This is a genomic window from Sphingopyxis sp. OAS728, from assembly GCF_014873485.1.
GTDB lineage: Bacteria > Pseudomonadota > Alphaproteobacteria > Sphingomonadales > Sphingomonadaceae > Sphingopyxis.
Genome location: NZ_JADBDT010000001.1, coordinates 452,305 through 681,833 on the forward strand (window position 1 = coordinate 452,305; position 229,529 = coordinate 681,833).

Sequence of the window (229,529 nt, forward strand, 5' to 3'; positions counted from 1 at the left end):
AGCGGCTGCTGGATCATGTTGAAGAAGGTGAAGGTTGCGCCCTCGCGATCGCGGAAAACGTACGTGTAAGTTCCAGTTCGCGTGAGCGAAGAGCCGTCGGTCTCAGTTGACGGTGTACAGGGCCCGCTAGTGTAGCACGTAAAAAGGCGGTCGAGCCCGCCTAAGTGGACCCTAAGGTGCCTTTCGTTCGGATCGCCGATATCCCACCGCGTATAGGTCTGGTCATCAATATAGATGTTGAGAGAGGTCGTGAGCCGCCGACCATTAAAGGTCGTTCGCAAGTTAAGATGACCTGCGCCCGGCGCATTGAAGCTCAATGGAGAAGCGGTGAGATAGCCACCGCCCGTCATGTCAACGCCATTTACATCCGTTTCTGCCCGAAGCACTGGCTGGTTGGCAGGCTTAAAGTCCTGTGCATAGGCAGGCGTACCGATTAGCCCCAAGAGAGCTGTCAACTTCACCAAAGTGCTGCGGAGAAGCCGAGCACGAGAAGCGAGTATACCTTGAACGGGTTCGGACTTTTCCAAAGCGCGTTCGCATCCTGTTTCAATCTTCGCCACCGCAGACCTCCCCTCACTGAAACATCAGATGTAACGCAAAGCTTAAGGAGGAAGATTAGGCGAGTTGGTCGTTTTCACCCGAGCGCGATTATCGGCTTTGTCGTGCTCATATTCGGTCGTGACATTGTTGTTTACCGTCCCAGAGCGTACGACTTTTACTAGTCGTCCCTTGGCGTCATAGGTGTAAGTGATGGTCTCCGTCGCCAATGCGCTCGACCAAAGACACATCGAGGCGCAAACGGCCAGAATGCTTCGCATTGCGTCATCCTCCCAACCGGCATTTCTGTCACCGGTTACCGCGAGGTTGGACTTTGTGACAGAAGAGTCAATCGCGACTGTCCGCTTTCTCCGCGCTAGTCGCCTAGAATTATGTCCAAATTGGATATGTCTGAGTTCTGTGCCGTACCGGCGCAGGTCCTATATAGCGATTTTCAGTGAGTTATAATGTCGGTGTGTTCGGGAACCCGAGGCCACCGGCATTATGACACGGCTGGCATCGGGTTTCGGGCCCTCATTGACGATGTCTGGAATGGCGGTCAGCGAATATCGTTTTCGGCATCGCGTCGTCGACTCTTCTACCTGTAGTCACAAAGATGACTTCGTCGGGAAGCGCGCAAGGATGAATTCAAGCTCTCCACCTCGCTCCTCGCTCACCTCTGCCACCGCGCAGAACGCCGCGACATGGAGATGCAAAGGCACCGTCGTTGTGACCTGATTGGAGCCCGTCGCTCCAAGCTGGGAATATTTATGCCCTATCCGATTAGGAAGGCCTCAATGGAGCCGCTTTTGAGCCGCCAGATCAGAGCGGGCAGCGCCATATAATTATAAGCCCAATTCGTATTGACAGGACATTGAACATGATCAATCCATAGAATGGTCTTGTATTGGATTCTAACCTTATCATGTGAGGCTTAAGAATGCGAGGAAGCGGGCGAAAACTTCTAGCTGGCTTGGTATCGTTGACCGTCGCGTCAAACGCAATCGCAGCCGAAGTCATCACATGCACATACGACGCCCAAGGCCGGCTGGTGAAAGTCGTGCGCGCAGGTACGGTGAATAACAATGTCACCGTCGACTATGAGCACGACAAGGCCGACAACCGCACGCGGGTGAAGACGATTAACTCGCCGAACCCTCCGCCCTGAAATTGCGCCTTACGCTCCAATAAATTTTGAAGCTACGTTTTCAGGGGGATCATATGCGGCGGAGAATAGTCAGCCGGGTTAGGCGTAGTGCTCGCACAATGCTTCGTTTGACGCTCATCGGCTCGACGATGATGAGTTCCATGGCTTGGGCCCAGAGCGCACCAAGCGCGTCCGCGCCAAAAAGAACGTTTGAAGACGGAAGCGAGGTGGACCTATTCCGCGGCACATACATGACCACCTTGGGAACCTTGTCGATAGGATCCGGAGAAAACAGCCTCACCTACGAGCGATTTTCTAGCTACGGCGGCTGGATTGAATCCACCAAAGGCGCGCTCATCAAATTCGGAAACGGTTCGTTCCGTGTCGACCTGGGAGGAAGAATAGAAGATTTTTCTGCATTGTTGGTGCCCAGCGAGCAGAGGGGCTCAACGCTCACATTCAACAGCTCCGCCGGGACATACACCTATACCCAAGCGGATGGCACCCAGTCGATCTTCAGCAAATCTGCAGGCGGTCGATTCCCGTCAAGCGAGGCCATGCTGACGAAGATGACGCGTCCCAATGGCGAAATATTGACGCTAAACTATGAAACCAGACTGATTTGCACGCAATTTGGCGCCTCATCCTGTGCAGTATATGAAAATGCCGTCAGGCTGGCATCCGTGACCAATAATAGCGGCTTTCGGGTTGTATTTTCATATCAATCGAATTCGGCGGGCGATGTGACGATGGTCCCCGCCTTTTTGAATGTCGTCAAGGCGACTGCATTTAATCTGGCAAATGAAAGTTGCGAGTATAACTGCAGCTTTTCTCAGAATTGGCCCTCTCTTTCATTCTCTACAGCTACTGATAATCCCAATGCAAAACTCGTGACGGATGTCTTGGGAAGAATTTCTCGATATACCTATGTCAACCAGAACCTGGTTGGGGTTCGTAAGCCATCAAGTGTATCGGATGATGTGGTCATCGGATATAATGGATCAGGCCGCGTAGGATCCGTAACAAGGGAAGGTGTTACGACAAACTACACTTATGCTGACGCCGGAAATATCCGAACCACTACCGTCACGGATGCTGCATCCGCACAATGGGTTTACACGTTTGACATAGCGCGTGAGTCCCTTCTGAGCGGCACCGACCCCTTGGGTCGGACGACAAGCTACAGTTACGATGCGTCTTCGCGCCTTGTGCGAATGACGTTTCCAGAAGGCAACTATATCGAATATGCGTATGACGCACGAGGCAACCAAACCCAAATGTCGCGGGTGGCGAAACCCGGTTCTGGAACAGTCACTTCGGTTGCCACGGCTGGCTTTGCTGGAAGTTGTTCCAATCCCATTATCTGCAACAAGCCCGAGTGGCGCAGGGACGAAAAAGGCAATCAAACCGATTTCACCTATGATGGGTCTCACGGGGGCCTGTTAACGATTACTCAGCCTGCCCAGCCGAACGGCGTTCGTCCACAAACAAGGTTCGGCTATTCCGGCCTTCAGGCCTACTATAAGAATGCCAGCGGCGTAGTCGTGGCATCAGGGCAACCAATCCAGAAGCTTACGACAATCGCGACTTGTCAGACAGTGGCGATGTGCGCGGGAACCTCTGACGAGGTAAAGACCACCTTTGCTTATGGCGTCGGGGGTACGGCCAACAATCTCAACAGAACACAGGCAACAACGAGTTCCGGCGACGGAGTGCTCGCTGCGACTACCGAAGCCGGATACGATGCGGTAGGCAATGTTTCGTCGGTTGATGGCCCCCTGCCAGGCGCAGCCGATGTGACGCGCTATCGTTACGATGCGGCGCGGCAGATTACCGGTATGACGGGTCCGGACCCCGATGGTGGAGGACCGCGCACGCATCGGGCGGAACGGATCACATATAACCTCCAGGGGCAGGTGAACAAGGTCGAGCAAGGCACGGTAAACAGCCAATCGGATGGCGACTGGGCGGCATTTTCGCCCGCCGAAACCGTGACCACCGCCTATGATATCAATGCGCGCAAGGTGAGCGATATATTGTCGTCAGGCGGCACCAACTATGCCGCAACCCAATATAGCTATGATGCATTGGGCCGGCTGGAGTGTACGGCACAACGGATGAATCCGACAAGCTACGCGAGCTTGCCAGCCTCGGCGTGCACTTTGGGCACTCCGGGCAGTTTTGGCCCCGACCGGATCACCAAGAATAGCTATGATGCTGCGGGGCAAGTAACGAAGGTGCAAATCGCGGTCGGGACGCCAGAACAGGCAGACGAGATGACAACCGGCTACACCGGCAACGGCAAGGCGGACTATGTGATCGATGCCGAGAATAATCGCACGGAATATAGCTATGACGGCCACGACCGCCTGACCAAGACCGAATATCCTTCGACAGCCAAGGGTACAAATGCGGCAAATGCCGCAGATTATGAGCAGCTCGGCTATGACGCAAATGGCAATGTAACAAGCCGCCGGCTTCGCGATGGCCAGACAATCGCTTATTCCTATGACAATCTCAACCGCCTGACATATTATGACCAGCCGGTGGCGGGCGCCTATTGGGACCTGGCATATGAATATGACCTGCTGGGTCGGCTCCGGAAGGCGACGGGCAATGGCTGGGCTGTCAACGCCTTTACCTATGACGCACTCGGACGGCTGACGGTAGAGCAGAATTATAACGCCACCACCTATCATGCTTATGACGCGGCGGGACGCCAGACCCGGCTGACTTGGCACGATGGTTTCTATGTCGATTATGATTATGACGCGACCGGCAATGTTACCGCGATCCGCGAAAATGGCGCTATCTCGGGCGTCGGCGTCCTCGCCAGCTATGGCTATGACAATCTAGGCCGCCGCACGAGCGTCACACGTGGCAACGGGACGGTGACAAGTTATGGTTTCGATGGCATCTCGCGTCTTGGGTCGCTCACACAGGATTTGACAGGCACCGCGCAGGATCTGACGTTAGGTTTCGGCTATAACCCGGCTAGCCAGATCATCAGCAATACACGCTCCAACGATGTCTATGCTTGGGGTGGGCATTATAATGTCGACCGGCCCTATACCTCGAATGGTCTCAACCAGCTGACCGCCGCGGGAGTCAATCTTCTTGGATATGACGCGCGCGGCAACCTCACCAGCTCGGGCAGCAATGGCTACGGCTATACCGTCGAGAACCGCCTGACGACGGGTCCAAACGGCCTTGTCATGAATTACGAGCCGACGGGCAACCGGCTGCTAGGAACATATAACGGAAGCTCGGGGGCCGACACGCGTTTTGCTTGGTCGGGTGATCAATTGATCACGGAAATCGTTGCGCCTTCGGGGCAAGTGGCGCGTCGCTACGTCCCCGGACCCGGCATCGATGAGCCGCTTGTCTGGTACGAAGGATCGGGAACGAGCGACCGGCGCTGGCTGCATGCCGACGAGCGCGGCAGCATTGTGGGCATTACCAACAGTGCAGGCGCGACAACCAGCATCAATTCATATGACGAATATGGGATACCCGCGACGGGCAATGTCGGGCGGTTTGGCTATACTGGACAGGCTTGGATTCCTGAGCTTGGGATGTGGTACTACAAGGCGCGCATCTACTCGCCGACCCTCGGACGATTCATGCAGACCGATCCGATCGGGTACAGCGATGGGATGAATTGGTACAATTATGTCAAAAGCGATCCGGTGAACTTTTCCGATCCGACAGGGCTTGATCGCGAGAATTGCTCCCTTACCAGCGTAAACTGCGGTGGAATCGGCTTCGTGAGCGACCGAATTCTCGCGGACATCGTCGTCAATGGGCACTGCGGATTTCTCTGCAGGATGGTGATGACCAATTTTAGCGCTCTCTTGCGCCGGGGAGAGGGCGATCCGGCGGCAGCTCCGATAGTTGGGAGCGGGCAGCCCCCGGCCAAACCGAAAAAAATTGAATGTAGCGATCTCAAGGGTCGGATGGACCAAGGCACCTTGGGCAAGCGCGTGGATGAGATCATAGAGAAGACCAAAGCGACGGGCTTGGAACATGGTGTGTATGGAGGATTTGATGGTAACGGTCGCCTCTGGATGACTGTAGTCTATCCTGGCACAGTGGACTCCATGGGGACTGGCGCATGGATTCTCGGCAGTGATGCTCTCCGGAAGAAAGGCGTTACCGCCTCGTTTTTGATCCATTCTCACCCAAGCGGCAATCTTTGGCTGAGCCCGGGTGACAGGAGTCAACTTTCGGGAAAAGGCCTGACGGTCGTTGCCGTGGACGCAAAAAGGGGATCGGTATGCCAAGCACCAAGACAATGAATAAATCATTCAAGATATTTCTGGGCATCTCATTGGCGACTTTTTTAGTTTTCTTGGGTCTTCATTTTTTTAAAGATGATGATGTGGTTGCCGTTGCAAGCTGCGGCGAGAGATTTCATTTTGATGAATTTGAAGATTCAAGCTTGATAGACAAAGGCACAAAAAATATCTCTGATAAATTTTTGTCTGAAATTTTAGATTTAAATAAAATAAGAAAATCTCAAGAATATTGCGCGACTTCGATAGTAAATAGAAATAATTGTGTTCAGTATTTTCAACCAAAAGCAGCCGCAGGAGGGGATGCTCGAGTTTGTGTCAATTCGAAAGCAAAGACACTTGTTTCAGTCGAGTTTGGAGAATGAATACTCCCGTCAGCGAGGCGCGCCAGGACGGCCGAGGCCATTTGGCTTGATTTGCTTGGCCATGGAGACGTCATCCTGCGTGGCGCGGTATGGTTCTCCCCAGAATATTAGGCATTGGCACACCTCCGTCAGCGGCACGGCCGAACGGATGGGATCAGGCAAACGCACTCCCGTTGCGCTCGAAGTTTTCAAATGACGACTTCCAACGAATTATAACAAAGGTGTGCCCGTGAACTCTGGGCTACCGACATTGCATCTCGAAGGGGTCACAGAGAGGGCGACCATTCGCGAAGTCAAATTTGCGCACTCTTCTGCTTTATACCTGATTACCGTACGTAGGCCAGCCTACCAAGCGATGACGCCGACGCCATCCGCTACGAACATCATCGTCAACACTAGGCCATAGTCACCGGCAGCCCTGCTTCTCGTAACTTGTTAAGGTAGGGGTGAGTTGCTGGATCCGGTAACTTTGACATTTTGCCGATTGTCAGCCTTGTCATAGGCGTATTCGGTGATCACGCCATTGTTGACGCCGCCACTCCGCTGGACCTTCACCAGCCGGCCTTTTGCGTCATAGGAATATTGGATTGTCTCGCCGCCACCCGAGTTCGGTACCTCAGACATTGAAACGTCATATCCGCCGCCACCCGCATTGTCGCTGTAGCAACAATCGTTGATCATGGCGTAAAGCGCGCCTGTCGATCCCGCGGTAAATATATAGTCATCGCCGATCATGAAAAAATCGGCGTATACTTGAGGCGAACTCGTGAAAGCCCCGATCAGGGAGCCATAAAGTTTTTGCGGTCCGCCAACGCCATAGGCGGTCGTACCACTGGCTGGGTCATAATCCAGGCCGTTCGGATAAAATGCTGAATAGGGGGCCTGGAACGGTCTTGTCGGCCTACCGTTCGCGGTGAACGGCAGCCCTTGGCCGTTCCAACCGACGCCTATATCGGCAACGCCAGACGCCATGACGCGGTAGGTTTTGCCTGCAACCACATTACCGATAAAGACGGGCAGGGTCGCGGCGGTACTCACCGTCGCCGCCTGGACTTCGACCATCGAGACTTCAAAGCTCCCGGCATTATCCCAGAAGCAGCAATCATTGATGCTTGCGTAGAGCGCGCCCGATGAGTTCGCCGTGAAGACATGATAGTTGCCCATCATAAAATAGTCGGAATGGCTCTGCGGCGATGCGCTGAACGTCCCGAGAAGAGCGCCGTAAAGCTTTTGAGGACCGCCGATGCCATAGGCGGTAGGCCCGCTGCTCGGGTCGTTATCCAAGCCGTTCGGATAAAAGGGTGCGTAGGGGGCCGGAAACGCATAGGTCGGCTTCCCGTTTGCAGAGAAAGGCAGACCCTGGCCGTTCCATCCAGCGAACAAATCCGCAACGCCGGACGCTGTCACGCGATAGGTTTTCCCCGCGACGGTGTTGCCAATAAGCGTCGGCTGCGAAGCGCTTGCACTTACCGTCACCGCATTTGCGGGAATACAGAAAAGAGCTGCGACCAAGTAAAGCGCAGCTAGAAATTGACGATATTCTTTCAGAAACATGGCGCCCCCCCCCCCTTCGGCCCAGACTAACTACAGCTCGGCATAATGCCGCCGATCACTTCGGAATTTCCCGGACAGCAATCCCGGACACTTTTCGCCCGCTCGCGTCGCGTGTGAGCTGCAGAACGACGTCGACGGTCATGCGCACGTAAGCGAGAATATCCTCGCGCTGGAGCGTAGAGCCGCCTTCGAGAACAAGGAGCGCGAGCTGCTCGAACGCGCGCTCGACGCTGTCGGCGTGGATTGTCGTCATCGAGCCCGGATGCCCGGTATTGACGGCCCGCAAAAACGCAAATGCTTCGGGCCCGCGAAGTTCGCCGAGAATGATCCGGTCGGGCCGCATTCGCAGAGATGCCGAGACGAGATCGTTAGCCGTCACATGCGCCTCGCCAAGAGCGCTTCGCGCCGCGATCAACCCGATTGCATTGTCATGTTTCAACCGAATCTCCGGCGTATCCTCGATGAAGATCAGCCGTTCGTCGGGCGGAATCTCGCGAATTAACGCATTGAGGAAAGTCGTCTTGCCCGACGACGTGCCTCCCGAGATCAGAATGTTGAGACGGCCGCGCACGGCCTCACGGAGCGCGTTTCCCATATCGCCGGCCTCGGCCAGATCGCGGACACGATCGATCACCGTCGATTGTGCATTCCCAGCAGTCCGAACCTCTCGAAACGCATCGGACGACACATAATCGTCGAGCGTCAAATCGGCCGAGACATGCTTGCGGATGGCGATCGCCATCTCGCCGCGCGTCGCAGGCGGCTGCGCGATCTGGATACGCGAGCCGTCAGGCAAGCTCGCCGAGAGCAGAGGATGCTCGCGGCTTATTCCCTGGTGATTGAGTGCCGCCACCTGCCTTGCGAGCCGGGCAAGCAGCGGGGCATCGAGCGCCGGTACGTCGTGCCGCTCGATCTTGCCACCAAGCGTCTCGAGCCAAAGTTCGCCGGGCCTGTTGATATAGATGTCGGTGACGTCAGCGCGCTCCAGCGCGAAGGCAAGCGGCGCGAGGTAGCTTGAGAGATAGACTCGATCGGCGACAGCAGCGGCAGTCATCGCGGCGCCTCGACCCCCGTGAAGTCGAGGTCGCGCGCAACGAACACGCTGACGCTCGTTCCCTGCCGGACGCTCAGCGTTGGCGGAATCTGGGTGGCCGGCGCCGTCGCGGCGGTGCCCGGGAACGCCCCCGGCAGCGCGACGACGACCGAATCCCCGACCGACCGCGCGGCAAGGTTGCCGCCGATCAGCATCGCCGTCTGCAGGATCGATCCGGCGAAGCGCTCGAAGAAATGGCTATTGACCCGGGCTCGGACACCGCCGACCCCCACCGGGTCCGTCGCGGGCGATCCGATTGAAATCGTCACGCCGTCGGGGCGGATCAGCCGCGTCCAAGTGACAAAAGCACGCTTCTGCCCCGGGCTGGTATCCGAAGCATATTCGCCGATCAGACGGCTGCCGCGCGGGATCAGGACGCGGGTGCCGTCGAAGCCGCGAACATCGCGCTGTACCAGCGCGCGAGCGAAACCTGCCCCCGTCGAATCGAGTGCAGTCTCGAGAACGGCCGGGATCAATGTGCCCTGCGGGACGGTGGTCGCGCGATTGGACATCGCGCCTGCTCGGCTGCGAGCCGCCGTGCTCGTCTGTATCTGCGCGGCACCGCCCTCGGCAGTGGGCGCCGCGCGTTCGCCCGTCGGCGCCGCCTGCGAGCTGTCGATCACAAGGATCGCGCCGCCGCTGGCACGTGGCGGCGCAGCAGGCGCCGGCGGCGGACCATAGGATTGCGGAGGGAATGGAACCGACGGCGACTGTGTCGGCTCCGGGACGGCTTGCGGCCGCGACGGCGGCGTCAGCTGCACCGCGATCGCTGGTGCTACGGGCATCGGGACCGCAGCCGTGCGCGGCACAGGCGGGATATAAAGCGTCGGCAGCGCCTGTGAAGCACCGACCAGATCGGCACGCGCGGGTCGGACGGCCGGTGCCGACAAGGCGCGGCGGCGGGCGTCGAGAATCGTAAAGAGCAGGATGCCGGCCAGAACCGCCCCGATGATAATCGCGGTGCTTGAGAGTCCGGCGCGCGGACGCGCAACCCGAGGCATGGCGCCGCGTTCTGTCGGTTCGCCAGGAGAAGCGTCTGGGGCTGGCGTGCTCATGGGTTGCCGCCTTCCTTTGCATCACCCTGCGGCAAATAGCGTTTGGCGCGCGCTGTCTTGCGGTCGATGCGGAACAGCAGTTGATCCTGGACGCTGTCGATCACGTAAAGATGCCCACGCATATTGCCGTTGGCGAGCCGTTCACGCCCGAGATCGTCGACGATGAAGACTGCGGGAAGCGCGACGTCCTGCGGCCAGTCGATATAGGTCCTGACGCCGTCGTCGTGCATGCGAACCGGCCACATCGAACGCGTGCCGCTGAGACGATATTGACCAACCGCGGCTGTTTCGGTCGCCCCGGCGAACATATTGCCGTCGGGCTCGGCGGGATAACGGAACCGGACCTCATAGGGCGGCGCGCCGTTCGCCGGCACCAGATCGAACGCATAGAAGCGCGCGCTGGTTATGACGGTCATATTGGTGCTGACGCCGTCCTGCGTCGGCCGCACGAAGAGCAGGTTACCGCTCTGGCTCGCGACTGCCTGCCATGCGCTGCTGTCGCCGAGCGCGACATTCTCGATCCGCTCGTCGGGGGCGAGCGCGATCAGGACCTGGTATCCGGGCGCGCCTTCTATCTGGACCACCTGGTCGCGCCGGTAATCGATCATCTGCATCCGGGCGTCGCCGTAGCCCGGTTGCGGACGGATTTGCGCGCTCGCATTCGCGCCGAAGAGCGCTATCGAAACAGCAAGGGCGAACCGCGGCGTCATGGCCGGCTCGGAACCGCCGGAACGGCGCCCTGTACAGGCAATCCTGCCGCGCCCGATGAAGCGTTCGCCGATGCCGCCGCCGCACCGGGCTCAACCACGGTCAACGCCTCTGCGCTCTTGCGGTAGGAGCTCACTTTAAATCCGAGCGGATTGATCATCCGGTCAGCAACGCTCATCGGCTCACCGCTATAGCCGTAGCGGACGATCGCAACCCAAGGCTGCGCGGGATGCGCCTGACCGCCAGCATCGCGCCGTTGCGTATCGAAACGCACCATCGCCGTATCGTCGTTCATAGGCGTTACGCTCTTCACCTGCACGTCGACGAGCGAAGAGCGCGGCAGGCGCATGAGCGGGCTGTCGGGGTTCGAGACCTGGACCTCGGCAATATAGCTCTCGCGCGCCGCGCCAGCCGACCAGAGGCCGACCTTGCGATATTCGCCCTGCACCGTATCGATATCGAAGCCTTCACGGGCGATCACATATTGGACGAGAAAGGATTGGGTGAGCGCGCGATCGCGCGAGATCGTCTCGGCTTCGAGCGGTTTCAGTTGCTGCACGAACCCCGTCTGGCGGTCGACCAGCAGCGTATAGGGCTCAACCGTCTTCAGCGGCGTCAGGAAAAGGAGCGCCAGCGCCTCGCAGATCGCGATCGCCGAGGCGCCGCCAGCAACCCACCAAGCCGTGCGGCGCGATGCGCGGAGCGCATCGCCGCGATCCTTCGCCCAGCTATCGGCTTCGGCATAATAAGCGTCGAGCGCTTCGGACTTCTTCATAGTCGCTTGTCCCTGGCAATCGCGCGTGAGGAGATACGGTTACGGGTCCGGCGGCTCGATCGATCCCTTTCGGGGAGCCGGTCCAATCGATCGCCTCGCTCCTGTCCGGCAAGGCTGCGCGCGATATGGACCGCGCGTGAGCCACCGGCGCCTTCGGCGGCGAGCGTCTCGCGGCGCTGGTTGATCGCGATGGCATCGGCGACCGCGGCCGCGCGCGAGCGGCTTTCGATCGGGGGATGTGCCGCTGCCGTCGTCTGCGCGGGCGAGGCGCGCTGCGTAGTTTCTGCGGCCCAGCCGTTCTGCATTGCAGGCAGCCACGCCGGAATGCGGAGGCTCATCGCCACGCGCGCCGTCACCCATATGACCGCAGCCAGAGCGATCGCGAAGATGATGGCGGCAGCGAAGAGCTGCGCCGGTGCACCGACGATGTCGAGATCACCCGCGCGCCTTGCCAGCAAACTCGCCAGCCACGGCTCGATAAAGGCGAGCTCGATACCGAGCGTGATGGCGATCGCGAGACTGCCAAGCGCTGTCCCGATCAGCGCCTTCAGCCAGCCCTCGAACAGCCCGCGCGTTCCATCGAACAGCAGGAAGGCGGCAAACAAGGGCGCAAGCGACAACAGCAGCGCCGCCGCGATCCGCACCACGGCGAAAGATGCCACGGTCGAAACGAGGAAGATGACGCGCGCGAAGCCGAGCGCGAAGCTGTCGAAACCAAGAAATGGCGGTGGCGGCACCGAGGGCATGAGCGGACGCCCGTCGGGACCGAGCGCGACCGGGCCGACGCCTTCGATCGCAAGGACTTTGAGCGCCTGGTCGACGCCGTCGATCCGCCCGACCAGCCCGCCTCCGTTTCCCGGAAGGTTCGCGGCGCCGCCGATCGTCGCGGCGAGTTCGGCGGGCGCACGGAGGATGATGTCGTAGACCAATATCTGGTAGGCGGGCCAGCTCGTCGCGAGCACGAGAACGAGGCCAATCTTGACGAAGGTGAGCACACCTTCGCGAATTGTCGGCGTATGCCCAAGCAGCATCCGGTAACCGAGAAACGCGATCAGCAAGGTGACCATCCCGGTCAGAAGGATCGACGCCGTCGATCCGGGTGCGGCGAGCGCGCGATAGCCCTCGGACCCGATCAGCTGCGCCTGGCAGTCGAGAAAATAGAGTAAGCTCGGCGCGAAGCTTTCGGGGCTTGGAATGGCGTCGCAAACAGCCATCAGGCACGCTCCATCAGCGCGTCGTACCAAGCCTCGGGCGCATCGCCATGTTCGGCGCGGAGTTCGTCGAGGAGGCGCACCGTACGCTCGCGCCCGGACAAGATCGTCAGTAGCTCGCGTTCGCCCGAAAGATTGAGGCGCACGACGACGCTTTCGTTGCCATGCTTGATCAGGAAGCAATGCGCGCTGTCGGGAAGCGAGCGCACCAGTTCATATTCGTGCGGCGTGAGTCCGAAGCCATTCACATAATCTTCGGCGCGCGCCTTGGGGTTCGCCATGAAGATCTGCGTCGCGGCCTGCTCGATGATCGCGCTCGCGATCCGGCTTTCGAGCGCATCCTGTGCGCTCTGCGTCGCAAAGCCAACGATGCCGTTCCTTTTGCGGATCGTCTTCTCCCAATCCTTGATCCGGCGAACAAAGACGTCGTCGTCGAGCGCCTTCCAGCCTTCGTCGACGACGATGATCGCCGGGCTGCCGTCGAGCCGCTCCTCAACCCGGTGGAAGAGATACATCATCGCCGGCGTGCGCACCGCGGAATCGTCGAGGATCTGCGTCATGTCGAACCCGACCGAGCGAACGGCGAGGTCGGTGGCATCCTCTTCATTGTCGAACAGCCAGGCACGCTCGCCGTCGCCCCACCATGGACGCAAGCGCGACCAGAGATCGTCGGCATGCGGTCGGTGGCCACCGCGGAAGAGTTCGACGATATGGCGGAGGCGCCGGTGATGCGGCGGCTGCGCATAATTGGCGTCGACCGCGTCCTTGATCTGCGCAAGCTCCTCGACGTCCGCCGTGCCCGCAAGCAGCGCGATCCAGTCGATCAGGAACTGCCGGTTGGCGGCATTGTCCTCGAGCCGGAGCGGGTTGAGCCCCGATGGCGTGCCCGGCCGCAGCACATCGTAGCGCCCGCCGATCGCACGAACGAACAGCTCGGCGCCGCGGTCCTTGTCGAAGAAGACGATCCGCGGATCATATTTGCGCGCCTGCCCGAGCAGGAAATTGAGCGCGACCGTCTTGCCCGACCCCGACGGTCCGATGATCGTGAAGTTGCCGAGATCGCCTTGATGGAAATTGAAGAAATAGGGTCCCGCCGCGGTGGTCTCGAGCAAGGTGACCGCATCGCCCCAATGATTGCCGTGCGGCTGGCCGAGCGCGAAATTGTGGCCGCTCGCGAGGCCTGCGAAATTGCCCGTCGAAACGAGGCCGCGCCGCGCAATATATTTGAAGTTGCCGGGAAACTGTGCCCAGAAAGCGGGTTCGAGCGCGATTTCCTCACGCACCGCGATGATGCCGAGATCGGCCAGCGCTGCCTGCGCCTCGGCGACGCCGGCGTCGACCTCATCGGGCGAACTCCCACGGATCGCAATCGTCATATGATGTTCGCCGAACCCCGAGCGGCCCGCCGCCACCTCATCCTTGGCGTTTGACAGTTCGGAGCGCAGGCTCAGCGCCTCGTCCTCAGCTGAGCGCATCCGCCGCAGCGTCAAGTTCATGCGGCCGAGTGCGGCCTGACGCTCGATGAAGCCGAAGGACTGCGAAACGGTGAGCTCGAACGGCAGACGCAGCAACTCGTCGAACATGCCGGGGCTCGTCTGGCCCGGATAGTCCTTGATCGAGACGATGCCGAGATAGCTGCGCTCCGCATGTCCGGCAGGCGCAAGCTCGATCGCCTCCTGCCCGAAGCTGACGCGGCGGTCGGGGAGATAGGCGCCGATATCCTGCGTAGGCAGCAAGATCGGGCGGTTTTCGCCGTTGTAGAGGGTGGAGAGGAATTCGAGTGGCTCGGAACACGGTCCAGCTTCGCCCTCGTAAACCGAAAGCAGCCTCGGCTCATAGCTGCCAAGCGCCGCCATCAGGGTTTCGCGCGCGGCGTCGAGCTGGCGTAAATCCTGTGCCGCGGTCTCGACGGGCGAGCTGGTGCGGCTCAATTTTTCGCGCAAGCTATCGAGCAGGCCGACGCGCCCTTGAAGAGGACGCCGGATCAGCGTCAGGTAGAGATCGTTGACGAAGAGCTGGCGCCGGTCGAGCCGACCTTGCCAGGCGGCATCGAGTTTCGCCGAGAACGGATCGTCGAATTTGGCATCGAGCCCGACGTCGACGCGGCGGCGAACGATATGATGATAGAGGGCGAAGCGCGACGAGCCGATTGACTGCAGCATCGCGTCGCGAAGCCGCTTGCGATAGTTGATCTCGTCGGTGTCGGCTGTCTCGAACAGCAGCCCGCGCAGCGCGATGATCTGCATCAGCAAGCCGTCGCGCGTCGCGATCGTGTGCGCGTCGACATGGTGGCTGTAGGGCAGATGCCGACCGGCCGGCGCTTCCTTGGCCACGACTTTCGCAGAGGAAGCTAGGGCCGGTAGGAGTTGCATTGCCAGATCGAATAATTGCGGATGCGGGGGCAACGCCCGACCTTGGTCAGCCAAAGGTCGAAGAAGCGCGGTTCGCGGAGGCACAGCAGCACACCAGCCAGATGAACGACAAGCGCGATGACGAGCGCCCAGATCGACTTGAAGATCAAAAAGAGCTCGGTGGCGATCACCGCATTGGCGACGAAATAGCTATAAGTGACGCCTGCGAACATCTGCGGCCGCGTCAGCGCGACGAACATCACATCGCGCTCGACCCTGTTCATGTCTCAGCGCCCGAGGCTGGCGGTGGACTGGATACCCGCGACAATGCTCGCGGCACCGAACAGGATGAAGCAGCCGAGGATAACGGTCGCTCCGTAACGCCAGTTTATCCGCCCGGTCAGCATCATAAAGCCGACCGTGGCGACCGCAATCACAGCGACGACGGTAGCAACAGTGCCGAGGAGGGTGCCTTGGAGCCATTGAACCGCCGAGACGAACACGCCTGAGCCTTCAGGGTCGACAAGTTCTTGAGCTTGGGCAGTTGCGGCATGGAACAATCCAGCGAGCGAAGCAGTCCAACCCGCGATTTTAGTTTTTAGCTTCACTAAACCCCCTTGCGCCATTTGGAATCATTGGCGGCGATGCGCGAGGTGGGATAGCCCGCGCGGTATAAAACTGCCAAGCCGAAACTGAGTAATTGTCACCAGATTGGAAGCGTGTTCGGGTTCAGCCAACATGTTTTAATCTCGTCGAAAATGTGCAAGTGGATTTCAGATGTATTTGCCGACCTTGTCACTCGCTGATCCGCCAGTCGATAGCCCAATCGAGGATGCAATTCACTGGATACAGAGCGTGGCATTGGGTTCAACCGCGACCATGATCGCCGTGATTGCCGTTGCGGCGATCGGGCTGTTGATGCTGTCAGGGCGGCTCGAATTGCGGCGCGGCATCGTCGTGGTGATCGGGTGCTTCGTCCTGTTTGGGGCGTCAGGCATCGTCGCAGTGTTAACAGGTTCAGCGAGCTCTGTCCGCGACCGTCCCGTGGTAACTTCTAATTCCCAACGGCCACCTACGGTTATTCCACTTCCGGGATCGTCGACTTCTAACTACGACCCATATGCGGGGGCCTCTGTTCCAAGTCAGCATTAAGAAACGGAATTTTCGGAACGCTCTGCTCGATAAAACCAAATTAATCACTTCGGCTAATCCTCGCCGGCAATTCATCGTTTCAAATATCATATTTTCCTTATCCAAGTTTTGATCCTTGTTTATTTCACCCTACAGCTACCTTATCACAAGCTCAGCCGGAATACTTGAGATCATCTCAAGAAACCCGTAATCAAGATACAATTCCGCTTCACTCAAGGGCTTCAAGTAAAATATAATTACCCCGCCACTAGAAAAGAATCCACCTATACGTTTCAATGAAGAGAAACTTTCGAACGGCGTTCGATCAAAATTGGAAATTCCCAGATCGATTGTACCGATTTCAAATCTGCAATAAGTTCGGTCTTTTGGGGTCCTCCCGTTTGGCGCATCTCCTCGAGACCACGATATTTTAGGTACAAGATTGACTGCTTCCCGGATCACCTGAACCGGCAAAAAGTTGTGCCAGACGGCGCAGGAAACTAGGACAGGTACGTTCAATAGTCGTCTCCCCATCCACGATTGCGAGCCCCTTTTTTATCTCTGCCGCCCTTCGATCCGAGTTCGATTCCATAATCCCCTATATTGCCATCATTTATTGCCTCTCCGGTTAGTGGATCGGTCGTGTAAATATCACCATTCGGAGCTATCCCCACCCAATCATTGGGCTTCGCGCCGATACCATCCTTTATCTCGTGGACGCCATCCTTATCGATACCTACACTGTCGACTGGTCGGGTCCCGCGAGGGGCATCCGTCGGACGCGTGCCACGACGCCGATCCTCCGGCCGCGGTGCATCGCTTGAGTCATGAAGAACGGGTTCAGGAGGAACCATAAGGTCGCTAGGCGACCGCACGCGACGTCCATTACGAATTCGGTCAGCCTGATCGCCCGATATCGTAGCGGACGCCCAAATCAAGGCTAGGCCCGCGGCGGCGAGGCCGCATTCCAATGGCCTGGCAGCACAGACGCGACCGGCTGCGACGGCCGCCCCTCGCTCGCCTTTCGGATCCGTTCTATTAATCGGGTCATTCCCCACGTAGGCGTATAAATTCACCTGATCGTCATATCCGATGGGATCGGTCTGCATGAACCGGCCGAGCGTCGGCGAATATATCCGGGACTTGTAATAATACATGCCGATCTCGGGCAGCCAAGCCTGCCCAGTGTACTGGAAACGCCCAATGTTCCCAGGCTTGGGGATGCCATATTCGTCGTAGCTGTTGACCGCGAACGGATTACCGGCGGCGTCCGTGATCGCGATGACGCTGCCCTGATGGTCGGTATGCAGCCAGCGCTGGCCACCTGAAGGGCTGCTGCTTTCGTACCATATAACTGGATCGTCGACATTCTTGCCATGCATATAGCGGCGCAACATAGCGCCGCTGCCATCATATTCGGCAACGAGTTCATCGCCATCATGGAGGAACCGCGTGGTCGTGCTCCCGACCGTCTCGTAAAGGCGACCGAGCGGATCATACCGCAGCGTCGCATTCTTCGCTCCGCTCACACTGACCAACCGGTTCTCGGCGTCATAGACATAGGTCGTCGACCCGTCTGATGTCAGGTTACCGTTCGCATCATAGGTGAACGAAGCCGGTCCTGCGGCGGTATATTGATTGAGCCCATTCGCGGTATAATTGCGGTCGACATTGAAATGAGCGGTCCACGCATAGACGTCATTGTCGCGTATTTGCTGGGCCATCTGCGACGCCGGCGTATAGCCATAGCTGAACGCCACATCCTGTGCGGTCCCGCCAAGATTGTGCGACAGCGCACTCAGCCGGCCGACTGCATCATAACCGAAGCTTGTCACTGGTCCGAACCGGCCCGTCTGCAAGGACCGAAGTCCGCGACTATTATACGCATAGTCGACCATGTTCGTGCTCCAGGCCACACCGCCTTGGAAAAGCGTCACCATCCGATCGAGACCGTCATAAGTATAGGAGGTCACCGCCGCATCATAACCGCCGCCAGCGCCGCCTGCGTCCGGCCAAGCCATATCGGTCCGATTGCCGTTACGGTCGAACCAGGAAGCGATCGAGCGCGACACGCCGTCCATTAGCGTGTTGGTATGAGCCAGCCTCCCGAAGCCGTCATAGGTGAAGGTTAGTCCCTCGCCGGTCGGGCTATCGAACCGGGCGTAGGTTTGGAGGCCCTGCAGGTCATATCCATAATAAACGTCACGCGTGTGCGTGGTCGCCAGGCCGGCTCGCTCGGGGACGACCTTGACCGTGTTACGGTTCAGCGCGTCATATTGATAGGCGATCGTCGAGCCGTCACGCTTCCGTAGTGAGGTACGGTTGCCGTTAGCGTCATAGCCATATTCTTCGTAGTCGGTGACCGAGACGACGCCGGGGGTAGTCGGCGAGGGGAAGTTCCACCGTGTCTGGCGATCGAATGCGTCATATGTCATTGACGCTTTGTACCCGCGCGCGTCGGTCAGGCTCATGCGCTTGCCGTTCGGACTATAAGTGTAGGTCGCATAGTCTTCCTGCAGCACCGTCCCATACGCCTTCTGCACCTTCAGAAGCTGGCCCGCCGCGTCATAGCTGTTGCGGACGATGCGGTCGGGGCCGAAGCTTCCTTCGGTGCCGAGCGTGCAGGCGCTGGCAGGCAGGCTACCGTAGACAGCAGGGTTCATCCGTTGCGCCGTGCATTCCAACCGGCCCAGAACGTCATAGCTATACTGAACAACCGAGACCGGAAGATTGTCGGAGCCCTTCGATACCTCCTTCAACTTCCGGTTGAATGCATCGTAACTAATTTCCACAGACGAGAGCACCGAAAAGCCCGTTGGACCCGATGGCCAGCTAGCCGGAGCTACCAATTCGGATAGCCAGCTTCCAAGCTCACCCGTTTCCGTTTTCGTGAGACGGCCTGCTCCATCGTAAGTCAGGCGGGTCGCCGCATACGCCAGCGGACCCGCCCCATCCGGATCGGGTGCGATTGTACCGGTCACCTTTCCGCTTGCGTCATAGCGAGTGGCGCTCGTGTAGGGTGATGGCGACGTCTGTGCCTGCGCGGCGACGCTGAGAGCCGCAGTGGCGAACGCGATCAGGCTGCGGCCCAGCTTAGGAAGATTCATGACACTTTCCTCCTTTACGGGCAGGTTGCGAGATTCGCAGCGGGCTGCGTCTCACTGATTTTACGACCCAAGGAATCATAGCTGTAACAAGTGCGCAGCGTGACGCCGCCTGCCGTCACTGCGACCCCGCGCAGCAAAAGATTATCTGCGGTACCGTCAGCACCATATTCATATGCGGTAGTTGCCTGCTGCGCCCCGCTATCACACACAGGCGTACTGCTTCCTGCCGTTGTCTGGCAGATCGTCTCCGTTGCGGGCATCCAGATGGGAGTTGCTTCGGGAACCAGTGCGCCGCTGGCATTTTTCACATAGGCATATTTCTGGACGTAGCTCCGTACGGTCAAAGGCCGCGAACTTCCCGCGTCCGGGGCGGGCTCCATCTTCGTCAGCAAGCCGCCGTGCGCGGGATCATATGTATAATTGGTGGTCGCGCCGCGCGCATCGGTTTCGGAGGCCGGCTTGTTGCAAGTCCGCGGGTTCTCGCAGTGGGTCGGATAAACCGCGGAATAGATCGTGACTGGCGAAAGCCCGGAGCCGAACTTCGGGCTGCGCTCGGCGACCGTGATGTTATTGCGGTTATCCCGGCCCAGATTTATGCCGCCCTGCTCCGGGTCGGTATATCCATAGACCCGATAGTCTCCCGGATGCGCCGAAACATGTGACCACCAGTTGCGAAGATTCTCGTCCGTGTATGTTGTCATCTGGCCGAAAAGCGTGTGGCCAGATACCTCTTTCACACCTCCAAGCGGATTCGTTGAAGTTGCCCCCATAAATGGCACATATCCACTATCGTCGATGTTCACCGAGTAGGTATAATTATAGGTCCCATTCGCATCGGTGATCGAACTTACATAACTAGTCTCTCCGTCGTTGGCCCCTGCTGCCGTATACGTGACCGATGAGCTAGGAATCGCCGTTTGGCGAACTACCACGGCTCCGCTCGAAATGACAATTTCCACTCCATCGGAGTAGCCTGGTTCGGTAATCTTGATTGATTTAAAAGCATCATTATAGGTAATATTTGCGGAAGGAAGCGCAGATACGGACGCACATTCTTGCTTAATGAGCTCGTTGCAAAAAATTTGAGATTTATTATAAGCTGTTATCTTTGTAGGTGAATTCCAGTTTACCGACCCCGCCATCGACGTCGGCGTTGCGTTGGTCCGATAGAGGAATTGAATCCCGTAGCCGCGCGACGAGACCGCAAACCTCAGTCTGTCGATCCCGGCCGACAAACCGCCTCCAACGGGGACATTCACGATATCTCTATGGAAAGTCCACCGCTCGCCGTTCGCAAGCTCGATTTCATTGAACACTTCCGGCTGGTCTCCCATTGGACTCAACAAGCCGGTTGAGGAAACTACTCTATTTCCCGAAGCGTCGTATATTGAACTGGCCCCCGAAGGGGGCGTGAATCTGAAAACGTTGGCTGGCCCAATACTCTTGCTATACCTAGATCCGTTCGGATTGATGTAATCATAGCCCCCGGTTCGAAAATATCCTGATCCATCAGCAATGGTGGCGCCCGTCAGAATGCCAAACTCATTGATATATGACGATTTACCGCGCGGATTTGGCTGCAGCGCTCCGTTACTATTCCCAGCAGGTATAGCAAGTTCATAGCTCGATTTTAGAGCGGTTGCGCCTTCGCCAAAAGAAACGAGAGGAATGGAGATGCGGGCTTGGCCGTTCACCAAATCCACTCCCTTTTCATCAACGGTCTTAACAGGAGGATCGAATTGGCGGCCGGAATCCTGCGCGCAAGCTAACGAAGAAAAGAGTGTCGCGGCAATAAACGACGCGCCAATCAGCTTCGCGTCTCCACACAAATTCCTAGCACCCATATCTTTGCCCCCCTCTGGCTGGCGCCAGTGCAGTTACTTACGCTGCAGCCTCGCGATGCTAACAAGCATAAGGCCGTTCGGTCATATCCACATTCTAGGGCGGCGGCGCGTTGGGCGAGCCCGTCACTTTGACGTTTTGTCGATTATCGGCCTTGTCGTGCGTGTACTCCGTCTTGACGCCATTGTTCACGGTGCCCGTCCGTTCGACTGTCACGAGTCTCCCCTTTGCATCGTAGGTGTAGGTGACGGTTTCCGCGGCAAATGACGGCGATGCGCTGATGAGCATCGAACTCAGCGCGAGCAAATTTACCCGTTTTATTGACAACGGCCCCTCCGAATCGCTTTCACAGGAGCAATTTACCCCTCGACCCCAAAAGGCTATGTGCCAGATATATTGTAGGAAAGCCTTTTCTTACGGCCATATCTCCTATTTCGTTGCCATATTGGATGCAATTTCCGCCTCCTTGGCTCACGCTATTTCGAATTTTATTCGCGCGTTCGGTCCCGAGTGCACAGGGTGCCGGCTGTGCGAGCCCGTTAGGCGCGCCGGTCGCACACAGCGATGGCGTCATGGTTGCCTTTCCGCATCCCCGCGGCAATGGCCGTCGAGCGCCACGAACCGAATCGCCGTTGCGCATCAAACGGCTGCAGCTTTCCAGGACACACGCTCGCTAGCACACCTGCCGTCAGGCGCTCGGGTGTGTGCCAGCTCATCCGAAACCTCGCAGGATCAACTGCCGCCTCGCTACCGGATTGTGGACATCGAGTCAAAAGCGGCAGCAGGCCGCTGTGGGTTCAAATTGCCACTTCAAGCGAGTTATAACAAAGGCGTGCTCGGGAAAGCGGGAACCCAGTAGCGACGGCCGAATGGGTTCCCGCTTTTGCGGAAATGACGAAGGGGTTGTTTTCATGAAGTTCCTCATCGCGGCTTTTGCTCTGCTTGCCGTTCTCAGCACCCCCGCCACCGCCCAAACCGACGACGCTTACGCTCCGGCGCGTGCGATTGTCGCCGACATCGGCAAGATCGTCACGCCGAACGGGGTGCAGGAAACGTTCGAGGTCACGCTCGGCGGCGCGCGACAGGTTGTGAACGTACGCGGCTCCGACCGCGGCAATCCGATCCTGATCTTCGTCCATGGCGGTCCGGGCGCGGTCGAAATGCCCTTTGCCTGGGCGTTCCAGCGGCCATGGGAAGATGTCTTCACCGTCGTCCAGTACGACCAGCGCGGCGCGGGTCGCAGCTATCCGCTCAACGATCCTGTGACGCTTGCGCCGACGATGACGGTCGAGCGCTACCGCGACGATGCCATCGAACTGATCGAATTGCTCGGGAAGCGCTACGCCAAGCGCAAGGTTGTGCTGATGGGGCACAGCTGGGGATCGATCGTCGGCCTGTCGGTCGCGGCGAAGCGGCCCGACCTCCTCTACGCCTATGTCGGTGTCGGTCAGGGCATCGATTTTCGCGAAGGCGAAAAGGCCGGCATGGCGTGGACGCGCGCCAAGGCGCTCGCGTCGGGCAACGCAGAGGCCGTCGCCGCGATCGACGCGCTCGCCCCTTATCCGTCGGGCGATTTCACCATCGCCAAGGCCGATGGTTGGCGCAAATATGCGATCCCCTATGGCTCGCTCATCTACAACAAGCCCGACCTCAAATATTATTTTCAGACGCCGCGCCTGTCACCGGAGTACACCGAGACCGACCGGCAGGCATGGGGCAAGGGCAGCGAATTTTCGGTGACGACGCTCTGGCCGCGCCTCGCCAACGTCAGCTTCACGAAGGTGAAGAAGATGGACGTGCCGCTCGTCTTCCTGCTCGGACGGCATGATTATACTGTCCCATCGCCTGTGGCGGCCCAGTGGTTCGGACAGGTTGAAGCACCCTCAAAGAAGCTCGTCTGGCTCGAACATTCGGCGCATATGCCGATGGTCGAGGAGCCGGGGCATTTCTTTGCCGCGCTGCTCACCGACGTGCTGCCGCTCACGAAAGACACAAAATGACCGCCTATCTCGCGCCGATCGGCCTGCTGTTCGTCTCGAACATCTTCATGACCTTTGCTTGGTACGGGCAGCTCGGCGCCGTGTCGCGTCCGGTCTGGCTCGCGGTGCTGATCGCCTGGGGAATCGCCTTTTTCGAATATTGCCTCGTCATCCCCGCGAACCGCATCGGCTATGGCGTTTATAGCGCCGCCGAACTGAAGACCTTGCAAGAAGTCATAACCCTGATCATATTCGCCGGGTTCGCGGTCTTCTGGCTCGGTGAGAAGCTGACCCTGAACCATCTCGTCGGCTTCGGTCTGATTGCGGCGGGGGCGTTCTTCATTTTCAAGGGACCGATTGCGGTCTGACAGGATTTTACAGCGACATGGAAACCCGTGCCGGCGATCCCGGAGCCTTTGCCCGCTTCGACCTTAGCCGCGTCCCCTCACCCGCCTTCGTTGTCGATACTGCGAAGGTGCGCGCCAATCTGGCGGTGCTCCGCCATATCGGCGATGCATCAGGCGCCCGCGTGCTCGCGGCGCTCAAGGCCTTTTCGATGTGGTCACTTGGTCCCACCGTGACCAGCTATCTCGACGGCGTCTGCGCCTCGGGTCTCTATGAAGCCCGGCTCGGCCGCGGCGAATATGGCGGCGAAGTTGCGACCTATTGCGCCGGCTATAAGGAAGCCGACCTGCCCGAGATCGCGGCGCTGTCCGATCATCTGATCTTCAACTCGCCCGGCCAGATCACGCGCTTCCGTCCGCTGCTCGACGAATTGCGCGCGAAGGGCGAGACGTTCGACATTGGCCTGCGTATCAACCCGATGCACAGCGAGGGCGAGGTTCCGAAATACGACCCCGCGGCGCCGTGTAGCCGCCTCGGTTTCCCGATCAGCCAGTTGCTGCCCGAACATATGGAGGGCGTCGACGGCGTCCATATGCACAGCCTGTGCGAACAGGATTTTCCGCCGCTCCAGCGGACATGGGAAGCGGTTCAGCCGATGCTGCGGCCCTTCTTCAACCAGCTCAAATGGATCAATTTCGGCGGCGGGCATCATGTCACACGCGCCGATTATCAGGTCGACGATCTGATCGCCTTCCTGAAGCAGGTGCGGGCATCGACCGATTGCGATGTGATGATCGAGCCCGGCGAAGCGATCGCGCTCGACGCCGGAATCCTCGTCGGCGAGGTGCTCGACCTGTTCGACAATGGCATGCCGATCGGCATCACCGACATTTCGGCGACATGCCACATGCCCGACGTGATCGAGGCGCCGTACCGGCCCGCGATGCTCGGCGAAGGCAGCGAGGGCATGCCGACACGCCTCGGCGGTCCGTCATGCCTCGCGGGCGACGTGATCGGCGATTACCGCCTGCCCGGCGGCGCACGCATCGGCCAGCGCTTCGCTTTCCTCGACCAAGCGCATTATTCGATGGTGAAGACGAACACCTTCAACGGCGTTCCGCTGCCGTCGATCTGGCTGTGGGACAGCGAGAGCGACGAATTGAAGCTGATCCGCGAATTCGGTTATGAGGATTTCAAGACACGTCTGGGGTGATCGCGCGTCAGAAGTGCGAGCCGTTGAAGATCAATGCAACGGCTCGTCCGCGCGCGTCGGTCGCGGCGAGTGCATTCCAGACGTCTTCGCACTCGAACCCGCACGCGATCGTCCGGTTCTCGTAACGCGCTATGATCTTGTAACGGCCTGCGGTGGCCTCGCGGCAAGCATTGGCCGTTCGAGCCTTGGCGAAGGCCGCATTGCGCGTGGCCTCATTGCCCTTGGTCGGGATCGCGCGGACGGCTGCCCGCGCCCCATCGGCCGTTGAGCAGAGATAGAGCTTGCCCATCGTTGCCGGATCATGATTCAGCACGCCATCGGGCACAAATTCGGCAAGCCAGCGTTCGAAATCGGTACGCGGATGCTTGGCGTTCCCTGTCTCGTCGACGATCCCGACAACCTCGGCGCCACTTGCGTTTGCCCCGCGATAGACAAGGTAAGTCTCGCTTCCCGGTGCAAGCGCCAGCGTCCGCCGCGCGACCACCTCCTTGATCGTGATCGTCGATTTCGCGTCGGGGCTGTTTTGCGTGCACCCGGTCGCGGCCAGCCCCTTGAAGAACAGGCCGGTGTCGATCGTGTGATTTCGCGGCGCCGGCTGCACGCCATAATAGGTTCCGAGCATCGTGCGCGCGGCCGCTTCGGTTGGACAGATGACGGTCGAAAAATCGCTCGGGATGTCGGTTTTCGCAGGCAGCGGCTCGCCGCCTCCCTGTACCGCCATCATCATCACGAGTGCTGCCAAGCTCATCCGACGCTCCCTTTTCGGTTCGAAGACAGGAGCTTATCGCTCGAAAGCGGACAAGGTCAACCGGCGGAAGGGCCCGTCTCCGCCAGCGCTTGGTGGATATGGCTCACCACCACCGATCCCTCGCCGACCGACGAGGCAACGCGCTTCACCGATCCCTTGCGCACGTCGCCGACGGCATAGATGCGCGGCCAGCTCGTTTCGAGGCGGCTTGGCATGCGGTCGAGCGACCAGCCAGCTTTCACAAGTTCGAGCGGTGCGATGTCGGCGCCGGTCTTAACAAAACCACGCTCGTCGCAGACCATTTCCTTGGGCAGCCAGCGCGTATTCGGGCTCGCGCCAAGGAAGAGGAACAGGAATTTGCAGTCGCAATGATCCTCTGCGCCGGTCTCGCGGCAACGATAGGTCACGCCGGCCAGATGGTCCTCGCCGTGCAGCGCGATGACGTCGGTCGAAGGAATAATCTCGATATTCGGATGCTCTTCGAGCCGCTTGACCAGATATTCGGACATGGTGTCGCGCAGGCTCGACCGGCGGAAGATGACATAGACCTTCTTCGCGACGCTCGCGAGATAGATTGCGCCCTGCCCCGCCGAATTGCCCGCGCCGACGACGCTGACCTCGGCATCGCTGCAGAGCTGCGCTTCCATCGGCGTTGCGCCATAATAGATGCCGCGGCCTTCGTAGGTTTCGAGGCCATCGATCGGGAGGCTCTGATATTTGGCGCCGCTCGCGATCACCACAGCGCGGCTGCGCAATTTGCGGCCATCGGCGAGGTGCAGGCAATAGGCGTCGTCGCCATCGCGGTTGATCGATGCCGCGCTGACCGGCGATACCAGTCGCGCCCCGAATTTCTGTGCCTGCACCGTCGCGCGGCGCGCCAGTTCGTTGCCCGAAATCCCGGTGGGGAAGCCCAGATAATTTTCGATCTTCGACGAAGTCCCTGCCTGGCCACCGGGTGCCAGCGAGTCGAGGGCTATGACCGACAAGCCCTCCGACGCGGCATAGACCGCCGCCGCCAGCCCGCCGGGACCGCTGCCGACGACGATGACGTCGGCGGTGGCGCCGTCAGGAAGCAGGTCGAGCCCGAGCCCCACCGCAAGCTGCTCCGGCGTGGGCTGGATCAGCACATCGGCTGCGCCCAGGATGGCAACCGGCAGTTGATCCTCGGTCAGCCCGCGCTCGGCCAGCAGATGTCCCGCGACGGGGCCGTCGGCAGGGTCGAACCAGCGATGCGCGACGCCATGCTTCATGAGGAGGTCGCGCAAGGCATAGACGCTGCGGTCCATCGCCGCGCCGATCACGATCGTCACCGCAAAGCCGCGATGCTTGCTGAACTCGCGCCGCGCCGACAGCACGCGGATGAAGATGTCCGAATAATAGCTGTTGCCCGCGATCAGGCGCTGGAAGTCCGCGTGCGCGATGCGCAGGATATCGCCGTCGGCGCCCATCTCGACGCGTGACAGATGACGCTGCCCCGTCAGCACCGACAGGTCGCCAGCGAACTGCCCATGCTCCATCCAGCCGACGCGCTTGCGCCCCTCATCGGTCGAGGCAAAAATGTCGGTGTGGCCCGACAGGGTCACGATGCAATCGGGCGCCATCGCGCCTTCCTCGACCAGCAGATCGCCGGCCTTGTGCGACTCGATGGTGCCGAAGGCTGCCAGTTCCTGAAGCTCTGCGTCGGAAAAATTGTGATTTACGTCGGCGCGAGACACCATGGCGGGGAGGTCCTTTTCGGGTTTGGCGATGTTTCATTCCTAGCGCGGCGGCACGGCTTTGTCTCGCATTTGCGCGGTTTGGCGCACATGGGGCCCGGTTCGCCCCCAGTGTTACCTTCGCGTTACAAAATTGCGCCAAAGGGTCTTTACAGGGGGGACCCCCCTGCATATATCGCCCTCCGCTGCCCCAGGGGGACTTCCAATAACCGCAAGGCAGCCTTTGTGTTTAACGTTATTTTTGGGGGTCCCTTGAGTTGCACCAGCATCATAGCGCCCACGGGCTGATTCAGGCACTTTCGCCGATCGAACCTGTTACGCTTGTCCGCCCGCACGCCGCGCGGCGCGCAGCGCGTTTCTTCATCGAGCGATTTCCCGGCACGACCATGTATGCGGTCAAGGCGAATCCGTCGCCCGACCTGCTGCGCGTGCTGTGGGATTCGGGTGTTACGCATTATGACGTCGCCTCGATCGCCGAGGTGCGTCTGGTTGCGCGCACGCTTCCCGAAGCGACGCTCTGTTTCATGCATCCGGTCAAGGCCGAGGAAGCGATTTCCGAAGCCTATTGGAAGCATGGTGTGCGCACCTTCTCGCTCGACACGCTCGACGAACTCGAAAAGATCGTCCGCGCGACCGAAGGCGCACAGGATCTGAACCTGCTCGTACGCCTGCGCGTTTCGTCCGATCATTCGAAGCTCAGCCTTGCCGCCAAGTTCGGCGCCGAAGCCGACGAAGTCGTCGAACTGCTGATGGCGACGCGCCAGGCCGCCGACGCGCTCGGCATCTGCTTCCACGTGGGCAGCCAGGCGATGACCCCGCATGCTTATGCACAGGCGATGGAACGCGTCCGCGCCGCGATCGTCGCGGCGTCGGTCACGGTCGACATCATCGACGTAGGCGGCGGTTTTCCCTCGTCCTATCCCGGCATGGAACCCCCGCCGCTCGACGCCTATTTCGAGACGATCCATCGCAGCTTCGAAAGCCTGCCGATCAGCTATTCGGCCGAACTGTGGTGCGAGCCGGGCCGCGCACTGTCGGCGGAATATAGCTCGCTGATCGTGCGCGTCGAAAAGCGCCGCGGCGATGAGCTGTATATCAACGACGGTGCCTATGGCGCGTTGTTCGACGCCGCGCATGTCGGCTGGCGCTTCCCCGTCACGCTGCAGCGCGACGCCGAGAGCGACGCCGAGATGGTGCCGTTCAGCTTTTACGGCCCGACCTGCGACGACCTCGACCATATGGCAGGCCCCTTCTACCTGCCCGCGGACATCAAGGCCGGCGACTTCATCGAGATCGGGATGCTCGGCGCTTATGGCTGTGCGATGCGGACCAAGTTCAACGGCTTCGGCGCCGACGAGACCCATGTCGTCAGCGACGAGCCGATGGTCAGCCTCTACACCGGCGAAGTCGAACAGGAACGCCGCAGCGCAACGGTGACCAAGCTGTTCTGACGAACCGCATTTGCGAAAAATGAGAGGGCCGGCGCAGCGATGCGACCGGCCCTTTCTCTTTTGGGCGGGGCCGCTAGATTGCGCGGCCCATGCAGCCCTTCCATCATCTCCTTGCTAACAATCTGGTCGCCAACATCACCAATTTCACGGTGTGGTTCGCGCTGACCTTCTGGACCTTCCTCGAAACGCAGTCGGTCTTCGCGACGGGGATGATCGCGGGCATCTATCTGGTGCTGACGGCGATGCTCGGCATCTGGTTCGGCAGCCTCGTCGACCATCACCGCAAGCGGAACATGATGATGCTGTCGAGCATCGCTTCGCTGATCCTCTATGCGGCGGCGCTCGGCGGCTATCTGCTCGATCCGGATATCCGCAACGCCGACGTAGGCAGCGTGACGCTCTGGCTCTTCATTCTCGTGTCGATGCTGGCGGTGATTGCCGGCAACATTCGCATGATCGCGCTGCCGACGCTGGTGACCCTGCTGGTGCCCGAGGACCGGCGCGACAAGGCGAACGGCCTCGTCGGAATGGTCAGCGGGATCGGCTTCCTCACCACCTCGGCGATCAGCGGTTTCCTCGTCGCATGGGGCGGAATGGTCGCGACGCTGGGGTTCGCTATTGCCCTGTCGCTGATTGCCGCGATCGACCTGCTCTTCGTGCATATCGATGAACCGCGCGGGACCGAGGAGCATGCGGAGCCGCGCCGTATCGACCTTGCCGGGACCTTCCGCATCGTTCTCGGCATTCCGGGCCTGTTCGCGCTGATCCTCTTTTCCGCCTTCAACAATTTGCTCGGCGGTGTCTTTATGGCGCTGATGGACGCTTACGGCCTGTCGTTGATGAAGGTCGAGGCATGGGGGCTGTTGTGGGCGGTGACATCGAGCGCCTTCATCCTCAGCGGCGCACTTATCGCGCGCACGGGGCTCGGCGCGAACCCGGTGCGGACCCTGCTTATCGTCAACCTCGTCACCTGGGCGGTCGCGGCGGTATTCACCGTCCAGTCGTCGATCATCCTGCTGACGATCGGCTGCTTCATCTGGATGTTCTTCGGCCCCTATGCGGAAGCCGCCGAGCAGACGACCTTGCAAAAAGTCGTGCCGTTCGAGCGGCAGGGCCGCGTTTTCGGCTTTGCCCAGTCGGTCGAGCTCGCTGCCTCACCGCTCACCGCCTTCCTGATCGCGCCGTTGACGCAGTTCATCTTCGTCCCGTTCATGACCGACGGCGCGGGGGCGCAGGCGATCGGCGACTGGTACGGACGCGGACCCGAGCGCGGGATCGCCGTCGTCTTCACAATCGCGGGCCTGCTTGGCGTGGCCCTCACGATCATCGCCCTGCGCTCGCGATCCTATCGGAAGATTTCGGCCGCCTATGCCGCCGGGAATGACGGCGCCGAGGCGGCGTCGGCTGCCGCGTAACGAAAATCGCCGAAGCCTCTTCCGTTTTACTTTGCAATCATTCTATCCTGCCCCGCAAAGCAGAGAGAGGATGTGCGCCTATGTTGTCAGGGATCCGGATCGTCGACCTCACCACGGTCATCTTCGGCCCCTATGCGACGCAGATGCTCGCCGATCTCGGCGCCGAAGTCATCAAGGTCGAAACGCCGGGGACGGGCGACATCTCGCGCTATCTGGGCAGCGGCGTCCCCGATCCGACGATGGGATCGATCCACCTGACCGTGAACCGGGGAAAGCGCTCGATCGCGCTCGACCTCAAGAAACCCGACGACGCGGCCGTGCTCCGCGACCTGATCGCGACTGCCGACGTCTTCTTCCACAACGTCCGCGGCAAGGCGATCGCGCGCCTTGGCTTCGATTATGCGGGCTGCAAGGCGCTCAAGCCCGACATCATCTATGTCCACGGCACGGGTTTCGGACAGGACGGCCCCTATGCCGATCTCCAGGCCTATGACGACGTCATTCAGGCCGCGACGGGCACCACGAGCCTGCTTCCGCGCGTCGATGGCGATCCGCGCCCGCGCTATTTCCCTTCGCTGATCGCCGACAAGATCGCTGGGCAATTCGGTGCGCAGGCCATCCTCGCCGCGCTCGTCCACAAGTTCCGGACCGGCGAAGGGCAGCAGGTCGAGGTGCCGATGTTCGAATGCTTCGCTTCGTTCATGCTCGTCGAGCATCTGCGCGACGCGACGCTCGACCCGCCGATCGGGCCTGCGGGCTATCCGCGCCAGCTCGACCCGACGCGCCAGCCCTTCCCGACCAGCGACGGCTATCTCGCGATTGTCCCCTACACGCCCGAATCGACCGCACGATTGATGATCCTGCTCGGCAGCGCCGGGCTCACCGAAACGCCCGAGTTCGAAGCTGCCAAGGCCAAGGGCCAGCACATGCCGATCGTTTATTCGGAAATCGCACGGAAGACCCCGGCGAAAACCACCGCGGAGTGGCTCGAATTGTTCGCCGCGAACGACATTCCCGCGATGGCGGTCCGCGATCTGCAGGATATCAAGGATGACCCGCATTTCGTCGCGACCGAATTTTTCCGCCGCCGCGAGCATCCCGATATCGGCGGGTTCCACGAAATGCAGCCCCCGGTAAAATATGGCGCGATGCCGGGTCGTGATCTTGGCTTCGCCCCGCGCGTCGACGGCGACGGCGTGGCGATCCGGGCCGAGCTGGCGCGTTGAACTTCGCCGGTTGCATTGTCAGCGCTGCCGCGTAGCATCGCGGTCAACGAACGAGGGGGAGTGTATGCCTGAAAATCTGCTCGCGCCCGGCGCGGTGCTCGCGCTGTGGACGCTGATCATGCTGACCTGGGCGGGTGTGACGCGCTTCCAGGCTTTTTCAAAGGTCGGCATCGATCTGAAGGCCGCGCCGCCTGGCGGACGCGGCGTCGACCTGGAAGGCGTGCTGCCGCCGCTCACCAACTGGAAATCGCATAATTACACGCATCTGTGCGAGCAACCGACGCTCTTCTACGCGGTCATCATCTTCCTGCATCTGTCGGGTGGCAGCACCGACCTCACGCGCGGGCTTGCCTGGGCTTATGTCGTGCTGCGCATCGTCCACAGCTTCTGGCAGTCGACGGTGAACCGCGTGCCGGTGCGTTTCGTCATTTTTTCGGTCGCGACGCTGTGCCTTTTCGCGCTGTCGTTGCTAGCCGTGATCGCCACATTGGGTTGAGGGGGAGAGAGATATGGATACGAACGCAATATTGGGACCCGTCGCGACGCTCGCGCTCTGGTCGATGGTGATGTGGCTGTGGATGTACGCGACGCGCATCCCGGCGATGAGCCGCGCCAAGATCGACGCCGCGAAGATGGTCGGCGGCACGGGCAAGAGCCTCGACGAGGTGCTGCCGCCCGAGGTGCAGTGGAAGGCGCACAACTATAATCACCTGATGGAGCAGCCGACGGTCTTTTATGCGGTCGCGCTCGCGCTAGCCGTCGGCGGCATGGGCGGCGGGCTCAATGCGCAGCTTGCCTGGGCCTATGTCGGCCTGCGCATCCTGCACAGCCTGATCCAGGCGACGGTCAATCGCGTGATGTGGCGCTTCGGCATCTTCGCGCTCGCCAGCCTCGCGCTGATTGCGTTGTGCGTGCACGCCTTCATCGGCTTCGTGCTGCACTGATCTTTTAGCGCGAGAAACGTGCGGCCAGTTCCACATGGGTTGACCAGCGGAACTGGCCCACGGGCTGCACCCAGTCGAGCGTATAGCCACCCTCGACGAGCATCTTGGCGTCGCGCGCAAAGCTCGCGGGATTGCAGCTGACATAAGCGATGACCGGTGTCGTCGATGCCGCCAATTCCTTGACCTGCTCCTCCGCGCCAGCGCGCGGCGGATCGAGGATGACCGCACCGAAACGATTGAGCTCGGTAGGCACCAGCGGGCGACGGAACAGGTCGCGGTGCTCGGTCGCCACCAATGCCCGTGCCCGGTTTGCGGCGCCCATCAGCGCGGCGATCGCATCGCGCGCGCCTTCAGCGGCATAAACTTTACGCCCCGCCTGCACCGACAGCGCGAAGGTGCCGACGCCCGCGAACAGATCGGCGACCGCCGGAGCGTCACCGATCGCGCCGCGCACCGCATCGACCAGCGCGGCCTGCCCCGTCGCCGTCGGTTGCAGGAAAGCAAAGGGCGGCACTTCGACCAATATGTCGCCAAAACGCATTGTCGGCGGCTCGGGCTGCCAGAGGATTTCGAGGCCGTCGCCTTGATCGATCGCAAAGCGCGCGAGTTTGTGCGCGCCGGCAAAATCCTGCAGCGCCATCGCGGCGTCGAGCCCCTCGGCCTTCACGCCTTCCAATATCAGCTCGACGCCCTGGTCGAGCATCTGCATCTTGACCTTCACCGGTCGCCGCTGCTGCGCGATCATCGTCAGCAATTCGCGTACCGGAGCGACCAGCGCGAGGAGTTCGGGCATCAACAGCGGGCACATCCGCATGTCGACGATCTGGTTGCTCTGCGCCGCATTGAAGCCGATCGCGACCTGCTTGCCCGTGCGGAGCGCGGTCAGCACGGCGCGGCGGCGGCTTTCGGCGGGCGACAACACCGCGGGCAGAACGTCGCCGAACGCAACCTCCTGTCCCTGCAAGCCGCCGACAACGCGGTCGCGCACGAAATCGGCAAGGGCGGGTTCGGCAACATGCTGCAACTGGCAGCCACCGCATTTGCCGAAATGACGGCACGGCGGCTGGGTGCGGTTCGGGCCCGGGATGATGATCCCGTCGTCGCGGACGCGGTCGCCCGGCACGCCGCCCGCCACATGGCGACCGTCGGCCGTCACGCCATCGCCGCGCGCGGCAATGCGCTCGATCAGCGCAGCTTCACTCATTTTCAGTCCCTAACAAGATCGTCGGCCACAAGGCCGGGGCCGATAGCCGCTGCGCGCGCAATATGCCAGCCCACAGCGGCGATGGCCGCATCGAACGGATCGCCCCCGCGCGCAAGCATCGCACCGCATGCACCCGCAAGCACATCGCCGCTTCCCGCAGTCGCCAGCCATGGGCTTCCGGGCCAAGCGGCGGCAACGCGGCCGTCGGGCGCGGCAATGATCGTGTCGGCGCCCTTATAGATGACGACCGCGCGCGTCCGCGCGGCGGCAGCTTTCGCACGGTCGATCTTGCTGCCGTATAGCTGCGGGAACGCACGTGCGAACTCCCCTTCGTGCGGGGTAAGGATCGCCTTCCGCGGCGTTTCCGAGAGGCGCGGCAGCGCGGCGGCGATGGCGGCTGCATCGAGGACGAGCGGCTTGCCCGAATCGAGCGCGGCTTCGACGTCGAACAGCAGCTCGTCGCCTGCCGGAAATCCCGGTCCGATCACGACAGCGCCGACGCGCGGATCGTCCAGTCGCTCGCCGAATTTCTCGTCGCTTTCGGTGATGATCGCCGAAAAGGGCGCGCGCTCGGCACCGTCGAGGACGACATAACCCGCCCCCGCACGGAGCGCCGCCGCGGCAGTCAGTCCGGCGGCACCGCGCATCGGCCCGGCAAAAACCAGCACCATCCCGCGGGTGAACTTATGTGCCGCCGCATCAGGTGTGGGGTTCTGCGGCGCGGGCAAGCTGCGCATCGCCTTGCTCGCCGATATACCAATGGGCGCAAGCAGGACGCGCCCGCAGCCGGGCGCCGTCGGCAACAGGACGTGCGCGGGCTTGAGCGCCCCCAACGCCAGCGTTACATCGGCGGCGAGCGGCGGCGTCCAATCTTCGGCGCCATCACTCTCCACCCCGCTGGGCAGGTCCACCGCCAAGATCCGTCGGTCGGCGAAATGCCGGAGGATCGTAGCGAGCCCGTCCGGGACCGGCCGCGACAATCCGACGCCGAATAGGGCGTCGACGATCAAGGGTGCCGGTGCAAGGCGGCCGTTGAGCAGCTCGACCGGCCCGCTCCACTTGGCGCGCGCGGCTTTCGCCAGATCGGTTGTCGGCTCGGCGAGCGCGGCGACGCGCACCGATGCGCCGCGCTCGGCGAGTAAGCGCGCTGCGACATAACCATCGCCGCCATTATTGCCTGGGCCGCAGAGGATCAGGATGGGCGCGCCCGCGGCCATGCGCCAGGCGGTATCGGCGACTGCTGCGCCCGCCAGCTCCATCAGTTCGGACAGCGACGTTCCCTGGATCGCACACGCGGCCTCGGCTTCGCGCATCGCCTTGGTGGTCAGGATCGGGGCGTCGGCGGGGACGGACATAGCCGTTTCCCTAGCATGATTTCGTTTACTTCGCGCCGCCCGTATTGGCGGGCAGGCGGTAACGGTCGTTGCCGATCGCGACCTCGATGACATTGTCGCCGACGATGCGCACTTTAGCCGGTTCGGCGCCGTCAGCCGACACGACGCCGCGCCCGTCGGTGGTAATCTGCAGACGGCGGTAACCGACGTTGCTGCGCCCGACAACGAGGATCGCCCCGTCGGCGCCGCTCATTTCCTCGACGGTACAGGTGCGGTCAAACAGCTTCGAGCCTTCGAGCGCGCATTCGATACGGCCGTCTTCGGCGGCTTTGCGCGACCCGCGCGCTTCGGCTTCGGCGAGCTCGCCATTGTCGGGTGCGCGGTTGCAGCCCGTAAGCGCAACGAGCGCCAGCAATACCCCCCCGAAATATTTCATCCCTTGCCCTTCAGTTGCGACAGGTCGCGCACCGCGCCGCGCGCGGCACTGGTCGTCATCGCGGCATAGGCCTGAAGTGCTACCGAAACCTTGCGCGGGCGCGGCTTCGCGGGTTGCCAGGCGGCATCGCCCTTGGCTTCCATCGCGGCGCGGCGTTCGGCGAGGACGCTGTCGGCGACCAGCAGGTTGATCGTGCGCTTCGGGATGTCGATTTCGATCAGGTCGCCATTCTCGACCAGTCCGATTGCGCCACCTTCGGCGGCTTCGGGTGAGGCATGGCCGATCGACAGCCCCGACGTGCCGCCCGAAAAGCGGCCGTCGGTGACGAGCGCGCACGCGGCGCCGAGCCCTTTGGACTTGAGATAGCTCGTGGGATACAGCATTTCCTGCATCCCCGGCCCGCCCTTCGGTCCTTCGTAACGGATGACGACGACGTCGCCGGCCTCGACCTGCCCGGTCAATATGGCGGCTACCGACGCATCCTGGCTTTCATAAACCTTGGCAGGGCCGGTGAATTTCAGGATGCTTTCATCGACACCCGCGGTCTTCACGATGCAGCCCTCGAGCGCGATATTGCCCGAGAGCACCGCGAGCCCGCCATCCTTGCTGAACGCATGGTCGGCCGAGCGGATCACGCCCGCCTCGCGATCGAGGTCGAGATCGTCCCAGCGCCGATCCTGGCTGAACGCCGTCTGCGTCGGCACGCCGCCCGGCGCCGCCATGAAGAATTTTTGTACCTCGGGATCGTTGGTCCGCGAAATGTCCCATTTGTTGAGCGCATCGCCCAGCGTCGCGCTGTGCACCGTCGGCAGGTGCGCGTGGATCAGCCCCGCGCGTTCCAACTGGCCGAGGATCGCCATGATCCCGCCCGCGCGGTGGACATCCTCCATATGCACGTCACTCTTCGCCGGCGCGACCTTCGACAGGCACGGCACGCGGCGCGAGAGCCGGTCGATGTCGTCCATCGTGAAATCGACCCCGGCCTCGAAGGCGGCGGCGAGCAGATGCAGTACGGTGTTGGTCGATCCGCCCATCGCGATGTCGAGGCTCATGGCATTTTCGAATGCCTCGAAGGTCGCGATATTGCGCGGCAACACGCTGACGTCGTCTTCCTCATAATGACGGCGGCACATTTCGACGACGAGCCGTCCGGCATTGAGGAACAGCGCCTTGCGGTCGGCGTGCGTCGCCAGCGTAGAGCCATTGCCCGGCAGCGAGAGCCCGAGCGCTTCGGTCAGGCAGTTCATAGAATTGGCTGTGAACATGCCCGAGCACGACCCGCACGTCGGGCACGCCGAGCGCTCGATCGCCGTGACCTCCTCGTCGCTATATTTTTCGTCGGCAGCGGCGACCATCGCGTCGACCAGATCGAGCGCGACCTCCTTGCCCTTCAGCACGACCTTGCCGGCCTCCATCGGCCCGCCCGACACGAAAACGACCGGGATATTGATCCGCAGCGCCGCCATCAGCATGCCCGGCGTGATCTTGTCGCAGTTCGAAATGCACACCATCGCGTCGGCGCAATGCGCGTTGACCATATATTCGACGCTATCGGCGATCAGGTCGCGGCTCGGCAGTGAATAGAGCATGCCGTCATGCCCCATCGCGATCCCGTCATCGACCGCAATCGTGTTGAATTCCTTGGCGACGCCGCCCGACGCCTCGATCTCGCGCGCGACCATCTGACCCAAGTCTTTCAGATGGACGTGCCCGGGTACGAACTGGGTGAAGCTGTTGACCACCGCGATGATCGGTTTGCCGAAATCGCTGTCCTTCATCCCCGTCGCACGCCACAGGCCGCGCGCGCCCGCCATGTTGCGGCCGTGGGTGGTGGTGCGTGAACGATAAGAAGGCATTTTATAACGTCCTGATAATTTTATTTCAAGATTAAGCGAAGAGACGCGCCTCTACACGCCTATTTGGTCAGATTCAATGCAACTTTGCTGCACATGCGAGAAAGCCGTTCGGCAAAGAGCGCCTGCCCCGCCGCGTCTCCGACCAGATCCTGCCGCATCTCGATCCCGACATAGGGAATACCGTTCGCCTCGGCATGACGGTTCATCGTCGCGTTGAGCAGCTTGCCCGAATAGGGCTGCTGGTCGCCGACGGTCATATTCTCGGCCTTCAAAGCGGCGATTGCCGCCGCCGCGAGCCGGTCGTCCTCATTGTAGAGCACCCCGACGTGCCATGGCCGCGCCTGATCGGGATGCGCCGCGAGCGACGGCGTAAAGCTGTGCAGCGACAGGATCATCGCCGGACGGTGCGCCGCGATCGTGTCCGCAATATGCGCATGATAGGGCCGGAAAAACCGCGCCAGCCGAGCCTCGCGGGCATGATCGTCGAGCGCATTGCCCGGAACCGCATGTCCGTCGCTGGCAATTGGCAGCACGCCGGGAGCATCCTCATCGCGGTTGCAGTCGACGACGAGCCGCGACACGCCGCCGAGGATCGCGGCGTCGACCGCGCCGCTTTCGACCAGCAATTTCGACACCCCGGCGACACCAATGTCGATCGCGATATGGTTGGCCAGCAGCGCCGTGTCGATGCCGAGGTCGATGTCATCGGGCACAAACGCCGAGGCGTGATCGGCGATCAACAGGATGCCGCCGGCGCGCGCTTCGCCGAGTTGCCGCCACGCTTCGCTCACCGCAATGCTCCCGTCATCGTCCACCAACCCGGATGCCGCGCTGCCAATTGCGCCGCCGCCGCATCGCGCTCGGCCGCCGCATCGAACAGCGCAAAACAGGTCGCACCCGACCCCGACATACGCGCGAGCCAAGGGCGCAGTCCCCCGAGCTCGAGCAAGATGTCGGCAATCGCCGGGCACTGCGCGATCGCCGGGCGCTGCAGATCGTTGCGTGCGCTGAAAAGTTGGGCGCGAAAATCTGCGCCCGTGAACAGCGGTCCGCGGTCGATCCCGTCCCACGCCGCGAAAACCGGCCCAGTCGCGACGGGGTGACGCGGATTTACCAGCAGCACGGGCGTCCCGGCCAGATGCAGTTCGGGCACCGGGCTCAACTCTTCCCCAACCCCGACACCAAGACAGGTCGTGCTCGTCACACAGGCTGCGACATCGGCTCCAAGCGGGCTGACGAGCCGCGCCAGCGTCGCATCACCCAGTTCGGGCAGGAAGTGCGTCCGGATCAGCCGCGCCATCGCGGCGGCGTCGGCCGACCCGCCGCCGATCCCTGCCGCCACCGGCAGCCGCTTGGACAACGTCACCGCAAGCAGGGGCACGCGGTCGGCGCCATAGCGGCCGCGAAGGAGCGCGAGCACCTGCATCACCAGATTGTCGTCGCCGGCGCTGAGGTTTTCGCCAAACTCGCCGTCGATCGTCAGGCTGTCGGCCTCGGCGAACTCGGCCGCGATCGCGTCGCCGCCATCGACGAAGGCGAACAAAGTCTCGATCTCGTGATAGCCGTCAGCCCGACGACCCCGGACGTGCAGCGCGAGGTTGATCTTGGCCCAGCCGGTCTCGCGAAACGCCGTCACGGTGCGGTGTTGGCAGGCGTCAGCCCGTCGCGCAGCTTCGCCTCCAGCCGCGTCGCCATTTCGGCCTCGGCGAACAGTGCCGCGGCGCGCCAGTTATATCGCGCCTGGAACCTGCGCCCTGCCTGCCAATAGGCATCGCCCAAATGCTCGACGATCACGGCATTCCCGGGTTCGCCGAGCTGCGCCTTTTCGAGCAGCTTCACGGCGTCGTCGGTCCGCCCCGTCAGGAAATAGGCCCAGCCGAGCGAGTCGGCGATACTCGCATTCTGTGGTTCCTTCGCCCACGCCGTCTCGATGCGAGCCAGGGACTGCTTCACATCCTTGCGCCGCTCGAGCGCCGAATAGCCGGCGAAATTGAGCACCGAGGCATCGTTGGGCCGCAGCGCGACGGCCTTTTCCATGAGCGGCTGCGCCGCATCCCACTCGTCCGCCTGCAACAGCAGTTCGGCGCGCGCGATCAGCAAGGTTCCTCGAAGCGCCTGATCGCCTTCGCCGTCGCCCAGCGCCGCTTCGAGCCGTTCATAGGCGCGCCCGGTCGCCTTCGGGTCGTTGGATCGCCGCATGATGTCGGCAAGCCGCACGAGCAGGCTGCGCGCATCGCTACGCGCCGCTGCGGACTCGGCGAGATTCGCCGCGCCGGCAAGATCACCGGCATCGGCCATCAGTTCTGCTCGACGCATCACCAGCACCGGCGGCAATTCCGTGCGGCCCGTATCGAGCAGGCTCATTGCTTCGGCCTGTTGCCCGTTGCGGTCGAGCGCCTCGACCAGCGTCGCGCGGACCGCCCAATCCTGGTCGCTGAGCCAATGCGCCGCGCGCGCGAACAGCAAGGGGACTTTCGAACTGCCGCCCGGGGTTCGCGCCAGCCCGTCGGCAAGCAGCCCAAGCCACAGCGCTGTTCCCGCGCGCGGAGTAGAAACCGGCTGCTCGGGCAGCAATAGCATCGGATCTTCGCGCTGCCCCGAAGCGAGCGCGATCCGTCCGCGTAGCCGTTCCGCCGCATCGCGCTGGCCTGCTCTTTCGAGTGTCGCCGCCGCGCGCAGCCCGACGAGCTGGCTCGTACGGTCGGTGAGCGTGATGCCGTCGGTCAGCGCCGTCGCCTCCGCCGGGCGCAGCGTCGCGAGTTGCACGAGCGCCACCTGAAGCGACAGCGACGGTTCGGGGCGCGTGCGGTTGTTGGCCGCAAGCAGATGGCGCTCGGGCAATTTTTCGCGCGCGCCGACATCGATCCACGCATTGACCGTGGGCAGGATGAGCCGCCCGATCGTGTCGGCTCCAGCCTTGTCATTGCGCCCCGCCATATAGTCGCGCGCAGCCTTCCAGTCCGATCGCCGCATGGCGTCGACCATCAAGACGAGTTGGGCATCGAAACGGCGGTCACCGCCGGCCCACAGCCTCAGCGCGGCCGCTCGTGCGGCATCGAGGTCGCCGGCCTCGATCGCTTGTTCGAGCATCCGCCCGCGCAGGCCCGGCAAGTCGGGCGCGACGCTCGACACGGCGGTGAGCGCCGACAGCGCCGCGGCGGGTTCGCCGCCCTCCTCTGCCAGCCGCGCGCGCACCAGCGCGTTCAATGCGGCGCCATTGTCGTCGACAGCATGCGCCGGAACCGCCGCCGCGATTGCGGCGCCGATCAGGAAGAAGCGCGCGGGCTTACATGTTCGGGTAATTGGGGCCTCCGCCGCCTTCGGGGGTGACCCAGTTGATATTCTGGGTCGGGTCCTTGATATCGCACGTCTTGCAGTGAACGCAATTCTGCGCGTTGATCACGAATTTGGGATCGCCTTCGGCTTCGCCCACGATCTCGTAGACGCCTGCCGGGCAATAACGCTGCGCGGGCTCATCATAGAGCGGCAGGTTGTACGCGACCGGGATCGATGGATCCTTGAGCTGCAGGTGGACCGGCTGGTCTTCCTCATGGTTGGTGTTCGAAATGAACACCGAGGAGAGGCGGTCAAAGGTCAGCACGCCGTCGGGTTTGGGATAGTCGGGTTTCGGCATGATGTCGGCCCGGTACAGGCTTTCATTGTCCGGATGATGCTTCATCGTGAAGGGGACTTTGATTTTCAGCGTTTCGAGCCACATCGTGATCCCCGAAAGGATCGTGCCGGTAAAGTCGCCATATTTCTCGACGAGCGGCAGCACGTTGCGGACGACGCTGAGCTCCTTCTTCACCCAGCTTTCGTCATAGGCGGCCTGATAGGCGTCGAGCGTGTCGCTGCTGCGCCCCGCGGTCACCGCGGCGAACGCGGCTTCGGCCGCCATCATACCCGACTTCATCGCGGTATGGCTGCCCTTGATGCGCGGAACGTTGAGGAAACCCGCGGTGTCGCCGATCAGCGCGCCGCCCGGAAAAGCGAGCTTCGGCACCGATTGCAGCCCGCCGTCGCTGATCGCGCGCGCGCCATAGGACACGCGCTTGCCACCCTTCAGGATCTTCGCGATCTCGGGATGCGTCTTCCACTTCTGCATCTCCTGGAAGGGGGAGATGTGCGGATTGCGATAGTTGAGCCAGGTGACAAAGCCCAAGGCGACCTGCCCGTTCGCCTGGTGATAAAGGAAACCGCCGCCGTTGGCGTATTGATCGAGCGGCCAGCCCTGCGTGTGGATCACGCGCCCCGCGGCATGGTTCTCGGGCTTGATGTCCCACAATTCCTTGACGCCAAGGCCGTAAACCTGCGGCTCGCAATCGGCATCGAGGCCGAACTGCGGCTTGATCATCTTGGTCAGATGCCCACGCACGCCCTCGGCGAAGAAGGTATATTTCGCATGGAGTTCGAGCCCGGGGGCGTAGTCGCCCTTGTGGCTGCCGTCGCGCGCGACGCCCATGTCTCCCGTCGCGACGCCTTTGACCGAGCCATCCTCATTGTAGAGGATCTCGGCGGCGGGGAAGCCGGGGAAGATTTCGACGCCCAGCCCTTCGGCCTGTTCGGCGAGCCAGCGGCACAGATTGCCGAGGCTGCCGGTGTACGTCCCGACATTGTGCATGAAGGGCGGCGTCATGATGTGCGGCAGGCCGAACTTCTTGGTCTTGGTCAGCACCCAATGCTGGTTGTCGTTGACCGGCACTTCGGCGAGCGGGCAGCCCTGCGTGCGCCATTCGGGCAGCAGTTCGTCGAGGCCCTTGGGATCGATGACGGCGCCCGACAGGATATGCGCGCCGACTTCGGATCCCTTTTCGAGGATGCACACCGACAATTCGCTGCCCGCGTCGTTCGCCAGTTGTTTGAGGCGGATCGCCGCCGAAAGCCCCGCCGGCCCTGCGCCAACGATGACCACGTCATAGGGCATCGATTCCCGTTCGCTCACCGCAAATACCTTTCTGCCGTCCCTGCGCGGACATTCATCGTGCCCTGCGCTCATTCTGTCACGAATTGCGATGCCCGCCAATTGACGCGTCCGTCAACTGCCTGTTTTAAACAAAATCATGGGTGGGCCAAACACAGCCTTGCTGGCGGAAAGCATTAGCGACTGGTGGTCGCTGGCGGGCCTCGACGCGCTCGTCGGTGAGCAACCGGCGGGTTGGCTCGTCTTGCCGCCGGCGAATGACGCTGCGGCAGCCAAGCCGAAAGCCAGGCCGGCGCTCGCCGCCGAACCCGAACTCGCGCCCCTCCCCGCCGTGCTCCAGCGGCAGGAAGCGCCCCAAGCCGCCGAGGCCAAGGGCCCGGTGGTTTTCCCCGATGACTGGACCGAATTTCAGCAATGGTTGGCCGAAGGCACCGATGTACCCGGCAGTCAATGGGATGCACGCCGCATCCTTCCCGTCGGCGAGGCGGGTGCGCCGCTGATGCTGCTCACCGCATGGCCCGAGATCGACGACCAGCGCGACGGCACGCTGTTTTCCGGTGAAACGGGTAAATTGCTCGACGCAATGCTGCAGGCGATCGGCAGGACGCGCGGCGACTGCTATGTCGCCAGCCTCGCCGTGACGCGCCCCGCGGGCGGCCGCTGCGACGGCGCCGAGGCGGCCGAACTCGACCGCTTGCTCTGGCACCATCTGCGGCTCGCGAAACCGGGCCGGCTGCTCCTGATCGGCGGCGACATCGTTCGCATGGCAGCAAGCATCGCCCTGCCCGATGCGCGCGGAAAGTTACTGAATATTAACCAAGATGGCGGCAAGCTGGAGGCTGTGGCTGTCGCGCATCCCGCGATGCTGCTGGCCCGGCCCGCTCAAAAGGCGGCTGCGTGGGATAGCCTGAAACTGCTCAACTGGGGACGTTGACAGATGCAGAATATGACCAAGACTTTCATTTCATGCGCCGTTCTGGCCGCAGCTCTTGCCGCATCGCCTGCTCTGGCGGCCGATGCCGGCGACCGCAACCTGGTATCGGTGCCGCAGACCGTACCCGATATCCTGACGTCGAAACAGAAGCAGCTCTACACGCAGGTGCTGACGGCGATCCGCGGCCAGCGCTGGTCGGAAGCCAAATCCTTGCTCGACAGCTCGGACAATGGTCCGCTCACCGATTTCCTGCGCGCCGAACTGCTGACCGCACCGAACAGCCCGCGTGCCGAAGTCGCCGACATCATGCCGATCCTCTCGCGCTCGCCCTTCTTGCCGCAGGCCGAACAGCTTGGCCGGCTCGCGACGAAGCGCGGTGCGACCGATCTCCCTGCACTTCCTCTTCAGGCACGCCTCGCTTGGGCCGGCAGCGCGCCGCGCCGTTTGGGCGCCGACGCTGTGAGCGGCGATCCCGCCGCCGCAGCGCTCGCCCGCACGATCCCCGAACGGATCAAGAATGACGACCCCGCCGGTGCCGAAGCCTTGCTCAACGCCGCCGGCGACCAGCTGAGCCCCGAAGCACGTAGCGAATGGCGACAAAAGGTCGCCTGGTCCTATTATATCGAGAATGACGACGCGAATGCGCTCCGCCTCGCGAACGACTGCACCAGCGGACAGGGCGCGTGGGCGACGCAAGGCGCGTGGGTCAAGGGGCTCGCCGCATGGCGCACCCGTGACTATCGCACCGCGCTCACGGCCTTCGACCGCGTCGCAAAGGAAGCGCCCGACAGCGAACAGCGTGCCGCGGCCTATTACTGGTCGGCGCGTGCCGCGATCGCCGCGGGCGAGCCAGAATCGGTGCAGCAGCGCCTCCGCGCCGCCGCCGCGAACGAGGAGACCTTCTACGGCCTGCTCGCCGCCGAAACGCTCGGCGTCGAACCGAACCGCCAGCGCGAGAATGTCCGCGCCGACCGTAGCGCGTGGCGCGCGCTCGAAGACCTGCCCAACGTCCGCGCCGCGATGGCGCTCGCTGAAATCGGCGAGGACAAATATGCGGACGCGGCGCTCCGGCATCAGGCGCGGATCGGCGATATGCGCCAGCATGAACAATTGCTCGCGATCGCGGGCGTGTTGAACCTGCCCGAAACGCAGCTTTACCTCGCGCACAACACGCCGCAGGGCCGCAAGCCGTCCGCACAAGCACGCTATCCGCAGCCCAAATGGGAACCCAATGGCGGGTGGAAGGTCGATCCGGCGCTCGTCTTTGCCCATACGCTTCAGGAATCACGCTTCCAGCGCAGCGTCGTCAGCCCCGCGGGCGCGTTCGGCCTAATGCAGGTCCGCCCGGGCACTGCGCGCGACATTGCGCGCTGGCGCGGCGACAGCGGGACGGGCGACCTCCGTATCCCCGCGGTCAACATGGATATGGGGCAGAGCTATCTGCAATATCTGAGCAAGGATCCGTCGACCGGCGGCCAACTGCCCAAAGTCATCGCGGCCTATAACGCCGGCCCCGCGCCGATCGCGCGCTGGCAGACTGAAATCCGCGATAATGGCGATCCGCTGCTCTATATGGAATCGATCCCCTATTGGGAAACGCGCGGTTATGTCGGGATCGTGCTGCGCAATTACTGGATGTACGAAGCGCAGCAGGGCAAGCCGTCGGTCAGCCGCGCCGCGCTGGCGCAGGGTAAATGGCCGCGCTTCCCCGACGGCAAGGACCGCACGCGCCTGAGCTACGTCGGCGATCTGTCGAATGCCGATTGACGAAAACCTCGTCTTCAAACCCGTCCGCATCGCGGTCCTGACGATTTCGGACAGCCGCAGCGCGGCTGAGGATCGTTCGGGCGACAAGCTCGAGGAGTTGCTTACCGGCGCAGGCCATATCCTTGCCGCGCGCGCGATCATCAAGGACGAGACCGCGCTGATCGTCTCGCGCCTCCACAACTGGATCGACGATTCCGAGGTCGACGTCGTGATCACCACCGGCGGCACCGGCCTCACGGGCCGCGACGTGACGCCCGAGGCGCTGCACCGGCTCGACGGCAAGGACATCCCCGGCTTCGGCGAGTTGTTCCGCTGGCTGAGCTATCAGACGATCGGCACCTCGACGATCCAGTCGCGCGCTTGCGCTGTCGTAGTGCGCGGGACCTATATCTTCGCGCTGCCCGGTTCGACGGGCGCGGTGACCGACGCGTGGGAGGGCATTTTGTCGACCCAACTCGACAGCCGCCACAAGCCCTGCAACTTCGTCGAGCTGATGCCGCGCCTGACTGAATAGCCGATTTGTTCTTTATTTGTTCCGCATGGAGAGCTACGCTCTCCCGGTGGAATCGTCCAAACCCCTCCCCCCTGTCGCGGGCCGCGGCGCGCCCACAAATTTGCGCCCCACCCGCACCGGATCGGCCGAACGCGTCGCCGATGGCGACTGGCTCGACGCGGCAGAAGCGATTGACGGAGGCGCGCCGAAGCTGCGCACGACGGTGACGGTCGAGCATCCGAAAACGATCATTTCGCGCAACAAGTCGCCAGACATCAGCTTCGACCGCTCGATCAACCCCTATCGCGGCTGCGAGCACGGCTGCATCTATTGTTTCGCGCGTCCAACGCACGCCTTTCACGATCTGTCGCCCGGGCTCGATTTCGAAAGCAGATTGTTCGCCAAACCCGACGCTGCGCAGTTGCTGCGTACCGAACTCGCCAAGCGCGGGTATGTGGCGGCGCCTCTCGCGATCGGGACCAACACCGACGGCTATCAGCCGATCGAACGCGAATGGGGGATCACCCGTGCGATCGTAGAAGTCCTTGCCGAAACGCGCCACCCGCTGATCATCACCACCAAGTCCGACCGTGTGCTCCGCGATATCGATCTGCTCGCCGATATGGCGCGCGACAATCTGGTCGGTGTCGCAGTGTCGGTGACGTCGCTCGACCCCAAGATCGCGCGCACCCTCGAACCGCGCGCGCCGCATCCGCGCCGCCGCCTCGCTGCGATCCGCAAGCTGATCGAAGCCGGCGTGCCGACGCAGGTCAATATTTCGCCGATCATCCCCGCAATCACCGATCACGAGATCGAAGCGATCATGGCCGCCGCCGCCGAAGCGGGCGCGATCCGAGCGTCGTATATCCTGATGCGCCTTCCATATGAGGTCGCTCCGCTCTTCCGCGCCTGGCTCGCCGCGCACTACCCCGACCGCGCCGACAAGGTCATGCACATGGTGCAGGACATCCGCGGCGGCCGCGACAATGACCCGAATTTCTTCACACGCATGAAGGGGCACGGCGTATGGGCGCAGCTCATTCGCACGCGCGTCAAACGCGCCGCACGCGAACATGGCATGGACAAAAGCTTCCCGCCGCTCCGCAGCGACCTGTTTCGTCCGCCCGAACGCGACGGGCAGATGGAGCTGTTCTAGGCTGCGTCGAGCGACCGCAGCCTGTAATCCTTGTAATCGTCACGGATCTGGCGCTTCAAAATCTTGCCCGTCGCGGTGTGCGGCAGTTCGTCGACGAAGACGATCTCGTCGGGCAACCACCATTTGGCGACCTTGTCCTGCAGATATTCGACGATCGCCGCCTCGCTCGTCTCGGCGCCCGGCTTTCTGACGATCAGCAGGATCGGCCGCTCGTCCCATTTCGGGTGATAGACGCCGACGGCGGCCGCTTCCTGTACGCCGGGCGCGCCGACCGCAGCATTTTCCAGCTCGATCGAACTGATCCATTCGCCGCCAGACTTGATGACGTCCTTCGCGCGGTCGGTGATCTGCATGACGCCGTCGGGATGGATGACCGAGACGTCGCCGGTATCGAACCAGCCCTCGCCATCGGTCGTATCCTTGTCGGCCTTGAAATAGCGCTGGATGATCCACGGTCCGCGGCATTGCAGCCGTCCGCTCGTCACGCCGTCGCGCGGCAGCTCATTCTCCTCGTCGTCGACGATGCGCAATTCGACCCCGAATGGCGGACAGCCCTGGCGGCAGACGACATCGACGCGTTCGTCAAAACCCATCTCGTCCCAGTTCCACGGCCGTTTGCCCATGGTGCCGATCGGCGAGGTTTCGGTCATCCCCCACGCGTGCGCGACTTCGACGCCGGCCTTCATGAAACGCTCGATCATCGCGCGCGGCGCGGCCGATCCGCCAATGATGACGCGTTGCAGCCTGCCATAATCGATGCCCGTCGCATCCATATGGCCGAACATTGCCAGCCATACGGTCGGAACGCCCGCGCTATGCGTCACGCCCTCGTCGTGCATCAGGTCGCATAGAACCTGCGCGTCGTTGGTTGCCGAAAAGACCAGCTTGGCGCCGACGGTCGCAGCCGCAAAGGGAATGCCCCAGCTGTTGGCATGGAACATGGGCACGATCGGCAGGATGACGCTGCGGTTCGACATGTCGAACACGTCGGGCTGGATCTCGGTGATCGCATGGATGACGTTCGAGCGATGTTCGTAAAGGACGCCCTTCGGGTTGCCCGTCGTCCCGCTCGTATAGCAAAGCCCGACCGGGTCGCGCTCGTCGAGTTCGACCCATTCGAAACTTCCATCCTCGGCGTCGATCAGGTCGCGGTACGAGAGATAGCCTTCGCGCGCCGGCGCATCGAACAGGATGAAATGCTCAACCGTCGGCAATTGCGGGCGCAGCCGCTCGACGATCGGCAGGAACATCGCATCGAACAACAGCACGCGATCGTCGGCATGGTTGATGATGTAGATGAGCTGCTCGTCGAACAACCGCGGGTTCACCGTGTGCAACACACCGCCCATGCCTGCGCTGCCGTACCAGCTGACCAAGTGATGGGCATGGTTCATCGCCAGCGTCGCAATGCGGTCGCCCTTCTGCACTCCCAGCTTCGTCATCGCGGCGGCGAAGCGGCGTGCATCCGTTCCGACCTCCCCCCAAGTCGTCCGCGTCATGCTGCCATCCGCCCAGCGCGACACGATCTCGCGCCCCGCATGCTCGCGCGCGGCATGATCGATCAGGCTGGTGACGAGTAATGGCTGGCCCTGCATTCCCATAACGACATCCTCTTGTGGTTTTGCCTAGGGATAAGGCCGCAAAGGGGGGCGGTGCAAGGGCCAAGCCAAAAACAACCGCTCCTCCAAAGCGAGGCGCCGTCATCCGTTAGATTCTGCCGAGCCGGAGGTTGGGAATTAGCGAGGCAAACGGGGGCCGTGCCTGTCTAGCGCACCCGGAAATCGCGTTGCGCGACGAGCGAAAGCGCCGCTTCGCTCACCCCCGCGACCATTTCGAGGCGCGAGACGGTGTCGGGCCCTAGCGCGAAACCGCGCCCCAGTTCGACATGAATATCCTCGTCGGTCAGCGGGTCGCGGGTCGCGATGACAACCTTCCCGCGTGCATCGTCGCGCTTTTGCAGGAAGCTCGCGATTTCGGGGATCGCGTCGGGCAACTCGACCCGGCAAGTCAGCTGCAGCGCGGCCGTCGCGGCGATGTCCACGAGCGATTGGGCGCCGCGCACCGTCACGCGCGGCGTTTCCTCGCCCTCGAGCAGGTCGAGTTCGACCGACAGAATCGCGCAGCCGCCATCGGCTGCCAGCGCTTCGAGCGTCTTGCTCGCGATCTCGTCGAAACAGCTCGACTGGAACTGCCCGCTGCGATCCGACAGCGTCAGGTTGAGGAAGCGATTGCCGCGCTGCGACACCCTCGGCCGCGCGCTTTCGACCATGCCCGCCATCACCATCGGAATGCGCGTTCCCGGCGTCATTTCGACATTGGCGCAGATATCGCCATAGGAGCGCGCCCCGCGCGCCGAGATGATCGCCTCATATTGCTCGACCGGATGCGACGAGAAATAGAAGCCGAAGGCGTCCTTCTCACGCGTCATCCGTTCGGCGAGCGTCCACGGTTCCGCCGCGGGCAGCTGCAACGCCGGTGCGATGGCGATGTCGCCGCCGAACAGGCCGCCCTGCCCCGTCGACCGTTCGTGCGCCGAGCTGTTGGCGCACGCGAGCAGGCTTTCGGCACCGGCAAAGGCGCGCGGACGGTCGGGTTCAATCGGATCGAAGGCCCCCGCGCCCGCCAGCGCCTCGATCTGGCGCCGGTTGAGCAGCTTGGGATCGATGCGGCTCGCGAAATCGTCGAGCGAGGCGAAATCGCCCTTGGCGCGTTCGGCGACGAGCGCCTCCATCGCCTTCTCGCCCACGCCCTTGAGCGCGCCAAGCGCGTAACGCACCGTCAGCCCGTCATCGCCGCGCCCGACCGAGAAATCGGCCTCGCTGTCGTTGACCGACGGCGGCGCAATGCCGACGTCGAGGCGGCGCATATCGTCGATGAAGATTGACAATTTGTCGGTCTGGTGGCTGTCGAATGACATCGACGCCGCGAAAAATTCGTGCGGATAATGCGCCTTCAGCCACGCCGTCTGGTACGACAGCAAGGCGTAGGCGGCGGCGTGGCTCTTGTTGAAGCCATAGCCCGCAAACTTGTCGATCAAGTCGAACAGCTCGTTCGCCGCCTTCGGCGCGATTTGGTTATGCTCGCCGCAGCCCTTCACAAAGGTCTCGCGCTGCGCGTCCATCTCCGCCTGGACTTTCTTGCCCATCGCGCGGCGCAAAAGGTCGGCGCCGCCAAGGCTGTAGCCCGCCAGGATCTGCGCCGCCTGCATCACCTGTTCCTGATAGACGAAGATGCCGTAGGTTTCGGCGAGGATGCCTTCGAGCAGCGGGTGCGGATAGGCGATCGACTCGCGGCCGTTCTTGCGCGCGCCGAACAGCGGGATATTGTCCATCGGCCCCGGTCGATAGAGCGCGACGAGCGCGATAATGTCGCCGAAATTGGTCGGCTTCACCGCCGACAGCGTGCGCCGCATCCCTTCGGATTCCAGCTGGAACACCCCGACAGTCTCGCCGCGCTGAAGCAATTCGTAAACGGCCGTATCGTCCCACGCGAGCGCGTCGAGATCGACATCGACTCCGCGCAGCGCCAGCAGCCGCTTTGCTTCCTTCAGAACCGACAGCGTCTTCAGCCCGAGGAAGTCGAATTTCACCAGACCCGCGGTTTCGACATATTTCATGTCGAACTGCGTCACCGGCATGTCCGAACGCGGATCGCGATAGAGCGGCACGAGCTGGTCGAGCGGACGGTCGCCGATCACCACCCCCGCCGCGTGCGTCGAGCTGTGCCGCGGCAGGCCTTCGAGTTGACGCGCCATGTCGAACAGGCGGCGCACCCCGTCGTCCTGCTTATATTCGGTCATCAACTCGGCAACGCCGTTGAGCGCACGTTCGAGCGTCCACGGATCGGTCGGATGGTTCGGCACCAGCTTCGCGAGCCGGTCGACCTGCCCATAGCTCATCTGGAGCACGCGGCCCGTGTCCTTCAGAACCGCGCGCGCCTTCAGCTTACCGAAGGTGATGATCTGCGCAACGGTATCGCGGCCGTATTTCTCCTGCACATAGCGGATCACTTCGCCGCGCCGCGTTTCGCAGAAGTCGATGTCGAAGTCGGGCATCGATACGCGTTCGGGGTTGAGGAAGCGTTCGAACAGCAGGCCGAGCTTCAGCGGATCGAGGTCGGTGATCGTCAGCGCCCAGGCGACGACGCTGCCCGCGCCCGAACCGCGCCCCGGTCCGACCGGAATGTCATGCGCCTTCGCCCATTTGATGAAGTCGGCAACGATCAGGAAATAGCCGGGGAAACCCATCTGCGTGATGACGTCGACCTCGAAGTCGAGCCGCGTGACATAGGCTTCGCGCTCTTCGTCCGTGATCTCGGGATAATGTGTCAGGCGCGCCGTCAGCCCGGCATGCGCGTCGGCCTTGAGCTGCGCCGCCTCGCCCTCGCGGTCGCCGGCAAGGCTGGGCAGGATCGGCTTGCGCTTCGGCGCCATAAACGCGCAGCGCTGCGCGATGACGAGCGTGTTGTGGATCGCCTCGGGCAGGTCGCTGAACGCATCCTCCATCGCCTCGGCGGGCTTTAGCCAGGCCTCGGGGCTCGACACGCGCCGGTCCTCGCTCTCGACATAGGCCGATTGCGCGATGCACAGCATCGCGTCATGCGCGGGGTGGAATTGCGGCTCGACGAAATTCGCCGGGTTGGTCGCGACGATCGGCAGCGCGCGCGCGTAAGCGAGATCGATCAGCGCTGCTTCGGCCGCGATTTCGACCTCGTCGCCGCGCCGCGACAATTCGATATAGAGCCGCCCGCCGAACAGCGCCTCCAATTGCTCGACATAGTCGTCGGCCGCGGTCTTCTGCTCGCCCGCCAGCAGCCGCGCCAGCGCGCCCTCGCCGCCGCCGGTCAGGCAGATCAGGCCGTCGGTCTTGCCGGCGATATCGGAGAGCGTGACATGCGGGTCCTGCTCGACCGGGCGCCCGAGATGCGCCGCCGACACGAGCGCGCAGAGATTGTCATAGCCCGTATCGTCCTGCGCATAGAGCGCGAGCCAGTCGATCTGCGGCGCGCCGTTCGCCAGCCGCTGTCCGGGCCGCGCAACGCTCAGCAGCGCGCCGACGATCGGTTGCACGCCCGCCGCCTTGCACGCGTCGCCGAAGGCCATGACGCCATAAAGGCCGTTACGATCGGCTACAGCAATCGCCGGAAACCCGCGCTCGCGCGCGGCTTTCGCAATCGCCTTGGGCTCGATCGCCCCCTCCAGCATGGTGAAGCTGGAAAAGACGCGCAGGGGAACGAAGGGGCTGTAGGCCATCGGATGACGCTACAGTGACAGCACTGATTCTGCCAAGGCTTAACCCAGCAGTTCCTCAATCTCTTTGCGTAGTTGCTCGGGCTTCGTCGTCGGCGCGTGGCGCGACACCGTCTTGCCGGTCCGATCGACGAGGAATTTGGTGAAATTCCATTTGATGCCGCTACCGAGCAGTCCGCTCTTTTCCTTCTTCAGATGTTTGAAAATCGGGTCGGCCTCATCGCCGTTGACGTCGATCTTTGCCATCAGCGGAAAGCTGACATCATAGGTCAGCGAGCAGAAATTCTTGATTTCCTCTGCATCGCCCGGCTCCTGTGCGCCGAACTGGTTGCACGGGAATGCCAGTATCTCGAACCCCCGATCCTTATAGTCGCGGTACAGCTCCTCCAGCCCCTCATATTGCGGGGTGAAGCCGCATTTGGAGGCCGTGTTGACGATCAGCAGCACCTTGCCCTTATAGTCGGCCAGCGACTGCGTTCCGCCGCCGGGCAGCTTCGCCGAAAGATCATAAAGCGCCATAATCCGTCCCCTTCTGTCGGCGCGAGCCTACGCCTCGATGTGCCCCTCGTGCAAGCGGAGCACGCGGTCCATCTTGGCAGCGAGGCGCTCGTTGTGCGTCGCCACCAGCGCCGCCGAGCCATGATCGCGCACCAGTTTGACGAACTGGTCGAACACCCGGTCTGCGGTTGCCTCGTCGAGATTCCCCGTCGGCTCGTCGGCGAGCACGAGCAGGGGCCGGTTCGCGAGCGCGCGCGCTACCGCGACGCGTTGCTGCTCGCCGCCCGACAGCTTGCTCGGCTTGTGATGCAGCCGCTCGCCCAGCCCCAGCCGCCCGAGCAGGTCGGCGGCGCGCTCCTCCGCTTCGGCCTGCGTCGCGCCGCGGATCAGTTGCGGGAGCACGACATTCTCGATCGCGTTGAAATCGGGGAGCAGGTGATGAAACTGATAGACGAAGCCGATCTTCTCGCGCCGCGTCTTGGTCCGCTCGCCCTGTTCGAAGCGCGTGACATCCTCGCCGTCGATGCGGATCGTGCCCCCAAAGCCGCCCTCGAGCAGGCCCACCGCCTGCAGCATGGTCGACTTGCCCGATCCGGAAGGGCCGAGCAGCGCCACGATCTCGCCGCGGCGAAGGCTGGCGCTGACGCCGCGCAGCACGTCGATCCTCACCTCACCCTGCGTGAAGCTGCGCTTCAGATCGATCAGTTCCAGCGCGACATCATTCATAACGCAGCACCTGCACAGGGTCGGTATTAGCCGCCTTGAACGCCGGATAGAGCGTCGCAAGGAAGCTGAAGACGATCACCATGATCACGATCACGGTGATTTCGACCGGATCGGGCTTTGACGGCAATTCGGTGAGGAAGCGGATCGACGGGTCCCATAACGGCTGGCCGGTAATGAACTCGACCCCGCGCAACACGCCTTGGCGGAAATAAAGCAGGCTGAACCCGACGATCATGCCGGCGATCGTCCCGGCAATGCCGATCGAAAGCCCGATTGCCATGAAGATACGCATCACGGAATCGCGCGGCGCGCCCATCGTGCGCAAAATCGCCATGTCGCGCGTCTTCGCGCGCACCAGCATGATCAGCGACGATATGATGTTGAACGATGCGACAAGGATGATCAGCGACAGGATCACGAACATCGCGACACGCTCGATCGACAGCGCCTCGAACAGGCTCGCGTTCATCGATCGCCAGTCGGACACCACCGCCTTTGCCGCCACCTTTTCGGCCAGCGGCTGCAATATCTCGCCGACCTTGTCGGGGTCGGTCGTCTTGACCTCGATCATCTGCACCTGGTCCCCGGTGAGCAGCAGCAACTGCGCATCTTCCATCGGCATCACGACATAGGCCTTGTCGAAATCATAGACGCCGATCTCGAAAATCGCCGACACGCGGTAACTGATCTCGCGCGGTACCGTGCCGAAGGGGGTCGAGCGCCCCGCGGGGTTAATGATCGTCAGGTTCGATCCCACCGTGGCGCCCAAATTTCGGGCGAGTTCGCTGCCGATCGCGACATTGCCCGATCCCGGGGTCAATGAATTGAGGCTACCCTGAAGAACCTTGCCGTTCAGCGTCTCGTTCTTGCGGATGTCGGGCACAGTCATGCCGCGTACCAAAATCCCCTCGACGCGTCCGCTATAGGTGCCGAGCAAGGGCTGCTCGATCAGCGGTGTCGCCGACACGACGCCGGGGGTCGCTTTCGCCTGTTTCAGGACATCCTGCCAGTCATCGATCCGCCCGCCAAAGCCCTGCACCACCGCATGGCCGTTCAAGCCGACGATCTTGTCGAACAAGTCGGAACGCACACCGTTCATCACGCTCATCACGATCACCAGCGCTGCGACGCCGAGCATGACCGCCGTAAAGCTGAACGCTGCGGCGACGAAGATAAACCCTTCGCCGCGCTGCGGGAGCAAATAGCGTTTGAAGATGGTGCGTTCGTACGGACGCAGGATCATGGAGCGATTGGCCTTTGCGGCGCAGGAAAAGGTTCGCGCATTGCGCCGCTTTAGGCAGGTCAGACAGTGCTGGCAATGGGCGCCTGCGTGACGTCAAAAGCCAAATGATTATATGAATGTGTTGCGCTTAGGTCACAGCGGCCGGCAAAATCGGGGCCAACTACCCGCCAGAGGGTGACAAAGCCCAACTGCGGACCTACTCCGATGGCTTCTGGTTCAACGCGGCCCAAAGGCCCGGCTCCAGGGAGTGCAAGCCTTTCGCCGGGCTTGCAACAAAGGGGGATGGCGAGTGTTCGTCACAGGCGCCCGGGTCTTGGAAACGAGGCCCGGGCGTTGTGATTCCGGCCCTAGCCTTCGCTCTCGCTGATATCTTCGAGCATATCGGCATCAAGCACGCGCACGCGCCCCTGTTCGAGCGAAATCACACCCGATTCCTCCCAACTCTTGAGCTGGCGATTGATATGCTCGCGGCTCATGCCGGCAAAGTTGCCGAGTTCGGTCTGGCTGAGCTCGACGCGCTGCGATGCCTCGACATCCTTGCGGATCAGCCGCTTGAGGTAGCGCGCAAGCCGCGGACCCGACGCATAAGCGCGGTCACTTTCGATCGTCTGGTCGGCGGTGCGCAGTCGCCGAGCGAGCTGCTGCATCAGCGACCAGGCGAATTCGGGATGGCTCGCGGCAAAATCCTTGAGCGCATTGCGGCCGAGCTGGAGCGCGCTGCCGGCACTCGTCGCGGTCACCGACGCCGTGCGTTCGCCGCCGTCGAGCAGCGCGATCTCGCCGAGCACCGCACCGGGTTCGGCATAGGCGAGCACGATTTCGCGCCCGCCCGAGGTTAGCATCGACACGCGCGCGGTGCCCTCGGTCAGGATCAGCATCATGTCGCCCGGGTCGCCCTGGACGAGCAATTCCTTGCCCTTGACGAAATTGACCTGCACCGCGCGGCGCGCGATTTCGGCCCAATCTTCGACCGAAAGCCCGGAAAAGATGCTGTCGGGGCCCTGCAACTCGGCGAGTCTCGCGTGATCCATTGCCCCTACACCCCTTTTGCCTGGCGCTAGACTAGCCGGCTCTGCTTCACCGCCGCTTCGATGAACCCCGCGAACAAGGGATGCGGGTCGAACGGCTTCGACTTGAGTTCCGGATGGAACTGCACCCCGATAAACCACGGATGGTCGGGGCGCTCAACGATTTCCGGCAACATGCCGTCGGGCGACATGCCCGAAAAGACCAGACCGCCCTTCTCCAGCCGCTCGCGATAGGCGTTATTGACCTCGTAACGGTGACGATGACGCTCGCTGATGTCGTTCGCGCCATAGACGCTCGCGACATGGCTGTTCGGCGACAGCTTCGCCTCATAGGCGCCGAGGCGCATCGTGCCACCCATATCGGTGTCGGCGCCGCGCTTTTGCAGGCCTTCGGCGCTCATCCACTCGGTGATCATGCCGACGACAGGCTCGTCGGTCGGGCCGAATTCGGTGCTCGACGCGTCGGCGATGCCGCTCGTGTTCCGCGCCCCTTCGATGCACGCCATCTGCATGCCGAGGCAGATGCCGAAGAAGGGCACATTGCGTTCGCGCGCAAAGCGCACGCTCGAAATCTTGCCCTCGGACCCGCGCTCGCCAAAACCGCCGGGCACCAGAATGCCGTGCATCGGCTCGAGATTGGCGGCCAGATCCTCGTCGCGTTCGAACATTTCGGCGTCGAGCCAGCGGATGTTGACTTTAACCCGGTGCGCCATGCCGCCGTGGACCAGCGCTTCGTTGAGCGATTTATAGGCGTCGGGCAGCGACACATATTTACCGACGACGCCAATCGTGACTTCGCCCTCCGGATGCTGCTTGCGGTCCATGATGTCGTACCAGCGCGACAGGTCGGGCGCGGGCGCGTCATGGATGCCGAACGCGCGCAGCACTTCGCTGTCGAGACCTTCGCCATGATATTGGACGGGGACCGAATAGATGCTGTCGGCGTCGAGCGCAGGGATCACCGCTTCCTTGCGGACGTTGCAGAAGAGCGCGATCTTGGCGCGCTCGCTCTCGGGCAACGGCTTTTCGCAGCGGCAGAGCAGGATGTCGGGCTGGACGCCGAGCGACGCGAGTTCGCGCACGCTGTGCTGCGTCGGCTTGGTCTTCAGTTCGCCCGCGGCGGCGATGTAAGGCACCAGCGTGACGTGGACCGAGATCGCGTTTTCGCGTCCCTCTTCATTTTTGAGCTGCCGGATCGCCTCGATGAACGGCAGCGATTCGATATCGCCGACGGTGCCGCCGATCTCGCACAGCACGAAATCGAGGTCGTCGATCTCGGCCCGCGCGAATTCCTTGATCGCGTCGGTGACGTGCGGGACGACCTGCACTGTCGCGCCCAGATAGTCGCCGCGGCGTTCCTTGGCGATGATGCCCTGATAGATGCGGCCCGAGGTGACATTGTCGCTCTGCCGCGCCGCAACGCCGGTAAAACGTTCATAATGACCAAGGTCGAGGTCGGTCTCGGCCCCGTCGTCGGTCACATAGACCTCACCATGCTGATAGGGCGACATCGTGCCCGGATCGACATTCAGATAGGGATCGAACTTCCGGATACGGACACGATAGCCACGCGCCTGCAACAAGGCAGCGAGGCTAGCCGCCATCAAACCTTTGCCAAGCGAGGAGACCACGCCGCCGGTGATAAAAATGAACCGCGCCATGGGAGGAAAGACTTACTCAACGGGAGGGGGACGGCGCAAGCCGTCGAATCGCATCCGGCGGAAATTATTTCCGCCGGGCGGGCTCAAGCGGAGGCCGAAGCCACCGGTTATTTCTTGGCGGGCGGTGCCTGCGCGGGAGCCGGAGCGGCTTCCGGGGTTGCCGCCGCGGCAGCTGCTGCTGCCAGCGGATCGTCGCTCGCCGGAGCGGGCGCCGCGCCTGCCGGTGCGCCCTGTGCGGGCTGCGCCGGGCCGGTCAGCGCCGACGAACCGCTCGTCTGCGGCTGCGCGGTCTTCGACAGCGAGGTGTCGATCGTCGAACCGCTGCGGCCGACCGAGGCCATTGCCGCAAGCAGGATCGACAGCGCAACAAAAGCCGTCGCGAGGATCGTCGTCGCGCGGGTCATGAAATCCGCTGCGCCGCGCGCCGAAAGCAGGCCCGCAGGGCTGCCGCCGACGCCCAGGCCGCCACCTTCGGACTTCTGCATCAGAATGACGCCGATCATCGCCGCGGCCACGAGCGCCTGCAGGACGAGAATGAAGGTGAAGAGGCTGGACATCATATTTTCCCGAACTTGCGCGACCTCAAACGGACCGCGCCCGCGGCGCACATAGAGACGAAGCGTCGAAGCTTCAACCCGCGAGTGTCGCCGCCGCCGCAATGATCGGCACGAATTTCGTCGCCGTCAGGCTCGCGCCGCCGACCAGTGCGCCGTCGACGTCGCCGGCATCCAACAGTTCGGCGGCATTCTCGCCATTGACCGACCCGCCGTAGAGAATGCGCATATCCTCCGCAGCGCCGCCGAAGCGCGCGGCAAGCGCCCCGCGGATCGCGCCATGCATCGCCGCGACGTCCGCGACGGTGGGCACCAGCCCGGTTCCGATCGCCCAGATCGGTTCATAAGCGATGGCAAGGCTTTGCGCGTCGAAATTATCGGGGACCGATCCCGCAATTTGCGCCAGCACATAATCGATCGCGCCGCCCGATTCGCGTATTTCGCGCGGTTCGCCAACGCACAGGATGACCGAGAGACCCGTCGCGAGGCCCGCTTCGGCCTTTGCGCGCACATCGGCGTCGCTTTCGGCAAAGCCTTCGCGCCGCTCGCTATGTCCGACGATCACGACGCTCGCACCGATATCGGTCAGCATCGGCGCCGCGACCGATCCGGTGAAGGCGCCCGAGGCGGCGCTATGGCAATCCTGCCCGCCAATTGCCCTGCCCGGCGCCGCGGCGGCCATCGCGCCGATCAGCGTGAAGGGCGGGCAGATCGCGACGTCGACCGTGGAATGATCGTCAGCGGCAGCAAAAATGGCCTGCGCCTCGCCGAGAGCATCCGACAGGCCGTTCATTTTCCAGTTGCCGACCACATATTTGCGCCGCGCCATCCCTGTCTCTCCCACTACTTTAACGTTGCCCGTGCCCTAGCGGCGCGCGGGGGCGATAGGCAAGCCGCGTTGCACGCGCATGAAAAGCTCCTTTCCAGCCTTGATGCGGCACGACCTCCCGCCTAAAGCAACGCGCAACCGCGCCTGACCCGCGCCCTGCCGGAAAGAATGCCCGTTCCATGATTACCGCTATTCGCGCCATGTTTGCTTCGACGATCGGCAAATTCCTTGCCCTCGGCTTCGTCGTCCTCGTGGGGCTCGCCTTCGCGCTCGGCGATGTGACGGGCAATTCGACCTTTGGCGGGATCGGCGACGCGAATGTCGCCAAGGTCGGCAGCGAACAGATCGGCGTCGGCGAACTGCGCGAGCGCGCGCGGCAGGCTTATAATCAGGCGCGTCAGCAACAGCCGGGTCTCACGATGGCGGCCTTTGTCGAATCGGGCGCGCTCGACCAGGTCCTCGATCAGCTTGTCGAAGGGCTCGCCTTCGACCAGTTCGCGACCGACATGGGTTTCAGCGTCAGCAAGCGCCTCATCGACGGCCGCATCGCCGACCTGCCCGCCTTCGCCGGCGTGTCGGGCAAGTTCGACCAAAAGGTCTTCGAAAATTTCCTGCGCCAGAACGGCCTGACGGAAACCCAGCTTCGCCGCGACCTGCGCCAGCAATTGCTGATCGAGCAGCTTGCCGCGCCGATCGCGACGATGCCGCGCATCGCGCCGGGCATGGCGCAGCCCTATGCTGCGCTGTTGATGGAACAGCGGCGCGGACAGGCGACCTTCATTCCGGCGAGCCCCTTTGCGCCGACCGCCGACCCCGGCGACGCCGCGCTCAAGACGTTCCTGTCGCAGAATGCGGCAAAGTTCACGGTCCCCGAACGCCGCGTCATCCAATATGCGCTTTTCGATCGCAGTGCGGTGCCGGTTCCCGCGGTCAGCGACGCCGAAATCGCCAAATTCTATAAGGACAATGCCGCGCAATATGCCGCGAGCGAGACGCGCCGCTTTGCGCAGGTGATCGTTCCCGACCAGGCGGCCGCTACGGCGCTCGCCGCCAAGGTTCGCGGCGGCACCTCGCTCGCCGCTGCGGCGCAGGCTGCGGGTCTTTCGGCCTCGACCACCGGCGACCTCACCCAGTCGGCTTATGCCGCGACGAGCAGCGCCGCCGCCGCCAAGACAGCCTTTGCCGCCAAGCGCGGCGACCTGATCGGCCCGACGCAGACCGGCCTCGGCTGGACGGTCGCGCGCGTCGAGGATGTCACAGGGCGCCCGGCACGCAGCCTCGCCGACGCCACCGCCGAAATTCGCACCGAACTTGGCAAGAACAAAGCGAACGAGGCGATCGTCGATTATTATAATTCGCTTCAGGACGCCGTGAACGGTGGCGCCGCGGTCGAGGAAGTCGCGGCCGACCGCAAACTCCAGCTCGTCGAGACGCCCGCGATCCTGCCCAGCGGCCGCGCGCCCGGGCAGCCTGCTTTTGTGCCGGCACCCGAACTTGCCCCTCTCGTCGCGCAGGCCTTCCAGGCCGCAGGTGAAGGCGAAGCCCATATCGCGACCCTGGTCGAGAATGAGAAATTCGCCGTCTATGCGGTCAAGTCGATCGTCGCCGCAGCGCCGCCACCGTTCGCGCAGATCCGCGGCGACCTGCTCAGCGAATGGCGTTTTGCCGAAGGGCAGAAGGTCGCCCGCGACAAGGCGCGCGCGATCGTCAAAGCGGTCGAAGGCGGCAAGAGCCTCAATGAAGCCGTCGCTGCCGCTGGTCCGAATATCGGCAATGTCCAGACGATCGGCGGCCGCCGCGCCGAGTTGGGCGCAGGCGGCAAGCCCGTCCCGCCCGAACTCGCGCTCCTCTTCTCGATGGCCAAGAACAGCATCAAGACGCTCGAAATCCCCGGCAATCGTGGCTGGATGGTGATCGCGCTCAATGACGTTCAGCGCCCCGATCCGAAGGCGATCGAGCCGCAGCGCGTCGCCGCGATCGCGCAGCCGCTCGCACCGGCATTCGGCAATGAGCTGATCGAGCAACTGTCAGCGGAAGCCAAGCGCCGCGTGGGCGTGACGATCAACAAGAAGCTCGTCGACCAATTGCGCGCCGAACTGACCGGCACCGCGCCGGTCGCCGAATAAGGGTGAGCCTCGAAGGCAGGGCCGCCGCGCTCGAAGCGCTGGCGCAAGGCCGCGGCGCGGTCGTCTGGCAGCGGCTGATCGCCGACATCGAAACTCCGGTCTCGGCGGCGCTCAAGCTGATCGAGCCGGGGCGCGGCGACTGGGTGCTCGAATCGGTCGAAAGCGGCGAAACGCGCGGACGCTACAGCCTGCTCGGCCTCGACCCCGATTTGATGTTCGAGGTCACCGGCGACGCCGCGCGGATCAACCGCGACTGGCGTACCGACCGCGACGCGTTCCGGCCCCTCGCCACCCCCGCGCTCCAGGCGCTGCGCGACCTCGTCGCTGAATGCCGCTTCGACGTGCCCGAAGGGCTGCCCAAGGCGCTCGCAACGCTCGTCGGCTTCTTCGCCTATGAAACGATCGGCCTCGTCGAGCGCATCCCGCGCGCGCCGGGAGCCGGTCTCGGCCTTCCCGACATGGTGTTCGTGCGCCCGACGACGATCCTCGTCTTCGACCGCCTCGCCGACGAATTGTTCCTGATCGCGCCGATCTGGCCCGATGCTGATGGTGCCATCGACCGGATGATCGAGGCGGCGCAGGACCGGCTTGATGCCACTGCCGCACGGCTGTCGAGCGTCAGCGCCCACGCCGAGCGCGCACCGACCGACGCGCTGCCGTCCGACATCGCGGCGAACCCCGCAACGACGCCCGCGCATTTTGCGCAGATGGTCGCCACCGCGAAGGACTATATCGCCGCGGGCGACATTTTTCAGGTCGTCCTGTCGCAGCGTTTCTCGACGCCGTTCGACCTGCCGCCCTTCGACCTCTACCGCGCGCTCCGCCGTGTGAACCCCTCGCCTTTCCTCTATTTCCTCGACCTGCCCGGCTTCGCGCTGATCGGCTCGTCGCCCGAGATCCTCGTCCGGGTCCGCGACGGCGAAATCACCATCCGCCCGATCGCCGGCACGCGTCCGCGCGGCCGCACGAGTGCCGAGGATGTCGAGAACCGCGAATCCCTGCTCGCCGATCCCAAGGAACGCGCCGAGCATCTGATGCTGCTCGACCTCGGCCGCAACGACGTCGGCCGCGCGGCAGTGGGCGGCAGCGTGACTGTCACCGACAGCTACACCGTCGAATTCTACAGCCACGTCATGCACATCGTATCGAACGTCATCGGCCGCATCGCGCCCGACAAGGATGCGATCGACGCACTGTTCGCCGGCTTCCCGGCGGGCACCGTCAGCGGTGCGCCGAAAGTGCGCGCCTGCCAGATCATCGCCGAACTCGAAGCCGATGCGCGCGGACCCTATGCCGGCGGCGTCGGCTATTTCGCTCCCGACGGCAATATGGACAGCTGCATCGTGCTGCGCACCGCGATCGTCAAGGACGGCGAGATGCACGTCCAGGCGGGCGCGGGTATCGTCGCCGACAGCGACCCCGCCTATGAACAGCGCGAGTGCGAGGCCAAGGCCGGCGCGCTCTTCGCCGCCGCGCGCGAGGCGGTGCGGCTGGCCGGAACGCCTGGTTACGGGCAATAGCTTGACCTTGCCCGGCGGGACGCTAGCGTCCCGCCATGCTCAAATATCTAGCTCCGCTCGCCCTGCTCATCGCGGGCACCGCTCCCGCTCACGCCCAGCTCGAAAGCGCCGTCGAGGGCGACGCCATCCTCAAGGATTTCACCTTCGCGACGGGTGAAAAACTGCCCGAAATCAGGATGCACTATACGACGCTCGGCACGCCGCAGCGCGATAACAAGGGTAATGTCACCAACGCCGTGATGATCCTCCACGGCACCGGCGGCAGCGGCAAACAATTCTTCCAGCCGCAATTTGCCAACGAGCTTTTCGGCCCCGGCCAACCGCTCGACACCGGCAAATATTATGTCATCCTGCCCGACAATATCGGCCACGGTGCCTCGTCCAAGCCGAGCGACGGGCTGCGCATGAAATTCCCGCGCTACGATTATAACGACATGGTGAGTGCGCAGCACCGGATGCTCACCGAAAAGCTGGGCGTGAAGAAACTGAAGCTCATCCTCGGCACGTCGATGGGCTGTATGCACGCCTTCGTCTGGGGCGAAACATGGCCCGACTTCGCTGAGAAGCTCGCTCCCTTCGCCTGCCTTCCCGTCGAGATCGCGGGCCAGAACCGCATGTGGCGCACGCTGTCGATCGACGCGATCAAGGCCGATCCGCTGTGGAAAGACGGCAATTATACCGATCCGCCCGCCGCGGGCCTGCGCACCGCCGCCTCGCTCGTCCTGATCGCGGGCGCCAACCCTTACGCGCTACAGGCGCAATATCCGACGCGCGAAGCGGCAGAGAAATACAAGGACGAAGCTTTCGCGCGCGCATTTGGCCGGAGCGACGCGAACGACACCATCTACCAGCTCGACAGCTCGCGGACCTACAATCCCTGGCCGAATCTCGAAAAGATCCGCGTGCCCGTGCTCTGGATCAATTCGGCCGACGATTTCATCAACCCGCCCGCCTATGGCATCACTGAAAAGGCAGCGGCGCGCATGAAGACGACAAAGTTCATCCTCATCCCCGCGAGCGCCGAAACCAAGGGGCACGGCACCCACACCTGGGCGAAATTCTGGAAGGACGATCTCGCGAAGCTGATGGCACAGTAACGAAGGAAGAGTTGAACCCCGAAAAGCTTCTATCCCTTCCCCCTCCCCTCCAAAACCGTTAGTGCGCCCCCATGATCCTCGTCATCGACAATTATGACAGCTTCACCTTCAACCTCGTTCATTATCTGATCGAGCTGGGAACCGACGTGCGCGTCGAACGCAACGATGCGTTGACCGCGAGCGACGCGCTCGCGACCGGCGCCGATGCCATCCTCATCTCGCCCGGGCCGTGTACGCCGAATGAGGCAGGAATCAGCCTCGACCTCGTCGCCGCCTGCGCCGACGCGCGCCGTCCCTTGCTCGGCGTATGCCTCGGCCATCAGGCGATCGGCCAGCATTTCGGGGGAACCGTCCAGCGCGGCCATCTGATGCACGGCAAGACCTCTCCTGTCTGCCATGACAACAGCGGGCTTTACGCCGGCCTGCCCTCGCCCTTTCAGGCGACGCGCTATCACAGCCTCGAGGTCGTCGACATTCCCGCCGACCTCGTGATCAACGCGACGAGCGACGACGGCGCGGTGATGGGTTTCCGCCACACCGAACTGCCGATCCACGGGGTCCAGTTCCATCCCGAAAGCATCGCGACCGAACATGGCCATGCGATGCTCGCCAATTTCCTCAAGATCGCGGGGCTGCCGGTCGGCGAGCGCAAGGCGGCATGAGCCGCTTCGGGCCGTTTCCCGATCCTTCGGCGCTGCTCGATCACGACGAGGCGGCCGACGCCTTCGCGACGATGCTCGACGGCGGCGCGAGCGACGAGCAGGTCACCGAGTTCCTGATCGCACTATCCGATCGCGGCGAGACGATGGTCGAAATCGCCGCCGCGGCGCAAGCGATGCGCGACCGGCTGATCCCCGTTGCGGCCCCCAAGGGCGCGATCGACGTCTGCGGCACCGGCGGCGACGGTCATCACACGCTCAACGTCTCGACCGCAGTGTCGATCGTCGTTGCGGCGTGCGAGGTTCCGGTTGCAAAGCACGGAAATCGCGCGGCTTCTTCAAAATCCGGCGCGGCGGATACGCTGGAGGCGCTTGGCCTCGACATGGAGCGCGCCGACTGCATGGCCGAGGAACAGCTGGCCGACCTCGGCATCTGTTTCCTGTTCGCGGGCACCCGCCACCCGGCGATGAAGCGCATCATGCCGATCCGCAAGGCGATCGGCCGCCGCACGATCTTCAACCTGATGGGCCCCCTCGCCAATCCGGCGCGCGTCACGCGCCAGCTCGTCGGCATCGCGCGGCCCGCCTATGTTCCCGTTTATGCCGAGGCGCTCCACCGGCTCGGAACCGAGCATTCGCGCGTGATTTCTGGCGACGAGGGGCTCGACGAACTATCGCTCGCGGGCGGCAATGAGGTTGCGGTCATAACGCCCGAAGGCGTCCGCATGCAGCGCAGCGCAGCCGCCGATGCGGGCCTTCCGACGCGCTCGCTCGCCGAGATCCGCGGCGGCGACGCCCAATATAACGCAAAGGCGCTGCGCCGCCTGCTCGAAGGCGAACCGGGCGCGTATCGCGATGCCGTGCTCTATAACGCCGCCGAGGCACTCGTTGTCGCCGGGGCCGCCGACAGCTTGCTCGAAGGCGTCGAGGAAGCCGCCGAGGCGATCGACAAGGGCCTTGCCAACGCGCTGCTCAATTGCTGGATCGCCTATAAATGAACAAGCTCACCCAAATTCTAGCCACGAAGGCCGAGGAAGTGGCCGAACGCGCCGCGCTCCGTTCGCTATCCGAACTCGACGCGATCGACGCCGGCCCGGTGCGCGGTTTCGCCGCGGCTCTTCAGGCGAAGATCGTCGCAGGCGGTTTCGGCTTGATCGCGGAGATCAAGAAAGCATCGCCTTCCAAGGGACTGATAAGACAAGATTTCGACCCCGCCGATCATGCGCGCGCCTATGCCGCCGGCGGGGCGGCTTGCCTGTCCGTCTTGACCGACGCCCCCTATTTTCAGGGGCATGAGGATTATCTGGTTGCCGCGCGCGCCGCCTGCGCCCTGCCCGCGCTCCGCAAGGATTTCATGGTCGACCCCTGGCAGGTCGCCGAAGCGCGCGCGATCGGTGCCGACGCGATCCTGATCATCGTCGCTGCGCTCGAAGATGCCATGATGCGCGAGATCGAGGCGGCGGCCTTCGAACGCGGCATGGATGTGCTCGTCGAGGTGCATGACGAAGCCGAACTCGATCGCGCGCTGACCCAGCTCCAGTCGCGCCTGATCGGCGTCAACAACCGCGACCTTCGCACCTTCGAAACCGACCTCGCGGTCACCGAGCGCCTCGCAAAGCTGGTCCCGCCGGGTACCTTGCTCGTCGGTGAAAGCGGCATCGCGCGCCGCGCCGATTGCGAAAGACTGGCGCAAAGCGGCGTAAAGGCTTTCCTCGTCGGCGAAAGCTTGATGCGTCAGGACGACGTCACGGCGGCAACGAAGGCACTGCTGGAGGGGTGAATTCCGAAGGCAATCGGGTTCGCCTGCCCGGCCCCGGTCCGGGCGCGGGGACGGGCAGACTCACCTGCTCCTGCTAGACCCGTCCGTCGATGACCTTCCGCCAATGGTCATGGAGTCCAGCGGCGCCCGCACTGGTGAGGATCGCCATCGCCTCGCGAAGTTGCTCGTCGGACCAGTTCCACCACGCAAGTTCGAGCAGCCGGGCAATATCCGCATCGTCGAAGCGTTTTCGGATCACCTTCGACGGGTTGCCACCGACGACGGCATAGGGTTCGACGTCGCGGGTGACGAGGGCGCGTGTCCCGATCACGGCGCCGTCGCCGATCTTGACCCCGGGCATGATGATCGCTTCCGATCCGATCCATACATCGTTGCCGATTACGGTGTCGCCTGCCGGCTCGAAGCCGTTGGCCGCACCAGCAAAGGCGGGCACCTCGGGCATCCAGAAAAAGGGGAAGGTACTGATCCAGTCGTTCCGGTGTCCTTGATTTCCCGCCATGATGAAGGCAGCCCCCGATCCGATCGAACAAAAGCTACCGATGATCAGCCTGTCGACGCCCGCATCGGGAAAAAGGAAGCGGGCGCAGTCGTCGAAACTGTGCCCATGGTAATAGCCCGAATAATAGCTGTAGCGGCCGACGACGATGTTCGGGTTCGTAACCTGTCGATCAAGCGTAATGCCCTTGAAGGGGCTTTCGAAGAAGTTTTTCACAAAATCACCATTGAATCCGAGCCATATCGATGGCTCCTGTGACGCGTTTACGCACGCAAACGCTGACCAGCACGCTCCGCGCATGCCGGGATCGAGGCTTCTCGCGTCGAAACGCGAAAGCCGATTCAGATGGTACAGTCTGCAGACTTCATACCGGACTGCATGCGCCAATTGTCTGTATGATTACAAGACCCGCATGCAATCTTGCTGACGGGCCGCTCGGGCTCAAACGAACCAAAACGACCAAAGCGTCTTGCCTTTCCGGCCAGCCATTGCTTGGTTTCGGCGACATGACGAAACCGACTCATCTCGACGAAACGGGCACCGCACATATGGTCGACGTCGGCGCCAAGCCCGCAACCCAGCGCCGCGCGGTCGCCGGCGGCCGCATCAGCATGTCGCCGGGCGCGCTCGAGGCGATCCGCAGCAGCAATGCACCCAAGGGCGACGTACTTTCGACCGCGCGCATTGCCGGCATCATGGCCGCGAAACGCACCGCTGATCTCATCCCGCTTTGCCATCCGCTCGCACTGACCAAGGTCGGCGTCGATTTCGCGTGGGAAGAAGGCGGCATATCGGTCACCGCCACCGCGCAGACGACCGGTCCCACCGGGGTCGAAATGGAAGCGCTCACCGCCGCGTCGGTCGCGCTACTCACGCTTTACGACATGGCCAAGGCGCTCGACCGCGCGATGATCCTCGGTGACATCCGCCTGCTCGAAAAGAGCGGCGGGCGCTCGGGCGACTGGCGCGCCGAATGAGCGGGCTGCTTCCCGTCGAGGAAGCTCAGAGTCGGCTGATTGCGCTACGCGCGCCGCTCGGTAGCGAAAATATTGCTTTTTCCGAGGCGCTTGGCCGCTATCTTTCGGAAGATGTCGTCGCCTTGCGCGATCAGCCCGCTGCACCGCTCTCGGCGATGGATGGCTATGCGATCCGTTTCGACGATCTGCCGGGGCCGTGGACGGTGATCGGCGAAACCGCCGCCGGCGCCCCGCCCGCCCGCCCGATCGGGCCCGGTGAAGCGATGCGTATCTTCACTGGCGCGATGCTCCCTGCCGGCGCCGACACGGTGATCGTTCAGGAAGATGTCGCGCATGACGCCGATATGCTGCGTTTGACCGGCGACGGCCCCGGCACGCGCGGGCGTCATATCCGGTCGCAAGCCGCCGATTTCGCCGCGGGCGACTGCCTGCTGCCTACAGGGACGCGCTTGACCCCGGGCGCGATCGCCGCTGCGGCGATGAGCGGCGCGGGGCAGCTTGCGGTTGGACGCCGCGCCCGCGTCGCTATCCTCACCACCGGTGACGAACTCGTCCAGCCCGGACACCCGCTCGCGCCGGGGCAGATCCCCGACAGCAATGGCGCGATGCTCTCCGCGATGCTCGCCGGCGAGGTCGACGGCCCCGTCCTCCCGCATCATATCCGCGACGACCGTGAGACACTTGCCAAAGTTTTGAAAGAGTTGGCACGACGTCACGACGTCATCGTGACCGTCGGCGGCGCCTCGGTCGGCGATCATGATCATGTCCGCGGCGCGCTCGACGATGCGGGCGGACGACTCGATTTCTGGAAGATCGCGATGCGTCCCGGCAAGCCGCTGATCGCCGGAATGCTCGGCGATGCGATCCTGCTCGGCCTTCCCGGCAACCCCTCGTCGGCCTTCGTCACCGCAACCTTGTTCCTTTTGCCGCTCGTCCGCTATCTGGCGGGCGCGCGCGAGCCGCTACCCGCCGTCCATCGGGCCCCGCTGGCTGCTCCGCTCGCCGAAGGCGGCGGGCGCCGCGACTATCTTCGCGCGCGACTCGAACAGGGCCGCCTGACGCCGATGATCGGGCAGGAGAGCGGTCGCACCCTTCCCCTCGCCTCGGCGAACGCCTTGCTGATCCGCGAGATCGGCGCGCCGCCGCGCAATGTGGGCGATGCTGCGGACTATCTTGTCATCGCTTGACAAGTTCCGCTTTGTTCCACTATCGTTCTCAATATGTCCGGTAATGGCATCATGGAGAACGACCGATGTTGACCGCAAAGCAGCATGAGCTGCTCCACTTCATCCAGGAACGCCTCGATTCGAGCGGCATTTCGCCCTCGTTCGAAGAGATGAAGGAGGCGCTGGGTCTCAAATCGAAATCGGGTATACACCGGTTGATAAGCGCCTTGGAAGAAAGAGGTTTTCTCCGTCGCCTGCCGAACCGCGCCCGCGCGCTCGAAGTGCTGAAGGTGCCCGAGGCAGCGAAGGCCGCACCGGTACGTGAGAATGTCGTGCCGCTGCGCAAGGCTGCTCCTGCCATGCGACCGATCGCGGCGAACGACATCATCGAGGTTCCGCTGCACGGCAAGATTGCCGCCGGCGTGCCGATCGAGGCATTCGAGGATCACAATAATCTCGCTGTCCCCGCCGCGTTGCTCGGCTCGGGCGAACATTATGCGCTCGAAGTGTCGGGCGACTCGATGGTCGAGGCGGGCATCTTCGACGGCGATTATGCGCTGATCCAGAAAGCGAGCACCGCGCGCGAGGGCGATATCGTCGTCGCGCTCGTCGACGGACAGGACGCGACGCTCAAATATTTCCGCCGCGAAGGCCAGATGATCCGCCTCGATCCGGCGAACTCGGCCTATGAGCCGCAGCGCTATCCCGCCGATCGCGTCATCGTGCAGGGCCGCCTGTCGGGATTACTTCGTCGTTACCACTGAGCTGCTGCGGTAGCCGCCACGGATGGCCGTCGCCCGCGCTAAGCGTGGCGACGGCTTCGGGCGTTTCGCCGAGATACAGCGCCAGTCCGCCGGTTTCGGCCAGGCTGTCGCGGTCGATCGTCATCCAGCGCCCCATACACTCGCGCGGTAGCCAGCGGTCGCTGATCACCACATCGGCCGCGGCGCAGGCTGCCGCCATATCGGAGCCCTCGATCCGGTCACGCCCGCGCGAGGCGAGGATAATGTAACGCCGCGCGCCGTCGCCCTGGCTCCATCGACAGAAATCGCGATTACATTCGACATGATCGAGCTCGGCGAGCGCCGAGAGCGGCGTGTCGACGCCCGCCGCCTCGGCCATGCTGTCGCGCACATAATCACCCGCCCGGTCGCGGAGCAGCGCATAGCTGCCATCGGGAAGCACGGCGGCGATATGGCGGCCGTCGCCGGTCACCAGCAGATCTGGGCGCGGCTGTACCAGCAACGCCGCCATTCCGATCGCCAGCGGTACCGCGCCGATACGCCGCCAGCGCGTGTTCCACAGCAACAGCCACAAGCCTCCGTAAACCGACAGCGCGAAGCCCCAGCCCGCGAAGGTCGGCAACATGGCGACGGCACCGGGTGCGTCGGCGACCGCGTGCGCGAGCCCGATCAGCGCGCCGATCGCCTGCTCGGTGATCCACCAGAAGGGCGCACCGAGGCCGACACTGTCGAGCAGCAAGGCCAGCGCCTCGGCGGGCATGATCACGAAAGTGGTCAGCGGGATCGCGACAACATTGGCAAGCGCGCCGTAAAGCCCAGCCTTGTGAAAATGGAATAGCGCGATCGGGGCGAGCGCGACTTCGACGACGAGCCCCGTGAGCAGCAAGCCCGCGATGGCGCGACCGAATCGGAACGGCCACGCTTCGTCGCGCCGAGCCAGAAAGCTTTGCATCGGGCAGCTTTCGTGCAGCGCGATGATCGCCGTGACCGCTGCAAAACTCAGCTGGAAGCTCGGCCCCGCAAGCGATTCGGGCCGCCAGACCAACACGACGAGCGCGCCCGCCGCTACCAGCCGCAAAGTCATCGCCTCGCGCCCCATCAGGAAGGCGATGAGCACGAGCAGCGCCGCGATGAACGAACGCAAAGTCGGCACCTCGGCGCCGGCGAGCAGCGTATAGGCGCCCCCCGCAAGCGCGCCCGCCGCCGCCGCGAGCGGGAGGACATAGCCCGCCAGCGCGAGCCGCCGGCTCAGCGCGAACAGCCGCATCGTCAGCAGCATCGCAAATCCGACCACGGCCGTCACATGCAGCCCGCTGATCGACAGCAGGTGCGCCAATCCGCTCCGCCGCATCGCCTCCTCGTCGGCTTCGCTGATCGCGCCGCGATCGCCCGTCACCAGCGCCGCCGCGATGCCGCCCGCCGATCCCGCAACCTGAGCATGGATATGCGCGCTGAGCCGGCTGCGCAGCGGCGGCGGCGCTGCTCCGGCTCCCGGCGCACGCGAAATATCGCCGAGCACGGTACCAACCGCGCCAATGCGGTCGAACCACGCGCGCTGCGCAAAATCATACCCGCCGGGAAGGCTCGCCGTTGGCGGCGGCATAAGCCGTGCCCTGACGCCGATCGTCTCCCCGTCCGTGAGCCCCTCCCCCTGCTCGCTGCGCAGCGTCAGGCGTACGCGCGGCGGCAAATCGGCGCGACGCTGCGGCAGGGCGATTATGCGAATTTGCCCCTTGGCGGGCAGCGGCTCGGCGCGCTCCACGATCGCAGAAAATTCGGTCACCACCGGCGCCGCCAGCACCGGCGCCGCGACCCATATGGCGCGCGCCCAGATAAGCAAAACGCCCGCCGCCATCATGCCGCATCCAACGACGATCAGCCGCCCCAACCGGCTATTTTGGCCGATGAGCAGCCCCACGCCCACGCCGCCTGCGAGCAGGAACAGCAACCCTGTCCAGTGCGCTTCGGCAGGCAATGCGAACCACGCCGCAATCCCGGCGCCGAGCGCCACAGGCAGCCAGAGCCCGATCCGCTCGCGCTCGGCCTCGAGCCGGGCCTCCAGCGCGTCGCCTGTCCGGTTCCGGATAGTTGCCCAGCGAGCAGCAATGGGCGTTTGAAGCAGCCTTGTCGCCATGCTAGGGGCTCCCCCGATCCCCGCCCAGAAGGGCGGCAAATTGAGTGAAAGAGGCCGCAGTGGCAACCGAAAACCAGACCAAAATGGCAGCAGCGACCCCTGAGGCGACCGGCGCCGACGTGGTGACGCGCTTCGCCCCCTCGCCGACGGGTTTCCTGCATATCGGCGGCGCACGCACCGCGCTCTTCAACTGGCTGTTCGCGCGCCACCATGGCGGCAAATTCCTGCTGCGCATTGAGGACACTGACCGCGCGCGCTCGACCGACGCCGCGATCGACGCGATTCTCGACGGCATGCAGTGGCTCGACCTCGATTGGGACGGCGAGACGGTATTCCAGTTCGCGCGCGCGCCGCGCCATGCCGAGGTCGCAGCCGAATTGCTCGCCAAGGGTGAAGCCTATCGCTGCTATTTGACGCAGGACGAGCTCGCCGCGATGCGCGCCGAGGCACAGGAAAAGCGCCTGCCCTTCCGCGTCCGCAGCCCGTGGCGCGATCGCGACGACGGCGATCCGTCGGTTCCGCACGTTATCCGCCTGCGCGCGCCGCAAGACGGCGCGGTGACGATCACCGACAAGGTCCAGGGCGAGGTCACGGTCCAGAATGCCGAACTCGACGATTTCGTCCTGCTGCGCAGCGATGGCACGCCGACCTATATGCTCAGTGTTGTCGTCGACGATAATGATATGGGCGTGACGCATGTGATCCGCGGCGACGACCATCTCAACAACGCGTTCCGCCAGCTCGCACTGATCCGTTCGATGAACTGGCGCGAGCCCGTTTATGCGCATGTCCCGCTGATCCACGGAGCAGACGGGGCGAAGCTATCGAAGCGCCATGGTGCGCTCGGCGTCGACGCCTATCGCGACGAACTTGGCTATCTGCCCGAGGCGGTGAACAACTACCTCCTCCGCCTTGGCTGGGGCCATGGCGATGACGAGATCATCAGCCGCGCGCAGGCGACCGAATGGTTCGACCTCGCGCATGTCGGCCGTTCGCCGTCGCGTTTCGATTTCAAAAAGCTCGAAAATCTGAACGGCCATTATCTGCGCGAAGCCGATAATGCGCGCCTCGCGGGCCTCGTTGCGCCGCGCGTGGAAAAACTCGTCGGCCGCGCGCTGGACGATGCCGACCGCGACCTGCTGACGCGCGCGATGGAGTCGCTGAAGCCGCGCGCAAAGACGCTCGACGAGATCGCCGATGGCGCCATTTTCCTCTACCAGCCCGACCCGTTGCCGGTGGACGAGAAAGCGGCCGAGGTGCTAAAGGCCTCGCCCGAAGGCCTGCTCGCTGCCGTCACGGAGCGACTGCGCGGGCTGAACGATTGGACGATAGAAGAGCTGGACGCCGCCGTGCGCGCCGAAGCCGAAGCCGCCGAACTGGGGCTCGGTAAACTCGCGCAACCTCTACGCGCGGCATTAACCGGCCGAACCATCTCCCCGGGGATTTTCGACGTGCTGCTCCTGCTCGGACGCGATGTGAGTCTCGCCCGACTTGACGCAGCGCAACATTATCCGGCAGGGGCGTAGCCACTCTCTCTCCCCGCCGTCAGTACAGGGAACAAAATATGACCGACACTGCGAAGATCACCCTCGGCGACAAGACCGTCGACAACCCTGTCCTGTCGGGCACCGTCGGCCCCGACGTCGTCGACATCCGCAAATTCTACGCCCAGACCGGTGCGTTCACCTATGACCCCGGCTTCACCTCGACCGCGAGCTGCGAATCGCAGCTGACCTATATCGACGGTGACGAAGGCGTTCTGCTCCACCGCGGTTACGCGATCGGCGACCTCGCCGAACATTCGAGCTTCATGGAAACCTGCTACCTCCTGCTCAACGGCGAACTGCCGAACGGCGAGGAACTGGCGACGTTCGAAAACACGATCACCCGCCACACGATGCTGCACGAACAGCTCGCAACCTTCTATCGCGGCTTCCGCCGCGACGCGCATCCGATGGCGGTGATGTGCGGCGTCGTCGGCGCCCTCAGCGCGTTCTATCCCGACTCGACCGAAATCCACGACCCGCGCCAGCGGATGATCGCCAGCCACCGCCTGATCGCGAAAATGCCGACGATTGCGGCAATGGCGTATAAATATTCGGTGGGCCAGCCGTTCGTCTATCCCGACAATTCGCTGAGCTACACCGGCAATTTCCTGCGCATGACATTTGGCGTTCCTGCCGAGGAATATGAAGTCAACCCGGTTGTCGAGCGCGCGCTCGACCGCATCTTCATCCTCCACGCCGATCATGAGCAGAATGCGTCGACCTCGACCGTCCGCCTTGCGGGTTCGTCGGGCGCCAACCCCTTCGCGTGCATCGCGGCGGGCATCGCCTGCCTCTGGGGCCCCGCGCATGGCGGCGCAAACGAAGCCGCGCTCAACATGCTGCGCGAAATCGGCCGTCCCGAACGCATCCCCGAATATATCGCGCGTGCGAAGGACAAGGACGATCCGTTCCGCCTGATGGGCTTCGGTCACCGCGTCTATAAAAACTACGATCCCCGCGCGACGGTGATGCAGAAGACCGTGCGCGAGGTGTTCGAAGCGCTCAAGGTCAACGACCCGGTGTTCGAGGTCGCGCTCCAACTTGAGGAAATGGCGCTCAACGACCCCTATTTCATCGACAAGAAGCTGTTCCCGAACGTCGACTTCTATTCGGGCGTGATCCTGTCGGCGATCGGTTTCCCGACGACGATGTTCACCGCGCTCTTCGCCCTCGCCCGCACCGTCGGCTGGGTCGCGCAGTGGAACGAAATGATTTCGGACCCCGCACAGAAGATCGGCCGTCCGCGTCAGCTTTACACGGGCCCGACGCACCGCCCCTATGTGGCGGTCGACAAGCGCTAAGCGGCAAATTCCGTAAGTTTTCGAGCGGCGGTATGGGCAACCATGCCGCCGTTTCGATTCAGCCCTCGCGCGCCGGGACACTCAATGTGAAGCGCGCCCCCTGCCCCGGTGCGCTGTCGACCGTCAGATCACCGTCCATGGCGCGCGCCAGGCGGCGAGCGATATAGAGGCCGAGCCCCGAACCGCCGCTGTCGGTGCGGCCCAGCCGCTCGAACTTCTCGAACACCACTGCCTGCTGCTCGGTATCGATGCCCTGCCCCTGATCGGCAACGGTGACCGTTGCACGATCGCCGTCGCGGTCGACGCGAATCCATATCTGCGAATTCTCGGGCGAATAGCGGATCGCATTGCCGAGCAGGTTGAGCAGCACCTGCAGAACGCGGCGGAATTCGCCGGTGGCCGGCGCCCGGTCATCGGTACGCGGCGCGTCGATACGGATGCCCTTTTCTTCGGCCTTCATGCCGAGCAGGCCGACCGCGCGGCGCGCGAGGTCGCCGAGGTCGATTTCGTCCTGCGCCGCCTTGAACCCTGGTCGCTCGATATTCTGGAGGTCGGCGAGGTCATCGACGAGCCCCAGAAGATGGCGCCCCGCATGCGCGATATCGCCGGCATAGCGCGCATAATCGGCGCGGATCGGGCCGTCGAATTGCCCCGAAATTGTCTCCGCTGTCGCGATGATGCGGCTGAGCGGACCGCGCAGCGCCCCATCGATCCGGCGGCCGAACTGCGGATCGGACAGCGGCAGCGATCCGAACGCCGGGTCGACAAGCGTTGCGCTCGCGATCGTTTCGGCAGGCGGCGGGGCATCGGCGACCACCGCGAGCCCGCGAAAGCCCGTGAAGCGGCCCGTCGCGTCGAACAACGCGTCGCCCGACAGCGTCATCGCCCCGCCTGCCGCCTGCACGCGCTGGCCGTCGAATCGCGATTGTCTGGCAAGTGCGCGGAGCACGGGGAAACGCCCGTCCTCATCGGGTTGCAGCTCGAACAGCTCCGAGAGCGAGCACCCTTCCCACCCGTCCGGCACCGGCGGCGCATCCGCCGTCGTGCGCAAAGCGACGATGCGCAGATGCTGATCGCATTCCCACGCCCAGCTCTGCGGCACCGGGGTGCTGTCGGCGATCGCGGGCACCTGTGGCTGTGTGACGGGGCGCGTGCGCCAGTCGCTGATCTCGAGGCTCGCACCTTCCGCATCGGGTATGATGCGAACGAGCGCGTGGATGTCGCTATGATCATCGGCGGCATACAGCGGGCGACTGATGTCGCGGCTGAGCCGCTGCGCCAGCGTGACGAGCCGCGCGAGATGCGGCAGCGCCAGCGGTTTGTCCAACCCCGCCCCGGCGCGCTGTTGCAGGCGCAGCAGCGGCGCATCGGCGCTGACCAGCGCCCCCGACCGGTCGATCCGGCCCCGGATGATGCGTTCACTCATCGCCGCTCGCATCGGCCACCGCGCGCGCGGGCAGCATCGTCAGCGAGGCCTCGAGCGGCGCCAGCGCGGCATGATCGAGGCGCAGGGGCGCGAGTAGCGAAGGCAAGGCGGCACTTTCGGCGGTCAGCAGCGTCATCGCCATATCGCCATAGCTACGGCGGTGCGCCGCGGCGGCAAGCGCGATCAGAGTCGGCCAATTGTGACGCGCGATTGCCGCCGCGGCGACATCGGCCAAGGCGGGACCCAAAATCTCGTAATAGGCCTGTCCGGCGCGCTCGATTCCGCGCTCGTCGGCATGCCGTTCGGTCGCGACCCGCACTGCGTCGCCCAACTCAGCCGCGCGTGCCGTGTCCCCGCTGACCGCGGCCAGCCGCCACGCGGCGATATCGAGCAGCAACGCGCGGAAAGTTTCTCCATCGAGATCGGCGACCGCGATCGCGGGATTGCCCATCGCGTCGAAGCGGCGGCGGTCGGCGATCTGGAGCGCCAGATACGCGCGGTCGACGTTGGACAGTGGACCGCCGACCGCAGACGGATCGGTGTTCGCCGTGTCCGTTTCGGCAAGGATCGGTGGCGGACTGGTCCGCAGCGCCGACTGTTCGCGCCAGCGATGCTCCTCGGCGCGCGCGAAACAGAGGCCGGCAATCCGCGCCGCACACGGCAATCCGCCGCGCATCCATTCATTCCACAGGCCGACCGGATCGATACCGGGATGAAGCCGCGCCGCGACATCGACGACCAGCCGGCGCGCGATACCGAGCGACAGCGCGCGCTGCTCCTCGGTCAAACGCCCCGCAGCCGGCGCGGCCAAATAGCCCGCCAGTTCGCGAAGGCGCGCGGACAGCGTCGGCGACGGTGGGGCGATGCCGGGGGAGGAAACCGAGTCAATCATGCGCGTCCGCCAATAACAGCATGACGTTAATAGGCGTTAAACCTTGAAGACCTTTGTTTTACCGCGCCTCCGGGCGCCGGGCGAGCCGCAGCCAGAGCAGGATCTGGAGCAGCGCGAGCAGCGGCAGGATGGCGAACATCAACGACGCGAAGCCGAACAGCAGCGCGGGCGCCAGCATGATCCACGCCTGGTCGGCATCGGGGAGCAGCCAGTGAAAGCGCCGTCGTTCGCCTGAATCCTCGTACAGCCAGCGCGCGAGCAGGATCGTTGCGGCAAGGCATGGCGCCAGCGCGGCCTCGGAAAACAGTGGCATCCTGTGCGCCGGACCGGTCAGGGACAGCAGCCACGGGAAGCCAGCGAGCAACACCCACGCAAAGGTACGGATGACCTCTCGCGTCCGGTCCTGCGCGGCGCTTTCGGCGCGAAACGCCGACAGGAACCGCATCGCGGCAAGCCCGAGCCCCCCGAAAATTGCAACCAGCGCGCCCGCCGCCGCGAGCCCGCTCGCCGCGAGCAGCGCAACGATCACCCACAGCAAGGCGGTGACATAGGGCAGATAGCGCGCCGTCGTCGGAGATTTGACCAGCAACGGCCCCGCAAGCCGGATCAGCGGCATCATGATCGCCGAACGCCCGAGCCCCATGCCGCCATATTCGACCTGTTGCAGGCTCGATTGCTCGATCAGCACGGCGGTGGGGCGATCAGCGATGATCGCGATCTCGCCCTGCTCGAACAATGCAGGCTCGCAATAGAGGCGCCGTGCCCCCGATTGCACGGCGAGGCGCAGCAGCGTGAGCATCATGTCCCACTCGCCCGGCATCGCGGCGAGCTCGGCGACCATCGTGTCGGAAATGCACGCCAGCCCGCCCCAGCGCCGCGTCGCGTCGATGCGCTCGAACATCTGCGTCAGCGGCGTGTCGCCGGTGACAAGGATCGCGGGCGAGCCGGGCTTCGCGATCGCGGCATAATGCGTCCCGCCGGCGCGCAAGCCGTCGGCGACGAGGATGATGCGGTCGTCGCCCTCGACCAGCGCCAACAGATCGGCGGCGGCGCGCACGGGCGTGACCTTCACGCCGCGGCGGCGGATGCGGTCGCATGTCGCGAGCAACTCCGCGGGGACTGCGGCGACCGCGACGGCGATATGCGTCACGCCGACGTCGGCGAGGCGCGCCGCCTGCCGCTCGATCAGCGTTTCGGCGGCCACGGTGACGAGCGCGCGGAGCGACCCGTCGGGCAGCGTTTCGGAGGCGCCGACCAGCGCGATCAGGGCCATCGGCGCCGAGGATATGGAGCAGCGGTCATCGGCGCAAAGCTTTAGGGCTGGCGAAGCGATTGGCAAGCCCCGCGATGAAGCGCGGTGACGTCACGCCTTCACCCGATTTTCCGGCACTTTACGGGCCCTTTTCGCCTGTAAAAAAATGCGGAAAAAGCGACCGAATCGCTGGCCTTTCCACCCATCATCGGCTAGGCCAAATCTACCTCCCGAAAGAACGAAAAAAGGCCGGGTCTTGACCGAAGAAAATACGCCTACGCCGCCGTCCGAGGACGGCGTTTCGCCGATCAATATCGTCGACGAAATGAAGACGTCCTACCTCGATTACGCGATGAGCGTGATCGTCAGCCGTGCGCTGCCCGATGTGCGCGATGGCTTGAAACCGGTGCACCGCCGCATCCTTTATGCGGCGCAGGAAGGCGGCTTCGTCCCGGGTCGCCCGTACAAGAAGTCGGCGAAGATCGTCGGCGACGTCATGGGCAACTATCACCCGCACGGCGACAGCGCGATCTACGACGCGCTCGCGCGTATGACGCAGGACTGGTCGCTCCGCGTGCCCCTCATCGACGGCCAGGGCAATTTCGGCTCGATGGACCCCGATCCGCCGGCCTCGATGCGCTATACCGAAGCGCGCCTTGCCAAGACCGCGATGGTGCTGCTGAACGATCTCGACAAGGACACCGTCGACTTCCAGCCCAACTATGACGCCAGCCGTGACGAGCCCACCGTGCTCCCGGCGCGCTTCCCGAACCTGCTCGTCAACGGCGCCGGCGGCATCGCGGTCGGCATGGCGACCAACATCCCGCCGCACAACCTCGGCGAAATCATCGACGCGACGCTCGCGATGATCGACCGCCAGCTTGCGGGCGGTGCTGACGTCACGCTCGAAGAGCTGATGGCGATTGTCCCCGGCCCCGACTTCCCGACCGGTGCGATGATGCTCGGCCAGGGCGGCGCGCGCAACGCCTATGCCACGGGCCGCGGCTCGATCATGATGCGCTCGACGCATATCATCGAAGAAGGCAGGAATGACCGCCAATCGATTGTTCTGACGTCGATTCCCTTCCAGGTCGGCAAGTCGGGCCTCGTCGAGAAGATCGCCGAAGCCGCGCGCGACAAGCGTATCGAGGGCGTCGCCGACATTCGCGACGAATCGAACCGCGAGGGCGTGCGCGTCGTCATCGAACTGAAGCGCGACGCGACCGCAGAGGTCGTGCTCAACCAGCTGTGGCGCCATACCCCGGCGCAGTCGAGCTTCCCCGCGAACATGCTCGCGATCCGCGGCGGTCGCCCCGAGATGCTCGGGCTGAAGGATATTCTTTCGGCCTTCATCACCTTCCGCGAGGAGGTGATCACGCGTCGCTGCAAGTTCGAGCTCGCGAAGGCGCGCGACCGTGCGCACATCTTGCTCGGCCTTGTCGTCGCGGTCAGCAACCTCGACGAAGTCGTCCGCATCATCCGCGGCTCGACCTCGCCCGCCGCCGCTCGCGAAGCCCTGCTCGCGCGCGAATGGCCTATCGGCGAAATCGCGCCCTATATCCGCCTCGTCGAAGCGATCGAGGGCGAGATGGAGGAAAGCGCCACCTACCGTCTGTCCGAAGTGCAGGTGAAGGCGATCCTCGACCTTCGTCTCCACCGCCTGACTGCGCTCGGCCGTGACGAAATCGGCAAGGAACTTGGTGAGTTGGCGGCCGAGATTGAGGAACTGCTTTCGATTCTCGCCGACCGTGTCAAACTTTATGGCGTGATGCGCGAAGAGCTGGTCGCGGTGCGCGACGAATTCGCGACCCCGCGCAAGACGCTCGTCGCCCCCGCCGCCGACGGCATCGACGACGAGGATCTGATCGAGCGCGAGGAGATGGTCGTTACCGTCACGCTCGACGGTTACATCAAGCGCACCCCGCTTGAAACCTTCCGCGCCCAGCGTCGCGGCGGCAAGGGCCGCGCCGGCATGGCGACGAAGGACGAGGATGTCGTCACCAACCTGTTCGTCACCTCGACGCACACGCCGGTGCTGTTCTTCTCGACCGCGGGCAAGGTCTATCGCATGAAAGTGTGGCGCCTGCCCGAGGGTGGGCCCGCGACGCGCGGCCGTCCGATGATCAACCTGCTGCCGCTCGGCAAGGACGAGACGATCTCAACCGTCCTCCCGCTGCCCGAGAACGAGGACGAATGGGGCAAGCTGCACGTCATGTTCGCAACCGCGAAGGGCAATGTGCGTCGTAACAGCATGGACGCTTTCACCAACGTGCCCTCGAATGGCAAGATCGCCATGAAGTTCGAGGGCGAGGACGAGGACGACCGGCTCATCGGCGTCGCGCTGCTCGACGAAAGCGACGATGTGCTGCTCGCGACGCGCCAGGGCAAGGCGATCCGCTTCGCCGGCGACGACGTCCGCGAATTCCAGAGCCGCAATTCAACCGGTGTGCGCGGCATGCGCCTCGCCGACGGCGACGAGGTGATCTCGCTCTCGATCCTCCACAAGGTCGGCACGACCAGCGAGGAGCGCGAGGCCTATCTCCGCGCTGCACCGTGGAAGGATAATGAGAACGAACCGACGCTGCCCGCCGACCGCATGGAAGAGCTGGCCGCGCGCGAGGAGTTCATCCTCACCGTCTGCGCCAACGGCTATGGCAAGCTCTCGTCGGCCTATGAATATCGCCGCACGGGCCGCGGTGGTCAGGGCATCACCAATATCGACAACATCGCCCGCAACGGCCTTGTCGTCGCGAGCTTCCCGGCGACCAAGGCGCATCAGCTGATGCTCGTCACCGATCAGGCGAAACTTATCCGGATGGGCCTCGACACGATGCGCGTCATCGGGCGCGGCAGCGCGGGCGTGCGCCTGTTCGACGTCGCCAAGGACGAACATGTCGTCTCGGCGGCGCTGATCGAGGAAGGCGACGAAGAAGAGGCCGAAGGCACCGAAGTCGGGGCTGAAGCGCCCGCGAGCGAGGCGCCGTCCGAATGACGACGCCCGCCACGGCCTTCAAGGTGCTCACAGCGCAGCAATGGGCCGATTTCGAACGCGAACGCGTGTTCCGCGGCGCCCCGGTGGATATCGCCGATGGCTATATCCACCTGTCGACCGCCGAGCAGCTCGAGACGACGATCGCGAAATATTTCGCGGGTCAAAGCGGGCTGATGATCGCCGAGGTGGACCTGATCTGCCTCGGCGACGCGATCCGCTGGGAACCCGCGCGCGGCGGCGACCTGTTTCCTCACATCTATGCCGAATTGCCGATTCATGCGGTGGTGAGCCTGCAAAGGCGCGATTGACCAGCGCATTCATCGACGCATTGGTCGAACGCTCGTCGGTGTTGGTCGCATCTTGCTTCGCGCCCTCGAAACCTCCTACCACCATCGGGCTTCGACTGTCCGTTCTTGGGGGAGATAATAGATGCGCCTCGTTTTGATTGCCGCCCTTCTGGCCTCGGCCGCGCCCGTCTATGCGCACGAAACGGCCCCCCGCGTCGTGCAATCGAAACCTGTTCCCAAGGAAGAGCTTCTGAAGCCGCCTGCCGATGCGGTGCAATATGTCGTCGTGTCCGAAGCCGGTAAGCACGGCAATCAGTGGCGCTGGCAGCTCCCCGACGGCCGCACCGCCTATCGCTGGTCGCAGGAACTGCGCGGCTGGATCACCGAAATGGATCAGGTCACGACTTTCGCCCCCGGTGGGATGATCGAGGCGTTGACCGTCCGCGGCGTCACCACGTCGGGCGATGCCGCCGAGGAATATCGCGTCGCAAACGGCCGTGCCACATGGAAAACAGCGAATGATGCAGGCGAAGCCGCTGCCGGCGGCTGGTACATCCCGGCGGGCGGTATCGGCATCGCCAACGCCCCGATGATCGATGCGCTCGCGGCAGCGGGCGATGCCGGGCTGAATTTCCTGCCAAGTGGCAAGGGCCGGATGACCTTCGGCCCGACGCAGGTAATCCAGGGCCCAAGCGGCCCCAAGACGGTCCAACTCGCCTTCGTCAGCGGCATATTGCCATCCCCCTTCCCGGTATGGCTCGACGAGAACAAGCACTATTTCGCCGACATCAGCTTCATCTCGGTGATCCCCGCGGGATATGAGGGCGCGCTGAAACAACTGCGCAATACGCAGGAAAAGGCGACGGCCGAAGCGGTCGCCGGCATAGCCAAACGCTTCCTTGCGCCCGCCGCCAAAGCCCCGGTGCTGTTCGACAATGTCCAACTATTCGACGCCGACAAGGGCGCCTTCCTCGCGAACCGCGCGGTCCTCGCCCAAGACGGGAAGGTTGCCGCCATCGGTGCCGCGGGATCGTTGAAAGCCCCTGCTGGTACGCAGATCATCGACGGCCGCGGCAAGACGCTGGTCCCGGGCATTTGGGACAGCCATCTCCACATCGGCGACGATTGGGACGTGCTGTCGAACATGGCGAACGGGATCACCAGCTTCCGCAGTCCGGGCACGAATTTCGATCGCGCGATCGAGGCAACGCAGCGCCGCGCCGATCACAGCTTGTTGATGGGCGAACCCTTTATCTCGGTCATCATCGACAAAAAGGACCCGCTGGCGGCGCAGGGCGCCGAAGTCGTCAGCAGCCCCGAGGAGGCGATCGCCGCAGTCCGCCGGGTCAAGGCGGCGGGTCTCTGGGGCGTTAAATTCTACACCTCGATGAATCCCGCATGGATCGCGCCCGCCGCCGCCGAGGCGCACAAGCTCGGCCTCCATGTCCACGGCCACGTCCCCGCCGGAATGAAGCCGAGCGAGGCGGTGACTGCGGGCTACGACGAGCTCACCCACCTCAATTTCGTCGTGATGGAATCGATGCCGCGCGACGTGATCGACAAGGCGAACACGCGGCAGCGCGTCGAAGGGCCGGCGCGCTATTTCAAGGACGTCGATCTCGACGCGCCCTTGATGAAGGGCTTCGTTGCCGACCTTGCGAAGAAGAAGACCATCGTGGACCCGACGATCGTCATTTTCGAAGGCATGCTGACGCAGGATGGCGGCAAGCCCCAGCCGGCCTATGCGCCCTATATGGGCATCATCTCGCCCGTCCTCGAACGCTCGGTGTTCACCGCTGGCGGCTATCCGCTCATCGAGGGGCTTACGCGCGACGATTATCGCAAAAGCTATGCGAAAATGGTCGAACTGGTCGGCCGCCTGCACAAGGCAGGCGTGCCCATCGTCGCCGGCACCGACGGCTGGGGGATCGAGCTGATCCGCGAACTCGAAATATACCAGCAGGCCGGCTTCACCCCCGCCGAAGCGATCCAGAGCGCGACGATCCTCCCCGCCCGCGTTGTCGGCGCCGACAAGCGCACCGGCTCGATCGCAGTTGGCAAGGAAGCCGATATGGTGCTCGTCGACGGCGACGCCTCGACCGACCTCGGGGCGCTCCGCCGCGTCGTGACGGTCGTGAGCGACGGCTATGTCATGGACGCGGGCGAATTGCGCAAAGCCGCCGGCTACAGCGGAACGCCGAAATAGCCGGCGCGCCCGTTACTGGAGCCGTGCCGGCATCTGCATCAGGTTGACAAACGACATCACGACCGCGCCATCCTGATTGGTGACGGTCATCCGCATCGTCAGCACGCCGCGGTCGGGCTTGCTCTTCGAGCGTGCGATGTCGACGATCTCGCGCGTGATGTCGAGCACGTCGCCGGGCCGCACGGCCAGGCGCCACTGCAGATCGTCGATCTTGAGCCCCAGCAGCGGCGTGTCTCCGAACGGCGCCTTTTCGACGAAATCGCGCATGACGAGCGCAGCGACGTGCCAGCCGCTGGCAATGATCCCGCCGAAACGGCCGCTCGCCGCCGCCGCGGTATCGATATGCATCGGCTGCGGATCATATTCGCGCGCGAAACGGACGATATCGGCTTCGGTCATTTCGATCGGGCCGCCACGCCACGACTGACCAATCTCCAGATCGTCCAGAAAGACGGATTTCGACATCGGGGCGTCCCTCAAACCCGGATCAGCGCTGCCGGACTTTCCAAGCGCGCACGGCCGCCATCGTCTTTTCAATATGCGCTTGCGGCTTGCTGTCGGTGTAGCTCAGCAGGATCGTTCCGTTGGGGGCGATGACATAGGATGTCCGGTTCGACAGCATCGTCCCGTCGGGTCGCTTCATCGTCGAATCATATTTCGCCGCAACCTTCGCACCCGGATCGGCGGCGACGGCGAACTTGTCGCGGCATTCCGACTTGGAGAATTCCGCGACGCGCTCGATATTGCCGGCGGTGACGCCAACGACGCGGGCGCCCAGCCGGTTAAAGTCGTCGCTCGATTCGGCGAACAGATGCGCTTCCATCGTGCAGCCCGGGGTAAAGGCGGCGGGGAAGAAATAGAGCACGACCGGCCCCTTCTTCAGCGTCTGCTTCAGCGAAAGGCTGAAAGGCTTTCCACCCTGTGCCGCACTCAACGTGAAGTCCGGGGCTTTTGCGCCCTGCTGGAGCGCCGCGATGCCCTGTGCCGGAAGGACGGCGAGCGACAGGCCGAGGCCCAACGAAAAAGCAAATTTCATCAGCGTCTTCATCTGGATCTCCACCTCGAACTGCGGAAGCACGTCCGCCGTGACGACCTCTACGCCGAAATTCGTCTGCAGGTGGAAAAAATTTACCGCCCGTTCCAATGTCGCAATGCACTTTGGCCACCAACGGCAGCCAAAGTGCATCCAGACGACTAACGCCGGATTAGCAGCGGCGGCCGCCGCGATCGACCTCGCGTCCGATCAGTGCGCCCGCGGCGCCGCCGATGATCGTTCCCGGCAGACGATCGCCGTAACGGTCGACCTCGCGGCCGAGCAAGGCACCCGCGGCACCGCCGACGATCAGGCCGGTGGTTCCGCTGCTGCGGCGGCAATAATAGTCGCGGTCGCGATAGTGGCTGCGCCGATAGTCGCGGCGATAATCGCGCCGGTCGTGGCGGCGATAATCGCGATACCGATCATGGTCGCGATGACCATAATAGCCATGGCGGTGGTGGCGGTCGCGCGCATCCGCCTCCACGGGCATGGCGGCCAGCGCGCTGGCACCGATCAATGCCGTCAACGCCAATTTCTTGAGCAGGAACATTTATCTTCTCCGTCCTTGCCCCCCGCAGGCAGATTAGGATCCGAAACATGGCGCCCCGCTGAATTGCCGGTGCGATTGCCCGGCTTGCACATCGGTTCGGCGATATTTCGGGGCGGCCTGCCGCGCGGGATTGACCGCGCCGGTCAAGCGGCGCAGCATCGCCCCATGACCCTCTCGATCACCCCCAGCGGCCAGTCCTGCGGCGCGCGCGTCACCGGCGTCGACCTGACCCAGCCACTCGATACCGGCACGGTCGCAGAAATCCGCGCGGCATGGCTCGACCATCATGTCCTCGCCTTCCCCGGCCAGAAAATGAGCGAGGATGATCTCGAGCGTTTCACCGGCTATTTCGGCGGCTTCGGCGACGATCCCTTCATCCGCCCGATTCCCGGTCACGACCATATCATCGCGGTGAAGCGCAAGGCCGACGAAACCGCGCCGCTGTTCGCCGAAAACTGGCACAGCGACTGGAGCTTTCAGGACCGCCCGCCCGCGGGCACTTGCCTCTTCGGCATCACTATCCCGCCGGTCGGCGGCAACACCGAATTTTCGAACCAGCACGCCGCGCTCGACGCGATGCCCGCCGATCTCCGCGCGCGCGTCGAAGGCTTGCAGGCGATCCACAGTGCCCGCGCCGGCTACGCCCCATCGGGCATGTATGGTGCGAACGACAAGGATCGTAGCATGGACATTCGTTCGGGCGAGGAGGCGCTCGAAACACAGCTCCATCCTTTCGTCCGCAAACATCCCGAGACGGGCCGGAAGGGTCTATTCGGATGCGCCGGCTATATCATCGGCTTCGACGGCCTCGACGATAGCGAAGGCCTGCCGCTTCTGTACGAACTCATCCAGTGGCAGGGCCGCGAGGAGTTTCGCTATTCACACGAATGGGAACCCGACATGCTGATCATGTGGGACAACCGCTCGCTGCTCCACCGCGCGACCGGCGGCTACGACGGCTATGACCGCCTGCTCCACCGCACGACCATCGCCGCGTGGGACGGTTAGGGCGCCAACCTCTTCCAAAGACGGGGAATATTGGCGCGGCGTGTGATCGCCGGCATTGTCACGCGTGCGGATGTGCGGATAGACTGACCGCACTCCTTCACGAAAGCGACCTGCCATGCGCCTTGCCTCTCTCGCCCTCCTTCCCTTCGCCGCCTTGCTGACCGGCGGCACAGCGCCCGAACGAGCATCCCGGCCCTTCGATGGCGCGTGGATGAGCTGCGAAACCTATCAGGGCGCAAGCATCTGCTCCTACACGCTAACGGTACAAAAGGGCGCACGTGTCTGCGGCGTCCAGCGCGATTTCGCCACCAACGCCTATTATACGCAGCGCTTTATCGCGACCGCCGAAGGCAAGAGTGCGCGCATCGACAGGATCTGCGGCGACCCGGGTTCCGAAACCGATACATATTGCGCTGGGGGAGCGCCCGCCGGTGCCGAAAAGGTCGGCTGGGGCGAATCGAACCGGACGCTCCACGCCTGCGGCAGCCGCCTCTACGGCGCCGACAAGGGCGAGGCCTTCTCCTGCGCCGCCGCGCGGCCCGAGGCCGGCTTGCCGAAAGTCCGCACCCTCTCGGGCGAAGGCCCCGAGCCCGACGACGCGGCATGGATGGCGTCATGCGCCGCCGGTAAGGACTAGGCTTTCGCTTCCTTCGCCAGCGTGCTCACCACGCCCCATGCGATCAGCGCCTGCCCGCCAAAATAGAGCGGCCAAACGAGCCATAGCGTGACGTCCTTGGACAGTACCGCGCCCTCGCCCGCGAAGATGAACAGGTCGCTCGCGAGGAACAGCATCGCGCCGATCCCGGTGCGATAGCGCGGGAAACGGCTCGTCCATGCGGCCGCCGCCATTGCGGCAACGAACAGCGAATAGATCGCCGCGTGCCACCAGCCTGCGGCGGGGCTCAGCATGCCCCACACGATCGCAAGCGTCGCGGGCATCGTCAGCCAGCCGAGCAGGCGCTGCGATGGCGTCGTCTGTGCGCGGCGGTTCATCAGATAAAGGGTGATCGCGATGATATGCCCGATGACGAACGCCACCGCGCCGACCTCGAGCCCCTTCGCGTCGAGCAAATAATCGCCGAGCGCGCCGAAACCGAGCGCCGCCGCGATCATCCAGCCATATTTCCCGCGCGCATTCACCGCTGCCCAAACCGCGAGCAAGCCAACGCCGCTCGTCTTCCACGCCCAGATCGCGGGGCCGTCGAGCCGCAGGAAAACCGCAATGAAAAAGCTGATCCCGCCAAGCAGCGCCAGCCACCAAAGCCACCGCGCCCGATCCCAACCCTGCTCCCCGCTCATCATCCGCCCCTTTGCATCTTGCTTTCAATGGGCCTAGTGCGCGGCGAAAGCAGCGCAAGCTTAAAAAAGACGCGCGCGGCGCACCCCATGCAAGTCAACGGATACGGTAAATGAGCTACGACATTCACATCATCGGCGGCGGCCTCGCCGGATCCGAAGCCGCATGGCAGCTCGCCGAGGCCGGTTTCCGCGTCCGTCTGTCGGAAATGCGCGGCGGCGGCGACATGACCCCCGCGCATCAGGGCGACGCGCTCGCCGAGATGGTATGCTCGAACAGCTTTCGCAGCGACGACGGCGACAGCAACGCCGTCGGCCTGCTCCACCGCGAGATGCGCTCGCTCGGGTCGATCATCATGCGCGAGGCCGACGTTCACAAGGTGCCCGCAGGCTCGGCGCTCGCGGTCGACCGCGACCTCTTCTCGGGCGGCGTAACCAAGGCGCTTGCCGACCATCCGAACATCACCATCGTCCGCGAACGCATCGACACGCTGCCGACCGAGGGCCTCACCATCGTCGCCACCGGCCCGCTCACCGCCACCGGCCTCGCGTCGAGCATCGGCGCCGCGACGGGCAAGGACGCGCTCGCCTTTTTCGACGCCATCGCGCCGATCGTCTACCGCGACAGCATCGACATGGACATCGCATGGATGGCGAGCCGATGGGACAAGGTCGGCCCGATCGGCGACGGCAAGGATTATATCAACTGCCCGATGGACAAGGAGCAGTATCACGCTTTCGTCCAGGGACTCGTCGACGGCGACAAGACCGAGTTCAAGGACTGGGAAAAGGACACGCCCTATTTCGAAGGCTGCATGCCGATCGAAGTGATGGCCGAACGCGGCCCCGAAACGCTGCGCTTCGGCCCGATGAAGGGCGTCGGCCTCGACAACCCGCGCACCGGGCGCTGGCCCTATGCGGTGGTCCAGCTCCGCCAGGACAATGCGCTCGGCACGCTCTGGAACATGGTCGGCTTCCAGACCAAGCTGAAGCACGCCGCGCAGGTCGAGCTGTTCCGCACCATCCCCGGCCTCGAGAAGGCCGAATTCGCGCGCCTCGGCGGCCTCCACCGCAACAGCTTCATCCGCTCACCCGAACTGCTCGACGCGCAGCTCCGCCTCAAATCGGCGCCGCACATTCGCTTCGCCGGCCAGATCACGGGCTGCGAAGGCTATGTCGAAAGCGCCGCGATCGGCCTTGTCGCCGCGCGCTTCGCCGCCGCCGAGCTTGGCGGTCGCGACCTGCCCCCACCGCCGCCCGAAACCGCGCTCGGCGCGCTGCTAGGCCATATCACCGGCGGCGCCGATGCCGCGAGCTACCAGCCGATGAACGTCAATTTCGGCCTCTTCCCGCCGCTCGCCGAGGATGTCCGCAAGAAGGACCGCAAGCTGGGATATACGCAGCGAGCGGGCGCCTCGCTCGCCGAGTGGATCCGGGTGGCCGATGGGGTCGCGGCCTAACAGCTACATTTCGCGGCGGCCGCCCGTTTCGGCGCCGTCGTCGCAAACTCCGCGCGCGTCAGGTCGCCCGACCTGTCGCCGTCGGCGCCCGCAAAACGCTGCCCCGTCGCCGCCGCCCATTCCTCGAAGGTCAGCAGATTATTGCCGTCCTTGTCGAGCTTGCGGAACGCCGCGGTGCGCGAGGACATCAGTTCGACGCGGCTGATCCGGTCGTTGCGGTCGCGGTCGAAGCGGTTGAACCGCCGCTCCTCGCGCGACGCCTCCTTCGCTGCTGGCAACGCGGGCGGCGCCGGCCCGCGCTTGGGCGCTCCCGCGGCCGCGACCGGGATCGCCGGCAAGGCGGGCGGCGGGTCGGGAAGCACCTCTTCCTCGGCGATCTGCGTATAGCCCTTCCACATGAACAGGCCGCCGGTGAGCATCAGCGCGCTCGCGACGCCGCCGATCAGAAAACGGGAAACTGCCATACGCCCCTCCGCGCCGTTTGATCAGCGATAGCTATCACGGCGGCGCGAAAAGCGGCAACAGACGCCGCCATTATGGCGGCGAATTTTAATCGGCAAACTTGTTCAAAACCTTCTCAATAATTGCTATATCCGATCAATGCACAATTACCTACCCTCACTGAAACAGATGCAATATCTCGTCGCGCTCCACGAGCACGGCCATTTCGGCCGCGCTGCCGACGCCTGCAACGTCACCCAGTCGACGCTATCGGCGGGGATCCGCGAGCTTGAAACCCTGCTCGGGCAGACGCTCGTCGAACGCACGCGCCGCGTCGTGCGCTTCACCGGGCTCGGCAATGCGATCGTCGAAAAGGCGCACCGTGTGCTCCGCGAGGCCGAGGAACTCGCCGACATGGCCGCCGCCGCCGCCGCCCCGCTCGTCGGCGAACTCCGCATGAGCGTGATCCCGACGATCGCGCCCTTCCTCCTTCCCGGCCTGCTCCCGCGCCTCCGCAAGGAACGCCCGTCGCTCAAGCTTTTCCTCCGCGAAGAGCCGAGCGCGCAGGCGTGCGAATCGCTCCATCACGGCACCGTCGACTGCGTCCTCCTCGCCCTCCCCTATGCCTGTGGCGATGTGGAGAGCGAGGCGCTGTTCGACGATGCGCTGTTCGTCGCCTTTCCCGGCGACCAGAGCGAGGACCTGCCCGCGATGGTCAGCGCCGACCAGATCGACCCCGCGCAGATGCTGATGCTCGAGGACGGCCATTGCCTGAAGGACCATGTCCTCGCCGCCTGCAACCGCCCCGAACTGCGCGCCGGCGCGCGGATGATGGGAACGTCGCTGCACACGCTCGTCCAGATGGTCGATAACGGCCTCGGCATCACGATGCTGCCCCAGATGGCGATCGAGGCGGGCATCCTCGATCATACCGACATCGACACCCGCCCGCTCGATTCCGATCACGACTGGCGCACGATCGCGCTCGTCTGGCGCAAGGGCAGCCCGCGCGCCGAGGAATTCCGCATGCTAGCCGATATCTTCCGCAAGCATCAGGGGGATTAGGCGCCCCATTTCTCCGCGCGCGCCTGATCGCTTTCGCGCGCTTCGACCCATTGCACGCGTCCATCCGCAAAGGTTTCGCGCTTCCACAGCATCACGTCGGTTTTCAGCCGGTCAATCAGGAACTCGCACGCCGCCAGTGCTTCGGCGCGATGCGCGCTGCTCGCCAGAACCAGGACGATCGTCTCGCCCGGCACCATCGCGCCGATACGGTGGATCACCGTCAGCGCCGAAAGATGCCAGCGATCGGCCGCAGCGTGCGCCAGATCGGCCAGACCCGCCGCGGTCATCGCCGGGTGATGGTCGAGGAACAACTCGGTCAGGTCGTTCTCGCCGCGCACCCGCCCGATAAAGCTCGCGCTCGCCCCATGCCCGCCCGCGTCATGGAGGTCGAGTTCGGCGGCGACGTCGATCGCCCCCGGCTGGACGAGCGCGCGGATCATCCGCCCGTGACCGGCGGGAACAGCGCGACCTCTTTCGCCCCCGAAAGCGGCGCGTCGGGCCCCATCATCACGCCATCGATGGCGGCGCGGATACGGTGCGGTTCGGCAAAGGCGATCTTGCCGCGCGCATCGCGCGCCGCGAGCCAGGCGACCAGGGCGCCGACATCGGCGACCGCCGCCGGAAGGTCGACCGTCTCGTCGGCAATCCCCATCCGTTCGCGCACCCAGGCGAAATAGGCGATGTTCAGCGCCATCGGCTCAATCCATATGCTTCAGGCCGACGCGCAGATAATCCCATCCGGTGATCAGCGTCAGCACCGCGGCACCCCACAGCGAAGCAAGCCCGACGGTCTTGATCCAGTCCATGGCCGGCAAGGCGCCGGCAAGGATCAGCGCCCCGAAGGCGACAAGCTGGAAGGTCGTTTTCCATTTCGCAAGCTGCGTCACCGGCATCGATACCTGCAACGTCGCAAGGAATTCGCGAAGGCCCGACACGATAATCTCGCGCAGCAGGATCATCAGCGCCGCGATGACATGATAGCCGGTGATGTCGCGGGTGAAGACGAGCAGCAGGATCACTGCCGCAATCATGATCTTGTCGGCAATCGGGTCGAGAAACGCACCCAGCCGCGACACGATCCCGCGCGACCGCGCGACATAGCCGTCGAAATAATCGGTGATGCCCATCAGGCAATAGAGGCCAAAGGCGAGCGCATAATCGATCGGCTTCGGCTGGTGCGACCCTTCGATCACCCCCGGCCACAGCAGGAAGAGCAGGATCGGCACCGCCAGGATGCGCGACAATGTCAGGATGTTCGGAAGACTGAGCATGACCCCTGATTCCCGCCAATGTGGCGCGCTTGTAACAAAATGACCTTTGACCCCATAGGCCCTAGCCGATAAGCCCCCGGTGCGACAACCGAATTGCCCGCAGACCGCGTGGTGACCGAACTATATTGACGAGATGGGATCACGCATGACGGGCACCTTTGCGCTGTTGAAGCAACGCCGGTTCCTGCCCCTGTTCGTCACCCAGCTGCTCGGCGCGTTCAACGACAATCTGTTCAAGAATGCGATGGTGCTGTTCGTCGTCTACGGCGTGTTCAACAGCGAAGAACAGGAAACATTGTTCAGCGCCGTGGCGACCGGCGTTTTCATCCTGCCCTTCTTCCTGCTCTCGGCGCTCGCCGGCCAGCTCGCCGACACGCGCGACAAGGCGCGGATCATCCGTATCGTCAAATTCTGCGAGATATTGATCATGCTCGTCGGCGGCGCCGGGCTGGTGCTCGCCTGGATGGGCTTCGCCGTCCATGTGATCGCGATCCCGCTGATGATGCTCGCGCTGTTCGCGATGGGCATCCACTCGACCTTCTTCGGCCCGATCAAATACGCGATCCTGCCGCAACATCTCGAAAACGACGAGGTGCTCGCGGGCACCGGGCTGGTCGAGGCCGGCACCTATATCGCGATCCTCGCCGGCACGATCCTCGCCGGGGTCATCGATGTGGAATGGGCGGCGCTCGGTGTCGTCCTGGTCGCCGCGCTCGGTTACTGGACCGGGCGCAAGGTGCCGCCGGCGCCCCCCGAACATGAAGAAACCGGGATCGACTGGCATATCATCCGCTCGTCGGTCGCGCTCGTCCGCGGCACGATGCACATTCCGCGGCTCTACCTCGCAATCCTGTCGATCAGCTTCTTCTGGACGATCGGCGCGGTGCTTTTCATTCAATTCCCGCCGCTCGCGAAGAATATCCTTCATGCCGACAAAAGCGTCGCCAGCCTGTTCCTCGCGGTCTTCTCGATCGGAATCGCCATCGGTTCGGTCGCGGTGAACCGGCTGCTAAAGGGTCAGGTTTCGGCGCGCTACAGCCCGGTCAGCGTCATCGTCATGGCGCTGTTCGTCGTCGCCTTCTATTGGGTGTGCCGCAATTGGGGCGACGAACCGGTTGGTACACTCTACGACATCGGCGGCTTTCTCGCGCACAAAAGCGTCGTCCCCCTGCTCCTCAGCCTGCTCGGCATCGCGGTCAGCGGCGGCATGTTCGTCGTGCCGCTCTACGCCTTCCTCACCACGACGGTGCCCAAGGACCAGACCGCGCGCACCGTTGCCGCCAACAATATCGTCAATTCGGGCGCGATGGTCGCGGGTTCGCTGCTCGCGATGGGCTTGGGCTTCGCGGGCGTCGGCACCGTCGATCAGTTGCTCATGAGCGCCGCGATGTGCCTGATCTCGGCCTGGCTCGCGCAAAAGCTCCACCGCGCCTGCGATTAGGTCAGGATTGGGGTGGGAAGCTGTCCCTTGTGAACCCCGGCGAAAGCCGGGGCCCAGGGCTTTAGAAAGCCAGCCTATGCTAGTGCCGCTCTGGGCCCCGGCTTTCGCCGGGGTTCACGTCTCTAACGTCAGCTCCCGGTCGAAACCCGACCTCAAATCAGAAACATCATCGCGGCGGTAAAAAAGATCGCAAAACTCTGAAGAAACAGGCGGAAGTCATTGTTCGAAAAGATCGTTGCAGGCTGGCGGTGCGCCGCGAGCGCGGTCCGCAATTCACCCTGCCAGTCCGCAGGCGCGCTCAGTCGCGCGATGATCAACCGCCGCGCACCATATTCGCGAACGCGGGTTCGAATATCGATGTGGTTCTTCGAGTCCATGGCCCGAAGCTAGGCCGCCGTTAACGAGTCGATAAGGTTAAAAGAGTGTTAACGCGGCGCCGTCCCGCCTTGGCACGTTTTCCCGACTCGGTTTTAACGGCCCGGCATCGGCCGAACGCGGATCTGACGACCGTCTTTTGCCCCGCTTTGGAATGGCTTGCACTTCGCGGGCTTCATGCGCGGCCCCAGGCAAAAACGCACTTCGTTGAGCCATCCCTGCCTGTCGGCCGACACCGCGATCATCGGTGCGCTCACCCCCGGATTGACCGCCGTAAAGGCGCGGCGAACGCTTGCCGCCGTCTGCGGTTTTGCCGCCAGCTTTTTCATGTCGGGAAAGCGCACCGCGCGAAACAATAGCTCCGCCGAACGGAAATAGGCGGCTGGATTCGGGCTCATGCACGTCCCATGCTTTGCCCATTCGTGCTGCAACAGCTGCGCCGACGGTGTCATGCACATATGCTGCTTCAGCACCGGCTGCGGCACGATCTTCGCCGGGCGGCACCATTGGGGATAGCCGGGGCCGTCGGTTTCGGGCCACAGGCCGTGGAGCACCCAGCCGAAGCGGCCGTTCTCGCCGGAACATTGGAAACGGTCGCGCGCATCGCGCGGGTTCCGCACGCCGGCGCAATGCTGCGGCGACCAGCTCATACTGAGCAGATATCCCGTGATCGCGGGATTTCGCACGGGTTCGCCGCGTTTGGGCTGTTCGAGGCGCGGGACCGAGACTCGGTCGGGGATATTGCACGCCAAAGCCTGCGCCTGCGCGGCCGCTGGCACGAACATCAGCGCGACGGCTGCCCCCCTAAGCCAGCGCAAAATCGAGCCCGATATCCGCCGCCGGCGCCGACTGGGTCAGCCGCCCCACAGACACATAGGTCACGCCCGTCTCGCCGATCGCGCGGATCGTATCGAGGCGCACCCCGCCTGACGCCTCGGTCGGAACCTTGCCGTTCACCAGCGCCACGCACTGGCGCAGCTCTTCGAGGTCCATATTGTCGAGCAACAGGTGCGTCGCGCCGGCGCTCAGTGCGGGTTCGACCTGCGCCACCCGGTCGACTTCGACGATGATGTTTTCGATTCCCGCATTCACGGCACGGCGAACCGCTTCCTCGACCGATCCCGCGACCGCGACATGATTATCCTTGATCATCGCGGCGTCCCACAGGCCCATGCGGTGGTTCTTCGCGCCGCCCATCCGCGTCGCATATTTCTCCAGCACGCGAAGGCCGGGGATCGTCTTGCGCGTGTCGAGCAGCGTCGCGCCGGTCCCCGCGAGCGCATCGACATATTGGCGCGTCATCGTCGCGATTCCCGACAGATGCTGGACTGTGTTGAGCGCAGACCGTTCGGCGGTCAGCATCGCGCGCGCATTGCCCGACAGCCGCATCAGGTCGCTTCCGGGCGCCACCTGCGCGCCCTCTTCGACGAGTATCTCGATCTCCATGGCAGGTTCGAGCGCGCGAAAGAAACGTTCGGCGATCGGCAAGCCGGCGACGGTGATCGCGTCGCGGCTGTCCATCACCCCGCCAAAGCGCGCGTCGGCGGGAATCGTCGCCATCGAGGTGATATCGCCCCCCGCCCCCAGATCTTCGGCCAAAGTGGCGCGAACAAAGGCGTCGAGGTCGAATGCGGGCAGCGAAAATTGGGTCATGGCCCTGCGATAATCGGCTTGCCCGGCAAATCAACTTGACGTTTACGTAAACTAGCGCTGACATGCACGCTACGCGGCAACTTAGCCAACATCGGAGAGGTCCCCATGCAATCCCCCATCTGCGCGATGCTCGACATCGAATTCCCGCTGCTCGCCTTCTCGCACTGCCGCGATGTCGTCGTCGCAGTGTCAAAAGCCGGCGGCATGGGCGTCTTCGGCGCCGCCGCGCTCCCGCCTGAACGGCTCGAGGAAGAACTCGCCTGGATCGACGATCATATCGGCGGGCGGCCCTATGGCGTCGACCTGATCGTTCCCAACAGTTTCGCCGGCAAAGGCGATACCCCCTCACCTGGCGCCGCGAAAGTGCCCGAGACGCATCTGCAATTCGCTGCCGACCTGCTTGGCAAATTCGATGTCGACGCCGCCGGCCTCGAAGCCGCGATGGAAACGCGTCAGAGCTTCGGCGATAATATGCACGAGGACGGCGCAGCGAAGCTGCTCGAAGTCGCTTTCCGCCATCCAATCAAACTGATCGCCAACGCGCTCGGCGTCCCGCCCCCCTTGATGCTCGAACTCGGCAAGCGGCATAATGTCCCCGTTGCTGCACTCGTCGGCACCCGGGACCATGCGCTGGCTCAGGTCCGCGCCGGGGTTGACATCCTCGTCGTAGCCGGCGGCGAAGCGGGCGGGCATTGCGGCGAGGTCGCGACGATGGTGCTGGTGCCCGAAGTCGCCGCAGCGGTCGAAGCCGTCGGAGCGAACACGCCGATCCTCGCCGCTGGCGGGATCGTCACGGGACGCCAGATGGCAGCAGCCATGGCGATGGGGGCACATGGCGCGTGGACCGGATCGGTGTGGCTGACCACGGCGGAGGCCGAAACCAACCCGATCGTGAAAGAAAAGATGCTCGCAGCCTCATCGCGCGACACGGTGCGGTCGAAAAGCCGTACCGGCAAGCCGTCACGCCAGCTCCGCTCGCCGTGGACCGACGCTTGGGAGGCCGAAGGCGCGCCCAAACCGCTGCCGATGCCGCTCCAGTCGCTGGTCAGCGAACCCGCGCTGCGCAAGGTCGATAAATTGTCCGAAGGCGGCCACGAAGGTGCAAAGGCGCTTGCGACCTATTGGGTCGGCCAGGGCGTCGGCCTGATGAACGAGGCGATGGGCGCCGGACAGGTCGTTCAGGAGTTCAAGGAAGACTGGATCGCCGCCTGCGAAAGGCTCAACGGGTTTATCGGCGACTAGTCAAAAAAAATCCCCGCCGAAGCGGGGACTTTCTTGTGTCAGCTGACGGTCGCCTTGACGATCTTGCCGGGCTCGCGGGGCGGCTCGCCCTTGGGCAGCGCGTCGACATTTTCCATGCCTTCGATCACTTCGCCCCAGACGGTGTACTGGTTGTCGAGGAAGCGCGCGTCGTCGAAGCAGATGAAGAACTGGCTGTTCGCGCTGTTCGGGTTCTGCGCGCGCGCCATCGAGCAGACGCCGCGGACGTGCGGTTCGCTGCTGAATTCCTGGGGCAGGTCGGGAAGCTGGCTGCCGCCCATGCCGGTACCCGTCGGGTCGCCGCCCTGCGCCATGAAGCCCGGAATCACGCGGTGGAACACGACGCCGTCGTAAAAGCCTTCGCTGGCGAGGCCGGTGATGCGCTCGACATGCTGCGGCGCGAGGTCGGGACGGAGGCGGATGACAACATCGCCGGTCGACAGCGAAAGGGTGAGAGTGTCGGACATGGTAGAACTCCTGCGGTCTAAGTTGCCGGTCCCATAGCGGGGCGGGCCGGCAAAGCCACGCATTAAATCGCGAAAAGGCGCGCGCGGCGTTGCCATCGGCGGGCCGCAGCACTAGGGGAAGGCTCGTACGCCGCAATCGTCAGGGAGGACCGCGCGATGGACAAACGCGAAGATTCCCTGCCCCCGGAAGATGTTGTCATCACCGACGACCGCGACCGCGAACAACCCGCACGCGAAACCGACACCGAACTCGACGAGGACGACCGGCTGAAGCCCGAATTCGTCCGCGACGTGATCGAGTTGGCCGAGGCGGGCGAAAGCGAAGCTGCGCGCGAACGCGTCGGCCGCCTGCACCCCGCCGACATCGCCGATCTGTTCGAACTCGCGCGCGCCGACGAGCGCCCAATGCTCGCAGCAGTCCTCGGCGACATGCTGTCCGCCGACGTGCTCGCGGAAATGAACGATTATGTCCGCGAGGAGCTGATCGACCTGCTCGCGCCCGAGCAAGTCGCCGAACTCGCGTCCGAACTCGATACCGACGACGCCGTCGCGATCATCGAGGATATGGAAGAGGACGAGCAGCAGGCCGTCCTCCAGGCGATGGAACCCGAAGATCGCGCCGCGATCGAGGACGCGCTCTCCTTCCCCGAAGAATCCGCCGGGCGCATGATGCAGCGCGACCTCGTCGCGGTGCCCGAACATGTGACCGTAGGCGACGTGATCGACCGGCTGCGCGAAGACGCCGACCTCGCGAGCGATTTCTGGGAAATCTTCGTCGTCGACCCGATGCACAAGCCAGTGGGCACCTGCCAGCTCAGCTGGATCCTCCGCACCCCGCGCGACATCGCGATCAGCGACGTGATGAAGCGCGAGCAGACGCTGATCCCGGTCGACATGGACCAGGAAGAGGTCGCGCTGCGCTTCCAGAAATATGCGCTGATCTCGGCCGCCGTCGTCGACAAGGGCGGGCGGCTCGTGGGCATGATCACGGTCGATGACGTCGTCCACATCATTCAGGAAGAAGCGGGCGAAGATATCCTGCGCCTGTCGGGTGCCGGCGACGGCGACATCAACGAACCGATCCGCGAGACATATAGCGCGCGCGTCCGCTGGCTCATCGCCAATCTGGGCACCGCGCTGCTTGCTTCGTCGATCGTCGGATTTTTCGGCGGCGCGATTGAACATATGGTTGCGCTCGCCGCGTTGATGCCGATCGTCGCGGGCGTTGGCGGCAATGCCGGGACGCAGACGTTGGCCGTCACCGTGCGCGCGCTCGCGATGAACCAGCTCACCGATTCGAACAGCTGGCGCGCGATCTGGCGCGAAATGAAGATCGCGCTCCTCAACGGCGGGACGATCGCACTGATCGCGGGCACTGCGACCGCGCTGTGGTTCGGAAACCCCCAACTCGGCGTGGTCATTGCCGCTGCCATGATCGTGAACATCTTTGTCGCCGGCGTCGCCGGCGTCGCGATCCCCCTCTTGCTCGACCGCCTCGATCAGGATCCCGCGGTCGCGAGTTCGATTTTCGTGACGATGACGACCGATTCCATGGGCTTTCTCGCCTTCCTGGGCCTCGCGGTGCTCAGCGGGCTGACCGCGCTCTAAGGGCAAACCTCTGGAATCCAAGCGATTCAAAAATATTCGAAAAAAACTTCGTCCATGTGATTTTTTTTGGGAACCTATCGCTGTCCCGGTCGTTTCCCCTTCGAGCAGCGGTCATCGCCCCCCCGCAGCGCTGCTCAGCAACATTGGCCCGGCCCGCATTCCCTCCCCCCCCCTCGAAGCGTGCCGGGCCATTTTGCGTCAACTCCTGAGAGGTTAGAAATATGACGAGTTTCCGTGCAATCCTTCTCGCCCTGATGGCAAGCTTTCTGGTCACTGGTTGCAACACGGTGAAGGGTGCTGGCCGCGACATTGAGTCGGTCGGTCAAGCGGGCAGCGACGCCATTAACTGATCTTGAGTAACTTACCCTAAGCCTCTTCGAGAGGCTCGACAGGCGCCTCTCCGGCGCCTGTTTTGCGTCGGCGCTGGGTAAACCAGATCGCGAGCAGCGACATTTCATAGAGGAAGACCAAAGGCACCGCGAGCAACAGCTGGCTCAGGATGTCGGGCGGCGTGAACACCGCCGCGATCGCAAAAGCGGCCACGATCATATAGCGCCGCGCCGAAACGAGCTGCTCGCGCGTGACCAGCCCCGATCGCTCGATCAGCATCAGCAGGATCGGCAGCAGGAAGGCAATCCCGAACGCCATGATGAACTGCATCGTGAAGCTCAGGTAATTACCGACCGACGGCAGCGCTTCCTGCGTGATGCCGCCGACGTTGCCCTGATATCCGAGCAGGAATTTGAGCGCGATCGGGATGGTGATGAAATAGGCGAAGCTGGCGCCGATCGCGAACAGCACCGGCGTTGCGATCAGGAACGGCAGCAGCGCGCGCTTTTCCTGCTTGAACAGCCCCGGCGCGACGAATTTCCACAGCTGGTTTGCAATCACTGGAAAGGCGATCATCATCGCCGCGAACAGCGCGACCTTGATCTCTACGAAGAACGCCTCGAACAGCTGCGTATAGATCAGCTTGCCCTGCCCTGCCTTTACGAGCGGCTGGACCAATATCCCGAAAATCGGCTTGGCGTAATAAAGGCACACGCCAAAGGCGACACCCACCGCGACCAGCGACTTGAGCAGACGCGAACGCAGTTCGATCAGATGATCGAGCAGCGGCATCTTGCCGCCGGCGCCATCCTCTTCGACGGTTACTTCCTCGGTCACGGCAACGGACCGTCCTTGGGCGGTACCGCGTGCGTTTCTGGCGAAGTGGCCGCTGCAGCCTGATCAACGTCGGCTTCAGTTACCGGCTCAGTCGTTGTCGCCGGTGTCGTCGGCGCCGACGATGTGTTTACGTCGTCGATCCTTGGAAATTCGCGCATGATCGCGTCATTCTGTTCGCGCCACTGCTTCTCAAGCTCTTCGAGCTCGGCTTCGCGCATCATCGTATCGAGCCCGGACCGGAAATGGCGCGCCATACCGCGTGCCTTTGCCATCCATTTGCCGACGAAGCGCATCGCCTTGGGGAGGTCCTTGGGGCCGATAACCACCAGGGCCACCACCACGACGAGCAGCAACTCGGTGGGCGCGACGTCAAACATGACCTAGAACTTCCCCCGCGGGCAAACGGCGTTCAGAGCTTGTCGTGCTCGGCCGTCGGGGTCGAAATCGGGGTGGCGTCGGGCGCGCGCTGGCCCTCGATCTGCTTCGGCGCCGGAGTCGGCGCATCATCTTCGGCCATGCCCTTCTTGAAGCTTTTGATGCCCTTGGCGACATCGCCCATCATGTCCGAAAAACGGCCCTTGCCGAACAGCAGCAGGACGAGAATCCCGACCACGAGCCAGTGCCAGATGCTGAAGCTACCCATTTATCGTCTCCTTGAAGGGCTCATCTAGGCCTCTTCACCGTCTTTTACTAGGTCCAGTTCGCCCACCGCCTCCTCAAAAGCGAGGTCGACGGGGTCGAGCAGGCCGGCTGCGCGGAGATCGTCGATTCCCGGCAGGTCCTTGCGGCTGTTGAGGCCGAAATGTTGCAGGAAAGCGTCGGTCGTCTTGTAGATCAGTGGTCGCCCCGGCACCTCGCGGCGCCCCGCGGGCGCGACCCACTCGGCCTCCATCAGCACGTCGAGCGTCCCCTTCGACGTCTGGACGCCGCGGATCGCTTCGATTTCGGCGCGACTCACCGGCTCGTGGTACGCGACGATCGCGAGTACCTCGGCGGCGGCGCGTGACAGCTTGCGCGGATCGTCGCGCTCGCGGCGGAGCAAATGCGCCAGATCGGCCGGCGTCTGGAAATGCCAATGCCCGCCACGTTCGACGAGTTCGATCCCGCTGCGGTCGTGGCGCGCCGCAATCCTCACGATGATCGCGCGCACCTCCCCCGGCGTCATTTCGTCGCCAAGCCGGTTTGCAACCTGGCGCGCGTCGAGCGCCTCGTCGCTGGCGAACAGCATCGCCTCAATCGCGCGCTCCAGATCGTCGATCATGCCTGTGCAGCCTTCAGATAAAGCGGTTCAAACGCGCCGTCTTGTTTCAGGTCGACACGGCCCTGCCGCGCCAATTCCAGCGCCGCGACGAAGCTCGACGCGATCGCCGAGCGGCGCAGCGGCCCGTCATAGTCGGCCGGCAGGAAATCCGACAGCTCGGCCCAGTCGAGCTTCACGCCAATCATCCGCTGGAGATGGTGGAGCGCGGCGTCGAGCGTTACGACGGGCCGACGCGACACCATATGTACGACGGGTTCGGAGCGCAGTTTGACCTGCCCATAGGCCGACAGAAGGTCGTAAAGGCTGGCGTCCCAGCGCCGCACCTTGATGTCGCGTAGCCCCTCGGGTTTCGGACGCAGGAACACGTCGCGGCCAACCCGGTCGCGTGCGAGCAGCCGCGCCGCCGCCTCGCGCATCGCCGCCAGCCGCTGCAGGCGCAGCTGCAACCGCAGCGCGAGTTCGTCGGGCGAGGGGTCCTCGAGCGGATCCTTGGGAAGCAGCAGCGCCGATTTGAGATAGGCGAGCCACGCGGCCATCACGAGATAGTCGGCCGCAACCTCCAGCTTCAATTCGCGGGCCTCGGCGATGAAGGTCAGATATTGCTCGACCAGCGCCAGGATCGAAATCTGCTTGAGGTCGACCTTCTGGCTGCGCGCCAGCGTCAGCAAAAGGTCGAGCGGCCCCTCCCAGCTTTCAAAGGTCAACTGGAACGCGTCGTCGCGCTCTGGCGCTGCCGGTGCGATTTCGAAATCGAGCGGCAGGTCGTCCATCGGCGGATCAGGCGGTCGCGAGCAGCGCGTCGCGCTGATCGACCAGAGTCGCAAAGGGCCGATCGTCGCCATCGCCCGAAATGCGGTCCATTGCGCCTTCGAGCCGTGCACGCGAAACGGTGCTGATCGGGTCGAGCGCATTCGCGATGCCGACCATATCGTCCATCTTGGCCCAGCAGTTGAGCGCGATGTCGCAACCGGCGGCGATCGCATCGGCGGCGCGCGAGGGGACGTCGCCCGACAGCGCCTTCATGTCGAGATCGTCAGTCATCAGCAGCCCGTGAAAGCCGATGCGCTGGCGAATGACGCTGTCGATGACGATCGGTGACAGCGTCGCTGGCCGATCGGGATCCCATGCCTCGAAAATCACATGGCACGTCATCGCCATCGCAGCGTCACGCAGCGCCGCGAATGGCGCCAGGTCTGTTTGCAGATCGCGGTCGGGCGCATCGACGGTCGGCAAGGCTTCATGCGTATCGAGCAGCGCGCGGCCGTGCCCCGGGATATGCTTGACGATGCCGACGACGCCACCGGCCTGCAATCCGCCGAGGATCGCACGGCCCAGCGCCGCAACGCGCATCGGTTCACTGCCAAGCGCCCGGTCGCCGATCACATCGCTCGCGCCCGGCTGGCGCACGTCGAGCAGCGGGAGGCAGTCAACGGTAATCCCGACCTCGGCCAGCATCACCGCGAGCGCCATCGCGTTCAACCGCGCCGCCTCGATCGCACTTGCGGGCGCGCGGTCATAGAGCGCGTCGAACGCCGCCCCGCTCGGGAAGTTCGGCCATTCGGGCGATCTCATGCGCGCGACGCGCCCGCCTTCCTGATCGATCAGGATCGGGAGATTGGTCCGCCCATCGAGGCTGCGTAATTCGTCGGTCAGGCGCCGCAGTTGCTCGCGGTTTTCGATATTGCGCCCGAACAGGATATAGCCCGCAGGGTCGCTGTCGCGAAAGAAGGCGCGCTCGTCGTCGGTGAGGGTTAGGCCCGACAGGCCGAAAATTGCCGGTATCATCGTGCATCAAACTCCATCGATCGCCGCCCCCTCAGGCGATGACCAAGCTGCAACCATGCCATGACGGCGGATTTGCACCAACAGAGTCTGCGGCCAAGCGGGCCGAATCAGCGAACGACGACGCAATTTTCACCGGCTACGCGCAATTTTCCGCATAAATTCGTGGCGTTGGCCGCGGTTCCTGCCGAAACGCGCAGGCGATAGACGGTTCCATTGCCGACCTTTGCTGGCGACACCGATTTGTTGAGCTCGGCCAGATAGGCGAAGCGCTTCGACAGGTTCGTCCACGCCTTGGCAGCCGCAGCGTCGCTGCTGAAGGCGCCGAGCTGGATCATCGCACCGCTCGGGGCAGCTGCCTTGGGCTCGGCATCGACCTCCTTCGCGGCGACAGCCTTGGCCTTCTCCACCGGCGGAGCCTTCGCGACGGCGGCTTTCGCCGCGGCGGCCTTGTCGGCTGCCGCCTTCTTCGCAGCAGCTTCGCGCTCTTCGGGGGTCACGGCAGGTTCTTCGGGCATACGGCTCGGATCGACCTTGCCTGCAGGCTCGGCACCTTCGCTGGCTGAGAAGCTGGCGTCGCCCTCGCCCTCGAACGTCTTCGCGCCATCGGTCTTGGGCGCGACCTTATAGTCGCCCTGCTGCGCCGCGATCAGTTCGCCATTACCGCGTGCGCCGCCATTCTGGATCCACCACAGGCCGCCGAGCACCGCGCCGATCAGCAGTAAGCCGCCGAGCACCATGACGAGCAGGCGCGCGGGCGAGACTTCGCCATCTTCCTCGAACCCGTCGGCGGCTTCAAGCCAAGGCAGCCGATCCTCGTCTTCGAGACCGAGGCCTGCGTCCCCCTGCTCCGCCTGTTTGTCGCCCGCCATCAAACCATCTCCTCGAGCGCCTCTACCCCCATAAGGGACAGCCCGTTACGGATGACTTGCCCGATTCCGTCGGCCAAATAAAGCCGCGTCGCGGTCAATTCGGGATCATTGTCGAGAACGATGCGAAGGCCCGGATCATCATTGCCCAGATTGTACCAGGCGTGGAACGCCGCCGCGACGTCGGCGAGATAGAAGGCGATCCGGTGCGGCTCGCGCGCCGAGGCGGCCGCCTCGACAATCCGCGGGAACTGCGCGAGCAGTTTCACGAGGCCCAATTCATGCGCGTTGAGGCGTGCCGGAACGGGCGCGGGCAGCGTGATCCCGGCATCTGCGGCTTTTTTGCGCAGCCGCGAAATGCGGGCATTGGCATATTGCAGATACCAGACGGGGTTGTCGCGCGACGCCTCGACGACCTTGGCGAAGTCGAAATCCATCTGTGCGTCGGCCTTGCGGGTCAGCATCGTGAAGCGCACCGCGTCCTTGCCGACCTCTTCGACGACATCGGCGAGCGTCACGAAATTGCCCGCGCGCTTCGACATTTTGAACGGCTCGCCATTTTTGAGCAGCCGCACCATCTGCACCAGTTTGACGTCGAAGCGGGTCTTGCCCCCGGTCAATGCGGCAACCGCCGCCTTGATCCGCTTGACCGTGCCTGCATGGTCGGCGCCCCAGATGTCGATCAGTTCGTCGGCATTCTGGCTCTTCTGGAAATGATAGGCGAGGTCGGCACCGAAATAGGTCCAGCTGCCGTCCGACTTCTTGATCGGGCGGTCCTGATCATCGCCGAACTGCGTCGAGCGGAACAGCGGCAGCTCGACCGGCTCCCAATCCTCGGGCGTTTCGCCCTTCGGCGCTTCGAGCTGGCCGTCATAGACGAGATCATGGTCGCGCAGCCATTTCTCGGCGGCGGCGGGTTTGCCCTCTGCCTGCAATTCGGCTTCGGACGAGAAAAGATCGTGATGGATGCCGAGCTTGGCGAGGTCGGCGCGGATCATGTCCATCATCGCGCTGACCGCCTCGGCGCGGAACAGGCCGAGCCACGCGCTTTCGGGCGCGCCGACGAAGCGGTCGCCATATTCGACCGCCAGCTTGTCCGCGACGGGGATCAGATAGTCGCCGGGATAGAGCCCCTCGGGGATCGCGCCGATATCCTCGCCCAGCGCCTCGCGGTAGCGCATGTGCACCGAGCGCGCGAGCACATCGACCTGCGCGCCGGCGTCGTTGACATAATATTCGCGGATCACCTCGTGCCCGGCATATTCCAGCAGCGCGGCGAGCGCGTCGCCAACGACCGCGCCGCGGCAGTGACCGACGTGCATCGGGCCGGTCGGGTTCGCCGACACATATTCAACATTGACGCGCCGCCCTTGCCCCATCGTCGACCGGCCATAATCGCCGCCTTCGCTGAAGATCAGCGCGAGTTCGTCGCGCCAGCTGTCGTCGACAAGGCGCAGGTTGATGAAGCCTGGACCCGCGACGCTCGCCTCGGTCACTTCATCGAGCGCGCCGAGCTCGGCGACGATCAGGTCCGCAAGCGCACGCGGGTTCATGCCGGCGGGCTTCGCGAGCACCATCGCGGCGTTGGTCGCAACATCGCCATGCGCGGGATCGCGCGGCGGTTCGACGCTGATCGCGCTGCGATCGAGACCGCTCGGCAGGGCGTCTCGGGCGGCGAGCGCATCGAGCGCGGCATCGATATGGTCGGAAAAGCGGCTGAACAGGGTCACGGGGATTGGCCTATCTTCGATCAGGAAAGTCTTGCGCGCGCCCTATAACAGCTAGGCGGGCGCGAAAAGCCCCGCGTCGCCGATTGGCGCGCGGGGCGAAACGATGCGTACGGCGCCAAGGCGCCGCCGCGACTTATCGTCGGACGTTATATTCGAGCTGGTCCTGCGTGAGCTGGAACCCGATGAGCAGTTCGAAGCTCGAGCGCTGCACCGCGGCGCGCACTTCGGGAAGGCTGAGCGGATCGACCGCAGCGTCCTGATCGCCCGCCTTGCGCTTGCGGGTGATACGTTCCTGGATGTCGGCGGGCAGCGTTGCCGCAGCGCGATCGACATAGGCCGACGCCTGCGCCCGGCCCGTGCCGCGCACCTGGCCTTCGGCAAAAGTCACGGCGACATTGCCGAGCCGTTTTGCAACGACCGCGGTCCCGCCCTGCAAGACAGTGGCGTAATAAGGCAAGGTCACCGTGCGCGCGGGCCCCGCATCGCGACGCGTCGCGACGACGTCGAAGCTGGCGAGCTGGTAAACCTTCTCAGCGGCGTCGTTACAGACGGGCACCACATTGGTGATCGCCGCGACGACGTCGACGGCGCGCGCATCGCGGCTCGTCGCGGGGTCGAACAGCGTGACGTCGCCGGTGTGCAGCGGCACCGCCACCGCGGGACAGGTGCTGCGTGTCGCGGTGATGCCGACGCCGCCCGCGATGTCGATTTCATTGTCCTTCGCGCAGCCCGCCACCGTCGCCATGGCTGCCGTGCCGCAGAGCACGGTCAGGAACTTACGCGACGGAAACGAAATGGACATCATGATAATCGGGCTTTCCAAACAGGTACGCTGGCAGGCGTCGGGACGGTTGATCCCGCGTCATGCGCGCCGCTTCTTATCGGTGCGATGAACGCGGCGCAACAAAGAGAACGAAAGATGAAGCGGCTTTACCCCATACGGCTTGCTGCGCTAGAGCGCGCGCATCATGAACGCTCCCCATCCGATGACGCACCCAGGCAGCAGCGAAGCGGCAGAACTCAAGGTTTTGATCGCGGCACCGCGCGGGTTCTGTGCGGGCGTCGACCGCGCGATCCGTATCGTCGAACTGGCGCTGCAGAAATATGGCGCGCCCGTCTATGTCCGGCACGAAATCGTCCACAACCGCTACGTCGTGGACACACTGAAGGCGCAAGGCGCGATTTTCGTCGAATCGCTCGACCAGGTTCCAGACGGCGTGCCGGTAGTGTTCAGCGCGCACGGCGTACCCAAGGCGGTGCCCGCAAAGGCCGAAATGCGTGGGCTTGACTATATCGACGCGACTTGCCCGCTGGTGTCGAAAGTGCATCGTCAGGCCGAGCGCGTATATGACGCCGGACGGCATATCGTCTTCGTCGGCCACGCCGGCCACCCGGAAGTCGTCGGCACATTGGGTCAGCTGCCCGAAGGCGCGATGACTTTGGTCGAATCGGTCGACGATGTGGCGGCGCTGTCGCCTGCGGACCCTGAAATGCTGTCCTTCCTGACCCAGACGACGCTGTCGGTCGACGATACACGCGATATCATCGCGGCGCTCCAGCACCGCTTCCCCGCGATCACCGGCCCGCGGGGCGAGGACATCTGTTACGCGACGTCGAACCGTCAGGATGCAGTAAAGGCGATCGCCGGACAATGCGATCGCATGATCGTTATCGGCGCGCCCAACAGTTCGAACAGCCTGCGCCTCGTCGAAGTCGCCGAACGGCTGGGCACACCCGCGCATCTCGTCCAGCGCGGCACCGACATCGACCCGACCTGGCTGACGGATATCGGCACGCTCGGCATCACTGCCGGCGCAAGCGCGCCCGAGAAGTTGGTCCGCGAAGTGATCGACGCCGTCGCATCTGTCCGCCCCATCGTCGAGGACGTCGTCGTCACGGCCGAAGAGAATATGGTGTTCAAGCTGCCGCGCGGGCTCGAACCCGCCTGATGGCCGTCTATACGCACGTCGAGCCCGACGACCTTGCCGCCCTCGTCGCCCGATATGACATCGGCACCGTGGTGTCGTGCAAGGGGATTGCCGAGGGCGTCGAGAACAGCAATTTCCTGCTCGAAACGACGGGCGGTCGTTTCATCCTAACGCTTTACGAAAAACGGGTCAGCGAAGGCGACCTGCCTTTCTTCGTCGACCTGCTGAACCATCTCGCCAGCCAGAACTGCCCCGTCCCGGCAATGATCCGGGACCGGAATGGCATTGCGATCCAGCAGATTTCGGGCCGCGCTGCGTGCGTGATCCAGTTCCTGCCCGGCATCTCGCTCACCCAGCCGACACCGCCACAATGCGAAGCCGCCGGCGCCGCGCTCGGCGCGATGCACCGTGCGCTCGAAGACTATGCCGGCGCGCGCGCGAACAGCATGGGTCACGATCATTGGCGCGGTGTTGCCGCGGCGACCGGCAATCTCGATGTCGTGTTGCCGGGGCTTCAATCGATCGTCGACGACGAACTGGCGTATCTCGACGCGCATTGGCCCACCGATTTGCCCGCGCATGTCATCCACGCCGATCTGTTTCCCGACAATGTGTTGATGCTCGGCGACCGGGTCACCGGCCTCATCGACTTCTATTTCGCCGCGAGCGACTTTCGCGCCTATGATCTCGTGATCACGCACGCGTCCTGGGCCTTTTCGGCCGACGGCAAGCATTGCGATCCCGCACGCGCCCAGGCTTTGATGCGCGGCTATGCTCGCGAAATTACGCTGTCGGACGCCGAAGTCGCCGCGCTGCCGCTACTCGCGCGCGGCGCATCGCTGCGCTTCCTGCTTACCCGCGCCCACGATTGGGTGCACACCCCCGCCGACGCGCTCGTCACCCGCAAGGACCCGTCACCGTTCCTCGCCCGTCTGCAACGTTATAGCGCCGCCGACGCTGCCAGCCTGTTTGCTGTCGGATGAGCGAAAGCACCGGCAAGACCGTGATTGTCGCCACCGACGGCGCCTGCAAGGGCAACCCCGGCCCCGGCGGCTGGGGCGCCGTGCTCCGCTGGGGTGATGTCGTAAAGACATTGTCGGGGGGCGAACCCGACACGACGAACAACCGCATGGAGCTGATGGCCGCGATCGAGGCGCTCGCTGCGCTCAAGCGCAGCTGCAACGTCGAACTGTCGACCGACAGCGTCTATGTCCGCGACGGGATCACCAAATGGATTTTCGGCTGGCAGAAGAATGGCTGGAAAACCGCAGCCAAAAAGCCGGTCGCCAACGCCGACCTGTGGCAGCGCCTGGTCAAGGAAAATGCGCGGCACAAGGTCGAGTGGATCTGGGTCAAGGGCCACGCCGGCCACGGTGACAATGAACTGGCCGATACGCTGGCCAGCGACGCCGCCCTCGAAGTGGCGCGGGCGCGCAAGGCACCCGCGCGCTAATTTCATTCGGTTTCGCGGATTTCGGCGCCCGGGCCGTTCTTCAGGATCGACTCGATGGCATTTTTCGCGGAGGCCTTGCTGCTATAACCCTCGGTCCAGAAGATGGGTTCGCTATTATATTTGAAATAGGCGACAAATTCGCCGGCCTTGTTCTTCTTGATCTCGAAATAATGGGCCATGCCATCCTCCACGGGTCGGGCCGTGCCGGGGGTGGCAGGGCCAAACCCATGTTAATCCAGTCGTTTCGCCGTGCAAGCGATCAGATGGATCAGGCGAAGCGCGATGGCGCAAAGGGTGCGGGATCGACGCGCCCGATGGCGCCCTCTGGCAAGGGAGCACCGAGCAGCGCCGCGAGCAGTCCGGCGATCGCCGGCGAAGTCTGAATCCCGAAGCCCCCCTGCCCCGCGCACCAGATGAAAGAGGGCTCGTGCGGGTCGGCGCCAAAAACGGGCATGCGGTCGAGCGCGAAGCTGCGCAGTCCCGCCCATTTGCGCTCGACCGCCACGACCGGCCAGTCGACGACCGACTGTAACCGGTCGATCGCAAGCGCGACATCCAGCTCCTCGGGTGCCGCGTCATGGGGCACCGTCGGGGTCTCGTCATGCGGCGTCAGCCAGATGCGCGCCTCGCTCTGACCCTTGAAATAAAATTCGCCGCCGACGTGGACGACGAGCGGCAGGTCGGCAGGCACCGGCACGCCCAGCCGGACCTGCATCACCGTGCGGCGATACGGCTGGATGCCGACCGGCTTGATCCCGCATGCGCCCGCGACCTCGTCAGCCCATGCCCCGGCGGCATTGACGATCAATGCAGTGCGGATCCGTGCGTCGCCCGTTTCGACATCCCAGCCCTCGCTGACCCGCCGCGCCCGTCGCAAGCGCGCGCGCGTGACCAATGTCGCACCCGCGCGCTTTGCGGCGCGAAGATAGGCCGCATGCAAGCCGCCGACGTCGATGTCGCGGCACGCCGCTTCATAGGCGGCCTCGCGCCATTCGTCGCGAAGGCCGGGAACCATATCGGCCACCGGCGCGCCCGCCATCCGGACGATGTCGACGCCTTGGGCCGAAAATTCGGCGGTAAAGGCGTCGACCGCCGCCGCCTCAGACCGCTGCCCCACCGTCAATGCACCGCGCGGCGACAGGAAGCCATGAGCCGAAAATTCGGGGGCCGGGTTGTTCAATGTCTCCAGTGATGCGCGTGTCAGGGGCTGAACCCCCGCCCCGCCATAGCTTTCGTGCCAGAACGCCGCCGACCGACCGGTCGCGTGATAGCCGGGTGCATCCTCGCCTTCGATCAGCATGACGCGGCGCCACGGCGCGAGGGCGGCGGCAAGGCTTGCCCCGGCGATCCCCGCGCCGACAATCAGCACGTCGGTGGCAGAAGGCGGCGCGGCGGTCATGCACTGCCGCATATCGGCTGGCCCACGGAATGCAAGCCGGGCGTTCGGCGCAGCATGGTTACGCTTTGGTAAGCCATATTGCGTAGGAGAAAACCGATGGAAGGCAGCATGATCACGCTTGGCTTGATGGCCGTTCTCGGCGCGCTGATGATTGCTGCAGCAATCAGCGACCTGAAGTCGCGTACCATTTCCAACGAACTCAACGCCGCCATGGCGCTGCTTGCCATCCCCTTCTGGGTCGCGACCGGCCTTGCGCTCTGGCCCGACGTTCCGGTCCAGTTCGGCGCCGCCTTTGGCGTCTTCCTGATCTTCGCCGGACTGTTCGCAGTCGGCGGGATGGGCGGCGGCGACGTAAAGATGATCGGCGCGGTGATGCTCTGGATCCCCGTACCCCTGTTTCTGCCCATGCTCACGATCATGGCCATCGCCGGCGGCATCCTGTCGGCCCTGATGCTTATCTATATGAAATTGCGCCCTTCGGACAAACCGGTCGAGGTTCCCTATGCGGTAGCCATCGCCGCAGCGGGCCTTTGGGCGCTTCACCAACAATATCTTAACCAGTTTCAGGTTATCGGATGACCTGAGGGAAAAGCACGACCGTCTCTGGTGGGTGCAGGAGGGCGACAAATCGTCATGGATACGCGAAAGATTATGCTGATCGTCGGCGCGCTGGTGATTGCCATCGGCGCAGCGTTCGGGGTCAACCAGATGATGCGCGGCGCTGCCGCTCCGCAGGCGCGTGCCGCCGCGGCACCGGACATCACCGGCCCGACGATCCTTGTGGCAACGCGGCAGCTGCCCGTCGGCACGATTGTCGGTCCGGACAGCTTCCGTTTTCAGCCCTGGCCGAAGGAACTGGTCGAAAAGGCCTATTTCCTGAAGGACAAGACCGACGTGAACACGTTGGTCGGCACCGTCGTGCGCTATCCGATCACCGCGGGCCAGCCGTTGACGCAAGGCGCGCTGGTCCATCCCGACGATCGCGGCTTCCTTGCTGCGGCGCTTGGCCCGGGCATGCGTGCCGTCACGGTCAAGGTCAGCCAGGAACAGGGTGTCGCCGGTTTCGTCTTTCCGGGCGACCGCGTCGACGTGGTGCTGACCCAGACCATTTCGGTCGAAGAAGGCAGCAGCTTTCCCGACAAGCAGATCGTGACCGCCGAAACGATCATCCGCAACGTCCGCATTCTGGCGACCGACCAGCGCTATGATGCCGAGGATGAAACCGGGAAGACCCCGGTTCGCACGTTCGGTTCGGTAACGCTCGAAGCCACGCCCGAAATCGCCGAGAAGATTGCTGTCGCGCAGGACATGGGCAAATTGTCGCTCGCCCTGCGTCCGCTGGCCGAAAGCGCGGGTGAACTCGATGCGGCGATCGCATCGGGCGACGTCAATGTGCCGGCCAAGGGCGGCTCCGCAGCAGAAAAGCGGATGCTGGCCGAAGTCGCTGCGCGCCCTGTCGCCAGCCGCTCTTCGGTGACCACGGGCGGCGACGTGTCGCGCTTCTGGATCCCGGTGCGCGGCCGCGTGTCGGCCCCGCCGCGGGCGCCGCAAGGTGGAATGGGTGGGATGAATGACGGCGGCTCCACGCCGTCCGTGGGGGGACGCTCCGTCTCCGGTCCGGTCGTGCGCGTGACCCGCGGCGACAAGATGACCGAAGTTCCGGTTGGGGGTAAGTAAGATGAACAGCACAGCCAAACTCAAAGCGATGGCTCTGGCCCGCACCCTGGCCATCGGCCTCGTGGCCGCCACGCTGGTCGCGGCGCCTTCGCAGCCCGCTATCGCCCAGGCCGTCCAGAACGCCAGCAGCAGCATCGAGCTTTCGGTGGGCCGCGGCCGCCTGGTCAGCCTTCCCGCCTCTATGTCCGACGTCTTCGTTGCTGACGACGCCGTCGCCGACGTCCAGGTGCGGTCGAACCGCCAACTCTATCTCTTTGGCAAAAAGCCGGGTGAAACCAGCATCTACGCCACCGACGCCAATGGCCGGGTCGTCTTTTCGACCGTCGCCCGCGTCGGCAACAATATCGAGACGATCGACCAGATGCTGTCGTTGGCCATGCCCGAGGCGAGCATTTCGGCCAACCCGATGAACGGCTTTGTGCTGCTCACCGGAACGGTCCAGTCGCCCGACGATGCGGCCGAAGCCGAACGGCTGGTGCAGGCGTTCGTCGGCGAGCAGACGAAGGTCTTGTCGCGACTGCGCACGGCGACGCCGCTGCAGGTCAACCTGCAGGTTCGCATCGCCGAAGTGAACCGCTCACTGGTCAAGGAAATCAGCGGCAACCTGCTGACGCAGGACCGTACGGGCGGCTTCCTCAGCGGGATTTTCCGCGGGCGCCAGGCCGGGACGATCACCACCAATCCGGATGGTAGCACGTCCTATACATTTAATACGATTGCGGGAACGAACACCCTAGCCGGCGCAGGCCGTCTGTTCGGTCTCGATCTGATCGCCTCCCTCGACGTGGGCGAACGGTCGGGCATGGTGGCCACGCTGGCGCAGCCCAACTTGACCGCCATTTCGGGTGAGACCGCGGACTTCCTGGCCGGCGGTGAATTCCCGGTCCCGATCCCGGGCAACTTCGCCGGGACGACAATCGAATACCGCAAATATGGCGTCAGCCTGGCCTATACGCCGACGGTCCTGTCGAATGGCCGGATCAGCTTGCGCGTGCGGCCCGAAGTATCGGAACTGTCGACTGAAGGCGCGATCGAGCTTCAGGGCTTCCAGGTTCCCGCACTGACGGTTCGGCGCGCCGAGACGACGGTCGAACTCGGCTCGGGCGAAAGTTTCATGATCGCAGGGCTGATGAACAATCGTTCGATCGGCGCGATCGACAAGATCCCCGGTCTCGGCGACGTGCCCGTGCTCGGCCTGCTGTTCAAATCGGACAGCTTCCGCCGCGGCGAGACCGAACTGGTCATCGTCGTGACCCCTTATCTGGTTCAGCCGGTATCGGCGAACGAGATCAAGCTCCCGACCGACGGCTATAAGGACGCGGACGATCTTCAGCGGTTGCTTCTCAACCAGACGAGCAACGGCGTGACCGGCGGCGACCGCCCCAAACCGCGGCTTGAGACGAATGTCGGCGACGCCGACCGCCCGCGGGGCAACGGCGACGCCTCGCCCGGCTTCAGCATCAAGTGACGCGCTGGATTTCAGGAGCAAAGTGATGAAGAAAATCGCAACTTGGACAATCCTGGCCCTGGCCACGTCGCTCGCCGGCTGTACCGGTGCCGCGTACAGCAACCACAGCCTGGAATCGGTGCACCAGCCCGTCGTGCGCAACGCCATCTATCAATTCGATGTGGCAGCGACGAATGGCGAGCTGCCGCCCAGCGAACAGGGGCGCCTGCAAGGCTGGCTCGACGCAATGGGCGTCCGCTACGGTGATCGCGTCGCGATCGAGGACACCTCGGTCTATGGCGCCAGTTCGGCGCAGGCGACCGTTCGTTCGATGGTCGAACGCCGTGGCCTGCTGCTCAGCACCGATGTTCCGGTCACGACGGGCGCGGTTCCCGAAGGTCATGTGCGCGTCATCGTGACGCGCGCGTCGGCCTCGGTGCCTGGCTGTCCGAACTGGGATAGCAAGTTTGCGAACAATCCGACCAATGCGACGTCCGCGAACTATGGCTGCGCGACGAACGGCAACCTTGCCGCGATGATCGCCGACCCGAACGACCTTATCAAGGGCGCCAGCAACACGCGCAGCGATCCGACAGCCGCGACCCGAGCGATCCAGACCTATCGCACGAAACCCCAGACCGGTGCCGGCGAATTGACCAAAACACCCACCAGCGGAGGCAACTAATGAACGCTCCTTTCAAATCGTCAGGACTGCGTGACCCCTTCAATGCCTTCGTCTGCGACGACGATACGCTGGAGCTGATCCGCGCTGCGGCCAACGACATGGGCTGGCCGATCGAAAAATGTAACAAGGGTGGCCTGCGCAATGCAGTGCAGTCGCTGTCGGTTTCCGCCAGCCCGAACATCCTGTTCGTCGACATGTCGGAATCGGGCGATCCGATCAACGACATCAACGCTCTCGCCGAAGTTTGCGAACCCGGAACGGTCGTAATTGCTGCCGGCCAGGTGAACGACGTTCGCCTGTACCGCGACCTTTTGTCCAGCGGCATTCAGGACTATCTGCTGAAACCGCTGTCGCTCGAACAGGTCCGCGAATCGCTCACCATGGCGCAGGCCATGCTGTCGGCGCCGAAACATGCCGATATGCACGACGACAAGCCGCACCATATGATGGGCGTTGTCGGCGTGCGCGGCGGGGTGGGAGCGTCGTTGGTCGCGACATCGCTCGCTTGGGCGATCAGCGAACAGGCGGGGCGCCAGACCGCGTTGCTCGATCTCGACGTCCATTTCGGAACCGGCGCTCTGACGCTGGATCTCGAACCGGGGCGCGGCCTGATCGACGCGATCGACAACCCCAGCCGCATCGACGGGCTGTTTATCGAACGCGCCATGGTGCGCGCGTCTGACAAGCTCAGCCTGCTGTCGGCGGAAGCGCCGATCCATCAGCCGGTAATGACCGACGGTTCGGCCTTTTTCCAGCTGGAAGAGGAGCTCCGCACCGCCTTCGAGATGACAATCGTCGACATACCGCGGCAAGTGCTGATCCCCTTCCCGCACCTGGTGTCGGAAGCCGGGACGATCCTGCTCGTCAGCGACGTCACGCTCGCCGCGGCGCGCGACACGATCCGCCTCCTGTCCTGGTTCAAGCAGAATGTCCCCGGCGCACGCGTGCTGCTCGTCGCGAACAAGTATCAGACGGCGGTGGGCGAATTGTCGCGCAAGGAGTTCGAATCATCGATCGAACGCCAGATCGACATCGTCATTCCGTTCGATCCGAAACTGGTCACCCAGTCTGCAAAGCTCGGCAAATCCTACGCCGAAACCTGCAAGGGCACGAAGTCGGCGCAGGTGTGGACCAATCTGATGCGGCTGATCCTCGACGGCGCCGATGTCGAAGCCGAGGAAGCGCAGATTGCCGCGGCAAAGAGCAAATCGGGCGGTTCGCTGCTCGGCAAGCTCGGCCTGACCAAAAAGGGCGTGAAACAGGCGGCATGACGACCCGTCTGACGGGCCGTCATCCCCTCCAGCGATAGAAGCGGACATCAGCTGACCATGAATCTGCCAGTCATCCTTATCGTCGCCGGGGCTTTCCTGGCTTTCGCGATCCTCGTGATCTTGCTTGGCGGGCCTTCGGCCAGCAAGGCGAAGACACGCCGGCTGGCGATGGTCAAGGACCGCCACGCCGCCTCGACCGAAGCGGTGGTGGCGGCGCAGATGCGCAAGACGATCCAGTCGGGTGGGCGCAAGAGCGACTCGTCGCTGGTCGCCCTGATGCCGCGCCGGGACGAGCTGGATCTGCGCATCCGGCGGACCGGAAAAAGCTGGACGCTTACGCAATATATATTTGCTTCGATGATCCTGTTCGTCGTCGCGACCGGCGGCATGTTGATCGTGCGCGCGCCGTTTCTGATGGCCGGGTTGATCGGTTTGTTCGTCGGGCTTGGCCTGCCATATATGGTCGTCGGCGTGCTGATCAAAAGGCGTGTGACGCAGTTCAACGCCCGTTTTCCCGACGCGATCGATCTTTTGGTGCGCGGTCTGAAATCGGGCTTGCCGGTCACCGAAACCTTTCAGATCGTGAGCCAGGAACTCCCGGGTCCGGTCGGCGAGGAATTCAAGGGCATCATCGAACGCATCCGCATCGGCAACACGATGGAAGCCGCGCTGCAGGAATCGGCGAACATGCTCGGCACGCCCGAATTCCAATTCTTCTGCATCACGATCCAGATCCAGCGCGAGACGGGCGGCAACCTGGCGGAAACGCTCGCCAATCTGTCGGACGTGCTACGCAAGCGCGCCCAGATGAAGCTCAAGATTCGTGCGATGTCGTCCGAAGCGAAGGCTTCCGCCTACATCGTTGGTTCCCTGCCCTTCTTCGTTTTCGGCGTCGTTTGGTCGGTGAACCCCAGCTATCTGGCCGGCTTCTTCCATGAAGAACGGCTCATCATCGCGGGATTGGGCGGGCTCGTCTGGATGAGCATCGGCGCCGGCATCATGGCCAAAATGGTCAACTTCGAAATCTGAAGGGGCAGACATAGTGAACAGCAGCCTCCTTCTCTCCGCCTTCACCGGCGCGCAAAGCGGACCGAAAATCCTCGGCATCGACGTCATATGGGTCGGCACCTTGCTGGCGGCGGTGGGCGTGTTTGCCGTGCTGATCGCCATCTACAGCGCCCTGACCGTTCGCAATCCGATGGCCAAGCGCGTCAAGGCGCTGAACGAACGCCGCGAGCAATTGAAGGCGGGCATCACGGCCTCGACCGCCAAACGCCGCGCGCGGCTGGTCCGCAAGAACCACACCGCCGACAAGATGCGCACCTTCCTTGGCCGGCTCCAGGTGTTGCAGGAAGGCCAAGTCAAGGAGGTCCAGCAAAAGCTGGCACAAGCGGGTATCCGGTCGAAGGATCTGGCTGTGGCGGTCATTTTCGGTCGTATGGTCCTGCCGATCCTGTTCGGCGGCACCGCGCTCTTCCTGATCTATTGGGTCGATATGTGGCCCGATCTCACCAGCACCAAACGCGCGCTCTATTCGATGATCGCATTGGTGCTCGGCTACAAGGCGCCCGACCTCTTCGTCGACAATATGCGCCAAAAGCGCACCGACAAGATCCGCAAAGGCCTGCCCGACGCGCTCGACCTGCTCGTCATTTGTGCCGAAGCCGGTTTGACCGTCGACTCCGCCTTTTCGCGCGTGTCGAAGGAACTGGGCCGCGCTTATCCCGAACTTGGCGAAGAATTCGCACTGACGTCGATCGAACTCGGCTTTTTGACCGAGCGTCGTCAGGCGTTCGAAAACTTCTCCTATCGCGTCAATCTGGAATCGGTGAAGGGCGTGGTCACCACCATGATCCAGACCGAAAAATACGGCACCCCGCTCGCCAGCGCGCTGCGCGTGCTGTCGGCCGAATTCCGCAACGAACGCATGATGCGCGCCGAAGAAAAGGCTGCACGGCTGCCCGCAATCATGACGGTGCCGTTGATCCTGTTCATCCTGCCGGTGCTGTTCATCGTCATTCTCGGCCCGGCGGCCTGTTCGCTGAGCGACGCGATGTCCGGCGGCAGCCTCGGCGCCAAATAACCGGCGGCGCCGATCCAAGAAACAAAGAGGGCGGAAGCAATTCCGCCCTCTCTTTTTATCAGCCGACGCTCTGCTCGATCGCGCCGAAAATACTGTGGTGGCGGTCGTCGTCCATCCAGATGCGGACGGTATCGCCCTTTTGCATGAAAGGCGTCTTGGGCTCGCCCTGCTGGATCGTTTCGACCGTCCGTACTTCGGCAAGGCAGCTATAACCGAGCCCGCCCGCCGCGATCGGCTTTCCGGGGCCGCCGTCGGCGTCGCGGTTCGACACCGTTCCCGACCCGATGATCGTCCCGGCGCCCAGATCGCGCGTCTTTGCCGCATGCGCGATCAGCGCGCCGAAATCGAAGGTCATGTCGACGCCCGCGTCGGCGCGCCCAAGCGGCTGGCCGTTGAGGTCGACCGACAATGTGCCGTGCAGCTTGCCGTCCTTCCAGCGATCGCCGAGCGCGTCGGGCGTGACAAACACCGGCGACATCGCGCTCGATGGTTTCGACTGGAAGAAGCCGAATCCCTTGGCGAGTTCCGCCGGGATCAGGCTGCGCAGCGAAACATCGTTGGTCAGCCCGACGAGCAGGATCGTCTCGCGCGCCGCAATCGCGTCGATTCCCTTGGGAACATCTCCCGTTACTACCACGACTTCGGCTTCCATATCGCAGCCCCAGGCGGGATCGCCGAGCGGGATCGGATCGCGCGGGGCCAGAAAGGCGTCGCTGCCGCCCTGGTACATTAGCGGATCGTGCCAGAAACTGTCCGGCATCTCGGCGCCGCGCGCCTGCCGCACTAGCGCGACATGGTTCACATAAGCGCTGCCGTCGGCCCATTGATAGGCGCGCGGTAGCGGCGATGCCGCATCATGTTCGTGAAAACGGTCCTTCGGGATCGCGTCATGATTGAGATCTTCGGCGAGCGCTGCGAGGCGCGGGGCGGTATCGGCCCAATTGTCGAGCGCGACCTGCATCGTCGCCGCGATCTGGCCGGCGTCGGCATACCAGGCGAGGTCGTCCGAAACGACGACCAGGCGTCCGTCGCGGCCCTGTTTGAGCGAAGCTAGTTTCACGAAAACTCCTTTGGCTGACGATGCGGCGGAACCGACATCGCCTTAAAAGGAGCGAAAATCAGCGCGGCGTCGTGATCGATGCGAAACAGGTAAAGCCGCTCTGCCCCGCCTGCAAGCGCCGGATATATTGGAGGTAGGCCTGCGACTGGTTGTAGGTCGTGCCCGGCAGCGTCTGCCCCCGGAACGCCCGCTTCACTTCTTCACCCGTAAACGGCCGCGGCGACCCCGGAAACGCGCCCTTCGTGCCCGGCGGGACCAGCTTGCCCGCGGTATCGATATATTTCCCCGCACCCGTCGCGCCCGGAATCGGAATTTGGCAATTCATCACCGATACGGCAGTCTGTGCAAAGGCGGGGCGGATCGTCAGCGCGGCCGACACGCCGACGGCACCGAGCGCCAGCATCTTGCGCCGCGAGGGGACCGCTTCGCCCATCTCCACGGGATTTTCGGCGGGAATATCGCTGTTTTCCATGTCGCGCGCATAACCCAATGAAGCGCCAAGGAAAAGCAAAAGACAGATAAGCATTCCGCCCTTCCCGCTTTGGGACATTCGCAATTGGAACGTTAATTACCCTAAACATCCTTGCGCTCTATCGCCTCTTCGTGCGAGGCGCGGCGACGATGTTCGATCGCCTTTCCAGCCTGGTCATCGCTTTGACGCTGGTCGCCATCGCGGCAATTTTTGCCACGCTGGCAGGGGGCGATCGATTGTCGATCGCGATCATGGTGATCGCCGGTTTCCTTGCCGCGGCGGTGGTCTACAGCGCCCTTCCCGCCTTGTCTGACGCGAAGACCGCCGGGGCCGCGCCCGAGGATGCCGCGCCGATCTCCTTACTCCGCCATCCCGACTTCGCCCACTGGATCGATCAGGAAAAAGAGCCCTTGATCGGCACCGCCGACAATATCGTCACCATTGCCAACGACGCCGCAATCCGGCTGCTTGGCCGACATATCGTCGGCGCCGACGTCCGCACCGCAATCCGTCATCCGGCAGCGACCGACTGGCTGTCGCAAACTGACGAGAATGCCGGGCTCGACACGATCAACCTGATCGACTTTCCGCGCCCCGGCCAACGCTGGACGATGCGCATCGCCGCGCTGTCGGGCCGCGAACAGATCATCTTCCTGTCCGACCGGTCTGCGATCGACGCAGCGGACCGGATGCGATCGGACTTCGTCGCCAATGCCAGCCACGAATTACGCACGCCGCTTTCCGCGATCCTCGGTTATGTCGAAACGCTGCAGGATATGAACGGCGAGACCGACGGGCCGACACGCCATCGCTTCCTGTCGATCATCGAGCGCGAGGCGCGGCGGATGCAGCAACTGGTCATCGACCTTCTCTCGATCTCGCGCGTCGAGGCCGACCGCTTCCGCCGTCCCACTACGCCGGTCGACCTCGCCGCCATCGTCAAGACCACGATTGCACAGCTGCGCGACAGCGAGCATCCGCGAGCGAAAGATGTTGTCGCAGAGCTCGGCGACGACCCGCAACCAATGCTCGGCGACGAGGCCCAGCTCGGACAGCTTGCGCACAATATCATTTCGAACGCGATGAAATATGGCCACGCCGGCACCCCGGTGACAGTCGAACTGACGCGCGAGGGCAGCCGCGTCCGGCTGTCGGTGAGCGACGAAGGCGACGGCATTGCAGCCGATCACCTGCCGCGCCTGACCGAACGCTTCTATCGCGTCGATGAGGCGCGCAGCCGGTCGGTCGGGGGCACGGGGCTGGGTCTCGCGATCGTGAAGCACATCAGCGAGCGCCATCAAGGGCAGCTCGATATCGCCAGCGAAGTCGGCAAGGGGACGCGCGTTTCGGCGACTTTCCCGATGGCCGCGAAGAGCTGATCGCGCGCGGCCCACGGCGCGGATCCTCCGCCTATCCTTGACTTTTCATAGCTCGAGGCCCATCTTCGACAGGCTATCGTCGCCTGCGACGGATTTTTTTGCCTGTTTGGCGGACACTTCCATCTTCACGCTACCTGGCGCCATCGGCATCGGCCGGTGGTAACTCCGATTCCGTGAAAGGAACGACCCCATGCCCACCGGCACCGTAAAATTCTTCAACACCGAAAAAGGTTATGGCTTCATCGCGAACGAAGATGGTTCGGGCGACAATTTCGTCCACATCACCGCCCTCGAGCGCGCCGGGATGACGACGCTGAACAAGGATCAGCGCGTTTCCTATGACCTGGAAACCGACCAGCGCGGCAAGACCGCTGCGGTCAACGTCCAGCCGGCCTGATCTTTCGGCCCAAATGGCAGACCGGATGCGAGTAATCTCGTATCCGGTCGGCTGTGGCCGATCTCTCTCCAACCAAAAAAGAGAACAAAATCAAAGGATATTATGAACTTCAATTTGAATGCTTTTCCTTCCCTTCTCCGGCCATTCTCCGCAATCGATGCGCGGGCCGCGAAGACAGTCCGGCGATCGCCGACCCTGACGCAACGCGAACTGCGCCGCCTGATCGCCCAAATGGTCGACTAACCTTCCGGCAAACCGGCCTTCAACCAAAGCAACCAAGGATTTCCGCCATGTCGAACACCAGCGATTTCTACCTGATCCAGGCGGACAAATGCGCGGCCGACGCGGCGGAAAGCACGCTGTCGCAAGTTCGCGACCGTAATCTGCGTGCCGAACAGGCGTGGCGTACGATGGCCGAACGGCTGATCCAGACAGAAGCCACGCGCGCTCGGCAGGTCGCCGCGGCAGTCGCCAAGGCGGAAGCGAACGCCGACGCCGACTGACCGGGTATTCCGTCAGTCGATGCGGCTGAGCAACTCCCGGATTTTTCCGAACATCTCGTCGATCTGCGCCTTTTCCACAATCAGCGGCGGCGACAGCGCGATGATGTCGCCGGTCGCGCGCACGAGCAGCCCATTGTCGAAACAGCTATGGAACAGCTCCATCGCGCGTGCCGTCGGCGCCCCCGGACGCGACTCGAGCTCGATACCGGCGACCAGCCCGATGGTGCGGATATCGATGACATGGCGCGCGCCTTTCAGGCTATGCGCCGCATCTTCCCAATATCTGCCAAGTTCGTCGGCACGATCGAACAACCCATCGCGCGCATAAAGATCGAGCGTCGCGAGGCCCGCAGCACTCGCAAGCGGATGCCCCGAATAGGTGTAGCCGTGGAACAGCTCGATCCCGCCGGGCACGCTCTCGATCACCGCATCGTGCAGCTCGCGCTTCACTGCGACCGCACCCATCGGCACCGCCGCGTTGGTCAGCCCCTTCGCCATCGTGATGATATCGGGGGTCACGCCCCATTGCCCCGCCGCCGTCGCACCCCCGACGCGGCCGAAAGCCGTGATAACCTCGTCGAAAATCAGGATAATGCCATGCTTGTCGCAAATCTCTCGCAAGCGCTGGAGATAGCCGACCGGCGGCACGAGCACGCCTGTCGAACCCGCCATCGGCTCGACGATCACCGCCGCGATCGTGTCGGCGCCATGCAGGTCGACGAGCCGCTGCAGATCGTCCGCCAGTTCGGTGCCATGCTGCGGGAAACCACGCGTAAAGGCGTTACGTTCGATGTCGTGCGTATGCCGGATATGATCGACGCCGGGCAGCCCGCCACCGAAATTACGGCGATTGTTCACAAGCCCGCCGACGCTGATCCCGCCGAAGCCAGTGCCATGATAGCCCCGCTCGCGCCCGATCAACCGCGTCCGCGTTCCCTGCCCCTTCGCGCGCTGGATATTGAGCGCAATTTTCAGCGCCGTATCAACCGACTCGGAACCGCTGTTTGTAAAGAATATCCGGTCGAGCCCGTCGGGCATCAGCGCCGCGAGCCGCTGCGCCAGTTCAAACGGCATCGGGTGCCCGAGCTGGAATGTCGGCGCGAAATCGAGCGTCGCCGCTGCCGTCGCAATCGCCTCGGTGATTTCGGGCCGGCAGTGCCCGGCATTGCTGCACCACAGCCCGGAGGTGCCATCCAAGATCGTCCGTCCGTCAGCGCTCTGATAATGCATACCGCTCGCCGAGACGAGTTGGCGCGGGTTCGCCCTGTACGACCGATTGGCGGTAAAGGGCATCCAGAAGGACGCCAGCGGATCATTCTCACCCTTCACGGCCCACTCTCCCAGCCAGTCGAACCCGCACATAGTGGCCGCGCTCCGCGATGCTGGCAATGTCGAAAATGGCCGATAACGGCCCCTCTGGCGCTCCTCCAAAGCTTGCGATACGCTGCCACCTCCACAACGGGCCGACTCCTCGGCCCAATCGGGGGCTCATGTCAGTCAATCTGGAACAATGGATCAGCGAAAATAAGATCGACGAAGTCGAATGTATCGTCCCCGACATCAACGGGGTCCAGCGCGGCAAGGTGCTGCCGGCCAAGAAGTTCCTGTCATCGGTCAAGGACAAGTCGCTGCGCATCCCGGGCAGCGTCTTCATCTGCACGATCGACGGCCATTATCCCGAGGATATCGACGATATCTGGGACAAGGATCCCGACAAATATCTGATCGCCGATCCAAGCACGATCTGCGTTGCCCCTGGCTTCACCTCGCCGACCGCGTTCGTCATCGCCGACGCCTTCAACGGCGATGGCAGTGAGGTCGATATCGCGCCGCGCACGATCCTGAAAAAGGTTCTCGGCCTCTACGCCGAAAAGGGCTGGAAACCGATCATCGCGCCCGAGGTCGAATTCTACCTCGTGTCGCAGAACGCCGACCCCGATTTCCCGCTGACCCCGCCCGTCGGCCAGTCGGGACGCAGCGAAACCGCGAGCCAGCCCTATGGGCTGGAGGCGATGAACGAATATGAGGATATCATCGATCATATCTATGACGATTGCGAGCTGATGGGGCTCGATATCGACACGATGATCCACGAAATGGGCGCCGCGCAGCTCGAGGTCAATTTCGAGCATGGCGACCCGCTGCGCCTCGCCGACGAAGTCTTCCTGTTCAAGCGCGTCGTGCGCAACGTTGCGAAGCAACATGACGTCTATGCGACCTTCATGGCAAACCCGATGGCGGGCCAGCCGGGCAGCGCGATGCATATCCACCAGTCGGTCGTCGACGCGACGACGGGCAAGAATCTGTTCTCGACCGCCAACGGCCGCGATAGCGCGATGTTCCGCAGCTATATCGCTGGGCTCGTACGCTACATGCCGCAAATCTCGCCTTTGTGGGCCCCCAACGTCAACAGCTTCCGCCGCATGCGCCCCGACAGCGCGGCGCCGATCAACGTCCAGTGGGGCGAGGATAATCGGTCGTGCGGGTTCCGCGTGCCGATTTCCGACAAGAATAACCGTCGCGTCGAAAACCGCCTGCCCGGTGCCGACAGCAACCCCTATCTTGCGATCGCCGCTTCGCTGATCTGCGGCTATATTGGAATGGTCGACCGGATGGTGCCGGCCAAACCGATCGTCGGCAGCGCGTACAACCGCGCGCGGACGCTGCCCCGCACGCTCGAAGCCGCGCTCGACCGCTTCGCCTCGTGCAAGAAGGTCCGCAACCTGCTCGGCGACGATTTCTTCGAGATCTTTTTCGCGGTGAAGGATCATGAGCTCTTCAACTATCAGTCAGTTGTGTCGAGCTGGGAACGCGAACATCTGTTGATGCGGGTCTGACCCGCAGCACGGCCATGACCGATCCGCTTGCCAACAGCTATTACGCCGCGACCGCCCATCCGTGGCGGTCCTCCTATGAAATGGGCGAGGATCTGTCGTTCGACGTTGCAGTGATCGGCGGCGGCTTTACGGGATTGTCCGCGGCGCTGGCCTGTGCCGAGCGCGGCTTTTCGGTGATCCTGATCGAACGCGAGCATATCGGTTTCGGCGCATCGGGCCGCAACGGCGGACAACTCATTCCGGGGCTTCGCTGGTCGGCATCCGAACTGGAAGACGAGTTCGGGCGCGAGCGCGCCGATGCCCTATTCGACCTTTGCTGGCGCAAGAACCGTGTCAAAGCGCGGATCGAGCAACATGGGATCGACTGCGACCTGAAGTCCGGTCATCTGGAGGCGGCTTGGACTCCAAAAGATTTCGGCGCGATGCAGCGCGAAGCGGAGTTTCTGGCAACGCGCTTTGGGTACCAAAGCGATGTCGTCCCAAAGGACGATATGGCCGATCATATCGCCAGCCCGCTCTATCAAGGCGGCGTTCACGACCCGCAGGGTGGTCATTTCCACCCGCTGAACTACGCCATCGGCCTCGCCCGCGCCGCCGAAGCCGCGGGCGTCCGCATCTGGGAGGGCGAGCGCGTTCACCGGATCACCGATAATCCCGACGGCCCCGGCGTAATGACCGACCGCGCGCATGTCGGCGCGCACTATGTCATCGACGCGACCGACAGTTGGATCGGCGAAGTCGAACCCGATCTCGGCCGCTACACCGTGCCGATCATGAATTATAACGTTGCGACTGCGCCGCTCGCGAACGCCGACGCGCTGCTCCCCAGCGATGCCGCGGTCGCCGACAGCCGCTTCGTGCTCAATTATTTCCGTCTCTCGGCCGACAAGCGGCTGATCTTTGGCGGCGGCGAAAGCTATTCGCAGGTGCCGCCCGCCGACATCGCCGCGTTCGTCAGACCCTATATGGCCGAGGTGTTCCCGCAAATCGCCGGCGCGAAGATCGATTATGGCTGGGGCGGCGTCGTCGCGGTCACGTTGAACCGGCTGCCGCATATCGGACGGCGCGGAAACATCTTCCACGCGCACGGCTTTTCGGGCCATGGCGCATTGGTGACGACCATCGCGGGCGAACTCGTTGCTGAAGCTGTGGCGGGGACGGCCGAACGCTTCGACATTCTCGCAAACCTGCCGGCGAAACCCTTTCCCGGCGGCAAATGGCTGCGCCGCCCGCTGGCGACGCTCGGGCTGCTCTATTATGCGATGAAGGACAAGCTCGGGTGATATCGCCCGCCGCCATCGCCCGCATCGCTACCCGCGAAGCCGACCGCTTTCGCGCGGCCAACTCGCGCGCCTTCGCGCATCATGCGGCGGCAACCGGCTGGTTCCAGTCGGTCCCCTTCCACTGGATGAAGGACTGGCCGAGCCCGGTGCCGATCGTCGCGGCCGCGGCAAAGGACGCGACGCTGACGAGCATCGACAACCGGACCTATGACGATTTCTGCCTCGGCGACACCGCGAGCCTGTTCGGCCACTCGCCGCCCGCCCTCGCCGCGGCGCTGGCCAAGCAGGCCAACGAAGGGCTGAGCTACATGCTCCCGACCGAACGCGGTGCCGCGCTGTCGCAGCGTCTCGCAGGGATGTTTGGCCTTCCCCAGTGGCAGGTGACGACTACCGCCAGCGAGGCTAATCGCGCGGTCATCCGCTGGTGCCGCGGGATCAGCGGGCGGTCCAAAATCCTGACCTTCAATGGCGCCTATCATGGCGCAGTCGACGACGCCTTCGTCGATCTGAAGGTCGGCGTACCGACGATGCGCGGCAGCTTGATCGGGCAGGTGCACGACCTGCGCGACACGACGACCGTGATCGAATTCAACGACGGAGCCGCGCTGACGGAAGCCTTGCGAGCCGGCGACATCGCCTGCGTGCTCGCCGAGCCGGTGATGACCAATGTCGGCATGGTTCGTGACGCGCCGGGATTTCTACATAAGCTCCGCTCGCTGTGTGACGAGACAGGCACTTTGCTGGTCTTCGACGAAACCCACACTATCTCGTCGGGCTATGGCGGCCATTGCGTCACGCATGGGCCGACGCCCGACCTGATGGTCGTCGGCAAGTCGATCGGCGGCGGCGTGCCGTGCGCGGTCTATGGATTTTCGGCTGCGGTGGCCGAACGCATAGCGGATCTCAACGCCTCGCGCCCACCGGGACACAGTGGCATCGGCACCACCCTGTCGGCCAACGCGCTCGCCATCACCGCAATGGACGCGATGCTGACCGACGTCATCACACCCGCAGCCTATGACCATATGCTGCGCGGCGCTGCACGCCTTGTCGCCGGGCTCGAGCAGGAAATCGCCACTGCCGATCTCGACTGGCACGTCACGCAGGTCGGCGCCCGCGTCGAATTCCTGACCTGCGCGGCGCCCCCGCGAAACGGCGGGGAGGCCAAGGCGGTGATGCACCCCGAACTCGAAGCCGCGATCCACCTCTTCCTCGCCAATCGCGGGATTTTGCTGGCGCCCTTCCACAATATGATGTTGGTGAGCCCGGTCACGTCGGACGAACAGATAGACCGGCTCGTCGGCGCTTTCGCCGACTGCACGAAAGCGTTGAAGGAGTAGAGGGGCAATGTCGAAGTCATCAGGCGTGATCGCGCCGCGGTCGGAGGCCGAGGCCTTTTTCATGGCGAACCCCGACGTCGACTCTATCGAGATGATCTACACCGACTTCGGCGGCGTTCCGCGCGGAAAGCGCCTGCGCCAGCACGAGGTGATGGCGGTCTATGAGAGCGGGCGCATGTTCCCGGGCTCGATCACCGTCGTCGATATCACCGGACAGGACACGGTCGAAACCGGTCTCGTGTGGGAGGATGGCGACGCCGACCGCTCGATGAAGCCGATCCCCGGCACGCTCGTCCGCACCCCGTGGGGCGGCGACAACGCCGCGCAGTTCCTTGTCGACTTCTACGAGCTCGACGGCACCCCGCACGACCTCGACCCGCGCCATGTGCTCGGCGGCGTGATCGACCGCTTCACCGCCGATGGCCTTACGCCCGTGCTCGCGGTCGAGCTCGAATTCTATCTCGTCGACCCACGCCGCGCCCGAGATGGCAAGGTCCGCCCCGCCCGCCCCAGCTACAGCCGCGATACGCCGCGCAATGTCGAGGTCTATGGCCTGCGCGAGCTCGACGACTTCCGTCCCTTCTTCGACGCGCTCTACGCGGCCACCGACGTGCAGGGCCTGCCCCTCGAAAGCGCGATTTCCGAATTCGCCCCCGGCCAGTTCGAGCTGACACTCCGCCACAAGCCCGATGCGCTGCGCGCCTGCGACGATGCGATCATGTACAAGCGCCTCGTCAAGGCGATCGCGCAGCAACAGGGGCTCGAGGCGACCTTCATGGCCAAGCCCTTCGCCGATCAGGCGGGCAGCGGCATGCACATCCATGTCTCGGTCAACGACGGCAGCGACACCAACATTTTCGCCAGCGAAGACCCCGAAGGCACCCCCGCGCTCCGCCACGCGATCGGCGGTATGATCGGCACCGTCGGCGACGGCTTCGCGCTCTTTGCACCGCACGCGAACAGCTATCGCCGTTTCAAGGCGAACAGCTATGCGCCCGTCGCGCCGACCTGGGGCGTCAACAACCGCACCGTATCCTTCCGCATTCCCGCCGGCCCACCGCCGAGCCGCCATGTCGAACATCGCGCCTGCGGTGCCGACGCCAACCCCTATCTCGCGGTCGCTGCCGTCCTCGCGGGCATGCATCATGGCATGGCGAACAAGGTCGATCCGGGCACCGCGGTGGTCGGCAACGGCTACGACCGCGACAGCAGCGGCGACGACAAGCCGCCGTCGAACTGGTTCGCCGCGGTCGACCGCTTCCATGCGTCGAAATTGATGCGCGACTATCTCGGCGACCGCTTCGTCGACATGTTCAGCATCGTGAAGCGCGTGGAGCAGGACAATTATTTCAGCGTCGTCCCGACGCTCGATTATGATTGGTACCTGCGCAACGCATGAAAGTTTCAAAGAATCTTGGTGCAGCGCAAAAAAGCTCTTTCCAAGCCGACTTTATTGAGTCAGCTTGACGTCACACACAGGGAGGCTGGCCATGGATTTCAACGAACTGATCAAGCAGACCCGCGGGCGCCGCTCGCTCCTTCAGGCGCTCGGCGTCGCAGCGGTCGGGATCAGTTTCGGCGGGGTCGCGGCCTGCAGCAAGGGCGAAAGCAAGAAGCTGTCGAACGGCGAGGAGGCCAAGCTCAACTTCTACAACTGGGACACCTATATCGGCGAGAATACGCTCGACAATTTCAAGGAAGCGACGGGCGTCGACGTCACGATGGACCTGTTCGACAGCAACGATGTGCTGTTCGCGAAATTCAAGGCGGGCAACCCCGGTTATGACGTGATCGTGCCGTCGAACGACTTTGTCGAACGGATGAGCAAGGCCGGCATGCTGATGCCGCTCGACCATGCGCAAATCCCGAACAAGAAGAATATCGACCCGGCGTACATCAACGTCGAATATGATCTGCAGCGCAAATTTTCGATGCCCTACACATGGCTCGCGCTCGGCATCGGCTATCGCAAGTCGAAAGTGTCGTCGCCGCCCGACAGCTGGAAAGTGCTGTTCGACAGCCCAGAATATGCAGGCCGCATCGCTTGGCTGTCGGAGGCCGGCGACATGTTCCGCCTCTATGGCAAATATCTTGGCAAGTCGGTCAACGCGCTGACGCCCGCGGACATTGCGACGATCGAAAAGATGATGATCAAGCAAAAGCCCAATGTGAAGAAATTCCACGAGGATGACGGGCAGGACCTGTTGCTCAAGGGCGACGTCGACGTCGTGCTCGAATATAATGGCGACATCGCGCAGGCGATGACCGAGGACAAGGACATCGACTTCGTCGTGCCGAAGGAAGGCAGCCAGCTCAATTCGGACAATCTGTGCATCCCCAAGGGCGCACCGCATCCGAAGAACGCGCACGCCTTCATCAACTATATCCTCGACGCCAACGTCGACAAGGAAATCACCGAAACGATCCTCTATCCGACGCCCAATGCGGCGGCGAAGGCGCTGATGCCCGACAGCTACAAGAACAACCCGGTGATCTTCCCGCCCGCCGACGTGCTGGCGAAATGCGAATATGCGCGCTTCAACCCCGAGTTGCAGCCGCTGTACGAAGAAGCCTTCACACGGGTGCGGGCGGCCTGAGAGTCTGAAGGGGGCATCGGGGGGTGGCCGAACAGGACTGGAAAACGAACAAGAAGGTTTTCGCGGCGGTATCGCTGCCGACGCTCTTCTGGGTAATCCTGTTCTTCCTCGTCCCGATGGCGATCGTCTGGCTCTACAGCTTCGGCGAAAACAAGGGGCTCACCGAAATCGATATTTCGGGCACGCTCGACAATTACAAGCGCGCCACAGAATGGCTCTACGTCAGCATTTTCGGCAAGAGCTTCGCCGTCGCCGCGCTCGTCACGCTGATCTGCCTGATCATCGGTTTTCCGGTCGCGATGGCGATCACTTTTGCCAGCGAGAAATGGCGGCCGTGGCTGCTGCTCGGCATCATGCTGCCCTTCTGGACCAACCTGCTCATCCGCACCTATGCGCTGATGATGCTGCTCGGCACACAGGGTTTCGCGAACAAGGGGCTCGGTGCGCTCTGGGAGGGGACGAGCTGGATCAAGACGCTCGTCGGGCTCCAGCCGCTCCCGACATGGGAACCGGTGCAGCTTCTCTTCAATAATTTCGCGGTCGTGTTCGGTCTCGTCTATGTCCACCTGCCCTTCATGGTGCTGCCGCTCTACGCCGCGCTCGACCGGCTCGACCGCAGCCTGATCGAGGCAAGCCTCGACCTCGGCGCCGGCCATTTCCGCACGATCATGCGCATCGTCGTTCCGCTCGCCGCACCGGGCATCATCGCCGGGGTGATGATCACGTTGATCCCCGCCTTGGGCGCGTACCTCACCCCCGACCTCATGGGCGGAACCGACAGCCAGATGATCGCCAATGTCATCGAGCGCCAGTTCAAGAAAGCGAACGACTGGCCCTTCGGCGCCGCCCTCTCCTTCTTGCTGATATACGCCATGTTCGCGCTGATCGCGATCCAGTCGATGCGCAAAAAAGTGCCGGAGATCCACTGATGGCGCTCTTCGCCCGCACCCCGCGCGCACCGCTCGAATATAGCCGCACCCTCTGGATGCGCCTTTGGGTCGGTGCGGTAATGGTCTTCCTCTACGCCCCGCTCGTCGTGCTGATGATCTTCAGCTTCAACGACAGCAAGCGCAACGTCGTGTGGCGCGGCTTCACGACCAAATATTATGAAAAGGCGCTCGGCAACGACCAGCTGGTCGAGGCGCTGGTCAATTCGCTGACGATCGCGGCGCTCGCGACGATCGTCAGCCTCGCGCTCGGCGCGGTCGCCGCGGTGATGCTTTGGCGCTTCCGCTTTCCATTGAAGGGCGCGATCGATGGCACCATCTCGCTGCCGATCATCGTCCCCGAAATCTGCCTCGGCGTCGCCTTCCTGATGTTCTTCGCCGCGGTCGACTGGCCGACTGATCTCGTCTGGCCGTTCAACCTCGGCGCGATCACCATCGCGCATATCACCTTCTGCTTTCCCTTCGTAACGATGGTCGTGCGCTCTCGCCTCGCGACCTTCAACCGCGAGCAGGAGGAAGCCGCCAAGGATCTGGGTGCGAGCGAGTGGCAGGTGTTCCGCGACGTGCTGATCCCGCACATCAAGCCCGCGCTCGTCGCCGGCGCGCTGCTTTCGTTCACGCTCAGCCTCGACGATTTCGTCATCACCTATTTCACCAGCGGTCCCGACACGATCACCTTCCCCGTGAAGGTCTATTCGATGGTCCGCTTCTCGGTAACGCCCGAAGTCAACGCGGCCTCAACGCTGCTCATCATCCTCACCGTCGCCCTCACCTTCGTCGCGCTCAAGCTTCAGGGCGTGAAAGCCATTGCGGAAACCCACTGACCATGACCGAAACCGCACGCCCGATCATTCAGATCCAGAATGTCTCGAAACGCTTCGGCAAGGTCACCGCTGTCGACAATGTCAGCCTCGACATCAATGCGGGCGAATTCTTCGTGCTGCTGGGCCCTTCGGGCTGCGGCAAGACGACGCTGCTGCGGATGATCGCCGGGTTCGAACTGCCAACCGAGGGCAAGATATTGATCGACGGGCAGGACGTCACCGGCGTCCCGCCGAACAAGCGTCCGGTGAACATGGTGTTTCAGAGCTATGCCGTGTTCCCGCATATGAGCGTTGCCGACAATGTCGCCTATGGTTTGAAGATCGCCGGCGTGAAGGGCGGCGAGGTCAAGGACCGCGTCGCCGAAGCGCTCGAGCTGGTCAAACTCGGCGGGTTCGAGACACGCATGCCCGACCAGATGTCCGGCGGCCAGCGCCAGCGGGTCGCGCTCGCGCGCAGCCTGGTGATGCGGCCCAAGGTGCTGTTGCTCGACGAACCGCTCTCGGCGCTCGATGCCAAGCTGCGCGCGCAGATGCAGTTCGAGCTGTCCGATCTGCAGGAAAAGGTCGGCATCACCTTCGTGACCGTCACCCACGATCAGGACGAGGCGCTGTCGATGGCGTGCCGCATCGGCGTGATCAACAAGGGCGAGGTATCGCAGCTCGCGACACCGTCGGACCTCTATGAATATCCCGCCAACCGCTTCGTCGCCGATTTCGTCGGATCGGTGAACATCTTCGAGGGCAAGCTGACGCTCGATGATCCGGACAAGGCTGCGGTCGACTGTCCCGGCCTCGGCAAGGTGTATCTGAACCATGGCGTGACTGGCCCGCACGGCGCCGATGTATGGGTCGCGCTGCGCCCCGAGAAAATTTACCTCCACGTCCCCGGCGCCGGCAAAGCGGTTACAGCCGCGGCGCAAGACGCGCCCGACGGTCACAATTTCGCGCGCGGCAAGATCAAGGGGATGAGTTATCTCGGCGACATCACCCTGTTCGAGATCGAGCTCGAAACGGGCGCCTGCCTTCGCGTTTCGCGCCCGAACCTGTCGCGGCATGATCAGGAGGATTTCACCTGGGGCGACAAGGTGAGCATGCACTGGCGCGCGGATAGCCCGGTGGTATTGCTCGGGTGACCGCATCGGGCGGCTCGCCGATGCTTGCCGCAGCGGCGCTGCTGCTCGCGGCTGTGCCGTGGACATCGGGTGCGGAAACCAATTCGGAAACCAGCTATAATACCGTGATCCCGCTCTATGGCCGCGTGCTTGGCTTTCACCTGCCCGACGGCTTTGTCGCGCAGGCGCCAAAATCAAACGGCACCAATTTCCTGATGGAGTTCGTGCCAAAGGGTGAGACGGTCGAGACGTGGACCCGGCTCGTCACGATCCAGGCCTATAGGGGCGCAGCGCGAGAGCCGACGAGCAGCGCCGATATCGCGCGCGGCGCATTCGAGCCCAAGGCCTGTAACATCGGCCCCGTCTATCTGTTCGGCGGCGAGCAGGTCGTGCACGGCGCGCTCAAACGATCGCTTGTCGTCAACGGCTGCGCCTCGCTCCCCGCGGGCGCCTATCCCAAGGCGATGAGGGGCGCGAGCGAACGCGATGCGATCCTCTTCTTTCGGGATGCAGACACGCTCTACACGTTGAACTATGCCGAGCGGTCACCGCTGGCGAACAAGGTCGCGCCCTTCACGCTCGACAGCGCGAAGGCAAAACTGACCGAAATCTTCGGCGACGTAAGGCTGTGCACAAATGCGGCCGAGCCGGGTTGCAAGGAGATCATCGCCGTCAACGAAGCGCGTCGCGCGGCGCAATAAAGCGAATGGGCGCGTCTAGTGCGCGGCCTTCTTTCCCGGCAGCAGGTGGAGCACGCCGACAATCACGCCACCGAGGATCAGCCCGAACACGCCCGCCCCGCCGGCATTGATCAGCCACTCCCAAACGCCCGCGCCCGGCAGGTTGCCCGCCACCGAATGCGCGAAATCGTGGAGGCCATGCCCGATATTGCCGATGTGATATTCATCGAGTCCGTGCAGGAAAATCTGCCCGCCGACCCACAGCATTGCCGCAGTGCCGATCAGCGCAAGCGCGGAGAGCAGCTTGGGCATGAAGGACACCAGCCCGCGCCCGATTGCCCGGCGCGCGCTATTGCCCTCTTTCGCCATGTGCAGCCCGATATCGTCCATCTTCACGATCAGTCCGACGACACCGTACACCGCAACGGTAATCGCGATCGCAACCACCGCGAGCGTCGCGGCGCGCATCGCGAAATGCTCGTCGAGCACTTCATTGAGTGCGATCACCATGATTTCGGCCGACAGGATGAAGTCGGTGCGCACTGCGCCCTTCACCATCGCTTCTTCATGATCCTTGTCGGCGACGATCTCGGCGTCTTCGGCCAGGCTCGTCTTGTCCTTCTGCAACGCGTGGATAACCTTCTCTGCCCCCTCGAAGCAGAGATAGGCCCCGCCGATCATCAACAGCGGTGTGATCGCCCATTGCGCGACCGCTGACAGCAGCAACAGCGCGGGCAGGATCAGCACCAGCTTGTTGAAGATTGACCCCTTGGTGATCCGCCAGATGATCGGCAGTTCGCGGTCGGGGGTAAAGCCGGTGACGTAGCGCGGCGTCACCGCCGTATCGTCGACGACCACCCCCGCCGCCTTGACCCCGGCCTTCGACGCCGCGGCGCCGATATCGTCGATGCTCGCGGCGGCGACCTTGGCGATCGTCGCAATATCGTCGAGCAGGGCAAAAAGGCCGGAGGGCATAGGGGTTTGATCTTTCCTGTCTAAAGCGCGCGGAGTTTCGGCATCACCTCATCGAGAGATTTGCGGATGATGGCAACCATCTCGTCAATCTGTTCGGTCGTGATGATCAGCGGCGGGCACATGACGAGGCTGTCGCGGATGCCGCGCACCATCAGCCCGTTCGCGATGCACGCGTCGCGCGCCATCGGTCCTGCGGTCCCCTCGGCTCCGCCGAAGCGCGCCCGGGTTTCCTTGTCGGCGACGATCTCGACCGCGCCGAGCAGCCCGATCGAGCGTGCTTCGCCGACAAGCGGATGATCGTTGAGCGTTGCGAGCGCCTTGGCGAGATGCGGGCCGGTGACGCTCCCGGTCCGCTCGACCAGCCCTTCGCGTTCGATGATCTCGATATTCTTGAGCGCGACCGCCGCCGCGACCGGATGCCCCGAATAGGTGAAGCCATGCACGAAATCGCCGCCGGTCTTGAGCACCTCGACAACATGGGCCGCGACCGCTGTGGCGGAGATCGGCAGGTAACCTGAAGACAGCCCTTTCGCCATCGGCATCAAGTCGGGGGTGAAGCCCATCGTTTCATGGCCCCACATCTTGCCGGTGCGTCCGAACCCACAGATCACCTCGTCGGCGACGACCAGCAGCCCATATTTGCGCGCAACCGCCTCGACCTTCGGCCAATAGCCCTTCGGCGGGATAATCACGCCGCCCGCGCCCTGCACGGGCTCGCCGATGAAGGCAGCGCAGTTTTCAGGCCCGACCTCGATGATCTTGTCCTCGATCACCTGAACGCAGGCGTCGCAGAATTCCTCCTCGGTCATCCCCTGCCCTTCGCCGAAGCTGTAGGGCTGGCGCACATGTTCGACGCCAGGAATGGGCAAATCGCCCTGCGCGTGCATCGCCTTCATGCCCCCGAGCGACACGCCCGCGACGGTCGAGCCGTGATAGGCGTTCCAGCGGCTGATAAAGACCGTGCGCTTGGGCTCGCCCTTCAGATTCCAATAATGGCGCACCATGCGGAACACTGTGTCGTTCGCCTCGCTGCCCGAAGCGTTGAAGAAGATATGCGGCAGGCGGTTGCCGGTCAGGCTGGCGATCTTTGCCGCGAGCGTCACGGTTGGCGGCGTCGCGGTCTTGAAGAAGGTGTTGTAGAAGGGCAGCTCGCGCATCTGTGCCGCGGCCGCCTCGACCAGTTCCTCGCGGCCATAGCCGACGTTGACGCACCACAGCCCCGCCATCCCGTCGAGGATACGGTGCCCGTCGCCGTCCGTAATGTAGCAGCCTTCGGCGTGGGTGATGATACGGCTGCCGCCGAGCTTTTCGATTTCGGCCCAGTCGGCCTGTGCGGGAAGGTGATGTGCGACGTCGAGACGGCGCAGTTCGGCGATATCGTGATTGCGGGGCATGCTGAAACTCCTGATTGTCTGGAAACCGAACGAAACCGGATCCGAGAAATCAGGGGGAGAAGCTGATCCGTGCAAGATAACGGTCGTATCGGGTGACGCGCCGGTTCACAGCTCGCCTCGCAACGCCTGCCCAAGCAACCGGAAATAGGTCTGGCTTTCTCCGTTTCCGTCGACCGCCCATTCGGGATGCCATTGCACGGCGAGCAGCGGCGCGCCGTTCGGACGGGCGCTGAACGCCTCGACCAGTCCGTCGGGCGCGCGCGCCTCGACTGAGAGCCCGTCCGCGAGGCGACCGACACCTTGATAGTGGACCGAGTTCACGTCGAGCGCCGATGCGCCATAGGCCGACGCGAGCATCCCACCCTCGACCAGATCGACATGATGGCGATGATCGAACATCGCGTCGAACAATGTCCCGTCGGGGGTATGATGACGCAGCAACTCGCCGTTCGTCGCGGTGTCACGCCGCAGCGTACCGCCGAGCGCGACATTGATGTCCTGAAAGCCGCGGCAGATACCGAACAGCGGCCGTTGCGCCGCGATCACCGCATCAACCAAGTCGCGCATCATCCGGTCGCGATCGGGATCAAACGGCCCCTCCCCTTCGCTATCCTCGCCGTAGCGCGCGGGCTCGACATTCGAGGGCGATCCGGTGAGCAGCACCCCGTCGAGCCGCCCGACGATCTCGTCGGCGCGCATATGGTCGGGAAGCGACGGGATCAGCAGCGCGGCGCAATCCGCGTGGCGCATCGCGGCCTTGGCGTAGCGGTTCATCACCGCCTGCGCATATTCGGCACCGACCTGCCGGTTGCAGGCGATGATGCCGAGGACAGGACGGGCGGACACTTGCGGGAGAATCCTCTAAAAAAGCGAGGATTCCTTGCTGCCGATTTTCTTGAGAGGATGCCAGAGGAAATTGCGTCAGGCGTGTTGCCGTGCAAAAGCGGCCGCCGCGCCAAATAGCCCCGGCTGCGGATGCGTGATTAACTTCACCGGCAGGGCGGACATGAAGCCTTCGAAGCGACCCTTTTCGATAAAGCGTTCGGGAAAGCCCGACCGCACGAGACTGTCGCGAATGCGCAAACCAAGGCCGCCGGCGATGACGACACCGCTCGCGCCCTGCGCCAGCGCAAGATCGCCCGCCACGCTGCCGAGCGACAGGCAGAAACGATCGACCGCCGCTGCGGCGAGGCTGTCGCCCCCTTGCAAAGCATTGGTCCAGATCGCCTTGTCGTCGAGCCGAGGGATCGCGCGCCCTTCGAGCGCCGCCAGCGTCTCATAAATGTCGACGATACCGGGCCCCGAGACGATGCGTTCGATCGACACACGCCGGTGCCGCTTGCGCAGTCGCGCAAGGATCGCATCCTCGATGCTGTCGAGCGGCGCGAAGTCGATATGCCCGCCCTCGGTCGCCTGTACCCGGTAGTTGTCGCCGTCGCGCCAGATATGCGCGACTCCCAGCCCGGTGCCGGGGCCGATGATGGTGATCGTACCCGTTGCGGGCAGCGGCTCGTCGGGGCCGGTCAGTCGCTCGAAATAGCTTTCGCCGGCCTGCGCAACGGCATGCCCCACCGCCTCGAAATCGTTGACGAGCACATAGTGGTCGACGTTCATCTTCTCGTTGATCAACGCCGGGCGAATGATCCACGGATTATTGGTGAAGCGGATGATCTCGCCGCGCGTCGGTCCCGCGATGGCGATCGCGACGCCGCGCGGCAGCGTGCCGCCCTGCTGGCGCTCGAAATCCTGCCACGCGGTCTGGAAACTGGCGTGATCCTTGGTGTGCAGCGTCGTCGCCTCGCCGAGCGACACGACGCGGCCACCTTCGATCTCGGCAATTGCAAAGCGTGCGTGGGTGCCGCCGATATCAACCGTGACGATCCGTTCGCTCATGACTCTCCCTTGCCGGTCCCAAGATCGCCGGTCCAGCCCGGGGAATGTCGCATGGCCGGGAGCGATGCAACAGGGCATAGCTATGCGCGCACCCTTGCGATTTGCCGGGAAGTGACATACTTGCGAATAGTTCGCAATAAAGGATCAAGCGCATGCCCGATGTCGACACGGCCCCTACGCATGACTGGAATGGCGACAGCGGAACGCGCTGGGCGGCCAATCTGGCACGATTGGACGTGATGCTGGAGGAATTCGGCAAGGCCGCGATCGCCGCCGCCAACGCGCGGCCGGGCGAGCAGATTCTCGATATCGGCTGCGGATCGGGCACCTCGACCTTCCCGCTTGCCGAACGGCTCGGGCCCGACGGATATGTGCTCGGCGTCGACATATCCGAACAACTCGTCGAGATTGCGCGCGCTGCGGCGCCTGCTGGCGCGCCAGTCGAGTTCCGATGCGCCGATGCCGCGTCCGCGCCGCTCCCCGCTGGCAGCTTCGACCTCCTCTTCTCGCGCTTTGGCGTGATGTTCTTTGACGACCCGGTGGCGGCCTTCACACATATGCGGCGTGCCCTGAAACCCGGCGGACGGCTCGCCTTCGTCTGCTGGCGCGGCGCACAAGAGAATGACTGGGTCCGCCTGCCGATGGCAGCAATCCGCGATATCGTCGAGCCTATTCCCGCCGACCCGACCGCCCCCGGCCCTTTCGCTTTTGGTGACCGGCAGCGATTGGCCGACATCCTCGCTGCGGCCGGCTTCACGGCGATCGACATTGCGCCGTTCGACACCAGCATTTCCTATGGTCGCGGCGCCACGCGCGAGAAAGCGGTCGACGACGCGCTCGATATGGCGTTCCAGGTTGGCCCGCTCGCTCGCGCGCTGGCCGATCAGCCCGACGATGTCCGCGAGAAGGCAGCCATCGCCGTCCGCGCCGCCTTTGCGAAGCGGCCCGGAGAAACATCGGTGCTCATCGACGGCGCAGCGTGGATCGTCACCGCGCGCAACTAACCTCGCTCGGCGAGCTTCTGCGCGCGGATGTCCTTCTTGAGCACCTTGCCGACTTTCGACCGCGGCAAATCGTCCCAGATTTCGAGCTCCTTGGGCGCCTTGACGCTACCGATCGCCGCCTTCACCGCAGCGATCAGATCATCGGGGTCGGCGCTATGCCCGGCCCGGAGCTGGACGACCGCGCAGACGCGTTCGCCCCATTTGTCGTCGGGCAGTCCGAACACCGCGCCGTCCTGCACCGCGGGCTGCGCCAGCAACGCCTGTTCGACCTCGGCCGAATAGACGTTGAAACCTCCGGTGATGATCATGTCCTTGGCGCGGTCGACGATGAAGAGGAAATTGTCGGCGTCGAGATAGCCGATGTCGCCGGTGCGGTGCCAACCGTCGACTGTGGCTTCGGCGGTGGCCACGGGGTTCTTGTAATAGCCGTCCATGACGAGCGAGCCTTTGACGACGATCTCGCCGCGCTCGCCCTGCGGCACGATGTTGTTTTCGGTGTCGAGGATCGCGACCTGCACCAGCGGCCCCGGCCTGCCGGCCGACGACAGGCGTTCGCGTGCTATCGACCCGTCGGGGTGGAAATGATCCTTCGGCGCCATCATCGAAATCATCATCGGCGCTTCGGTCTGGCCAAACAGCTGCGCCATCACCGGACCAAGCTTGCCGATCGCCTCCTCAAGCCGCACGGCTGAAATCGGCGCTGCGCCGTACCAGAAGCATTGGATTGACGAGAGATCGGTTGCCGGAAGCGCCGGATGATCGAGCAGCATGTAGATCAATGTCGGCGGCAGGAAGCTGTGCGTCGCCCTGTGCCGCGACGCGAGCGTCAGGAATTCGCCGATATCGGGATAGGGCATGATCACGATCTCGCCGCCGTGCGCCATGATCGGAAAGGCGAGGACGCCCGCAGCATGGGTGAGCGGCGCCATCGCGAGATAGACCGGCCGCCCTTCGAACGGATAGCCCATCAGCGTCAGCGCGGTCATCGCCTCGAGATTCTGGTTGGTCAGCATCACACCCTTGGGATGGCCGGTGGTACCGCCGGTGCCCGGAATCATCGCAAGGTCGCTGACGGGCGCCGCCGCGAACGGGACATCGGCGATGCCCGCCAACCACTGATCGAGCGACGGCGCGAAAGCCTGTTCGGCGTCGAGGCAGACGAGCAGCTCGAGCTTCGGCAGATCCTCCCGCAGCGCATCGACCAGTTCGGCGAATTTGCTATGAAAGAACAGCGCGGCGCAGTCGAAATTGTCGAGGACATAGGCGTTCTCGGCGGCTTCGTTGCGCGGGTTGATCGGGCACCACACCGCGGCGGCGCGCGAGATGGCGAAGACGCAGGCGAAGGCGACCGGATCATTGCCCGACAGAATTGCGACATGCTTGCCCGGGGTGATGCCCGCAGCGTTCAATCCGCGCGCGACGCGGTGGGTCAGGGCCTGCACTTGCCCATAGGACAGGCTCTTGCCGTCCATCGTCAGGCACGGCGCGTAGGCGCCGAGCGACGCCCCCTTGTCGAGCCAGTCGACCAGCCGCATCAGTCGTCGACCGTGACGATCGGCTTCAGCACCAGCCCGAACTGCCTCAGCACGCCGAGGATCTCATGATGCCCGAACGCCTGGCACGCCGAGGCGAAACCGACGCGGCGCGGTGGCTGCTGAAGCAGGTTCAGCGCGCACCACGCCTGCATCAACCCCGTCTGCTTGTAGTTGCAATTGCCGTGGATCAGCACATGCGCGCGGCCGAGCGGGCCCGAGGCGTGGACCGAGTCGATGCTCGTGTTGAGACGCGGATTTTCGCGCGGCGGCATGTCGCCCTGCACCGATTCCGCCATCTTCGCGAGCGCCGCTTCCTGTTCCTTGAAAGGCAGCGGCTTGATGTCGGTATCGATCATCTTGGTCATCGCAACGACATTATCCATGACCTCGCGCGCAAAGACGCCGCCATAGACCTTGACCGTTGAGACGCGCGGATCCTGCTTGAACCAGATCGGGTGCGACGTGCCGCCCCACGGCAGGGTGAGCGCGGTCGCGTGCTGCCCGGGCACATGGCACTCAGTCGCAGTCAGCGTCGGCCATTGAACATATTGGTTGTTCTCGAGAAAATACCAGTCGGCCTTCAGGATCGTGAAGATCGTCTGGACCGAGGCGTAGGTCGGAAAACCTTTCCACAGCACCAGCATGTCGAGGGTATCGAGCCCTGGCGCCTGTTCGAGTGCGATGTTCGCAGCGATCTCGCCTGTCGTGTACATTTGCGCGATGCAGGGTGAGAGAAGCAGGCCCTTCTTGGCAAAAGCCTCACCCCATTTTTCCTGCGCGAGCAGCATCCAGTCCTGCTCGCCGGTGGTGTCGAGATAATGGACGTCGGCTGCAAGACACGCCTCGACCGTCTCGGGACCATATTTGATGAACGGGCCGACCATGTTGCACACGACCTTGGCGCCCTTGAACAGCTTGGTCAGCGCTTTCACGCTATGTTCGACCTCGACGACCTCATAGTCGGCGGTCTCGATGCCGGGGACCTTGTCCATCACCTCCTGCACGCGCTTCGCATCGCGCCCCGCAGCGATGAACGGGATGCCGAGTTCGCGCAGATATTCGCAGACGAGGCGGCCGGTGTAGCCGGAGGCGCCATAAACGATGACGGGTTTCTTGCTCATGGAATTTGTCCCTGTTCTTTGAAGGATTGAGGTCAGACCGCGGTGTAGCCGCCGTCGACGATCAGCTCGCTGCCGCACATGTAGGCGGCGTCGTCGCTGGCGAGGAAAAGCAGCGGCCGCGCGATTTCGCGCGTCGTCGCCATGCGGCCGAGCGGAATTGCGCCAACGGTCGCGGTGGCGAAGTCGGCGGCGGCGTCCCCCAGGCTGCCGACGGCATCGGCGACCAGCTTGGTCTCGCAATAACCGGGATGGAGCGAGTTGATCCGCACCGGCCAGCCCTTGCGCGCGCAATCGACCGCGACCGCTTTGGTCAGCATCGCCACCCCGGCCTTGCTGGCATTATAAGCCGGGAAGAGCGGCTCGGCGACGTTCGCGGCGATCGAGGCGACGTTGACGATTGTCCCGCCCTTTTCCTTCATCGCCCCGATGCCGGCGCGAACGCCGAGGAAGACACTCTCCAGATTGACTGCCATCAGCCGCTGCCATTCGGCCAGATCGGTATCGACCACCGATTTCAGGAAGCCCATGCCGGCGTTGTTGACGAGGATATCGAGCTTGCCTTCGCGCTCGACGATATCGGCGATCAGCGCCGTCCACCCCGCCTCGTCGGCAACATCCTGCCGGCGCGCTTCCGCTTTGTGCCCTTCGCCGCGGATCGCGGCGGCGGCGGCTTCGGCCTCGTCGCCGTCGATATCGGTGATCGTCACCGACGCCCCCTCGCGGGCGAACTCCTGCGCGGCGGCGAGCCCGATCCCGCGCGCGGCACCGGTGATCAGCACGCTCTTGCCGGTAAAACGCATCATGACATGCTCCTCAAACCAGGGTCAGCACAAAAGTCCGGGGACGGCGGGCCTAGGGAGGGGGCGCCCGCCGGTCCCCGTGGCGTCGGCGATCAGAATTTGAAGGTCGCTTCGACGCCGTAGGTGCGTGGTGTCCCGCGGTTCAGATAATCGAGCCCGAAGACATCGATGTTGAGGCCGTAGGTGTAATAATATTTGTTGGTCAGGTTCTTGACCCACGCGCTGACCGACAGATTGTCGTTTGCCTGATAGGTCAGGCGGCTGTTGAGCAGCCAATATCCCGGATTGCCGCAGGTAAAGGCGACGCCCGCTGGGCGAACCGCGCCCGGCGCGCCGGGCTTGTCACAGGGGTCGAGCCCGTAATCGCCAAAGGCGTCGAAATAATATTTGCCCATATAGCTAGCGTCGCCGCGCAGCGTCAGCTTGCTCTCGCCCTTCTCGAAAATATCCCAATCGAACCCGGCGTTGAAGGTGATTTTGGGCGCATTGGGGAACGGATTGCCATTCACATTTCGCGTGAACTGGGTCGCGGGGTCGTTCGGGTCGACCACATTGCCCTTATATTTACTGTTGAGGTAACCGAAGGCCGCATTGAGCTGCAGCCCGTCGACCGGCGCGACCGTCAGTTCGGCCTCGCCGCCCCACACGCGGCCGTTGGCGCTGCGGGTGAAGGTTGTCGCGCCGACAACCTGCGTCGTCTGCTGGTTCGAATAGTCATAATAGAAGCCCGCGAGGTTGAGCTGTACGCGGCGGTCGAGGAACTGCGTCTTCAGGCCGCCTTCATAGGCGTTCACCTTTTCGGGCTTGATATAATAGACCTGGTTCGTGCCCTGATAGGCGAGGCCGTTATAGCTGCCGCTGCGATAACCGCGGCTATACTGCAGATAGCCCATGATATCGTCGGTGAACTGATAGCTGACATTGGCCCGGCCGGTCAGGCGGTTTGCCTTTTCCTGCAGATTCATCTTCGGCAGGTTGGGATTATAGGGGAAGGCATAGGGGATCAGGTTGACCACCGGCGTCACGCCGTCGAGAGCGGTGATGATCGTGCTGCCATTTCGGAACTTCACCTTGTCCATCGTGTAGCGAAGGCCGACGGCCAAGGTCAGCTTGTCGGTGGCCTTCCATGTGAGGTCGCCATAGATCGCCTTTGACGGGCGCTGGATGTCGAACCTTTGTTCCCCCATGATCGGTCCGAAAGGGCCTGCGCCGGCGGCGAGGCAGCCCTGATAATAGGCGCCGCCTGCCGGGAAATTCCCCCTGTTGTTGATCGCCGCATCGGTCTGATACGCGACCAGCGTCCGCGCATCGAAAAAGCCGTTCGGGTTGACGACGACGGGATCGCAGAAGCCCGCCGAGCCGGGCGTCAGGGTTGGATCGAGCGCGAAGGCCGGCAGCACGCGGATGGAATCGGGCGTTCCGATCGGGGCGTTATTGTAACCGCCGGGAACGCCCAGTCCCAAGAGGAGTGGCCGCAATTCGCCGAAGAAATCGGGCTCGTTGCGCGTCTTGATGGTGTCCTTGCCATAATAGAGGCCGCCGACGAAATCGATGCTGTCGTCCGAATAGTTCAGCCGCAGATCCTGATTGAAATTCTTGCTGCGGCTGTTGAACCTGATCGAGCAGACATTGAGCGGCGAGCCGTCACAATCGTTCGGCGAGATGCTGTATTTGCCCGTGTCATAGCCGGTGATCGAGGTCAGCGTGAAATAATCATTGAGCTCCAGCGCAATGTTGAGCGCGACGCCTTTCGACGAGGAAAGCGACTTGCCGCCCTGATCGGCGGACACTTCGTTCTTGCGGAGCGCGCGGCCGCCATTCTGTGCCGGATTGAAGCGCGAATAGCCGACGATATCCTCGCCGTTCGCGAACTGGCCGATCGAATAGGCATTGGCCGTCCACGGATCGTCCTTCGCCGCATAGACCTTCAGGTTGATGTCGAGCGTGTCGGACGGCTTCCAGCGCAGCGAAATGCGGCCTGCCATCGAGTCGGTCGTGGCGGCGTCGCGGCCCTGCGCCGGGTTATATTGCCAGCCGTCACCCTTTGCGACCGTCCCCGCGACGCGGATACCGAGGACGTCCGGGACCAGCGTCTTTTCGAAACCGCCCTCGACCGTCTTGGTGTCGTAATTGGCGTAACCGATGGTGAAATAGCCCTCGTCAGCGCCCAGTCCCGGCTTGCGGGTGAAGAAGCTGATCGCGCCGCCCGTCGTGTTGCGGCCATAGAGCGTGCCTTGCGGTCCGCGCAGCACCTCGACCCGGTCGATATCGTAGAGCTGCCCGCCATGGCTGGCGCGGAAGCTTTGATAGACTTCGTCGACATAAACGCCGACCGGCGACGCGGTGGACGCCGAAAACTCGTTCGCGACCGAGATCCCACGCAGTGAGAAGTTCGGTTGCGTTTTGCCATAGGGGGTCGATATCTGAAGGCTCGGCACTGCGCCCATCAGGTCGGAGGTTTCATTGATACCGCGGGCCTGAAGCGCGTCGCCGCCGATGGCGGAGACCGCCGCCGGCACATCCTGCAGCCGCTGTTCGCGCTTTTGCGCGGTGACGACGATTTCCGCGATGCCGCCAGCCTCTTCGGCGACCACGGGGGCGGCTGACTCCGCCTCTTGCGCCTGCACGGCGGCGTGCCAGCCGAACAACATGGTGGTGGACAAGCAGCTTGCCAGGATAGCCTTCTTCGTCACGCCTTTTCTCCCACGGTTCGAACCCATTCTGTGTGGGCCCTTCGACACATGGGAGGCTATGGCGCGCACCCCTGCAATGACAGACCGGGCGGCGGGGGGAGCGATGGGGGGGACGCTTGCAGTCGCCCCCGCATGGCTATAGCCATGGCAGGCAGATGGAGGGCGAATATATGACCATCCAGCCGGGATCGAGGACCGACTCAAAAGCACCGCACCGCGCGGCGGAACCGCGACCGGTAACGCGCGGCAAGTTCGCCCCGCCCCGCTTTCCCGACGATCTCGTTGGTATCGAACGGTGGCAATCCTGGCTCGATGCGATTGCGCGACATGAAATCTGCTTCGTTCGGGCGCCTGCGGGCTATGGCAAGACGGCCTTTGCCGCGGCGCTCTTTGCACAAGCCCGTTCGATTGGCTGGTACGCCGGCTGGGTATCCTTCGATCCCGACGACAATGACTCCGGAGCTATCGGGCACTTGTTCGAAGCGGTGCGCCTCGCGCGGGGCGCTCCCGCCGAGGATAGCGTCAGCGCGCTATGTGCCGCCCCCGCCTCCGCGGCCACCCTCGCCAGTGCGCTGGCCGAACGGATCGAGGCCTGCGACCAGCCGGTGCTTCTTGTCCTCGACAATATCGACCGCCTCGCCGAACCGCGCATGGTCGACGTTCTCGACCGCCTGTTACGCCATCCACCGCCCCAGTTGCGCCTTGTCCTCGTCGGGCGCGATGCTTCGGCGATCCGGCTCGACGACATCGAAGGCCGCGGCATGCTGCTGCGGTTCGGCCGGGCCGAGATCGGGCTGACGAATGAAGAATTATGGGCCTTTTTGCGCACTGCGGGTTCGGGACTTGATGCCCGTGGCTGCGAAAAACTCCATGGATTGCTGCTCGGCTGGCCCATTGGGCTGCGGATGGCCGTACAGAAACTGGATCGGCTCGAAAAAGGCGACTGGAGCGCGCTCACGGCGCAAATCGATGCCTATCTGTTACCGCTATGGAATGAACAGCACGACGGAATATGGCGATTTCTCGGCCGCGCCAGTGTCGCTCCGCTATTGAACGACGAGCTGGTGCGGTTGCTGGGCGAAGGAGACCGGGGCATATCGATCCTCGAAGATCTTCACGCACGAGGCATGTTTGTCGAGCGATCCGACGACGGCAATGGCTGGTATTATGTCCACCCCGCCGTTCGGGCGGTATTCCGGAGATTTCTCGACCAGCACGAGCCCGAACGCGCAGTCGAACTCCATCGTGTCGCGGGACGCTACTATGAAGCGCGCGGCCTTGTCGCACATGCGATCGACCAGTTTCTGTCCGCTGACGCTGACGCCGATGCGGCGCGACTGGTCGGCCTCACCGCGCTGTCAGCCCTCGCGCGCGGCGATGTCGAGCAACTAGCCGCTTGGCTCGATGCGCTTCCGCGCGAGCAGATTTCGGAAAACGCAGCCCTCATCCGTGCTCGCGCCTGGATAGCGGTGCTGACTGCGGAGCCCGATGCCCCAGCGGCAATTGCCGCACTCCGGGCCGCGGGCGAAGCAGACGAAGCACAAGTGATCGGTGTGCTTCACGCCGCCCTTGTCCAAGACCTACCCGAGACTGTGGTCGAGGAAGGAGACCAGTTTCTGGCGGCGCCAGAGCGACTGTCGGGCTTTGCCGTCGACATGATGCGCGCCTTTCTTGCATGCGGAGCGCAAAGCCGCGGTCTTTTCGGCTTGGTGCACGATGTCGTCAGGCCGCTCCGGCCCTGCGCTGCCGCGACCGCAAAGGCTTTGCCAACGGCGCTCGCGACCCGTGCCAGAGCGGCGGCCGCCCGCGCCCAGGGACAGATGGCGGAGGCCGAACGGGTGTTGCGTGACGGCCGCCGGATTCCGGGCCAGCCCGGTTTGGCGGGCGCCTTGATCGATGCCGCGCTGGCGCGCAGTCGTTACGAACGGGATGACCTGTCCGGGGCCGCGAACCTCGCCGCCAGCGCCCTTCCCTGGCTGGAACCAAGCTGTTTTCAGGATGCGCTCATCGAAGCGTTTCAAATCTGCATTCGGGCCGCAGCGGCGACAGCCAAGGTGGATGACGCCGCGACCTTGATCGACCGCGCCGAACAGATCGCTTTCGAACGTAATTGGATGCCGTTGAAGGCCATGTGCGTTGTCGAGCGGTCGCGGCTCAGATTGCCGCCGACGATCGATGCGGAAGCCGTATTGGCGGTCGCCGATGAGGGCGCCGCCGTGCTCGACCCGCTATCGGCGCAGGGACGCGCCTTTGCCTTACTCTGCGAAATGCGGGCCTATGAAGCGATCGCCCATGGCGACCGTCCCCGGCTCACGACGGTGGCGGAGCGGCTTCTGCGCCTTGCGTCGAATGCCGATGATGCCGAGCTTCGAGCTACCGCGACGCTCCTCAACATCCTCCCGCAGCTCAGCGGGCGCTGTGACAAGATGGTCGAACTCGAGACGGTGCGTTTTCTCAATCACGCAGCCAGCGCCGGCTTCCATCGCACGATCGTCGACATACTCGATGTGACAGGCGTACGCGCGGTCCAGAATTTTTGCAGCGAGGCCTATTCGTCGGGCTCCTTCCTCGCGCTGCTCAAGCTGGCAGAACCGTCGCGGCGCAATCCCGCGCTCGAGGGCAGCACCTCCGCCGCGCCGGGCGAAGCCTTTTCCTTCCTGACCGAACGCGAGATCGAGATATTGAGCGCGCTGAACGCCGGGGAATCGAACAAGGAAATCGCCCGGACGCTCCAGCTCGCGCCCGAAACGGTCAAATGGCATCTCAAGAATGTCATGCGAAAATTGCGTGCGAACAGTCGCGAAGAGGCGGTGCAAAACGCCTCGACGCTGGGCCTGACATTGATCGAGATTGCCCCGCGCGATTAGGGCGCATTATTTTTCCAAGGCTGCGCGGTTCCCGCTCCGTCTTGTGATTATCGCCGGGATGACATCCCGGCCCCGATCACAAGAGGAACCCGATGCGCAAGACCTTGCTGGCCTCCACCTGCCTGGCCACCCTTCTTTCGACCCCCGCTTATGCCGAGACGACGATCAGCACCGCCACCACGGCGCCAGTGCGGACCTCCACGATCAAATCGGGCGCTGCCGATGACATCAAGATCGTCGCCGCCGGATCGATCAAGCCGACGGTTACCGGCCCCGCTGTCACCATCGACAGCAACAACAAGGTCGTCAACGAAGGCACGATCGAGTTCAGCAACGTCGACGGCGCCACGGGTATCCTCGCGAACGCCGGGACGACGGGCGGCATCACCAACAGCGCCACGGGCAAGATCACGATCGGCGAAACCTATGCGCCCACCGACATCGACAATGACGGCGACATCGACGGCGCCTTCGCGATCGGCAGCAACCGTGTCGGCATCGCAACCGCGGGCGCTTTTGCCGGCAATATCGTCAACTCGGGCACGATCGCAATCGAGGGCAACAATTCCGCAGGCATTCGCCTCGGTGGCCCGCTGACCGGCAATTTCACCAACGATGGCACCATTACCGTCGTCGGCGACCGCGCACTTGGCGTCGGCTTGCAGAATGTCACCGGAAACGTCCGCTTGGCTGGTACGATCAGCGCGCAGGGTGTCGACGCGATCGGCGCACGGCTTGCAGGCGATGTCACCGGCGCGCTGGTTGTCCAGGGCAATCTCACGGCAAGCGGCTACCGCTTCACCACCGCCCCTGCCGACCCGTCGAAACTCGACGCCGACGATCTGTTGATCGGCGGCAGCGCGCTGTCGGTCGAAGGCAACGTTACCGGCGGCATCATCCTTGCGGTCGCGCCCAAGGATACGAAGGCCGACGACAAGGATGAGGACAAGGACGGCATCGAAGACGACAAGGAAGGAAACGCCGTCGTGCGCTCCTTCGGTTCGGCCGCCGCGATCAAGATCGGCTCGGCTGACCGTGCGGTTACGATTGGTCCCGTCGGCGGGACCGGCACCGGTCTCGGCCTCATCATCGACGGCGCCGTGCTCGGCAACGGCCTCTACGCCGGCAAGGATGGCAATGGCATCCAGGTGGGCGGCCTTGGCGGCGCGGTCACCATTGCGGGCGGTATCGGCATCGGCGCGACCGGCAGCGTAACCGCCCTGTCAGTGGACACCGCGGCGACGGCCATCCGGGTCGGGAGCGGCGCCACCACACCCGAAATCCGCAACGCGGGCAAGATTGACGCCACGTCCGGCGGCAAAGCCGCGAACGCTGTCGCGACCGCGGTGCTGATCGAAGCCGGCGGCAACGTCCCGCTGATCCGCAACAGCGGTTCGATCAACGCAAAGACCGGCGGCGAGAACGGCACCGCGCGTGCCATCGTCGACTTGTCGGGCACTGTTACGACGGTCGAAAACAGCGGCGCAATCAGCGCCACCGGCGCCCTCGCCACCTCCGACCGCAACATCGCGATCGATCTGTCGGCGAACAATGTTGGCGCAACGGTCAAGCAGACCGCGGTCGCGTCGGGCGTCACGGCCCCCAGCATCGTCGGCGACGTCCGCTTTGGTGGCGGCAACGACGTGTTCGACATCGCCGACGGGTCGGTGAAGGGCAACAGCTTCTTCGGCGCCGGCAACAACAAGCTCGCGCTGTCGGGCGACGCCACTTACGCCGGCAACGCCCGCTTTGGCACCGGCAGCGACACGATGACGCTCGCCGGCACGTCGAAATTCACCGGTCTCGCGGACTTCGGTGGCGGCGCCGATACGCTCTCAATCGGCGGCACGTCGATCTTCTCTGGCACGCTCGCCAACTCGCAGGGGCTGGCCGTTGCGGTCAGCGGCGGCACCTTCGACGTCGGTGGCGCCGCCACGATCTCGTCGCTCGCGGTCACCGAGAAGGGCACCCTCGGCGTGATGCTCGATACCGGCACCACCGGAACCAACCTTCAGGTCAGCGGCAACGCCAGCTTTGGCGCCGAATCCAAGCTCGCGCTCAAGCTGTCGAGCATCGAAAAGGCCGAGGGCAAGCATATCGTGCTCACCGCCGGCACGCTGACCGGCGCCAACAATCTGACCGCATCGCAGACGCTGCTGCCCTTCCTCTACAAGGGCACGCTGACCTCGAACGCAACGCAGCTGATCGTCGATGTATCGCGCAAGTCGGTGACCGAACTCGGGCTCAATCGCTCGGAATCGGGCGCGTTCGACGCGGTGCTCGATGCGGTGATCGCCGACCAGAAGATCGAGGATGTCTTCCTCGGCATCACCGACGGCGACCAGTTCCGCAATCAGCTTGGCCAGATGCTTCCCGAGCATGAAGGCGGCGTCTTCGAAACCGTCACCTCGGGCTCGCGCGCCCTGTCGCGTTACCTCCAGGATCCCAACGCGCCGTTCCAGGACGAGGGCAAGTGGGGCTATTGGGTCAACCAAGCCGTCTGGGGCACGTCGAAGAGCGTCGGCGACACCGCGAGCTACGACGTCAGCGGCTGGGGCATTTCGGGCGGCGCCGAAATCAAGACCGATCTCGGCAACTTCGGTGGCTCGATCGCCTATCTCAGCGGCAAGGACGGCAATGGCAGAAACGCCAATGAAGTCAGCACCAGCCAGTTCGAAGGTGCGCTGCACTGGCGCCTGCGCTCCAACGGTTTCATGGCGAACGCCCGCGTGTCGGGCGCCCCGATCAGCCTGAAGGGCACGCGCATCTTCCGCGCCGAAGCCGGTGCCGATGACATCGAAAAGACGATGAAGGGCAAATGGGACGGCACCTTGTGGTCGGCCTCGGGCTCGGTCGCCTATGACACGCGCGTCGGAGGCTTGAGCTTCCGCCCGATGGTTGCGGTCGATTACTTCAAGCTGAAGGAAGACGGCTATCAGGAAACCGGCGGCGGCGACGCACTCGACCTCACCGTGCTCAGCCGTGACAGCGATGAACTCGCGGTGTCGGGTACCGTAGCCGTCGGCCTCGATTTCGGCGGTGCCGACGAATATGACGGCTGGACGCGCTTCGAACTCGAAGGCGGCCGCCGCCAGATCGTCGGCGGCACGCTGGGCGCGACGACGGCGTCGTTCAAGAACGGCACGCCCTTCACCCTTACTCCTGATGATCGCACGAGCGGCTGGGTCGGCCGCTTCCGTGGCATCGCCGGAAATTCGGCCTTTCAGGTCGCTGGCGAAGTGTCCGCGGAAGAACAGCAAAGCCATATCGGCTGGGCTTTCCGTGCGAGTCTGCGGGTCGGCCTCTAGCCCCCCGGCCGGCCCCGCCCGCAAGGGGGAAGCGTAACCCCTACCCACGCTTCCCCCTTGCCTAGGCAGAAATGAAACGACAAAACAGATGCTTGCACAGCCCGCCCTCTCTTTCAAAGCACCGCAGTTGCGCGGCGGACGATGGGCGCTATATGACGGCGTCATCAGGGGGACGTATGGCGCACATCGGGGTGGCGCTCACCGGCAGAAGATGGCGTTCCAAAGCAAGCAATCCATGACAGAGTCGCGCGACCGAACCGACGCCGCACAGGGCATCGAAGGCGTATTGCTCGCCAACCGGGATCGCATCGTGCGATTTCTGGAGGTACGCGGTGCGGGCGACGGCGCCGAGGACCTGTTCCAGGACCTGTGGATGCGGATGACCGACCGAAAGACCGGCCCCATCGCCGACCCCCTGCCCTATATCATGCGCGCCGCGAACAATCTGATGCTCGACCGCTATCGGTCGGCGCGTCAGAGCGATCTGCGCGACAAGGCATGGGGCGAAGCATCGGCCACGCAAATCCCATCGACCGAAACCTCGCTGATCTCGCGCGAACAACTCGCGCTTGTCGAAACCGCGATTACGGCGACCGGCGAACGACCGGCGCGCATCTTTCGCCGGTTCCGCGTCGACGGCATCCATCAACGCGATATTGCCAGTGAAATGGGGGTCAGCCTGAGCACCGTCGAAGCCGACCTGCGCAAAGTTTATGCGGCGCTCGCCACCATACGGAGGCAGTTCGATGCAAGCTGACGCGGCGAACGTCGAGGCCCGCGCGATCGACTGGCTGATCCGCCAGCGCGATCCCCTGTTCGACGACTGGGACGGCTTTGCCGACTGGCTTGCCGAGGATCCGGAGCATAACGCGATCTACGACGCCCTGGCCAGCCTCGACCGCGACCTCGATGCCCTGCCCGCCGCGCCGAAACCGTCGGTCGTGATCGTCCCCGACGCACCGCGCCGCCCGTCACGGCGCACATGGTTCGGCGGCGCGATCGCCGCCGCGCTGGTCGGCGCGATCAGCCTGTCGAGCCTTGGCCTGCTCGGCAACGACAGCCGGATCGAGACGGTGGCTGGCGAACATCGCACCATCGCGCTCGCCGACGGGTCGAAGATCGAGATCAACGGCGCTTCGGTGATCGAGATCGACAAGGATCGCCCACGCTTTGCCCGGCTGGAATCGGGCGAAGCGATGTTCCATGTCGTGCATCGCGACAACGATCCGTTCGTGGTCGAGACGGGCGATGCAAGGATTGTCGACCTTGGCACCGCGTTCAACGTTGTGCGCCGCGACCGCCAGACGTCTGTCGCCGTGTCCGAAGGGATCGTCCTGTACAACCCCGACCGCGACAAGATCCGCCTCGTCGCGGGCAAGGGCATCGAAGCGCGCGACGGCGACCGCCAACCGCCGGTCGTTCAGGACGTCGACGTCGCGAGTATCGGCGGCTGGCGTAGCGGCCTGCTCGTCTACAATGGCACCCCGCTTGCGGTTGTGGCCGAGGATTTGAAGCGCACTGCCGGAATGCAAGTGCGCATCGCACCCGAAGCGAGCGACCTGTCGTTCCGCGGTGCACTCATCATCGACAAGAACCGGAACCGCACGATCGCCGATCTCGCGGCACTGTCGGGAACCACGGCCCAGCGCCAGGGCGATGGCTGGATATTGACCCGCTGAACATGCACCCGCGCCTTTCCCTTGCCGCAGCAACGATAGCGCTGTGCCTGCCCGTGCAGGTTCAGGCGGCGGAGGAACGCGCGTTCGACGTCCCCAAGGGGAGCCTGTCGACCGTGCTCCCGGTCATCAGCCGGCAGGCCGGCGTCAGCATCAGCGTGGGCGATGCGAAACTCTGGCAGGCGCGCGTCAAACCGGTGCGCGGACGGATGAGCGTCGAAAAGGCGATCAAGCGCCTGCTCGACGGATCCGATGCGCGCGCGGTGCGGGTCAGCGCGACAAGCTGGCGTATCGAACGCCGCCCGGCCCAACCTTCCCGCGTCGCGCGCTCCGCACCGGCGCCACGGCAGGCGCCGCAGCCGCGCGCGCGCGAGCCATCGAATGATGCGGTTGCCGCGGCGCAGGACGAAATCATCGTCACCGCGACGAAGACCGATCTGCCCCTTACCCACTTCGCCGGCGTCGTCACCCAATTGGATGGCGGCGATTTGGCGTTTGGCGGCGAGCGCGGAATGGACTCGATCCTGTCGCGCACCGCGACCGTCTCCTCGACCCATCTGGGTTCGGGGCGCAACAAGCTATTCATTCGCGGTATCGCCGATTCCAGCTTCACCGGCCCGACCCAGTCGACCGTGGGCCAATATCTGGGCGACATCCGGCTGAGCTATAACGCCCCTGACCCCGATCTCCGTCTCTACGACATCGACAATGTCGAAATCCTCGAAGGGCCGCAAGGAACGCTCTACGGTGCCGGTTCGCTCGGCGGCATCATCCGCGTCGTGCCGAAGGCGCCCGACCCGCGCGAAATGACGGTGCAGGCGATCGCCGGCGTATCGGTTACCCAGCATGGCGACCCCGGCGGCGATATTGCGGCGATCACCAATATCCCGGTCAGCGACGACGGCCATGCCCTGCGTCTCGTCGGCTATATGCTCACCGACGGCGGCTATATCGACAATCCGCTGCGCGGCCAGAACGACGTCAACCGCGTCCATGTGCGCGGCGGGCGCGGCACCTTTCGTTTCGAGGCCGGCGACAGTTGGACGATCGACCTCGGCGGCGTCTATCAGGCGATCACGTCGGACGACGCGCAATATGCCGACAAGGACGGCCCGCCGCTCACGCGCGCCTCGATGGTCGAGCAGAATGCGACGGCGCGCTACGGCATGGGTACGATCGTGGTGATGAAGGATTGGGACGATCTGCATTTCCAGTCGTCGAACGCCTATATCGACCACCGCCTGTTCGAACGCTTCGACGCCAGCCTGCCCGAAGCGCGGCAAGGGACCGACCTGTCCAACGGGGGCGTCCCGGCTCCGCCGTCGGTTGGAACCGTCGATGTCGCCCGCTTGTTCGCGCCGATCCAGGTCATTCCGCTGAACGACGTCCCGCGCGTGCTCGACCAGCGCAACGCGACGCGGATGTTCGTCAGCGAAAACCGCCTGTCGCGCCCGTACAGCGACGGCCTCGGCTGGGTCGTCGGCGCCAGCTTTATCGACAATCGCGCGCGGCAGAACCGCGAATATGCCTATGGCCCGCTCCGTGCGATGCTTCCGGGCGTGACCAACAAGATCACCGAATTCACCGGCTATGCCGAGGCGACCGTCGAAGTGATGCCCGACCTGATCGCATCGGGCGGCGTTCGCCTGTCGCACGCCAAGCTCGGCGGCGAAGCCGAGGGCGTGTCCTTTGCTTTGGCCCAGGCGAACCGCGCAACGACCGCGTCGCGCAACGAGACCGACCTGCTGCCTTCCTTCTCGCTGCTTGCGACGCCGCTGCACAATGTCCGGCTCTACGCGCGCTACCAAGAGGGTTTCCGGCCCGGTGGCCTCGCCGTCGACGGCAATTTCGTCCGCCGCTTCCTCAACGATCAGGTCCGCACCTGGGAAGCGGGCATGCGTTTCGGCGACAAGGGGCAGAGCCTGCTCGACGCCAGCATTTCGATCTCGCACAGCCGCTGGCGCAATATCCAGGCCGATTTCATCGACAGCACCGGGTTCCCGACCACCGCCAATATCGGCGACGGTCGCATCACCAGCCTGTCGGGCGCGGTCGCGATGCGGCCGACCGCCGCGCTGACCTTCGAACTCGGCGCAGTCTATAACCACAGCCGGGTCGACGATCTCTCGCCGCAGATTTTGCCGGTATTCGACGCCGCCCCGGCCCGCCTTGGCCGAATTCCCAATGTCGCGAGCCACGCGGTGCGCGGATCGGTCAACTATGCGGCCATGATCGGCGACGAGGATTTCCGCGTCAACGGATGGGCGAATTACATCGGTCCATCGCGGCTTGGCATCGGACCGGTGCTCGGCGAGAGCCAGGGCGACTATATCGACACGGGGGTCGCGATGCGCGTCGGCAACGCGCGACGCGGCCTGTCGCTGACGCTGACAAATTTGTTCGATTCGCGCGGCAACCGCTTTTCGCTCGGCACGCCCTTCGTCGAAGGTAACGAGGGTTTCATGACCCCGCTCCGCCCGCGCACGCTCCGGATCGCCGTCGACGTCGCCTATTGAGGCTCCGCCGACGGCGTTGGACTATTAGTCGGCCAGCGTGATCCGTTCATAGCGGTCCATATGATAATCGTGGCTGCCGAACTGGCCCTCGATCATCGTCGCGCGCTTGAAATAATGGCCGATCGCCAGTTCCTGCGTGATACCGATGCCGCCGTGCGTCTGGATCGCATTCTGCCCGACGAAATTGGCGCCGCGCGCGACCTTTGCCTTCGCAGCCGAGACCGCCGCCATGCGCTCGTTCGCGGGCAGGCCCAGTTTCAGCGTCCCCATGATCGTCATCGAGCGCGCCTGTTCGACCTCCATGAACATGTCGACCATGCGGTGCTGGAGCACCTGGAACTTCGCGATCGGCACCCCGAACTGCTTGCGCTGCTGCGTATATTCAAGCGTGCCTTCATGCAGTTTCTGCATCACGCCGGTCGCCTCGGCACACACCGCGACGGTCGCTTCGTCGACGATCTGTTCGATCAGCGGCAGCCCGGAGCCTTCGCCGCCGAGAAGCGCATCGCCGGGGATCGCGACATTTTCGAAATAGATTTCGGACGCGCGGCTTCCATCGACAGTCGGATAGTCACGGCGGACGATCCCGGGCAAATTGGCGTCGATCAGGAACAGCGACACGCCGTCGCGATCACGGACATTGCCCCCGGTGCGCGCGGTGACGAGCAGATGCGTCGCCCACGGCGCGGCGTATACGACGCCCTTGTGGCCGTTCAGCACATAACCCGCGCCGTCCTTCTTCGCGGTGGTGCGCAGGTTGGCAAGGTCATAGCGACCCTGCGGCTCGGCATAGGCGAAAGCGATGATCGCATTGCCCGCGATGATCTCGGGGATCATCGCGTCGGCCTGCGCGCCGCCAACGGCCTTGAGCGCGCCGCCAGCGATGACGACGGTCGGCAGATAGGGCTCGATCCCGATGACCTTGCCGAGTTCCTCCATCACGATCGCATTTTCCAGCGCCCCCCCGCCGAGGCCGCCATGTTCTTCGGCGAAAGCTGCGCCGAGCATGCCCAATTCCTGCGCAAGCGCGGTCCAGATCGCTGGGTCGCGGCCGCTGTCCGAATTGATGAACTTCTGGCGCGTCTCGAAATCATAGGTGTCGCCGAGGAAACGGGCGAGCGTGTCGCGGATCATGTCCTGCGTTTCGGTGTAGGTGAAATCCATTCTTCTATTCCCTAATTTCACCGTCACCCCGGCGACGGCCGGGGTCTCAAGCTCGAAGCGTTGAGATTCCGGCATGCGCCGGAATGACGTCCAATGTCAGAGGCCGAGCACCATCTTCGCGATGATGTTGCGCTGGATCTCGTTCGACCCGCCATAGATCGTCGTCTTGCGCATGTTGAAATAGGTCGGCGCCGCGCGGTGTGCGTAGTCCGGCCCGATCGGGTGCTCGTTGTCGCCTTCGCCAAAGCCGCGGAAATAGGGCGCACCATAATGTCCGACGGCCTCGAGCGTCAGTTCGGTAAGCCGCTGCTGGATCTCCGACCCTTTGATCTTGAGCAAGCTCGACTCCGGCCCCGGACCGCGGCCTGCATTCGGACCCGCGAGGCTGCGCAGTTCGGTAAATTCCAGCGCTGCCAGATCGACTTCCAACTCGGCGACCTTGCGCTTGAAGAAGGCGTTGGCGAGCAAAGGCTTGTCGCCGTCGAGTTCGGTGCGGGCGATCGCCTTTACCTTTTCGATCCCGCGCTTCGATGCCGCGACACCCGCGATGCCGGTGCGTTCGTGCGCGAGCAGGAACTTGGCGCAGGTCCACCCCTTATTCTCTTCATAGACGCGCTGCGACTGGGGCACGCGGACGTCCTCCAGCCACACTTCGTTGACCTCATGCTCGCCGCCCAGCGTGATGATCGGGCGCACCGTGATGCCCGGCGACTTCATGTCGATCAGAAGGAAGCTGATGCCTTCCTGCTGCTTGGCTTCCTTGTCGGTACGGACGAGGAAGAAGCCCCAATCGGCATGCTGCGCCAGCGTCGTCCACGTCTTCTGCCCGTTGACGATATAATCGTCGCCATCGGCAACGGCCGTGGTGCGAAGCGAAGCGAGATCCGAACCCGAGCCAGGTTCCGAATAGCCCTGACACCACCAGTCCTCCCCCGACAGGATGCGCGGCAGGAAATGGGCTTTCTGTTCGGGCGTGCCAAAGGTGTAGATAACCGGGCCGACCATCGCGAGGCCAAAGGGCATCAAGCGAATGCAATCGGCGCGCGCGGTCTCTTCGGACCAGATGAAACGCTGCGTCGGCGTCCAGCCGGTGCCGCCATATTCGACCGGCCATGCGGGTGCGATCCAGCCCTTTTTGTACAGGATCTTGTGCCAGGCGAGAAAATCCTCCTTGGACATTTCTTCGCCTTCATCCTGCTTGTCGCGCAGGTCGGCGGGGTAATTTTCGGCGATGAACTGGCGAACTTCCTGTTGGAAGGCCAGATCCTCGGGGCTGAATTCCATGTCCATCACGAATCTCCCATTGGGCAATGGCGCCCTTATATTGAGCGCTCACCTTTACGTAAACGGAAAGTTGTCGCTTGCAACTTTCCTTCGCCCGATGATTGCGCGCAACAACGCCGATTGTCCAGCGTGCGCGGTCGTCGAGCGTCTACAATAACGAGAGGATGGAAGCTGGCTCTAACGCGCGGCGCGGGGCGTTACGAGGATGACGGCACCGTCGCTGGCGTAAGCGCCACGAACCTCGACAATCGAGAGGTTGACATCGATGACCGCGCCGTCGCGCGTGACCATCTGCGACGCGATGCGGACGGGCTGGCCCGACCGGAAGACCGATTCGAGTGCCTCGACAAAGGCGCCGCGCTGCCCGACCGCCAACAGCGCCGAAAAACGCACGCGGCGGATGGCGGCGGCTTCGACTCCCAAAAGGCCGGTCAGCATCGCGTTCGCCGCCTCGACCGTTTCGCGCACTGAAATGCGCGCATGCCCGATGCCGCCGTCGATCTCGACCGCGTCGAGCATCGCCTGCCGCATGTCGCCTGCGGCGAAACCCTCCATCGCCTCACTAACATCGCGCAGTACGATTGCACCGCCGATTGGTAGGGGAACCAGGTCGATATGTAGCCACTGGCGCGGACGGAGCATGCCCGGAATGTCACCGGAAAAACGCTCGCGATGGTCGATCAAGCGAATGATGTACTGAAACACCAGGCTGTCCGCCAAGCTCGGCACCGCAGCGACCAGATTCTCTCCGAGCAATCGGGCCGCGGGAGTTTCCAGAATATCCGATGCCGCGGGATTGACCGCTATGATCCGCCGTTGCCGATCGATCAGGATTACAGGGTCCCGAAACGAGTCGACAAGACTTGCACGCGATTCCTGTAGCATATCGGCCGTCGAAGCGATGTCGCGCGCCGGATCGCCATCGAGACGGCGATAATCGTCGAGCGAAATCAGTACATGCGCATCCTTGCCGTGATGCGTCACGACCACGGGCTTGCGCGCCGCCTGCAATCGCCAATTGGCAAAGCCGCGGATAAAATCTGCCGCCGATACGCGCTGCGGTTCCTGCGCTGCTGCCACGCCCACCCCCGAAAGACCAAATTCTTGACACTTATACACTTCCAGCCATTTGCTTTCGCTCGGCAAATCGTGAGTTTGTGCCGTGCCGGGCCCGTTATGGCGCCATTGCGCAAGCGATCAAACCAGTCGCGCCTTGCCGCAGCGCAGCGCATTGACCCGCGCATCGGCTTGGCCGACATGCACCCCCAACAGGCCGGTGAGATCCGACAGCACCGTGTCGAGCACCGGCGCGGCCAGCGCCACGGTCTCACCGATCGTCATTGTCAGCGCCTTCAGGTTCAAGACAAGCCCGAGGACGTTGACGTCGAGCTCCATGCGGTCCGAGAGCGATTTGGCGGCGCCGGCGACCAATCCCGTGCTCGAAACCGTCTTCACCTGCCCGCCATCGATTTCGCTGCGCGAAAAGGCGACCTGCTTTTCATTAAGGTCCGACAGGGTCAGCTCGGCCTCTGCATCGACGCTGACGAGCGGAAGTTTCACCACGCGCGCCGGCGTCGGATCAAGCGGGCGCTTCATGTCCTTAAAATCGGAATCCGCGACCGTCCCGATCGCTACCATTGCAGGTGACGTCACGACACCAAGTTTCACGGCGGCGCCGCTGTTCGGCCGGCAATCGATGTCGGTGATGCGCGCCGACGCGGACCCGAGTTCGGCGAGGAGCGGGACATGGACGCTCGCCAACGGCGTCGCGACGCGCGTATCGATCTTCAGACGCACCTGCGCGGTGCGGACGATGACGTCGTTGGTGTCGGTGACCGCGATCAGCGGCGACCCCACCGGCGGCTCGCCGATCATCAGCGCGATGTTGATCCCCGATCCGCCCGGCAGGCTGCTCGCCAGCGACAGGTCGACCTGACGGTTCGCATTGCCAAGCAGCAGGATCGATCGAAGCAGGCTGAGCGCGTTGACCTTCACCGGATTGGCGGCGTCGACGCGGATGCTCGACGACCGCGGCCCAAGGTCGATCGCCCGCGAGGGCAACAGTGGGCGCGGCAGCGCGCGGTCGGCGATATGCTCGAGCGCGGTCGCCGTTTGCCCGTCGGACGCCGCCGCCAGCGCCGACACGACCTGCGGCAACGTCACCTGGGCGTCGAGCGTCTGGCCAAAGGTCAGTACATCGGCGTCGATTTCGGTGCGCAGCGCATCCGAAAAGGCAAGCAGGTCGATGTCGGTGCTGGCGAGCGCATTGTAATCCATCACCGACAGATTGACCTGGCTGCCGGTCAGGCTCGACAGCAGCGCGTTGGGCAGGCCACCGTTCAGCGCCGCGACGCGCGATCCGAGCGAGAATGCCGCATAGCCGCGCCGCGCACCGGTCGCGGTCGCTCGAATGATGCTGTCGTCCCGGCCCGTCAGAAAGCTGCCGAAGAACAGCGGGCGGTCGCGCGTCAGCGTGATGCGTACCGCATTCGGCGATGCGCCGCCGGCGGCAAAGCGCCGCTCGGCCTGGATCGACGGGTCGGCGGTGTACGTGCCGCGATTCAATACAGCGATGCGGATGTCGCAATCGCAATTGGCCGCGATGATACGCTCCGCCGCCGCCTGCTCCTCGCCGGGCCGCCCCGCCGCCGCCATCGCTGCGGCATCGGCGATGCCCTGCAATTTGCGGCGGTCGAGGTAGAGCGAGCCGAGATCGACCGCGAACGCCGCCGCCCCGATCAGCATCGTCATGCCGAACGCCGTCGTGATGCTGATGCTCGCGCCGCGATGACGGCGAAGGCTGCGAAGGAAGGATGCGATGGTCATGGTCAATCCACCGGCAATTCGAACGTCGCGCGGGCGCGGATGACGTTCCCCGGCGACGGGACGAAACTTGATCGCAAAAGACTGTCCTGCGGCACAGTGAAGGCAACCGCGACGGTAATTGCCTCGGTCGTCTCTGACACGGCAACGCTGTGCGTTCCCCCAATCGCTTGCAGGCTGCGGTCCACCGCGCGCAATGCGACCGCGCTGCGGTCGGCGGCGTCGAGACCGATGATCGATGCGCGGGCACCGTCGTTGGCGGCCTGCTGCACGTTATGCGCGAGCATGAAATATTGGCCATAGACCAGTATGCCCACCAGCAACGCGAGAAGCAGCGGAAGCACCAGCGCCATTTCGACGATGGCGGCGCCGCGCTCCTCGCGCCCCAGGGTAAGGCCTGTCAGGGCTGTTTTGCGGACGCGCCGCGAAAGTCGGACGGGATCTGCCATGTCCGCAGTATCGCCGCCCGCATATGAAAGCGGCGTCGAGAGAACCCGACGCCGCTTTTGCATATTTTGCAGCATTTGACCGCGCCGAAATCCGACCGAACCGGCGGCGCGTTGCCTATCGTTGAAGAACCGCTAACTCCGCCGCGACATCTTCAACCGTAAACTACAAACTATTCGGCCGTCTCCAGCTTGTCCTGCGTGCGCAATTCGAAGTCCGAGGCGTCGTGCCGTTCGCGAAGCTGGCTCGCCGGATCGCCCGTCACGCGGTTGACCATCCGCCCGCGCTTTACCGCGGGGCGCGCCGCGATCTGGTCGGTCCAGCGTTGGACGTTCTTATACTCGTCGACCTGCAGGAATTCGCCAGCCTCATAGACCAATCCCTTCGCCAGCGCGCCATACCAAGGCCAGATCGCCATGTCGGCGATCGTATAGTCGGCGCCGGCGATATATTCGCTTTCGGCGAGGCGGCGGTCGAGCACGTCCATCTGGCGCTTCACCTCCATCGCATAGCGGTTGATCGGATATTCCTGCTTCGTCGGGGCATAGGCATAAAAGTGACCAAAGCCGCCGCCGAGGAAGGGCGCGCTGCCCATCTGCCACATCAGCCACGACAGCGTCTCAGCGCGCTTCGCGGTATCGGTCGGCAGAAAAGCGCCGAATTTCTCGGCAAGATGGATCAGGATCGCGCCCGATTCAAAGATACGGATCGGCGCGGCGCCGCTGCGATCGACGAGCACAGGAATCTTGCTGTTCGGATTGGCCGCAACATAGCCGCTCGAAAACTGGTCGCCTTCGCCGATATTGATCAGCCATGCGTCATATTCGGCGCCACCATGTCCCGCCGCGAGCAGCTCCTCGAGCATCACGGTGACCTTCACGCCATTGGGCGTGCCGAGCGAATAGAGCTGCAAGGGATGCTTGCCGATCGGCAGTTCCTTGTCATGCGTCGGCCCGGCGACGGGCCGATTGATATTGGCGAAACGCCCGCCACTTTCCTTGTCCCAGGTCCAGATTTTCGGCGGCACATATTCGCTATTGTCGGTCATGGAGAACTCCTGGGTTGATTTTTATACTGACCGGTAATTTAATCGGTGATCGCCGATTGTCCACCCTCCTCCACTCAAATAATCTTTGCCGCGCGCAAAGCCGAAATGGCTTCGCCGTCGTAACCGAGCTCGGCGAGGATCGCGTCGCTATGCTCGCCGACCTGCGGCGCACGGCCCGGTGCAATCTTGTCGCTCGCTGACAGACTGATCGGCGCACGGATGACAGGAACAGAAGCGTTCGCACCCGGATAGTCGACCGGCTCGACCAGCCGCATCGCGACAACCTGCGGCTGCTTCAGCGCTTCGCCTGTGCGCAGCACTGGTGCCGCCGGAACGCGCCCGGCGGCGAGCTCATCAATCGCCTCGGCGCTCGTGCGTTCAATGCACCAGCGTTGCATGATCGCGCTCAGTTCCTCGCCATTGTCACCGCGCAAGATGTCGCTGGCATAGAGCGGGTCGTCGACCAGTTCGGGTCGCCCGACCAGTTCGGCCCAGCGCGCGAATATCCCCGACCCGACGATCTGGGTAATGATCCACCCATCACGCGTCCGGAATACGTCGGTCGGTCCCGAACTGAAGCTGCGGTTACCGATCGGCTGACGCTCGATGCCGTTCAACGCATGGTCGATCGTCAGCGCGTTCGACAACGCGAGCGCGGTGCCTAGCAGCGACCCCGAAACGCACTGGCCTTTCCCGGTCGTCTCGCGCTCGCGCAGCGCGAGCATGACGCCGAAGGCACAGTGAAGCGCGGTACCGAAGTCGACATAATTGACCTGCGCGCGGTAGGGCTGGTCGGGGGTGCCCGTCAGATGCACCGTCCCCGACATCGCTTGCCCCACCGCATCGAACCCGACCCGGCTGGCGAGCGGCCCCTCGCTGCCGAACGCCGATGCGGTCACGAGGATGATACGCGGGTTGATTACCGACAGGCTGTCATAATCGAGCCCCAGCTTGACCAGCGCATCGTGCGGCAGGTTCGCGATCACGACATCGGCGGTCTCGACCAGCCGCCGAACGATCTCGCGCCCCTCCGCGCTTCCGGGCTTCAGCGTTAGGCAGCGCTTGGCGCGGTTCATCTGCATGAACATCGCGCCCGATCCATCCTCGGCGACCGGCACCGTATAGCGGTCGTCATTGCCGCCCGGCGCCTCGATCCGGATCACGTCGGCGCCATAATCCGCGAGCAGCGCCGCGCAATAGGGACCGGCGATATAGCGGCCGAAATCCAATACCCTGATACCATTGAGCGGCACGCCTGGCTCTCCCCGTTCCTGTTCTTTCGACCGGGCTAGCAGCCGCTTGTCGACCCTGCCAGCGCCTTCGTCGAAAGCTGCCGCTTGCATGTTCGCGGGCGAACCATATGGTCGTCACATCATTTCAAACGGGGATAATTTCATGGCGCGCTTCGCTCTCGCCCTTGCGGCGACTCTGGCTTGTTCGACCTCGGTATGGGCGCAGACTGCCCCTGCGACCGCTCCGGCTCCTGCCGACAAGAAGGAAGAAAAGTGGGACGTCAACGCGCCCCCGGGTCTTACGACGCGCAAAGTGCAACTCGCGGTCGACGAAGGCAGCTGGATGAACGTCGACGTCGCGCCCGATGGCCGCACGATCGCCTTCGACATGCTTGGCGACATCTACACGATGCCGATCGAGGGCGGTACGCCGACGCGGATCGCCGAGGGGCTGGCCTATGAGCACCAGCCGCGCTTCTCGCCCGACGGCAAGCGCATCGCCTTTGTCTCCGACCGTGCGGGCGGCGACAATATCTGGCTGATGAACCGCGACGGCGGTGACAAGCGCCAGATCTCGAAAGAGGATTTCCGCCTGCTCAACCAACCGAGCTGGTCGCCCGACGGCCAGTTCATCGTCGCGAAGAAGCATTTCACCACGGGCCGCTCGCTGGGTACCGGCGAGGTGTGGATGTACCATGTCTCGGGCGGCGCGGGCGTGCCGCTCGTCAAGAAACCCAACGAGCGCCACCAAAAGGAGCTCGGCGAACCGATCTTCGCCGCCGATGGCAAGAGCGTCTTTTATACGCGCAACGTAACCCCGGGTCCGATCTTCGAATATGCGCAGGACAGCAACACCGACCTGTTCCACATCGAACGCTACAGCCTCGAGGATGGCGAGGTCAGCACCGCAGCCGCTGGTCCCGGGGGCGCCGTCCGCCCCACCCCCTCGCCCGACGGCAAGCGCCTCGCTTTCGTCCGCCGCGAGGGGACGCAGTCGAAGCTCTATGTGAAAGACCTCGCCTCGGGCACCGAGAAGAAGGTTTATGACGCGCTCGACCAGGATGTGCAGGAAACCTGGGCCGTCACCGGCGTGTACCCGAACATGGCGTGGACCCCCGACAGCCGCGACATCGTCTTCTGGGCCGGCGGCAAGCTGCGCCGCGTAAGCGGTGCGGGCGGCGACGCGCGCGTCATCCCGTTCGCTGTCAACGACGACCGCACGATCGTCGATGCGACGCACCCGGTGGTCGAGGTCGCCCCCGACAGCTTTGCAACGCAGATGCCGCGCTGGGCCGAAGTCTCGCCCGACGGCCGCAACGTCGTCTTCGAAACGCTCGGCAAGCTGTGGGTCAAGCCGGCGACCGGCGGCGCCGCACGCCGGCTGACCGCAGCCAAGGACGATGCGATGGAGCTGTGGCCGAGCTGGTCGCGCGACGGCAAATCGATCGTCTTCGTCCGCTGGACCGATGGCGGCATGGGCGAGATCCATGTCGTCGGCGCGGGCGGCGGATCGTCACGCAAGATCACCAGCACGCCCGGCCATTATGCCGAACCGCGCTTCTCTCCCGACGGCAAGACGATCGTGTTCGAACGGCGCGGCAGCGGTGGGCTGACCTCGGCGCGCTGGAGCGAGGATCCCGGCGTCTATCGCATCGCCACTGCAGGGGGCGCGGCCGAACGGATCAGCAGCGACGGCGCCAAGCCGCAATTCGCATCGACCAGCGACCGCGTTTTCATGGTGACCGGCGCCGACGGCAAAAGCCAGCTTGTCAGCACCGACCTCCATGGCCAGGACAAACGCGTCCACGCCAACGGCGAGCTCGTCAGCGACTATGAAATCTCGCCCGATGGCCGCACCCTCGCCTTCCGGCAGAATTACGACGCCTATGTCACGCCGTTGATGCCCGGCGGACAGGATGTCTCGCTCGGCACCAAGAGCGGCGCGCTGCCCGTTACGCGCGTGAGCGGCAGCGGCGCCGAATATATGAACTGGTCCGACGGCGGCCGCCGCCTTCATTGGAGCCGCGGCGCGACCTTGTTCAGCGCCGATCTCGCCAGCCTCTTCACCAACGCACCCGCCGACGAAAAGGCGCCGAAGTTCACGCCTCCGACCGATGGTGTTTCGCTGTCTATGACGCGTGCGGCGGCGAAGCATAAGGGCGTCGTCGTCATCACCGGCGCGAAGATCGTCACGATGGCCGACAAGGACGGCGGCGTGATCGAAAATGGCGCGATCATCATCGACGGCGACCGCATCACCGCGGTCGGTCCGGCGGGTGCGATCACTGTTCCTGCAGGCGCCGTGACGGTCGATGCGACGGGCAAGACGATCGTTCCGGGCTTCGTAGACGCGCACGCGCATGGGTCGCACGGCGACGATGAGTTGGTGCCGCAGCAGAATTGGTCAGAGATCGTCAACCTCGCGATGGGAACGACGACGAGCCATAACCCCTCGTCGCGCGCGTCGGAGATTTTCGTCTCGTCCGAAATGCAGCGCGCCGGACTTATCCTCGCGCCGCGCATCTTTTCGACCGGCGAGATCATATACGGCGCCAAAGCAGCAGGGGTCTATGCCGAAATCAACGGCTATGACGACGCGCTCGCGCATGTCCGCCGCCTGAAAGCGCAGGGGGCACACAGCGTCAAAAACTACAACCAGCCGCGCCGCGACCAGCGCCAGATGGTCGTAAAGGCCGCGCAGGTCGAGGGTCTGACAGTGGTACCCGAGGGCGGCTCGCTGTTCACGCAGGACGTCACGCTGATCCAGGACGGCAATTCGACGGTCGAGCACAACATCCCGCTCCACACTTTCTACAAGGATCTGGTGCAGCTGTGGGGGCAGACGCAGGTCGACTACACTCCCACGCTCGTCGTGACCTACGGCGGCCCCGCGGGCGACCCCTATTGGCGCGCCCACACCAATGTATGGGAACATCCGATCCTGTCGCGACACGCGCCGCCGACCGAACTCGCTGCGAACAACAAGCGGCGCGTGATCGCCCCCGAAAGCGATTATGTCGACGATGATTCGGCGCGCGAGGCGGGCAAGATCGCTGCGGCGGGCCGCATGGTCTCGATCGGCGCGCACGGCCAGCAATCGGGGCTCGGCGCGCATTGGGAAATCTGGTCGTTTGTTCGCGGCGGGTGGAGCAATATCGACGCCCTCCGCGCCGCGACGATCATGCCTGCGACTTCGCTCGGCTACGCAAAGGACGTCGGATCGCTCGAGGCGGGTAAACTCGCCGACCTGCTCATCCTCGACGCTGACCCTACGCAAAACATCCGCAATACCGAGCAGATCCATCGCGTGATGCTCGGCGGGCGGCTCTACGATCCGCTGACGATGAATGAGGCCGAGACGGGCACGCGCAAGCGCCAGCCCTATTGGTGGGAAGCCGACAAGCCCTGAGTTCACCCCATAATTTGGCGGCGGGCCGTAATTTTGTGACGAGAGGGTTGCAAGACGTTCGGCCCGCCGCTAGGGGCGTCCACTCTCAGCGAGGAGAGTTGGCTGAGTGGTCGAAAGCGTCGCACTCGAAATGCGAAGTGCCGGCAACGGTACCGAGGGTTCGAATCCCTCACTCTCCTCCATTTTTCTACATTTTTGACCACAGAAGCCGCCCCGGCAAACGACCGGGGCAGCCTGCGGGCGAACGCTACCTGACCGTGACGAGCGACGGTGCAGCGAGGGCGCCGACGACGGCGCCGACGATCAGGAACAGCACGATATAAACGATGATCACGACCACCGTGTAGCCTAGCGCCTTGTCCTGCGGCGCCTTCATCAGCACCGGCAGGCCGAGATAGAGGAGATAAAGCCCATAGAGCGCAAACAAGAGGCCGAGAACGGCGAGTGCCGGCAATATCCCGAAAATAGCGCCGACCCAGCCGGCGGTCGCCGAATAGGCCGCAACCTTCAGTGCCTGGACCTGATCCTTTTGCCCGCCAAAGTTCGGCGCCAGGCCGTCGATGACCAGCGCAAGGATGAAGATCGTCGCCAGCGAAAGGCAGTAGGAAACGATCGCCGACACCAGCGCGCCCGCCAGCGGCGGATGATAGGTCACGCCGAACATGGTGAACCCAAAAACCTGCCCGCCGATGAACCCGGCCACCGGCCCGATCGCTGCCAACAGCAGCACATAGGGCATATAGATTGATTGCACCGTCGCCGGCTCGGCCGCGATAACGGGCCATGTCTCTTTGGGCTTGAGAAGAATGTCTTTCGCGCGCTGGATAATGCCCGAAGCCGGACCGGAACTGATGGGTGGTACGTCCGTCATAATGCGTCTCCCCTGATCGTGCGGCCCACAACCCGAATGGGATATGCAAAAGCCAGGAGGACAATTTAGCCCGCATCGCCAATGCATCTGTAACGCTGATCACAGCCCGATTCGGCAAACCACAGCCGAATTGGAATGTAACGGACTTGAAACGCGCGTAAACCGCCATAGATTGACCATATGACACCCGACTCCAGTTCCGAACTTCCCCCCACCGTTACTGCACCTTTGATCGGCCGCGCACGTTTCGCGCCGGGCGATATCGTACGCCATCGTATGTTCGACTTTCGCGGCGTCGTGTTCGACATCGATCCCGTCTTCGCGAACAGCGACGAATGGTATGAAGCGATCCCCGAGGACATCCGTCCGGCGAAGGAGCAGCCCTATTACCACCTGCTCGCCGAAAACGGCGATTCGTCATATATCGCTTATGTCAGCCAGCAGAATCTGGTCGCCGACGGCGACGGCGGGCCGATCGACCATCCGCAGATCGAGGCGATGTTCGACGGGCTCGACCACGGCCGCTACCGCGTCCGCGCGATCCACCGTCACTAAGGCGGATCAGGCCTTCAGTTTCCACCCGGAGGCAAGCAGGCGGTAGGTGATAACGCCCAGCACGATATTGACCCCGACCAGCATCAGCGCCGCAGTCAAAACCGGATTGGCGATCGTCGAATCGACCGTGCCGATGAAGCCATAGCGAAAGCCCATGATCGCATAATAGACGGGATTGCCGTGCGCGATCGTCTGGAACCATGGCGCGAGCTTGTCGACCGAATAGAAGGTTCCCGAAAGCAGCGCGAGCGGGGTAACGACGAAATTGGTTACCGCTGCGGCATGGTCGAACTTCTCAGCCCAGACCGAGGTAATGAGGCCGAGAAAGCCGAGCATCATTGCGCCGAGCACGCCAAAAACGGCAACGGCCCAAAGATGATCGGGCATGACATGGACGCCAGGCCACCGCAGCATCGCAAGCCACAGCGCCAAGCCGACAAGAATCGATCGTGTAATCGCGGCGCCAATGAGCGCGATGATCAATTCGCCCACGGCGAGCGGCGGCATCAGATAATCGACGATCGTGCCCTGGATCTTGCCGACGAGCAGCGAAAAGCTGGAATTGGCGAAGCTGTTCTGCAGCATTGCCATCATGATGAGGCCGGGCGCGATGAAATCGGCGAAAGGAACCCCGATCACCGTCCGCCCCGCACCGCCGAGCGCGACGGTGAAAATGACGAGGAACAGTAGCGTGGTAATCGCGGGGGCCCAGATTGTTTGCAGCTGGACCTTGAAAAACCGGCGGACCTCCTTGACATATAGCGCGTGCATGCCGGGCACGTTCAGCGTTCGGATATGGGGAACGCCGGGTTCGGCAAAACTTGGAGTCGCGGCAGAATTTGTCGAGTCGGGGCGCGAAATTTGGGGCTGGTCGTTCATGGCGTTCTCGCCTATCGCCTCCCCGATCTTACCGCAAGCTGGGCAACGACTGATGCCGGTCCCGAAAGGATCGACAAGGCGGATCGTCTGACCGCCCGCCGCGTGAATGATAAGGAATTGAATATGTCATGGACCGACGAGCGCATCGAAAGCCTGCGCACCATGTGGGAAAAGGGGCTGACCGCCAGCCAGATCGCCGATGAACTCGGCGGCGTGAGCCGCAACGCGGTGATCGGTAAGGCGCATCGCCTCGGCCTCAAATCGCGCCCCTCGCCCGTCAAGGCGACCGATAAGCCCGCCAAGCCGGTCAAGGTCGCGGCGCCCGCGACGCCGAAACCCGCGGCGCCCGTTGCAGCGCCGCGCGCGGCCGCGCCGGTTGCGCCGCGCCCCGTGGTCGCTGCGCCCAAGCAGGAAGCTCGTCCTGCCGTCGAGACACCAACGGCCGATGGTGCGCTGGGTGGCGATGCAGCGCCGAAGCCCGATGCGCCGCGTATCGTTTCGATCGGCCCCGGCGGCTTCATCCGCCAGGGTCCCGGCGACCAGCAGGCACCGATCCCGCCCGCGCCGCCGCGCCGGCTGGTGCCCGCGAAGCCGAGCCCCGAGATCGCCGACAAGACGACCTTGCTCGACCTCAACGACCGCATCTGCCGCTGGCCGATGGGACATCCCGGCGAGCCTGACTTCCATTTCTGCGGTGACGCGGTGAACCCGGGTTTCCCATATTGCGTCCAGCATTGCGGCCGCGCCTATCAGGCACAGCTGCCGCGCGGCACGCGCCGCCCGCCCCCGCCCCCGCCGTTCGGTGGCCCCCGGGTTCGTTAAGACCGTGCGGTGAGGCCCTTCGGGCAGGAATTTGAATTCGCGCGCGCGCTCGGCCTGCAAATGGTCGAGCGCGGCGACGGACGCTGCACGATGGCGATCGACATCGATCCCCATAAGCATTTCAGCCCGCAAGGCGCTGCCCACGGTGGCGTCGCCTACTCGCTCGCCGACACCGCTATGGGCGGCGCGCTGACCAGCGTGCTCGCCGACGACCAGTGGTGCGCGACGCTGGAAATCAAGTTCAACTATCATGTCCGCGTCGGCGAAGGTCGGCTGACGTGCGAGGCGTCGGTGCTGCACCGTGGCAAGCGCGTCGCGAATATCGACGCGCGCCTCTATCAGGACGGCCGTCTCGTCAGCAGCGCGAACGGCAATTTCGCGATCTTCGCCGCGCCCCACGCGCGACCGGCATAGGTAAGGCGCCGGATCGCGTGGACCCGGCGCCTCCCTTTCCGCTCCCAAGAGGTCAGAAGCGGTAACTGATCGCGCCGCGCACGCTGTGCGTACGGAAATGAGCGTTGCTGCGCTGAATGTCCGTCCCGCCGCCATTCAGCAGGAACGGATTGGTCGGCGGCGCGGTGCCCGCACCGACGTTGACGACATAATCCTTGTCCTTGATATCGGTGTAGAGATACTCGAGGCCGACCGAGATGTTGTTCGTCACCATGACTTCGGCGCCGCCGCCTGCGGCATAACCCCAGCCGTTGGTCTTGCCATTGTCGGCAAAGCTGTTCGCGGTGTTGCTCGTCGTGAATTTGTTGTCGAGGCGCGCATAAGCGCCGCCACCGGTGACATAGAAGAGCGCGCCGCCGCCGGGCGTATAGCCGGCGCGCAAGCGGGCATTCGCCTGATAGTCGGCCTCGCGGCTCATCGTGTAGCTCGCGGGCGTGGTCGAAAAGCCGCTGACGCTGTCGCGCGCGGCGCTGTGGCCGCCCTCGACGACTGCGCCGAGCACGAAATTGCCCATGCGGCGGTCATAGCCAAGACGGCCGAAAAACTCCGGGCCATCCTTGTCGTTGCGACAGCCGCTATTGGCGGTCCCCGTCGCCGCGCCGTTGCAGAAACCGGGCGCGAATGCGTCCGTCCCGCCAGAAGTGTTGACCGGGTCGCCATAGGTGCCGTCGCGGTTGGTATCGAAGGTCAGGGTTTCGCCGCGATCGCTTCCCTGGAGCGACGCGCCGCCGCCAACCGAGATATACGGACCGTTAAAGTCCTTCGACGGATCGCGATCCTGAGCGAGCGCCGGAACGGCGAGCAAAGGGGCCGCCGAAATGGCGAGGAGAGCTGCGAATTTCATTGTTATTACTCCACTTTTTGGTGACTTTGCAGTCGCCCTCTCAACCCGGGGCTTCCGATCAAAGTTCCGCGCGGCGCCCGAAATGCGATGAACCGAGCCTATGCCGGGGCGCACATCCCGCGCCAAAAACCGCGCTTGCCAGCGCCCTTGCCGCCCCCTTATAGCCATCACATGAGTCACGATTTGTTCGACAGCAACCTGCCCGCGACCGACAGCTACAACGCCTCGCAGATCGAGGTGCTCGAAGGGCTGGAACCCGTCCGCCGCCGTCCCGGCATGTATATCGGCGGCACCGACGAACGCGCGCTGCATCACCTCGCCGCCGAGGTTATCGACAACAGCATGGACGAGGCGGTTGCGGGCCACGCAACGCGGATCGAGATCGAACTCGATGTCGGCAATAGGCTGACCGTCGTCGACAACGGCCGCGGCATGCCGGTCGACCCGCACCCGAAATTCCCGGGCAAGTCGGCGCTCGAAGTCATCATGACGATGCTCCACTCGGGCGGCAAGTTCGAGGGCAAGGCCTATGCAACGTCGGGCGGCCTGCACGGCGTCGGGGTTAGCGTCGTCAACGCGCTGTCGATCGAAACCGAAATAGAGGTCGCGCGCGGCAAGCAGCTTTATCGCCAGCGTTTCTCGCGCGGCACCCCGCTTGGCGGGCTCGAGGAACTCGGCCCCACCCCCAACCGCCGCGGAACGAGCGTCAGCTTCATCCCCGACCCCGAAATCTTCGGCGACCATGGCCGGTTCAAGCCGCAGCGCCTGTACCGTATGGCGCGCTCGAAGGCCTATCTTTTCGCGGGCGTCGAAATCCGCTGGAAATGCGCCCCCGAACTGATCGGCGACGACACCCCTGCCGAGGCCGTGTTCCAATTCCCCGGCGGTCTCGCCGATCATCTCAAGGAACAGATCGGCACACGCGAATGTGCGACCGCCGAACCCTTTGTCGGACGTCAGGAGTTTCCGGGCGAACAGGGCCGCGCCGAATGGGCGATCGCCTGGCCGTTGTGGTCCGACGGGTCATACAGCTGGTATTGCAACACGATCCCGACCCCCGCAGGCGGCACGCACGAAGCCGGGCTCCGTTCGGCGCTGACCAAGGGTTTACGCGCCTTTGGCGAGCTGATCGGACAGAAGAAGGCCACGCAGATCACTGCCGAGGACGTGTTCAATGGCGGCGAGATGATGCTGTCGGTCTTCATCCGCGAGCCGCAATTCCAGAGCCAGACCAAGGACCGGCTGTCGAGCCCCGAGGCCGCACGCTTCACCGAAAATGCCGTGCGCGACCATTTCGACCATTTCCTGTCGGACAATATGGACCGCGGCCGCGCGCTCTTGGGACTCGTCCTCGACCGGATGGACGAGCGGCTGAAGCGCAAGGCCGAGCGCGAGGTCAAGCGCAAGACCGCGACAAGCGGCCGCAAGCTGCGCCTGCCGGGCAAGCTAACAGATTGTGCGAATGACGGCCCCGAAGGCACGGAATTGTTTATCGTCGAAGGCGACAGCGCCGGCGGGAGCGCGAAGCAAGCGCGCGACCGCAAGACGCAGGCGATTTTGCCGATCCGCGGCAAGATTTTGAACGTCGCGAGTGCCAGCGCCGACAAGATCCGCGCCAATCAGGAAATCGCCGATCTTGCGCTCGCGCTCGGCTGCGGGATGCGCAAGGATTGCGACGCCGACCGGCTGCGCTACGAGAAGATCGTGATTATGACCGACGCCGACGTCGACGGTGCGCATATCGCGACGCTCTTGATGACCTTCTTCTTTCAGGAAATGCCCGACATCGTCCGGCGTGGTCATGTCTATCTCGCGCAGCCGCCGCTCTATCGCCTGACCGCGGGCAGCACGTCGGCCTACGCCCGCGACGACACGCACCGCGCCGAGCTCGAGGCGACGCAGTTCAAGGGCAAGAAGGTCGAGGTCGGCCGCTTCAAGGGATTGGGTGAGATGAACCCCAACCAGTTGAAAGAAACGACGATGGATCCGGCGACGCGCTCAATGCTGCGCGTCACGCTGCCGCAGGAATATGAGGAGCGGCATCTGGTCAAGGATCTGGTCGATCGGCTGATGGGCAAACATCCCGAACATCGTTTCCAGTTCATTCAGGCCAACGCCGCGACGCTCGACGAGGCCGCGATCGACGCCTGAGGAGGCATTCATGGCGAGATTTCGGGCGGGGGCAATAGCGGCAGCGATGCTCCTCATGCTTCCGCCTCACATCGCCAGTGCGCGCGCGCCAGAAAGGGCGGCTCCCGCAGCGCAAACCGCTTTCGAGCGGCGCGCCGCGCAGCTCGTCGACCTGTTCGGCGGCAAAATCGCCTATTCCGATTATTTCGACCCGCACTTCCAGACGGCGGTGCCGGAACCACAATTCGATGCGTTCCGAGCCGGCCTGATCGCGCAATATGGCCAAGCTGTCGCGATTGATAAAATCACGGCCGCCGATGATCGTTCGGGAACCGTCCTGCTGCGTCTGGAAAGGGGCGTAGCAACCGTCCTGATCGACGTCGGCATCGCGGCCGACGCGCGCGTGACGGGGCTGCGGGTGACGGGGATCACGGTGCCCGGCGACAATTTCGACAAGGTCGCGGAAGAGATCGCGCAATTGCCGGGACAGAAGGGCTTTCTCGTCGCCGAGCTCGATGGCAGCATCATCCGCCCCCTCGCCTCGGCCAACGCCGACCGGCAGTTTGCAACGGGTTCGACCTTCAAACTTTATATTCTCGACGAACTCGCGGCGCAGGTGACGGCGGGCAAGCGCCGATGGTCCGATGTCGTCCCGCTGTCGCATGTCAGCTTTTCATCGGCGGCTACGGCAAACTGGCCTGAAAAAACCCCGGTAACGCTTCAGACGCTTGCCAACTGGATGATATCGGTCAGCGACAATGGCGCGGCGGATACGCTGATCCACCTTATCGGACGCGAAGCGATCGAGGCGCGGATGAGAAGCGCGGGACACGCCGCCCCGTCGCTCAACATCCCACTGCTGACGACGGTCGAGGCCTTCGCGCTCAAGGGCAATAATTTCAACGACCTGCGCCCGCTTTTTGTCAAAGGCAATGACGCCGTACAGCGCAAACTGCTCAAGGACAATCGGCACCGCCTCACCCTCGCCAATGTCGATGGGATCAGCTTCACCGCGGGCCCGCGTTTCATCGACAGTCTCGAATGGTTCGCAAGTCCGAACGATATCGCACGGCTGATGGTCGATCTGCGCGCGCGGCAATCGAAAACAATTCTTGAAGCGATGGCGATCAACAATGGCGTCGGTCCGGTCGCGGCGGCGGACTGGGCATATCTCGGCTACAAGGGCGGGTCCGAAAATGGCGTGCTGTCGATGAGCCTGCTCGGGCAGCGCAAGTCGGACGGCCGCTGGTTTGTGGTGACCGCGAGCTGGAACAATCCCGAGGCCAATGTCGCGGCCGAGCGGCTGGTCGCGCTGGTTACGCGTCTGCTCGCGCTCGCAGCGCATGACCGCCATGCAGCGCCAGCGTCAGGCACGCCGCCAGCAGCACGGCATCCTTGAACAGGAACTGCGCGGTCGAACCCATGAAAGGGAAACCATAGCCTTCCTCCCACAACGGCACGCCAAAGCTGAAGCTGAGCGTGATGAGGAAGGTGGTCATGCCCATCAGCCCGCCGATCAGCCCCGCACGGTGCGACCATGCCCCTAGCGCGATCAACGCACCGGTCGCCAGCTCTATTGTCCCGATGACATTGCTGGTGCCTTGCACGCCAATCAGCGGATACATCCACGAAAACAGCGGGTAATGCATCGCAATCTTCGCCACGCCTTCGGCTTCATAGGTCGCAAATTTGGCCACCCCGAAAAATGCGAAGATGAACAGCATCGACCAGCGAAGCGCGCAGATTGCAAAGGCCTGAGACGGCAGTTTGTCCAGAATTTTGAGCATGAATACCCCCGATGATGGTTTCGGGGTTATTCGGGCGCAGCCGCGGCCCGGTTACATCAGGCGGCGGTTAGCGCCGCAACCAGCGCCTTGACCTTCGCCTGCCGCCATTGCGGGGTCGGCGCGACGAGCCAGTAACCGCGCTTCACGGCGACGCTGCCACCGACCTGCCGGACGCGGCCCGCCGCGATATCGGCCTCGGCGAGCATCGCCGGCACATTCGCATGTCCCAGACCGTTCGCCGCGGCGTCGATCGCCAGCCCGGCATCGCCCAGCCGCAGGGCCGGTTCGCCATCGCCCGCCGGGCAACCCGGCCACGCGATGCGCGTATCGCTGTTGCTGCCGGGCCCCGCGACGGTCACCATCAACGCGTCGGCCAGCGCAACGCCTTCATGTTCGCCCGCGCCGTCGGTCCAGAAAATCGCCAGATCGAGGTTTGCTTCGGTGAAATCGATCCCGCCGTCAGCCGACACCAGCGTGAAGCGCACATCGGGCGCCTGCTGGCTATAGCGCGCGAGGCGCGGCGCAAGCCATTTCGCGGTCAAGTCGCGCGGCGCCGCGATCGTCAGGGACTGCGACGATTGCCCGGCCTGCATCGCGCGCACCGATTCCTCAAACTGCAAAAAGCCCTGACGCAGCGCGTCGAGGCCGGCATCGGCCTCGCCCGTCAGTTCGAGACCCTTGGGCGTGCGGCGGAACAGCACGACGCCCAGCATATCCTCGAGCGCGCGGATTTGTTGTCCCACCGCCGCAGGCGTCACCGCCAGTTCGTCGGCGGCGCGCGTGAAGCTCAAATGCCGGGCAGCGGCGTCAAACACGCGCAGGGCGTTCAGCGGCAGGTGCGTGCGCTTCATGACGCGGTCGCAGGCGCCACGAGCGGGAAATGCGGGATCGCGACGAGCAACTGCGATCCGTCGCCCAGTTCCATCGCATAGCTTCCGACCATCGATCCCTCGGGGGTCGGCAGCGGGCAACCCGAAACATAGTCGTAGGCGCCGCCGGGCACGATCAACGGCTGCTCGCCGACGACGCCCTCGCCCTCGACTTCGCTGACCTGGCCGCGCCCGTCGCTGATCCGCCAATGGCGGCTGATCAGCTGCACCGCTTCCTCGCCATGATTTTCGACGCGGACATGATAGGCCCAGAACCAGCGGCCGAGCGCAGGGTGCGACTGTTCGGGCAGATAGCTGACCGCCACGCGCACGGTGATTGCTCCGGTGGTCGCCGCAAAGGGAAAGAAGGAGTCGATCATCGTGCTCATGGGGCCAGCGTCGCTCAAAGCCCGACCTTGGTCAATGCCTGGTCCAGATCGGCGATGATATCGCGCGGATCCTCGAGCCCGATATTGATGCGCAGCATGCCCTCGACGACGCCCATATCGGCGCGCGCCTCGGCGCTGACGCCATAGTGGGTGGTCGAGGCCGGATGACAGCAGAGGCTGCGCGAGTCGCCGATATTGTTCGAAATATCGACGAGTTCGAGGGCATTGAGCAGACCCATCGCCTGTTCGCGGCCGCCGTCGAGTATGAAGGAAAAGATCGGCCCGCACGCCTCCATCTGGCTCATCGCCAGATTGTGCTGCGGGTGGCTTGCGAGGCCCGGGTGCAAGATGCGCGGCACGCGGCTTTCGACGAACTTGCCGACCGCGAGCGCGTTTTCGGACTGGCGGCGCGCGCGCAGATCGAGCGTCTCGAGGCCCTTGAGCACGACCCATGCGTTGAAGGGCGAGAGATTCGGCCCGGTGTTGCGCTGGAACGGCAGCAGCACATCGTTGATGAACTTCTCGGTCCCGCACACGGCACCGGCGAGGACGCGCCCCTGCCCGTCCATCAGCTTGGTTGCCGAATAGGCGACGACATCGGCGCCGAAATCCATCGGGCGCTGCAGCACCGCGGTCGCAAAGGCATTGTCGACCACCGACGTGATGCCGTGCGCTTTCGCCAGCGCGCAGACATGCTTCACATCGACGATATCCATCGTCGGGTTCGCGGGCGTTTCGAAGAAGAAGACCTTGGTGTTCGGCTTGATCGCCTTTTCCCACGCATCATTGTCGCGGCCGTCGACGACCGTCGTTTCGATCCCGAAACGCGGACACAGATGATCGACGAGCCAGCGGCACGAACCGAACGCGGCTTTCGCCGCGACGATATGGTCGCCCGCCGACAATTGGCACAGCAAAGCCGTCGTCATTGCCGCCATGCCGGTCGCCTGCGCGCGGCAGGCCTCGGCGCCCTCCATCAGCGCGATGCGCTCCTCGAGCATCGCCACCGTCGGGTTCTGCAGGCGCGAATAGGTCATGCCCTGCTCTTCGCCCGCAAAGCGCGCCGCCACTTCCTCGGCACTGTCATAGGTATAGCCCGAGGACAGGAAGAGTGCCTCCGACGTCTCGCCATGTTCGCTGCGCCAGGTGCCACCGCGCACCGCCTGCGTTGCCGGATGCCAGTTGCGTGTCTTGTTCCGGTCGAGGCCCGTCGTCTTCTTCATTCTTTTATCCGTTCAAAGCTGCAACGACCACATCGCCCAATGCCGTCGTTCCCATATTGCCCCCCAGATCCGCACCGCGGCACCCGTCCGCGAGCACTTTCGCGACCGCCGCCTCGATCCGCGCAGCACTCGCCTCGTCGCCACCCGAATGGCGAAGCAGCATCGCGAGCGACAGGATCATCGCGAGCGGGTTGGCGACACCCTTGCCCGCGATATCGGGGGCGCTGCCGTGGATCGGTTCGTAAAGCCCCTGCTTGCCTTCGCTCAGCGACGCCGAAGCGAGCAGCCCGATCGAGCCGACGCACATCGACGCCTGGTCCGACAGGATATCGCCGAAGAGGTTGCCGGTGACGACGACGTCGAATTGCCCCGGGTTGCGCACGAGCTGCATCGCGGCATTGTCGACATACATGTGGCTGAGCGCCACGTCGGGATATTCGGCAGCGACTTCGATCACCACATCGCGCCAGAGCTGCGAAGTTTCGAGCACATTCGCCTTATCGACCGAGCAAAGGCGCTTCTGGCGACCTTGCGCCGCACGGAAGGCGACCTGCGCGATGCGCCGCACTTCGCTCTCGCTGTACGACATGATGTCATAGCCTTCGCGCTCGCCGCTGGCCGTCGTGCGCGTCCCCTTTTCGCCGAAATAGACGTCGCCGTTGAGTTCGCGGACGATCAGCAGGTCAATCGCGGCGGCGACCTCGGGTCGCAGCGCGGAGCTGTCTTCAAGCCCGGTGAACAGCTTGGCGGGCCGCAGATTGGCGAACAGGCCGAGTTCGGAGCGCAGGCCGAGGATTGCCTGTTCGGGCCGCAGATGGCGTTCGACATTGTCGAAGCGCGGATCGCCGACCGCGCCGAACAGGATCGCATCGGCGGCTTTCGCCTTCGCCAGCGTCTCGGGCGGCAGCGGATGACCGGTCGCCTCATAGGCCGCCCCACCGACAAGCGCGCGATCGAGCGTCACGGGCAGATCGAGCGCAGCGAGCACTTTCTCGGCCTCCGCCATGATCTCCGGACCGATACCGTCGCCAGCCAGCAGCAGAATTTGCACTATGTCGCCCTTTCGTGTCTCGCCAGCCGCTTAGACAGCGGCGGCGCGTCACGCAACCGCCCTGCCCAGCCGATCGACCAATCTTTCCCTTACGGTCAGCAAGTCGCGGTTGCGCCCGTCGAGGACGTCGCGGTCGAGGAAGTGGCCGGTGATGACGAGACCGTCGAGGACGTCTCCCATCGGCGGGCTGGCGTCCTGTCCGAGCAAAAACGGCGGCAGGCGGAACAGACGCTCCTCATAACCCGACGCAGCGCCCACGCTCACCGCACCGCCCGACTTGGGGCTGACGAACGACAGATCAGCAGACGTGCCGGTGACGACACATTCTTCAAGGTTCAGGCCGAAACCCAATTCGGCAAGTAGCAGCAGCTCGTAGCGCGCCAGCGCGGCCGCCCATTGCCGCGCGGACGATGCGACGCCGACTGCGTCGAGCACCGCCGAAAGTGCCGAATAAAGCGCGGGATAAGGTTGGCTTTCGGGCAAGGTCGATGCGGTTAGGCTGGTCACCCAGTCGATCGCCGACGCCGCAAGCGGCTCGCCAAGCAACGGCGCACGGCTTTCCAGCAACTCGGCGGTCGCCCCCGCCAATTGCTCGTCGGTTCGCGCCCGCAGTTCGAGCGCGATCAGGTTGCCGGGGATCAGGATCGGCCGCAGACGCGTTGAACGTCCGCCGCGCACATAGCCCGCGATCAACCCAGCTTCCTGCGTCAACGCCCGTACAATCGCTCCATGCTCGCCATGCGCGCGGACCGCGCAGACGATCGCGTCGGCGGTCAGGCTGGTCAAAGCACCATCTGCGTCTGCGTCACCAACGCCACTTCGGCGCCACCCTCGGTCCGTATGCGCGTCTGCCACACCGAAAGCCGCCTGCCGATCTTCACCGGGGTCGCCTCGCCGACGAGCACAGACCCAACCGGCCCCGCGCCGAGAAAATTGGTCTTGCTCTCGATCGTCGTCGTGCCGTTCGCGCCGTCGGGCAGCGTCAGGAATGCGCCTACGGCGCCAAGGCAATCGGCAAAGGCCATGATCGCCCCGCCATGGACGATCCCGCCCGCGGTACAGATTTCGGCACGCACGGGCAACTTGCCCGCGACACGCTCCTTGCTGCCTTCGTGGATCGTAACGCCGAGCGTTCCCGCGAGCGGCATGGCTGCTGCAAAATCCATAAAACTCCCCTCACCGTCCCGAATGATAGAAATCATGCACCGCCTGCGCGACCGCAGCGCTGACGCCCGGCGCCTTCTGCAGATCTTCGAGGCTCGCACCACGCACCGCGCGCGCGGTGCCGAAATGCATCAACAGCGCCTTCTTACGCGACGGGCCGATGCCCGGCACCTCGTCGAGCGGCGACGACCCCATTGCCTTGGCGCGTTTCTGCCGATGCGCACCGATCGCGAAACGGTGCGCCTCGTCGCGCAGCCGCTGGATATAGAAGAGCACTGCATTGTTCGGCGGCAACGTGAATTCGCGTCCGTCGGGGTGATAGAAAGTTTCGCGCCCGGCATTGCGGTCGGGGCCCTTGGCGACGCCGATGAAGGTCAGGTCGTCGATCCCCAGCTCGGCGAACACCGCCGCGACCGCCGACACCTGTCCTTTGCCGCCGTCGATCAGGACGAGGTCGGGCCATTCGCCCTTCGTCCGTTCGGGATCTTCCTCGATCGCCCGCGCGAAACGGCGCTCGAACACCTCGCGCATCATCGCGAAATCGTCGCCCGGCTGCGTCTCGGCGCGCTTGATGTTGAACTTTCGATAGGCGCCCTTGATCCACCCTTCGGGACCAGCGACGACCATCGCGCCAAGCGCATTGGTGCCCTGTATGTGGCTGTTGTCATAAATCTCGATGCGCTGCGGCGGGTTTTCGAGGTCGAACAGTTCAGCAAGTTCGCGGCCCAGCTTCGCCTGGCTGCTGCCCTCGGCAAGCCGTCGGTCGAGTTCTTCGCCCGCGTTGCGCACCGCCTGTTCGAGCAGGCGGCGACGGTTCCCCCGCTGCGGCACGCTGATCTCGATCTTGCGGCTCCCGCTTTCGCCCAGCGCCTCGGCGAGCAACGCGCTTTCTTCAGGCTCGCGGTCGACGAGGATCAGCTTCGGCGGCGGCACGCCTTCGTAGAATTGCATCAAGAAGCTCGCCATCACCTCGCTCTCGGGCACCCCCGATACATGCGCCGGGAAGAAGCTGCGATGCCCCCAATTCTGCCCGCCGCGGATGAAGAAGCCCGCGATGCAGAGCTGCCCGCCCTTCGCGGCAAGCGCGAAGACATCGGCGTCGCCGAGCCCGTCGGCGTGCACCGACTGGCTGCCCTGAATGAAGGTCAGCGATTTCAGCCGGTCGCGGATCACCGCCGCCTGCTCATAATCCATCGCCTCGGCCGCCTTGGTCATCGCGGCGCCAAGTCGTTTCTGGACGGCGGTCGAACGCCCTTCGAGAAAGTCCTGCGCGTCGCTCACCAGCCCAGCATAATCCTCCTTCGAGATGCGATCGACGCACGGCGCGCTGCACCGCTTGATCTGGTAGAGCAGGCACGGCCGCGACCTGTTCGCAAAAAAACTGTCGGTGCAACTTCGCAGCAGGAAGGTTTTCTGCAGCGCGTTGAGCGTCTGGCCCACTGATCCGGCACTCGCGAAGGGGCCATAATAGCGCCCCTTCGCACGCCGTGCACCGCGATGCTTCTGTACCCGCGGAAAATCATGATCGGTGCGCAACAGGATGAAGGGGAAGCTTTTATCGTCGCGCAACAGCACATTATACGGTGGCCGATAGCGCTTGATGAGCTGCGCCTCGAGTAGCAGTGCCTCGGCCTCGCTCGTCGTCGTGACGATCTCCATCGCGCGCGTCTGCGACACCATGCGCTGCAGCCGCTGTGGCAGCCGCGCGACCTGCGTGTAGTTCGTCACCCGGTTCTTGAGCGCGCGCGCCTTGCCGACATAGAGCACGTCGCCGCGCGCATCGAGCATCCGGTACACCCCGGGTCGCGTCGGCAATTTGCGCACGACGCTGCGGATCGCCTCGGCACCGCGTTCCAGATCGGGCTTGTCATCCTCGTCGCCGCTGCCGCGGATCACATAGGTCGCTTTTTCTTCGTTGAATCGGTCGGGAGCGTTCGGACGGGCCATGATTTTCCATGTAGGCGATGGCGATGCGACCCGCCATAGTGCGCAAGGTAAAAGCTCATGGGAGGGGTCGCATGGATTTACGGGATAAACTCGCGCTGGTTACCGGCGGCGGCGACGGGATCGGGCGCGAGATTGCGCTGCAGCTGCAGGCGGCGGGGGCGAATGTGATCGTCACCGGGCGGTCGGCGGAGAAGTTGCAGGCGATGGCTGGGCTCGGTTTCGGCACGATCGCAGGCGACCTGTCTACCGGCGCTGGTGTCGATGCGGTCGTCAACGGCGTCGCGGGGAAGCCGCTCGCGCTTCTGGTAAACAATGCCGGGGTCGGTGCGATGGACTATGCTGTCGACGACGCCACCACGCTCGCCATCGCGGAAACGTGTCTGCATACCAATCTCGACGCACCGATCGCACTCTGTACGCGATTGCTGCCAACACTCAAGGCGCAGGGCGAGGCGGCGATCGTCAACGTCACATCGGGCCTCGCCATCGCGCCGTGCGGCAGCGGCGCGGTCTATTGTGCCACGAAGGCGGGGCTTCGCGCTTACACGCAGGCGCTGCGCTATGTGCTGAAGGACAGCAATGTCCGCATCATCGAAGCGCTGCCGCCCGTGGTCGCAACGAACATGACCGCGAGGCGCGACGGCAAGAAGATGACCGCACATGACTGCGCTGCCGAGATCGTCCGCGGGATCCGCGCCGGCAAAACCGAGATCAACGTCGGCATGGTGAAGATATTGCAGCTCGTCCACAGCATCTCGCCCGCGCTGGCGCGGCAGATCATGATCAAATTCTGAGAAGCGCGGCATGATCACGCTATATGGAGAAGGACGAGGCTTCCGCGTCGCCTGGCTGCTCGAAGAGTTGGGGATTCCTTATCGGCTGCGGCAGGTCGACCTGCTCGACGGGATCGAGAATGATCACGAATTCCTCGCGGTCAATCCGGCGGGGTTCATTCCAGCGATCGTCGATGGCGAGACAATCATGGTCGAATCCATTGCGATCATGGAATATCTGCTCGCGCGGTACGGCGAGGGATCGTTAGTCCCCGCAACGGACGATCCCGCCTTCGCTGCCTATCTGCAGTTCCTCCATATGGGCGAGGCAGGCCTTGCAGGACCGGTCAACGCCATCGTCGCAACCATCATCCTCGCCCCCGAAAGCGAGCAGACGAACTGGACGACGGGCTGGGCGCTCGACATCTTCAAGAGCCGACTGGGCCTCGTGAGCCGCCAACTGGCGCAGGCGCCCTACATAGCGGGCGAGCGGTTCACTGCGGCGGATATATCGGTGACCTATGCGCTGCAATTCGCCGAGCGCACCATCGGTTTCGCGTTCGGCACGGTGGAACTGGATTATATCGCACGAACCACGGCGCGCGCAGCATATCGGCGCGCGATGGACAACTGCCCCGCCACGAAAGCGTGGGTCGCCGGGCTGGCCGGAACAAAATAGCCCGGAAAAGCAAAACGCCCGCGGAAATCCGCGGGCGCTCTGTTTTCAGCGATGTCGAAGGGGTCACCCCTTGGCGACGCCCGCGATGGCCTGATCAACCAGCGCCTTGTCTGCGGCTGCGTCATGCTTGTCGGCGATCAGCTTCGCTGCCGCTTCGGTCGCTGCCTTGGCAGCCGCCGTGCGGACTTCGGCAAGCGCGCCGGCTTCGGCCGCGGCGATGCGGTCTTCGGCCATCTGCTTGCGGCGTGCGATCAGCGCGGTCGCATCGGCCTTGGCTTTGGCGACGAGCGCTTCGGCCTCGGCATCCGCCCGGGCGCGCATCTCGTCAGCTTCCTTGGCGGCGTCGGCGAGCTTCGCCTCATATTCGGCCTTCAGCGATTCGGCGTCGAGACGCAGCGCTTCGGCTTCCTTGAGCTGCTGCGAAATCTCGGCAATCTTGTTGTCGAGCATGCCCGCGACCATCGCCGGCACCTTCTTCCACAGCAGGATGGCGATGAAGATCGCCATTGCGATCGAAACCCAGACGGTCGCGTCGATGAAACCGAACGATGCCGGCTCGGCGTGCACTTCGCCCGCGGCTTCGGACAGGATGGTCAGAACATTAGCCATGGAGCACCGCCTTCACCGCCGCCTTGGCATCCGCCGCAGCGACCTTCACGCCCGACAGCTTGGCGACGAGGTCGCCCGCTGCTTCGGCCGCGACCGATTCGATTTCCGCCATCGCCGAGCTGCGCGCCGCGCTGACGTCGGCTTCGGCCGCCGACAGCTTGTCGGCGAGTTCGGCATCGACCTTCGCCAGACGCTTTTCGGCGTCTTTCGCGGCCTTGTCCTTGGCGTCGGTCACCGCTTTCTGCGCGGCGGCGCGGCTTGCGTCGCTCTGCTGGCGGTAGCTTTCTTCAAGACTGTCGGCAGCGGCATGCGCGGCCTTCGCCGCGGCCAGATCGTCGGCCACCTTGCGGTCGCGCGCGTCCACCGTCGCCTCGATCTTCGGCAGCATGCCGCGGCCGATGACAAAAAAGACGAAGCCAAAGGTCAGCAGCACCCAGAAAATCTGGGATGCGGCATACCAGCTTTCAGCGAATTGGCTGATTTGAGGCATGGATACTCTCGACCGACAAAAGAAAAGCAGTCGCGGGGCCCGGCTTTAACCAGCCGGCCCCGCGAGCGAAATCAGGCTGCCTTGAGGTACAGCAGGATCGCGATAAGGAACGACAGCAGGCCGAGAAGTTCGGCAGCCGCGAAGCCGATAAACAGGCGGCCCTGCTGGCCGTCGGCAGCAGCCGGGTTACGCAGCGCGCTTTCGAGGAAGCTACCGAAGACGTTGCCCACACCGATGGCGGCCATACCGGCACCGATAGCGGCCAGACCGGCGCCGATGAGCGAAGCAGCTTGAACGTCCATTTTATACTCCTTGGGAAAAACGTTGATTATACAGTTGAAATATCAGTGCAGGTTGATCGCGTCGTTCAGATAGAGCGACGTGAGCAGCGCGAAAACATAAGCCTGAATACCCGCGACCAGCAGCTCGAGGCCGCTGATCCCGACCATCAGCGCCATGCTGGGGATGCCGACGCCAAGTCCGACCGCCGGACCGGCGGCGATCCCGTCGATGATGAACGAGGCGAAGACCTTCATCAGCACGTGGCCTGCGGTCATCGCGACGAACAGTCGGAGAGCAAGGCTGAACGGGCGGACGAGGAACGACACGAGTTCGATCGCGGGGATCAGCCACAGCAGCCACCAGGGCGTACCGTGCGGCACGAACAGCGAGAAGAAATGCAGTCCGTGGCGCCAGAAACCGACGATCAGGACGATCGAGAAGCTCAGGATCGCCAGAAAACCGGTGATCGCGAAATGGCTCGTCACGGTAAAGGGATGCACGCCGAACAGGCCGAACGGCATGAGGCCGATCACGTTCAGCATCAGGATGAACATGAAGAGCGAGAAGACATAAGGCGTGAACTTGCGGCCTTCAGGGCCGATGTTGGCGTTCATCATGCCCGAAATAAAGCCGGTGAAGCCCTCGACGGCGACCTGCCAGCGACCGGGGACGAGCTGGCGCTTCATCCCGCCGATCATGAAGACCCACAGCAGCAGGCCGGCGATCAGCATCCACATCGCGCTCGTGGTGAAGGCGACCTCATGGTTGCCGACATGGAACATGTCGAACATCTTCTGCACCTCGAACTGGTGCATCGGGTCCACTTTACCTTGATCCGCCACGCGATACCTCGCCTAAATCCCCGTCAGTCCAGCTTCGTGGGCCGAACGTTCGCAATCCGAAATATGTTTCTGAAGGCGACGACTATTCCGAGGAACAGCACCACCAACAGGCCCCAGGGTGCCGTGCCGGCGAAATGGTCGATCGTCCAACCAACCAGCGCGCCGCCACCGATCCCGCCCAGCAGTTCAGCCAGAACGCGGTTCCCGAGCTTGTAATTCGCATCGGTCTCCGGTCCGGCATTCACTGCGGTCCGCTTTGCCTCTGCGGCTTCGACCCGGTCCAATCGCTCTTCGAGCGAGACCAGGCGCGAATCCTCCGAGCCAAGTTCCGGATCGCTGCCATTCCCCGTCATTTCCTCGCCATCCTCCTGAAACAGAATGGGAAGCTCCCGATTCCGCCTACAAAAAAAGGCCCGAAAATTCGGGGTACCCCTAAGGCGCGGTCCGTTTAGGAACGACGTCCCATTAAGTCAATGCTTGTGCGCAGGCGCACAAAAATGACTCCAACACCGACGCACAAAAATGCCGCCGCGTTTAGGGGCGCGGCGGCATCTGAGGGCCCGCAGGCCCCGTTGTTCTGTCTGATCGCTTACGGGCAGCGCGCGTCGCGTTCGGGCGGGCTGCCGTCGCGGGTTTTCCAGGCGCCGCTCGGCGTCTGATATTTCTCGCCCGCCTTGGTCTGCGCAATCAGGTTGCAGCCGCTGGTAAAGGCGAACTGCTCGACTGTGCTGCCGGTCGACTGCGCGCTCGCGGTATAGGCCGCCTTGCGTTTGATATTGAGGTCCTGCACCAGCGCGCGGATCGCCGGGGTCGGCGTCGTCGCAAAGCCCAGATAGCCGTCGGGCTGTTCGCCAATCTGTCCGGCGGCGCGCGCCGCCGCATAAGCGGGATCGCGCTGCGCCATCGCCGACGGCACGGCGAGCGCAACGGCGGCCGTCGCCGCAATCGCGGCAAGCGCCAGCCCGGTCGGTTTCCACATCGTCTTCGTCATCTTGTCATTCCCCATCAGAATATCTCGCTATTCTGCTCGATGAGCTTCTTGGCATCGCCATCCAGCCTATACACCACTTCCTGACGGATGTTGATGTTCAGGTTGATCTCGATCGGCTTGTCGGGCGTATCGATCTGTACACAGCCGGACAGCGCCGACGCACCCATGATCACCGCAACCGTCCGACCATATATGGCAAGCCTCCTTGCTCCAATGTTGCTTGTCTTCATCGCATGGGCTCGCTTTCTGGAGGCTGAACGGGTGGTTGCGCGCCTTTGGCGGCGGCTTCGGCTTCTTCTTGCGCGCGCATCAACGCGGGCAGATTCTGTTCGATCAAGAGCGACGGGTCGTAAAAGCCCTTCGCCGACGTGAGCAGCTGGCGGAACGGCGCACGAATCTTCACGTTAAAGACCAGTGGCAGTTTCGCGACCTGGTTGGTCAGGAAATTGCGCGTCGCGCCTTCGCCCTGCCCCACGCCGCCAAAGCGGATATCGGTCACCATTTCGCCGTCGAGGTCCCCGTTCAATATGATCGTCAGGTCGTCATATTTGAGGCTGCGCAGCGCGCCAAAGGCAAAATTGGCGATGACGCCCAGATTGCGGTTCGACAATTCGCCGACATAGGCGAGCGTCCCGCCGCCGCCACGCGAATCGATGCGGCCGTTGACGATCCGTCCGCCCATCCCGTCGAACTCGACGGGCAAAGTCCCGTCGAACACCCCCGTCGCATTGATATTGTCGAAGCCAAAGCTTTGCAGGAACACCGCGGCATCGACCCCGACGATATCGAACGACAAGCGGCGCGCATTTTCCGCGCTGAAATCGAGCGTCGTCGGATGGAGCAGCAGCTTGCCGCCGCCAAAGGGCCAGCTCCCGCCTTCGACCCGCACGCGATTGTCGCCAAGCAGTCGATATTCGATCTCGCCGTCGAGCACGGGAATACCCGGATTGAGCTCTTTGATCTTCGCGATCTGGCCCGGCGCCGTCTTCAGCCCGATCAGATCGTCGAAGCTGATCGTCGTCGTCAGCCCCGTCACCGGGCCAAAGGCAGCCGCAAGGCTGGTATCGGCGGTCGCGAAAGTGCCGCGGCTGGTGACACCGTCGGCGGTCCATTCGATCCGCCCGTCGCCGACCACCGAACCTTGCACATTGGCGACGACGCCGAGCGCAAGGCTGGTGAGCTGGTCGGGCTGGAATGCGTCGTTGAAGCGCAGTTCCCTGACGGTCAGGCCCGCCGAACCGCTGCTGTCGGCCAGCCGGTGCCGGATCACCGTGTCGAGGATTTTCGTTCCGGTCTTCTGCTCATTGAAGCCCGCCTTCGCCTCGATGATCCCGTTCGCGAAGCGCAGGTTCGCGTCGCGGCTGACGAGCGGGAAGAAACGCGGATCGGGTGCGGCGTCGGTGAGCAGCAAGCCGCCGTCGAGCGTCAGCGCGCCATTCGCAAAGCGCCATTGCCCCGCGATCTCGCTCATATTGAGCGGCACCGCGCCGATCTTGCCGCTCGCGCCGCCGAGGTTGCCTGCCATTCCTTGCGGCGTCGCCCGTCCGCTCAGGCTCTGCGCGCTGAAGCGGGTGACGCTTTCGCCCTCACCCAGCCGGATATCGGCCAAAGCAAACGACCAGCGCATCGCAGACAGGTCGATATTCGCGGGCCCGCTTTTCAGGCTGAAGAGCGAACCGCCGCTCGTCCCCATCAGTGCGATACCCGGAATGCGGATATCGCCGCGCAGCCCGTCGGGGCCCGCGCTCAGCACCGGAGCACCGGGCCGGCTGCACAGGTCGATCGCGCTTCGTCCAAGCCGAAAGCCGCTCACTTCGATGCGATCGGCCGCGACGCGGCTGCACCCGCCGTCGAACGCAAGCGCGCCCGTCGGCGCCAGATAGCCGTTCAGCGGCACCGTCAGCCGCTCGACGCGCCCGCCCGCGAGCGGCCCCGACAGCGTCGCTGCCGTAGCGAAGCGCATCAACCCGCCCGCGCCGCCCGAAAAGCGCACCGGCGTCAACGCCAGTCGCGCACCTCCGGCGCTATAAGGATCGAGGCTGGCGAGCCCTGTCACCTTGCCATCCTCGTTGCGATCGAGGCTCAGCGTCCCCGACGGCAAATCGCCGCCCGCGATGCTCCAACGCCCTGTCGCAATCACCGCGGGCTCGTCGGCGCCATAGAGATAGCCGATGCGGCTGTCGGCGCTTCCAGTGAAACGCGCGCCGCTCGCGCTCGTCAGTTCGGGCGCGATCAGGTCGACGCGCGCCGTCGGTCCCTCGCCCGCGATCGCGAAGCCCGCGCTCCCGCTTGCGTCAGCGAGCACGCGGCTTAACGCGGCGGTCGCCTTCGCTGCCAAAGGTCCGACCGGCGTGCCCGCCAGGCCGCGCGCACTTTCGACGAGCGAGCGACGCAGGTCCGCGCTGCCACTCGCACGAGCAAAGCCGATCCTTCCGTCGAATTTCGGCGCTGCGCTACCGACACTGCCCTTGGCCTCCAGATTGACCGTCTCGGCCGCAAAATCAGCACCGCGGAGCCGTGCCATATCCGCGTCGACATCCAGCTTTGTCAGCACTGAGGTCCCGTCAAAACGCGCGACCAAGCCCATCCGGTCGGCCGCGAAGGGCCCCGCGACAAGCCGCGCGATGCTCGCATCGGCTTTGCCCTTCCAGCTCTGCAAATCTTCGGAAAGTGAGAGGTCGAGCGCGACTTGCGGTGATGCGGCGGTGACACGCCCGTCTGCGCAGGCAAGCGCACGGCCGCGCAGCGGGCCGACAAGTTGCGGCCGGACATCGCGAACCAGCACGGTGCCGTAGAAGCTGATGTCGTCGCCGTGGCACCCGGCGGCCGCGATGCGCGGCGCGACGAGCGCCAGCTTTCCGGTGAAATCGCGGCGCAGATTGCCGCCGCCGTTTAGCGCAGCGCCGATATTACCCCACGGCGTTTCGACCCGCGCCCGCGCATCGCGTAGCGCGACCGACAGGTCGGGCAAGGCGAACGGATCCTTGCTTTCCGGATCGCGGAACTTGTCGAGCGAGCCCAAGGACAGGCGGCCATCGACAAAACGGCCATAAAGCCGGACGCCCTCGGCATTGATCCCCGATACATAAGGTCCGCGCCAGCCATAGCCGAGCAGCACCTCGACGCGCTTTGCGGTGAGGTCGGGACGCTTCGGATCGCCGATGACGATGTTGGACAATATCTCGCTGCGAAAACCGATCCGGTCGATCGTATAGCGCGCGGGCACGTCGCGACTTTCGAGCTGATCGCGGATGAACTCGTCGGCGATCGGCTCGCGCGCGATCCACACACCGGCGACGAGGATGATCACCGCGCCGGCGGTCAGCCAGCGCTTCTTGAACAACAAAGTCCGATATTTGAACCGCGGCTTCGCGTCGTCCGCCGTGTCAGTCATGGGAGTTGGCCGATGACGTCATGGCGGCAAAATCTCGTCCCTCATCCCGAACCCTGTTCAGGACACGAACGCCGGAAATCCCGTTTCGATGCAGGAGATTGATCCGGTTCGCCATCATCCTTGTCCTATGACCGTTGAGTGCGCGTCACAAGGCGGTTATTGCCGCGTCATGGGGGACAGGGATACGCCGGATCATCTTGGGCATCGCGCGCGGCTGCGCGCGCGGCTGCTCGACGACGCCGAAGGCCTCGCCGACTACGAGCTGGTCGAATATCTGCTCACCCTCGCGATACCCCGCCGCGATACCAAGCCGCTCGCGAAGGCGCTGCTCCGCGAATTCGGGTCGCTGGCACAGCTCGTCAGCGCCGATCCCGAATCGCTGCGCCGGGTCGACGGGCTCGGCGACACCGGCATCGCGGCGCTTAAGATCGTCCAGGCGACAGGCCTCCGCATGCTCAAGGGCGAGTTCCGCGAGAAGCCTTTGCTTTCCAGCTGGGACGCACTGCTCGACTGGCTACGCGCCGACATGGGGCCGATCGACGTCGAGCGCGTTCGGGTGCTTTATCTCAATTCGCGCAACATGCTGATCCGCGACGAACTCGCGAGCGAAGGGTCGATCGACCAGTCGGCGATCTATGTCCGCGAAGTCATCAAGCGCGCGCTCGAGCTCGGCGCCTCGGCGATCATCCTCGTGCACAATCACCCGAGCGGCAGCCCCGAGCCGAGCCGGCAGGATATCGCGATCACCCGCGACATTGCCGAAGCAGCGGCCAAGCTCGGGATCGCGCTTCACGACCATATCATTATCGGCGGCAGCGATTATCGCAGCTTCCGCGCGATGGGGCTGCTCTAGCCAAATTTGACTTCCCCGGCCCGCGGCCACATCATCATGACCATGCAGATTCGGCGCAGCCTTCTCCGCTTCCGTCATGACGGGGGTCAACTTCTCGCGGGCATTTAGCCCCGGGTTCCGGCGCGATTGCCCCGAACCCGGGGCACCTTCCGTCCAGATATTGCCGCGCGTGGTGGATAGCCGCGCGCCAGCCGGAAAGTCCGCGCCATGACCAAGACAACAAGCGGGGCCGCGATGCCCTATATCCGCATGATCGACAGCGAAGCCGATGCGTTGACGGAATTGACGCTGCAACAGCAGCGCGATTCGGTCCGCTTCTATGAATTGCTGCTCGACGAGATCGATCGTGCTGCCATTTGCGACCGCACCGATATCCCATCCGACGTCGTCACCATGGGATCGCGCGTGACGTTCGTCGACGAAAAGAACGGCGAACGAACCGTACGCCTGGTTTATCCCGCCGAAGCCGACATTTCGGCCGGGCGGATGTCGATCCTGACCCCTGTTGGCGCCGGGCTGATCGGCCTCAGCGTCGGCCAGTCGATCAACTGGCCCGACCGCGGCGGGATCGAGCACCGGCTGACGATCGTCGCGGTCGAGCAACCCGATTAGTCGCGCCCACAGCGATGCAGCCGCCGGATCGCTCCGACGGCTGCACCACCCCGCGCGGACTGCCGTTTAGGCGCCGCGCGACAGGAAACCGGTCAATTCGGTCTTGTTAACCGCGCCCGACTTGTCGCCATCGGCCGAGGCGAACGCCTGTCCGATCCAAGTCTTGACCTCGGCCGATTCGACATCGGTGCTGGGATCGGTCGCTGCGCGCAGCTTCTTCATCCACGCGCCGAACTCGGCTTCGTTGAGGTCGCCATTCTTGTCGCCGTCATAGGTCGGGAATTCCTGCTCGACGATCTGGGCGATCTGCGTCGGGCTGGCAGCTGCCGCACCCGACGGTGCCGGCTCGGTCGAGGCCGGCGGGGTCGACGCGTCAGGCGCCGGCGCCGGGCTGGCCGTATCGGGGGCCGGGGCGGGCTGAGCGGCCGTCGCCGGGTCCGACGCCGGGGGCGTCGTCTGCGCGAGGGCCGGGAAGCTGATGGCGGCAGCGCCGATCAAAAGCATCTGCTTAATCATGATCTATCTCCTGTCAGTTGGGGTTACTGCGGTTCCGATTCGGGTTTTTCTTCGGGTGCCGGAGCGGGCTCGTCAGCCGGCGGGGCCGGCTCGGCCGCAGGCGGCGTATCGCTCGGGGTCGCGTCCTCGGTGGGCGCCTGATCAGTCGGCTTCGTTTCGTCCGTCGGTTTCTTGTCAGGGTCCGTGGTCGTGTCGGTCGGCGCCGGCTGCGACTGCGTCGTGGGGGCCGGCTCTTCCGCCGGAGCAGTCGTCTGGGCCAGAGCGGGGAAGCTGATTGCCGCGGCGCCGATCAAAAGCACTTGTTTCAACACAATTATTCTCCTGTAGCGGCGACATGTGGGCTGTTGCGACCCGTCGCCTTTCTGATGGGGCATAGGAGCAACCCATCGTCTTTCCGCAAAGTTGCGCCGCCGCGGGGTTTGGCGAAACGCCCCGTCCCTGCTAGGGGGCGGCCCGTCGTGGTTCCGTAGGAATTCCGCGACAAGGCGCCCGAAAAGGAAGGAAAATCAATGGTTCCGCGTTACGCACGGCCGGAAATGACCGCGATCTGGTCGGCCGAGAATCGGTTTCGCATCTGGTTCGAGATCGAAGCGCACGCGACCGACGCCCTTGCCGAACTGGGCACCGTGCCCAAATCGGCCGCCAAGGCACTGTGGGATTGGTGGGCGACGAACCCAAAGATCGACGTCGCGGCGATCGACGCGATCGAGGCGGTTACGAAGCACGACGTCATCGCCTTCCTGACCTGGGTTGCCGAGAATGTAGGCGACGAAGCCCGCTTCATGCATCAGGGCATGACCAGCTCCGACGTGCTCGACACCTGCCTCGCGGTCCAGCTCAGCCAGGCCGCCGATCTTTTGCTCGCCGACCTCGACGCGCTGCTCGAGGCAATCAAGCGCCGTGCCTATGAGCATAAGCTGACCCCGACGATCGGCCGCAGCCATGGCATCCATGCCGAACCCGTCACCTTCGGGCTCAAGCTCGCCGAGGCCTATGCCGAATTCTCGCGCTGCAAGCTCCGCCTGCAGGCCGCGCGCGCCGAAATCGCGACCTGCGCCATCTCGGGCGCGGTCGGCACTTTCGCCAACATCGACCCGCGTGTCGAAGAGCATGTCGCCGCCAAGCTCGGCCTCACGATCGAGCCCGTCTCGACGCAGGTGATCCCGCGCGATCGCCACGCCATGTTCTTCGCCGTGCTCGGCGTCATCGCCTCGTCGATCGAGCGGTTGTCGGTCGAGGTTCGCCACCTCCAGCGCACCGAAGTGCTCGAAGCTGAGGAATATTTCTCGCCGGGCCAAAAGGGTTCGTCGGCCATGCCGCACAAACGCAACCCGATCCTGACCGAGAACCTCACCGGCCTCGCGCGCATGGTGCGCAGTGCCACCATTCCCGCGATGGAGAATGTCGCGCTGTGGCACGAGCGCGACATCAGCCACTCGTCGGTCGAACGCTTCATCGGCCCCGACGCGACGATCACGCTCGACTTCGCGCTCGGCCGCCTGACCGGCGTTGTCGACAAGCTGCTCGTCTATCCCGCGCGGATGCAGAAGAACCTCGACCGCATGGGCGGGCTCGTCCATTCGCAGCGCGTGCTGCTCGCGCTGACACAAGCGGGCGCGAGCCGTGAGGAAAGCTATGTCCTCGTCCAGCGCAACGCGATGAAGGTATGGGAATCGGACGGCCAGCTCTCGCTGCTCGAACTGCTCAAGGGCGACGCCGACGTCACCGCCAAGCTGTCGGCCGACGAGCTGACCGCACTGTTCGACCTTGGCTATCATATGAAACATGTCGACACGATCTTCGACCGGGTGTTCGGGGCGGCTTAGCCCCGGACTGGAATCACGCGGCAATCTGTCATAGGGTCGGCTCCAGACCGACAGAGGAGCAAGACGAGTGGGTATCCTGCGAACGATCATCTGGGTCTTGCTGACCGCCGTGCTGGTTATCTTCGCAATGGCGAACTGGATTCCGGTGACCGTGACGATCTGGCCTGGTCAGGTGCTCGACACCAAATTGCCCGTGTTGATCCTCGCCGCCTTCCTGATCGGCAGCGTGCCGATGTGGATCGCGCTCCGCACGACGCGCTGGTCGATGAAACGCCGCCTCGACGCCAGCGAGCGGCAGGCCGCCGACCTGCGCGCGCTCGCCAACCGGCCTGTGGAAGTTACGCCCGCCGCGCCGGTCAACGACATTCCCCCCGCCCCCACCGATCTCTTCGCCACGGACAAGCCATGACCTCTCCGCTTTATCTCGCCATCGACACCACGCACCTCGACGCCGCGCTGACGCTGGCGCAGAAGGTGCGGCGCCATGTCGGCGGGCTGAAGCTGGGCCTCGAATTCTTCTGCGCCAACGGCCATCACGGCGTGCATGAAATGGCGAAGCTCGGTCTGCCGATCTTCCTCGATCTCAAGCTTCACGATATTCCGAATACGGTTGCCAAGGCAATCCAGGCGCTTCGCACGCTCGAACCCGCGATCCTGACGGTTCACGCCGCCGGCGGCCGCGCAATGCTCGAAGAGGCGAAAGCAGCGGCCGGCACGGGCACAAAGGTCGTCGCGGTGACCGTGTTGACCAGCCTCGACGCTCCCGACCTCGAAGACATCGGGGTCGGCGGCAGCCCGCACGACCAGGTCGTCCGCCTCGCTGCCCTCGCGCGCGAATCCGGCCTCGACGGCATTGTCTGCTCGGGACAGGAAGTGAAAGCCGCGCGCAAGGCTTGGCCAGGCGGCTATTTCGTGGTCCCCGGCGTCCGCCCTGCAAACGGCAAGATCGGCGACCAGAAACGCGTCGTCACGCCGGCGCAGGCGATGGCTGACGGCGCTTCGATCCTCGTCGTCGGCCGCCCGATCAGCCAGTCGGCCGATCCCGATCTCGCCGCGCGCGAGATCGAAGCGACGCTTTAGATTTAACGCCCCTTATCATTCCCGTTCGTGTCGAGCGAAGTCGAGGCACCCTTCGGAGCAGCGCAAGATCGAGGAGCATCTCGACTTCGCTCGATGCGAACGAACAAATAGAGTCCGACCATGCCCCCACTCGTCAAAATCTGTGGTCTCACCACTCCACAAGCCGTCGATGACGCGATCCGCCTCGGCGCCACGCATATCGGCCTCGTCCATTACGAACCAAGCCAGCGCCATGTTGACCTCAAGACCGCGGCCGAACTGCGCAAGCGCGCCGGCTCGCGCGTCAAGGTCGCGCTCCTCCTCGTCAACGCGTCGCAACAGCTGACGGGCGATGCACTCGGCACGGTGCGTCCCGACATCGTGCAATTTCACGGCAGCGAGACACCCGAGTGGCTGGCGGTCGTAAAGCGGCTGGTTCCCGCCGAAATCTGGAAAGCCGTGGGGCTCAAGGATGCGGGCACGCTCGAACGGATGCAGAAATATCGCGGCATCGCCGACCGCATCCTGTTCGACGCCCCCGCCGCCGCGCTGCCCGGCGGCACCGGCACGCGCTTCGACTGGTCACTGCTCAAGAACCATCGCCACAGCATGGATTGGGGGATTGCCGGCGGCTTGACCCCCGAGAATGTCGCGCAGGCCATCGCCGAGACCGGCGCGCCGCTGGTCGACGTCTCGTCGGGCGTCGAAAGCGCGCCCGGCGTCAAGGATGTGGACAAGATCGCCGCTTTCCTTAAAGCCGCCGGACGATGACCGACTTACCCAACAGTTTTCGCACGGGCCCCGACGAACGGGGGCATTTCGGCCAGTTCGGCGGCCGCTATGTCGCCGAAACGCTGATGCCGCTGATCCTCGACCTCGAACGCCACTATCGCGCGGCGCAGGCCGACCCGGCGTTCAAGACCGAATTCGACTATCTGCTCAAACATTATGTTGGTCGCCCGAGCCCGCTGTGGTTCGCCGAACGGCTGACAAATGAGCTCGGCGGCGCGAAGATTTATCTGAAGCGCGAGGATCTCAATCACACCGGCGCGCACAAGATCAACAATTGCATCGGCCAGATCCTGCTCGCGAAGCGGATGGGCAAGACGAAGATCATCGCCGAAACCGGCGCAGGCCAGCACGGCGTCGCGACCGCGACCGTCGCGGCGCTCTTCGGCCTGCCCTGCACCATCTTCATGGGGGCGGTCGACGTCGCGCGGCAGCAGCCGAATGTGTTCCGCATGAAGCTGCTCGGCGCCGAAGTCGTCGCGGTCGAGAGCGGCGCGAAGACGCTGAAGGACGCGATGAACGAGGCGCTGCGCCACTGGGTCGCGAACGTCCACGACACCTTCTACATCATCGGCACCGTCGCCGGCCCGCACCCCTATCCCGAGCTTGTCCGCGATTTCCAGTCGGTGATCGGCGACGAAGCCAAGGCGCAAATCCTCGAAGCCGAAGGCCGCCTGCCCGACATGCTGATCGCCCCGGTCGGCGGCGGCTCGAACGCGATAGGGCTGTTCCATCCGTTCCTCGACGACGCCAATGTCGAAATCGTCGGCGTCGAAGCCGCGGGCGAAGGGCTCGACAAGAAACATGCCGCAAGCCTCGCGGGTGGACGTCCGGGCATCCTCCACGGCAACAAGACCTATCTGCTGCAAGACGAGGACGGCCAGATCACCGAGGCGCATAGCATCTCGGCGGGGCTCGACTATCCGGGCATCGGCCCGGAACATAGCTGGCTCCATGAAATCGGCCGCGTGCGCTACGAACCCGTCACCGATGAAGAAGCGCTCGCAAGCTTCCAGAAGCTGACGAAGCTCGAAGGCATCATCCCCGCGCTTGAAAGCGCCCACGCGATCGCCGCCGCCGAACGCATCGCGCCGACGCTGGGCAAGGACAAGATCATCATCGTCAATTGCTCGGGCCGGGGGGACAAGGACATCTTCACCGTGGCCGATGCCTTGGGAGTTGCGCTGTGAAGCTCAATCATCGCCGTGCGATCATCGTCTTTCTGATTGCCGCCGCCGTTCAGGCGCTCGGCTTTCCCCTGATCAGCAAGATCTTCGGCTTAGGCGACCGCTTTCAATCTCCGTCGTGGGTGGTTGTCGTTCTCGTATCGCTGCTGTTCGTGTTCATTGATCAAGCTGCCTTTCGGAAGAAGGCGCTTTGACCCGCTTCGCCGCCGCTTTCGCCAAGCCGCGCCCCGCGCTCGTCGCCTTCATCACGGGCGGTGACGGCGACACCGCCGCGAACCTCGACGCGCTCGTCGCGGGCGGGGCGGACGTGATCGAACTCGGCATGCCCTTCACCGATCCGATGGCCGACGGCCCCGCGATCCAGGCCGCGAACCTGCGCAGCCTCGCCAAGGGCACGACAACCGCCGACCTGTTCGCGATTGCCGCGGCGTTCCGCCAGCGCCACCCCCACACGCCACTCGTTCTGATGGGCTACGCGAATCCTATGACGATCCGTGGTCCCGAATGGTTCGCCGCCGAATGCGCCAAGGCCGGTGTCGACGGCGTGATCTGCGTCGATATCCCGTCGGAAGAGGACGCCGAGCTTGGCCCTGCCCTCCGCGCCGCCGGCGTCGATCTGATCCGCCTCGCTACCCCCACCACCGACGCCGCGCGCCTGCCCGACGTGCTGAACGGCGCCGGCGGCTTCCTCTATTATGTCTCGGTTGCCGGCATCACCGGCCAGCAACAGGCCGCACAGGCCAGCATCGACGAAGCCGTCGCGCGCCTCAAGGCTGCAACCGACCTTCCCGTCGCGGTCGGCTTCGGCGTCCGGACGCCTGAACAGGCCGCCCAAATCGCCAAGGTCGCCGACGGCGTCGTCGTCGGATCGGCCTTTATCGACATCATTGCCGAGCATGGCGACGCCGCGGCGCCGCATGTCGAGGCCTTCACCCGCACCCTCGCCGATGCTATCCATAGCTCCAAGGAGATCGCCGCATGAGCTGGCTCGACCGCGTTCGCAACGCGCTGCCCTTTGGGGCGAAACGCGACACCGCCGACAATCTCTGGCACAAGTGCCGCCAGTGCCAGCAGATGGTGTTCGTCAAGGAATGGGAAGACAATCTGAACGTCTGCCCGCGCTGCGACCATCATGACCGTATCGGCGCGAAGGAGCGTTTTGCGCAGCTGTTCGACGGCGGCATCCACGATATGATCGCAGCCCCCGCTGCGCCCGAAGACCCGCTGAAGTTCCGCGACACCAAGAAATATGTCGACCGTATCAAGGCGGCGCGCGCGCAGACCGGCGACCGCGACGCCTATCAGAATGCGGCGGGCAAGATCGACGGCCAGCCCGTCGTCATCGGCGTGCAGGATTTCGCCTTCATGGGCGGATCGATGGGCGTTGCGGTCGGCGAGGCCTTTGTCGCCGGGGTCGAGCAGGCGATCAAGCGCCGCACGCCCTATGTCGCGATCACCGCGGCGGGCGGTGCGCGTATGCAGGAAGGCACGCTGTCGCTGATGCAGATGCCGCGCGCCACGGTGGCGCTCGCGCGCCTGCGCCGTGCGGGTCTCCCCTATATCGTATTGCTCACCGATCCGACGACCGGCGGCGTCACCGCCAGCTATGCGATGCTCGGCGATATCCAGATCAGCGAGCCCAAGGCGCTGATCGGCTTCGCGGGCCAGCGCGTGATCGAAAATACGATCCGCGAAAAGCTGCCCGAAGGCTTCCAGCGCGCCGAATATCTGCTCGATCACGGGATGATCGACATGGTCGTGCATCGCAAGGACCTGCCCGAAACGCTTGGCCGCCTGATCGGCTATCTGGCGCCCGAAAAGGCCGCCTGAGCCGAGCCAAAGCGCCGCCATGGCCGACCATGCCCACAGCTCCGACCCTGCGGTGCAGGCCCAGCTCGACCGTCTCGCAGCGCTCTCGCCGGGGCGCGACATCCTGGGTCTCGAACGCATCGCCGAGCTGTGCGCGCGCCTCGGCAACCCGCAGCTCCAGCTCCCGCGCACCTTCCACGTCGCGGGAACCAACGGCAAAGGATCGACCTGTGCCTATCTGCGCGCGATCCTCGAAGCGCAGGGGCGCAACGTCCACAGCTACACCAGTCCGCACCTCGTCCGCTTTAACGAACGCATCCGCCTTGCCGGAACGCTGATCGACGATGCCCTGCTCGCGGCGTTGCTCGAAGAGGTTCTCGACGAAGCCGCCGACCTTCAGGCGAGTTTCTTCGAAGTCACCACCGCCGCCGCCTTCCTCGCCTTCGCGCGCATCCCCGCCGATGATTGCATCATCGAGGTCGGCCTCGGCGGCCGGCTCGACGCGACGAACATCATTCCGCCGCCGGCGGTTTGCGGCATCGCGTCGCTCGGCATCGACCATGAGGCCTTCCTGCTCGCCCCCGAAGCCGGGACGCCGGACGATCCGGCGATGCGCATCGCATGGGAAAAGGCGGGGATCATCAAGCCCGACACACCTGTGGCGACCCTCGCCTATCCGCCCCATATCCAGGGCACCATCGCCGCCAAGGTTGCCGACGTCGGCGCAACGCTCTTTCCGCAAGGCGAAGGCTGGACGGTCGAGACCGAGGGCGACGCGTTCCGCTGGACTTCGAAACTCGGCTCGATCGCGCAGCCGCTGCACCCCCGCATGACCGGCGCGCACCAGATGGCGAACGCCGGACTCGCGATCGCGATGCTGCGTCTCGCGCCCGGTCCGCAGCCGACCGAGGACGCAATTGCGCGCGGCGTTGCCGATGCCTTCTGGCCCGCCCGCATGCAGCGTCTCGGCGATGGCCCCCTGGCCGAATTGCTGCCCGATGGCACCGAAATCTGGCTCGACGGCGGTCACAACCCCGACGCGGGTGCCGCGCTTGCCAAGGCGCTCGACGCGCGGGCACCGCTTCACATCATATGCGGCCTTCTGAAGAACAAGGACGCCACCGGCTTCCTCCGCCCCTTCGCCGACCGCATCGCGTCGTTTCAGGCGGTTCCGATCCCGGGACACGACCATCATGATCCCAAAGACCTCTGCCACTGGGTTCGGACCGATCTCGGCATTGTCGACGTCCATCCCTGCGACGATGTCACGGCGGCGCTGAGCCACATTGCCGATAACCGCGCGCCAGCCGACGTTCTGATCTGCGGCTCGCTCTATCTCGCCGGCGTCGTGCTCGATCTCAATCGCGAGTGGCCGGACTAGCCAAGCTCGGCGATCGTCCGCCTGACCCAGTCGTACATCGCCGCCTCGGCCTTCAACGTGACGGGCGGTGTACGTTTCATGCGTTTTTCGACTTCCCTCAGTACCGTCCGCGCGCCCGCCTTGTCGCCCTTGGCAATCAGGATGCCTGCGATCCGGCAGCGTATCTCGTCACCCGGCACGCGGTCCACGATCTCGCGATAGATCGCCAGCGCGTCCGCCGTCCGCCCGTCGGCTTCGGCGACCTTCGCGCGAAGGAGCGCGCGGCGGTCGATCTCGGTGCGCGATATCGTCTCGGGCAGCGCGTCGATCGCCGCAAGCGCCGCACTCAACTGGCCAGCCTCATAGGCGGCTTCGGCAATCCGCATCCCGATCGTTCGGTCGGCATGGGGAGAAAGCCGTTCGGCGGCTCGAAACTGATCGAGCGCCTCGGCATAGCGCCCCCGTTCCATCAGCGCGTCGCCAAATTCGATCCGATTCCCGGCGGTATCGCTGAACTCGGCGGCATCGCGCGCTTCGCGGATCCGGCGTTCGGGATCCATCCTGTCGGCAATCTTGGTCCGCGCCGCGCGTACCCGCCGGTCGCGCGGCAGGCCCGGCAATATCTCGACGATGAAATAGGCGAGGATGCCGACCATCGGCAGAAAGGCGATTGCCATAATCCATGCAGTGTTCCGTCCGGTGCGAAACACATGGACGATGCAGAGCACCTGCAGGGCGATCGAGATGAGAAAGAAGTGCATCGGAGCTAGCTTGCTGACTTATTCTGCAAATCCGTCACTTCAACCTCGCCCGCGGTACCGATCGAGCGATCGACCAGCCCCGAGCGCATCATCCACCAGAAGATCAAGATGCCGGGAACCGCCAGCGCGGTCGTCAGCAGGTAGAAATCGACGTAGCCGAACTCTTCGATCAGCTTGCCCGCACTCGTGCCGGTCAGGAAGCGCCCCAATATGCTCGCAGCCGCCGAAAACAGCGCAAAATGGGTTGCGGTAAAGCGCAAATCTGCCAGCGCAGACAAATAGGCGACGACACAGACGCCGCCGATGCCGCTGGCAAAATTCTCGAACCCGATCGCGCCCGCCATGCCCCAATTGCTGTGACCCGCCGCCGCGAGGCCCGCAAAGCTGAAGTTGGAAATCGCCATCAGGATAAGGCTGAACAGTACCGACCGTTTCATCCCAAGCCGGGCATAGATGATGCCACCAACGAACACGCCAGCGAGCAGCGCCCAGAACCCCAGCCCGACGTCATAGAAAGCGATCTCGTCGTTGGTGTAGCCGAGGTCCTCGAACAGCAGGCGGAAGGTCAAATTGGCCAGCGTATCGCCAATCTTGTGGAGCAGCAGGAAGAAGAGGATCAGGACCGCTCCCTCGCGCGAGAAAAACTCCGCGAGCGGACCGACCGCACTCTTGTCGGGCGACTGCCCTTCGCGCGACTTGGTCGGCAACGCGACGAGCGCCGCGATCGCGATCGCGCCCACAGCTAGGACCGCGCCCAATAGCGTCGCGCCGACATAGGCGGTGATCGTGCCCCAATCCGCCGCAAGGACGGCGACCAGCGCAAGTGCAGGCAGCGCGATGATCCAGTTCACCCGCCCGCTCCACCCGATGTCGCGCGCGCGGCGCGCGCTGAGATCGAACAGCGGGAACAGATAGCCGACGAGTACCATCAGCGTGAGGATGTCAACGTCGAGCCATTGGTCGACCTGCCGCGCGACGAGGAAGGCAATCGGGAAGCTGAAGATGAATACCGCGTAATAAGCGCGCGACAGATAGGCTGGCCAGTGACGCTCGATCTTGCGTTCGGGTTCGCCCATCACCAGCCCGGTGACGATCGCCGGCAGGACCAGCGCCGCGCACACCATATAGGCGACGCCCCACCCGGCGCGTTCGGCCACAACCAGTGCCAGCGCGCCCGCGACCGCGGCGCCGATGCGCCAGCCATATTGCGACATGCCCGATCCTGTACCCAATTGCTCGGGCGAGAGCAGTTCGATCCGATAGGCATCGATGACGATATCATAGGTAGCGCCGGCCAGCCCGACCGCGATCGCGGCCAACGCCACCACTGCAAGCGAGGCCTTGGGGTCGAGGTTGCCCAGCACAGATACCGCGACGAACACCAGCGCGCCGACGAGGATGAGCCACGATCGCCGCTGCCCGATGCTGCCGAGGATGGGGATGCGGAGCCGGTCGATCGCCGGGGCCCATGCCCATTTGAGATTATAGGCAAGGAAGGTCAACGCGAAGGCGGTGACCGAAGATTTTTCGATCCCGTCCTGCGCGAGGCGTGTCGTCAGCGTGGCGCCGATCATCGCGAACGGAAAACCTGACGATATGCCGAGGAACAGCGCCGCGAGGGGCGCGGGTTCCAGATAGGGCCGCAAGCTGTCGCGCCACCCTTGCGGTGCCGGCATCGCCGCATCTGTCGACATGATATTCCCCCTTAGCAGCGACCGATCGGCCATGGCCCATGTCGCAAATGGCCTAACGCGTTGGGGATAAATTGGAAGCGGCTAATTGGTCGCCCGCCGCTCGCGACCCATCGGCCCGCCGCATCTCACGCGGCAGCGGGGCGCCAGAAGGTCGTCAGCCCGCTGACTTTGCGCGGCGCCTGATTCTTGCAAGCCATCATCTCGACAGCTTTCAACGCCGAAACCAGCGCCGACGCGCTGTGCGGCTTGCCGAGGCAAGCGATGGCGATCTCTTCCGCATCGGCGGGGCATTGTCCCGTCACCAGCAGCACGGCAATACCGCGATCGCGTGCCAGCCGGGCAACTTCCCTGCCCGTCATGTGCCCCGCCAAGCCCAGGTCGAGGACAACCGCGTCGATCGGCTCGGCCGCCATGATCCCAACTGCCGCCTCACCCGAATCGACCGTCGCGACAATGTCGTACCCGCTGACTTTCAGCGTGTGCTCATTGTCGAATGCGGTCAGCGGATCATCCTCGATGATCAGCAATCGCTTGATGCAGGTCGGGCGGTGGCCAAAGAGCATGATGACTCCCTCTAAAATCGCCATGACTCGCTCCGCGCCGTCCTGCAAGATTGCTTCTGCTTGCCATCGACGAAGCGGGTCTTTTCCGGCTATGAGCGTGATCACAACGCAACACTATTTTCCCGAATAACGACAAGAAAGTCGCATCTGTTCCCATGAACACACGCCGTCCACCCCGCTCCGCGCCCCGCTCGGCGTCCAAATCCTCTGGCGATCGCGATACCCCCGCCGGTGGTCAGCGCGGCCGCCGCGCCGCACGCGGTGCCGCTTCCGCGCTCAAGACCAAACCCGCGGAGACCGAGCGCGAGGACGGACCGCAGCGCATCGCCAAGCTGCTCGCGCGCGCCGGCGTCGGATCGCGCCGCGATGTCGAGCGCATGGTCGAGGAAGGCCGCATCGCGCTGAATGGCCAGGTCATCGTCCAGCCGGCGCCGCTGCTCACCTCGCTCGAAGGCCTGACCGTCGACGGCAACCCCGTCGCCAAGCCCGTCTCGACGCGCCTCTACCGCTTCCACAAGCCCGCAGGCTGCATCACCGCGGCGCGCGACCCGAAGGGTCGCAAGACGATCTATGACCTGCTGCCCAAGGACCTGCCGCGCCTAATGCCGGTCGGCCGCCTCGACTATAATACCGAGGGACTGCTGCTGCTGACCAACGACGGCGAATTCAAGCGCCAGCTCGAACTGCCCGCGAGCGGGGTCGAGCGCACCTATCGCGCGCGCGCCTTCGGCGACATTAGCCAGGCGCAGCTCGAGGAACTGGCGATGGGGATCGAGATTGACGGTGTCCGCTACGGCAAGATCGACGCCAATCTCGAACGCCGCACCGGCCGCAACCAATGGGTCGAAATGACGCTGACCGAGGGCAAGAACCGCGAAGTCCGCAAAGTGCTCGAACATTTCGGCCTGCAGGTCAGCCGCCTGATCCGCACTCGTTACGGGGCGTTCGAACTCGGCGGCATGCCGCTGGGCGCCGTCGACGTCGTCCCGCGCGACGAATTGTTCAAATTCCGCCGGCAGATGGGCTGATGCGGGTCATTTCGGGGGAATGGCGCGGCCGCAAGCTGCTCGCGCCAAGGAATGACGCGACGCGTCCGACCGCGGACCGCACGCGCGAAACGCTCTTCTCGATGCTCAACAGCCGCGTCGGCAGCTTCGAAGGGCTGGTCGTCGCCGACCTCTTCGCGGGATCGGGCGCGCTCGGGATCGAGGCCCTGTCGCGCGGCGCCGAACAATGCCTGTTCGCCGAACAGGATCGCGACGCACTCGATGTGCTGCGCAAGAACCTGGGCACGCTGGACGCCACCGCGCGCGCCGATATCCGCGCCGGGTCGGTGCTCGCGCTCGGCCCGGCCCGCCGCACCTACGACCTTATCCTGATCGACGCGCCCTACGACACCGGCGCGGGCAGCGTCGCGCTCGACAAGCTCAATCGCCTCGGCTGGATCGGCCCCGACAGCCTGATCTCGATTGAAACTGCGGAGAAGGAAGAGGTCGAGGTAGCGGGCTTCGAAATCGACGCGACGCGCAAGGTCGGCAAGGCGAAACTTACGTTGCTCAGACTGGCGTAGCCGATCGCCGTACCATCAGCAGCCCGAGCCAGCTTACGACGCCGGCCAGCGCGAGATAGAAGCCCACCGTCCCCGTCCCGCCCCATTCGGCCAGCGCCTGCGCGATGATCGGCGCCATCGCACCGCCCAATATCCCGCCCGCGTTGAACGCGACCGAGGCGCCCGTGTAACGGACATGCACCGGGAACAGGCCAGTCAACCAGCTGCCGAGCGGTCCATAGACGAGCCCCATGATAAACAGCGCGGAGGCGAGACCGAGGAAGATGATCGGCCAGCTTCCCGACGCCAGCGCGGGACCGAACACGAACCCGATCAGCACCGTCGCGCCGCACCCCCACGTCAGTACACGCTGTTCGCTCGACGCATCACTCCAATACCCTGCAAAAATAATCCCGACCGCCATGAACAGGATCGCGCCGAGCTGGGTCAGCAGGAACTGTTCTTTCGGATATCCGAGCGCCTGTGTTCCGTGACCGAGCGCAAAACTCGTCGCGAGGTAGAAGATCGCAAAACAGGCGACGACCGCGAAAGTCCCGGCGAGCGTCGCAACCAGATGACGACGAAGCAGGTCGCCGACCGGCACCGCAACCGGCGCCTTTTTCTCCAGCGCTTCGGCAAAGTCCGGCGTCTCGGTGATCTTGAGCCGCACCCATAGCCCCAGCCCGACGAGGATCGCCGACAGCAGGAACGGAATACGCCAGCCCCATGCAGCGAAATCGGCGTCGCTGAGCCCGAGCCCGAGGAGCAGGAACAATCCGTTCGCCGCAATGAATCCCACCGGCGCACCCAATTGCGGAAACATGCCGAAGCGCGATTTCCATCCCGGCGGCGCATTCTCGACCGCGAGCAACGCCGCCCCGCCCCACTCGCCGCCAAGCCCGAACCCTTGCCCGAAACGCAGGATGCAGAGCAACAGCGGCGCGACCCATCCCACCATCGCATAGGTCGGCAGGAAAGCGATCAGCAAGGTCGAGGCGCCCATCAGCATCAGCGACGCGACAAGCGTCGACTTGCGCCCGATCCGGTCGCCATAATGGCCGAATACGATCGCCCCGACGGGCCGTGCAAAGAAGGCGAGCCCGAAGGTCATGAAGCTGTACATCAGCTGCGCCGAGTCCGAACTCTCGGGAAAGAAGAGCGGCCCGAACACCAGCGCCGCCGCGGTTCCGTAAATATAGAAATCGTAAAATTCGACCGCGGTGCCGACGAGGCTCGCGGTCAGGATGCGCCGATGCGCCCGGTAAGGTGCCAGATCCACGGGCTATGTCTCCCCTTCGGTTCGGCGCCGCTTTGGACGCCTTCCCCCGTTTGGCGCAAGCCGGAAAGCGCGGGATCAACGCGCGCGCGGTGCCAATTGCGCACGCAACCGTTGCAGTTCGCGCTCGGGCACGGGCGCCAGCGACGCCGCCGGCTTGCCGTTGCGCAAGCGCTCGCGATCTTTCTCGGACGGTTCGATGCGGCGCACGCGCACCGCGGCGTGCCCCTGCGCCTTCATCCCAAGCTGTTCTGCGGCACCGCGTGACAGATCGATGACCCGCCCAAGTGCGAACGGCCCGCGATCGTTCACGCGGACGATGATCCGCCGTCCGGTATCGAGCGCCGTCACCTCGACATAGGTCGGCAGCGGCAGCGTCGTGTGTGCGGCGGTGATCCAGCCGGGCCGGAATTGTTCGCCATTGGCGGTGCGATTGCCCGACTCGTTGCCGTACCAGCTTGCATAGCCGACCGCGTCATACGCGGGCGCCGCGGCGGGCACATAGGTCGTGCCGCGGATCGTATAGGCCGGACCGATCCGCACCGGCGTGTCGGCAACCGGGCGGTAGTTGCCGCCCGCGCAGGCCGAGAGCGCCAGAACGGCCAAGGTCGCGCTGGTCATTTGTATCGTCGAATATCTCTGCATCGCCCGACCCTAGAGGGCGGGATTGGCGAGATAAAGTCCGATGGCCGATTTGGGATGGAAGCAGACGTTCCATTGGCGAAATTCGGCCCACCCGCTACATCGCGCATCCATGACCGATTTTCGTTTCTATCGACCCGGCATTGTCGGCACGGGCCGCGTCGCGCAGGCCCTCGCGCGCGCTTTCGTTCCGCACGCGTCCGCCCCGCCGCTCGTCTGGGGACGAACCCCCGACAACGCCAACTCGATTGCAACGGCGACCGGTGCGTTTCGCGCGCGGACGATCGATCGCTTGACGACCGAATGCGACATCATCGCGATCGCGGTCTCTGACGACGCGATGAGTGCGGTCGTCGCCGACATCGCGGCGACGGTCGCTACAGGGCGCGCCCCATTTGTCTTCCATGTCAGCGGACGCAGCGGCGCCGCGATCCTCGAACCGCTGCGCGCGGCGGGTGCGACGACCGCCGCTATTCACCCGGCCATGACCTTCACCGGCGAACCGCAGGCCGAAGCACAGCGGATGATCGGGGCCAGCTTCGCCGTCACAGGCTCGACGCCCGAGGCAACGCGGCGAGCCGGACAGATCGTCACCCTGCTCGGCGGCATCACAATAGAAATCGATGAAGAGCACCGATCACTCTATCACGCCGCACTCTGCCACGCGTCGAACCATCTCGTGACGCTGATCGCCGGCGCCGCGAACAGCTTGCGCGACGCCGGAGTCGACAATCCTTCGGCCTTGCTGACGCCCCTCGTTCGCGCGGCACTCGAAAACAGCCTCGATCGCGGGTTCGCCGGATTGTCGGGCCCGTTGCTGCGCGGCGACGCCGAAACCGTCAAAGGTCATCTCGTCACGCTCAAGGACCACAGCCCGGACCTCCTGCCCGCCTATCGTGCGATGGCGCGCGCAACGCTCGACGAACTGAAACGCGCCGGAACCTTGCCCTCGGACCGCCTCACCGCACTGGACAGCCTGCTCGCTGTTCCCTAATCGTTCGCGCGTGAACGATACCCCTGCCTCCCTGCCCGACCTGCCCTCACCGAGCCCCTCGGATCCGCCGTATCTACAAGGGTTGAATGGCCCGCAGCGGCAGGCCGTGCTCACCACCGAGGGCCCCGTGCTCATGCTCGCGGGCGCGGGCACCGGCAAGACCGCGGCACTGACCGCGCGCCTCGCGCATATCATGGCGACGCGCCGCGCCTGGCCGTCCGAAATCCTTGCGGTCACGTTCACCAACAAGGCGGCGCGAGAGATGCGCGAGCGCATCGGGCGGATGGTCGGCGACGTCGTCGAGGGCATGCCGTGGCTCGGCACCTTCCACAGCATCGCGGCGAAGATGCTGCGCCGTCACGCCGAGCTCGTCGGACTGCAGAGCAATTTCACCATCCTCGACACCGACGACCAGCTCCGCGTCCTCAAGCAGCTGATCCAGGCCGAGGGGCTCGACGAGAAGCGCTGGCCCGCGCGCCAACTCGCCGGACTGATCGACAAGTGGAAGAACCGTGGGCTCGTCCCCGCCGATCTCGACGCCGCCGACAAGGAATCCTACGCCGACGGCAAGGGCCAGCATTTCTACGCGCTCTATCAGGCGCGGCTGAAGACGCTCAACGCGTGCGATTTCGGCGACCTGCTGCTTCACATGCTCGTGATCCTGAAGACGCACCGCGACGTGCTCGAACAATATCAGGACCGCTTCAAATATATCCTCGTCGACGAATATCAGGACACCAACGCCAGCCAGTATCTGTGGCTTCGCCTGCTCGCGCAGGCGCGCAAGAATATCTGCTGCGTCGGCGACGACGACCAGTCGATCTATTCGTGGCGCGGCGCCGAGGTCGCGAACATCCTCCGCTTCGAAAAGGATTTCCCCGGCGCGACCGTGATCCGCCTCGAACAAAATTACCGCTCGACGCCCCAGATCCTCGCCGCCGCCTCGGCGCTGATCGCGCAAAACTCGGGCCGCCTCGGCAAGACTTTGTGGACCGACCTCGAACCCGGCGACAAGCTGCGCGTCGTCGGCGTGTGGGACGGGCCCGAGGAAGCACGGCGGATCGGCGAAGAGCTCGAAAGCCTCCAGCGCCAGCGCGTGTCGCTCGACCGTGCCGCGATCCTCGTCCGCGCGCAGTTCCAGACGCGCGAGTTCGAAGACCGCTTCATCGCGATCGGCATGCCCTACCGCATCGTCGGCGGCTTCCGCTTCTACGAACGCGCCGAGATCCGCGACGCGCTCGCCTATCTGCGCCTCGTCCAGTCGGCGGCCGACGATCTCGCGTTCGAACGGATCATCAACACCCCCAAGCGCGGACTCGGCGACAAGGCGCTCGCGCGCATCCATCAATTTGCTCGCCACGAGCGCGCCCCGCTTCTCCATGCCGCATCGCGCATCACCGAGACCGACGAGCTGACGCCGCAGGCGCGCCGCCAGCTCGCGAATTTTGTGGCCCAGATGCGGGGGTGGCAGACCAAGGCCAACGAGCTCTCGCATCCCGAACTCACCCAGCTCATTCTCGACGAATCGGGCTACACCGCGATGCTCCAGGCCGACCGCAGCGTCGAAGCCGCGGGCCGCCTCGAGAATCTCTCCGAACTCGTCCGCGCGATGGAGGAATATGACTCGCTCGAAGCGTTCCTCGAGCATGTCAGCCTCGTCATGGACCGCGACAATACCGATACCAGCGAGACGGTGACGATCATGACGATCCACGCCGCCAAGGGGCTCGAATTCGACCATGTCTTCCTCGCCGGCTGGGAGGATGGCGTCTTCCCGTCGCAGCGCTCGATGGACGAAGGCGGAACGCAGAGCCTCGAGGAGGAACGCCGCCTCGCCTATGTCGCGATCACGCGGGCACGCCAGCGCGCGAGCATCTATCATGCCGCGAACCGGCGCATCTATGGCCAGTGGGTCAGCAGCATCCCCAGCCGCTTCATCGCCGAAATCCCGCCCGAGCATGTCGACAGCGAAAACAGCTTCGGCGGCGGGCAAAGCCTGTGGCGCGCCAACTGGTCGGCGCAGGGCGATCCCTTCGCGCATGTCGCCGAGCGCCAGCCGGCGCGCACGATGACGCGCGGTCCGGCTTGGCAACGTGCGACGGCGCAGTCGTCGACGATCACCCGCGCCCCGGCCCCGTCGGAACGCGGACCGGCGGCCTCGGTCGGCGCCAAGGCACGCTCCGATCTCGCAATCGGGATGCGCGTGTTTCACGAGAAATTCGGTTACGGCGAAATCAACGACATCGACGGCAACAAGCTCGAAGTCGAATTCGAACAGGCCGGCAGCAAGAGGGTGCTCGACAGCTTCATCAAGCTTGCCTGATTTTTATTGTCTACCACTTTAGTTATGATATGTCGTCCCACGCGGCCAACGAGTCGCGCTTTGGGAGAATCTGCATGCGAAATAAGCTCTTAGCGGGCGCGATGGCGCTCGCCCTGATCGGCTGCTCGGAAAAATCGGCCGAAGATATTGCAACGACCGATACCGCTACCCCCGAAGCCGTTAGTGAAGAAGGCTCTGCCGATGCAGCCGCAGCCCCTCGGATCGGCATCGAAGTCGCTCCCGGCGTCGCTTTCGATTACGCCTACACCTTTCGCCTCGCCGACGACCGCATCTCCAAGGTTCAGGAGCAGCACGCCGCCGCATGTGAAACGCTTGGCATCCAGCGTTGCCGCATCGTCGATGTTCGCTACCAGCTAACCGACGAAAAGCTCGTCGAAGCGCAGACCCAGTTCAAACTCGATCCAGGCATCGCCCGCAAATTCGGCGCCGGCGCCATCGCCAGCGTCGAAAAGGCTGAAGGCGTGCTCGCCGATGCGAGCGTCGCGGGCGAAGATGTCGGCACCGAAATCCTCGCGTCGCAACAGCGGAGCGCCGGTTCCGAAGCGGAAATTGCGCGCCTTGAGGAACGACTGAAAGCGGGCGGTCTCGACAAGCGCGAGCGCGCGGAACTACTAGCGCAGATTAGCCAACTGCGCGGCGAACTCGGCACCGAGCGCCAGAACCGCCGCAGCGACGAAGCCCGCATCGCTTGGACCAGTGTCGCCTTCAACTATGCCAGCGACGGCGGCCTCCCGGGCATCGGCCATGAGAATCCCTTTGCAAGCGCCGGCGAGACGCTGATGCGCAGCGGCAGCACCGCATTGAGCTTCGTGCTGACGCTCGGCGCCGCCCTGCTGCCATGGGCCCTCCTCCTTGGCCTCGTCATCGCCTTCTGGCGCAGTCGCTTCATGGTCGCGGTCCGCCGGCAGATGCGGGTTGAGGCCCGTGCCAGCGATACCGGGACGCCGCCGGCGGCCTGATCAAGGCGGGGCGTCGCTTGCAAAGGTCCAACGCTGCGTTATGGCAGGAGCCATGACGCAGCAGACGGCATGGCTGGACCAGGCACGCGACGCCCATCGCCGCGGCGATATCGCGGCGGAAACCGCTGCGCTCGACGACGCAATTCGCGCCGACCGCGGTAACATCGCGGCGCTGCTCGCCATGGCCGAACTCAAGCGCCGCCTCGCCGACGATCGCGCGGCGGGGAGCTTCTACCGGCTGGCCCTCGGAACTGCTGCACAGGCGCGAAGCATACCGCCTGCGCTTCATCCCGGCCTCCAGCGCGCCGAGCAATTCCTCACCGAAACCGACCGCGCCTTTGCCGACCATCTCCTCGGCCAATTGCGCGGTGCGGGGATCGACGCGGGCACCGCAACGCCGCGCGTCGCCGAGGCTCTCCGGATGCTCGCCGGCGAACAGCCGCTGTATCTGCAGCAACCGAGCATGTTCTATTTTCCCGGGCTCGCGCAGCGGCCCTTCTTCGAGCGCACCGACTTCGAGTGGGTGCCCGCGATGGAAGCCGCGACGGATAAGGTCCGCGCCGAACTCTTGGCCATGATCGACAATTCATCCGATCGCTTCGGCCCATATGTGACGGCAAGCCCCGACAGGCCGCCACCCAACAATCCCCTGCTCGACAAGCCCGACTGGGGTGCCGCGTGGCTTTGGAAAAACGGTATGATCGCCGACGGCATGGACGAAATCTGCCCGGCCACGCTCGCGGCGCTCGAACTCGCGCCGCAGCCGCTGATCCCGGGCCGTGCCCCCATAGCGCTCTTCTCGCGCCTGACCCCCGGCACCCATATCCAGCCGCATCACGGCATGCTCAACACCCGCCTGATCTGTCACCTGCCGCTCATCGTCCCCGGCGACTGCGGTATCCGCGTCGGCGCCGAAACGCGGAGCTGGCGCGAGGGGGAGATGCTGATCTTCGACGACAGCTTCGAACACGAAGCGTGGAACCGCGGTACCAGCGACCGCACGATCCTGCTGTTCGAAATCTGGCGTCCCGATATCGACGCCGACGAGCGCGCGCAGCTCACGCGGATCTTCTCGGCAATCGACACTTACGCAGAACAATAACCAAGGGACAGGAAGTAATGACCAACCCGGGAATGGACGCCGATATCTATGACGCCTTCATCGAGCAATTGCAGCGCTACGTCCGCGAGCGGCTGATCCCGGCGGAAGACCAGCTCGAGGAACTCGGCCGCGTTCCCGACGACATCCTCGCCGAAATGCGCGAGATGGGACTGTTCGGGGTCACCATGCCCGAGGAATTTGGCGGCGCAGGGATGAACGTCAGCCAGTATGTCGGCTTCATCCGGGAGATCGCCTACGCCTCGCCCGCTTATCGCTCGATCGTGTCGATCAACATCGGCATGGTGTGCAAATCACTCGTCGGTTTCGGCACGCAGCAGCAGAAGGAGCATTGGCTACCCAAGCTCGCGACCGGTTCGATCGCCGCCTTCGGCCTCACCGAACCCGACAGCGGATCGGACAGCGCGGCGATGAAGACGCGCGCGGTGCGCGACGGCAACGGCTATGTCCTGAACGGCACCAAGCGCTATATCACCAACGCGCCCTTCGCTGACGTCATCCTCGTCATGGCGCGCACCAATGCCGAGGCACTGCCCAAGAACGCGCACGTCAGCGCCTTCATGGTCCCGCGCGATGCGCGGGGCGTGTCGATCGGCAAGCCGGATGGGAAGATGGGCCAGGCGGGATCGCAGATCGCCGACGTGATCCTCGAGGATGTGCATGTCGATGGCGACGCGCTGCTTGGCGGAGAGGAAGGCATCGGCTTCCGCGCCGCAATGCAGAGCCTCGACAACGGGCGCCTGTCGGTTGCTGCGGCGAGTGTCGGCTATGCCAAGCGCATGCTCGACGCGGGCCTAAAATATGCGATGGAGCGCAAGGCATTCGGTGAACCGATCGCGAATTTCCAGCTGATCCAGGCGATGCTCGCCGACAGCAAGGCCGAGATCTATGCCGCCGAATGCATGCTCGCCGACGCCTGCGCACGCGCCGATCGCGGCGAGAAGATACTGGTCGAGGCAGCCGCCACCAAGATGTTCGCCAGCGAAATGTGCGGTCGCGTCGCCGATCGCGTGGTGCAGATCCACGGCGGCGCCGGCTATCTCAAGGAATATCTGGCCGAACGCTTCTATCGCGACTGCCGCATTTACCGCATTTATGAAGGGACGACACAGATCCAGCAGCTAGTGATCGCAAAGAATATGATACGGGATTTTGCGGGCTGATCGGTCTGACAGGTCGCTGGTGGAGCCGAGGGGAATCGAACCCCTGACCTCTGCAGTGCGATTGCAGCGCTCTCCCATCTGAGCTACGGCCCCGCGACGGCGGGGTCTTAACGACACTGATTGGCGGTGGCAACGGCTTTTCTGATGACCACCACCGTCGCCGGCGAATAGAGGAATGGGGGATTCCGATGGCCAAGGCATGGCATTTAACCAGTCGTCCGCAAGGGCTGCCGACGACCGAAAATTTTGCATTGCGTGATTTGCCCGACGGGCCGCTCGACAAGGATCAGCTCCGTGTCCGCAATCTTTGGCTGTCGGTCGATCCTTATATGCGCGGCCGGATGAACGAAGCCAAAAGCTATGCCGCGAGCTTTCAGATCGACCAGCCGATGACCGGCGGGGCGATCGGCGAAGTCCTCGAAAGTTCGATGGAAGGCTTCGCTCCCGGCGACCTCATCCTCCATATGGGCGGTTGGCGTGATGGCGGCGTCATCGGGCTCGACATGATGCCGAACAAGCTTCCCGCAGAAATGCTGGCAGCGGGCCTCACCCCACAGACCTTTCTCCACAATATGGGCCTCACCGGCGGAACGGCATGGATCGGCTTGCTCCGCGTCGCGGCGGCGAAGCCCGGCGATACAATATTCGTCTCGGCCGCCGCGGGCGCGGTCGGCTCGGCGGTCGTGCAGATCGCCAAGGCGCGCGAAATGACCGTCATCGGCTCGGCCGGCGGCGAAGAGAAATGCGCGTGGGCCCTCGATCTCGGTGCCGACGCGGTGATCGATTACAAGGCCGGGCCAGTACTCCCCCAGCTCGCCGCGGCGCTCGAACACCTCGGCAAGCCGGGCATCGACGTCTATTTCGATAATGTGGGCGGCGAGCATCTCGATGCCGCTTTTGCGACCGCCAATGATTTCGCGCGCTTCGCGATCTGCGGGATGATCGACGTCTATAACGATGCAAAGCCGCAGGAGATGAAATATATCATCCGGACCATCCCGGCGCGAATTCGCATGGAAGGCTTTATCTACACAGACCAGTTCATCGACTGCATGGAGGAATTCTATGCCGACATGGGCGGCCTGATCGCCAGCGGCGCGGTCACGATGCGCGAGACCGTCCATGACGGGCTGGCGTCGGCCCCGGACGCCTTCCTCGGCCTGTTTTCGGGCGGAAATATGGGAAAGATGCTGGTCAAGGTCTGACCGGCACGCCTCCCCATCCTGCGGTCAGGTGTCGAAACCGACCGACAGGAACCCCGGCATCGGGCCGTTCCAGCCATCGTCGGGACCATCCAGATCGTCATGCCGGGGCGCGGGCTTGCGATCGTTACGCGGTTTCCGGTCTTCGCGGGGCTTCGCCGTTGCTTCGGCGGCGGCCGGTGCCGGACGCGCCGGCGCCTTCTCGGGCTTAGCAGCAGCCTTGCCGCGTCCACCGCGCGCCGAACGTCCGCGCCGCGGCTCGCCTTCTGCCTCGTCGCGATCGGGCTCGGCGACATCGGCTGTCGGCGCGCCGCCGCCATGAACCGGAATCTTGTAGCCGGTCAGCTTCTGGATATTGTCGATCGCCTCGTCATCCGACGGCGTGACCAGCGTGAACGCGCGCCCCTTCGCACCCGCACGGCCGGTGCGGCCGATGCGGTGGACATAATCGTCGGGATGCCACGGGGCATCGAAATTGAAGACATGGCTGACGCCCTTGACGTCCAGCCCGCGCGCCGCGACGTCCGACGCGACCAATATATTGATCGTGCCCGCCTTGAACCGGTCGAGTTCCGCGATGCGGCTCGACTGGTCCATGTCACCATGGATCTCGCCCGCCTTGTAGCGATAACGCTGGAGCGATTTCGCGAGCTCGCGCACGGTCGTCTTGCGGTTGCAGAAGATGATCGCGGTCGCGATATCCTCGGCTTCGAGGAGGTCGCGGAGCGCGTCGCGCTTGCCGCGTTCCGACGTCTTGACGAGGAACTGTTCGATATTCTCGTTCCGGCTCGCCGGGCGTGCGACTTCGATCGTCTTGGGGTTCGACAGGAACTTGTCGGCCAGTTTCTTGATCGGCGGCGGCATCGTCGCTGAAAAGAGCAACGTCTGCCGAGTCGCGGGCAGCTTGGTGCAGATATTCTCGATGTCGGGGATGAAGCCCATGTCGAGCATCCGGTCGGCCTCGTCGATCACGAGCAGGTTGCAGCCGGTCAGCAAGATCTTGCCGCGCTCGAACAGGTCCATCAAGCGGCCCGGCGTCGCGATCAGCACGTCGACACCCTTCTCGAGCGCCTTGACCTGATCGCCCATCTGCACGCCGCCGATCAGCAGCGCCATCGAGAGTTTGTGATACTTGCCGTATTTTTCAAAGTTTTCAGCGACCTGCGCCGCAAGTTCGCGCGTCGGCGCAAGGATCAGCGAGCGCGGCATCAGCGCTCGGGCGCGGCCGTGGGCGAGGATGTCGATCATCGGCAGCACGAACGACGCGGTCTTGCCGGTGCCCGTCTGGGCGATGCCGATGATGTCGCGCATCATCAATACGGACGGGATGACGCCCGCCTGGATCGGGGTCGCTTCGTTGTAGCCCGACTCATCAATGGCGCGCAAAAGTTCGTCGGAAAGGCCGATGTCGGCAAATTTCATAGGATCATCATGTCCGGAAAAGAGGGTACGCCCAGCCGCCCACGCAGGCGAACGTTGCCGCGGCCCTTGGGCAAATAGCGATAAAAAGTCAAGGAAAGGCTGTTAAAAGCGCGATCAATCGTCTTCGTCTTCGCGAACCGGAACCATCAGCCGGAACTTGGCGATCTCGCACTTTGCGCCGGTGCGGGCGTGAATCTGGTCGCGATCCTCGCAAAGCTTCCCGTCCTTGCTGCCTTGCATGTAGAAACCGGCATAGAAATCGAGCGCGCGGCACCCACGATTGAGCTGGGCGCGGAGGCGCTGTTTTTGCCGCGTAATAATATCGATGCTGTCGCGCTGGACCGCCTGCATCCCCAATATATTACGCATTGCAACGCATTTGGGGGCCTTTTTCTCCTTCCAGACGACCGGCAGTTCGGTTGCGCGCTTGGAAGTCGAGGGCCCGGCGGCAAAATTGTTGAGCTGCGACCGCTGCGCGGGCACGCGGATGATCAACTGTTGCTCGATCACTACCTGCCAAAAGGAAGAGGCCTGCTCGGGCGTCGGCGCTGAAATCGCGACCAAGGATTCCGGCGCGGCGACGGGCGCCGCCGCATCCGCCGCCGGCGCAGCGGCCACGAACCATAGGAATGCCGCCGTCAGCACAGCCCCGTCGTCGCTCCTTTGGCGTCCTGACCGAAGATTCCGCTCAACTATGGCTCCCGCGTCCATGCCCGCTGGACGAAATGACACTATTCGTCCATCGCCCCCTTTAACAAGGATGATTGAACATCAAATGAACTGCTGTCACCCCCTGCTTGCTTGCCGGGCAGGAAATTTCCGGAGTGGAATGGCATGACGCGCCCGCCATCGACATCGCTGCTCGACGCACTGGCGAATTTGCTTGGCCCGAAAGGCTTTAGCGTCGACGCCGATGCGATGGCGCCATGGCTGACCGACTGGCGCGGCAAATATCACGGCCAAGCGGCCGCGATGCTGTCGCCCGCCACCACCGACGAAGTCGCCGCGATCGTGCGCCTGTGCGCGGACGCGCAGGTTGCGCTCGTCCCTCAAGGCGGAAACAGCGGAATGGTGGGCGGTGCCACTCCCGATACCAGCGGTGACCAGTTGCTGCTCAGCCTCCGGCGAATGAACCGGATCCGCCAGATCGACGAAGCGGGGCAGCTCGCCGTTGCCGAGGCCGGCGTGATCCTGGAGAATTTCCATAACGCCGTGATCGCGCATGGGCTCCGCTTTCCGCTCACCCTCGGCGGCAAGGGATCAGCGACAATCGGCGGGCTGGTGTCGACGAACGCCGGCGGTACGCAGGTGCTGCGCCACGGATCGATGCGCGCGCTGACCCTCGGCATCGAAGCTGTCCTGCCCGACGGCAGCATTTTTGACGGACTGGCCCCGCTCAAGAAGGATAATCGTGGTTACGACTTGCGGCACCTGTTTTGCGGCGCCGAAGGGACGCTCGGCATCGTTACGGCCGCGTCGCTGCATCTCGTCCCTGTCGCCGCGGCGCGACGGACGGCGTGGATCGGGATCGATTCGCCCGAAGATGCGCTGTTGCTGCTGCGCCAGATCGACGCTGCAATCGGGCGCGAACTTGAGGGCTTCGAACTGATCCCGCATAGCTGCCTCGACGCTGTGCTGCGCCATATACCACAGACACGCGCCCCGCTGGCAGCGGCTCAGCCATGGTACGTGCTGTTGGAGCTGGCGGGAGAGAGCGACCAGATTATGGGCGAGGCTTTGGAACGGCAATTGGCAACGGCGCTCGACGCCGGACTAATCTGCGATGTCGTGATCGCCAAGAGCGATAGCGAAAGCGAGGATTTCTGGCGATTGCGCGATTCGATCTCGGAGGCCGAGCGCGCCGAAGGGCCGGCGCTACAACATGACGTCAGCGTCCCGGTCGATCTGATGCCGACCTTCATCGCCGACAATCCGCGCCGGTTGGACGGTGCATTTCCGGGCGCGCGCGCGCTGTCTTTCGGGCATCTCGGCGACGGCAATGTCCACCACCATGTCCAGCCACCGATCGGCGTCGACGGTGCGGCGTGGATTGCCGAACATGGCGCGGCCGTCAGCCGGCTGGTCTATTCCCACGTCCTCGAACTCGGCGGATCGATTTCGGCCGAACATGGCATCGGCCAGATGAAGCGCGACATCATGGCCGAAATCGACAGCCCGGCGCGCTTGACCGCGCTGCGCGGCGTGAAGGCAGGGCTCGATCCAGCGGGCATATTCAATCCCGGCAAGCTGATCGCCTGACACCCAATATCCGGTCGATCGAGCAGCATAGCCCCCTTGCGCCGCGCGGCGCGGGTCAATAAGGCGCTGTATCTTTTTCGTCCCGAGTGCGGGACCCTTACCGGAGTTCAATCATGGCCACTGCGCCCGCGCCTGCCAATCTGCCGCTGTTCTACAAGGACCTTGCCCCGCTTTCGAGCGTCGAGCATGCCGATTTCCACGCGCGTCCGCTCGACAGCGCCGAATTCCTGGTCGGCCAGCACGCCATCCCGCTGACCTCGGACGAATTCGTGTCGGCCTGCCGCTTCTTCCCGATCGTCTTTTCGGCCGGCGAAAACCCGGTTCCGCTCGCGCTGATGGGCCTGAACGAGGGCATCAACACCTTCGTCGACGACGAAGGCAAGCTGATCAACCCGGTCTATGTCCCGGCTTACATCCGCCGCTACCCCTTCCTTCTGGCGCGCCTCCAACCCGATTCGGAAGACCTGTCGCTCTGCTTCGACCCGACCTCGGGCGCGATCGGCAAGTTCGACGAGGGCGATGCGCTGTTCGTCGACGGCCAGCCGTCGGAACAGGTCCAGGCGGTGCTCGAATTCTGCAAGAATTTCGAAGAAGCCGGCCAGCGTACCGGCATGTTCATGGACGAGCTGAAGAAGGCCGACCTGTTGATGGACGGCGAAGTCAGCATCCAGCAGGAAGGCAACGACAAGCCCTTCATCTATCGCGGCTTCCAGATGGTCGACGAAAATAAGCTGCGCGAACTGCGCGGCGATGTGCTGCGCAAGCTGATGCAGAACGGCATCCTCGGCCTGATCTTCGCGCATCTCTTCTCGCTGCAGATCATGCGCGAAGTGTTCGCTGAGCAGGTCAAGAGCGGCAAAATGCCCCTTACCCCCGAGCTGCCGACCGTCTGAGACAAATGAATATGGCCGTCCCTGCATCTGTAGGGACGGCCGCTTAGGCACTACTGAAATATCGGCTCGCGGCGGGGCCTCTAGACCCTCAAAAATCGACCGCGACGCCCTTCAGCTCCCAATCACCGTAGCGCACCGGGTTGCGCCCGCCGGGCTGATCCTCGGCTTTGTCCTCATGGATCGGCGCCGGAGCCGGCACAGCGCTGTTCGTCCAGCCCGCCGGAGCCTTCACATGCGCGGGGCGCTTTACAGCACGCGGTGTTCCGCCGATGGTCGCGTTCTGGCTGCTCTCGATCGTCATGCCCATATCTACAGGATTTTTCATGCGTCACGCCAACCACGCCGTTGCCCGTCATGGCTGATCGCCGTCCGCGCCGCCGATCGGCAGGCGAAGCCGATCCGCCCGGCACGGCCACGCGCCGCGCGGCGCTGCGGCTGCTCGACGCTGTCTTGCGGCGTGGCGATCCTTTGGATGTCGCAATGCATGCCGCCACCCAAGGCTTAACCGGCGCCGACCGTGCGTTTGCAGTGGCAATCGTATCCGAAACGCTGCGCTGGATGGTCGACCTCGATGCGCTGATCGACGGTGCAACGGCGCAAATTCTTCCCGACGATGTGAAATCGCGAGCGGTGATGCGGATCGCGCTGGCGCAGTTGCTGGTGCTCAAAAGCCCTGGCCATGCGGTTGTTTCGACCGCCTTGCCGCTCGTCGATGGTGGGCCGCGACGGCTGGTCCACGCCATCCTGTCGCGCGCGCAGCAGGACGAGTGGCAATTGCCCGATAAGGCCACGCTACCCCTCCCCACCGCCGAACGCTGGGCAGAGCAATGGAATTTGGCGACGGTCGAAGCCGCCGAGGCGGCCTGGAGCGCCCCGCCGCCGATCGATCTCAGCTTCGCCGCCGAACCGGGCGCCGGGGAATGGCCCGACGCTGTTTCGCTCGCGCCGCGTCATCGCCGCTTGCCGCGCGGCCAAGCGGTCGAAGCGATGCCGGGGTTTAGCGAAGGCGGCTGGTGGGTTCAGGATCTGGCGGCGAGCCTGCCTGCGCGCCTGCTCGACGCTGGCGAAGGCCGCACCGTGCTCGACCTATGCGCCGCCCCCGGTGGCAAGACGATGCAGCTCGCCGCGGCGGGATGGAATGTCGTCGCGGTCGATTCCAGCGCAAAACGTCTGGAGCGGCTGCGTGCCAATATCGAACGCACCGGCCTTTCGGCCGATATCGTCCAGGGCGACATCCGCTCGTGGGCACCCGACGGTCAGGCCGACGCGGTCCTGCTGGACGCCCCCTGTTCCGCCACCGGCATCTTCCGCCGCCACCCCGACGTGCTCCACCGCATCGAGCCACGCCAGATTGCCGAAATGGCCGAACTGCAGACCGAGCTGCTGGCGCGCGCGGCGCGCTGGATCAAGCCGGGCGGGACGCTGGTCTACGCGACCTGCTCACTTGAGCAGGCCGAGGGCGAGGATCAGATATCGGCCTTCCTCGAGCGACACGACGGCTGGATCATAGATCCCGCGCGGGCGGAAGAATTGCCGGCTGCTATCGCTCCGGACGAAAATGGGTTTGTTCGCACCCTGCCCGATATGCTCGCTGCCGATGGCGGTCTCGATGGCTTTTTCGTCACGCGATTGCGTGCGCCCGCGGGCTGAGCGACCAACAGGAATACATATGATGATCGTAGCTAGCCCTGTCTCCGGGGCTAGCCCTCAAAGTATCGCTTCGCGAGCCTGCCCATCACCAGAGCCTTTGTGAGACGCAACGCGCGCCCGGGCTTTCCTTCAGCGAGGCATCGCGCCACGGCCCGTTTATCGCTGCCCTTGATGCCGCGTGCGATCGCCGCGCAATAGCCGGCGAACTCCACGTCGCTCATGCTGCCGACCGCATAGCGGTGCGCACGCAATATTTCGGACTCCACGATCGCGGCGACGCCAAGCCGTCCCAGCACTTGGTCGAGCTCGGAAAGCGACGGCAGCATGTCGGCGCCTGCAAAGGGGTCGGGCCGCCCCGCCCGCCGCTCGCGATGCGCGAGCCGCGCATAGGCCGCTTGGCGGGTCTGCACGCCGTGATTGAGCACGCTCATCTGCCCCGGCGATCGACGATAGAGCAGCAGGACATCGGGCAGATTGTCGATTTGGGCGATTTCGGACAAGCGCAGGAAGAGATCATAGTCCTCGCAATAGCGAAAAGCCGCGCGATATAGCCCGGCATCGCGCAGCGCCTGGGTACGGAACATCGCGGTCGGGTTGGCGATCGGCTGCCGTTGTTCGAGCTCGGCATGCACAAGCGCAGTTCCAACCGGCATCGCATCGCCACTCGATATCTTTCGCCCGGCTTCGTCGATCTCCTCGAACTGCGTGCCGAGCGCACCCAGCCCCGGATCGGCATCCATGCGTTCGAGCTGACGGGCGAAACGGTCCGGCATGGAAATGTCGTCGGCGTCCATTCGCGCGACGAAGGGTGTATCTACCAGCGCAAGCATCCGGTTGAGGCTGGCGACAATGCCGCGATTGTCCTGCCGGATCAGATATATTCGCGAATCTCGCGCGGCTTTTTCGGCAATGAGGTCGCCCGACCCGTCGCTGGATCCGTCATCGACGACGTAAAAAACGAAGTCGCCGAATGTTTGCGACAATATCGAGTCTATCGCGGCGCCAACGACCGACCGGGAATTGTAGACCGGCATGATGACACTTAGCCGCGATGCGGACATGGCTTCGCTTTCGGACGCGCCCGGTGCCCGGGCGAAACTTAATGGGCGCCGTAAAAGCGCGTCCGTGCGTCGTCAACTTATCGATGGCTGGCTCAGAAGACCGCGTTCGGCGTCTCCTCCTTCATCATCGCGGCGCGCACCATCGGGATCGGCGGGCCGCCATAGGACAGGAACTCGTCGTGGAACGCCTTCCACTTCGTCTTGTCGCCCTTGGTCCAATCGTCGCGCAGCTTGCGGATCATCAGCTTGCCCATCGTGTAATTGAGATAGGCCGGGTCATAGGTGCCCCGCGCCGCCTGTTGCCGCGAGTTGCCCTCATCCTGATAGCATTGCTCCTTGAACAGCTTTTCGCTGTCCGCGACGGTCATGCCCTTGGTGTGCAGCCCGATCGCCGACAGGTAGCGGCAGTCGCGCAGCAGCGCGTTCGACAGCTGACCGATATGCGTTTCGGGATCGCCCTCGCCCAGCCCGGCATCCCACATCATCTCCTCGGTATAATGCGCCCAGCCCTCGGCGAAGGCATAGCCGACGAACAGCTTGCCGAAGATGCTTTCCGCGCGGTTCGAATGGAGGAAATTGAGGAAGTGGCCCGGCCACACCTCGTGGACCGAGGTGAAGAGCAGATCCTTACGACCCGGTACGAAATCGGCCTGCGTCTGCTTGTCCCAGCTCGGGTCGGGCGGCGAGATGTAATAGACCGACGGCAGGCCTTTCTCATACGGCCCCGGAATGTCGATATAGGCGCTGTTCTGCCGGTTGTACGGCGGCGATTCCTCGACCTGCGCCTGTTCGGTGCCGGGGATCGTGACGATATCCTTCTCGATCAGGAAAGCGCGCAGTGTGGGGAGCTGGCGTCGCGCTTCGGCGACCGGGCCGTCGGCGGGCTTGTCCGAATTCATCTTCTTCATGCAGTCGGCGATCGTCATGCCCGCGGCATAGGTCGCGCAGGCCGCCTTCAATGCGTCCTGATTGCGCTTGAGGTCAGCCTGCCCGATCCGCTCCAGCTCGTCGAGCGGGGTGTCGACACCCTCGTTGGTCAGGATCATCTTCGAGAATTTCTCGGCGCCAAGCGCATAGCCGTCGGGCGTGCCCGGCTGCGATCCGACATATTTGGCAAGGTCGGTCATCGCCGCACCGGCTTTTGCGGTTGCTTCGTCGAACTGCTTTTGCAGCGCCTCGTCCTTGACCGAAGCGAAGGCGGCCTTGGCGTCGCCCTTATAATAATCGGCGAAGCCGCCGAAGCCCGCGGTGCCATATTTGACGAAGGTCGCGGGGAGCGGCAGCTTCAGATTCGCCTTGATCTGCGCGGCAGCGGCAGGGACTTTTTCGGCATAAGCGATGAACGCCTTCATCCGCGTCGTCGCATCGGCATAGGGACGCGCGATATAGACATTGGGGTCGAGCGCGCCGGTGTAGAAGGCCGGGTTCTTCTGCGCAAAGTCGGTATCGCGGAGGAAGAAGAGCTGCCCCTGCGCGACATGCACCAGATAATCGCGCTCGAACCTTTCGGCGGCGCTCATCTCGCCGTCAAACGCCTTGGCGTCGGCGATCGCTTTTTCCAGATATGTGGCCTGTTTTTCCAGCCCCTCGGGCGACCAGTCGGGGAGTTGCCCGTCGAATTCATGCTTGCCCTGATAGACCGCGAAATTGGGGTTGAGCGGGAAATAGCCCTTCAGGAAATTGTCGCGGAATTCGGTCCAGTTCTTCGCGCTCGGCGCGGTCGCCGACTTGTTGTCCGACGCGTTGCACGCGGTGAGGACCAGCAGTGTTGCGGCCATCGCCGCGCCGCCGAAACGGGCAAACTTACTCTTCATTCGATAATCTCCCTGACTCCTGTGCGCGTGCTTCTGCCAGCCACCCCGATCAATGACATCCGATAATCGACGAACGGCAAAGCTATGCTATCTGGACAGCGACGAAAAGCGGGCTACGGCGTTCATCAATGGCGACGATCCCCCCACCCGAAGGCGAAGAACCGGTGATGCCGGAGGCGACGCCCAAAGCCCCCTCCCCGCTCAGCTACCCCGATTTCCGTTATTTCTGGGTCGCGCGCTTTACCGCGGTGATGGCGACGATCGCGATGGTCGTGGTGATCGGCTACCAGCTCTATGACACCGCCCGCACCGACTATGGCATGTCGATCAAGGAAGCGTCGTTCCAGCTCGGATTGCTCGGCCTCTTCCAGTTCGTTCCGCTGGCAATCCTGACCCCCGTCGCCGGCTGGGCGGCCGACCGGTTCGAACGGCGCAGCGTCGCGATCTTCTCGAACCTCATCGATCTCCTCATCGCGGCGACGCTCGGCTGGTTCACCTGGACCGATGGGCTCACCCTGCCTTTGCTCTTCGGTCTCGCGGCGCTGCACGGCGTGGCACGCGTCTTCTCCGGCCCCGCGATGAGCGCGATTGCGCCCAACATCGTCCCGCCCGCCGTCCTTCCGCGCGCGATCGCGATGAGCAGCATCGCCTGGCAGTCGGCGTCGGTGATCGGCCCCGCTGCGGGCGGCCTCATCTATGCAGCGCATCCGGGCGCCGTATATGTCTTCTCCGCGATACTGCTCGCCGTCTCGGCCTTCACCCTCAGCCGCGTGCGCCCCGTATTGCCGCCCCCCGCCGAAGTGCGCCGCCACCCGCTGCGCGAAATGGTCGACGGGTTGCGGTTCGTCTGGGTCGAACGCTTCCTGCTCGGGACGATCACGCTCGACCTTTTTGCCGTGCTTCTGGCCGGGGCGACCGCAATGTTCCCGGTGTTCGCGCGCGACATCTTGCACGCCGGGCCCGAAGGCGCCGGTTTGATGCGCGCCGCCGTGGCCTTCGGGTCGGTTGCTGTTGCGGTGGGCCTCGCCATCCGTCCAATCGAGCGCAATGTCGGCGTGAAGATGCTCTGGGCCGTGGCCGCGTTCGGCGTCGGGACGGTGGCGTTCGGCCTTTCGACCAATCTGATCCTGTCGCTCGCCATCCTCGTAATCATGGGCGCCGCCGACATGTTCTCGGTCTTCGTTCGCGGGACGCTGATCCAGCTCAACACGCCCGATCATATGCGCGGGCGTGTCAGCGCGGCTTCGGGGCTCGCCATATCCGCCTCGAACGAGCTCGGCGAGATGCGCGCCGGCGCGATGGCCGCCGCGCTCGGTCCGGTCGGCGCCGTCGTCATCGGCGGGGCGGCGGCGGTCGGCGTCACGGCGCTCTGGGCGTGGATATTCCCCGAGCTACGCCGCGCGCGCACATTCGAGCCGCAGTTCAGACAGGCCAGCGAATAGCATGAAAACCATTCGCCGTGCCTCGCGCTCATTTCGTCAAAAGGCTATTGTCAATTTAATTGGTTGAGTTATCTGTCACTCACCCGTCACCGCGGTTCCCCCTCTCTCCTTCCGACGGAGCGACCGCCATGCACTATTCGAATATCCGCCACAAAATCCTGACCATTCCCGGGCTCTACAACAGCGGCCCGACCCATTGGCAAAGCCTGTGGGAGCGAAGCTTCACCAACTGCGAACGAATCGAGCTCGGCGGCTGGGACGAGCCGGTGAAGGACGAATGGGTCGACCGGATCGCCGCCGCGATCGATGCAGAACATGACCCCGTCCTCATCGCCGCGCATAGCCTCGGCTGCCATGCCTTCGCCCACTGGTTCGCGATCGCGAGCAGTGTCGCGCGCGACCGCATTGCCGGCGCGCTGCTGGTGGCCCCGCCCGACCTCAGCCAGCTCCGCCGCGACACGCGAGTCGAAAGCTTCACCGACTCGCCCGCATTGTCGTCGCAGGTCCCGATGATCGTCGTCGCCAGCGATGACGACCCCTATGCCAAAACCTCCCATGTCTGGCGCCTGTCGCGGCTTTGGGACGCACGCTTCGTCAATGCCGGTCCCTTCGGCCACATCAACGCAGACTCGGGCGTCGCCGACTGGCCTTATGGACAGTATCTGCTGGCGTCGTTACAACCCGCGACCACGCCGGCGCTGGCGGATGAGGCACTCTGGCTGCGCGCCGGAGACTGGCCAAATCGCGTCCGCCGCGACCCGCGATTCGAGTTCAAAGAGAGAGCGCACCGATCATGAAAGCCAATTCGATCCTCGAGACCATCGGCAACACGCCGCACATCCGTGTCGCGAAGCTGTTCCCCGACGCCGAAGTCTGGGTGAAGTCGGAACGCAGCAATCCCGGTGGGTCGATCAAGGATCGCATCGGCCTCGCGATGATCGAGGCGGCCGAAAAGGACGGCAGCCTGAAAGCCGGCGGCACCATCGTCGAGCCGACGTCGGGGAACACCGGCATCGGCCTCGCGATGGCGGCCGCGGTCAAAGGTTACAAGCTCGTCCTCGTCATGCCCGAAAGCATGTCGGTCGAACGCCGCCGCCTGATGCTCGCTTACGGCGCGACCTTCGACCTCACCCCGCGCGAAAAGGGCATGAAGGGCGCGATCGAACGCGCGATCGAGCTGGTCGAAACGACCCCCGGCGCGTGGATGCCGCAGCAGTTCGAGAACGAAGCCAATATCGACGTCCATGTCCGTACGACGGGCCCCGAAATCCTCGCCGATTTCAAGGACAGCCCGATCGACGTGCTGATCACCGGCGTCGGCACCGGCGGCCACATCACCGGCGTTGCCCAATTCCTGAAAGGCCATTGGCCGAACCTGAAAGTCTATGCGGTCGAGCCCGAAGCCTCGCCGGTCATCTCGGGCGGCCAGCCCGCGCCGCACCCGATCCAGGGCATCGGCGCCGGCTTCATCCCGCGCAACCTGCACACCGACCTGCTCGACGGCGTGATCAAGGTCGATGCCGCCGCCGCCAAGGATTTCGCACGCCGCTCCGCCACCGAGGAAGGCATGCTCGTCGGCATCTCGTCGGGTGCAACGCTCGCCGCGATCGCGCAGAAGCTCGGCGAACTTCCCGCGGGGAGCCGCGTGCTCGGCTTCAACTACGACACCGGCGAACGTTATCTGTCGGTTCCCGATTTCCTCCCGGAGATCTGAGGCCGGATCGTGCCCCCCAATGGCAATCAAACGGCGCTGCCCGACGGGCGCGACTGGACGGGCTGGCTGTTCGTCCTGATCGCCGTCGCGGCGGTCGTCGTGGTGCTCTACGCGAGCCATTCGACGGGCAGCCGAGGACCGCGTCACGCTCATGCGCGCCCGGTCGCACCGCCCGCCGACGTCGTGCCCGAGGTCGCGCCGATGGAACTCGCGCCCGTCACCGAAGATGACGCACGCGCGCAGAACGCCGAAGTCGCGCTGATCACCAAGGGCTTCGTTGCAGCGCGGCCGTTCGTTTATGCCGGCGGCGGCGACGCGAAAGCTCGCGCCCGCGACTGCCTTGCCGCCGCGATGCTTTACGAGGCGGGCGACGACGCCAAGGGGCAGCAGGCGGTCGGCCAGGTCGTGATCAATCGCGCCCGGCATCCGGCCTTCCCCAAATCGATTTGCGGCGTCGTCTTCCAGGGGTCGGAACGCACGACCGGGTGCCAGTTCACCTTCACCTGCGACGGCGCGCTCAATCGCCGCTATTCGGACGCCGCATGGCAGCGCGCCCGCAACAATGCCGACATGATGCTGTCGGGCGGAACCTATCCGCCCGTCGGCCTCGCCACCCATTATCACACCGACTGGGTGCGCCCCTATTGGAGCGACAGCCTCGAAAAGATCGCGATCGTCGATACGCACCTGTTTTTCCGCTGGCCGGGCTATTGGGGCACGCCGGGCGCGTTCCGCGGCGCGGTGTCGGGCAGCGACGGGCCAGTGGCCAAGCTCGCGGCGATATCGCCGCTGCACGCGATCGCGCTGGGACTGCCGACCGATCTGGCCACGGGCGTCGACGCCAATGCCGCGGTCGGCGAAGCACGCGTCGTCGCCGGCGCGGGCGAGAGCGCGGGCCGCGATACCATCTACACCCAGCTCGACCGCAAGGCGGCGCCCGAAAGCTTCGTCACCACGGCGCTGCGCCTCTGCGGCGACAAGCCCTATTGCAAGTTCATGGGCTGGACCAACCCGACCCTCAAACCCAACAGCGACGCGATGAGCGATACGCAGCGCGCGGCGATGACCTTCTCCTACCTTCGCGACGACAAGGCGGGGTTCGAAAAGGCGCTGTGGAATTGCAGCGAGTACAAGCGCGACGATGCGCGCCAGTGCATGAAGCGTTGACTGCTTTTTCATGGTCGCCCGATTTTAGGGCATCGGTCAGCTGGCCGGGCATTGCCCCATATATTTGCTGTTCGTCGTTACGACTATTCGCGTGCTGAACCCGACACCTTCCGAGAAGGCTAGGCTTTCAACATTCGCCGTCATAGCCGTTGCGGAATGTGCCGCCTGCACATTCATGTCGGCCTTGAACCCATCGGCCATTGAACCGCAAGTGCCCTTGATCCGCAGGATACGCTGATCTGCCTCGACCTCGCCCAGAACACAGGCGGCTTCAATCTTGATCCCGGGCAACACCAAATCGCTGCCCGGTGGCCGTATCGAGCCGATGCAATCTTCGGTGTCCATCGAAGAACCGATCGCCTGCTTCAGCCGTTCTGCGGCCCCCGCGGGGATCGGGCGACCCGGCGTTGGCACAATGGTCGCATCGATGATCTGGATCGTCGTGCGCCAGCGGCCCGGCTTCAATCCCATTTCTCCGACGATGTCCAAAGAATTGGGCTGCATCGCCGCAACCGCCGATACCAATGCGGACGCGCCTGTCACGACGACGCCCATGCACAAAATTCCTCGGCGCATCCAATCCCCCCAGCCTGTCCCTACCCCCGGGCGATGCCGGAGCCCTACGGACGAATGAGATATTTCTCACCCGTGCGCTTCGCATTATAGGCCTGCGCCGTATCGACGTTCAAGGCATCGGTCAGCGAGATTTCGTGACTGTAGTGGCTCTTGAAGGTCGTCGTGAGTTCGTCGACGACGCGCTTGCGCATCCGGCCCACGGTCTCCATCCCCGCCTTTGCCATGAACGGCGTGAGCAGGAAGCCGCCGAGCGCCCAGGTCAGGCCGAAGCTGCGCGCCGAGAAGGTGGTCGGCGACAGGTCGAGCGCGCCATAGATATAGACCTGTTTGAACGTGTCCGAACCGTAGCGGCTGTAGGTCGTCATGCGCTTGACCGCGGCCGCCTCCATAGCGGTCAGGATCTGGCCCGCGAGTTTGCCGCCGCCCGTCGCGTCGAAGCCCAGCGTCGCGCCCGTCTCGACGATCGCGTCCACCAGCCGCTCCATGAAATCATCGGCGCTGCTGTTGACGATATGTTTGGCGCCGATGCCTTTCAGGATTTCGACCTGCGCGTCGCTGCGCACGATGTTGACGAGCGGGATACCGTCTTTCGCACATATCTTGACGAGCATCTGACCGAGGTTCGACGCCGCAGCCGTGTGGACGATTGCACTGTGGTTTTCCATCCGCATCGTCTCGGCGAACGCCAGCGAGGTGAGCGGATTGACGAAGCAGGAAGCGCCATCGGCGGGATCGGTGCCGTCGGGCAGCGGCATCACCATCTGCACCGGAAGGCAGCGATATTCGGCGTACATCTCGCCGCCGAGCAGCGCGACGGTCTTGCCGAGCAGCGCCTGCGCTTCCGGCGTGTCTCCCGCCGCTACGACGGTGCCGCAACCTTCGTTACCGATCGCGAGCGCATCACCGATGCGCCCGCTCATCGCGCGCATACCCGCGGGCGGGACATCGGCCGTGATCAGCGGCAGACCGTCCCTGGTCGAGGCGCGCGCAGTCGACATGTCGGCGCCGCCGAACAACAGGCCGAGGTCCGACGGGTTGATCGGCGCGGCGAGCACTTTCACCAGCACTTCGTGCGGCTTCGGCGTCGGCATCGGGCGGCGCTCGAGCGAAACCTCCAGCTGCCCTTCAGGCTTCACGAGCGTCAGCATGGTGAGGTTGGTTTCAGGCAGGTGGGTCATCGCGCTTCTCCCGTTTTCGGTTTCTTGATGCAACGGATTAGGCTGCCGAACGGCGGCTGGCAATCACCAACCATCTCACGCTTCAGCCGACCTATCCCAAGGTGCAGGACAGCCTGTCCATCGGGCAACGGAACCTGGCGTACCGCACGGTATCTCCGAAGCCGCAAATGCGCGATTCAAGGCCTTACGGAAGATGACGATAAGGAGGATACGACATGACTCTCGACACCATTTCGCGGACCGAAGCCCGCGCCGATGAACTGGTTCCGTCGCGCTACGCGGTACAGGTCGGCGACATCGACGTGCTGGTGATCAGCGACGGCGTGCTGCCAATCCCGGCGCATGTCCTCGCGCATAATGTCGAGACGAACGTCCTCGACGCCTGGCTGGACGAGCAGTTCCTCCCGCACGAAATCGCCGAATGGCCGCTGAACGTCCTTGTCGTGCGCAGCGGCGATCAGACCATCCTCGTCGACGCGGGGCTCGGCATGGACCCGAACCTCAAGCTGGAAAAGGCCGGGCGGCTGGTTCAGCGGCTAGAGGCGTCGGGAATCCCGCTCGATTCGATCACCGATGTCATCGTGACCCACATGCATATGGACCATATCGGCGGGCTGATCATCGACGGCACGCACGAACGGATGCGCCCGGACCTGCGCGTTCATGTCGCGGCGGCCGAAGTCGAATTCTGGAAGGATCCCGACTTTTCGCAGACCGCAATGCCCGAGGGCTTCCCCAACGCGCTTCGGGGCGCGGCCAAACGCTTCATGGAGCAATATGGGAAGCAGATCCAAACGTTCGAGAAGGAAGCCCAGGTGGCGCCCGGCGTCACGGCGATACTTACCGGTGGCCACACGCCCGGCCATTGCATGGTCCGCGTCGCGTCCGACGGTGAGCGGCTGACCTTCGTGGGCGACGCGATCTTCCAGGTCGGCTTCGACCAGCCAGGCTGGTACAATGGCTTCGAGCATGATCCCGAGGAGTCGGCGCGTGTCCGCGTCAAGCTGCTCCGCGAGTTCGCCGAAACCCGCGAGGCCTTTGTGGCGACGCACCTGCCCTTCCCGTCCATCTATCATGTGGCGGTTGCGGGCGACGCCTTCCGCGCCGTCCCGGCGGTCTGGGATTACTGAGCCCGCCGCGAGATCGGATACCGTCGGCGTCTGAGCACGCCGACGGTGCTTCGCTCTATTCGCCCGGATAGGCGGCCGCGAGACGGAGGACGTCCTCTGCGAGTTCCGTCCGGCAGATCAGCAGGTCGGGCAGATAGGGATCGGCGCAATTGTAGACGAGCGCTGAGCCGTCGACGCGGCTGACATGCAGACCCGCCGCAACGGCGACCGCCGCGGGGGCGCAATTGTCCCATTCATACTGCCCTCCGGTGTGCAGGTAGATGTCGGCCTCGCCGCGCACGACCGCCATTGCCTTGGCGCCTGCCGACCCCATGGCGAGAAGTTCGGCACCCATTTTTTCCGCAACATAGACGGCTTCGGCGGCTGGCCGGGTGCGGCTCACCAGCATCTTGAGCGGAACGTTGGCGGGCTCCAGCGGCTTCGGAGACCCTGAGGTCAGTGTCAGCCCCAGCCCGGGCAGCGCCACCGCGCCAACGGTCGGCACGCCCCTGATCGCAAGCGCGACATGAACCGCCCAGTCGCTGCGGCCTTCGCTATATTCGCGCGTGCCGTCGAGCGGATCGACGATCCATGCGCGCTTGTTGTCGCAGCGGACGACATTGTCCTTCTCTTCCTCGGACAGAATGGCATCGTCGGGGCGCGCGGCGCGGAGTTCGTGCATCAGCATCGCATTGGCGCGCGCGTCGCCCGCCTGCCCGAGCGACTTGCCGACAAATTTGCCCGACGCCTGAAGATCGAGCAGCATCAGCCCGGCGGCCGTCGCGAGCCGTTCAGCCAGTTGTTCGTCACTTTCCTCCGCAGCCATATCTATCCCAGCAAGCGATCGATGATCAGGTCCGCCGCCTCTTCGGGCGTCATCGCGGTCGTGTCGATACGAATTTCGGGATTCTCGGGTGCCTCAT

Annotated in this window: 215 protein-coding genes and 2 tRNA genes (2 of these 217 only partly in view); 103 read left to right on the forward strand and 114 right to left on the reverse strand. The window is 63.9% G+C overall.

Annotation, left to right across the window (positions count from 1 at the left end; all coding sequences use genetic code 11):
- Positions 1-560, reverse strand: the 5' portion of a protein-coding gene (locus tag GGC65_RS23685; RefSeq protein ID WP_192645668.1) for an RHS repeat domain-containing protein. Its footprint begins 3,871 nt before the window's first position; 560 of the gene's 4,431 nt are visible here — the first part of the coding sequence; it begins with the start codon at positions 558-560; the stop codon falls past the left edge of the window.
- Positions 561-1,510: 950 nt separating this feature from the next.
- On the opposite strand from GGC65_RS23685, the gene GGC65_RS02220 reads away from it, so the two are divergent.
- The 3 genes from GGC65_RS02220 (at position 1,511) to GGC65_RS02230 (ending at position 6,344) form a co-directional block, all read left to right on the forward strand.
- Entirely contained in the window at positions 1,511-1,705 is a 195-nt protein-coding gene (locus GGC65_RS02220) for an RHS repeat domain-containing protein (RefSeq protein ID WP_225940637.1), read from the forward strand.
- A 98-nt stretch (positions 1,706-1,803) separates the two neighbouring features.
- Positions 1,804-5,982 (forward strand): RHS repeat domain-containing protein, encoded by a 4,179-nt coding sequence (locus GGC65_RS02225; RefSeq protein ID WP_192645669.1) that lies wholly within the window; start codon positions 1,804-1,806, stop codon positions 5,980-5,982.
- Positions 5,961-6,344 (forward strand): hypothetical protein, encoded by a 384-nt coding sequence (locus GGC65_RS02230; RefSeq protein WP_192645670.1) that lies wholly within the window; start codon positions 5,961-5,963, stop codon positions 6,342-6,344. Before GGC65_RS02225 ends, GGC65_RS02230 begins: the two co-directional genes overlap by 22 nt.
- 435 nt (positions 6,345-6,779) lie before the next feature.
- On the opposite strand, the gene GGC65_RS23235 is transcribed toward GGC65_RS02230, so the two are convergent.
- The 9 genes from GGC65_RS23235 to GGC65_RS02275 are packed head-to-tail and all read right to left on the reverse strand — an operon-like array spanning position 6,780 to position 15,717.
- Positions 6,780-7,898 (reverse strand): hypothetical protein, encoded by a 1,119-nt coding sequence (locus GGC65_RS23235; RefSeq protein WP_225940638.1) that lies wholly within the window; start codon positions 7,896-7,898, stop codon positions 6,780-6,782.
- 55 nt (positions 7,899-7,953) lie between these two features.
- Entirely contained in the window at positions 7,954-8,952 is a 999-nt protein-coding gene (gene virB11, locus GGC65_RS02240; protein ID WP_192645671.1) for a P-type DNA transfer ATPase VirB11, read from the reverse strand.
- A complete protein-coding gene (locus GGC65_RS23240) occupies positions 8,949-9,992 on the reverse strand; it encodes a TrbI/VirB10 family protein (protein ID WP_225940639.1) in 1,044 nt (347 codons plus the stop codon). Before GGC65_RS23240 ends, virB11 begins: the two co-directional genes overlap by 4 nt.
- A gap of 50 nt (positions 9,993-10,042) precedes the next feature.
- Positions 10,043-10,756 (reverse strand): TrbG/VirB9 family P-type conjugative transfer protein, encoded by a 714-nt coding sequence (locus GGC65_RS02250; RefSeq protein ID WP_192645672.1) that lies wholly within the window; start codon positions 10,754-10,756, stop codon positions 10,043-10,045.
- Positions 10,753-11,529: a virB8 family protein gene (locus GGC65_RS02255; protein WP_192645673.1), complete on the reverse strand. Its 777-nt coding sequence runs from the start codon at positions 11,527-11,529 to the stop codon at positions 10,753-10,755. The genes GGC65_RS02250 and GGC65_RS02255 overlap by 4 nt, the downstream gene beginning before the upstream one ends.
- A complete protein-coding gene (locus GGC65_RS02260) occupies positions 11,526-12,743 on the reverse strand; it encodes a type IV secretion system protein (protein WP_192645674.1) in 1,218 nt (405 codons plus the stop codon). Before GGC65_RS02260 ends, GGC65_RS02255 begins: the two co-directional genes overlap by 4 nt.
- Positions 12,743-15,112 (reverse strand): VirB4 family type IV secretion/conjugal transfer ATPase, encoded by a 2,370-nt coding sequence (locus GGC65_RS02265; RefSeq protein ID WP_192645675.1) that lies wholly within the window; start codon positions 15,110-15,112, stop codon positions 12,743-12,745. The genes GGC65_RS02260 and GGC65_RS02265 overlap by 1 nt, the downstream gene beginning before the upstream one ends.
- Complete coding sequence (locus tag GGC65_RS02270; protein ID WP_192645676.1) at positions 15,091-15,375, reverse strand: type IV secretion system protein VirB3; 285 nt, start codon at positions 15,373-15,375, stop codon at positions 15,091-15,093. The genes GGC65_RS02265 and GGC65_RS02270 overlap by 22 nt, the downstream gene beginning before the upstream one ends.
- Positions 15,376-15,378: 3 nt before the next feature.
- Positions 15,379-15,717, reverse strand: a complete 339-nt coding sequence (locus tag GGC65_RS02275; protein WP_192645677.1) for a TrbC/VirB2 family protein — start codon at positions 15,715-15,717, stop codon at positions 15,379-15,381.
- A 151-nt stretch (positions 15,718-15,868) separates the two neighbouring features.
- Between GGC65_RS02275 and GGC65_RS02280 the strand changes: the two genes are divergently transcribed.
- Positions 15,869-16,243, forward strand: coding sequence for a TrbC/VirB2 family protein (locus GGC65_RS02280; protein WP_192645678.1), 375 nt, complete (start codon positions 15,869-15,871; stop codon positions 16,241-16,243).
- A gap of 494 nt (positions 16,244-16,737) precedes the next feature.
- Here the strand turns inward: GGC65_RS02280 and GGC65_RS02285 are convergent, their stop codons facing one another.
- From GGC65_RS02285 to GGC65_RS02295, 3 genes are all read right to left on the reverse strand, one after another.
- Positions 16,738-19,329, reverse strand: coding sequence for an RHS repeat domain-containing protein (locus GGC65_RS02285; RefSeq protein ID WP_192645679.1), 2,592 nt, complete (start codon positions 19,327-19,329; stop codon positions 16,738-16,740).
- Positions 19,330-19,343: 14 nt separating this feature from the next.
- Entirely contained in the window at positions 19,344-21,173 is a 1,830-nt protein-coding gene (locus tag GGC65_RS02290) for a hypothetical protein (protein ID WP_192645680.1), read from the reverse strand.
- Between the two features lie 94 nt (positions 21,174-21,267).
- Complete coding sequence (locus tag GGC65_RS02295; protein ID WP_225940640.1) at positions 21,268-21,477, reverse strand: hypothetical protein; 210 nt, start codon at positions 21,475-21,477, stop codon at positions 21,268-21,270.
- A gap of 605 nt (positions 21,478-22,082) precedes the next feature.
- Here GGC65_RS02295 and GGC65_RS02300 point away from each other — a divergent pair.
- From GGC65_RS02300 to GGC65_RS02310, 3 genes are read left to right on the forward strand one after another with little or no spacing between them, the layout of a single operon-like run.
- The gene (locus GGC65_RS02300) at positions 22,083-23,171 is read left to right on the forward strand and encodes an alpha/beta fold hydrolase (protein WP_192645681.1); all 1,089 of its coding nucleotides are present in this window, start codon (positions 22,083-22,085) and stop codon (positions 23,169-23,171) included.
- A complete protein-coding gene (locus tag GGC65_RS02305) occupies positions 23,168-23,518 on the forward strand; it encodes a DMT family protein (RefSeq protein WP_192645682.1) in 351 nt (116 codons plus the stop codon). The genes GGC65_RS02300 and GGC65_RS02305 overlap by 4 nt, the downstream gene beginning before the upstream one ends.
- Before the next feature lie 17 nt (positions 23,519-23,535).
- Positions 23,536-24,708 carry a carboxynorspermidine decarboxylase gene (locus GGC65_RS02310; RefSeq protein WP_192645683.1) on the forward strand — a complete coding sequence of 391 codons (1,173 nt, stop codon included), beginning with the start codon at positions 23,536-23,538 and terminating at the stop codon, positions 24,706-24,708.
- Positions 24,709-24,715: 7 nt separating this feature from the next.
- On the opposite strand, the gene GGC65_RS02315 is transcribed toward GGC65_RS02310, so the two are convergent.
- The gene (locus tag GGC65_RS02315; RefSeq protein WP_192645684.1) at positions 24,716-25,456 is read right to left on the reverse strand and encodes a hypothetical protein; all 741 of its coding nucleotides are present in this window, start codon (positions 25,454-25,456) and stop codon (positions 24,716-24,718) included.
- A gap of 56 nt (positions 25,457-25,512) precedes the next feature.
- A complete protein-coding gene (locus GGC65_RS02320) occupies positions 25,513-27,174 on the reverse strand; it encodes an FAD-dependent oxidoreductase (RefSeq protein ID WP_192645685.1) in 1,662 nt (553 codons plus the stop codon).
- Positions 27,175-27,428: 254 nt separating this feature from the next.
- On the opposite strand from GGC65_RS02320, the gene GGC65_RS02325 reads away from it, so the two are divergent.
- The 5 genes from GGC65_RS02325 (at position 27,429) to GGC65_RS02345 (ending at position 32,207) form a co-directional block, all read left to right on the forward strand.
- Positions 27,429-28,622: a type III PLP-dependent enzyme gene (locus GGC65_RS02325; RefSeq protein ID WP_192645686.1), complete on the forward strand. Its 1,194-nt coding sequence runs from the start codon at positions 27,429-27,431 to the stop codon at positions 28,620-28,622.
- Between the two features lie 89 nt (positions 28,623-28,711).
- Positions 28,712-30,037, forward strand: coding sequence for an MFS transporter (locus GGC65_RS02330; protein ID WP_192645687.1), 1,326 nt, complete (start codon positions 28,712-28,714; stop codon positions 30,035-30,037).
- 80 nt (positions 30,038-30,117) lie between these two features.
- A complete protein-coding gene (locus GGC65_RS02335) occupies positions 30,118-31,263 on the forward strand; it encodes a CaiB/BaiF CoA transferase family protein (RefSeq protein WP_192645688.1) in 1,146 nt (381 codons plus the stop codon).
- Positions 31,264-31,327: 64 nt separating this feature from the next.
- Complete coding sequence (locus GGC65_RS02340; protein ID WP_192645689.1) at positions 31,328-31,759, forward strand: MAPEG family protein; 432 nt, start codon at positions 31,328-31,330, stop codon at positions 31,757-31,759.
- Between the two features lie 13 nt (positions 31,760-31,772).
- On the forward strand, positions 31,773-32,207 hold the full coding sequence (locus GGC65_RS02345) for an MAPEG family protein (RefSeq protein ID WP_192645690.1): 435 nt from the start codon (positions 31,773-31,775) through the stop codon (positions 32,205-32,207).
- Between the two features lie 4 nt (positions 32,208-32,211).
- On the opposite strand, the gene GGC65_RS02350 is transcribed toward GGC65_RS02345, so the two are convergent.
- From GGC65_RS02350 to GGC65_RS02385, 8 genes are all read right to left on the reverse strand, one after another.
- A complete protein-coding gene (locus GGC65_RS02350; protein WP_192645691.1) occupies positions 32,212-33,411 on the reverse strand; it encodes a class I SAM-dependent RNA methyltransferase in 1,200 nt (399 codons plus the stop codon).
- Between the two features lie 2 nt (positions 33,412-33,413).
- Positions 33,414-34,766: an NAD(P)H-hydrate dehydratase gene (locus GGC65_RS02355; protein ID WP_192645692.1), complete on the reverse strand. Its 1,353-nt coding sequence runs from the start codon at positions 34,764-34,766 to the stop codon at positions 33,414-33,416.
- Positions 34,767-34,791: 25 nt separating this feature from the next.
- Positions 34,792-35,181 carry a hypothetical protein gene (locus GGC65_RS02360; RefSeq protein ID WP_192645693.1) on the reverse strand — a complete coding sequence of 130 codons (390 nt, stop codon included), beginning with the start codon at positions 35,179-35,181 and terminating at the stop codon, positions 34,792-34,794.
- Positions 35,178-37,037, reverse strand: coding sequence for a dihydroxy-acid dehydratase (gene ilvD / locus GGC65_RS02365; RefSeq protein ID WP_192645694.1), 1,860 nt, complete (start codon positions 37,035-37,037; stop codon positions 35,178-35,180). Before ilvD ends, GGC65_RS02360 begins: the two co-directional genes overlap by 4 nt.
- A gap of 59 nt (positions 37,038-37,096) precedes the next feature.
- Positions 37,097-37,828 (reverse strand): N-formylglutamate amidohydrolase, encoded by a 732-nt coding sequence (locus tag GGC65_RS02370; protein WP_192645695.1) that lies wholly within the window; start codon positions 37,826-37,828, stop codon positions 37,097-37,099.
- Positions 37,825-38,673, reverse strand: a complete 849-nt coding sequence (locus tag GGC65_RS02375) for a 4-(cytidine 5'-diphospho)-2-C-methyl-D-erythritol kinase (protein ID WP_192645696.1) — start codon at positions 38,671-38,673, stop codon at positions 37,825-37,827. The genes GGC65_RS02370 and GGC65_RS02375 overlap by 4 nt, the downstream gene beginning before the upstream one ends.
- Positions 38,670-40,244, reverse strand: a complete 1,575-nt coding sequence (locus tag GGC65_RS02380; protein ID WP_225940641.1) for a hypothetical protein — start codon at positions 40,242-40,244, stop codon at positions 38,670-38,672. Before GGC65_RS02380 ends, GGC65_RS02375 begins: the two co-directional genes overlap by 4 nt.
- A gap of 79 nt (positions 40,245-40,323) precedes the next feature.
- Positions 40,324-41,979, reverse strand: a complete 1,656-nt coding sequence (locus GGC65_RS02385; protein WP_192645697.1) for an electron transfer flavoprotein-ubiquinone oxidoreductase — start codon at positions 41,977-41,979, stop codon at positions 40,324-40,326.
- A gap of 118 nt (positions 41,980-42,097) precedes the next feature.
- Here GGC65_RS02385 and GGC65_RS02390 point away from each other — a divergent pair, with 118 nt between their 5' ends.
- Genes GGC65_RS02390 through GGC65_RS02405 form a run of 4 tightly spaced genes read left to right on the forward strand, consistent with a single transcriptional unit; the run spans position 42,098 to position 46,308 of the window.
- Positions 42,098-42,892, forward strand: coding sequence for a uracil-DNA glycosylase family protein (locus GGC65_RS02390; RefSeq protein WP_192645698.1), 795 nt, complete (start codon positions 42,098-42,100; stop codon positions 42,890-42,892).
- A 12-nt stretch (positions 42,893-42,904) separates the two neighbouring features.
- Entirely contained in the window at positions 42,905-44,659 is a 1,755-nt protein-coding gene (locus GGC65_RS02395) for a lytic transglycosylase domain-containing protein (protein ID WP_192645699.1), read from the forward strand.
- Positions 44,649-45,173: a molybdenum cofactor biosynthesis protein B gene (gene moaB, locus GGC65_RS02400; protein WP_192645700.1), complete on the forward strand. Its 525-nt coding sequence runs from the start codon at positions 44,649-44,651 to the stop codon at positions 45,171-45,173. Before GGC65_RS02395 ends, moaB begins: the two co-directional genes overlap by 11 nt.
- A gap of 25 nt (positions 45,174-45,198) precedes the next feature.
- On the forward strand, positions 45,199-46,308 hold the full coding sequence (locus tag GGC65_RS02405; RefSeq protein ID WP_192645701.1) for a PA0069 family radical SAM protein: 1,110 nt from the start codon (positions 45,199-45,201) through the stop codon (positions 46,306-46,308).
- Here GGC65_RS02405 and GGC65_RS02410 read toward each other — a convergent pair.
- From GGC65_RS02410 to tpiA, 9 genes are all read right to left on the reverse strand, one after another.
- Entirely contained in the window at positions 46,305-47,909 is a 1,605-nt protein-coding gene (locus GGC65_RS02410; protein WP_192645702.1) for a long-chain fatty acid--CoA ligase, read from the reverse strand. The genes GGC65_RS02405 and GGC65_RS02410 overlap by 4 nt on opposite strands.
- Positions 47,910-48,073: 164 nt before the next feature.
- Positions 48,074-51,559 carry a DNA polymerase III subunit alpha gene (gene dnaE, locus GGC65_RS02415; RefSeq protein WP_192645703.1) on the reverse strand — a complete coding sequence of 1,162 codons (3,486 nt, stop codon included), beginning with the start codon at positions 51,557-51,559 and terminating at the stop codon, positions 48,074-48,076.
- Between the two features lie 39 nt (positions 51,560-51,598).
- Complete coding sequence (locus GGC65_RS02420; protein WP_192645704.1) at positions 51,599-52,075, reverse strand: glutathione peroxidase; 477 nt, start codon at positions 52,073-52,075, stop codon at positions 51,599-51,601.
- Positions 52,076-52,102: 27 nt separating this feature from the next.
- Positions 52,103-52,780, reverse strand: coding sequence for an ABC transporter ATP-binding protein (locus GGC65_RS02425; RefSeq protein ID WP_192645705.1), 678 nt, complete (start codon positions 52,778-52,780; stop codon positions 52,103-52,105).
- Positions 52,773-54,023 (reverse strand): lipoprotein-releasing ABC transporter permease subunit, encoded by a 1,251-nt coding sequence (locus GGC65_RS02430; protein ID WP_192645706.1) that lies wholly within the window; start codon positions 54,021-54,023, stop codon positions 52,773-52,775. Before GGC65_RS02430 ends, GGC65_RS02425 begins: the two co-directional genes overlap by 8 nt.
- A 347-nt stretch (positions 54,024-54,370) precedes the next feature.
- Positions 54,371-55,054 carry a Crp/Fnr family transcriptional regulator gene (locus tag GGC65_RS02435; protein WP_192645707.1) on the reverse strand — a complete coding sequence of 228 codons (684 nt, stop codon included), beginning with the start codon at positions 55,052-55,054 and terminating at the stop codon, positions 54,371-54,373.
- Positions 55,055-55,080: 26 nt separating this feature from the next.
- Positions 55,081-56,712 carry a CTP synthase gene (locus GGC65_RS02440; RefSeq protein WP_192645708.1) on the reverse strand — a complete coding sequence of 544 codons (1,632 nt, stop codon included), beginning with the start codon at positions 56,710-56,712 and terminating at the stop codon, positions 55,081-55,083.
- Positions 56,713-56,819: 107 nt separating this feature from the next.
- Complete coding sequence (secG, locus tag GGC65_RS02445; RefSeq protein WP_192645709.1) at positions 56,820-57,272, reverse strand: preprotein translocase subunit SecG; 453 nt, start codon at positions 57,270-57,272, stop codon at positions 56,820-56,822.
- A gap of 70 nt (positions 57,273-57,342) precedes the next feature.
- Entirely contained in the window at positions 57,343-58,095 is a 753-nt protein-coding gene (tpiA, locus tag GGC65_RS02450) for a triose-phosphate isomerase (RefSeq protein WP_192645710.1), read from the reverse strand.
- A 179-nt stretch (positions 58,096-58,274) separates the two neighbouring features.
- On the opposite strand from tpiA, the gene GGC65_RS02455 reads away from it, so the two are divergent.
- From GGC65_RS02455 to trpC, 6 genes are all read left to right on the forward strand, one after another.
- Positions 58,275-60,221 (forward strand): peptidylprolyl isomerase, encoded by a 1,947-nt coding sequence (locus GGC65_RS02455; protein ID WP_192645711.1) that lies wholly within the window; start codon positions 58,275-58,277, stop codon positions 60,219-60,221.
- A gap of 2 nt (positions 60,222-60,223) precedes the next feature.
- The gene (locus GGC65_RS02460; RefSeq protein ID WP_192645712.1) at positions 60,224-61,741 is read left to right on the forward strand and encodes an anthranilate synthase component I family protein; all 1,518 of its coding nucleotides are present in this window, start codon (positions 60,224-60,226) and stop codon (positions 61,739-61,741) included.
- Positions 61,742-61,776: 35 nt separating this feature from the next.
- Positions 61,777-62,838, forward strand: a complete 1,062-nt coding sequence (locus tag GGC65_RS02465; RefSeq protein WP_192645713.1) for an alpha/beta fold hydrolase — start codon at positions 61,777-61,779, stop codon at positions 62,836-62,838.
- Between the two features lie 71 nt (positions 62,839-62,909).
- Positions 62,910-63,500, forward strand: a complete 591-nt coding sequence (locus tag GGC65_RS02470; RefSeq protein WP_192645714.1) for an anthranilate synthase component II — start codon at positions 62,910-62,912, stop codon at positions 63,498-63,500.
- A complete protein-coding gene (gene trpD, locus GGC65_RS02475; protein WP_192645715.1) occupies positions 63,497-64,495 on the forward strand; it encodes an anthranilate phosphoribosyltransferase in 999 nt (332 codons plus the stop codon). Before GGC65_RS02470 ends, trpD begins: the two co-directional genes overlap by 4 nt.
- Positions 64,492-65,277 carry an indole-3-glycerol phosphate synthase TrpC gene (trpC, locus tag GGC65_RS02480; RefSeq protein ID WP_192645716.1) on the forward strand — a complete coding sequence of 262 codons (786 nt, stop codon included), beginning with the start codon at positions 64,492-64,494 and terminating at the stop codon, positions 65,275-65,277. Before trpD ends, trpC begins: the two co-directional genes overlap by 4 nt.
- A gap of 73 nt (positions 65,278-65,350) precedes the next feature.
- Here trpC and catB read toward each other — a convergent pair whose 3' ends face one another.
- Positions 65,351-65,989, reverse strand: a complete 639-nt coding sequence (catB, locus tag GGC65_RS02485; protein WP_192645717.1) for a type B chloramphenicol O-acetyltransferase — start codon at positions 65,987-65,989, stop codon at positions 65,351-65,353.
- 290 nt (positions 65,990-66,279) lie between these two features.
- Between catB and moaC the strand changes: the two genes are divergently transcribed.
- The 3 genes from moaC to lexA all read left to right on the forward strand — a co-directional run bounded on the left by moaC (position 66,280) and on the right by lexA (position 68,680).
- Positions 66,280-66,750 carry a cyclic pyranopterin monophosphate synthase MoaC gene (gene moaC, locus GGC65_RS02490; protein WP_192645718.1) on the forward strand — a complete coding sequence of 157 codons (471 nt, stop codon included), beginning with the start codon at positions 66,280-66,282 and terminating at the stop codon, positions 66,748-66,750.
- Complete coding sequence (glp, locus tag GGC65_RS02495) at positions 66,747-67,937, forward strand: gephyrin-like molybdotransferase Glp (RefSeq protein ID WP_192645719.1); 1,191 nt, start codon at positions 66,747-66,749, stop codon at positions 67,935-67,937. Before moaC ends, glp begins: the two co-directional genes overlap by 4 nt.
- Positions 67,938-68,002: 65 nt before the next feature.
- Entirely contained in the window at positions 68,003-68,680 is a 678-nt protein-coding gene (gene lexA / locus GGC65_RS02500) for a transcriptional repressor LexA (protein ID WP_192645720.1), read from the forward strand.
- On the opposite strand, the gene GGC65_RS02505 is transcribed toward lexA, so the two are convergent.
- Positions 68,634-70,793: a ComEC/Rec2 family competence protein gene (locus GGC65_RS02505; RefSeq protein ID WP_192645721.1), complete on the reverse strand. Its 2,160-nt coding sequence runs from the start codon at positions 70,791-70,793 to the stop codon at positions 68,634-68,636. The genes lexA and GGC65_RS02505 overlap by 47 nt on opposite strands.
- An 83-nt stretch (positions 70,794-70,876) precedes the next feature.
- Between GGC65_RS02505 and gltX the strand changes: the two genes are divergently transcribed.
- Positions 70,877-72,319 (forward strand): glutamate--tRNA ligase, encoded by a 1,443-nt coding sequence (gltX, locus tag GGC65_RS02510; RefSeq protein WP_192645722.1) that lies wholly within the window; start codon positions 70,877-70,879, stop codon positions 72,317-72,319.
- Positions 72,320-72,357: 38 nt separating this feature from the next.
- A complete protein-coding gene (locus tag GGC65_RS02515) occupies positions 72,358-73,641 on the forward strand; it encodes a citrate synthase (RefSeq protein WP_192645723.1) in 1,284 nt (427 codons plus the stop codon).
- A 58-nt stretch (positions 73,642-73,699) separates the two neighbouring features.
- Here GGC65_RS02515 and GGC65_RS02520 read toward each other — a convergent pair whose 3' ends face one another.
- From GGC65_RS02520 to GGC65_RS02530, 3 genes are read right to left on the reverse strand one after another with little or no spacing between them, the layout of a single operon-like run.
- Complete coding sequence (locus GGC65_RS02520; RefSeq protein ID WP_192645724.1) at positions 73,700-75,067, reverse strand: sensor histidine kinase; 1,368 nt, start codon at positions 75,065-75,067, stop codon at positions 73,700-73,702.
- Positions 75,060-75,959, reverse strand: coding sequence for a hypothetical protein (locus GGC65_RS02525; RefSeq protein ID WP_192645725.1), 900 nt, complete (start codon positions 75,957-75,959; stop codon positions 75,060-75,062). Before GGC65_RS02525 ends, GGC65_RS02520 begins: the two co-directional genes overlap by 8 nt.
- 58 nt (positions 75,960-76,017) lie before the next feature.
- Complete coding sequence (locus GGC65_RS02530; RefSeq protein ID WP_192645726.1) at positions 76,018-77,232, reverse strand: hypothetical protein; 1,215 nt, start codon at positions 77,230-77,232, stop codon at positions 76,018-76,020.
- A gap of 235 nt (positions 77,233-77,467) precedes the next feature.
- Between GGC65_RS02530 and gyrA the strand changes: the two genes are divergently transcribed.
- The 3 genes from gyrA to GGC65_RS02545 all read left to right on the forward strand — a co-directional run bounded on the left by gyrA (position 77,468) and on the right by GGC65_RS02545 (position 82,696).
- Positions 77,468-80,203: a DNA gyrase subunit A gene (gene gyrA / locus GGC65_RS02535; protein WP_192645727.1), complete on the forward strand. Its 2,736-nt coding sequence runs from the start codon at positions 77,468-77,470 to the stop codon at positions 80,201-80,203.
- Positions 80,200-80,511, forward strand: coding sequence for a DUF952 domain-containing protein (locus tag GGC65_RS02540; protein WP_192645728.1), 312 nt, complete (start codon positions 80,200-80,202; stop codon positions 80,509-80,511). The genes gyrA and GGC65_RS02540 overlap by 4 nt, the downstream gene beginning before the upstream one ends.
- A 121-nt stretch (positions 80,512-80,632) precedes the next feature.
- Positions 80,633-82,696: an amidohydrolase family protein gene (locus tag GGC65_RS02545; protein ID WP_192645729.1), complete on the forward strand. Its 2,064-nt coding sequence runs from the start codon at positions 80,633-80,635 to the stop codon at positions 82,694-82,696.
- A 12-nt stretch (positions 82,697-82,708) separates the two neighbouring features.
- Here the strand turns inward: GGC65_RS02545 and GGC65_RS02550 are convergent, their stop codons facing one another.
- The 3 genes from GGC65_RS02550 to GGC65_RS02560 all read right to left on the reverse strand — a co-directional run bounded on the left by GGC65_RS02550 (position 82,709) and on the right by GGC65_RS02560 (position 84,282).
- On the reverse strand, positions 82,709-83,161 hold the full coding sequence (locus GGC65_RS02550; protein ID WP_192645730.1) for a MaoC family dehydratase: 453 nt from the start codon (positions 83,159-83,161) through the stop codon (positions 82,709-82,711).
- 22 nt (positions 83,162-83,183) lie between these two features.
- A complete protein-coding gene (locus GGC65_RS02555) occupies positions 83,184-83,744 on the reverse strand; it encodes a peroxiredoxin (RefSeq protein ID WP_192649359.1) in 561 nt (186 codons plus the stop codon).
- Between the two features lie 157 nt (positions 83,745-83,901).
- Positions 83,902-84,282 (reverse strand): glycine zipper 2TM domain-containing protein, encoded by a 381-nt coding sequence (locus GGC65_RS02560; protein WP_192645731.1) that lies wholly within the window; start codon positions 84,280-84,282, stop codon positions 83,902-83,904.
- A gap of 165 nt (positions 84,283-84,447) precedes the next feature.
- Between GGC65_RS02560 and GGC65_RS02565 the strand changes: the two genes are divergently transcribed.
- Complete coding sequence (locus GGC65_RS02565) at positions 84,448-85,290, forward strand: TauD/TfdA dioxygenase family protein (RefSeq protein ID WP_192645732.1); 843 nt, start codon at positions 84,448-84,450, stop codon at positions 85,288-85,290.
- Between the two features lie 115 nt (positions 85,291-85,405).
- Entirely contained in the window at positions 85,406-85,927 is a 522-nt protein-coding gene (locus tag GGC65_RS02570) for a hypothetical protein (protein ID WP_192645733.1), read from the forward strand.
- On the opposite strand, the gene GGC65_RS02575 is transcribed toward GGC65_RS02570, so the two are convergent.
- The gene (locus tag GGC65_RS02575; protein WP_192645734.1) at positions 85,924-86,589 is read right to left on the reverse strand and encodes a lysoplasmalogenase; all 666 of its coding nucleotides are present in this window, start codon (positions 86,587-86,589) and stop codon (positions 85,924-85,926) included. The two genes, GGC65_RS02570 and GGC65_RS02575, sit on opposite strands and share 4 nt — an antisense overlap.
- Before the next feature lie 110 nt (positions 86,590-86,699).
- Here GGC65_RS02575 and trmFO point away from each other — a divergent pair, with 110 nt between their 5' ends.
- Entirely contained in the window at positions 86,700-88,046 is a 1,347-nt protein-coding gene (gene trmFO, locus GGC65_RS02580; RefSeq protein ID WP_192645735.1) for a methylenetetrahydrofolate--tRNA-(uracil(54)-C(5))-methyltransferase (FADH(2)-oxidizing) TrmFO, read from the forward strand.
- On the opposite strand, the gene GGC65_RS02585 is transcribed toward trmFO, so the two are convergent.
- Positions 88,043-88,510, reverse strand: coding sequence for a hypothetical protein (locus GGC65_RS02585; protein ID WP_192645736.1), 468 nt, complete (start codon positions 88,508-88,510; stop codon positions 88,043-88,045). The two genes, trmFO and GGC65_RS02585, sit on opposite strands and share 4 nt — an antisense overlap.
- A gap of 136 nt (positions 88,511-88,646) precedes the next feature.
- Between GGC65_RS02585 and GGC65_RS02590 the strand changes: the two genes are divergently transcribed.
- Positions 88,647-89,552, forward strand: coding sequence for a hydrogen peroxide-inducible genes activator (locus tag GGC65_RS02590; protein ID WP_192645737.1), 906 nt, complete (start codon positions 88,647-88,649; stop codon positions 89,550-89,552).
- On the opposite strand, the gene GGC65_RS02595 is transcribed toward GGC65_RS02590, so the two are convergent.
- Genes GGC65_RS02595 through pgsA form a run of 3 tightly spaced genes read right to left on the reverse strand, consistent with a single transcriptional unit; the run spans position 89,549 to position 90,823 of the window.
- Positions 89,549-89,992, reverse strand: coding sequence for a molybdenum cofactor biosynthesis protein MoaE (locus GGC65_RS02595; protein ID WP_192645738.1), 444 nt, complete (start codon positions 89,990-89,992; stop codon positions 89,549-89,551). The two genes, GGC65_RS02590 and GGC65_RS02595, sit on opposite strands and share 4 nt — an antisense overlap.
- Positions 89,989-90,246, reverse strand: a complete 258-nt coding sequence (gene moaD / locus GGC65_RS02600; protein WP_192645739.1) for a molybdopterin converting factor subunit 1 — start codon at positions 90,244-90,246, stop codon at positions 89,989-89,991. Before moaD ends, GGC65_RS02595 begins: the two co-directional genes overlap by 4 nt.
- A 4-nt stretch (positions 90,247-90,250) precedes the next feature.
- Positions 90,251-90,823: a CDP-diacylglycerol--glycerol-3-phosphate 3-phosphatidyltransferase gene (gene pgsA, locus GGC65_RS02605; protein WP_192645740.1), complete on the reverse strand. Its 573-nt coding sequence runs from the start codon at positions 90,821-90,823 to the stop codon at positions 90,251-90,253.
- A gap of 145 nt (positions 90,824-90,968) precedes the next feature.
- Between pgsA and GGC65_RS02610 the strand changes: the two genes are divergently transcribed.
- Positions 90,969-92,264 (forward strand): MFS transporter, encoded by a 1,296-nt coding sequence (locus tag GGC65_RS02610; protein ID WP_192645741.1) that lies wholly within the window; start codon positions 90,969-90,971, stop codon positions 92,262-92,264.
- Positions 92,265-92,416: 152 nt separating this feature from the next.
- Here the strand turns inward: GGC65_RS02610 and GGC65_RS02615 are convergent, their stop codons facing one another.
- From GGC65_RS02615 to nadC, 3 genes are all read right to left on the reverse strand, one after another.
- The gene (locus tag GGC65_RS02615) at positions 92,417-92,641 is read right to left on the reverse strand and encodes a hypothetical protein (RefSeq protein ID WP_192645742.1); all 225 of its coding nucleotides are present in this window, start codon (positions 92,639-92,641) and stop codon (positions 92,417-92,419) included.
- Between the two features lie 93 nt (positions 92,642-92,734).
- Positions 92,735-93,424 (reverse strand): ribonuclease T2 family protein, encoded by a 690-nt coding sequence (locus GGC65_RS02620; protein WP_225940642.1) that lies wholly within the window; start codon positions 93,422-93,424, stop codon positions 92,735-92,737.
- A 19-nt stretch (positions 93,425-93,443) separates the two neighbouring features.
- Positions 93,444-94,292, reverse strand: coding sequence for a carboxylating nicotinate-nucleotide diphosphorylase (gene nadC, locus GGC65_RS02625; protein ID WP_192645744.1), 849 nt, complete (start codon positions 94,290-94,292; stop codon positions 93,444-93,446).
- Between the two features lie 105 nt (positions 94,293-94,397).
- On the opposite strand from nadC, the gene GGC65_RS02630 reads away from it, so the two are divergent.
- Positions 94,398-95,534 carry an NAD(P)H-dependent flavin oxidoreductase gene (locus tag GGC65_RS02630; RefSeq protein ID WP_192645745.1) on the forward strand — a complete coding sequence of 379 codons (1,137 nt, stop codon included), beginning with the start codon at positions 94,398-94,400 and terminating at the stop codon, positions 95,532-95,534.
- Positions 95,535-95,572: 38 nt separating this feature from the next.
- Here the strand turns inward: GGC65_RS02630 and GGC65_RS02635 are convergent, their stop codons facing one another.
- Positions 95,573-96,019, reverse strand: a complete 447-nt coding sequence (locus GGC65_RS02635) for a peptidylprolyl isomerase (RefSeq protein WP_192645746.1) — start codon at positions 96,017-96,019, stop codon at positions 95,573-95,575.
- 156 nt (positions 96,020-96,175) lie between these two features.
- Between GGC65_RS02635 and mgtE the strand changes: the two genes are divergently transcribed.
- Both mgtE and GGC65_RS02645 read left to right on the forward strand, forming a co-directional pair.
- Positions 96,176-97,627, forward strand: coding sequence for a magnesium transporter (gene mgtE / locus GGC65_RS02640; protein WP_192645747.1), 1,452 nt, complete (start codon positions 96,176-96,178; stop codon positions 97,625-97,627).
- A gap of 221 nt (positions 97,628-97,848) precedes the next feature.
- Positions 97,849-97,977, forward strand: a complete 129-nt coding sequence (locus GGC65_RS02645; protein WP_062180862.1) for an entericidin A/B family lipoprotein — start codon at positions 97,849-97,851, stop codon at positions 97,975-97,977.
- A 16-nt stretch (positions 97,978-97,993) separates the two neighbouring features.
- Here the strand turns inward: GGC65_RS02645 and tatC are convergent, their stop codons facing one another.
- The 9 genes from tatC to GGC65_RS02690 all read right to left on the reverse strand — a co-directional run bounded on the left by tatC (position 97,994) and on the right by GGC65_RS02690 (position 105,241).
- Positions 97,994-98,749, reverse strand: a complete 756-nt coding sequence (gene tatC / locus GGC65_RS02650) for a twin-arginine translocase subunit TatC (RefSeq protein WP_192649360.1) — start codon at positions 98,747-98,749, stop codon at positions 97,994-97,996.
- A 41-nt stretch (positions 98,750-98,790) separates the two neighbouring features.
- Entirely contained in the window at positions 98,791-99,171 is a 381-nt protein-coding gene (gene tatB, locus GGC65_RS02655; RefSeq protein WP_192645748.1) for a Sec-independent protein translocase protein TatB, read from the reverse strand.
- Positions 99,172-99,203: 32 nt separating this feature from the next.
- Complete coding sequence (locus GGC65_RS02660; RefSeq protein ID WP_192645749.1) at positions 99,204-99,437, reverse strand: twin-arginine translocase TatA/TatE family subunit; 234 nt, start codon at positions 99,435-99,437, stop codon at positions 99,204-99,206.
- A gap of 24 nt (positions 99,438-99,461) precedes the next feature.
- Positions 99,462-100,055, reverse strand: a complete 594-nt coding sequence (gene scpB / locus GGC65_RS02665; RefSeq protein WP_192645750.1) for an SMC-Scp complex subunit ScpB — start codon at positions 100,053-100,055, stop codon at positions 99,462-99,464.
- Positions 100,052-100,825, reverse strand: a complete 774-nt coding sequence (locus GGC65_RS02670) for a segregation and condensation protein A (protein WP_192645751.1) — start codon at positions 100,823-100,825, stop codon at positions 100,052-100,054. The genes scpB and GGC65_RS02670 overlap by 4 nt, the downstream gene beginning before the upstream one ends.
- Before the next feature lie 7 nt (positions 100,826-100,832).
- Complete coding sequence (nagZ, locus tag GGC65_RS02675; RefSeq protein WP_192645752.1) at positions 100,833-101,840, reverse strand: beta-N-acetylhexosaminidase; 1,008 nt, start codon at positions 101,838-101,840, stop codon at positions 100,833-100,835.
- A gap of 107 nt (positions 101,841-101,947) precedes the next feature.
- Positions 101,948-102,709 (reverse strand): SPOR domain-containing protein, encoded by a 762-nt coding sequence (locus tag GGC65_RS02680; RefSeq protein WP_192645753.1) that lies wholly within the window; start codon positions 102,707-102,709, stop codon positions 101,948-101,950.
- Positions 102,709-104,436: an arginine--tRNA ligase gene (gene argS, locus GGC65_RS02685; protein WP_192645754.1), complete on the reverse strand. Its 1,728-nt coding sequence runs from the start codon at positions 104,434-104,436 to the stop codon at positions 102,709-102,711. The genes GGC65_RS02680 and argS overlap by 1 nt, the downstream gene beginning before the upstream one ends.
- 133 nt (positions 104,437-104,569) lie before the next feature.
- Positions 104,570-105,241, reverse strand: a complete 672-nt coding sequence (locus GGC65_RS02690) for a hypothetical protein (RefSeq protein ID WP_192645755.1) — start codon at positions 105,239-105,241, stop codon at positions 104,570-104,572.
- Between the two features lie 163 nt (positions 105,242-105,404).
- On the opposite strand from GGC65_RS02690, the gene ispH reads away from it, so the two are divergent.
- Genes ispH through rnhA form a run of 3 tightly spaced genes read left to right on the forward strand, consistent with a single transcriptional unit; the run spans position 105,405 to position 107,817 of the window.
- Positions 105,405-106,385 carry a 4-hydroxy-3-methylbut-2-enyl diphosphate reductase gene (gene ispH, locus GGC65_RS02695; protein ID WP_225940643.1) on the forward strand — a complete coding sequence of 327 codons (981 nt, stop codon included), beginning with the start codon at positions 105,405-105,407 and terminating at the stop codon, positions 106,383-106,385.
- On the forward strand, positions 106,385-107,347 hold the full coding sequence (gene thrB / locus GGC65_RS02700; protein ID WP_192645756.1) for a homoserine kinase: 963 nt from the start codon (positions 106,385-106,387) through the stop codon (positions 107,345-107,347). The genes ispH and thrB overlap by 1 nt, the downstream gene beginning before the upstream one ends.
- On the forward strand, positions 107,344-107,817 hold the full coding sequence (gene rnhA, locus GGC65_RS02705; RefSeq protein ID WP_192645757.1) for a ribonuclease HI: 474 nt from the start codon (positions 107,344-107,346) through the stop codon (positions 107,815-107,817). The genes thrB and rnhA overlap by 4 nt, the downstream gene beginning before the upstream one ends.
- 2 nt (positions 107,818-107,819) lie before the next feature.
- On the opposite strand, the gene GGC65_RS02710 is transcribed toward rnhA, so the two are convergent.
- Together GGC65_RS02710 and GGC65_RS02715 are read right to left on the reverse strand one after the other, a co-directional pair.
- Positions 107,820-107,996 (reverse strand): YegP family protein, encoded by a 177-nt coding sequence (locus GGC65_RS02710; protein WP_192645758.1) that lies wholly within the window; start codon positions 107,994-107,996, stop codon positions 107,820-107,822.
- A gap of 89 nt (positions 107,997-108,085) precedes the next feature.
- The gene (locus GGC65_RS02715) at positions 108,086-109,216 is read right to left on the reverse strand and encodes an NAD(P)/FAD-dependent oxidoreductase (protein WP_192645759.1); all 1,131 of its coding nucleotides are present in this window, start codon (positions 109,214-109,216) and stop codon (positions 108,086-108,088) included.
- 96 nt (positions 109,217-109,312) lie between these two features.
- Between GGC65_RS02715 and GGC65_RS02720 the strand changes: the two genes are divergently transcribed.
- The 7 genes from GGC65_RS02720 to GGC65_RS02750 are packed head-to-tail and all read left to right on the forward strand — an operon-like array spanning position 109,313 to position 116,379.
- Positions 109,313-109,795 carry a prepilin peptidase gene (locus GGC65_RS02720; protein WP_192645760.1) on the forward strand — a complete coding sequence of 161 codons (483 nt, stop codon included), beginning with the start codon at positions 109,313-109,315 and terminating at the stop codon, positions 109,793-109,795.
- A 54-nt stretch (positions 109,796-109,849) separates the two neighbouring features.
- A complete protein-coding gene (gene cpaB, locus GGC65_RS02725; protein WP_192645761.1) occupies positions 109,850-110,893 on the forward strand; it encodes a Flp pilus assembly protein CpaB in 1,044 nt (347 codons plus the stop codon).
- 1 nt (position 110,894) lies between these two features.
- A complete protein-coding gene (locus GGC65_RS02730) occupies positions 110,895-112,361 on the forward strand; it encodes a type II and III secretion system protein family protein (protein WP_192645762.1) in 1,467 nt (488 codons plus the stop codon).
- A gap of 25 nt (positions 112,362-112,386) precedes the next feature.
- Positions 112,387-113,025, forward strand: coding sequence for a CpaD family pilus assembly protein (locus GGC65_RS02735; protein WP_192645763.1), 639 nt, complete (start codon positions 112,387-112,389; stop codon positions 113,023-113,025).
- Positions 113,025-114,296, forward strand: coding sequence for a pilus assembly protein CpaE (locus GGC65_RS02740; protein ID WP_192645764.1), 1,272 nt, complete (start codon positions 113,025-113,027; stop codon positions 114,294-114,296). The genes GGC65_RS02735 and GGC65_RS02740 overlap by 1 nt, the downstream gene beginning before the upstream one ends.
- A gap of 57 nt (positions 114,297-114,353) precedes the next feature.
- Positions 114,354-115,325, forward strand: a complete 972-nt coding sequence (locus GGC65_RS02745) for a type II secretion system F family protein (RefSeq protein WP_192645765.1) — start codon at positions 114,354-114,356, stop codon at positions 115,323-115,325.
- Positions 115,326-115,338: 13 nt separating this feature from the next.
- Positions 115,339-116,379 carry a type II secretion system F family protein gene (locus GGC65_RS02750; protein WP_413052713.1) on the forward strand — a complete coding sequence of 347 codons (1,041 nt, stop codon included), beginning with the start codon at positions 115,339-115,341 and terminating at the stop codon, positions 116,377-116,379.
- A gap of 58 nt (positions 116,380-116,437) precedes the next feature.
- Here the strand turns inward: GGC65_RS02750 and GGC65_RS02755 are convergent, their stop codons facing one another.
- Both GGC65_RS02755 and GGC65_RS02760 read right to left on the reverse strand, forming a co-directional pair.
- The gene (locus tag GGC65_RS02755) at positions 116,438-117,439 is read right to left on the reverse strand and encodes a fumarylacetoacetate hydrolase family protein (protein WP_192645766.1); all 1,002 of its coding nucleotides are present in this window, start codon (positions 117,437-117,439) and stop codon (positions 116,438-116,440) included.
- A 58-nt stretch (positions 117,440-117,497) separates the two neighbouring features.
- Complete coding sequence (locus GGC65_RS02760; protein WP_192649363.1) at positions 117,498-117,911, reverse strand: hypothetical protein; 414 nt, start codon at positions 117,909-117,911, stop codon at positions 117,498-117,500.
- A gap of 149 nt (positions 117,912-118,060) precedes the next feature.
- Between GGC65_RS02760 and GGC65_RS02765 the strand changes: the two genes are divergently transcribed.
- From GGC65_RS02765 to GGC65_RS02775, 4 genes are all read left to right on the forward strand, one after another.
- Entirely contained in the window at positions 118,061-119,290 is a 1,230-nt protein-coding gene (locus GGC65_RS02765; protein ID WP_192645767.1) for an ATP-binding protein, read from the forward strand.
- A 190-nt stretch (positions 119,291-119,480) separates the two neighbouring features.
- Entirely contained in the window at positions 119,481-119,687 is a 207-nt protein-coding gene (locus tag GGC65_RS02770; protein WP_039574267.1) for a cold-shock protein, read from the forward strand.
- A 102-nt stretch (positions 119,688-119,789) separates the two neighbouring features.
- Entirely contained in the window at positions 119,790-119,930 is a 141-nt protein-coding gene (locus GGC65_RS23245) for a hypothetical protein (protein WP_225940644.1), read from the forward strand.
- 47 nt (positions 119,931-119,977) lie between these two features.
- Positions 119,978-120,190 (forward strand): hypothetical protein, encoded by a 213-nt coding sequence (locus GGC65_RS02775; RefSeq protein ID WP_192645768.1) that lies wholly within the window; start codon positions 119,978-119,980, stop codon positions 120,188-120,190.
- Positions 120,191-120,202: 12 nt separating this feature from the next.
- Here GGC65_RS02775 and GGC65_RS02780 read toward each other — a convergent pair whose 3' ends face one another.
- Positions 120,203-121,552: an aspartate aminotransferase family protein gene (locus tag GGC65_RS02780; RefSeq protein WP_225940645.1), complete on the reverse strand. Its 1,350-nt coding sequence runs from the start codon at positions 121,550-121,552 to the stop codon at positions 120,203-120,205.
- Positions 121,553-121,680: 128 nt separating this feature from the next.
- On the opposite strand from GGC65_RS02780, the gene GGC65_RS02785 reads away from it, so the two are divergent.
- From GGC65_RS02785 to GGC65_RS02825, 9 genes are all read left to right on the forward strand, one after another.
- Positions 121,681-123,027 carry a glutamine synthetase family protein gene (locus tag GGC65_RS02785; protein WP_192645769.1) on the forward strand — a complete coding sequence of 449 codons (1,347 nt, stop codon included), beginning with the start codon at positions 121,681-121,683 and terminating at the stop codon, positions 123,025-123,027.
- Positions 123,028-123,041: 14 nt separating this feature from the next.
- The gene (locus GGC65_RS02790; protein ID WP_192645770.1) at positions 123,042-124,310 is read left to right on the forward strand and encodes an NAD(P)/FAD-dependent oxidoreductase; all 1,269 of its coding nucleotides are present in this window, start codon (positions 123,042-123,044) and stop codon (positions 124,308-124,310) included.
- Positions 124,307-125,650 carry an aspartate aminotransferase family protein gene (locus GGC65_RS02795; protein ID WP_192645771.1) on the forward strand — a complete coding sequence of 448 codons (1,344 nt, stop codon included), beginning with the start codon at positions 124,307-124,309 and terminating at the stop codon, positions 125,648-125,650. Before GGC65_RS02790 ends, GGC65_RS02795 begins: the two co-directional genes overlap by 4 nt.
- Positions 125,651-125,657: 7 nt before the next feature.
- Positions 125,658-127,049, forward strand: a complete 1,392-nt coding sequence (locus tag GGC65_RS02800; RefSeq protein ID WP_192645772.1) for a glutamine synthetase family protein — start codon at positions 125,658-125,660, stop codon at positions 127,047-127,049.
- A 91-nt stretch (positions 127,050-127,140) separates the two neighbouring features.
- On the forward strand, positions 127,141-128,247 hold the full coding sequence (locus tag GGC65_RS02805) for an ABC transporter substrate-binding protein (RefSeq protein WP_192645773.1): 1,107 nt from the start codon (positions 127,141-127,143) through the stop codon (positions 128,245-128,247).
- Between the two features lie 23 nt (positions 128,248-128,270).
- Positions 128,271-129,176: an ABC transporter permease gene (locus GGC65_RS02810; protein ID WP_192645774.1), complete on the forward strand. Its 906-nt coding sequence runs from the start codon at positions 128,271-128,273 to the stop codon at positions 129,174-129,176.
- Positions 129,176-130,018: an ABC transporter permease gene (locus tag GGC65_RS02815; protein ID WP_192645775.1), complete on the forward strand. Its 843-nt coding sequence runs from the start codon at positions 129,176-129,178 to the stop codon at positions 130,016-130,018. Before GGC65_RS02810 ends, GGC65_RS02815 begins: the two co-directional genes overlap by 1 nt.
- A 2-nt stretch (positions 130,019-130,020) precedes the next feature.
- The gene (locus tag GGC65_RS02820) at positions 130,021-131,151 is read left to right on the forward strand and encodes an ABC transporter ATP-binding protein (protein WP_192645776.1); all 1,131 of its coding nucleotides are present in this window, start codon (positions 130,021-130,023) and stop codon (positions 131,149-131,151) included.
- Positions 131,148-131,831: a hypothetical protein gene (locus tag GGC65_RS02825; RefSeq protein ID WP_192645777.1), complete on the forward strand. Its 684-nt coding sequence runs from the start codon at positions 131,148-131,150 to the stop codon at positions 131,829-131,831. Before GGC65_RS02820 ends, GGC65_RS02825 begins: the two co-directional genes overlap by 4 nt.
- Positions 131,832-131,846: 15 nt before the next feature.
- On the opposite strand, the gene GGC65_RS02830 is transcribed toward GGC65_RS02825, so the two are convergent.
- From GGC65_RS02830 to GGC65_RS02845, 4 genes are all read right to left on the reverse strand, one after another.
- Positions 131,847-132,785, reverse strand: coding sequence for a DUF808 domain-containing protein (locus GGC65_RS02830; RefSeq protein WP_192645778.1), 939 nt, complete (start codon positions 132,783-132,785; stop codon positions 131,847-131,849).
- Positions 132,786-132,805: 20 nt separating this feature from the next.
- Positions 132,806-134,179 (reverse strand): aspartate aminotransferase family protein, encoded by a 1,374-nt coding sequence (locus GGC65_RS02835; protein ID WP_192645779.1) that lies wholly within the window; start codon positions 134,177-134,179, stop codon positions 132,806-132,808.
- Positions 134,180-134,284: 105 nt separating this feature from the next.
- Positions 134,285-135,025, reverse strand: a complete 741-nt coding sequence (locus GGC65_RS02840; RefSeq protein WP_192645780.1) for a gamma-glutamyl-gamma-aminobutyrate hydrolase family protein — start codon at positions 135,023-135,025, stop codon at positions 134,285-134,287.
- Between the two features lie 75 nt (positions 135,026-135,100).
- The gene (locus GGC65_RS02845; RefSeq protein WP_192645781.1) at positions 135,101-136,072 is read right to left on the reverse strand and encodes an ROK family protein; all 972 of its coding nucleotides are present in this window, start codon (positions 136,070-136,072) and stop codon (positions 135,101-135,103) included.
- Between the two features lie 152 nt (positions 136,073-136,224).
- On the opposite strand from GGC65_RS02845, the gene GGC65_RS02850 reads away from it, so the two are divergent.
- Positions 136,225-137,076, forward strand: a complete 852-nt coding sequence (locus GGC65_RS02850; RefSeq protein WP_192645782.1) for a class I SAM-dependent methyltransferase — start codon at positions 136,225-136,227, stop codon at positions 137,074-137,076.
- Here GGC65_RS02850 and GGC65_RS02855 read toward each other — a convergent pair.
- The 4 genes from GGC65_RS02855 to GGC65_RS02870 form a co-directional block, all read right to left on the reverse strand.
- On the reverse strand, positions 137,073-138,611 hold the full coding sequence (locus GGC65_RS02855; RefSeq protein ID WP_192645783.1) for an AMP-binding protein: 1,539 nt from the start codon (positions 138,609-138,611) through the stop codon (positions 137,073-137,075). The two genes, GGC65_RS02850 and GGC65_RS02855, sit on opposite strands and share 4 nt — an antisense overlap.
- Positions 138,611-139,732: a DUF5938 domain-containing protein gene (locus tag GGC65_RS02860; protein WP_192645784.1), complete on the reverse strand. Its 1,122-nt coding sequence runs from the start codon at positions 139,730-139,732 to the stop codon at positions 138,611-138,613. Before GGC65_RS02860 ends, GGC65_RS02855 begins: the two co-directional genes overlap by 1 nt.
- A 32-nt stretch (positions 139,733-139,764) precedes the next feature.
- Positions 139,765-140,535, reverse strand: coding sequence for a glucose 1-dehydrogenase (locus tag GGC65_RS02865; protein WP_192645785.1), 771 nt, complete (start codon positions 140,533-140,535; stop codon positions 139,765-139,767).
- 89 nt (positions 140,536-140,624) lie between these two features.
- On the reverse strand, positions 140,625-143,225 hold the full coding sequence (locus GGC65_RS02870; protein WP_318780109.1) for a TonB-dependent receptor: 2,601 nt from the start codon (positions 143,223-143,225) through the stop codon (positions 140,625-140,627).
- A 116-nt stretch (positions 143,226-143,341) separates the two neighbouring features.
- Between GGC65_RS02870 and GGC65_RS02875 the strand changes: the two genes are divergently transcribed.
- The 5 genes from GGC65_RS02875 (at position 143,342) to GGC65_RS02895 (ending at position 153,592) form a co-directional block, all read left to right on the forward strand.
- Positions 143,342-146,092, forward strand: coding sequence for a helix-turn-helix transcriptional regulator (locus tag GGC65_RS02875; protein WP_192645786.1), 2,751 nt, complete (start codon positions 143,342-143,344; stop codon positions 146,090-146,092).
- A 92-nt stretch (positions 146,093-146,184) separates the two neighbouring features.
- Positions 146,185-149,400, forward strand: a complete 3,216-nt coding sequence (locus GGC65_RS02880) for an autotransporter domain-containing protein (protein ID WP_192645787.1) — start codon at positions 146,185-146,187, stop codon at positions 149,398-149,400.
- A gap of 235 nt (positions 149,401-149,635) precedes the next feature.
- Positions 149,636-150,157, forward strand: coding sequence for a sigma-70 family RNA polymerase sigma factor (locus GGC65_RS02885; RefSeq protein ID WP_192645788.1), 522 nt, complete (start codon positions 149,636-149,638; stop codon positions 150,155-150,157).
- Positions 150,147-151,079, forward strand: coding sequence for a FecR family protein (locus GGC65_RS02890; protein WP_192645789.1), 933 nt, complete (start codon positions 150,147-150,149; stop codon positions 151,077-151,079). Before GGC65_RS02885 ends, GGC65_RS02890 begins: the two co-directional genes overlap by 11 nt.
- A gap of 2 nt (positions 151,080-151,081) precedes the next feature.
- A complete protein-coding gene (locus GGC65_RS02895) occupies positions 151,082-153,592 on the forward strand; it encodes a TonB-dependent receptor domain-containing protein (RefSeq protein ID WP_192645790.1) in 2,511 nt (836 codons plus the stop codon).
- Positions 153,593-153,616: 24 nt separating this feature from the next.
- Here GGC65_RS02895 and GGC65_RS02900 read toward each other — a convergent pair whose 3' ends face one another.
- The 7 genes from GGC65_RS02900 to GGC65_RS02930 all read right to left on the reverse strand — a co-directional run bounded on the left by GGC65_RS02900 (position 153,617) and on the right by GGC65_RS02930 (position 161,701).
- The gene (locus GGC65_RS02900; protein ID WP_192645791.1) at positions 153,617-154,756 is read right to left on the reverse strand and encodes an acyl-CoA dehydrogenase family protein; all 1,140 of its coding nucleotides are present in this window, start codon (positions 154,754-154,756) and stop codon (positions 153,617-153,619) included.
- A gap of 96 nt (positions 154,757-154,852) precedes the next feature.
- Positions 154,853-156,046 (reverse strand): acyl-CoA dehydrogenase family protein, encoded by a 1,194-nt coding sequence (locus GGC65_RS02905; protein WP_192645792.1) that lies wholly within the window; start codon positions 156,044-156,046, stop codon positions 154,853-154,855.
- A gap of 171 nt (positions 156,047-156,217) precedes the next feature.
- Positions 156,218-157,120 carry a PAS domain-containing protein gene (locus GGC65_RS02910; protein WP_192645793.1) on the reverse strand — a complete coding sequence of 301 codons (903 nt, stop codon included), beginning with the start codon at positions 157,118-157,120 and terminating at the stop codon, positions 156,218-156,220.
- 117 nt (positions 157,121-157,237) lie between these two features.
- A complete protein-coding gene (locus GGC65_RS02915) occupies positions 157,238-158,866 on the reverse strand; it encodes a TadG family pilus assembly protein (protein ID WP_192645794.1) in 1,629 nt (542 codons plus the stop codon).
- 2 nt (positions 158,867-158,868) lie between these two features.
- Entirely contained in the window at positions 158,869-159,387 is a 519-nt protein-coding gene (locus GGC65_RS02920; protein WP_225940647.1) for a TadE/TadG family type IV pilus assembly protein, read from the reverse strand.
- A 95-nt stretch (positions 159,388-159,482) separates the two neighbouring features.
- Positions 159,483-160,358 carry a glutathione-dependent disulfide-bond oxidoreductase gene (gene yghU / locus GGC65_RS02925; RefSeq protein WP_192645795.1) on the reverse strand — a complete coding sequence of 292 codons (876 nt, stop codon included), beginning with the start codon at positions 160,356-160,358 and terminating at the stop codon, positions 159,483-159,485.
- A 74-nt stretch (positions 160,359-160,432) separates the two neighbouring features.
- On the reverse strand, positions 160,433-161,701 hold the full coding sequence (locus GGC65_RS02930; protein WP_192645796.1) for a CaiB/BaiF CoA transferase family protein: 1,269 nt from the start codon (positions 161,699-161,701) through the stop codon (positions 160,433-160,435).
- Positions 161,702-161,753: 52 nt separating this feature from the next.
- Between GGC65_RS02930 and GGC65_RS02935 the strand changes: the two genes are divergently transcribed.
- Together GGC65_RS02935 and GGC65_RS02940 are read left to right on the forward strand one after the other, a co-directional pair.
- A complete protein-coding gene (locus GGC65_RS02935) occupies positions 161,754-164,999 on the forward strand; it encodes an amidohydrolase family protein (RefSeq protein WP_192645797.1) in 3,246 nt (1,081 codons plus the stop codon).
- A 92-nt stretch (positions 165,000-165,091) separates the two neighbouring features.
- A tRNA-Ser gene (locus tag GGC65_RS02940) sits at positions 165,092-165,181 on the forward strand.
- A 65-nt stretch (positions 165,182-165,246) separates the two neighbouring features.
- Here GGC65_RS02940 and GGC65_RS02945 read toward each other — a convergent pair.
- Positions 165,247-165,870 (reverse strand): Yip1 family protein, encoded by a 624-nt coding sequence (locus tag GGC65_RS02945; protein WP_192645798.1) that lies wholly within the window; start codon positions 165,868-165,870, stop codon positions 165,247-165,249.
- Positions 165,871-166,050: 180 nt separating this feature from the next.
- Here GGC65_RS02945 and hspQ point away from each other — a divergent pair, with 180 nt between their 5' ends.
- Entirely contained in the window at positions 166,051-166,425 is a 375-nt protein-coding gene (gene hspQ / locus GGC65_RS02950; RefSeq protein WP_192645799.1) for a heat shock protein HspQ, read from the forward strand.
- Positions 166,426-166,431: 6 nt separating this feature from the next.
- Here hspQ and GGC65_RS02955 read toward each other — a convergent pair whose 3' ends face one another.
- On the reverse strand, positions 166,432-167,304 hold the full coding sequence (locus GGC65_RS02955; RefSeq protein WP_192645800.1) for an ABC transporter permease: 873 nt from the start codon (positions 167,302-167,304) through the stop codon (positions 166,432-166,434).
- Positions 167,305-167,427: 123 nt separating this feature from the next.
- On the opposite strand from GGC65_RS02955, the gene GGC65_RS02960 reads away from it, so the two are divergent.
- Both GGC65_RS02960 and GGC65_RS02965 read left to right on the forward strand, forming a co-directional pair.
- Positions 167,428-168,126, forward strand: coding sequence for a GcrA family cell cycle regulator (locus GGC65_RS02960; protein WP_192645801.1), 699 nt, complete (start codon positions 167,428-167,430; stop codon positions 168,124-168,126).
- A gap of 9 nt (positions 168,127-168,135) precedes the next feature.
- Positions 168,136-168,540, forward strand: coding sequence for a PaaI family thioesterase (locus tag GGC65_RS02965; protein WP_192645802.1), 405 nt, complete (start codon positions 168,136-168,138; stop codon positions 168,538-168,540).
- A 52-nt stretch (positions 168,541-168,592) separates the two neighbouring features.
- Here GGC65_RS02965 and GGC65_RS02970 read toward each other — a convergent pair whose 3' ends face one another.
- Positions 168,593-169,423 (reverse strand): outer membrane protein, encoded by an 831-nt coding sequence (locus tag GGC65_RS02970; RefSeq protein ID WP_192645803.1) that lies wholly within the window; start codon positions 169,421-169,423, stop codon positions 168,593-168,595.
- 171 nt (positions 169,424-169,594) lie between these two features.
- On the opposite strand from GGC65_RS02970, the gene parE reads away from it, so the two are divergent.
- Positions 169,595-171,574 (forward strand): DNA topoisomerase IV subunit B, encoded by a 1,980-nt coding sequence (gene parE, locus GGC65_RS02975; RefSeq protein WP_192645804.1) that lies wholly within the window; start codon positions 169,595-169,597, stop codon positions 171,572-171,574.
- A 46-nt stretch (positions 171,575-171,620) separates the two neighbouring features.
- Entirely contained in the window at positions 171,621-172,952 is a 1,332-nt protein-coding gene (locus tag GGC65_RS02980; RefSeq protein WP_225940648.1) for a serine hydrolase, read from the forward strand.
- Here GGC65_RS02980 and GGC65_RS02985 read toward each other — a convergent pair.
- From GGC65_RS02985 to uvrC, 8 genes are read right to left on the reverse strand one after another with little or no spacing between them, the layout of a single operon-like run.
- Entirely contained in the window at positions 172,870-173,340 is a 471-nt protein-coding gene (locus tag GGC65_RS02985) for a DUF417 family protein (protein ID WP_192645806.1), read from the reverse strand. The two genes, GGC65_RS02980 and GGC65_RS02985, sit on opposite strands and share 83 nt — an antisense overlap.
- 56 nt (positions 173,341-173,396) lie before the next feature.
- Positions 173,397-174,191: a LysR family transcriptional regulator gene (locus GGC65_RS02990; RefSeq protein ID WP_192645807.1), complete on the reverse strand. Its 795-nt coding sequence runs from the start codon at positions 174,189-174,191 to the stop codon at positions 173,397-173,399.
- A complete protein-coding gene (apaG, locus tag GGC65_RS02995; RefSeq protein WP_192649367.1) occupies positions 174,188-174,589 on the reverse strand; it encodes a Co2+/Mg2+ efflux protein ApaG in 402 nt (133 codons plus the stop codon). Before apaG ends, GGC65_RS02990 begins: the two co-directional genes overlap by 4 nt.
- A gap of 23 nt (positions 174,590-174,612) precedes the next feature.
- Positions 174,613-175,821, reverse strand: a complete 1,209-nt coding sequence (locus GGC65_RS03000; protein ID WP_192645808.1) for a trans-sulfuration enzyme family protein — start codon at positions 175,819-175,821, stop codon at positions 174,613-174,615.
- A gap of 4 nt (positions 175,822-175,825) precedes the next feature.
- On the reverse strand, positions 175,826-176,872 hold the full coding sequence (leuB, locus tag GGC65_RS03005; protein WP_192645809.1) for a 3-isopropylmalate dehydrogenase: 1,047 nt from the start codon (positions 176,870-176,872) through the stop codon (positions 175,826-175,828).
- Between the two features lie 48 nt (positions 176,873-176,920).
- Positions 176,921-177,658: a DNA repair protein RecO gene (gene recO / locus GGC65_RS03010; protein ID WP_192645810.1), complete on the reverse strand. Its 738-nt coding sequence runs from the start codon at positions 177,656-177,658 to the stop codon at positions 176,921-176,923.
- Entirely contained in the window at positions 177,655-178,038 is a 384-nt protein-coding gene (locus GGC65_RS03015; protein ID WP_192645811.1) for a PaaI family thioesterase, read from the reverse strand. The genes recO and GGC65_RS03015 overlap by 4 nt, the downstream gene beginning before the upstream one ends.
- Before the next feature lie 10 nt (positions 178,039-178,048).
- The gene (gene uvrC / locus GGC65_RS03020) at positions 178,049-179,983 is read right to left on the reverse strand and encodes an excinuclease ABC subunit UvrC (RefSeq protein WP_192645812.1); all 1,935 of its coding nucleotides are present in this window, start codon (positions 179,981-179,983) and stop codon (positions 178,049-178,051) included.
- 71 nt (positions 179,984-180,054) lie between these two features.
- On the opposite strand from uvrC, the gene GGC65_RS03025 reads away from it, so the two are divergent.
- On the forward strand, positions 180,055-180,777 hold the full coding sequence (locus GGC65_RS03025) for an SDR family oxidoreductase (RefSeq protein WP_192645813.1): 723 nt from the start codon (positions 180,055-180,057) through the stop codon (positions 180,775-180,777).
- 10 nt (positions 180,778-180,787) lie between these two features.
- Positions 180,788-181,435 carry a glutathione S-transferase family protein gene (locus GGC65_RS03030; RefSeq protein WP_192645814.1) on the forward strand — a complete coding sequence of 216 codons (648 nt, stop codon included), beginning with the start codon at positions 180,788-180,790 and terminating at the stop codon, positions 181,433-181,435.
- A gap of 63 nt (positions 181,436-181,498) precedes the next feature.
- Here the strand turns inward: GGC65_RS03030 and GGC65_RS03035 are convergent, their stop codons facing one another.
- The 8 genes from GGC65_RS03035 to GGC65_RS03070 form a co-directional block, all read right to left on the reverse strand.
- On the reverse strand, positions 181,499-182,044 hold the full coding sequence (locus tag GGC65_RS03035; RefSeq protein WP_192645815.1) for a F0F1 ATP synthase subunit B: 546 nt from the start codon (positions 182,042-182,044) through the stop codon (positions 181,499-181,501).
- On the reverse strand, positions 182,037-182,534 hold the full coding sequence (locus tag GGC65_RS03040) for an ATPase (protein WP_192645816.1): 498 nt from the start codon (positions 182,532-182,534) through the stop codon (positions 182,037-182,039). Before GGC65_RS03040 ends, GGC65_RS03035 begins: the two co-directional genes overlap by 8 nt.
- A 71-nt stretch (positions 182,535-182,605) precedes the next feature.
- Positions 182,606-182,836, reverse strand: a complete 231-nt coding sequence (locus GGC65_RS03045) for a F0F1 ATP synthase subunit C (RefSeq protein WP_037515205.1) — start codon at positions 182,834-182,836, stop codon at positions 182,606-182,608.
- A 42-nt stretch (positions 182,837-182,878) separates the two neighbouring features.
- Positions 182,879-183,631 carry a F0F1 ATP synthase subunit A gene (locus GGC65_RS03050; protein ID WP_192649368.1) on the reverse strand — a complete coding sequence of 251 codons (753 nt, stop codon included), beginning with the start codon at positions 183,629-183,631 and terminating at the stop codon, positions 182,879-182,881.
- A gap of 50 nt (positions 183,632-183,681) precedes the next feature.
- The gene (locus GGC65_RS03055; protein WP_192645817.1) at positions 183,682-184,011 is read right to left on the reverse strand and encodes an AtpZ/AtpI family protein; all 330 of its coding nucleotides are present in this window, start codon (positions 184,009-184,011) and stop codon (positions 183,682-183,684) included.
- Positions 184,012-184,247: 236 nt separating this feature from the next.
- Positions 184,248-184,649 (reverse strand): YdbL family protein, encoded by a 402-nt coding sequence (locus tag GGC65_RS03060; protein WP_192645818.1) that lies wholly within the window; start codon positions 184,647-184,649, stop codon positions 184,248-184,250.
- A gap of 14 nt (positions 184,650-184,663) precedes the next feature.
- Positions 184,664-184,879, reverse strand: a complete 216-nt coding sequence (locus GGC65_RS03065) for a YnbE family lipoprotein (RefSeq protein WP_413052714.1) — start codon at positions 184,877-184,879, stop codon at positions 184,664-184,666.
- The gene (locus GGC65_RS03070) at positions 184,876-188,043 is read right to left on the reverse strand and encodes a YdbH domain-containing protein (RefSeq protein ID WP_192645819.1); all 3,168 of its coding nucleotides are present in this window, start codon (positions 188,041-188,043) and stop codon (positions 184,876-184,878) included. Before GGC65_RS03070 ends, GGC65_RS03065 begins: the two co-directional genes overlap by 4 nt.
- Before the next feature lie 169 nt (positions 188,044-188,212).
- Between GGC65_RS03070 and radC the strand changes: the two genes are divergently transcribed.
- Together radC and rnk are read left to right on the forward strand one after the other, a co-directional pair.
- Positions 188,213-188,896 (forward strand): RadC family protein, encoded by a 684-nt coding sequence (gene radC, locus GGC65_RS03075; RefSeq protein ID WP_192645820.1) that lies wholly within the window; start codon positions 188,213-188,215, stop codon positions 188,894-188,896.
- 207 nt (positions 188,897-189,103) lie between these two features.
- Positions 189,104-189,508 (forward strand): nucleoside diphosphate kinase regulator, encoded by a 405-nt coding sequence (rnk, locus tag GGC65_RS03080; protein ID WP_225940649.1) that lies wholly within the window; start codon positions 189,104-189,106, stop codon positions 189,506-189,508.
- 66 nt (positions 189,509-189,574) lie between these two features.
- Here the strand turns inward: rnk and GGC65_RS03085 are convergent, their stop codons facing one another.
- Positions 189,575-190,024, reverse strand: a complete 450-nt coding sequence (locus GGC65_RS03085; protein WP_192645821.1) for a calcium-binding protein — start codon at positions 190,022-190,024, stop codon at positions 189,575-189,577.
- A gap of 23 nt (positions 190,025-190,047) precedes the next feature.
- Positions 190,048-190,335, reverse strand: a complete 288-nt coding sequence (locus GGC65_RS03090; protein WP_192645822.1) for a hypothetical protein — start codon at positions 190,333-190,335, stop codon at positions 190,048-190,050.
- Between the two features lie 198 nt (positions 190,336-190,533).
- Between GGC65_RS03090 and purB the strand changes: the two genes are divergently transcribed.
- The 9 genes from purB to GGC65_RS03135 all read left to right on the forward strand — a co-directional run bounded on the left by purB (position 190,534) and on the right by GGC65_RS03135 (position 198,075).
- Positions 190,534-191,850 carry an adenylosuccinate lyase gene (purB, locus tag GGC65_RS03095; RefSeq protein WP_192645823.1) on the forward strand — a complete coding sequence of 439 codons (1,317 nt, stop codon included), beginning with the start codon at positions 190,534-190,536 and terminating at the stop codon, positions 191,848-191,850.
- A gap of 67 nt (positions 191,851-191,917) precedes the next feature.
- Positions 191,918-192,259: a lipopolysaccharide assembly protein LapA domain-containing protein gene (locus GGC65_RS03100; RefSeq protein WP_192645824.1), complete on the forward strand. Its 342-nt coding sequence runs from the start codon at positions 191,918-191,920 to the stop codon at positions 192,257-192,259.
- Positions 192,256-192,930, forward strand: coding sequence for an orotidine-5'-phosphate decarboxylase (gene pyrF, locus GGC65_RS03105; RefSeq protein ID WP_192645825.1), 675 nt, complete (start codon positions 192,256-192,258; stop codon positions 192,928-192,930). Before GGC65_RS03100 ends, pyrF begins: the two co-directional genes overlap by 4 nt.
- Positions 192,931-193,050: 120 nt before the next feature.
- Entirely contained in the window at positions 193,051-193,680 is a 630-nt protein-coding gene (locus GGC65_RS03110) for a phosphoribosylanthranilate isomerase (RefSeq protein WP_192645826.1), read from the forward strand.
- Positions 193,677-194,888 carry a tryptophan synthase subunit beta gene (trpB, locus tag GGC65_RS03115; protein ID WP_192645827.1) on the forward strand — a complete coding sequence of 404 codons (1,212 nt, stop codon included), beginning with the start codon at positions 193,677-193,679 and terminating at the stop codon, positions 194,886-194,888. Before GGC65_RS03110 ends, trpB begins: the two co-directional genes overlap by 4 nt.
- Entirely contained in the window at positions 194,885-195,079 is a 195-nt protein-coding gene (locus GGC65_RS03120) for a hypothetical protein (protein WP_192645828.1), read from the forward strand. The genes trpB and GGC65_RS03120 overlap by 4 nt, the downstream gene beginning before the upstream one ends.
- Positions 195,076-195,867, forward strand: coding sequence for a tryptophan synthase subunit alpha (trpA, locus tag GGC65_RS03125; protein ID WP_192645829.1), 792 nt, complete (start codon positions 195,076-195,078; stop codon positions 195,865-195,867). Before GGC65_RS03120 ends, trpA begins: the two co-directional genes overlap by 4 nt.
- Positions 195,864-196,715 (forward strand): acetyl-CoA carboxylase, carboxyltransferase subunit beta, encoded by an 852-nt coding sequence (gene accD / locus GGC65_RS03130; RefSeq protein WP_192645830.1) that lies wholly within the window; start codon positions 195,864-195,866, stop codon positions 196,713-196,715. The genes trpA and accD overlap by 4 nt, the downstream gene beginning before the upstream one ends.
- A gap of 19 nt (positions 196,716-196,734) precedes the next feature.
- Entirely contained in the window at positions 196,735-198,075 is a 1,341-nt protein-coding gene (locus tag GGC65_RS03135; protein WP_192645831.1) for a bifunctional folylpolyglutamate synthase/dihydrofolate synthase, read from the forward strand.
- Here GGC65_RS03135 and GGC65_RS03140 read toward each other — a convergent pair.
- The 3 genes from GGC65_RS03140 to GGC65_RS03150 form a co-directional block, all read right to left on the reverse strand.
- A complete protein-coding gene (locus GGC65_RS03140) occupies positions 198,072-198,815 on the reverse strand; it encodes a tetratricopeptide repeat protein (protein WP_192645832.1) in 744 nt (247 codons plus the stop codon). The genes GGC65_RS03135 and GGC65_RS03140 overlap by 4 nt on opposite strands.
- Before the next feature lie 5 nt (positions 198,816-198,820).
- Positions 198,821-200,509 (reverse strand): AmpG family muropeptide MFS transporter, encoded by a 1,689-nt coding sequence (locus GGC65_RS03145; protein WP_192645833.1) that lies wholly within the window; start codon positions 200,507-200,509, stop codon positions 198,821-198,823.
- 125 nt (positions 200,510-200,634) lie between these two features.
- On the reverse strand, positions 200,635-201,072 hold the full coding sequence (locus GGC65_RS03150; RefSeq protein WP_192645834.1) for a response regulator: 438 nt from the start codon (positions 201,070-201,072) through the stop codon (positions 200,635-200,637).
- A gap of 155 nt (positions 201,073-201,227) precedes the next feature.
- Here GGC65_RS03150 and GGC65_RS03155 point away from each other — a divergent pair, with 155 nt between their 5' ends.
- Positions 201,228-202,100, forward strand: coding sequence for a pseudouridine synthase (locus tag GGC65_RS03155; protein WP_192645835.1), 873 nt, complete (start codon positions 201,228-201,230; stop codon positions 202,098-202,100).
- Positions 202,100-202,642 (forward strand): 16S rRNA (guanine(966)-N(2))-methyltransferase RsmD, encoded by a 543-nt coding sequence (gene rsmD, locus GGC65_RS03160; protein ID WP_192645836.1) that lies wholly within the window; start codon positions 202,100-202,102, stop codon positions 202,640-202,642. The genes GGC65_RS03155 and rsmD overlap by 1 nt, the downstream gene beginning before the upstream one ends.
- Here the strand turns inward: rsmD and GGC65_RS03165 are convergent.
- Both GGC65_RS03165 and GGC65_RS03170 read right to left on the reverse strand, forming a co-directional pair.
- Positions 202,629-203,894: an MFS transporter gene (locus GGC65_RS03165; RefSeq protein ID WP_192649371.1), complete on the reverse strand. Its 1,266-nt coding sequence runs from the start codon at positions 203,892-203,894 to the stop codon at positions 202,629-202,631. The two genes, rsmD and GGC65_RS03165, sit on opposite strands and share 14 nt — an antisense overlap.
- An 81-nt stretch (positions 203,895-203,975) precedes the next feature.
- On the reverse strand, positions 203,976-204,518 hold the full coding sequence (locus tag GGC65_RS03170) for a septal ring lytic transglycosylase RlpA family protein (protein ID WP_225940650.1): 543 nt from the start codon (positions 204,516-204,518) through the stop codon (positions 203,976-203,978).
- A gap of 133 nt (positions 204,519-204,651) precedes the next feature.
- On the opposite strand from GGC65_RS03170, the gene GGC65_RS03175 reads away from it, so the two are divergent.
- The 5 genes from GGC65_RS03175 (at position 204,652) to GGC65_RS03195 (ending at position 211,119) form a co-directional block, all read left to right on the forward strand.
- The gene (locus tag GGC65_RS03175; RefSeq protein WP_192645838.1) at positions 204,652-205,533 is read left to right on the forward strand and encodes a Rossmann-like and DUF2520 domain-containing protein; all 882 of its coding nucleotides are present in this window, start codon (positions 204,652-204,654) and stop codon (positions 205,531-205,533) included.
- 10 nt (positions 205,534-205,543) lie between these two features.
- A complete protein-coding gene (locus GGC65_RS03180; protein WP_318780110.1) occupies positions 205,544-207,856 on the forward strand; it encodes an ATP-dependent helicase in 2,313 nt (770 codons plus the stop codon).
- A 74-nt stretch (positions 207,857-207,930) separates the two neighbouring features.
- The gene (locus tag GGC65_RS03185; protein ID WP_192645839.1) at positions 207,931-208,836 is read left to right on the forward strand and encodes a DUF4349 domain-containing protein; all 906 of its coding nucleotides are present in this window, start codon (positions 207,931-207,933) and stop codon (positions 208,834-208,836) included.
- Between the two features lie 52 nt (positions 208,837-208,888).
- Complete coding sequence (locus tag GGC65_RS03190) at positions 208,889-209,938, forward strand: aspartyl/asparaginyl beta-hydroxylase domain-containing protein (RefSeq protein WP_225940651.1); 1,050 nt, start codon at positions 208,889-208,891, stop codon at positions 209,936-209,938.
- Between the two features lie 17 nt (positions 209,939-209,955).
- A complete protein-coding gene (locus GGC65_RS03195) occupies positions 209,956-211,119 on the forward strand; it encodes an acyl-CoA dehydrogenase family protein (RefSeq protein WP_192645841.1) in 1,164 nt (387 codons plus the stop codon).
- Between the two features lie 17 nt (positions 211,120-211,136).
- Here GGC65_RS03195 and GGC65_RS03200 read toward each other — a convergent pair.
- Positions 211,137-211,212 (reverse strand) — tRNA-Ala (locus GGC65_RS03200).
- A gap of 95 nt (positions 211,213-211,307) precedes the next feature.
- On the opposite strand from GGC65_RS03200, the gene GGC65_RS03205 reads away from it, so the two are divergent.
- Positions 211,308-212,324, forward strand: coding sequence for an NADP-dependent oxidoreductase (locus GGC65_RS03205; protein ID WP_192645842.1), 1,017 nt, complete (start codon positions 211,308-211,310; stop codon positions 212,322-212,324).
- A 24-nt stretch (positions 212,325-212,348) separates the two neighbouring features.
- Here GGC65_RS03205 and GGC65_RS03210 read toward each other — a convergent pair whose 3' ends face one another.
- Complete coding sequence (locus GGC65_RS03210; RefSeq protein ID WP_192645843.1) at positions 212,349-213,743, reverse strand: DEAD/DEAH box helicase; 1,395 nt, start codon at positions 213,741-213,743, stop codon at positions 212,349-212,351.
- A gap of 114 nt (positions 213,744-213,857) precedes the next feature.
- Entirely contained in the window at positions 213,858-214,361 is a 504-nt protein-coding gene (locus GGC65_RS03215; protein WP_192645844.1) for a hypothetical protein, read from the reverse strand.
- A 216-nt stretch (positions 214,362-214,577) separates the two neighbouring features.
- Between GGC65_RS03215 and GGC65_RS03220 the strand changes: the two genes are divergently transcribed.
- Positions 214,578-216,002, forward strand: a complete 1,425-nt coding sequence (locus GGC65_RS03220; protein WP_192645845.1) for an FAD-binding oxidoreductase — start codon at positions 214,578-214,580, stop codon at positions 216,000-216,002.
- 113 nt (positions 216,003-216,115) lie between these two features.
- Entirely contained in the window at positions 216,116-216,895 is a 780-nt protein-coding gene (locus GGC65_RS03225) for a SapC family protein (RefSeq protein WP_192645846.1), read from the forward strand.
- Positions 216,896-216,983: 88 nt separating this feature from the next.
- Here the strand turns inward: GGC65_RS03225 and GGC65_RS03230 are convergent, their stop codons facing one another.
- On the reverse strand, positions 216,984-217,220 hold the full coding sequence (locus tag GGC65_RS03230) for a DUF1674 domain-containing protein (protein ID WP_318780111.1): 237 nt from the start codon (positions 217,218-217,220) through the stop codon (positions 216,984-216,986).
- Between the two features lie 29 nt (positions 217,221-217,249).
- Between GGC65_RS03230 and GGC65_RS03235 the strand changes: the two genes are divergently transcribed.
- On the forward strand, positions 217,250-218,545 hold the full coding sequence (locus GGC65_RS03235; RefSeq protein WP_192645847.1) for an RsmB/NOP family class I SAM-dependent RNA methyltransferase: 1,296 nt from the start codon (positions 217,250-217,252) through the stop codon (positions 218,543-218,545).
- A 50-nt stretch (positions 218,546-218,595) separates the two neighbouring features.
- Here the strand turns inward: GGC65_RS03235 and GGC65_RS03240 are convergent, their stop codons facing one another.
- Together GGC65_RS03240 and GGC65_RS03245 are read right to left on the reverse strand one after the other, a co-directional pair.
- The gene (locus GGC65_RS03240; RefSeq protein WP_192645848.1) at positions 218,596-219,606 is read right to left on the reverse strand and encodes a glycosyltransferase; all 1,011 of its coding nucleotides are present in this window, start codon (positions 219,604-219,606) and stop codon (positions 218,596-218,598) included.
- A gap of 92 nt (positions 219,607-219,698) precedes the next feature.
- The gene (locus GGC65_RS03245) at positions 219,699-221,420 is read right to left on the reverse strand and encodes a DUF885 domain-containing protein (protein ID WP_192645849.1); all 1,722 of its coding nucleotides are present in this window, start codon (positions 221,418-221,420) and stop codon (positions 219,699-219,701) included.
- A 128-nt stretch (positions 221,421-221,548) separates the two neighbouring features.
- On the opposite strand from GGC65_RS03245, the gene GGC65_RS03250 reads away from it, so the two are divergent.
- The 4 genes from GGC65_RS03250 (at position 221,549) to GGC65_RS03265 (ending at position 225,743) form a co-directional block, all read left to right on the forward strand.
- Positions 221,549-222,862, forward strand: a complete 1,314-nt coding sequence (locus GGC65_RS03250) for an MFS transporter (RefSeq protein WP_225940652.1) — start codon at positions 221,549-221,551, stop codon at positions 222,860-222,862.
- Between the two features lie 128 nt (positions 222,863-222,990).
- Complete coding sequence (locus GGC65_RS03255; RefSeq protein WP_192645850.1) at positions 222,991-223,659, forward strand: RBBP9/YdeN family alpha/beta hydrolase; 669 nt, start codon at positions 222,991-222,993, stop codon at positions 223,657-223,659.
- Entirely contained in the window at positions 223,656-224,576 is a 921-nt protein-coding gene (gene cysK, locus GGC65_RS03260; RefSeq protein WP_192645851.1) for a cysteine synthase A, read from the forward strand. The genes GGC65_RS03255 and cysK overlap by 4 nt, the downstream gene beginning before the upstream one ends.
- A gap of 9 nt (positions 224,577-224,585) precedes the next feature.
- Positions 224,586-225,743, forward strand: a complete 1,158-nt coding sequence (locus GGC65_RS03265; RefSeq protein WP_318780112.1) for a cell wall hydrolase — start codon at positions 224,586-224,588, stop codon at positions 225,741-225,743.
- 36 nt (positions 225,744-225,779) lie between these two features.
- On the opposite strand, the gene GGC65_RS03270 is transcribed toward GGC65_RS03265, so the two are convergent.
- Both GGC65_RS03270 and GGC65_RS03275 read right to left on the reverse strand, forming a co-directional pair.
- The gene (locus GGC65_RS03270) at positions 225,780-226,298 is read right to left on the reverse strand and encodes a DUF3617 family protein (RefSeq protein WP_192645852.1); all 519 of its coding nucleotides are present in this window, start codon (positions 226,296-226,298) and stop codon (positions 225,780-225,782) included.
- Between the two features lie 65 nt (positions 226,299-226,363).
- On the reverse strand, positions 226,364-227,497 hold the full coding sequence (locus GGC65_RS03275) for a zinc-binding dehydrogenase (RefSeq protein ID WP_192645853.1): 1,134 nt from the start codon (positions 227,495-227,497) through the stop codon (positions 226,364-226,366).
- Between the two features lie 215 nt (positions 227,498-227,712).
- On the opposite strand from GGC65_RS03275, the gene GGC65_RS03280 reads away from it, so the two are divergent.
- The gene (locus tag GGC65_RS03280) at positions 227,713-228,627 is read left to right on the forward strand and encodes an MBL fold metallo-hydrolase (protein WP_192645854.1); all 915 of its coding nucleotides are present in this window, start codon (positions 227,713-227,715) and stop codon (positions 228,625-228,627) included.
- Positions 228,628-228,682: 55 nt separating this feature from the next.
- Here GGC65_RS03280 and GGC65_RS03285 read toward each other — a convergent pair whose 3' ends face one another.
- Positions 228,683-229,432: a 3'(2'),5'-bisphosphate nucleotidase CysQ gene (locus tag GGC65_RS03285; protein WP_192645855.1), complete on the reverse strand. Its 750-nt coding sequence runs from the start codon at positions 229,430-229,432 to the stop codon at positions 228,683-228,685.
- A 2-nt stretch (positions 229,433-229,434) separates the two neighbouring features.
- On the reverse strand, positions 229,435-229,529 hold the end of the coding sequence (gene cysN, locus GGC65_RS03290; RefSeq protein WP_192645856.1) for a sulfate adenylyltransferase subunit CysN. It continues 1,819 nt past the right edge of the window; 95 of the gene's 1,914 nt are visible here — the last part of the coding sequence; its start codon lies beyond the right edge, outside the window; the stop codon is at positions 229,435-229,437.

Coding starts and splice junctions, on each gene's coding strand:
- GGC65_RS02225 (WP_192645669.1), top strand. CDS start 1,804: ATGCTTCGTTTGACGCTCATCGGCTCGACGATGATGAGTTCCATGGCT.
- GGC65_RS02230 (WP_192645670.1), top strand. CDS start 5,961: ATGCCAAGCACCAAGACAATGAATAAATCATTCAAGATATTTCTGGGC.
- GGC65_RS23235 (WP_225940638.1), bottom strand. CDS start 7,898: ATGTTTCTGAAAGAATATCGTCAATTTCTAGCTGCGCTTTACTTGGTC.
- virB11 (WP_192645671.1), bottom strand. CDS start 8,952: ATGACTGCCGCTGCTGTCGCCGATCGAGTCTATCTCTCAAGCTACCTC.
- GGC65_RS23240 (WP_225940639.1), bottom strand. CDS start 9,992: ATGCCTCGGGTTGCGCGTCCGCGCGCCGGACTCTCAAGCACCGCGATT.
- GGC65_RS02250 (WP_192645672.1), bottom strand. CDS start 10,756: ATGACGCCGCGGTTCGCCCTTGCTGTTTCGATAGCGCTCTTCGGCGCG.
- GGC65_RS02255 (WP_192645673.1), bottom strand. CDS start 11,529: ATGAAGAAGTCCGAAGCGCTCGACGCTTATTATGCCGAAGCCGATAGC.
- GGC65_RS02260 (WP_192645674.1), bottom strand. CDS start 12,743: ATGGCTGTTTGCGACGCCATTCCAAGCCCCGAAAGCTTCGCGCCGAGC.
- GGC65_RS02265 (WP_192645675.1), bottom strand. CDS start 15,112: ATGCAACTCCTACCGGCCCTAGCTTCCTCTGCGAAAGTCGTGGCCAAG.
- GGC65_RS02270 (WP_192645676.1), bottom strand. CDS start 15,375: ATGAACAGGGTCGAGCGCGATGTGATGTTCGTCGCGCTGACGCGGCCG.
- GGC65_RS02275 (WP_192645677.1), bottom strand. CDS start 15,717: ATGGCGCAAGGGGGTTTAGTGAAGCTAAAAACTAAAATCGCGGGTTGG.
- GGC65_RS02280 (WP_192645678.1), top strand. CDS start 15,869: ATGTATTTGCCGACCTTGTCACTCGCTGATCCGCCAGTCGATAGCCCA.
- GGC65_RS02285 (WP_192645679.1), bottom strand. CDS start 19,329: ATGAATCTTCCTAAGCTGGGCCGCAGCCTGATCGCGTTCGCCACTGCG.
- GGC65_RS02290 (WP_192645680.1), bottom strand. CDS start 21,173: ATGGGTGCTAGGAATTTGTGTGGAGACGCGAAGCTGATTGGCGCGTCG.
- GGC65_RS02300 (WP_192645681.1), top strand. CDS start 22,083: ATGAAGTTCCTCATCGCGGCTTTTGCTCTGCTTGCCGTTCTCAGCACC.
- GGC65_RS02305 (WP_192645682.1), top strand. CDS start 23,168: ATGACCGCCTATCTCGCGCCGATCGGCCTGCTGTTCGTCTCGAACATC.
- GGC65_RS02310 (WP_192645683.1), top strand. CDS start 23,536: ATGGAAACCCGTGCCGGCGATCCCGGAGCCTTTGCCCGCTTCGACCTT.
- GGC65_RS02315 (WP_192645684.1), bottom strand. CDS start 25,456: ATGAGCTTGGCAGCACTCGTGATGATGATGGCGGTACAGGGAGGCGGC.
- GGC65_RS02320 (WP_192645685.1), bottom strand. CDS start 27,174: ATGGTGTCTCGCGCCGACGTAAATCACAATTTTTCCGACGCAGAGCTT.
- GGC65_RS02330 (WP_192645687.1), top strand. CDS start 28,712: ATGCAGCCCTTCCATCATCTCCTTGCTAACAATCTGGTCGCCAACATC.
- GGC65_RS02335 (WP_192645688.1), top strand. CDS start 30,118: ATGTTGTCAGGGATCCGGATCGTCGACCTCACCACGGTCATCTTCGGC.
- GGC65_RS02340 (WP_192645689.1), top strand. CDS start 31,328: ATGCCTGAAAATCTGCTCGCGCCCGGCGCGGTGCTCGCGCTGTGGACG.
- GGC65_RS02345 (WP_192645690.1), top strand. CDS start 31,773: ATGGATACGAACGCAATATTGGGACCCGTCGCGACGCTCGCGCTCTGG.
- GGC65_RS02350 (WP_192645691.1), bottom strand. CDS start 33,411: ATGAGTGAAGCTGCGCTGATCGAGCGCATTGCCGCGCGCGGCGATGGC.
- GGC65_RS02355 (WP_192645692.1), bottom strand. CDS start 34,766: ATGTCCGTCCCCGCCGACGCCCCGATCCTGACCACCAAGGCGATGCGC.
- GGC65_RS02360 (WP_192645693.1), bottom strand. CDS start 35,181: ATGAAATATTTCGGGGGGGTATTGCTGGCGCTCGTTGCGCTTACGGGC.
- ilvD (WP_192645694.1), bottom strand. CDS start 37,037: ATGCCTTCTTATCGTTCACGCACCACCACCCACGGCCGCAACATGGCG.
- GGC65_RS02390 (WP_192645698.1), top strand. CDS start 42,098: ATGGGTGGGCCAAACACAGCCTTGCTGGCGGAAAGCATTAGCGACTGG.
- GGC65_RS02395 (WP_192645699.1), top strand. CDS start 42,905: ATGACCAAGACTTTCATTTCATGCGCCGTTCTGGCCGCAGCTCTTGCC.
- moaB (WP_192645700.1), top strand. CDS start 44,649: ATGCCGATTGACGAAAACCTCGTCTTCAAACCCGTCCGCATCGCGGTC.
- GGC65_RS02405 (WP_192645701.1), top strand. CDS start 45,199: ATGGAGAGCTACGCTCTCCCGGTGGAATCGTCCAAACCCCTCCCCCCT.
- GGC65_RS02410 (WP_192645702.1), bottom strand. CDS start 47,909: ATGGGAATGCAGGGCCAGCCATTACTCGTCACCAGCCTGATCGATCAT.
- dnaE (WP_192645703.1), bottom strand. CDS start 51,559: ATGGCCTACAGCCCCTTCGTTCCCCTGCGCGTCTTTTCCAGCTTCACC.
- GGC65_RS02420 (WP_192645704.1), bottom strand. CDS start 52,075: ATGGCGCTTTATGATCTTTCGGCGAAGCTGCCCGGCGGCGGAACGCAG.
- GGC65_RS02425 (WP_192645705.1), bottom strand. CDS start 52,780: ATGAATGATGTCGCGCTGGAACTGATCGATCTGAAGCGCAGCTTCACG.
- GGC65_RS02430 (WP_192645706.1), bottom strand. CDS start 54,023: ATGATCCTGCGTCCGTACGAACGCACCATCTTCAAACGCTATTTGCTC.
- GGC65_RS02435 (WP_192645707.1), bottom strand. CDS start 55,054: ATGGATCACGCGAGACTCGCCGAGTTGCAGGGCCCCGACAGCATCTTT.
- GGC65_RS02440 (WP_192645708.1), bottom strand. CDS start 56,712: ATGGCGCGGTTCATTTTTATCACCGGCGGCGTGGTCTCCTCGCTTGGC.
- secG (WP_192645709.1), bottom strand. CDS start 57,272: ATGATGTCCAGCCTCTTCACCTTCATTCTCGTCCTGCAGGCGCTCGTG.
- tpiA (WP_192645710.1), bottom strand. CDS start 58,095: ATGGCGCGGCGCAAATATGTGGTCGGCAACTGGAAAATGAACGGCCTG.
- GGC65_RS02455 (WP_192645711.1), top strand. CDS start 58,275: ATGATTACCGCTATTCGCGCCATGTTTGCTTCGACGATCGGCAAATTC.
- GGC65_RS02465 (WP_192645713.1), top strand. CDS start 61,777: ATGCTCAAATATCTAGCTCCGCTCGCCCTGCTCATCGCGGGCACCGCT.
- GGC65_RS02470 (WP_192645714.1), top strand. CDS start 62,910: ATGATCCTCGTCATCGACAATTATGACAGCTTCACCTTCAACCTCGTT.
- trpD (WP_192645715.1), top strand. CDS start 63,497: ATGAGCCGCTTCGGGCCGTTTCCCGATCCTTCGGCGCTGCTCGATCAC.
- trpC (WP_192645716.1), top strand. CDS start 64,492: ATGAACAAGCTCACCCAAATTCTAGCCACGAAGGCCGAGGAAGTGGCC.
- moaC (WP_192645718.1), top strand. CDS start 66,280: ATGACGAAACCGACTCATCTCGACGAAACGGGCACCGCACATATGGTC.
- glp (WP_192645719.1), top strand. CDS start 66,747: ATGAGCGGGCTGCTTCCCGTCGAGGAAGCTCAGAGTCGGCTGATTGCG.
- lexA (WP_192645720.1), top strand. CDS start 68,003: ATGTTGACCGCAAAGCAGCATGAGCTGCTCCACTTCATCCAGGAACGC.
- GGC65_RS02505 (WP_192645721.1), bottom strand. CDS start 70,793: ATGGCGACAAGGCTGCTTCAAACGCCCATTGCTGCTCGCTGGGCAACT.
- gltX (WP_192645722.1), top strand. CDS start 70,877: ATGGCAGCAGCGACCCCTGAGGCGACCGGCGCCGACGTGGTGACGCGC.
- GGC65_RS02515 (WP_192645723.1), top strand. CDS start 72,358: ATGACCGACACTGCGAAGATCACCCTCGGCGACAAGACCGTCGACAAC.
- GGC65_RS02520 (WP_192645724.1), bottom strand. CDS start 75,067: ATGAGTGAACGCATCATCCGGGGCCGGATCGACCGGTCGGGGGCGCTG.
- GGC65_RS02525 (WP_192645725.1), bottom strand. CDS start 75,959: ATGATTGACTCGGTTTCCTCCCCCGGCATCGCCCCACCGTCGCCGACG.
- GGC65_RS02530 (WP_192645726.1), bottom strand. CDS start 77,232: ATGGCCCTGATCGCGCTGGTCGGCGCCTCCGAAACGCTGCCCGACGGG.
- GGC65_RS02540 (WP_192645728.1), top strand. CDS start 80,200: ATGACGACGCCCGCCACGGCCTTCAAGGTGCTCACAGCGCAGCAATGG.
- GGC65_RS02545 (WP_192645729.1), top strand. CDS start 80,633: ATGCGCCTCGTTTTGATTGCCGCCCTTCTGGCCTCGGCCGCGCCCGTC.
- GGC65_RS02550 (WP_192645730.1), bottom strand. CDS start 83,161: ATGTCGAAATCCGTCTTTCTGGACGATCTGGAGATTGGTCAGTCGTGG.
- GGC65_RS02555 (WP_192649359.1), bottom strand. CDS start 83,744: ATGAAGACGCTGATGAAATTTGCTTTTTCGTTGGGCCTCGGCCTGTCG.
- GGC65_RS02560 (WP_192645731.1), bottom strand. CDS start 84,282: ATGTTCCTGCTCAAGAAATTGGCGTTGACGGCATTGATCGGTGCCAGC.
- GGC65_RS02565 (WP_192645732.1), top strand. CDS start 84,448: ATGACCCTCTCGATCACCCCCAGCGGCCAGTCCTGCGGCGCGCGCGTC.
- GGC65_RS02570 (WP_192645733.1), top strand. CDS start 85,406: ATGCGCCTTGCCTCTCTCGCCCTCCTTCCCTTCGCCGCCTTGCTGACC.
- GGC65_RS02575 (WP_192645734.1), bottom strand. CDS start 86,589: ATGAGCGGGGAGCAGGGTTGGGATCGGGCGCGGTGGCTTTGGTGGCTG.
- trmFO (WP_192645735.1), top strand. CDS start 86,700: ATGAGCTACGACATTCACATCATCGGCGGCGGCCTCGCCGGATCCGAA.
- GGC65_RS02585 (WP_192645736.1), bottom strand. CDS start 88,510: ATGGCAGTTTCCCGTTTTCTGATCGGCGGCGTCGCGAGCGCGCTGATG.
- GGC65_RS02590 (WP_192645737.1), top strand. CDS start 88,647: ATGCACAATTACCTACCCTCACTGAAACAGATGCAATATCTCGTCGCG.
- GGC65_RS02595 (WP_192645738.1), bottom strand. CDS start 89,992: ATGATCCGCGCGCTCGTCCAGCCGGGGGCGATCGACGTCGCCGCCGAA.
- moaD (WP_192645739.1), bottom strand. CDS start 90,246: ATGGCGCTGAACATCGCCTATTTCGCCTGGGTGCGCGAACGGATGGGG.
- pgsA (WP_192645740.1), bottom strand. CDS start 90,823: ATGCTCAGTCTTCCGAACATCCTGACATTGTCGCGCATCCTGGCGGTG.
- GGC65_RS02610 (WP_192645741.1), top strand. CDS start 90,969: ATGACGGGCACCTTTGCGCTGTTGAAGCAACGCCGGTTCCTGCCCCTG.
- GGC65_RS02615 (WP_192645742.1), bottom strand. CDS start 92,641: ATGGACTCGAAGAACCACATCGATATTCGAACCCGCGTTCGCGAATAT.
- GGC65_RS02620 (WP_225940642.1), bottom strand. CDS start 93,424: ATGTTCGTGCCAGCGGCCGCGCAGGCGCAGGCTTTGGCGTGCAATATC.
- nadC (WP_192645744.1), bottom strand. CDS start 94,292: ATGACCCAATTTTCGCTGCCCGCATTCGACCTCGACGCCTTTGTTCGC.
- GGC65_RS02630 (WP_192645745.1), top strand. CDS start 94,398: ATGCAATCCCCCATCTGCGCGATGCTCGACATCGAATTCCCGCTGCTC.
- GGC65_RS02635 (WP_192645746.1), bottom strand. CDS start 96,019: ATGTCCGACACTCTCACCCTTTCGCTGTCGACCGGCGATGTTGTCATC.
- mgtE (WP_192645747.1), top strand. CDS start 96,176: ATGGACAAACGCGAAGATTCCCTGCCCCCGGAAGATGTTGTCATCACC.
- GGC65_RS02645 (WP_062180862.1), top strand. CDS start 97,849: ATGACGAGTTTCCGTGCAATCCTTCTCGCCCTGATGGCAAGCTTTCTG.
- tatC (WP_192649360.1), bottom strand. CDS start 98,749: ATGCCGCTGCTCGATCATCTGATCGAACTGCGTTCGCGTCTGCTCAAG.
- tatB (WP_192645748.1), bottom strand. CDS start 99,171: ATGTTTGACGTCGCGCCCACCGAGTTGCTGCTCGTCGTGGTGGTGGCC.
- GGC65_RS02660 (WP_192645749.1), bottom strand. CDS start 99,437: ATGGGTAGCTTCAGCATCTGGCACTGGCTCGTGGTCGGGATTCTCGTC.
- scpB (WP_192645750.1), bottom strand. CDS start 100,055: ATGATCGACGATCTGGAGCGCGCGATTGAGGCGATGCTGTTCGCCAGC.
- GGC65_RS02670 (WP_192645751.1), bottom strand. CDS start 100,825: ATGGACGACCTGCCGCTCGATTTCGAAATCGCACCGGCAGCGCCAGAG.
- nagZ (WP_192645752.1), bottom strand. CDS start 101,840: ATGATACCGGCAATTTTCGGCCTGTCGGGCCTAACCCTCACCGACGAC.
- GGC65_RS02680 (WP_192645753.1), bottom strand. CDS start 102,709: ATGGCGGGCGACAAACAGGCGGAGCAGGGGGACGCAGGCCTCGGTCTC.
- GGC65_RS02690 (WP_192645755.1), bottom strand. CDS start 105,241: ATGATGTCCATTTCGTTTCCGTCGCGTAAGTTCCTGACCGTGCTCTGC.
- ispH (WP_225940643.1), top strand. CDS start 105,405: ATGAACGCTCCCCATCCGATGACGCACCCAGGCAGCAGCGAAGCGGCA.
- thrB (WP_192645756.1), top strand. CDS start 106,385: ATGGCCGTCTATACGCACGTCGAGCCCGACGACCTTGCCGCCCTCGTC.
- rnhA (WP_192645757.1), top strand. CDS start 107,344: ATGAGCGAAAGCACCGGCAAGACCGTGATTGTCGCCACCGACGGCGCC.
- GGC65_RS02710 (WP_192645758.1), bottom strand. CDS start 107,996: ATGGCCCATTATTTCGAGATCAAGAAGAACAAGGCCGGCGAATTTGTC.
- GGC65_RS02715 (WP_192645759.1), bottom strand. CDS start 109,216: ATGACCGCCGCGCCGCCTTCTGCCACCGACGTGCTGATTGTCGGCGCG.
- GGC65_RS02720 (WP_192645760.1), top strand. CDS start 109,313: ATGGAAGGCAGCATGATCACGCTTGGCTTGATGGCCGTTCTCGGCGCG.
- cpaB (WP_192645761.1), top strand. CDS start 109,850: ATGGATACGCGAAAGATTATGCTGATCGTCGGCGCGCTGGTGATTGCC.
- GGC65_RS02730 (WP_192645762.1), top strand. CDS start 110,895: ATGAACAGCACAGCCAAACTCAAAGCGATGGCTCTGGCCCGCACCCTG.
- GGC65_RS02735 (WP_192645763.1), top strand. CDS start 112,387: ATGAAGAAAATCGCAACTTGGACAATCCTGGCCCTGGCCACGTCGCTC.
- GGC65_RS02740 (WP_192645764.1), top strand. CDS start 113,025: ATGAACGCTCCTTTCAAATCGTCAGGACTGCGTGACCCCTTCAATGCC.
- GGC65_RS02745 (WP_192645765.1), top strand. CDS start 114,354: ATGAATCTGCCAGTCATCCTTATCGTCGCCGGGGCTTTCCTGGCTTTC.
- GGC65_RS02760 (WP_192649363.1), bottom strand. CDS start 117,911: ATGGAAAACAGCGATATTCCCGCCGAAAATCCCGTGGAGATGGGCGAA.
- GGC65_RS02765 (WP_192645767.1), top strand. CDS start 118,061: ATGTTCGATCGCCTTTCCAGCCTGGTCATCGCTTTGACGCTGGTCGCC.
- GGC65_RS02770 (WP_039574267.1), top strand. CDS start 119,481: ATGCCCACCGGCACCGTAAAATTCTTCAACACCGAAAAAGGTTATGGC.
- GGC65_RS23245 (WP_225940644.1), top strand. CDS start 119,790: ATGAACTTCAATTTGAATGCTTTTCCTTCCCTTCTCCGGCCATTCTCC.
- GGC65_RS02775 (WP_192645768.1), top strand. CDS start 119,978: ATGTCGAACACCAGCGATTTCTACCTGATCCAGGCGGACAAATGCGCG.
- GGC65_RS02780 (WP_225940645.1), bottom strand. CDS start 121,552: ATGTGCGGGTTCGACTGGCTGGGAGAGTGGGCCGTGAAGGGTGAGAAT.
- GGC65_RS02785 (WP_192645769.1), top strand. CDS start 121,681: ATGTCAGTCAATCTGGAACAATGGATCAGCGAAAATAAGATCGACGAA.
- GGC65_RS02790 (WP_192645770.1), top strand. CDS start 123,042: ATGACCGATCCGCTTGCCAACAGCTATTACGCCGCGACCGCCCATCCG.
- GGC65_RS02800 (WP_192645772.1), top strand. CDS start 125,658: ATGTCGAAGTCATCAGGCGTGATCGCGCCGCGGTCGGAGGCCGAGGCC.
- GGC65_RS02805 (WP_192645773.1), top strand. CDS start 127,141: ATGGATTTCAACGAACTGATCAAGCAGACCCGCGGGCGCCGCTCGCTC.
- GGC65_RS02815 (WP_192645775.1), top strand. CDS start 129,176: ATGGCGCTCTTCGCCCGCACCCCGCGCGCACCGCTCGAATATAGCCGC.
- GGC65_RS02820 (WP_192645776.1), top strand. CDS start 130,021: ATGACCGAAACCGCACGCCCGATCATTCAGATCCAGAATGTCTCGAAA.
- GGC65_RS02830 (WP_192645778.1), bottom strand. CDS start 132,785: ATGCCCTCCGGCCTTTTTGCCCTGCTCGACGATATTGCGACGATCGCC.
- GGC65_RS02835 (WP_192645779.1), bottom strand. CDS start 134,179: ATGCCCCGCAATCACGATATCGCCGAACTGCGCCGTCTCGACGTCGCA.
- GGC65_RS02845 (WP_192645781.1), bottom strand. CDS start 136,072: ATGAGCGAACGGATCGTCACGGTTGATATCGGCGGCACCCACGCACGC.
- GGC65_RS02850 (WP_192645782.1), top strand. CDS start 136,225: ATGCCCGATGTCGACACGGCCCCTACGCATGACTGGAATGGCGACAGC.
- GGC65_RS02855 (WP_192645783.1), bottom strand. CDS start 138,611: ATGCGGCTGGTCGACTGGCTCGACAAGGGGGCGTCGCTCGGCGCCTAC.
- GGC65_RS02860 (WP_192645784.1), bottom strand. CDS start 139,732: ATGAGCAAGAAACCCGTCATCGTTTATGGCGCCTCCGGCTACACCGGC.
- GGC65_RS02865 (WP_192645785.1), bottom strand. CDS start 140,535: ATGATGCGTTTTACCGGCAAGAGCGTGCTGATCACCGGTGCCGCGCGC.
- GGC65_RS02880 (WP_192645787.1), top strand. CDS start 146,185: ATGCGCAAGACCTTGCTGGCCTCCACCTGCCTGGCCACCCTTCTTTCG.
- GGC65_RS02885 (WP_192645788.1), top strand. CDS start 149,636: ATGACAGAGTCGCGCGACCGAACCGACGCCGCACAGGGCATCGAAGGC.
- GGC65_RS02890 (WP_192645789.1), top strand. CDS start 150,147: ATGCAAGCTGACGCGGCGAACGTCGAGGCCCGCGCGATCGACTGGCTG.
- GGC65_RS02895 (WP_192645790.1), top strand. CDS start 151,082: ATGCACCCGCGCCTTTCCCTTGCCGCAGCAACGATAGCGCTGTGCCTG.
- GGC65_RS02900 (WP_192645791.1), bottom strand. CDS start 154,756: ATGGATTTCACCTACACCGAAACGCAGGACATGATCCGCGACACGCTC.
- GGC65_RS02905 (WP_192645792.1), bottom strand. CDS start 156,046: ATGGACATGGAATTCAGCCCCGAGGATCTGGCCTTCCAACAGGAAGTT.
- GGC65_RS02915 (WP_192645794.1), bottom strand. CDS start 158,866: ATGACCATCGCATCCTTCCTTCGCAGCCTTCGCCGTCATCGCGGCGCG.
- GGC65_RS02920 (WP_225940647.1), bottom strand. CDS start 159,387: ATGCTGCAAAATATGCAAAAGCGGCGTCGGGTTCTCTCGACGCCGCTT.
- yghU (WP_192645795.1), bottom strand. CDS start 160,358: ATGACCGACAATAGCGAATATGTGCCGCCGAAAATCTGGACCTGGGAC.
- GGC65_RS02930 (WP_192645796.1), bottom strand. CDS start 161,701: ATGCAAGCGGCAGCTTTCGACGAAGGCGCTGGCAGGGTCGACAAGCGG.
- GGC65_RS02935 (WP_192645797.1), top strand. CDS start 161,754: ATGGCGCGCTTCGCTCTCGCCCTTGCGGCGACTCTGGCTTGTTCGACC.
- GGC65_RS02945 (WP_192645798.1), bottom strand. CDS start 165,870: ATGACGGACGTACCACCCATCAGTTCCGGTCCGGCTTCGGGCATTATC.
- hspQ (WP_192645799.1), top strand. CDS start 166,051: ATGACACCCGACTCCAGTTCCGAACTTCCCCCCACCGTTACTGCACCT.
- GGC65_RS02955 (WP_192645800.1), bottom strand. CDS start 167,304: ATGAACGACCAGCCCCAAATTTCGCGCCCCGACTCGACAAATTCTGCC.
- GGC65_RS02960 (WP_192645801.1), top strand. CDS start 167,428: ATGTCATGGACCGACGAGCGCATCGAAAGCCTGCGCACCATGTGGGAA.
- GGC65_RS02970 (WP_192645803.1), bottom strand. CDS start 169,423: ATGAAATTCGCAGCTCTCCTCGCCATTTCGGCGGCCCCTTTGCTCGCC.
- parE (WP_192645804.1), top strand. CDS start 169,595: ATGAGTCACGATTTGTTCGACAGCAACCTGCCCGCGACCGACAGCTAC.
- GGC65_RS02980 (WP_225940648.1), top strand. CDS start 171,621: ATGCTCCTCATGCTTCCGCCTCACATCGCCAGTGCGCGCGCGCCAGAA.
- GGC65_RS02985 (WP_192645806.1), bottom strand. CDS start 173,340: ATGCTCAAAATTCTGGACAAACTGCCGTCTCAGGCCTTTGCAATCTGC.
- GGC65_RS02990 (WP_192645807.1), bottom strand. CDS start 174,191: ATGAAGCGCACGCACCTGCCGCTGAACGCCCTGCGCGTGTTTGACGCC.
- apaG (WP_192649367.1), bottom strand. CDS start 174,589: ATGATCGACTCCTTCTTTCCCTTTGCGGCGACCACCGGAGCAATCACC.
- GGC65_RS03000 (WP_192645808.1), bottom strand. CDS start 175,821: ATGAAGAAGACGACGGGCCTCGACCGGAACAAGACACGCAACTGGCAT.
- GGC65_RS03015 (WP_192645811.1), bottom strand. CDS start 178,038: ATGGATTTTGCAGCAGCCATGCCGCTCGCGGGAACGCTCGGCGTTACG.
- uvrC (WP_192645812.1), bottom strand. CDS start 179,983: ATGGCCCGTCCGAACGCTCCCGACCGATTCAACGAAGAAAAAGCGACC.
- GGC65_RS03025 (WP_192645813.1), top strand. CDS start 180,055: ATGGATTTACGGGATAAACTCGCGCTGGTTACCGGCGGCGGCGACGGG.
- GGC65_RS03030 (WP_192645814.1), top strand. CDS start 180,788: ATGATCACGCTATATGGAGAAGGACGAGGCTTCCGCGTCGCCTGGCTG.
- GGC65_RS03035 (WP_192645815.1), bottom strand. CDS start 182,044: ATGGCTAATGTTCTGACCATCCTGTCCGAAGCCGCGGGCGAAGTGCAC.
- GGC65_RS03040 (WP_192645816.1), bottom strand. CDS start 182,534: ATGCCTCAAATCAGCCAATTCGCTGAAAGCTGGTATGCCGCATCCCAG.
- GGC65_RS03045 (WP_037515205.1), bottom strand. CDS start 182,836: ATGGACGTTCAAGCTGCTTCGCTCATCGGCGCCGGTCTGGCCGCTATC.
- GGC65_RS03050 (WP_192649368.1), bottom strand. CDS start 183,631: ATGCACCAGTTCGAGGTGCAGAAGATGTTCGACATGTTCCATGTCGGC.
- GGC65_RS03055 (WP_192645817.1), bottom strand. CDS start 184,011: ATGACGGGGAATGGCAGCGATCCGGAACTTGGCTCGGAGGATTCGCGC.
- GGC65_RS03060 (WP_192645818.1), bottom strand. CDS start 184,649: ATGACGAAGACGATGTGGAAACCGACCGGGCTGGCGCTTGCCGCGATT.
- GGC65_RS03065 (WP_413052714.1), bottom strand. CDS start 184,879: ATGAAGACAAGCAACATTGGAGCAAGGAGGCTTGCCATATATGGTCGG.
- GGC65_RS03070 (WP_192645819.1), bottom strand. CDS start 188,043: ATGACTGACACGGCGGACGACGCGAAGCCGCGGTTCAAATATCGGACT.
- radC (WP_192645820.1), top strand. CDS start 188,213: ATGGGGGACAGGGATACGCCGGATCATCTTGGGCATCGCGCGCGGCTG.
- rnk (WP_225940649.1), top strand. CDS start 189,104: ATGACCAAGACAACAAGCGGGGCCGCGATGCCCTATATCCGCATGATC.
- GGC65_RS03085 (WP_192645821.1), bottom strand. CDS start 190,024: ATGATTAAGCAGATGCTTTTGATCGGCGCTGCCGCCATCAGCTTCCCG.
- purB (WP_192645823.1), top strand. CDS start 190,534: ATGGTTCCGCGTTACGCACGGCCGGAAATGACCGCGATCTGGTCGGCC.
- pyrF (WP_192645825.1), top strand. CDS start 192,256: ATGACCTCTCCGCTTTATCTCGCCATCGACACCACGCACCTCGACGCC.
- GGC65_RS03110 (WP_192645826.1), top strand. CDS start 193,051: ATGCCCCCACTCGTCAAAATCTGTGGTCTCACCACTCCACAAGCCGTC.
- trpB (WP_192645827.1), top strand. CDS start 193,677: ATGACCGACTTACCCAACAGTTTTCGCACGGGCCCCGACGAACGGGGG.
- accD (WP_192645830.1), top strand. CDS start 195,864: ATGAGCTGGCTCGACCGCGTTCGCAACGCGCTGCCCTTTGGGGCGAAA.
- GGC65_RS03135 (WP_192645831.1), top strand. CDS start 196,735: ATGGCCGACCATGCCCACAGCTCCGACCCTGCGGTGCAGGCCCAGCTC.
- GGC65_RS03140 (WP_192645832.1), bottom strand. CDS start 198,815: ATGCACTTCTTTCTCATCTCGATCGCCCTGCAGGTGCTCTGCATCGTC.
- GGC65_RS03145 (WP_192645833.1), bottom strand. CDS start 200,509: ATGTCGACAGATGCGGCGATGCCGGCACCGCAAGGGTGGCGCGACAGC.
- GGC65_RS03150 (WP_192645834.1), bottom strand. CDS start 201,072: ATGCTCTTTGGCCACCGCCCGACCTGCATCAAGCGATTGCTGATCATC.
- GGC65_RS03155 (WP_192645835.1), top strand. CDS start 201,228: ATGAACACACGCCGTCCACCCCGCTCCGCGCCCCGCTCGGCGTCCAAA.
- rsmD (WP_192645836.1), top strand. CDS start 202,100: ATGCGGGTCATTTCGGGGGAATGGCGCGGCCGCAAGCTGCTCGCGCCA.
- GGC65_RS03170 (WP_225940650.1), bottom strand. CDS start 204,518: ATGACCAGCGCGACCTTGGCCGTTCTGGCGCTCTCGGCCTGCGCGGGC.
- GGC65_RS03175 (WP_192645838.1), top strand. CDS start 204,652: ATGACCGATTTTCGTTTCTATCGACCCGGCATTGTCGGCACGGGCCGC.
- GGC65_RS03185 (WP_192645839.1), top strand. CDS start 207,931: ATGCGAAATAAGCTCTTAGCGGGCGCGATGGCGCTCGCCCTGATCGGC.
- GGC65_RS03190 (WP_225940651.1), top strand. CDS start 208,889: ATGACGCAGCAGACGGCATGGCTGGACCAGGCACGCGACGCCCATCGC.
- GGC65_RS03195 (WP_192645841.1), top strand. CDS start 209,956: ATGACCAACCCGGGAATGGACGCCGATATCTATGACGCCTTCATCGAG.
- GGC65_RS03205 (WP_192645842.1), top strand. CDS start 211,308: ATGGCCAAGGCATGGCATTTAACCAGTCGTCCGCAAGGGCTGCCGACG.
- GGC65_RS03210 (WP_192645843.1), bottom strand. CDS start 213,743: ATGAAATTTGCCGACATCGGCCTTTCCGACGAACTTTTGCGCGCCATT.
- GGC65_RS03220 (WP_192645845.1), top strand. CDS start 214,578: ATGACGCGCCCGCCATCGACATCGCTGCTCGACGCACTGGCGAATTTG.
- GGC65_RS03225 (WP_192645846.1), top strand. CDS start 216,116: ATGGCCACTGCGCCCGCGCCTGCCAATCTGCCGCTGTTCTACAAGGAC.
- GGC65_RS03230 (WP_318780111.1), bottom strand. CDS start 217,220: ATGAAAAATCCTGTAGATATGGGCATGACGATCGAGAGCAGCCAGAAC.
- GGC65_RS03235 (WP_192645847.1), top strand. CDS start 217,250: ATGGCTGATCGCCGTCCGCGCCGCCGATCGGCAGGCGAAGCCGATCCG.
- GGC65_RS03240 (WP_192645848.1), bottom strand. CDS start 219,606: ATGTCCGCATCGCGGCTAAGTGTCATCATGCCGGTCTACAATTCCCGG.
- GGC65_RS03245 (WP_192645849.1), bottom strand. CDS start 221,420: ATGAAGAGTAAGTTTGCCCGTTTCGGCGGCGCGGCGATGGCCGCAACA.
- GGC65_RS03250 (WP_225940652.1), top strand. CDS start 221,549: ATGGCGACGATCCCCCCACCCGAAGGCGAAGAACCGGTGATGCCGGAG.
- GGC65_RS03255 (WP_192645850.1), top strand. CDS start 222,991: ATGCACTATTCGAATATCCGCCACAAAATCCTGACCATTCCCGGGCTC.
- cysK (WP_192645851.1), top strand. CDS start 223,656: ATGAAAGCCAATTCGATCCTCGAGACCATCGGCAACACGCCGCACATC.
- GGC65_RS03270 (WP_192645852.1), bottom strand. CDS start 226,298: ATGGGCGTCGTCGTGACAGGCGCGTCCGCATTGGTATCGGCGGTTGCG.
- GGC65_RS03275 (WP_192645853.1), bottom strand. CDS start 227,497: ATGACCCACCTGCCTGAAACCAACCTCACCATGCTGACGCTCGTGAAG.
- GGC65_RS03280 (WP_192645854.1), top strand. CDS start 227,713: ATGACTCTCGACACCATTTCGCGGACCGAAGCCCGCGCCGATGAACTG.
- GGC65_RS03285 (WP_192645855.1), bottom strand. CDS start 229,432: ATGGCTGCGGAGGAAAGTGACGAACAACTGGCTGAACGGCTCGCGACG.